The sequence below is a fragment of the Vibrio hippocampi genome (assembly GCF_921292975.1).
GTDB lineage: Bacteria > Pseudomonadota > Gammaproteobacteria > Enterobacterales > Vibrionaceae > Vibrio > Vibrio hippocampi.
In genome coordinates this window covers 1,499,460-1,730,145 of sequence record NZ_CAKLCM010000002.1, presented here as the reverse complement: position 1 = coordinate 1,730,145, position 230,686 = coordinate 1,499,460, and the positions used below count along the sequence as shown (strand labels likewise).

General features: G+C 45.6%; 201 protein-coding genes, 17 tRNA genes and 1 pseudogene (2 of these 219 only partly in view). 127 read left to right on the top strand and 92 right to left on the bottom strand.

What is annotated here, in order from left to right; translation table 11 throughout:
- Nucleotides 1-949: the 3' portion of a glutamate 5-kinase gene (proB, locus tag L9Q39_RS10165; protein ID WP_237484954.1), read on the top strand. The gene continues 188 nt to the left of window position 1, outside the view; 949 of the gene's 1,137 nt are visible here — the last part of the coding sequence; its start codon lies off the left edge, out of view; its stop codon occupies nt 947-949.
- Nucleotides 950-966: 17 nt separating this feature from the next.
- Nucleotides 967-2,217, top strand: a complete 1,251-nt coding sequence (locus L9Q39_RS10160; protein WP_237484953.1) for a glutamate-5-semialdehyde dehydrogenase — start codon at nt 967-969, stop codon at nt 2,215-2,217.
- Between the two features lie 78 nt (nt 2,218-2,295).
- Here the strand turns inward: L9Q39_RS10160 and L9Q39_RS10155 are convergent, their stop codons facing one another.
- The gene (locus tag L9Q39_RS10155) at nt 2,296-2,748 is read right to left on the bottom strand and encodes a YaiI/YqxD family protein (RefSeq protein WP_237484952.1); all 453 of its coding nucleotides are present in this window, start codon (nt 2,746-2,748) and stop codon (nt 2,296-2,298) included.
- The gene (locus L9Q39_RS10150) at nt 2,741-3,034 is read right to left on the bottom strand and encodes a hypothetical protein (RefSeq protein ID WP_237484951.1); all 294 of its coding nucleotides are present in this window, start codon (nt 3,032-3,034) and stop codon (nt 2,741-2,743) included. The genes L9Q39_RS10155 and L9Q39_RS10150 overlap by 8 nt, the downstream gene beginning before the upstream one ends.
- Nucleotides 3,035-3,747: 713 nt before the next feature.
- On the opposite strand from L9Q39_RS10150, the gene L9Q39_RS10145 reads away from it, so the two are divergent.
- Nucleotides 3,748-4,323 carry a GNAT family N-acetyltransferase gene (locus L9Q39_RS10145; protein ID WP_237484950.1) on the top strand — a complete coding sequence of 192 codons (576 nt, stop codon included), beginning with the start codon at nt 3,748-3,750 and terminating at the stop codon, nt 4,321-4,323.
- Here the strand turns inward: L9Q39_RS10145 and L9Q39_RS10140 are convergent.
- Together L9Q39_RS10140 and L9Q39_RS10135 are read right to left on the bottom strand one after the other, a co-directional pair.
- Nucleotides 4,214-4,510 (bottom strand): DUF3301 domain-containing protein, encoded by a 297-nt coding sequence (locus L9Q39_RS10140; protein WP_237484949.1) that lies wholly within the window; start codon nt 4,508-4,510, stop codon nt 4,214-4,216. The genes L9Q39_RS10145 and L9Q39_RS10140 overlap by 110 nt on opposite strands.
- Before the next feature lie 11 nt (nt 4,511-4,521).
- Nucleotides 4,522-5,559 carry a DUF3549 family protein gene (locus tag L9Q39_RS10135; RefSeq protein ID WP_237484948.1) on the bottom strand — a complete coding sequence of 346 codons (1,038 nt, stop codon included), beginning with the start codon at nt 5,557-5,559 and terminating at the stop codon, nt 4,522-4,524.
- Nucleotides 5,560-5,712: 153 nt separating this feature from the next.
- Between L9Q39_RS10135 and L9Q39_RS10130 the strand changes: the two genes are divergently transcribed.
- The 10 genes from L9Q39_RS10130 to pgpA all read left to right on the top strand — a co-directional run bounded on the left by L9Q39_RS10130 (nt 5,713) and on the right by pgpA (nt 13,358).
- Nucleotides 5,713-6,012 carry a YqcC family protein gene (locus L9Q39_RS10130; RefSeq protein WP_237485552.1) on the top strand — a complete coding sequence of 100 codons (300 nt, stop codon included), beginning with the start codon at nt 5,713-5,715 and terminating at the stop codon, nt 6,010-6,012.
- On the top strand, nt 5,993-6,829 hold the full coding sequence (gene truC, locus L9Q39_RS10125; RefSeq protein WP_435532816.1) for a tRNA pseudouridine(65) synthase TruC: 837 nt from the start codon (nt 5,993-5,995) through the stop codon (nt 6,827-6,829). Before L9Q39_RS10130 ends, truC begins: the two co-directional genes overlap by 20 nt.
- Before the next feature lie 354 nt (nt 6,830-7,183).
- Nucleotides 7,184-7,633, top strand: coding sequence for a transcriptional regulator NrdR (gene nrdR, locus L9Q39_RS10120; RefSeq protein ID WP_237484946.1), 450 nt, complete (start codon nt 7,184-7,186; stop codon nt 7,631-7,633).
- Between the two features lie 39 nt (nt 7,634-7,672).
- Nucleotides 7,673-8,773, top strand: coding sequence for a bifunctional diaminohydroxyphosphoribosylaminopyrimidine deaminase/5-amino-6-(5-phosphoribosylamino)uracil reductase RibD (ribD, locus tag L9Q39_RS10115; RefSeq protein ID WP_237484945.1), 1,101 nt, complete (start codon nt 7,673-7,675; stop codon nt 8,771-8,773).
- 10 nt (nt 8,774-8,783) lie between these two features.
- Nucleotides 8,784-9,443, top strand: a complete 660-nt coding sequence (locus tag L9Q39_RS10110) for a riboflavin synthase (RefSeq protein ID WP_237484944.1) — start codon at nt 8,784-8,786, stop codon at nt 9,441-9,443.
- Between the two features lie 49 nt (nt 9,444-9,492).
- The gene (gene ribBA / locus L9Q39_RS10105) at nt 9,493-10,602 is read left to right on the top strand and encodes a bifunctional 3,4-dihydroxy-2-butanone-4-phosphate synthase/GTP cyclohydrolase II (RefSeq protein WP_237484943.1); all 1,110 of its coding nucleotides are present in this window, start codon (nt 9,493-9,495) and stop codon (nt 10,600-10,602) included.
- A 205-nt stretch (nt 10,603-10,807) separates the two neighbouring features.
- Nucleotides 10,808-11,278: a 6,7-dimethyl-8-ribityllumazine synthase gene (gene ribH / locus L9Q39_RS10100; protein ID WP_004415274.1), complete on the top strand. Its 471-nt coding sequence runs from the start codon at nt 10,808-10,810 to the stop codon at nt 11,276-11,278.
- Nucleotides 11,278-11,745 carry a transcription antitermination factor NusB gene (gene nusB / locus L9Q39_RS10095; RefSeq protein ID WP_237484942.1) on the top strand — a complete coding sequence of 156 codons (468 nt, stop codon included), beginning with the start codon at nt 11,278-11,280 and terminating at the stop codon, nt 11,743-11,745. Before ribH ends, nusB begins: the two co-directional genes overlap by 1 nt.
- A 93-nt stretch (nt 11,746-11,838) precedes the next feature.
- Nucleotides 11,839-12,849 carry a thiamine-phosphate kinase gene (gene thiL / locus L9Q39_RS10090; protein WP_237484941.1) on the top strand — a complete coding sequence of 337 codons (1,011 nt, stop codon included), beginning with the start codon at nt 11,839-11,841 and terminating at the stop codon, nt 12,847-12,849.
- Entirely contained in the window at nt 12,846-13,358 is a 513-nt protein-coding gene (gene pgpA / locus L9Q39_RS10085) for a phosphatidylglycerophosphatase A (protein WP_237484940.1), read from the top strand. Before thiL ends, pgpA begins: the two co-directional genes overlap by 4 nt.
- Nucleotides 13,359-13,454: 96 nt before the next feature.
- Here pgpA and L9Q39_RS10080 read toward each other — a convergent pair whose 3' ends face one another.
- Nucleotides 13,455-13,697: a hypothetical protein gene (locus L9Q39_RS10080; protein ID WP_237484939.1), complete on the bottom strand. Its 243-nt coding sequence runs from the start codon at nt 13,695-13,697 to the stop codon at nt 13,455-13,457.
- A gap of 632 nt (nt 13,698-14,329) precedes the next feature.
- Nucleotides 14,330-15,163 (bottom strand): formyltetrahydrofolate deformylase, encoded by an 834-nt coding sequence (gene purU / locus L9Q39_RS10075; protein ID WP_237484938.1) that lies wholly within the window; start codon nt 15,161-15,163, stop codon nt 14,330-14,332.
- A gap of 273 nt (nt 15,164-15,436) precedes the next feature.
- Here purU and yoaA point away from each other — a divergent pair, with 273 nt between their 5' ends.
- The 6 genes from yoaA (at nt 15,437) to rnd (ending at nt 22,353) form a co-directional block, all read left to right on the top strand.
- On the top strand, nt 15,437-17,374 hold the full coding sequence (gene yoaA / locus L9Q39_RS10070; RefSeq protein WP_237484937.1) for a DNA repair helicase YoaA: 1,938 nt from the start codon (nt 15,437-15,439) through the stop codon (nt 17,372-17,374).
- A 37-nt stretch (nt 17,375-17,411) separates the two neighbouring features.
- Nucleotides 17,412-18,113 (top strand): tRNA (adenosine(37)-N6)-threonylcarbamoyltransferase complex dimerization subunit type 1 TsaB, encoded by a 702-nt coding sequence (gene tsaB / locus L9Q39_RS10065; RefSeq protein WP_237484936.1) that lies wholly within the window; start codon nt 17,412-17,414, stop codon nt 18,111-18,113.
- A 55-nt stretch (nt 18,114-18,168) separates the two neighbouring features.
- Nucleotides 18,169-18,480 carry a chromosome partitioning protein ParA gene (locus tag L9Q39_RS10060; protein ID WP_237484935.1) on the top strand — a complete coding sequence of 104 codons (312 nt, stop codon included), beginning with the start codon at nt 18,169-18,171 and terminating at the stop codon, nt 18,478-18,480.
- A gap of 12 nt (nt 18,481-18,492) precedes the next feature.
- Complete coding sequence (locus L9Q39_RS10055; protein ID WP_237484934.1) at nt 18,493-19,359, top strand: alpha/beta hydrolase; 867 nt, start codon at nt 18,493-18,495, stop codon at nt 19,357-19,359.
- Nucleotides 19,360-19,449: 90 nt separating this feature from the next.
- On the top strand, nt 19,450-21,159 hold the full coding sequence (fadD, locus tag L9Q39_RS10050; protein WP_237484933.1) for a long-chain-fatty-acid--CoA ligase FadD: 1,710 nt from the start codon (nt 19,450-19,452) through the stop codon (nt 21,157-21,159).
- 75 nt (nt 21,160-21,234) lie between these two features.
- Nucleotides 21,235-22,353 carry a ribonuclease D gene (gene rnd / locus L9Q39_RS10045; protein ID WP_237484932.1) on the top strand — a complete coding sequence of 373 codons (1,119 nt, stop codon included), beginning with the start codon at nt 21,235-21,237 and terminating at the stop codon, nt 22,351-22,353.
- A 71-nt stretch (nt 22,354-22,424) separates the two neighbouring features.
- Here rnd and minE read toward each other — a convergent pair whose 3' ends face one another.
- The 3 genes from minE to minC are packed head-to-tail and all read right to left on the bottom strand — an operon-like array spanning nt 22,425 to nt 24,187.
- Nucleotides 22,425-22,688, bottom strand: coding sequence for a cell division topological specificity factor MinE (gene minE / locus L9Q39_RS10040; protein ID WP_237485551.1), 264 nt, complete (start codon nt 22,686-22,688; stop codon nt 22,425-22,427).
- Between the two features lie 2 nt (nt 22,689-22,690).
- A complete protein-coding gene (gene minD, locus L9Q39_RS10035) occupies nt 22,691-23,503 on the bottom strand; it encodes a septum site-determining protein MinD (protein ID WP_237484931.1) in 813 nt (270 codons plus the stop codon).
- A gap of 21 nt (nt 23,504-23,524) precedes the next feature.
- Nucleotides 23,525-24,187, bottom strand: coding sequence for a septum site-determining protein MinC (gene minC / locus L9Q39_RS10030; protein ID WP_237484930.1), 663 nt, complete (start codon nt 24,185-24,187; stop codon nt 23,525-23,527).
- 236 nt (nt 24,188-24,423) lie between these two features.
- Here minC and L9Q39_RS10025 point away from each other — a divergent pair, with 236 nt between their 5' ends.
- Together L9Q39_RS10025 and L9Q39_RS10020 are read left to right on the top strand one after the other, a co-directional pair.
- Nucleotides 24,424-24,699, top strand: a complete 276-nt coding sequence (locus tag L9Q39_RS10025) for a YcgL domain-containing protein (protein ID WP_237484929.1) — start codon at nt 24,424-24,426, stop codon at nt 24,697-24,699.
- 36 nt (nt 24,700-24,735) lie between these two features.
- The gene (locus tag L9Q39_RS10020) at nt 24,736-25,713 is read left to right on the top strand and encodes a lytic murein transglycosylase (RefSeq protein WP_237484928.1); all 978 of its coding nucleotides are present in this window, start codon (nt 24,736-24,738) and stop codon (nt 25,711-25,713) included.
- A gap of 107 nt (nt 25,714-25,820) precedes the next feature.
- Here the strand turns inward: L9Q39_RS10020 and folD are convergent, their stop codons facing one another.
- Complete coding sequence (gene folD, locus L9Q39_RS10015) at nt 25,821-26,684, bottom strand: bifunctional methylenetetrahydrofolate dehydrogenase/methenyltetrahydrofolate cyclohydrolase FolD (RefSeq protein WP_237484927.1); 864 nt, start codon at nt 26,682-26,684, stop codon at nt 25,821-25,823.
- A gap of 218 nt (nt 26,685-26,902) precedes the next feature.
- Between folD and L9Q39_RS10010 the strand changes: the two genes are divergently transcribed.
- The 5 genes from L9Q39_RS10010 to L9Q39_RS09990 all read left to right on the top strand — a co-directional run bounded on the left by L9Q39_RS10010 (nt 26,903) and on the right by L9Q39_RS09990 (nt 30,102).
- Nucleotides 26,903-26,979: transfer RNA gene (locus L9Q39_RS10010), tRNA-Arg, on the top strand.
- Nucleotides 26,980-27,372: 393 nt separating this feature from the next.
- Complete coding sequence (locus tag L9Q39_RS10005) at nt 27,373-28,188, top strand: toll/interleukin-1 receptor domain-containing protein (RefSeq protein ID WP_237484926.1); 816 nt, start codon at nt 27,373-27,375, stop codon at nt 28,186-28,188.
- A gap of 225 nt (nt 28,189-28,413) precedes the next feature.
- Nucleotides 28,414-28,836 carry a DUF2513 domain-containing protein gene (locus tag L9Q39_RS10000; RefSeq protein WP_237484925.1) on the top strand — a complete coding sequence of 141 codons (423 nt, stop codon included), beginning with the start codon at nt 28,414-28,416 and terminating at the stop codon, nt 28,834-28,836.
- Between the two features lie 164 nt (nt 28,837-29,000).
- A complete protein-coding gene (locus tag L9Q39_RS09995) occupies nt 29,001-29,672 on the top strand; it encodes a DUF6998 domain-containing protein (protein ID WP_237484924.1) in 672 nt (223 codons plus the stop codon).
- Nucleotides 29,673-29,748: 76 nt separating this feature from the next.
- A complete protein-coding gene (locus tag L9Q39_RS09990; RefSeq protein ID WP_237484923.1) occupies nt 29,749-30,102 on the top strand; it encodes a VOC family protein in 354 nt (117 codons plus the stop codon).
- A 168-nt stretch (nt 30,103-30,270) separates the two neighbouring features.
- On the opposite strand, the gene L9Q39_RS09985 is transcribed toward L9Q39_RS09990, so the two are convergent.
- Both L9Q39_RS09985 and L9Q39_RS09980 read right to left on the bottom strand, forming a co-directional pair.
- Nucleotides 30,271-30,570, bottom strand: a complete 300-nt coding sequence (locus L9Q39_RS09985; protein WP_237484922.1) for a type II toxin-antitoxin system RelE/ParE family toxin — start codon at nt 30,568-30,570, stop codon at nt 30,271-30,273.
- 10 nt (nt 30,571-30,580) lie between these two features.
- Complete coding sequence (locus tag L9Q39_RS09980) at nt 30,581-30,823, bottom strand: type II toxin-antitoxin system Phd/YefM family antitoxin (RefSeq protein ID WP_237484921.1); 243 nt, start codon at nt 30,821-30,823, stop codon at nt 30,581-30,583.
- Between the two features lie 205 nt (nt 30,824-31,028).
- Here L9Q39_RS09980 and L9Q39_RS09975 point away from each other — a divergent pair, with 205 nt between their 5' ends.
- From L9Q39_RS09975 to L9Q39_RS09960, 4 genes are all read left to right on the top strand, one after another.
- Nucleotides 31,029-31,790 (top strand): carbon-nitrogen hydrolase family protein, encoded by a 762-nt coding sequence (locus L9Q39_RS09975; RefSeq protein WP_237485550.1) that lies wholly within the window; start codon nt 31,029-31,031, stop codon nt 31,788-31,790.
- Between the two features lie 133 nt (nt 31,791-31,923).
- Entirely contained in the window at nt 31,924-32,550 is a 627-nt protein-coding gene (locus L9Q39_RS09970) for a LysE family translocator (RefSeq protein WP_237484920.1), read from the top strand.
- Between the two features lie 138 nt (nt 32,551-32,688).
- A complete protein-coding gene (locus tag L9Q39_RS09965; protein WP_237484919.1) occupies nt 32,689-32,928 on the top strand; it encodes a DUF7684 family protein in 240 nt (79 codons plus the stop codon).
- A 179-nt stretch (nt 32,929-33,107) separates the two neighbouring features.
- Nucleotides 33,108-33,542: a GNAT family N-acetyltransferase gene (locus L9Q39_RS09960; RefSeq protein WP_237484918.1), complete on the top strand. Its 435-nt coding sequence runs from the start codon at nt 33,108-33,110 to the stop codon at nt 33,540-33,542.
- 32 nt (nt 33,543-33,574) lie between these two features.
- Here L9Q39_RS09960 and L9Q39_RS09955 read toward each other — a convergent pair.
- The 3 genes and pseudogenes from L9Q39_RS09955 to malT form a co-directional block, all read right to left on the bottom strand.
- Nucleotides 33,575-34,561: pseudogene (locus tag L9Q39_RS09955) on the bottom strand (TolC family protein); the annotation flags it as partial.
- Nucleotides 34,562-35,152: 591 nt separating this feature from the next.
- Nucleotides 35,153-35,476 carry a hypothetical protein gene (locus tag L9Q39_RS09950; protein ID WP_237484917.1) on the bottom strand — a complete coding sequence of 108 codons (324 nt, stop codon included), beginning with the start codon at nt 35,474-35,476 and terminating at the stop codon, nt 35,153-35,155.
- 488 nt (nt 35,477-35,964) lie between these two features.
- Nucleotides 35,965-38,673: an HTH-type transcriptional regulator MalT gene (malT, locus tag L9Q39_RS09945; protein WP_237484916.1), complete on the bottom strand. Its 2,709-nt coding sequence runs from the start codon at nt 38,671-38,673 to the stop codon at nt 35,965-35,967.
- 696 nt (nt 38,674-39,369) lie between these two features.
- On the opposite strand from malT, the gene L9Q39_RS09940 reads away from it, so the two are divergent.
- The 3 genes from L9Q39_RS09940 to L9Q39_RS09930 all read left to right on the top strand — a co-directional run bounded on the left by L9Q39_RS09940 (nt 39,370) and on the right by L9Q39_RS09930 (nt 44,592).
- Entirely contained in the window at nt 39,370-41,823 is a 2,454-nt protein-coding gene (locus L9Q39_RS09940; RefSeq protein WP_237484915.1) for a glycogen/starch/alpha-glucan phosphorylase, read from the top strand.
- Nucleotides 41,824-41,924: 101 nt separating this feature from the next.
- Nucleotides 41,925-44,108, top strand: coding sequence for a 4-alpha-glucanotransferase (malQ, locus tag L9Q39_RS09935; RefSeq protein ID WP_237484914.1), 2,184 nt, complete (start codon nt 41,925-41,927; stop codon nt 44,106-44,108).
- A 292-nt stretch (nt 44,109-44,400) separates the two neighbouring features.
- The gene (locus tag L9Q39_RS09930) at nt 44,401-44,592 is read left to right on the top strand and encodes a hypothetical protein (protein ID WP_237484913.1); all 192 of its coding nucleotides are present in this window, start codon (nt 44,401-44,403) and stop codon (nt 44,590-44,592) included.
- 123 nt (nt 44,593-44,715) lie between these two features.
- Here the strand turns inward: L9Q39_RS09930 and L9Q39_RS09925 are convergent, their stop codons facing one another.
- Nucleotides 44,716-45,567, bottom strand: coding sequence for a MalM family protein (locus tag L9Q39_RS09925; RefSeq protein WP_237484912.1), 852 nt, complete (start codon nt 45,565-45,567; stop codon nt 44,716-44,718).
- Between the two features lie 162 nt (nt 45,568-45,729).
- Nucleotides 45,730-46,947, bottom strand: a complete 1,218-nt coding sequence (gene lamB, locus L9Q39_RS09920; protein WP_237484911.1) for a maltoporin LamB — start codon at nt 46,945-46,947, stop codon at nt 45,730-45,732.
- 574 nt (nt 46,948-47,521) lie between these two features.
- On the opposite strand from lamB, the gene L9Q39_RS09915 reads away from it, so the two are divergent.
- From L9Q39_RS09915 to L9Q39_RS09900, 4 genes are all read left to right on the top strand, one after another.
- Nucleotides 47,522-49,597: an alpha-amylase gene (locus tag L9Q39_RS09915; protein WP_237484910.1), complete on the top strand. Its 2,076-nt coding sequence runs from the start codon at nt 47,522-47,524 to the stop codon at nt 49,595-49,597.
- 254 nt (nt 49,598-49,851) lie between these two features.
- Entirely contained in the window at nt 49,852-51,219 is a 1,368-nt protein-coding gene (locus L9Q39_RS09910; RefSeq protein ID WP_237484909.1) for an alpha-amylase family glycosyl hydrolase, read from the top strand.
- Between the two features lie 150 nt (nt 51,220-51,369).
- Complete coding sequence (locus tag L9Q39_RS09905; protein ID WP_237484908.1) at nt 51,370-52,545, top strand: YjgN family protein; 1,176 nt, start codon at nt 51,370-51,372, stop codon at nt 52,543-52,545.
- On the top strand, nt 52,545-53,543 hold the full coding sequence (locus tag L9Q39_RS09900) for a M48 family metallopeptidase (protein ID WP_237484907.1): 999 nt from the start codon (nt 52,545-52,547) through the stop codon (nt 53,541-53,543). Before L9Q39_RS09905 ends, L9Q39_RS09900 begins: the two co-directional genes overlap by 1 nt.
- Nucleotides 53,544-53,695: 152 nt before the next feature.
- Here the strand turns inward: L9Q39_RS09900 and malK are convergent, their stop codons facing one another.
- Entirely contained in the window at nt 53,696-54,814 is a 1,119-nt protein-coding gene (gene malK / locus L9Q39_RS09895; RefSeq protein ID WP_237484906.1) for a maltose/maltodextrin ABC transporter ATP-binding protein MalK, read from the bottom strand.
- Nucleotides 54,815-55,482: 668 nt separating this feature from the next.
- Between malK and malE the strand changes: the two genes are divergently transcribed.
- From malE to L9Q39_RS09865, 6 genes are all read left to right on the top strand, one after another.
- Nucleotides 55,483-56,661 carry a maltose/maltodextrin ABC transporter substrate-binding protein MalE gene (gene malE / locus L9Q39_RS09890; protein WP_237484905.1) on the top strand — a complete coding sequence of 393 codons (1,179 nt, stop codon included), beginning with the start codon at nt 55,483-55,485 and terminating at the stop codon, nt 56,659-56,661.
- Nucleotides 56,662-56,746: 85 nt separating this feature from the next.
- Nucleotides 56,747-58,321 (top strand): maltose ABC transporter permease MalF, encoded by a 1,575-nt coding sequence (gene malF, locus L9Q39_RS09885; RefSeq protein ID WP_237484904.1) that lies wholly within the window; start codon nt 56,747-56,749, stop codon nt 58,319-58,321.
- Between the two features lie 11 nt (nt 58,322-58,332).
- Nucleotides 58,333-59,223, top strand: coding sequence for a maltose ABC transporter permease MalG (gene malG, locus L9Q39_RS09880; RefSeq protein ID WP_237484903.1), 891 nt, complete (start codon nt 58,333-58,335; stop codon nt 59,221-59,223).
- A 175-nt stretch (nt 59,224-59,398) separates the two neighbouring features.
- Nucleotides 59,399-60,031: an SDR family NAD(P)-dependent oxidoreductase gene (locus tag L9Q39_RS09875; protein ID WP_237484902.1), complete on the top strand. Its 633-nt coding sequence runs from the start codon at nt 59,399-59,401 to the stop codon at nt 60,029-60,031.
- A gap of 192 nt (nt 60,032-60,223) precedes the next feature.
- Nucleotides 60,224-61,405, top strand: coding sequence for a DEAD/DEAH box helicase (locus L9Q39_RS09870; RefSeq protein WP_237484901.1), 1,182 nt, complete (start codon nt 60,224-60,226; stop codon nt 61,403-61,405).
- A gap of 156 nt (nt 61,406-61,561) precedes the next feature.
- Complete coding sequence (locus L9Q39_RS09865) at nt 61,562-62,353, top strand: MBL fold metallo-hydrolase (protein ID WP_237484900.1); 792 nt, start codon at nt 61,562-61,564, stop codon at nt 62,351-62,353.
- A gap of 167 nt (nt 62,354-62,520) precedes the next feature.
- Here the strand turns inward: L9Q39_RS09865 and L9Q39_RS09860 are convergent, their stop codons facing one another.
- From L9Q39_RS09860 to L9Q39_RS09830, 7 genes are all read right to left on the bottom strand, one after another.
- The gene (locus L9Q39_RS09860) at nt 62,521-62,976 is read right to left on the bottom strand and encodes an NfeD family protein (RefSeq protein ID WP_237484899.1); all 456 of its coding nucleotides are present in this window, start codon (nt 62,974-62,976) and stop codon (nt 62,521-62,523) included.
- Between the two features lie 3 nt (nt 62,977-62,979).
- Complete coding sequence (locus tag L9Q39_RS09855) at nt 62,980-63,909, bottom strand: SPFH domain-containing protein (RefSeq protein ID WP_237484898.1); 930 nt, start codon at nt 63,907-63,909, stop codon at nt 62,980-62,982.
- Between the two features lie 223 nt (nt 63,910-64,132).
- A complete protein-coding gene (locus tag L9Q39_RS09850; protein WP_237484897.1) occupies nt 64,133-65,116 on the bottom strand; it encodes an ABC transporter permease subunit in 984 nt (327 codons plus the stop codon).
- Complete coding sequence (locus L9Q39_RS09845; protein WP_237484896.1) at nt 65,113-65,967, bottom strand: taurine ABC transporter ATP-binding protein; 855 nt, start codon at nt 65,965-65,967, stop codon at nt 65,113-65,115. The genes L9Q39_RS09850 and L9Q39_RS09845 overlap by 4 nt, the downstream gene beginning before the upstream one ends.
- An 83-nt stretch (nt 65,968-66,050) precedes the next feature.
- The gene (tauA, locus tag L9Q39_RS09840) at nt 66,051-67,064 is read right to left on the bottom strand and encodes a taurine ABC transporter substrate-binding protein (RefSeq protein ID WP_237484895.1); all 1,014 of its coding nucleotides are present in this window, start codon (nt 67,062-67,064) and stop codon (nt 66,051-66,053) included.
- A gap of 210 nt (nt 67,065-67,274) precedes the next feature.
- Nucleotides 67,275-68,129 (bottom strand): co-chaperone YbbN, encoded by an 855-nt coding sequence (locus L9Q39_RS09835; protein ID WP_237484894.1) that lies wholly within the window; start codon nt 68,127-68,129, stop codon nt 67,275-67,277.
- Nucleotides 68,130-68,634: 505 nt separating this feature from the next.
- Nucleotides 68,635-69,549: a TIGR01777 family oxidoreductase gene (locus L9Q39_RS09830; RefSeq protein WP_237484893.1), complete on the bottom strand. Its 915-nt coding sequence runs from the start codon at nt 69,547-69,549 to the stop codon at nt 68,635-68,637.
- Nucleotides 69,550-69,899: 350 nt separating this feature from the next.
- Here L9Q39_RS09830 and yfcE point away from each other — a divergent pair, with 350 nt between their 5' ends.
- Nucleotides 69,900-70,448, top strand: a complete 549-nt coding sequence (gene yfcE / locus L9Q39_RS09825; RefSeq protein WP_237484892.1) for a phosphodiesterase — start codon at nt 69,900-69,902, stop codon at nt 70,446-70,448.
- 108 nt (nt 70,449-70,556) lie between these two features.
- Here yfcE and crr read toward each other — a convergent pair whose 3' ends face one another.
- The 9 genes from crr to miaB form a co-directional block, all read right to left on the bottom strand.
- Nucleotides 70,557-71,066, bottom strand: coding sequence for a PTS glucose transporter subunit IIA (gene crr / locus L9Q39_RS09820; protein WP_237484891.1), 510 nt, complete (start codon nt 71,064-71,066; stop codon nt 70,557-70,559).
- A gap of 41 nt (nt 71,067-71,107) precedes the next feature.
- Entirely contained in the window at nt 71,108-72,835 is a 1,728-nt protein-coding gene (gene ptsI, locus L9Q39_RS09815; protein ID WP_237484890.1) for a phosphoenolpyruvate-protein phosphotransferase PtsI, read from the bottom strand.
- 147 nt (nt 72,836-72,982) lie between these two features.
- The gene (locus tag L9Q39_RS09810; RefSeq protein WP_237484889.1) at nt 72,983-73,240 is read right to left on the bottom strand and encodes an HPr family phosphocarrier protein; all 258 of its coding nucleotides are present in this window, start codon (nt 73,238-73,240) and stop codon (nt 72,983-72,985) included.
- A 295-nt stretch (nt 73,241-73,535) separates the two neighbouring features.
- The gene (cysK, locus tag L9Q39_RS09805) at nt 73,536-74,504 is read right to left on the bottom strand and encodes a cysteine synthase A (RefSeq protein WP_237484888.1); all 969 of its coding nucleotides are present in this window, start codon (nt 74,502-74,504) and stop codon (nt 73,536-73,538) included.
- A 183-nt stretch (nt 74,505-74,687) separates the two neighbouring features.
- Nucleotides 74,688-76,193 carry an apolipoprotein N-acyltransferase gene (lnt, locus tag L9Q39_RS09800; RefSeq protein ID WP_237484887.1) on the bottom strand — a complete coding sequence of 502 codons (1,506 nt, stop codon included), beginning with the start codon at nt 76,191-76,193 and terminating at the stop codon, nt 74,688-74,690.
- 38 nt (nt 76,194-76,231) lie between these two features.
- Nucleotides 76,232-77,128, bottom strand: coding sequence for a CNNM family magnesium/cobalt transport protein CorC (gene corC, locus L9Q39_RS09795; protein ID WP_237484886.1), 897 nt, complete (start codon nt 77,126-77,128; stop codon nt 76,232-76,234).
- A gap of 63 nt (nt 77,129-77,191) precedes the next feature.
- Nucleotides 77,192-77,656, bottom strand: coding sequence for an rRNA maturation RNase YbeY (gene ybeY, locus L9Q39_RS09790; RefSeq protein WP_237484885.1), 465 nt, complete (start codon nt 77,654-77,656; stop codon nt 77,192-77,194).
- Nucleotides 77,656-78,744: a PhoH family protein gene (locus L9Q39_RS09785; protein WP_237484884.1), complete on the bottom strand. Its 1,089-nt coding sequence runs from the start codon at nt 78,742-78,744 to the stop codon at nt 77,656-77,658. Before L9Q39_RS09785 ends, ybeY begins: the two co-directional genes overlap by 1 nt.
- 111 nt (nt 78,745-78,855) lie before the next feature.
- Nucleotides 78,856-80,280, bottom strand: a complete 1,425-nt coding sequence (gene miaB, locus L9Q39_RS09780) for a tRNA (N6-isopentenyl adenosine(37)-C2)-methylthiotransferase MiaB (RefSeq protein ID WP_237484883.1) — start codon at nt 80,278-80,280, stop codon at nt 78,856-78,858.
- 239 nt (nt 80,281-80,519) lie between these two features.
- Between miaB and L9Q39_RS09775 the strand changes: the two genes are divergently transcribed.
- Complete coding sequence (locus tag L9Q39_RS09775) at nt 80,520-81,671, top strand: 2-octaprenyl-3-methyl-6-methoxy-1,4-benzoquinol hydroxylase (protein ID WP_237484882.1); 1,152 nt, start codon at nt 80,520-80,522, stop codon at nt 81,669-81,671.
- A 132-nt stretch (nt 81,672-81,803) separates the two neighbouring features.
- Here the strand turns inward: L9Q39_RS09775 and L9Q39_RS09770 are convergent.
- From L9Q39_RS09770 to lolB, 20 genes are all read right to left on the bottom strand, one after another.
- Nucleotides 81,804-81,888, bottom strand: a tRNA-Leu gene (locus tag L9Q39_RS09770).
- 87 nt (nt 81,889-81,975) lie between these two features.
- Nucleotides 81,976-82,052: transfer RNA gene (locus L9Q39_RS09765), tRNA-Met, on the bottom strand.
- A 26-nt stretch (nt 82,053-82,078) separates the two neighbouring features.
- A tRNA-Leu gene (locus L9Q39_RS09760) sits at nt 82,079-82,163 on the bottom strand.
- Between the two features lie 50 nt (nt 82,164-82,213).
- Nucleotides 82,214-82,288 (bottom strand) — tRNA-Gln (locus L9Q39_RS09755).
- Nucleotides 82,289-82,323: 35 nt separating this feature from the next.
- A tRNA-Leu gene (locus L9Q39_RS09750) sits at nt 82,324-82,408 on the bottom strand.
- Nucleotides 82,409-82,458: 50 nt separating this feature from the next.
- Nucleotides 82,459-82,533: transfer RNA gene (locus L9Q39_RS09745), tRNA-Gln, on the bottom strand.
- A gap of 35 nt (nt 82,534-82,568) precedes the next feature.
- A tRNA-Leu gene (locus L9Q39_RS09740) sits at nt 82,569-82,653 on the bottom strand.
- 50 nt (nt 82,654-82,703) lie between these two features.
- Nucleotides 82,704-82,778 (bottom strand) — tRNA-Gln (locus tag L9Q39_RS09735).
- Between the two features lie 35 nt (nt 82,779-82,813).
- A tRNA-Leu gene (locus tag L9Q39_RS09730) sits at nt 82,814-82,898 on the bottom strand.
- Between the two features lie 85 nt (nt 82,899-82,983).
- Nucleotides 82,984-83,058, bottom strand: a tRNA-Gln gene (locus L9Q39_RS09725).
- A gap of 31 nt (nt 83,059-83,089) precedes the next feature.
- Nucleotides 83,090-83,174 (bottom strand) — tRNA-Leu (locus L9Q39_RS09720).
- 97 nt (nt 83,175-83,271) lie between these two features.
- A tRNA-Met gene (locus tag L9Q39_RS09715) sits at nt 83,272-83,348 on the bottom strand.
- Between the two features lie 80 nt (nt 83,349-83,428).
- Nucleotides 83,429-83,503: transfer RNA gene (locus L9Q39_RS09710), tRNA-Gln, on the bottom strand.
- A gap of 66 nt (nt 83,504-83,569) precedes the next feature.
- Nucleotides 83,570-83,654: transfer RNA gene (locus tag L9Q39_RS09705), tRNA-Leu, on the bottom strand.
- A 38-nt stretch (nt 83,655-83,692) separates the two neighbouring features.
- Nucleotides 83,693-83,769, bottom strand: a tRNA-Met gene (locus tag L9Q39_RS09700).
- A gap of 300 nt (nt 83,770-84,069) precedes the next feature.
- Nucleotides 84,070-85,161 carry a redox-regulated ATPase YchF gene (ychF, locus tag L9Q39_RS09695; RefSeq protein ID WP_237484881.1) on the bottom strand — a complete coding sequence of 364 codons (1,092 nt, stop codon included), beginning with the start codon at nt 85,159-85,161 and terminating at the stop codon, nt 84,070-84,072.
- 10 nt (nt 85,162-85,171) lie between these two features.
- The gene (gene pth / locus L9Q39_RS09690; protein ID WP_237484880.1) at nt 85,172-85,762 is read right to left on the bottom strand and encodes an aminoacyl-tRNA hydrolase; all 591 of its coding nucleotides are present in this window, start codon (nt 85,760-85,762) and stop codon (nt 85,172-85,174) included.
- A 168-nt stretch (nt 85,763-85,930) separates the two neighbouring features.
- On the bottom strand, nt 85,931-86,881 hold the full coding sequence (locus tag L9Q39_RS09685; RefSeq protein WP_237484879.1) for a ribose-phosphate pyrophosphokinase: 951 nt from the start codon (nt 86,879-86,881) through the stop codon (nt 85,931-85,933).
- 27 nt (nt 86,882-86,908) lie between these two features.
- Nucleotides 86,909-87,781, bottom strand: coding sequence for a 4-(cytidine 5'-diphospho)-2-C-methyl-D-erythritol kinase (ispE, locus tag L9Q39_RS09680; RefSeq protein WP_237484878.1), 873 nt, complete (start codon nt 87,779-87,781; stop codon nt 86,909-86,911).
- A gap of 6 nt (nt 87,782-87,787) precedes the next feature.
- Complete coding sequence (gene lolB / locus L9Q39_RS09675; RefSeq protein ID WP_237484877.1) at nt 87,788-88,444, bottom strand: lipoprotein insertase outer membrane protein LolB; 657 nt, start codon at nt 88,442-88,444, stop codon at nt 87,788-87,790.
- Between the two features lie 212 nt (nt 88,445-88,656).
- Between lolB and hemA the strand changes: the two genes are divergently transcribed.
- From hemA to ybaK, 8 genes are all read left to right on the top strand, one after another.
- Complete coding sequence (gene hemA / locus L9Q39_RS09670; RefSeq protein ID WP_237484876.1) at nt 88,657-89,916, top strand: glutamyl-tRNA reductase; 1,260 nt, start codon at nt 88,657-88,659, stop codon at nt 89,914-89,916.
- 23 nt (nt 89,917-89,939) lie between these two features.
- Entirely contained in the window at nt 89,940-91,028 is a 1,089-nt protein-coding gene (prfA, locus tag L9Q39_RS09665; RefSeq protein WP_237485549.1) for a peptide chain release factor 1, read from the top strand.
- A gap of 21 nt (nt 91,029-91,049) precedes the next feature.
- Nucleotides 91,050-91,913 carry a peptide chain release factor N(5)-glutamine methyltransferase gene (gene prmC / locus L9Q39_RS09660; RefSeq protein ID WP_237484875.1) on the top strand — a complete coding sequence of 288 codons (864 nt, stop codon included), beginning with the start codon at nt 91,050-91,052 and terminating at the stop codon, nt 91,911-91,913.
- A gap of 52 nt (nt 91,914-91,965) precedes the next feature.
- Nucleotides 91,966-92,346: a SirB2 family protein gene (locus L9Q39_RS09655; protein ID WP_237484874.1), complete on the top strand. Its 381-nt coding sequence runs from the start codon at nt 91,966-91,968 to the stop codon at nt 92,344-92,346.
- 25 nt (nt 92,347-92,371) lie between these two features.
- The gene (locus L9Q39_RS09650; protein ID WP_237484873.1) at nt 92,372-93,181 is read left to right on the top strand and encodes a SirB1 family protein; all 810 of its coding nucleotides are present in this window, start codon (nt 92,372-92,374) and stop codon (nt 93,179-93,181) included.
- Between the two features lie 17 nt (nt 93,182-93,198).
- Nucleotides 93,199-94,050: a 3-deoxy-8-phosphooctulonate synthase gene (gene kdsA / locus L9Q39_RS09645; protein ID WP_237484872.1), complete on the top strand. Its 852-nt coding sequence runs from the start codon at nt 93,199-93,201 to the stop codon at nt 94,048-94,050.
- Between the two features lie 179 nt (nt 94,051-94,229).
- Nucleotides 94,230-95,888 carry a bifunctional UDP-sugar hydrolase/5'-nucleotidase UshA gene (gene ushA, locus L9Q39_RS09640; RefSeq protein ID WP_237484871.1) on the top strand — a complete coding sequence of 553 codons (1,659 nt, stop codon included), beginning with the start codon at nt 94,230-94,232 and terminating at the stop codon, nt 95,886-95,888.
- 76 nt (nt 95,889-95,964) lie between these two features.
- A complete protein-coding gene (ybaK, locus tag L9Q39_RS09635) occupies nt 95,965-96,441 on the top strand; it encodes a Cys-tRNA(Pro) deacylase (RefSeq protein ID WP_237484870.1) in 477 nt (158 codons plus the stop codon).
- A gap of 5 nt (nt 96,442-96,446) precedes the next feature.
- Here the strand turns inward: ybaK and rluF are convergent, their stop codons facing one another.
- From rluF to L9Q39_RS09620, 3 genes are all read right to left on the bottom strand, one after another.
- The gene (gene rluF / locus L9Q39_RS09630; RefSeq protein ID WP_237484869.1) at nt 96,447-97,442 is read right to left on the bottom strand and encodes a 23S rRNA pseudouridine(2604) synthase RluF; all 996 of its coding nucleotides are present in this window, start codon (nt 97,440-97,442) and stop codon (nt 96,447-96,449) included.
- 63 nt (nt 97,443-97,505) lie between these two features.
- Nucleotides 97,506-98,087 carry a DNA endonuclease SmrA gene (smrA, locus tag L9Q39_RS09625; protein WP_237484868.1) on the bottom strand — a complete coding sequence of 194 codons (582 nt, stop codon included), beginning with the start codon at nt 98,085-98,087 and terminating at the stop codon, nt 97,506-97,508.
- Between the two features lie 203 nt (nt 98,088-98,290).
- Nucleotides 98,291-98,431, bottom strand: coding sequence for a DUF3149 domain-containing protein (locus L9Q39_RS09620; RefSeq protein WP_237484867.1), 141 nt, complete (start codon nt 98,429-98,431; stop codon nt 98,291-98,293).
- A 374-nt stretch (nt 98,432-98,805) separates the two neighbouring features.
- On the opposite strand from L9Q39_RS09620, the gene L9Q39_RS09615 reads away from it, so the two are divergent.
- From L9Q39_RS09615 to L9Q39_RS09595, 5 genes are all read left to right on the top strand, one after another.
- Nucleotides 98,806-98,882, top strand: a tRNA-Pro gene (locus L9Q39_RS09615).
- Between the two features lie 484 nt (nt 98,883-99,366).
- A complete protein-coding gene (gene fdhF, locus L9Q39_RS09610; RefSeq protein WP_237484866.1) occupies nt 99,367-103,482 on the top strand; it encodes a formate dehydrogenase subunit alpha in 4,116 nt (1,371 codons plus the stop codon).
- Nucleotides 103,483-104,142: 660 nt separating this feature from the next.
- A complete protein-coding gene (locus tag L9Q39_RS09605) occupies nt 104,143-104,871 on the top strand; it encodes a response regulator (protein ID WP_237484865.1) in 729 nt (242 codons plus the stop codon).
- Nucleotides 104,872-104,873: 2 nt separating this feature from the next.
- On the top strand, nt 104,874-106,331 hold the full coding sequence (locus tag L9Q39_RS09600) for an ATP-binding protein (protein ID WP_237484864.1): 1,458 nt from the start codon (nt 104,874-104,876) through the stop codon (nt 106,329-106,331).
- Between the two features lie 24 nt (nt 106,332-106,355).
- Nucleotides 106,356-107,615: an ABC transporter substrate-binding protein gene (locus tag L9Q39_RS09595; protein ID WP_237485548.1), complete on the top strand. Its 1,260-nt coding sequence runs from the start codon at nt 106,356-106,358 to the stop codon at nt 107,613-107,615.
- On the opposite strand, the gene L9Q39_RS09590 is transcribed toward L9Q39_RS09595, so the two are convergent.
- Complete coding sequence (locus L9Q39_RS09590; RefSeq protein WP_237484863.1) at nt 107,612-107,797, bottom strand: hypothetical protein; 186 nt, start codon at nt 107,795-107,797, stop codon at nt 107,612-107,614. The two genes, L9Q39_RS09595 and L9Q39_RS09590, sit on opposite strands and share 4 nt — an antisense overlap.
- Nucleotides 107,798-108,514: 717 nt before the next feature.
- Here L9Q39_RS09590 and tig point away from each other — a divergent pair.
- The 7 genes from tig to L9Q39_RS09555 all read left to right on the top strand — a co-directional run bounded on the left by tig (nt 108,515) and on the right by L9Q39_RS09555 (nt 117,342).
- Nucleotides 108,515-109,819 carry a trigger factor gene (tig, locus tag L9Q39_RS09585; RefSeq protein WP_237484862.1) on the top strand — a complete coding sequence of 435 codons (1,305 nt, stop codon included), beginning with the start codon at nt 108,515-108,517 and terminating at the stop codon, nt 109,817-109,819.
- Nucleotides 109,820-109,921: 102 nt separating this feature from the next.
- The gene (gene clpP, locus L9Q39_RS09580; RefSeq protein ID WP_237484861.1) at nt 109,922-110,545 is read left to right on the top strand and encodes an ATP-dependent Clp endopeptidase proteolytic subunit ClpP; all 624 of its coding nucleotides are present in this window, start codon (nt 109,922-109,924) and stop codon (nt 110,543-110,545) included.
- A 122-nt stretch (nt 110,546-110,667) separates the two neighbouring features.
- Complete coding sequence (gene clpX / locus L9Q39_RS09575; protein ID WP_237484860.1) at nt 110,668-111,948, top strand: ATP-dependent protease ATP-binding subunit ClpX; 1,281 nt, start codon at nt 110,668-110,670, stop codon at nt 111,946-111,948.
- 122 nt (nt 111,949-112,070) lie between these two features.
- On the top strand, nt 112,071-114,422 hold the full coding sequence (gene lon, locus L9Q39_RS09570; protein ID WP_237484859.1) for an endopeptidase La: 2,352 nt from the start codon (nt 112,071-112,073) through the stop codon (nt 114,420-114,422).
- A 169-nt stretch (nt 114,423-114,591) separates the two neighbouring features.
- Nucleotides 114,592-114,888 carry an HU family DNA-binding protein gene (locus tag L9Q39_RS09565; protein ID WP_290369142.1) on the top strand — a complete coding sequence of 99 codons (297 nt, stop codon included), beginning with the start codon at nt 114,592-114,594 and terminating at the stop codon, nt 114,886-114,888.
- 153 nt (nt 114,889-115,041) lie between these two features.
- Nucleotides 115,042-116,898 carry a peptidylprolyl isomerase gene (ppiD, locus tag L9Q39_RS09560; RefSeq protein ID WP_237484857.1) on the top strand — a complete coding sequence of 619 codons (1,857 nt, stop codon included), beginning with the start codon at nt 115,042-115,044 and terminating at the stop codon, nt 116,896-116,898.
- 150 nt (nt 116,899-117,048) lie between these two features.
- Nucleotides 117,049-117,342 (top strand): ComEA family DNA-binding protein, encoded by a 294-nt coding sequence (locus tag L9Q39_RS09555; RefSeq protein WP_237484856.1) that lies wholly within the window; start codon nt 117,049-117,051, stop codon nt 117,340-117,342.
- Here the strand turns inward: L9Q39_RS09555 and rrtA are convergent.
- Complete coding sequence (rrtA, locus tag L9Q39_RS09550; RefSeq protein ID WP_435532815.1) at nt 117,333-117,908, bottom strand: rhombosortase; 576 nt, start codon at nt 117,906-117,908, stop codon at nt 117,333-117,335. The two genes, L9Q39_RS09555 and rrtA, sit on opposite strands and share 10 nt — an antisense overlap.
- Here rrtA and L9Q39_RS09545 point away from each other — a divergent pair.
- A complete protein-coding gene (locus L9Q39_RS09545; RefSeq protein WP_237484854.1) occupies nt 117,907-118,515 on the top strand; it encodes a tRNA-uridine aminocarboxypropyltransferase in 609 nt (202 codons plus the stop codon). The two genes, rrtA and L9Q39_RS09545, sit on opposite strands and share 2 nt — an antisense overlap.
- Before the next feature lie 37 nt (nt 118,516-118,552).
- On the opposite strand, the gene L9Q39_RS09540 is transcribed toward L9Q39_RS09545, so the two are convergent.
- From L9Q39_RS09540 to L9Q39_RS09530, 3 genes are all read right to left on the bottom strand, one after another.
- Nucleotides 118,553-119,887 carry an anti-phage deoxyguanosine triphosphatase gene (locus L9Q39_RS09540; protein WP_237484853.1) on the bottom strand — a complete coding sequence of 445 codons (1,335 nt, stop codon included), beginning with the start codon at nt 119,885-119,887 and terminating at the stop codon, nt 118,553-118,555.
- Nucleotides 119,888-119,954: 67 nt separating this feature from the next.
- Nucleotides 119,955-120,539: a 5'-deoxynucleotidase gene (gene yfbR / locus L9Q39_RS09535; protein WP_237484852.1), complete on the bottom strand. Its 585-nt coding sequence runs from the start codon at nt 120,537-120,539 to the stop codon at nt 119,955-119,957.
- Between the two features lie 86 nt (nt 120,540-120,625).
- On the bottom strand, nt 120,626-121,840 hold the full coding sequence (locus tag L9Q39_RS09530) for a pyridoxal phosphate-dependent aminotransferase (RefSeq protein ID WP_237484851.1): 1,215 nt from the start codon (nt 121,838-121,840) through the stop codon (nt 120,626-120,628).
- Between the two features lie 330 nt (nt 121,841-122,170).
- Here L9Q39_RS09530 and L9Q39_RS09525 point away from each other — a divergent pair, with 330 nt between their 5' ends.
- The 6 genes from L9Q39_RS09525 to menE all read left to right on the top strand — a co-directional run bounded on the left by L9Q39_RS09525 (nt 122,171) and on the right by menE (nt 129,529).
- Nucleotides 122,171-123,478 (top strand): isochorismate synthase, encoded by a 1,308-nt coding sequence (locus L9Q39_RS09525; RefSeq protein WP_237484850.1) that lies wholly within the window; start codon nt 122,171-122,173, stop codon nt 123,476-123,478.
- Nucleotides 123,475-125,190, top strand: coding sequence for a 2-succinyl-5-enolpyruvyl-6-hydroxy-3-cyclohexene-1-carboxylic-acid synthase (gene menD / locus L9Q39_RS09520; protein ID WP_237484849.1), 1,716 nt, complete (start codon nt 123,475-123,477; stop codon nt 125,188-125,190). The genes L9Q39_RS09525 and menD overlap by 4 nt, the downstream gene beginning before the upstream one ends.
- Nucleotides 125,184-126,026, top strand: a complete 843-nt coding sequence (gene menH / locus L9Q39_RS09515; RefSeq protein ID WP_290369141.1) for a 2-succinyl-6-hydroxy-2,4-cyclohexadiene-1-carboxylate synthase — start codon at nt 125,184-125,186, stop codon at nt 126,024-126,026. Before menD ends, menH begins: the two co-directional genes overlap by 7 nt.
- A gap of 25 nt (nt 126,027-126,051) precedes the next feature.
- Nucleotides 126,052-126,918, top strand: coding sequence for a 1,4-dihydroxy-2-naphthoyl-CoA synthase (gene menB / locus L9Q39_RS09510; RefSeq protein WP_237484847.1), 867 nt, complete (start codon nt 126,052-126,054; stop codon nt 126,916-126,918).
- A gap of 134 nt (nt 126,919-127,052) precedes the next feature.
- Nucleotides 127,053-128,042 (top strand): o-succinylbenzoate synthase, encoded by a 990-nt coding sequence (gene menC, locus L9Q39_RS09505; RefSeq protein WP_237484846.1) that lies wholly within the window; start codon nt 127,053-127,055, stop codon nt 128,040-128,042.
- Nucleotides 128,042-129,529, top strand: a complete 1,488-nt coding sequence (menE, locus tag L9Q39_RS09500) for an o-succinylbenzoate--CoA ligase (protein WP_237484845.1) — start codon at nt 128,042-128,044, stop codon at nt 129,527-129,529. Before menC ends, menE begins: the two co-directional genes overlap by 1 nt.
- A 215-nt stretch (nt 129,530-129,744) precedes the next feature.
- Here menE and L9Q39_RS09495 read toward each other — a convergent pair whose 3' ends face one another.
- From L9Q39_RS09495 to L9Q39_RS09485, 3 genes are all read right to left on the bottom strand, one after another.
- Nucleotides 129,745-130,677 carry a YeiH family protein gene (locus L9Q39_RS09495; RefSeq protein WP_237484844.1) on the bottom strand — a complete coding sequence of 311 codons (933 nt, stop codon included), beginning with the start codon at nt 130,675-130,677 and terminating at the stop codon, nt 129,745-129,747.
- 150 nt (nt 130,678-130,827) lie between these two features.
- Nucleotides 130,828-132,702, bottom strand: a complete 1,875-nt coding sequence (locus L9Q39_RS09490) for an MFS transporter (RefSeq protein ID WP_237484843.1) — start codon at nt 132,700-132,702, stop codon at nt 130,828-130,830.
- 15 nt (nt 132,703-132,717) lie between these two features.
- Nucleotides 132,718-133,308 carry a TetR/AcrR family transcriptional regulator gene (locus L9Q39_RS09485; protein WP_237484842.1) on the bottom strand — a complete coding sequence of 197 codons (591 nt, stop codon included), beginning with the start codon at nt 133,306-133,308 and terminating at the stop codon, nt 132,718-132,720.
- A gap of 271 nt (nt 133,309-133,579) precedes the next feature.
- Here L9Q39_RS09485 and L9Q39_RS09480 point away from each other — a divergent pair, with 271 nt between their 5' ends.
- Nucleotides 133,580-134,452 carry a Tim44 domain-containing protein gene (locus tag L9Q39_RS09480; protein ID WP_237484841.1) on the top strand — a complete coding sequence of 291 codons (873 nt, stop codon included), beginning with the start codon at nt 133,580-133,582 and terminating at the stop codon, nt 134,450-134,452.
- Nucleotides 134,453-134,556: 104 nt separating this feature from the next.
- Here the strand turns inward: L9Q39_RS09480 and L9Q39_RS09475 are convergent, their stop codons facing one another.
- Together L9Q39_RS09475 and mnmC are read right to left on the bottom strand one after the other, a co-directional pair.
- Entirely contained in the window at nt 134,557-135,597 is a 1,041-nt protein-coding gene (locus L9Q39_RS09475) for an ABC transporter substrate-binding protein (RefSeq protein WP_237484840.1), read from the bottom strand.
- A 156-nt stretch (nt 135,598-135,753) separates the two neighbouring features.
- Complete coding sequence (mnmC, locus tag L9Q39_RS09470) at nt 135,754-137,760, bottom strand: bifunctional tRNA (5-methylaminomethyl-2-thiouridine)(34)-methyltransferase MnmC2/FAD-dependent 5-carboxymethylaminomethyl-2-thiouridine(34) oxidoreductase MnmC1 (RefSeq protein ID WP_237485547.1); 2,007 nt, start codon at nt 137,758-137,760, stop codon at nt 135,754-135,756.
- Between the two features lie 165 nt (nt 137,761-137,925).
- Here mnmC and fabB point away from each other — a divergent pair, with 165 nt between their 5' ends.
- The 10 genes from fabB to purF all read left to right on the top strand — a co-directional run bounded on the left by fabB (nt 137,926) and on the right by purF (nt 152,031).
- Entirely contained in the window at nt 137,926-139,137 is a 1,212-nt protein-coding gene (fabB, locus tag L9Q39_RS09465; protein ID WP_237484839.1) for a beta-ketoacyl-ACP synthase I, read from the top strand.
- A 278-nt stretch (nt 139,138-139,415) separates the two neighbouring features.
- The gene (locus L9Q39_RS09460) at nt 139,416-140,561 is read left to right on the top strand and encodes a 4-phosphoerythronate dehydrogenase (protein WP_237484838.1); all 1,146 of its coding nucleotides are present in this window, start codon (nt 139,416-139,418) and stop codon (nt 140,559-140,561) included.
- The gene (locus L9Q39_RS09455; RefSeq protein ID WP_237484837.1) at nt 140,545-141,558 is read left to right on the top strand and encodes an aspartate-semialdehyde dehydrogenase; all 1,014 of its coding nucleotides are present in this window, start codon (nt 140,545-140,547) and stop codon (nt 141,556-141,558) included. The genes L9Q39_RS09460 and L9Q39_RS09455 overlap by 17 nt, the downstream gene beginning before the upstream one ends.
- A 193-nt stretch (nt 141,559-141,751) precedes the next feature.
- On the top strand, nt 141,752-145,903 hold the full coding sequence (locus tag L9Q39_RS09450) for a FimV/HubP family polar landmark protein (protein ID WP_237484836.1): 4,152 nt from the start codon (nt 141,752-141,754) through the stop codon (nt 145,901-145,903).
- Between the two features lie 184 nt (nt 145,904-146,087).
- Nucleotides 146,088-146,894: a tRNA pseudouridine(38-40) synthase TruA gene (gene truA / locus L9Q39_RS09445; protein ID WP_237484835.1), complete on the top strand. Its 807-nt coding sequence runs from the start codon at nt 146,088-146,090 to the stop codon at nt 146,892-146,894.
- Between the two features lie 169 nt (nt 146,895-147,063).
- Complete coding sequence (gene accD / locus L9Q39_RS09440; RefSeq protein ID WP_237484834.1) at nt 147,064-147,990, top strand: acetyl-CoA carboxylase, carboxyltransferase subunit beta; 927 nt, start codon at nt 147,064-147,066, stop codon at nt 147,988-147,990.
- A gap of 41 nt (nt 147,991-148,031) precedes the next feature.
- On the top strand, nt 148,032-149,309 hold the full coding sequence (folC, locus tag L9Q39_RS09435; RefSeq protein ID WP_237484833.1) for a bifunctional tetrahydrofolate synthase/dihydrofolate synthase: 1,278 nt from the start codon (nt 148,032-148,034) through the stop codon (nt 149,307-149,309).
- Nucleotides 149,310-149,363: 54 nt separating this feature from the next.
- On the top strand, nt 149,364-149,930 hold the full coding sequence (locus L9Q39_RS09430) for an SPOR domain-containing protein (RefSeq protein ID WP_237484832.1): 567 nt from the start codon (nt 149,364-149,366) through the stop codon (nt 149,928-149,930).
- 61 nt (nt 149,931-149,991) lie between these two features.
- Entirely contained in the window at nt 149,992-150,483 is a 492-nt protein-coding gene (locus tag L9Q39_RS09425) for a CvpA family protein (protein WP_237484831.1), read from the top strand.
- A gap of 33 nt (nt 150,484-150,516) precedes the next feature.
- Nucleotides 150,517-152,031 (top strand): amidophosphoribosyltransferase, encoded by a 1,515-nt coding sequence (purF, locus tag L9Q39_RS09420; RefSeq protein WP_237484830.1) that lies wholly within the window; start codon nt 150,517-150,519, stop codon nt 152,029-152,031.
- Nucleotides 152,032-152,167: 136 nt separating this feature from the next.
- Here purF and L9Q39_RS09415 read toward each other — a convergent pair whose 3' ends face one another.
- The gene (locus tag L9Q39_RS09415; protein WP_237484829.1) at nt 152,168-153,046 is read right to left on the bottom strand and encodes a LysR family transcriptional regulator; all 879 of its coding nucleotides are present in this window, start codon (nt 153,044-153,046) and stop codon (nt 152,168-152,170) included.
- A gap of 351 nt (nt 153,047-153,397) precedes the next feature.
- On the opposite strand from L9Q39_RS09415, the gene L9Q39_RS09410 reads away from it, so the two are divergent.
- The 6 genes from L9Q39_RS09410 (at nt 153,398) to recR (ending at nt 159,230) form a co-directional block, all read left to right on the top strand.
- Nucleotides 153,398-154,507 carry a response regulator gene (locus L9Q39_RS09410; RefSeq protein WP_237484828.1) on the top strand — a complete coding sequence of 370 codons (1,110 nt, stop codon included), beginning with the start codon at nt 153,398-153,400 and terminating at the stop codon, nt 154,505-154,507.
- 309 nt (nt 154,508-154,816) lie between these two features.
- Entirely contained in the window at nt 154,817-155,182 is a 366-nt protein-coding gene (locus tag L9Q39_RS09405; protein ID WP_237485546.1) for a YbaN family protein, read from the top strand.
- A gap of 200 nt (nt 155,183-155,382) precedes the next feature.
- A complete protein-coding gene (gene apt, locus L9Q39_RS09400) occupies nt 155,383-155,928 on the top strand; it encodes an adenine phosphoribosyltransferase (protein WP_237484827.1) in 546 nt (181 codons plus the stop codon).
- Between the two features lie 17 nt (nt 155,929-155,945).
- A complete protein-coding gene (gene dnaX, locus L9Q39_RS09395; protein ID WP_237484826.1) occupies nt 155,946-158,063 on the top strand; it encodes a DNA polymerase III subunit gamma/tau in 2,118 nt (705 codons plus the stop codon).
- 214 nt (nt 158,064-158,277) lie between these two features.
- Nucleotides 158,278-158,607 carry a YbaB/EbfC family nucleoid-associated protein gene (locus L9Q39_RS09390; RefSeq protein ID WP_237484825.1) on the top strand — a complete coding sequence of 110 codons (330 nt, stop codon included), beginning with the start codon at nt 158,278-158,280 and terminating at the stop codon, nt 158,605-158,607.
- 23 nt (nt 158,608-158,630) lie between these two features.
- Nucleotides 158,631-159,230 (top strand): recombination mediator RecR, encoded by a 600-nt coding sequence (gene recR / locus L9Q39_RS09385; protein ID WP_237484824.1) that lies wholly within the window; start codon nt 158,631-158,633, stop codon nt 159,228-159,230.
- An 83-nt stretch (nt 159,231-159,313) separates the two neighbouring features.
- Here recR and aqpZ read toward each other — a convergent pair whose 3' ends face one another.
- Together aqpZ and L9Q39_RS09375 are read right to left on the bottom strand one after the other, a co-directional pair.
- On the bottom strand, nt 159,314-160,009 hold the full coding sequence (gene aqpZ, locus L9Q39_RS09380) for an aquaporin Z (protein WP_237484823.1): 696 nt from the start codon (nt 160,007-160,009) through the stop codon (nt 159,314-159,316).
- Nucleotides 160,010-160,170: 161 nt separating this feature from the next.
- Nucleotides 160,171-160,401: a YkgJ family cysteine cluster protein gene (locus tag L9Q39_RS09375; RefSeq protein WP_237484822.1), complete on the bottom strand. Its 231-nt coding sequence runs from the start codon at nt 160,399-160,401 to the stop codon at nt 160,171-160,173.
- A gap of 148 nt (nt 160,402-160,549) precedes the next feature.
- On the opposite strand from L9Q39_RS09375, the gene L9Q39_RS09370 reads away from it, so the two are divergent.
- On the top strand, nt 160,550-160,999 hold the full coding sequence (locus L9Q39_RS09370; protein WP_237484821.1) for a YcgN family cysteine cluster protein: 450 nt from the start codon (nt 160,550-160,552) through the stop codon (nt 160,997-160,999).
- Between the two features lie 67 nt (nt 161,000-161,066).
- Here the strand turns inward: L9Q39_RS09370 and L9Q39_RS09365 are convergent, their stop codons facing one another.
- The 6 genes from L9Q39_RS09365 to gap all read right to left on the bottom strand — a co-directional run bounded on the left by L9Q39_RS09365 (nt 161,067) and on the right by gap (nt 169,552).
- Nucleotides 161,067-164,645 (bottom strand): AAA family ATPase, encoded by a 3,579-nt coding sequence (locus L9Q39_RS09365; RefSeq protein ID WP_237484820.1) that lies wholly within the window; start codon nt 164,643-164,645, stop codon nt 161,067-161,069.
- Between the two features lie 399 nt (nt 164,646-165,044).
- Nucleotides 165,045-165,317, bottom strand: a complete 273-nt coding sequence (locus tag L9Q39_RS09360; protein ID WP_435532835.1) for a hypothetical protein — start codon at nt 165,315-165,317, stop codon at nt 165,045-165,047.
- Nucleotides 165,318-165,581: 264 nt separating this feature from the next.
- Nucleotides 165,582-166,532: a ChaN family lipoprotein gene (locus L9Q39_RS09355; protein WP_237485545.1), complete on the bottom strand. Its 951-nt coding sequence runs from the start codon at nt 166,530-166,532 to the stop codon at nt 165,582-165,584.
- A 105-nt stretch (nt 166,533-166,637) separates the two neighbouring features.
- Nucleotides 166,638-167,456, bottom strand: a complete 819-nt coding sequence (gene rlmA, locus L9Q39_RS09350) for a 23S rRNA (guanine(745)-N(1))-methyltransferase (protein ID WP_237484818.1) — start codon at nt 167,454-167,456, stop codon at nt 166,638-166,640.
- Nucleotides 167,457-167,550: 94 nt separating this feature from the next.
- A complete protein-coding gene (locus L9Q39_RS09345; protein WP_237484817.1) occupies nt 167,551-168,435 on the bottom strand; it encodes a D-hexose-6-phosphate mutarotase in 885 nt (294 codons plus the stop codon).
- Between the two features lie 121 nt (nt 168,436-168,556).
- Nucleotides 168,557-169,552, bottom strand: coding sequence for a type I glyceraldehyde-3-phosphate dehydrogenase (gene gap / locus L9Q39_RS09340; RefSeq protein ID WP_237484816.1), 996 nt, complete (start codon nt 169,550-169,552; stop codon nt 168,557-168,559).
- Between the two features lie 355 nt (nt 169,553-169,907).
- On the opposite strand from gap, the gene msrB reads away from it, so the two are divergent.
- On the top strand, nt 169,908-170,297 hold the full coding sequence (msrB, locus tag L9Q39_RS09335) for a peptide-methionine (R)-S-oxide reductase MsrB (RefSeq protein ID WP_237484815.1): 390 nt from the start codon (nt 169,908-169,910) through the stop codon (nt 170,295-170,297).
- A gap of 123 nt (nt 170,298-170,420) precedes the next feature.
- Here msrB and L9Q39_RS09330 read toward each other — a convergent pair whose 3' ends face one another.
- Nucleotides 170,421-171,239: a DUF2989 domain-containing protein gene (locus L9Q39_RS09330; RefSeq protein WP_237484814.1), complete on the bottom strand. Its 819-nt coding sequence runs from the start codon at nt 171,237-171,239 to the stop codon at nt 170,421-170,423.
- A gap of 214 nt (nt 171,240-171,453) precedes the next feature.
- On the opposite strand from L9Q39_RS09330, the gene L9Q39_RS09325 reads away from it, so the two are divergent.
- The gene (locus tag L9Q39_RS09325; protein ID WP_237484813.1) at nt 171,454-171,735 is read left to right on the top strand and encodes a YeaC family protein; all 282 of its coding nucleotides are present in this window, start codon (nt 171,454-171,456) and stop codon (nt 171,733-171,735) included.
- Nucleotides 171,736-171,795: 60 nt separating this feature from the next.
- Here L9Q39_RS09325 and L9Q39_RS09320 read toward each other — a convergent pair whose 3' ends face one another.
- Both L9Q39_RS09320 and rne read right to left on the bottom strand, forming a co-directional pair.
- Nucleotides 171,796-173,355 carry a SulP family inorganic anion transporter gene (locus L9Q39_RS09320; protein WP_237484812.1) on the bottom strand — a complete coding sequence of 520 codons (1,560 nt, stop codon included), beginning with the start codon at nt 173,353-173,355 and terminating at the stop codon, nt 171,796-171,798.
- Nucleotides 173,356-173,747: 392 nt separating this feature from the next.
- Nucleotides 173,748-176,822, bottom strand: a complete 3,075-nt coding sequence (gene rne, locus L9Q39_RS09315; protein ID WP_237484811.1) for a ribonuclease E — start codon at nt 176,820-176,822, stop codon at nt 173,748-173,750.
- Between the two features lie 613 nt (nt 176,823-177,435).
- Between rne and rluC the strand changes: the two genes are divergently transcribed.
- Nucleotides 177,436-178,383, top strand: coding sequence for a 23S rRNA pseudouridine(955/2504/2580) synthase RluC (gene rluC, locus L9Q39_RS09310; protein ID WP_237484810.1), 948 nt, complete (start codon nt 177,436-177,438; stop codon nt 178,381-178,383).
- 75 nt (nt 178,384-178,458) lie between these two features.
- On the opposite strand, the gene L9Q39_RS09305 is transcribed toward rluC, so the two are convergent.
- The gene (locus L9Q39_RS09305; protein ID WP_237484809.1) at nt 178,459-179,046 is read right to left on the bottom strand and encodes a Maf family protein; all 588 of its coding nucleotides are present in this window, start codon (nt 179,044-179,046) and stop codon (nt 178,459-178,461) included.
- Nucleotides 179,047-179,194: 148 nt separating this feature from the next.
- Here L9Q39_RS09305 and yceD point away from each other — a divergent pair, with 148 nt between their 5' ends.
- The 13 genes from yceD to L9Q39_RS09240 all read left to right on the top strand — a co-directional run bounded on the left by yceD (nt 179,195) and on the right by L9Q39_RS09240 (nt 189,793).
- The gene (gene yceD / locus L9Q39_RS09300) at nt 179,195-179,722 is read left to right on the top strand and encodes a 23S rRNA accumulation protein YceD (protein WP_237484808.1); all 528 of its coding nucleotides are present in this window, start codon (nt 179,195-179,197) and stop codon (nt 179,720-179,722) included.
- Between the two features lie 43 nt (nt 179,723-179,765).
- On the top strand, nt 179,766-179,936 hold the full coding sequence (gene rpmF / locus L9Q39_RS09295; RefSeq protein ID WP_237484807.1) for a 50S ribosomal protein L32: 171 nt from the start codon (nt 179,766-179,768) through the stop codon (nt 179,934-179,936).
- A gap of 9 nt (nt 179,937-179,945) precedes the next feature.
- A complete protein-coding gene (gene plsX, locus L9Q39_RS09290) occupies nt 179,946-180,971 on the top strand; it encodes a phosphate acyltransferase PlsX (protein WP_237484806.1) in 1,026 nt (341 codons plus the stop codon).
- Between the two features lie 5 nt (nt 180,972-180,976).
- Nucleotides 180,977-181,927 (top strand): beta-ketoacyl-ACP synthase III, encoded by a 951-nt coding sequence (locus L9Q39_RS09285; RefSeq protein ID WP_237484805.1) that lies wholly within the window; start codon nt 180,977-180,979, stop codon nt 181,925-181,927.
- A 95-nt stretch (nt 181,928-182,022) separates the two neighbouring features.
- On the top strand, nt 182,023-182,946 hold the full coding sequence (gene fabD / locus L9Q39_RS09280) for an ACP S-malonyltransferase (RefSeq protein WP_237484804.1): 924 nt from the start codon (nt 182,023-182,025) through the stop codon (nt 182,944-182,946).
- Between the two features lie 13 nt (nt 182,947-182,959).
- Nucleotides 182,960-183,694: a 3-oxoacyl-ACP reductase FabG gene (fabG, locus tag L9Q39_RS09275; protein ID WP_237484803.1), complete on the top strand. Its 735-nt coding sequence runs from the start codon at nt 182,960-182,962 to the stop codon at nt 183,692-183,694.
- A 163-nt stretch (nt 183,695-183,857) separates the two neighbouring features.
- A complete protein-coding gene (acpP, locus tag L9Q39_RS09270; protein ID WP_004406112.1) occupies nt 183,858-184,091 on the top strand; it encodes an acyl carrier protein in 234 nt (77 codons plus the stop codon).
- 94 nt (nt 184,092-184,185) lie between these two features.
- Nucleotides 184,186-185,427, top strand: a complete 1,242-nt coding sequence (fabF, locus tag L9Q39_RS09265; RefSeq protein WP_237484802.1) for a beta-ketoacyl-ACP synthase II — start codon at nt 184,186-184,188, stop codon at nt 185,425-185,427.
- A gap of 119 nt (nt 185,428-185,546) precedes the next feature.
- Entirely contained in the window at nt 185,547-186,353 is an 807-nt protein-coding gene (gene pabC / locus L9Q39_RS09260) for an aminodeoxychorismate lyase (protein WP_237484801.1), read from the top strand.
- The gene (gene mltG, locus L9Q39_RS09255; RefSeq protein ID WP_237484800.1) at nt 186,347-187,363 is read left to right on the top strand and encodes an endolytic transglycosylase MltG; all 1,017 of its coding nucleotides are present in this window, start codon (nt 186,347-186,349) and stop codon (nt 187,361-187,363) included. Before pabC ends, mltG begins: the two co-directional genes overlap by 7 nt.
- Nucleotides 187,360-188,001: a dTMP kinase gene (gene tmk / locus L9Q39_RS09250; RefSeq protein WP_237484799.1), complete on the top strand. Its 642-nt coding sequence runs from the start codon at nt 187,360-187,362 to the stop codon at nt 187,999-188,001. Before mltG ends, tmk begins: the two co-directional genes overlap by 4 nt.
- Nucleotides 187,994-188,965 (top strand): DNA polymerase III subunit delta', encoded by a 972-nt coding sequence (holB, locus tag L9Q39_RS09245; RefSeq protein WP_237484798.1) that lies wholly within the window; start codon nt 187,994-187,996, stop codon nt 188,963-188,965. The genes tmk and holB overlap by 8 nt, the downstream gene beginning before the upstream one ends.
- 57 nt (nt 188,966-189,022) lie before the next feature.
- Complete coding sequence (locus L9Q39_RS09240; RefSeq protein WP_237484797.1) at nt 189,023-189,793, top strand: TatD family hydrolase; 771 nt, start codon at nt 189,023-189,025, stop codon at nt 189,791-189,793.
- Nucleotides 189,794-190,093: 300 nt separating this feature from the next.
- On the opposite strand, the gene L9Q39_RS09235 is transcribed toward L9Q39_RS09240, so the two are convergent.
- Entirely contained in the window at nt 190,094-192,037 is a 1,944-nt protein-coding gene (locus L9Q39_RS09235) for a glycoside hydrolase family 19 protein (RefSeq protein ID WP_237484796.1), read from the bottom strand.
- Between the two features lie 725 nt (nt 192,038-192,762).
- On the opposite strand from L9Q39_RS09235, the gene ptsG reads away from it, so the two are divergent.
- Together ptsG and L9Q39_RS09225 are read left to right on the top strand one after the other, a co-directional pair.
- Nucleotides 192,763-194,265, top strand: a complete 1,503-nt coding sequence (ptsG, locus tag L9Q39_RS09230; protein ID WP_237484795.1) for a PTS glucose transporter subunit IIBC — start codon at nt 192,763-192,765, stop codon at nt 194,263-194,265.
- 190 nt (nt 194,266-194,455) lie between these two features.
- Complete coding sequence (locus L9Q39_RS09225; RefSeq protein ID WP_237484794.1) at nt 194,456-194,968, top strand: hypothetical protein; 513 nt, start codon at nt 194,456-194,458, stop codon at nt 194,966-194,968.
- Nucleotides 194,969-195,029: 61 nt separating this feature from the next.
- On the opposite strand, the gene L9Q39_RS09220 is transcribed toward L9Q39_RS09225, so the two are convergent.
- Together L9Q39_RS09220 and L9Q39_RS09215 are read right to left on the bottom strand one after the other, a co-directional pair.
- A complete protein-coding gene (locus L9Q39_RS09220; RefSeq protein ID WP_237484793.1) occupies nt 195,030-195,122 on the bottom strand; it encodes a MetS family NSS transporter small subunit in 93 nt (30 codons plus the stop codon).
- 2 nt (nt 195,123-195,124) lie between these two features.
- Nucleotides 195,125-196,594, bottom strand: a complete 1,470-nt coding sequence (locus tag L9Q39_RS09215) for a sodium-dependent transporter (RefSeq protein WP_237484792.1) — start codon at nt 196,592-196,594, stop codon at nt 195,125-195,127.
- A 580-nt stretch (nt 196,595-197,174) separates the two neighbouring features.
- Between L9Q39_RS09215 and cydH the strand changes: the two genes are divergently transcribed.
- The 4 genes from cydH (at nt 197,175) to L9Q39_RS09195 (ending at nt 200,913) form a co-directional block, all read left to right on the top strand.
- On the top strand, nt 197,175-197,267 hold the full coding sequence (gene cydH, locus L9Q39_RS09210) for a cytochrome bd-I oxidase subunit CydH (RefSeq protein ID WP_237484791.1): 93 nt from the start codon (nt 197,175-197,177) through the stop codon (nt 197,265-197,267).
- 24 nt (nt 197,268-197,291) lie between these two features.
- Nucleotides 197,292-198,476, top strand: coding sequence for a patatin-like phospholipase family protein (locus L9Q39_RS09205; protein ID WP_237484790.1), 1,185 nt, complete (start codon nt 197,292-197,294; stop codon nt 198,474-198,476).
- Nucleotides 198,477-198,668: 192 nt separating this feature from the next.
- Nucleotides 198,669-199,886: a sugar metabolism global transcriptional regulator Mlc gene (mlc, locus tag L9Q39_RS09200; RefSeq protein ID WP_237484789.1), complete on the top strand. Its 1,218-nt coding sequence runs from the start codon at nt 198,669-198,671 to the stop codon at nt 199,884-199,886.
- 85 nt (nt 199,887-199,971) lie between these two features.
- The gene (locus L9Q39_RS09195) at nt 199,972-200,913 is read left to right on the top strand and encodes a chemotaxis protein CheV (protein WP_237484788.1); all 942 of its coding nucleotides are present in this window, start codon (nt 199,972-199,974) and stop codon (nt 200,911-200,913) included.
- Between the two features lie 287 nt (nt 200,914-201,200).
- On the opposite strand, the gene L9Q39_RS09190 is transcribed toward L9Q39_RS09195, so the two are convergent.
- From L9Q39_RS09190 to imuA, 3 genes are all read right to left on the bottom strand, one after another.
- Nucleotides 201,201-204,272 (bottom strand): error-prone DNA polymerase, encoded by a 3,072-nt coding sequence (locus L9Q39_RS09190; RefSeq protein ID WP_237485544.1) that lies wholly within the window; start codon nt 204,270-204,272, stop codon nt 201,201-201,203.
- Between the two features lie 117 nt (nt 204,273-204,389).
- Nucleotides 204,390-205,799: a Y-family DNA polymerase gene (locus tag L9Q39_RS09185; RefSeq protein WP_237484787.1), complete on the bottom strand. Its 1,410-nt coding sequence runs from the start codon at nt 205,797-205,799 to the stop codon at nt 204,390-204,392.
- Between the two features lie 9 nt (nt 205,800-205,808).
- A complete protein-coding gene (gene imuA, locus L9Q39_RS09180) occupies nt 205,809-206,501 on the bottom strand; it encodes a translesion DNA synthesis-associated protein ImuA (protein WP_237484786.1) in 693 nt (230 codons plus the stop codon).
- 224 nt (nt 206,502-206,725) lie between these two features.
- Between imuA and L9Q39_RS09175 the strand changes: the two genes are divergently transcribed.
- Nucleotides 206,726-207,847 carry a patatin-like phospholipase family protein gene (locus tag L9Q39_RS09175; protein WP_237484785.1) on the top strand — a complete coding sequence of 374 codons (1,122 nt, stop codon included), beginning with the start codon at nt 206,726-206,728 and terminating at the stop codon, nt 207,845-207,847.
- 54 nt (nt 207,848-207,901) lie between these two features.
- Here L9Q39_RS09175 and L9Q39_RS09170 read toward each other — a convergent pair whose 3' ends face one another.
- Nucleotides 207,902-208,642, bottom strand: coding sequence for a YciK family oxidoreductase (locus tag L9Q39_RS09170; RefSeq protein ID WP_237484784.1), 741 nt, complete (start codon nt 208,640-208,642; stop codon nt 207,902-207,904).
- An 87-nt stretch (nt 208,643-208,729) separates the two neighbouring features.
- Between L9Q39_RS09170 and sohB the strand changes: the two genes are divergently transcribed.
- Complete coding sequence (gene sohB / locus L9Q39_RS09165) at nt 208,730-209,791, top strand: protease SohB (RefSeq protein WP_237484783.1); 1,062 nt, start codon at nt 208,730-208,732, stop codon at nt 209,789-209,791.
- A gap of 467 nt (nt 209,792-210,258) precedes the next feature.
- On the opposite strand, the gene L9Q39_RS09160 is transcribed toward sohB, so the two are convergent.
- On the bottom strand, nt 210,259-211,299 hold the full coding sequence (locus L9Q39_RS09160) for a polysaccharide lyase family 7 protein (protein ID WP_237484782.1): 1,041 nt from the start codon (nt 211,297-211,299) through the stop codon (nt 210,259-210,261).
- A 300-nt stretch (nt 211,300-211,599) separates the two neighbouring features.
- Here L9Q39_RS09160 and cmk point away from each other — a divergent pair, with 300 nt between their 5' ends.
- The 6 genes from cmk to pyrF all read left to right on the top strand — a co-directional run bounded on the left by cmk (nt 211,600) and on the right by pyrF (nt 217,114).
- The gene (cmk, locus tag L9Q39_RS09155; RefSeq protein WP_237484781.1) at nt 211,600-212,280 is read left to right on the top strand and encodes a (d)CMP kinase; all 681 of its coding nucleotides are present in this window, start codon (nt 211,600-211,602) and stop codon (nt 212,278-212,280) included.
- 159 nt (nt 212,281-212,439) lie between these two features.
- Nucleotides 212,440-214,110, top strand: a complete 1,671-nt coding sequence (gene rpsA / locus L9Q39_RS09150; RefSeq protein ID WP_237484780.1) for a 30S ribosomal protein S1 — start codon at nt 212,440-212,442, stop codon at nt 214,108-214,110.
- Nucleotides 214,111-214,276: 166 nt separating this feature from the next.
- Nucleotides 214,277-214,561 carry an integration host factor subunit beta gene (gene ihfB, locus L9Q39_RS09145; RefSeq protein WP_237484779.1) on the top strand — a complete coding sequence of 95 codons (285 nt, stop codon included), beginning with the start codon at nt 214,277-214,279 and terminating at the stop codon, nt 214,559-214,561.
- 234 nt (nt 214,562-214,795) lie between these two features.
- Nucleotides 214,796-215,119, top strand: a complete 324-nt coding sequence (locus L9Q39_RS09140; RefSeq protein ID WP_237484778.1) for a LapA family protein — start codon at nt 214,796-214,798, stop codon at nt 215,117-215,119.
- A gap of 32 nt (nt 215,120-215,151) precedes the next feature.
- Nucleotides 215,152-216,321 carry a lipopolysaccharide assembly protein LapB gene (gene lapB, locus L9Q39_RS09135; RefSeq protein ID WP_237484777.1) on the top strand — a complete coding sequence of 390 codons (1,170 nt, stop codon included), beginning with the start codon at nt 215,152-215,154 and terminating at the stop codon, nt 216,319-216,321.
- A gap of 97 nt (nt 216,322-216,418) precedes the next feature.
- Nucleotides 216,419-217,114 carry an orotidine-5'-phosphate decarboxylase gene (gene pyrF / locus L9Q39_RS09130; RefSeq protein ID WP_237484776.1) on the top strand — a complete coding sequence of 232 codons (696 nt, stop codon included), beginning with the start codon at nt 216,419-216,421 and terminating at the stop codon, nt 217,112-217,114.
- A 161-nt stretch (nt 217,115-217,275) separates the two neighbouring features.
- On the opposite strand, the gene miaE is transcribed toward pyrF, so the two are convergent.
- Both miaE and L9Q39_RS09120 read right to left on the bottom strand, forming a co-directional pair.
- Nucleotides 217,276-218,034, bottom strand: coding sequence for a tRNA isopentenyl-2-thiomethyl-A-37 hydroxylase MiaE (gene miaE, locus L9Q39_RS09125; RefSeq protein ID WP_237484775.1), 759 nt, complete (start codon nt 218,032-218,034; stop codon nt 217,276-217,278).
- 224 nt (nt 218,035-218,258) lie between these two features.
- Nucleotides 218,259-219,011: a DNA repair protein gene (locus L9Q39_RS09120; protein ID WP_237484774.1), complete on the bottom strand. Its 753-nt coding sequence runs from the start codon at nt 219,009-219,011 to the stop codon at nt 218,259-218,261.
- Nucleotides 219,012-219,329: 318 nt separating this feature from the next.
- Between L9Q39_RS09120 and cysB the strand changes: the two genes are divergently transcribed.
- Both cysB and L9Q39_RS09110 read left to right on the top strand, forming a co-directional pair.
- Nucleotides 219,330-220,304, top strand: coding sequence for an HTH-type transcriptional regulator CysB (cysB, locus tag L9Q39_RS09115; RefSeq protein WP_237484773.1), 975 nt, complete (start codon nt 219,330-219,332; stop codon nt 220,302-220,304).
- A 79-nt stretch (nt 220,305-220,383) separates the two neighbouring features.
- Nucleotides 220,384-221,595 carry a methyltransferase gene (locus L9Q39_RS09110; RefSeq protein WP_237484772.1) on the top strand — a complete coding sequence of 404 codons (1,212 nt, stop codon included), beginning with the start codon at nt 220,384-220,386 and terminating at the stop codon, nt 221,593-221,595.
- A gap of 46 nt (nt 221,596-221,641) precedes the next feature.
- On the opposite strand, the gene ald is transcribed toward L9Q39_RS09110, so the two are convergent.
- Complete coding sequence (gene ald / locus L9Q39_RS09105) at nt 221,642-222,775, bottom strand: alanine dehydrogenase (RefSeq protein WP_237484771.1); 1,134 nt, start codon at nt 222,773-222,775, stop codon at nt 221,642-221,644.
- Between the two features lie 156 nt (nt 222,776-222,931).
- Between ald and lrp the strand changes: the two genes are divergently transcribed.
- From lrp to serS, 5 genes are all read left to right on the top strand, one after another.
- On the top strand, nt 222,932-223,426 hold the full coding sequence (gene lrp / locus L9Q39_RS09100; RefSeq protein ID WP_237484770.1) for a leucine-responsive transcriptional regulator Lrp: 495 nt from the start codon (nt 222,932-222,934) through the stop codon (nt 223,424-223,426).
- A 143-nt stretch (nt 223,427-223,569) separates the two neighbouring features.
- Nucleotides 223,570-226,614, top strand: a complete 3,045-nt coding sequence (locus L9Q39_RS09095) for a DNA translocase FtsK (RefSeq protein WP_237484769.1) — start codon at nt 223,570-223,572, stop codon at nt 226,612-226,614.
- 63 nt (nt 226,615-226,677) lie between these two features.
- Nucleotides 226,678-227,289: an outer membrane lipoprotein periplasmic chaperone LolA gene (gene lolA / locus L9Q39_RS09090; RefSeq protein WP_237484768.1), complete on the top strand. Its 612-nt coding sequence runs from the start codon at nt 226,678-226,680 to the stop codon at nt 227,287-227,289.
- Nucleotides 227,290-227,294: 5 nt separating this feature from the next.
- Entirely contained in the window at nt 227,295-228,644 is a 1,350-nt protein-coding gene (locus L9Q39_RS09085) for a replication-associated recombination protein A (protein ID WP_237484767.1), read from the top strand.
- A gap of 104 nt (nt 228,645-228,748) precedes the next feature.
- Complete coding sequence (gene serS / locus L9Q39_RS09080; protein WP_237484766.1) at nt 228,749-230,056, top strand: serine--tRNA ligase; 1,308 nt, start codon at nt 228,749-228,751, stop codon at nt 230,054-230,056.
- 103 nt (nt 230,057-230,159) lie between these two features.
- Here serS and bioA read toward each other — a convergent pair whose 3' ends face one another.
- Nucleotides 230,160-230,686, bottom strand: the end of a protein-coding gene (bioA, locus tag L9Q39_RS09075; protein WP_237484765.1) for an adenosylmethionine--8-amino-7-oxononanoate transaminase. 754 nt of this gene lie beyond the right edge of the window; only the last 527 of its 1,281 coding nucleotides appear in the window; its start codon lies beyond the right edge, outside the window — the gene reads right to left on this strand; it ends in the stop codon at nt 230,160-230,162.

Genomic DNA, 230,686 nt, shown 5'->3' with positions numbered 1-230,686 from the left:
CGGTCGTGAACACCTTGGTTACCCCGAATTGCCCAATGCCATGTCCAGTAAGCAACTGCTTGCGGCTGTTGGACAAAGTCAGTTGATCCAAGTTTGGGAATCTCTGTTCTCTATTTATGGTCTAAAGATCGGTCAGATGCTACTGACAAGAGCGGACTTAGAAGATCGTGAACGCTTTCTCAATGCGAGAGACACGATTAATGCCTTAGTCGAGCATGGGATTATTCCCGTGGTTAACGAAAACGACGCTGTGGCAACCACCGAGATCAAAGTGGGTGACAACGACAATCTCTCCGCGCTGGTGGGTATCCTTTGTGGTGCGGATAAGTTGTTACTGCTTACTGACCAAGCCGGTTTGTTTACTGCCGATCCTCGCACCAACCCTGATGCGGAGCTTATTCGTGAAGTCACCACGATTGATGAGACTCTGCGTAAGATTGCAGGTGGCAGCGGTACCACTCTGGGAACGGGTGGCATGGCAACCAAGTTGCAAGCCGCCGACATTGCGCGTCGAGCTGGTATTGAGGTTATTATTGCCGCCGGTAGTGCTCCGAATGTGGTTGCAGACTCGCTTTCTGATAACCCTCAGGGCACCCGATTCCTGCCACTGCCGGAAGCGTTGGAAAACCGTAAGCGTTGGATTCTGGCCGGACCGTCAGCCTCTGGCGACTTGGTGGTTGATGCTGGTGCGGTAAACGCTGTTATCGGCAAAGGGAGCAGTCTGCTTGCCAAAGGCGTGGTTTCCGTTTCCGGTCACTTTTCCCGTGGTGAGGTGGTTAGGATTACGACAACAGATGGACAATTAATCGCTAAAGGAATCAGCGGTTACTCTGACAGCGATATGCTTAAGATAGTGGGTAAACACAGTAAAGATATCAATAGTATCTTAGGTTATGATTACGGCGCAGAAGTGATTCACCGTGACGATATGGTTGTCATTCAAGAATAGTATTCACAGGATTATTTATGGACATGATTAAACTCGGTCAAGCGGCCAAACAAGCAAGCTTTACTCTGGCAACCGCGTCAACAAAGCAAAAAAACAGCGCACTGGAAATCATTGCGGATGAATTAGAAGCCAGCGCAGCCACTATTTTGGCAGCTAACGCAAAAGATATTGAGTTAGGTCGAGAAGCGGGTCTGACAGAGGCATTGCTTGACCGTCTGTTGCTTAACGAAGCGCGCCTTAAGGGTATTGCAGATGACGTTCGTAACGTTATTACTCTTGATGATCCTGTGGGCAGTGAACTTGACAGTCGTATTCTTGAAAATGGCATGAGCCTGGCAAAGCGCCGCGTACCGCTTGGCGTGGTTGGGGTGATCTATGAAGCTCGTCCAAACGTGACCATTGATATTGCTGCGCTCTGTTTAAAAACGGGTAATGCGAGTATCTTGCGCGGTGGTAAAGAAACTTTCTACTCCAATATGGAATTGGTTAAGGTGATTCAATCGGCATTAGATAAAGCGGGTTTACCTGCGGCGTCGGTACAATACATTGAAAAACCTGACCGTGAGCTGGTCTCTCAGTTGCTAAAACTGGACGAGTATGTGGATATGATCATTCCTCGAGGTGGTGCTGGTCTGCACAAAATGTGTAAAGAGAACAGCAACATCCCTGTGATTATCGGTGGCTTTGGCATCAGTCATATTTTCGTTGATGAGAGTGCGGATCTTGAGCGTAGTTTAGATGTGGTTGAGAACTCTAAAGTACAACGTCCGTCGGCGTGTAACTCTTTGGACACCTTGCTATTGCATGAAGCGGTCGCGAAACAATTTATTCCGATGCTATACCAGCGTCTACATCAACGAGTCGAGTTTGTCGCTGCACCGACCGCATTGACCATTTTCGGTGAAAAAGAGGGCGTACGTGAAGCGAAACCGGGTGATTTTGATACCGAATGGCTTAGCTACACACTTGGCGTCAAGGTAGTTGGTGATATCGATCAGGCAATTGACCATATGCGCGTTCATAATGCGAGTCACTCAGATGCCATTATGACCAACAGCCTAGTGAATTCAGAGAAGTTTATTAACTCGGCGGGTTCAGCGGCAGTCTATGTCAACGCGTCCACTCGTTTTACTGATGGCGCGCAATTTGGTCTGGGTGCCGAAGTGGCGGTTTCAACCCAAAAACTGCATGCTCGCGGTCCAATGGGGCTTGAAGAGTTGACCAGTTACAAATGGGTCGGTAAAGCGGATTATTTGCCAAGAGCGTAATCGCAAGCGACTTAAAAATGACAAAGACCACCAAATGCGGTGGTCTTTGTCATTTTATCTGATTGAAAAACTCATGCCTCAACGAGCTGCTTTGGCTAAAAATTTGTCCAACTGATTAGCAAACTCACGTCTTTCCGTTTGTCCCAGAGGCGCAGGTCCTCCGGTTTGTACACCACTTGAGCGCATGGTTTCCATAAAGTCGCGAATGTTGAGCCTGGCTTTGATGGTGTCAGCCGTAAATAGCTCCCCGCGAGGACTCAGTGCTAGCGCTTTCTTACTAATCACTTCATCGGCAAGCGGGATGTCGGAGGTAATCACCAGATCCCCCTCAGTGACTCGCTTAACAATCTCGTTATCGGCAATGTCGAAGCCAGATGGTACGGTGATACTGTGAATATTGGCGCGTTTAGGGACAGGAACGGCGTGATTCGCAATAAACGTAAAGGTGAGCCCAGTTCGTTCAGCGGCTCGACATAGTGTTTCTCTGATTACCTTGGGACAGGCATCCGCATCAATCCATACTTTAACCATTTTTTTGTTCCAATAGCGTAATACGTTCTAACAGTTGGCGAACTTGACTCTCAAGCTCTGCGACTCGCTGTTCAAGTTTGTTGTCCTGCTGAGTGTCTTGCTCAGCAATTTCGACTTTTGGTACTCGCTTGGTGCTTTTCCAAGATTTAATGACGCTGATAATCGCAGGCATAGGGACTTTTGAGGTTAAGCGGGCTTTGACCAGTGCAACGGTGGGCTCTTTGCCCTCGCTATGTAGAGCATTAAGTACGGTTTCAATTTCAGTTGAAACATCTTTGGTAAGCATCGTTGTTATCCATTTTCGAGCATTAAACTGGCTAAGAGTATACCCAAATTACCTCAAGATGCGAGGTTCGGCAGAATCTGGTGGTTGCAGAAAGACCAGTTGTCTTGACTCGGCTAGTCAATCTACTAGGTTATTTTGGAAATCCTGTGTGAGACATCTCGCACAGTGACTGTGAGACAAAGAAAAGTTGGTTGGTGAATGTTTCGACAAATAATTTTTAACTGATTGATATATATAGTTGTTACACTTTGACATTTCTAACTGTGCAATGATCGATACAGAGTAATGCGGTTTTCTAGTCATCGTTTTGCGGTACATTAAACCCCGTAGAAAGGATACTCAGTAAAGACGGATTCTTTACTCTGCTACGTTGGATAGCAAATAGGTAAAATAGTTTTTTTGCCTATGAATGGATTTAAAGCTCATGGTTGAGCAAACGGAACACCATCAGGATTGTTGGACAAGGACACCGCTAAAGGATATGGCGACGTAAGCTGGTTGGGATAGTTAGCGTTATGGGAATATATGGACACCGCTAGGATGGCGATGATTTGGATTGAATGCTAAGGAAGTAGCATTGTTATGGATGATGCATGGAGCATTAAGAGTAGCCGGATCGCTGCGAGTAAGACCATAGCCCCAATACGCAAGTATTGGGGCTTTCTTATATTCGTAGTTCTGAGCGCTGACCACCGTTTCAAAGGAATTGAATTATGACGATTGTCACCCAAAGAACCTTGTTGGTTCCCTACACTGAAGAATTAGAGTCTGATTTTGTCATGCTCAATGTGTGCGCTAAAAATCGCCAGCATATGAATGGTGCTCACACGGTCGATTCTGCCAGAGCGCTGTTTCAAAAAGTGTTAACCGATAAGCAGCAGTATGCTTTTGCTGTGTTAGATATTCGAACGCGAGATTTTATTGGGCATGTCTTTATCAGCCTCAATGAACCTACCGCTGAGCTGGGCTATCTTTTCGATAAAAAATATTGGCGTCAAGGGTATGCGACAGAGGTGTTATCCGCTTTTGTTCCTGAGGCGATGAAGGCGCTTAGCCTTTCTGCTTTGTGCGCAAGTGTCGATATTGGTCATACCGCTTCTTTGCGTCTGCTAGATAAATTAGGTTTTGATTGGGTGAGTGAGGCAAGCGACGAGTTTGGCCCTTACCTCAATTACCAATTTATATACGATGCGGAGGAAGATGGAAGTTCAGCACACGAAAGCCTTTCATCACCAGTTTTGCGTGATACGCATCATCTCCAAGCGCAGAAAACTCAAATTCATAAATAGTATGCCAACCCCATCGACCGTTGGCATCTCTCAACCGATGTGAGCCGAGTGAAACACTCAGCACTTGCAGATCTAACTCTTTACACTTCCTTCGTACCGCAGAATTGGCGATCTCTGATTGTCTACGTTGTTGCCAAAATAGACCACAAAGACAACTGAGCGCCAGCAGCATTAATAGATTATCCATCTCTACCTCAATTAATGGGTGACACTGGATTGCAGTGCGACCAATGCCTTTGCCAGTTCTGGCGAAGGGCTCGAATGCAAAAGAGGTAACAGCACCAAACGCAAACTCGGTAGCATCACCAAATCGGCAAAGACTTGATTAAATAGACTCTGATTACCGGTTTGCGCTAAACGGATCAGAAACTGTTCAGCAATGGCTTGATCCGCCAGCGGTGTCCAGACTCGACCCGCGATGGCGATAAGGATCTCTTGATGACTCAGCAGTGGACTGGTCAAAATACGTGATACCAACTGATTGGCTGCTTGCGACTGACCTCCCGCTAAGGCTCGTACATAGGCAGAGAGTAGAAACAGATCCGGTTGCGAATCGTCGCACTCTTTATTGGCGAGCTCGGCGATAGTATCGGAAAGCTTGTCTGATAGGGTGACGTGCTCAAGCGCGCCAAGTAGCGCATATTGGGGTTGCTGGTGAACATGCCTTAAGGCGGTACGAACGATACGACTGTTGTCATCTTGATTTAGGCGCGCCGATATATCAGTAATACCCTGCAATCCAACGGTTTGCCAGTTGTCCCAACCCAGTTCACCTTGAAAGTAGTCTCTTGCATGACGGTAGTACTGACTCGGATCAAGATCCAGTTGAGCCTTTAAAAGGCTATGGAAAACCGCCAACTTATCCTCATTAGGTTTGAAGGTAAAAGGATTGTTCGCCAGCTTTTCTTGCTGCTTTTCCGACAGTTCACTACTTAAACGTGAGCCCATCGCTTCGATAACAAACTTAATAAACTGACCAATGTCTGCTTGTTTGAGTAAACCTCGTTCGTCCAACTCAAACTTTAATAACCAGATCCACGGCTGTCTGTTCTCATTCCAATAGGCGATAGCGAGTTGAGCTTGCCGCTGAATCGGATATGGGTAGGGTTGAGTCGCTTGTTCGACATTCTCAAACTGTCGGTTATCAATACGTTGCACACGACGCGAAAGGTCGTAAATCTGATATTGGCAGCCACTATTTTTCAGTAACTGAGTGAGGGTATGAATCGTATCCATGGAGCAGTTCCTAATATCGCCAGCGCTCATTGTATAACAGTACAGCGAAAGCTTATGTTTCTTGAGGTTGTTTACCTATAGATGGTATTCTACACGCAAATTTCAAGTCTTCGTGACTTTTTCATCTTTGCATCTCAACTTCCCTCATCGACCATGAAAGCGCATATAGAACAACTCAAACAGCTGTTGATTGAACACAAACTGTGGCAATGGCACGCCCCCGATCTTGAACGACTGCAGAGCCAGCAACCGTTTGCCGTGGACACATTGCAACCGGAACAGTGGCTACAGTGGATTTTTATTGCGCGTATCGAGGCGTTGATAGCCGCGGGAGCGCCTTTACCTAACGGTTTTAGTATTGCGCCTTACTTTGAAGAAGTGTGGAAGCATCAACCGGATTATCAACCCATTATTCAGTTACTGACCCAAATTGATGAGCAAGCCCATGACTGACACACCATTAATCGACGTCGAACCATTAGAGATCATCTTTCAAGATGAGTACTTTGTGGCCGTGAATAAGCCAGCGGGCATGTTAGTGCATCGCTCTTGGTTGGACAGACATGAAACGCGTTTTGTTATGCAAACCCTCCGCGATCAGATTGGTCAGCATGTTTTTCCTTTGCACCGTTTAGATCGCCCAACGTCTGGGGTGCTGTTGTTCGCTTTATCCAGTGAAATCGCGGCGACTGCTGCACCGATGTTTGCAGAACACACCATTGAAAAAACTTATCATGCGATTGTTCGCGGTTGGGTAGAGGAAGCCGCCGTATTGGATTATCCCCTCAAGGTCGAACTCGATAAAATCGCGGATAAACAGGCTAAGCAGGACAAAGAAGCCCAATCGGCAGTGACGGCGTATCGTCCTATCGCAAAGGTAGAAGTGCCTTTTTCGACCGGACGTTTTGCTACCAGTCGTTATGCGATGTTGGAAATGAAACCGACGACAGGGCGCAAGCACCAATTGCGTCGTCATATGCACCACCTAAGTCACCCGATTATTGGCGATACCACCCATGGAGATGGTAAGCACAATCGTTTGTTCAGAGACCATTACGATGCGAGACGTTTGTTGTTGCATGCGTCAAGTTTGCGCTTTACTCACCCTTATAAGCACACGGAAGTCGTGCTAAGCGCCTCATTTGATCCGGTATGGATGAAACTGATGCAAGTGTTTGATTGGTTGGATTGTATACCCAAGTTACCTCAAGATGCGAGGCTCAGCGAGATTTGCTTGGTTTGTGGACAAGGCAACGATTCGAAGATTTAGTGGTTCTAAATAAAGAGTCGTTAACGCCGGCCACGAGCCAAGCAAACTCGCCCGAAGGGAGGACCTAGATGACTTTATCTCGGCGTCAAATATGCTTGAAAGGATTCACCATTCCTTCACATCTTTTCCTTGATATAAAGTCATCTAGGTCCTCTGAACTCTGCATCTTGAGGTAACTTGGGTATAACGATATTGCTGAATATTTGCGCTAGGATGGATAGTACGACAAATCCTTGATTTCTAATTGAGTTGAATTTCGCTAAACTGTGGCAACCTTGCTTTGCCGGCTGACTGTTGTGACAGGGTCAAAAGCAAGTATCAAACGCATCAGAGGCGATTACTTTAGGAGGTGTTATGCATTGTCCCTTTTGTTCTGAAAATGACACAAAAGTTATAGATTCGAGACTTGTTGCTGACGGACATCAAGTAAGACGCCGTCGTCAATGTTTGGCGTGTAGCGAACGATTTACTACGTTTGAAACCGCAGAACTCGTGATGCCAAAAGTGATCAAGTCAAACGGCAATCGAGAACCGTTTGATAAAGACAAAATGGTAGGCGGCATTCAGCGCGCATTAGAAAAGCGCCCAGTGAGTGCAGACTCCATAGAACTTGCGATTAGCCATATTGAGTCGCAACTGCGTGCGACAGGCGAGCGAGAAGTGCCGAGTGAGATGATAGGCAACCTAGTGATGAATCAGCTAAAAGAGTTGGATAAGGTTGCTTATATACGCTTTGCTTCTGTTTATCGCAGCTTTGAAGATATTCGAGAGTTTGGTGAAGAAATCGCCAAATTGGAAAGCTGATCTTAGACTCAAATCTAGCAACGCTAATAGGTAAAGGGAATGACACAATTTAGCCCGCAAGATTATCAGATGATGAGCCGCGCTATTAAGCTGGCTTATCGCGGACGTTTTACCACTACCCCAAACCCTAATGTCGGCTGCGTCATCACCAAAGAAGGTGAGGTCGTGGGCGAGGGCTATCATTTTAAAGCGGGTGAACCGCATGCTGAAGTTCATGCTCTCGCTATGGCGGGGAGTTTAGCGCAGGGTGCGACCGCATATGTCACTTTAGAACCCTGCTCTCACTATGGTCGAACGCCGCCTTGCGCCAAAGGCTTAATTGATGCCGGCATCAAGAAAGTCGTCTGTGCGATGAGTGATCCTAATCCTCAAGTCGCTGGACAGGGCTTTGAGCTACTGCGACAAGCCGGCATTGAAGTTTCAGTCGGTTTGCTTGAAGACGAAGCGCGCAAACTCAATCGAGGTTTCCTTAAAAAAATGGAAACCAAGATGCCTTTTGTTCAGCTTAAAATGGCGGCCAGTCTTGATGGTCAAACGGCGCTAGCCAATGGACAAAGTCAGTGGATTACCGGACCTGAAGCGAGGCGTGATGTGCAGTTATTTCGCGCCCAGGCCAGTGCCATTCTCTCCACCAGTCAAACGGTGATTGAGGATGACGCATCATTGAATGTGCGATGGAGCGAACTGCCCAACTCGGTCACTTCAGTCTTGAGCGAACCACAGCTTAGACAGCCCAAACGCGCTATTCTTGATACTCACTCACGATTAACGCCTTTGCTGAAACTTTATCAAGCCGGAGGCGAGATTATTCATATCTCTCCTTCTCAGGGCGAGATCAACGCGCCGATATGTGAAGGCAAAGTGGATCTGAATTGGACATTAAAGACGCTAGCGGATGAGCATCAAGTCAATCATGTTTGGGTTGAAGCTGGTGCGACGTTAGCCAGTTCGATGATCAAACAGCAATTAGTCGACGAGCTGATTATCTATTTAGCACCTAAGCTAATGGGAGCCGATGGGCGAGGTTTAATTGGCGCTTTGGGTTTGACATCGATGCAGGATGTTATTGACTTAGAGATAGATGATATTCGTTTGGTTGGGCAAGATATTCGTATTATTGCCAGACCGGTTTATAAGTAGAAAGAGCACGATGTTTACAGGAATTATTGAAGCAGTTGGCACCCTCAAAGCCATCATCCCTACAGGTGACGACATTAGTATTCAAGTCGAAGCGGGTAAACTCGATATGAGTGATGTCAATTTGGGCGACAGTATTGCCACTAACGGCGTTTGTCTAACAGTGACTTCGTTCACCGATACGACTTACACCGCCGATCTTTCGGTTGAAACCCTAAATAAAACCGGCTTCGCCCAGTATAAAGTGGGCGACAAGGTAAATCTTGAAAAGGCGATGTTACCGACTACACGTTTTGGTGGTCACATCGTTTCTGGTCACGTTGATGGTGTGGGTGAAATTATTGAACGACAGCATCTTGGTCGCGCCATTGAGTTTTGGGTGCAAATGCCAGAAGAAATCAGCAAATATGTGGCTGAAAAAGGATCCATCACGGTAGATGGTATTAGTCTTACCATCAATGCGTTAAGAAAAAATGCGTTTAAACTGACCATCGTTCCTCACACCACGGAAGAAACCACCATTGACCAGTTCCAAGTCGGTCGCAAGGTGAATCTTGAGGTCGATGTGCTTGCTCGTTATATGGAACGCTTGCTGCAAAGTCAGGCTGAATCGAGTCAAACCGCAGAGTCTCGCTTAACTATGGAATTTCTACAACAAAACGGCTTTGCGTAAGCGCAAGCGCGATTTGTTGATAATAAGTACAGAATAATAGGAACACGTTATGCCAATTAGTACGCCTCAAGAAATTATCGAAGATATTCGACTAGGAAAAATGGTCATTCTGATGGATGACGAAGATCGTGAAAACGAAGGCGATCTTATTATGGCTGCTGAGCATGTGACGCCAGAAGCGATCAACTTTATGGCGACGTATGGCCGCGGTCTTATCTGCTTGACCATGACTAAAGAACGTTGTGTTTCTTTGGGTTTGCCGCCTATGGTGCAAGATAACAATGCCCAGTACACGACCAATTTCACTGTCTCAATTGAAGCGGCGGAAGGTGTGACCACCGGTATTTCTGCGGCGGATCGTGCTCGTACGGTTCAAGCTGCGGTCGCGAAAGATGCGAAAGCAGTGGATTTGGTACAACCGGGTCATATCTTCCCGTTGGCTGCGCAAGATGGTGGTGTATTAACTCGCGCAGGTCACACCGAAGCTGGTTGTGATCTGGCAAAACTCGCTGGTCTTGAGCCAGCGTCGGTGATTGTCGAAATTTTGAATGATGACGGCACCATGGCACGCCGTCCTGATCTGGAAATTTTTGCAGAAAAGCACGGCATCAAGCTAGGCACCATTGCCGATCTTATTGAATACCGAAATAATACAGAAACCACGATTGAGCGCGTGGCGGCCTGTCATCTACCCACAGAATTTGGTGATTTTGAGCTGGTGACTTTCCGTGACACGATCGATAACCAAATTCACCATGCGCTGTGCAGTGGCGATTTATCAAAGGGAACGCCGTTAGTACGCGTTCACTTGCAAGATACATTTACCGATATTCTGCACTCTAATCGCAGTTCTGATCGTAGCTGGTCACTAGAAAAAGCCATGAGCCGTATCGCTCAAGAGGGCGGTGTATTGGTCATCTTAGGTAATGAGGAGTCGACCGACCTTCTTGTTCACAAGATCAAGATGTTTGAGCAGCAAGACAAGGGTCAAGCACCGACAATGGCAAAGAAACAAGGGACTTCTCGTCGCGTCGGTGTTGGTTCTCAAATTCTTGCGGATCTGGGCATTTGTGAAATGCGCCTACTCTCTTCAGCAGATAAAAAATACCACGCGTTAGGTGGCTTTGGTTTGACTGTGACTGAGTATGTGACTCAATAAGATTCCCATATTAAGGCGCTCGGTTTCTAGGGCGCCTAGTTTTCCAAAATTCGATAGAGTCAGTCTTGTCAGTCGGAAATTCGCTAACGGGCAGGACAATTGGAATTACTGGGCTTTGGCGTCAGTTAACGCTAGATATTAATAATTGACTTGTGCTAGAATCCGGCGATTCACGCGCGATGAACATAGTTTAAAAGGATAGGATATGAAAGTTATCGAGGGTGGCTTCCCAGCACCAAACGCAAAAATTGCTATTGTTATTTCCCGTTTCAATAGCTTCATCAACGAGAGTTTACTCTCTGGTGCTATCGATACTTTGAAACGCCACGGCCAAGTAAGCGAAGACAACATTACGGTTGTACGTTGCCCTGGTGCCGTTGAATTACCGCTTGTTGCTCAACGTGTAGCAAAAACCGGCAAGTTCGACGCCATTGTATCTCTGGGTACAGTCATTCGTGGCGGTACGCCACATTTCGACTATGTTTGTAGTGAGTGTAATAAAGGTCTTGCACAAGTGTCTCTGGAATATAGCCTACCAGTAGCCTTTGGTGTATTGACTGTTGATACCATAGATCAAGCTATTGAGCGTGCCGGAACCAAGGCTGGTAATAAAGGTGCAGAGGCTGCACTGAGCGCGCTTGAAATGATCAACGTTCTTTCTGAAATCGATTCCTAATGGGGGCCAGTGTGAAACCAGCCGCACGTCGTAATGCACGTCAATTTGCTTTGCAAGCTATCTATTCTTGGCAAATTACCAAAGAAAATGTCGCGACTGTTGAAGAACAGTTTTTATCAGGCGGCAAGTATGATGAAGAAGAGCATCATGCAGCAGAGCCAGCGCTAACTGCACCAGAAACTGACGTTGTATATTTCCGTGATCTACTGACGGGTGTTGTGTTGAATCACACAGAACTAGACAGCAAGCTACGTCCATATGTGTCTCGCCCTATGCAAGACCTAGATATGATGGAACTGGCTTTACTGCGCCTAGCGATGTACGAAATGACACGTCGTGAAGACGTACCTTACAAAGTGGTGATTAACGAAGCGATTGAACTCGCTAAATCATTCGCAGCGGAAGATAGTCATAAGTTTGTGAACGGTGTACTTGATAAAGCCGCGCCACACGTACGTAAAAAGTAATAACAAATCCAAGTTTCATTGTTAAAAAAGGTCAGCATCATGCTGGCCTTTTCTATATACTCTGTGACACCTTTTTAAGCCAAAGTCTTTAAGATGTCTGGTGAATTTAGTTTAATCGATCAATATTTTGCCCACCAACAAGCTTGTCGACCCGATGTGATTCTTGCACAGGGAGACGATTGCGCGGTGGTTCAAGTTCCTGCGGGGCAGCAAGTCGCTATCAGTACCGATACTTTGGTAGCGGGCACCCACTTTCTCCATAATGCCGACCCGGCGATGATTGCGCATAAAGCGTTAGCGTCGAATATCTCTGATCTCGCCGCCATGGGCGCGCAACCCGCTTGGGTTTCTATGGGAATCTCTCTACCAGAGGTCGACCATGATTGGCTGAAAGCCTTTTGTGACGCCTTTTTCAATCTTGCCGACTACTACGGTATTCAGTTGATTGGTGGCGATACCACCAAAGGTCCTCTCGTTATTACATTAACGGTTCAAGGCTTGGTTCCAGCGGGTGAAGCGATGACTCGCTCTGGTGCTAAGGTGGGCGATCTGGTGTATGTTACGGGTCATTTGGGCGATGCGAAAGCGGGCTTAGATGTGATTCTGGAAACTCACCAACACTCCAACAAAGCGTTGAATAACACCTTATTGGAGCGCCATTTTCTGTCATCGCCAAGGGTAGCGGCGGGGCTGCAACTTAGGGGATTAGCCTCAGCGGCGATTGATATTTCAGATGGTTTGGTGGCGGATTTAGGTCATATTTTGAAACGTTCAAATGTTGGAGCCGATCTTTATGTCGACCAACTGCCGGTGTCTCAAGAGCTTAAACAGTTTCTCGCAAGCGAGGAAGCGTGCTACCGCTACGCATTGACCAGTGGTGAAGAGTACGAGTTGTGTTTCACTGCCCCCAAGCAGCATGCCCAACAGATCCGAAGCCTATTAGCGGACACCCCTTTTACTTGTATTGGTGAAATCACAGAGCGTGGTGAGATTCATCTTTATCAGCAACAACCCACTCAACAGTCTATTCAACAACAATCTACTCAACAACAACCTATTCAGTGGCAACTGGACGGTTTCGACCACTTTAAGGCGAACTCATGACGAACCCATTAACGCTTATTTCTCTCAAAAACCCGTGGCATCTTCTGGCTACCGGGTTTGGTAGCGGTCTATCACCAGTCGTTCCCGGCACAATGGGAACTCTGGCGGCAATCCCATTTTATCTGTTATTGATACAGTTACCTTTCTGGCTTTATTGTGTGGCGGTGGTAGCAAGTTGTATTGTCGGTATCAAGATTTGCCAAGTGACGTCTGATGATATGGGCGTTCATGATCACGGCTCGATTGTTTGGGACGAGTTTGCTGGCTTTTGGATCACCATGGGCGTGGTGCCGTTACTGGGAATTTCTGCCTATGATTGGAAATGGTTAGCGACCGGTTTTGTCCTGTTTCGCTTTTTCGATATGGTGAAACCTTGGCCGATTGGCTGGTTGGACAAACGGGTTCATGGTGGCTTGGGTATTATGGTCGATGATATTGTTGCGGGTGTGATGGCGGCGATTGCGCTGTATTTTGTTGCTTGCTATGCGGGTTGGTTACCTACTAGCTAATCACCCAATAGCTAATCAGGGTAAGTATACGACTTGCTCAAAGGGATTTAACGAAAAGGTCTACTGGATAAACAGTAGACCTTTTTTTGATTAACGTTACTTCATTGCATATCTAGGTGTTACTCGGCAGCATCGTTGCACTTCGTCTATTGAGAGGGAGACTGAGTGGGTATGATAGCTATCGCCACTTTTCCAAACCGTTTCGCCAAAGATCTGACAAAGCTCAAAGTCTGAGATATCGCCTTTCATTTCTTTATAAGCTACTGCTGAGGTGATCTTATGGACTAGAGCATCGGGGCAGGATTCAACCCGCCAACGACTCACTTGAATATCCGGCAAAGCACACTCCTTGTGGTCACGTTTTAATCATACAATACCCTAGCAGTAAGATGGCTAAGGATCAAGCAGATCGCCGATAAGATCAGCTTGGTACTAATACAAATGAGTTAAATGGAACCAAATATTATGTTGCATTTGTCTGGCAATTGGCGAAATTTTATCGTGATTAAGTGGAGAAGTGGCGTTTTTATAGAGTATTGTAATATGACACTTTTAAGACGTAGTAAAAATGGCTTATAGGAACAATTTTGTAACAATAACAAGATTATAGCCATTAGTTTAGAGAGGGCATTAACTTAATGGCAGCACTTTTTAGCCGATAAGCATCTGGATTTATGCGGGCACAGTGCTTGGAGCGATGACAGTGAAGAAAGCGATAAAAACACAACGAATGAGAAATGGCGGTGTGACAATATGTTGAACATAAGCCAATACATAATGATCCAGTATTGTAGTCGGTGAGGGTTAAAAGCTAACCTATGACTTGCATGTTTGCAGAGGAAATTGCCCCGTGTTAAGGGGCAGTTTCCTATCGACTATTCGTATCTATCAACTATTTGCATCTATCAACTATCAACTATCAGCATCTATTGACGATCAGAATCTATCGAAGAGTAGGATCTACCGAATATTTAGAGAATAACGGTTTTGTTACCGTAAACGAAAACGTGGTCATTGACGACTTTATTGAGCGCTTTTGACAGTACGTTTTTTTCAACATCGCGACCCGCCTGAGCCATATCTTGAGCGCTAAAGTTATGGTCAACTGGAATCACATCCTGTTTGATGATGGGGCCTTCATCAAGATCATTGGTAACGAAGTGCGCCGTCGCGCCAATAATTTTCACCCCACGGTCAAATGCTTGCTGGTATGGCTTAGCGCCAATAAAAGCAGGTAAGAAGCTGTGGTGGATGTTGATGATTTTGTGGTGATACTTTTCAACAAAGCCCGGTGTAAGAACTCGCATGTATTTCGCTAATACCAGATAGTCAGCTTGATACTGGTCGATAACTTCAAGCATTTTCGCTTCGTGTTGTTCGCGGCTAAGGTCGACGTGAGAGACACAGTGATAAGGGATGCCAAACTTTTCAGTGAGATCTTTAAGGGTATCGTAATTGCCGACAACGGCAGCAATTTCGACATCCAAGCTTCCATCGAAGTTTTTCATTAGGATATCACCCAGGCAGTGCGCCTCTTTGGTGACTAAGATAACAATGCGCTTACGATCGGAACTGACAAGTTTGCGCTTAGTCCCTGCGGGTAGCGCTTGGTCTAAGTCCGCGAGTAAGGTGTCATCATTGAAGTAACCTTGTAGCTCGGTACGCATAAAAAAGTGGCCGCTGGCGTTATCCACAAATTCATTGTTGTGTACGATATTGAGCTGATGTTTATAACAAATATTGGTAATTTTTGAGATTAGACCTGGCGCATCGCTGCAGTGGGTCAGCAAGGTTTTCTTTTCCATGATTGACTGCTTCCGTGAAATAAAAAAGTATCATCACCCTGACGATTTGAATATTGATTAGAGGAATGGCAAGGGGCGATGAATATTGACTGTTCTTTTTAATCTATTCTGGCTAATGTTTCAACACAATAAGCGGGATTAAAACAGGGATTTATTCACTCAAGTGATTTTGTAGCAAAATGACCGGCAAGCTCACCTCGGGCCAAATCCATGATCTAATTCGAGTCCAAACTAAGGTATACTTCGCCGACACCAATAATCAGAACGATGCTAATGGCTTCTAATGCAATAAAAAAAGCGTTTGCTGAACAAGGGGCGCTCGGACAAGTCATCCCCGGCTTTCAACCTCGACAACCTCAGTTAGATATGGCGGCGGCGGTAGAAAATGCCATTAACAACGACAGCCAACTGGTGGTTGAAGCGGGTACCGGTACTGGTAAAACTTTCGCGTACTTAATTCCAGCGCTGCTGAGCGGTAAAAAAACCATCATTAGCACCGGTTCTAAAAACCTACAGGAACAACTGTTCCATCGCGATTTACCCTTGATGGTGGAAGCGCTCAGTTATTTTGGTCAGGTATCCTTGTTGAAAGGGCGCTCAAACTACCTCTGTCTAGATCGATTAAGTCGTCAGATGGTGGAGAGCCACACTACCGAGACGCAAAATGATTTATTGGCGCAACTTGTCAAAGTCAGATCTTGGTCTTCGGAAACCAAATCTGGTGATTTAGGCGAATGTGATGCCATCGCCGAAGACAGCCCCATTATTCCCACCATTACCTCAACCAATGACAATTGTTTAGGGAAAGAGTGTCCGAGCTACGAAGATTGTTTTGTCAATAAAGCGAGAAAGCGCGCCCTTGATTCCGATGTGGTGGTGGTCAACCATCACCTATTCTTGGCGGATTTAGCGATCAAAGAGACGGGCTTTGGTGAGCTTATCCCTGAGGCTGAAGTGTTTATTTTTGACGAAGCGCACCAGATCCCAGATATTGCGAGCCAATATTTTGGACAGTCTATTTCGAGTCGTCAGATGCAAGATCTCGCCAAAGACATTGAAATCGGCTATCGCACTGAAGCTAAAGATATGCGTCAATTGCAAAAAGCGGGCGAACGGCTTTCCCAAGCCGCGATGGATACCCGATTGCTCCTCGGTGACACCGGCTTTCGGGGCAATTGGCGTGATGCTATTGCGTCCACCAGTATTGCTCATCAGATGGAGCGATTGCTTGATGCGATTGATCTGGTGATTGAGGTGTTGAAACTGGCACTTGGACGCAGCCAACTATTGGATACCGCCTTTGAGCGAGCGACGTTAATCAAAGGTCGTTTGGAGCGCGTCTGTGATACATCGATTACTGGCTATTCGTATTGGTATGACACCAGTCCCCGCCACTTTAGCCTACATATCACACCGCTTTCGGTGGCGGATAAATTCCATGAACAGGTTGAAACCAAAGGCGGCGCATGGATTTTTACGTCCGCAACCCTCGCCGTATCGAATGACTTCGGACACTTTACCTCGCGTCTTGGATTGACACCTACGCAGCAGTTTTCTCTGCCAAGTCCGTTTGATTATGGCAATCAAGCGCGTATGTGCGTGCCCCGTTATTTACCGGAGCCAAACCATCCAAGCATGGCGGCGAAGTTAGTGGAGATGTTAGCGCCGGTGATTGAACACAACCAAGGTCGCTGTTTTTTCCTCTGTACTTCACATCAAATGATGCGCGATCTGGGGGAGCGATTTAGAGAGCGCTTGAGTCTGCCGGTATTGCTACAAGGTGAAACCAGCAAGCAGAAAACCTTAGCGGAATTTATGGAATTGGGTAATGCGTTACTCGTAGCAACCGGTGCCTTTTGGGAAGGCATCGATGTTAGAGGAGATACGCTAAGCTGTGTTATTATTGATAAATTACCCTTTACCGCGCCCGATGACCCACTATTAAAGGCGCGAATCGAGGATTGCCGACTTCAAGGTGGTGAACCTTTTGCTGAGGTGCAGGTGCCAGACGCCGTGATTACCCTCAAGCAAGGGGTTGGACGTTTAATACGCGATAAAAATGACCGTGGTGCGCTGATTATTTGCGATAATAGATTAGTGACCAAAGAATACGGCGCCACTTTCTTGGCCAGTTTACCCCCGATCCCAAGAACCCGAGATTTGGGTACAATACAAGAGTTTCTACAGCATCCGGTAACGGATGAGCAATAGTAATTATGAGCAATAGCAATAACGTATAGAGAATACGATGACAGATAAAATTCTAGCCATTGATACCGCAACCGAAAAGTGCTCAGTGGCATTACTGATTGGCGATAAAGTCACGACTCGCAGTGAACTTGCCCCTCGAGACCATACAAAAAAAGTGCTGCCTATGGTCGATGAACTGCTTAAAGAAGCTGGTCTAACCTTATCAGAGTTAGATGCGCTGGCATTTGCGCAAGGACCGGGCAGTTTTACCGGTGTTCGTATCTGTATTGGTATCGCCCAAGGTTTGGGTTTTGGTGCCGATCTGCCCATGATAGGGGTCTCAACCTTAAAAGCGATGGCGCAAGGTGCTTATCGCGAACAAGGCGCGACTGCGGTTGCCAGTGCCATTGATGCACGAATGAGTGAGGTTTACTGGGGTCGTTATATCCGCGAGGACAACGGTGATTGGGCATCCTTTGATGCGGAATGTGTGATCCCACCTGCGACACTGGTTGAGCAGATGGAGCAAGATCAACATTCATGGTTTACCGCTGGAACGGGTTGGGACGCCTACCAAGACACATTGACTTCACTGCCGTTGGCATTAACGGCGTCGGCGGTCAATTATCCAGAAGCGCAGGATATCGCTTTCTTGGCACAATTCGAGTTGGCAAAAGGCAACACGGTGTCAGCGGATCAAGCCTCGCCTGTGTATCTGCGTGATACCGTGGCGTGGAAAAAGTTGCCCGGTCGCGAATAACACAATAGAGCCTAGCGGGTATTGCCGTTAGGCTTAAGATTCTAGAGTAGTCATTATGGTCTCGATTCAAGGTTTACCTAGCGTCCCAACGCAACGTAAAACCAATAAAACGAATAAAGCCAGCAAGAACGCTGTCGCACAAAGCAGCACGGTTCAGCAATCCAATGCCACTCAAGTGAGCAAAGTGGCTCAGGCTGTGTCGACTTCCGTGCAGCAGATGTCTGAGGCGGATATTCACAAGGCGCGTTTGCAGTACGACTTGCCAGAAGGTCGTTCTAGAAAAGCGCTGGAAGAATATATGAGTGTGATGAATCGCGCCAAACGAGAAGAGCTAGAAGCACTTCTTGGCGTCGACCTCTATATCTGATTGAGAAATCGTATGTGGCAACACAAAGAGCTCGCCTTGTCGCAGCATCAATCCATTGCTTACCTTGAATGGCTTCCTCAGCAACCGGCGGTTCATACGCTGGTTTTTATTCATGGTTGGATGGACAATCTCGCCAGTTTTCATCCTTTTCAATCCTTGATTGCGGAACACGGTGAAAATTGGCGTGTGATTATGCTCGATCTACCGGGGCATGGGCACTCTAGCCATAAGAGCGACAGCAATTATTACCACTTCTTTGATTATATTGACGACTTAGCTCAGGTTTTGGACAAGATTCAGGCGGTTAAGCCCGTTTTGATAGGTCACTCACTTGGTGCTTTGATTGCAAGTTGCTATAGTGCCTGCTTTTCAGAATCGGTCGCGGGATTGGTTCAGATTGAAGGGCATTTCCCGATAGCAGAAGACGACAGTCATGTGGTTGCTCGCCTTAAATCATCGATTCAAAGTCGCAAACAATGGCGCAGTAGCGAAACAAAGAAGCTGCCCAGTTTTGAGATGGCGGTGCAAATGCGTATGCGGGCGACAAAATTGGATTGCGACACGGTGTCGCCCATTGTCGAGCGTGATGTTATCTGGCGTTCCGATACGCAAGCTTGGTACTGGCGACATGATAGAAGACTTAAGTGTGAATCCATTTATCGCATGACCCCTCAACACTCAAAGCAACTAATGGCGTCGGTCACCGTTCCTCATTTAGTGATTTTGGGTCGGCAAGGTTATCGCCAGTTGCAACAGACGCAATATTTAGAGTTATTAACACGGGCGAATATTGTCTATGTCGATGGTGACCATCACTGTCACCTTGAATCGCCATGGCCGGTATTTGAACAAATACTGACGTTAGTTAACAAAATTTAAACAACTGTTTGGGTCTTTTGTGCCACAGTATTTATGCTGTGCAAGAACAATAAAAAAGTGACACAAAGACCTGTTACCCAAGGAGTACCCATGGCAGATAAACCGTGGCTTTCACGATACCCAAGCGACGTGCCAGAGCAAATTAATCCGGACCAGTATCTTTCACTGGTCGAAATGTTTGAACAATCGGTTCACAAGTTCGCAGACCAGCCCGCTTTCGTTAATATGGGCTCGGTGATGACGTTCCGTAAACTTGAGGAGCGCAGCCGCGCATTTGCTGCTTATTTGCAAAATGACCTCAAGCTCAAGAAAGGTGACCGAGTCGCCATCATGATGCCAAACCTGCTGCAATATCCCATCGCTTTGTTTGGGATCCTTCGCGCCGGTTTGATAGCGGTTAACGTTAACCCTCTTTACACCCCACGAGAGCTAGAACATCAACTAAATGATGCTGACGCTAAAGCGATCGTGATTGTTTCTAACTTCGCTAATACGCTTGAGCAAGTGGTCGATAAGACGCCCATTAAGCACGTCGTATTGACCAGCCTTGGTCAGATGTTGCCGAGAGCAAAAGGCACGGTGGTCGATTTTGTCGTTAAGTATGTGAAAGGTATGGTGCCAAAGTATGACCTGCCGGGCGCGATCTCTTTTCGAAAAGCCCTGCGTAAAGGTCGTAGATTACAGTATGTAAAACCCTTTATGTCTGGTGATGATATTGCGTTCTTGCAGTATACCGGTGGAACAACGGGCGTCGCTAAAGGGGCGATTCTCAGTCACCGCAATATGATTGCGAACGTAATGCAAGCCAAGGGCAACTATGCCCCCGTTTTGCATGAAGGTCGCGAGATGATTGTGACGGCATTGCCGCTTTATCACGTGTTTGCACTGACGGTTAACTGCTTGTTGTTTGTTGAAATGGGTGGTCAAAACCTGTTGATTACCAATCCGCGTGATATTCCAGCCTTCGTTAAAGAGCTGCAAAAGTACCCATTCACTGCGATTACGGGAGTGAACACCCTGTTTAACGCCTTACTCAATAATGAAGATTTCCATGAGTTGGATTTCCGCGGTCTTAACCTCTCTGTGGGTGGTGGTATGGCGGTGCAGCGTGCGGTTGCAGAACAGTGGAAAAAGACTACTGGCGGCATACTGTTAGAAGGCTATGGTTTGACGGAGTGCTCTCCGCTTGTTGCCGCTTATCCTCATGATCTTGACGCCTATAATGGTTCCATTGGATTGCCGGTTCCCTCGACCGAAGTGCGTATTGTGGATGAAGAAGGCAACGTGGTCGGCAATGATCAAGTTGGTGAACTGCAAGTCCGAGGTCCGCAGGTCATGCAAGGCTACTGGCAGCGTGCAGAGGCAACCAAGGAAGTCATTGATCAGGATGGTTGGCTCTCCACCGGTGATATCGTGAAGTTCGATGAAGAGGGCTTCTTGCATATTGTTGACCGCAAGAAAGATATGATTCTGGTTTCTGGCTTTAACGTTTACCCTAATGAAATTGAAGATGTGATTGCACTCAATGACAAGGTGCTTGAGGTTGCCGCAATAGGTGAACCTCATGAAGTTTCGGGTGAATTGGTTAAGGTCTATGTGGTGAAAAAAGACAGTTCGTTGACCAAAGAAGAAGTGATCGAACATTGCCGCAAGCACTTGACCGGCTATAAAGTCCCTAAGCGGGTTGAATTTAGAGAGGACTTACCGAAAAGTAACGTTGGTAAAATCCTACGCCGTGTATTGCGTGAAGAAAACGACGCAAAACTAAGCAAATTGTCACAAAGCACTGACGCTCATTAACTCGCCGTTACATTTAGTGATACAATGCCAGCCTAACCGCTGGCATTGTATTTTGACTGGTCAAAGAGAGATTACGTGAATTATCAAATAATAACCGACAACAGTGACCTTGCCTCTGTCTGTGAGCAAGCCCGTCAAGCCGATGTAATTATGCTGGATACGGAGTTTGTTCGCATCCGTACTTTTTATCCTAAGCTTGGACTGATCCAACTTTATGATGGTCAGACTCTGTCGCTTATCGACCCTTTGACCATTACTGAGTTTGAACCTTTTGTCGAACTGCTCAAAGACACATCGGTGATGAAAGTCTTACACGCATGTGGTGAAGATCTGGAAGTCTTTTTCAATGAATTTGGCACGATGCCGACCCCCATGATTGATACTCAAATCATGGCGGCGTTTTTGGGCTTTGGTTTATCGACGGGCTTTGCTGCTCTGGTGGATAACTATCTCAATGTTGAACTGGATAAAAGTGAATCAAGGGCTGACTGGGTGGCAAGACCGCTAACGGATAAGCAGCTAGATTACGCCGCTGCCGATGTGTTCTATCTCTGGCCTTTGTATCATCAACTGCAAGCGCAACTGGATGAAAAACAGTGGACGGAAGCAGCATTGCAAGAGTCACAAATGCAAGCAAACAAGCGTGGCAAAGCCCCCAATGTTCAGAACGCTTACTTAGATATTAAGGGCGCGTGGCAGCTGTCACCAAAGCAGCTTGCGATCTTAAAGCCGTTGGCTAAATGGCGGGTCAAAGAGGCGTTAAAGCGTGATTTGGCGTTAAATTTTGTCGTTAAAGAGCAAGACTTGTGGAATGTGGCTCGTTTTGGTCTGAAAAAACCGCAGCAGATGGAAGAGCAGGGCATGGACCCAAGAGCGATTCGTCGCCATGGAGAACGCATTGCGAGTATAGTGAAAAAAGCTCAGCAGACTCCTGAAGCAGAGTACCCAGAGAAAATAGAGCGTTTGATGGATTTTCAGGGCTATAAACAGATTTTTAAGTGTTTGAAAGATGCCGTTAAACAAGTCTCAGAAGAGACAGGTCTTGCGACGGAATTTTTAGCGTCTAAGAAACAGCTAAACCAATATTTGTCATGGATCTGGAAATATGATCGAAGTGAAGAGAAAACACCGGATGTGATGCAAAGCTGGCGACTTGAACTCTTGGGTCAAAAACTTGAGAAAGCGATGGATTAGTGTCTTGTTCATAGACAAACAAAAGGGCTCAAATGAGCCCTTTTGTTTTATTTTCGATGGGATAAGTTCGGTTACTTATCGTCTTCAGGTAGTTGGATGTTAAGTTCCAACACCGAAATATCATCATCTTTGTGTTCAAAAGTGAGATCGACCATTGATGGATCAACATCGACATACTTGCCAATGGCAGCCAAAATATCTTGCTTTAGCTGAGGCAAATAGGAAGGAGAAGGCGAACCACCGCTACGACGTTCTGCAACGATAATCTGTAGTCGTTCTTTTGCTAGGTTTGCAGAGCTCTTTTTCTGCGGTCGAAAAAATTCTAGTAACGACATCATTATCCCCCAAATAGACGTTTAAAGATCCCTTTCTTTTCCTCAGTAAGGAAGCGAAAGTCTACTTGTTCTCCCAGTAGGCGCTCAACCGTATCGGAATAAGCCATACCTGCGTCAGATTCGGTATCAAAAATAACCGGCACACCCTTGTTGGAAGCATTGAGTACTGCTTGGCTCTCAGGAATCACACCCAATAGAGAAATATGTAGGATATCTTCAACGTCTTGTACAGAAAGCATTTCACCAAGGTTGACACGACCCGGGTTATAGCGAGTCAAAAGTAGGTGCTGCTTAACCGGCTCAAGACCCTCTTCAGAGCGACGAGACTTAGAGTCCAAAATACCAAGGATACGGTCTGAGTCACGCACAGAAGAGACTTCTGGGTTCGTGGTCACAATGGCTTCATCGGCAAAGTAAAGTGCCATTAACGCACCTTGCTCAATACCCGCTGGTGAATCGCAGATAACAAAGTCAAAGCCCATCTCATCCAGTTCATCCAACACTCGACGTACACCTTCATGAGTCAGTGCATCTTTATCGCGGGTTTGTGAAGCGGGTAGAATGAACAGATTTGCGTTGCGTTTGTCTTTGATAAGCGCCTGATTAAGGGTAGCTTCACCATTAATCACGTTGACAAAATCATAAACCACACGACGTTCACAGCCCATAATTAGGTCAAGGTTACGTAGACCGATATCGAAGTCGATAACCGCGGTTTTCTTGCCTTTGAGTGCAAGGCCAGATGCGATTGCCGCACTAGAGGTGGTTTTACCTACGCCACCTTTTCCTGACGTTACAACAATAATGCGTGCCATTATTCGTTTTTCCTTAGTTATTTATATTGTGAGAATATCAAAGCGTAAGGTGCCGTCTGTCAGTCCAAACATGACCTTTTTACCCCAATATTCACTTTCAATTTGATCACTGAGCCAGTAGTGTCCAGCAATTGAAACCAGCTCTGGTTGTAAATCGTTACAAATTATCTTGGCTTCGGTTGAGCCACTGGCGCCCGCTATCGCCCGTCCACGCAGTTTGCCATGGATATGTATCGTACCATCGGCGATTACCTCTGCGCCCGCACTGACATGGTTTAGGATCACCAAGTCGCGATCCTTGGCATAAATTTGCTGTCCCGAGCGAACCGGAGAACGGACAATCTGTACCGGTTCCATCTTCGCTGGTGCCACAGCGGGTGCTTTGCTCGCTGTCATGACGGCAAGTCCAGCTTCCGATACCAATGTTTGGGTTCTTTTGTCCTTGCTGCCAGCGACGCCGACCGGGATCATGCCTAGTTCCTCAATACCTAACTTCAAAGCGAGAAAGTCGATATCTGACTCTACTTGGGTAATGTTAAGAACAACGGGGGCATGAGCAAAAAAAGCAGGCGCTTGTTCGATTTTTTGTTTTAAAAAATGAACCGCATTAGAGACATCGTTGTCAGAAAGATGCAATACCGATAGGGTAAAGCTACTGCCTTTCAGATCTGGATTTTGGGACATTAATGAACGCTTCCTTGTGCCTAAGAGGTTACTTTTTATTTCTGTTTCAGTTGTTGCCAAAAGGCACTGAAAGCCGCTATGTTACGTACAGCGGATAGAGTGAGTCATGTTATCTATCAACACTAGACTCGGCAAGCTATCTTGTACGTAAAAGGTACTTAAACCTCAAATTTTTGATCCACAAAACCGCTGTCGCCAGCATTGACGAAAATAGCGGTCAAATAAGAGACATTTTCATGCTTTGTTCCATATATAAAAGCGCAAAAAAAGAAGGGGCTTACCTCTACATTGCCAAAAAAGATGACTTCTCTCCGGTTCCGGAAGCCTTGATGGAGACCTTTGGCAAAGCAACCTTAGTGATGGTGGTGAATTTAGCCAACAGAGAGTTAGCACAGGTTGATGTAGTGAAGGTCAAGCAGTCGATAGAGGAGCAGGGCTTTTTTCTACAATTACCACCACCAACTGAAAACTTACTTGATGAATACAAACAGCGAAAAACGCAGCAACAATAGTTAACGCTGCAAATTTCGTTTTACAGGGAGAATAGGGTGAAGAAATTATTGTCAGTAATGCTAGGTGCAGCGCTTTCTTTAAATGCGTTTGCAAGTGACAAAGGCACCTTTGATGACTACGTTAATGGACTGAAACAAGAAGCGAGAGAGCAGGGGATCTCTGAGTCCATTCTTTCCGAGGCGTTTCAAGGGGTAGAGTTTAAACCCCGCGCTGTAACGGCAGATAGAAACCAGCCAGAGAAAAAACTGACGCTTGATGAATATATCCCCAGAGCGGTACCCGATTGGAAAGTAAAACAAGCCAAACAACTGTACCAACAACACTACAGCGACCTAAAGCGCATTGGTGATGAGTATGGCGTACAACCGAGGTTTATCGTTGCCCTATGGGGTGTTGAGAGTAACTTTGGTAAGTTCACTGGCAATTACCGCGTGATTGATGCGCTATCGACCCTTGCCTATGAGGGACGTCGTGAGGCGTTCTTCCGCAAAGAGGCGCTAGCCGCTTTGAATATTCTGCAACAAGGTCATATTTCACCGGATAAGATGAAAGGTTCTTGGGCCGGCGCAATGGGGCAGTGTCAATTTATGCCGAGTTCGTTTTTAACTTTCGCGGCTGATGGTAATGGCGATGGCAAAAAAGATATCTGGAACACCAAAGCGGATGTGTTTGCGTCCACAGCTAACTACCTTTCAGGCTCAGGTTGGGATGAAAACTACACTTGGGGCAGACAGGTAAAAGTACCAGCAGGTATCTCCCCAGAGTTGCAGGGTCGTGAAGCAAGCAAAGGTAAATTTTTAGCGGAGTGGTCTAAATTGGGTATCACTCGCTATGACGGCAGAGCATTACCAACCCTAGATGAAGACATCAAAGCTTGGCTTATCATGCCGGATGATGATAACGGTCGTAGTTATCTAGTGTATAACAACTACAATGTGCTGATGCGCTGGAATCGTTCGTACTACTTTGCCCTTGCGGTGAGTCACTTAGCTGACCGTATCGTTATGGATTAGTCGTGATGGCGTTGGTTAGAAAATAAAACGGGCAAGATAAAGAAAAAGGCGAGAGAGTATCTCGCCTTTTTGCGGTTTGAATGGTCGTTAAAAGCGGTGAACACGCACTATTTTTTCGGCGTATGGAACTGCTCGCAAGCAATCATGGTGTTCTCGATCAGACTCGCCACCGTCATAGGACCGACGCCACCCGGAACCGGTGTGATAAAACTTGCATTCTCTTTGGCGACTTTGTAATCGACATCGCCGACAAGTGATCCATCTTCTAAGCGGTTAATACCGACATCGACCACCACGGCACCGGGTTTGATCCACTCACCGGGGATGAAGTGAGGTTTACCCACAGCAACCACCACCAAATCCGCTTGGCGGACATGGCTCTCTAAATCTTTGGTAAAGCGGTGGCAAGTTGTGGTCGTACAGCCCGCCAGCAGCAACTCTAGTGTCATTGGACGACCAACGATGTTAGAAGCACCGACAATCACCGCATGCTTGCCGCGCATCTGAATGTTGTAGCGCTCAAGTAGGGTGACAATGCCTTTTGGTGTACAAGAACGGAGCTTAGGAATACGCTGAGCCAGTCGCCCGACGTTATAAGGGTGGAAACCGTCAACGTCTTTCTCGGGAATAATGCGCTCTAAAACATGGGTCGTATCGATACCTGCGGGTAATGGAAGCTGTACCAAAATACCGTCTACCTCAGGGTCGTTATTGAGCTGGTCAACTAACTCAAGCAACTGTTCTTGAGCAGCATTGGCAGGCAGGTCAAAAGACTTAGAAACAAAGCCAACTTCTTCACACGCTCGACGCTTACTGCCGACGTAAACTTGAGAGGCAGGGTCTTCCCCGACTAGAACGACAGCCAAACCTGGTGCTCGTAATCCAGCATCCGTGCGAGCTTTAACACGCGCCGCCACTTCTGAGCGGACCGTTTGAGAAATCAATTTCCCATCAATATTTTGCGCAGTCATAGTTTTCCTTGAGCAACGAAGTAGTAAAAGTTAATTGCCTGTTATTTTTGTGTGCATTGTCGCAGAAAACCATTTCTAAAGCTACAAAGCAAACGTTTGCCTTGCTGCAAATTTGTCCCTTTCTTTATCTGTTGAGTTTTTTTTGTGCATTTAAACCCTTGATTGCCATAAAGCCATTGATTTACCCCGCTCAACTCGTATAATCCTCTTCCTGTAGCGCGCCCTTAGCTCAGCTGGATAGAGCACGTCCCTTCTAAGGATGTGGTCGAAGGTTCGAATCCTTCAGGGCGTGCCATTCATTTAGAAGGCGATGTAACTCTCAGAGTTACATCGCCTTTGTCGTTTCTGAACCCTGTCTCAATATAGGCTTACAGTAGAGACAGCGCCATGAATTACCAGACGTTCGCCACTCGTTGCAATCCCACGTTCGATATACCAATCCCCGTAGCTATTACTCGACCACCTTTAAGGTATTGATTAATAACCTAACTGAAAAGATCAGGGTGCTAATGTGCCGCGAATAGGTGGGAATACGTGCTTGCACGATTTCTTGCTAGGAAATCCACCACAATATAACATTATGTTCATATTGTTCCGTTGGTTAACAGGGATTGTTTAGATATAGTGAATGGATAAATTCGTATTCGCATGGTTTTAAAATGTTATAAATTTTTTGAGGGAGTCATAAATGGAACATAAATCGTATCTAATCGCTCTAGATTATGGTGATAGAGCAAAGGAAAAAAAGTTTGTAGGTGATGTTTTAGATAAGTTTGATAAAGATACGCTTGTCGGCGCAATGCTTTACGTAAACAATAATATTTACGCATTGTCTTGTCACTTATTTCTTAATTTTGAAAAAAATTCTGAAATTTTTGAAGAGTGGTTAAACATCAATTACCCTGAGAAACATAGGATTTATAATCTGTTTTCCCATGACTTAATGAAGGCTATGGGTAACAGAAGTTGTAATGGTATGGGGTTATTAGATAGTGATATGCTTGAATATCAAATGCCTTCATTGACAAATGAGATATTCCTTCACCCTGATCGTTCTATTTATGATGAAACTTTCCCTCCGGTGTTAAAAGAAATGACAAATTACTCAGTATTTTTATCACACTCAAGCGCTGACAAGGCACTAGTAGATACGTTTTTTAATGAACTCCAAAAGTCAGAAGTTGAAGCTTGGTTTGATAGATATGAAATATCTCCAGGTGATAGTATAACTGATAAAATTAACGATGGTTTAGATAAAAGCAAAGTAGGGCTTCTGTTTCTTTCCAAAAGTTTTATTAGTGGAAAATCTGGTTGGACGATGAATGAAGCAAATTACTTTTTCCAGAAGCGTATGAGGCGAAGTAAAAAGAATTTCATCGTCGTAAATATTGATCTCGAACATGACGAAATGCCTCCATTGCTACAAGACTATTTATATTTGAACTACGATGATTCTGAGTGTATACCTAAAATTGTAAACGAACTTCGAAAAATAAATTTATAACAAGCATTTAAGGCAGGGTGAGAGCATACTCACTTAAGTGAGCAAAGCATAGACAGTTTGTTTAAGTTTTGCACCACTGAGCTTTGTTTTCTCTACTTTTAATGCAAAAAGCGAGTCAGATTTTAAGCTCGTCAATGCACAGGTTAATTGATGAACAAAATATGCTCGCGCTCTGGTAAGAATGCGGCGTTATGTGTCATAAGCCATCAACGCGCAGGGGATATTATGAGAATAGACATTGAGTATATTAAAAAATTTCTAGATACGGTTCAGGATCATGATAAGCCTGATTTTACTATTAATCTCGATGAAATTAAGCCGCTTTGGTTAAATGACGATGAGAAGTTAAATAAGCTCGTTTTTCATATGGAAATAATGGAAGATCAAAGGCTTATAGAAAGTTCAACGAATACAAGTGGCATTGGCTTCCAAAGAATGGGAGGCGGCGGTGGTTTTTCAGTTAGCATAATTCCACTAAGGCTAACCGCAAGGGGACATCAATTTGCTTCTGACCTTTCTAAGCCTGGAGTAATTGAGAAACTAACGACAACATTCAAAGATGCAGGGCCAACTGAAACAGTAAAGGTGGTGTTTGCTCTCGGAAAAAACTTCCTCGACAGCCAGCTTAAAGGCTTGCTAGAAGAGTAAGCGCACTCAAATCACATAACAAATTGCTCAAGCAGACAGCTAACGTTTGGTGCTTTTGGTTTTGTTAAGTTTTGTGATTATGGTGGCTTTGTTTTAGTCATATGGTCGTTAGCTGCAATTTAGCAAGGCGTTGAGTGCATGGAAATTTATACTTCGGAGAAGAAATGGCATTAACACAGATGCAGGTTATCCAATCATTGGGTGATGCGATGGCATGGTTTGAGAGAGAATTAAATTGGGGAGTCCCTCCAACGGAACTAAGACATCTAAGTGGGAGAATTGGTGAACTCTATGCTGCTTTGATTACAAATGGTCAAATGGCAACTGAAGTAAATCAAAAGGGGTATGACGTAGTCGGAATGAACGGTGAGCGGATTTCCGTAAAAGCAACCGCTATGATGGGACAATCAGGTCATATCTCATTTAACCCAAATACGTTGAGCAAGGTTGATCGGGTAATTGTTCTTCGCATTAACACTGAAGAGATGCAAATTGAAACATTGCTCAATGAACCTGTAGCTGTTGCAAATACCCTAATGAGCCAAGAGAACTCCTCGGGTAAGGTTACTATTGCGTTATCGAAGTTGTTAACTCCCCAGAAAAACCGACAAGAGATTCCAACGTTAAAGAAAGTTGCTTTTCCTCCCTATGAAATCGTTGAGTTGGAAAATGGCACAATTCAAGTGCTAAGAGCAGGTGAATTAATTACTCCTGCAAAACCAATCTTGAGAGAGGTAGCTGAGCACTTTGGAATTAATGTACTTAACGCTAATGGAAACGCACACAACACTAGGCAGCTTGGAAGTTTAGTTATTCGGGCAATCCAATCCAAATAGTAGGGGCGTGATTTCATGAGTTATTATCCATACAAATTATTCAAGAGAGACTCGCAACGCGTGGCAGGAGAGAATTATGACCCCATTAGCTGTTCTTATTCATGTCCCTGACGTAGCTGTAGGGTTAGCTTGGTATAAGCAAGCCTTTCCTGATGCGGTTCCTATATATTATCAAGACTCGGATTTTACGGTTCTCGACTTGAATGGTTTCTCTCTAGAAATTGTGAAAGCAGATGAAAAAGTAAGTTCAGGGAAAAGTGGCAGCGTCCTTTATTGGTCTGTATCTGATTTATCCGCTGAGCTTGCTCGTTTTGAAGCGCTTGGTTCATCAATATATCGGGGACCTATGCAAATTGAAAATGGACTATCAATGTGCCAAGTTGAAGACCCTTTCGGAAACTTAATCGGGCTTCGTGGGATAGCCACATAGCAACGACGTTTAGGATAGATTCGCAACGCTCGGCATTTTTAGTTCAAGTCGAGCTCTGTGTTTACGGCGTCATGCAGCGGTTTGTTTAGTGTGTTGTCTGCGGTTTAAGCTGGCGTTAGTTTATCAATCAGGTTCAGCACTCTAACTGCTACTGCTAGGGTGTGAATATTACTTCAAATGGTTTTGGGGTAATTGTGATTGACCAAGAACGGCAACGATCAGGATAAAGCCATCTTCTTTGATAAAGTAGGCTGTGTGCCTAGCCACTGGGAAGTAGAAGCCACTTGGGTACAACTCACCACAGCTTCTTCCAACTGCTGGGTTATCAGCGAACATTTGAAAAGCGCTAAGCAAGCTGTCTTTATAGTTACCCCACTGTAATTCGGAAAAGTTTGTAATGGTATAGCTTTTGATTTTACGTAAATGGCTTTGCGCCGTTTTACTTAGCTTATATTTGCTAGTTTGCATATGTTTAAGGCTACAGGCTCTTCAAGAATGTTTCGCCATCAATTTCATTACCTTGCGCGAGGTCTTCTTTTGCAGCCTCAAAGCAATGTTTAATGTAATCAGCTTTCATTGCTTCAAATTCTTCGTAGTCTTTAATGGACATCACAACGACTGCATCTTTGTTGTTTTTACTTATTTTAACAGGCTCTCGTTGAGCGCTTAGAAGTAGTTCGCCAAAATTACGTTTAGCGTCATTTGCTGTTAATGTATGCATGTTCAAGTTCCAAACTTAGGTTACGAGTAAGAGTATAAGTATTTGTGCGAAATGTGCAATTTAATTAAATCGTGCGATTTGTGTGAAAGTTAAACTAACAAACTATAGAAGAGGGATTCGCAACGCGTGGCATTTCTCCTATGCGTTGTTCACGACTTAACGCGGCTTTATGTTATTAGGAGGAAATATGTTTTTAGGAGGAAATTTGAAAACGGGTATAACTATAAGCTTGGCTCAAATTCCTGTCGCGAGAGGCGACTTATGCGAGAACCTTAAGCATCACCTTAAAATGATCGAACAGTCTTCTTATCATAATGCTGATGTGGTTGTTTTTCCGGAGTTATCATTGACGGGCTACGAGTTAGATTTAGTTGCTAAACTTGCAGTTGATCCTGAACCATCGAATTTCAAAGAGTTGTCTCAAGCCTCAGTTGATCATGAGATCATCGTTATAGCGGGATGTCCTCTAAGCTCTGATTGCTCTTCAAAACCAACTATAGGCGCAGTAATTTGTTTTCCTGATGGGGTAATTCAATTTTACGCAAAGCAGTTCCTACATACCGGTGAAGAAAAGTATTGTTCATACGGCTCGACGGACTACTTTTTTAAAGTTAATGGGTACCAAATAGCACTAGCTATTTGCGCTGACTTTACACAGCTAGAGCATTCTCAGCAGGCAAGGGCGTTAGGTGCTGATATCTATGTTGTAAGTGCCCTAATTTCTGACAGTGGTTTTGAAGTGGACTCCAAAATCTTGTCGGAAATTGCGGTAGAGCATGGTTTCCCCGTATTTCTAAGCAATCATATTTCAGCTACAGGCGGCTGGAATACCTGTGGTAAAAGTTCAGTTTGGAATTCATATGGAGATCTCGTTGTGAATTCTAGTTCTAAAGATAGTGGCTTGGTTTTGTGCTCTTTAGTGGGTAGTGAGATTGAGGCAAGCAAAACATACAAGCGTTTAAGGTAGATTAGCAACGCTCGATATTTTGGGTTTGAATTAGCTTAAGTGTTTACGGCACAATGGATTAGGTTTGGTGGTAGCGTTGCTTATTACTTGATGCGGCGTTATGTCATAAGGCGTTTAACATGGAGGAAAGGAAATGGACTTAAATTCACTATTGCTATTTGTTGTCGCTTGTTTGGCTATCAATATGATACCTGGACCGGACGTAATCTACATTGTTTCGAATACAATGAAAGGCAAAATGGCAAGCGGAATGAAAGCTGCTATTGGGTTGGGTGTTGGTTACTTTGTCCATACATTAGCTGCTTGCTTAGGTTTATCCGCAATAATCCTAAGCTCTGCTTTAGCTTTTAGTGTAGTGAAATGGTTGGGTGCAGCCTACTTGGTATATTTGGGAGTTCAGTCTCTACTTTCTATGTGGCGCGGAGGCAGCAAAATTGTTGTTCACGAAAGCACGGAATCCAATAAAAACGTGTTTGTACAAGGAGTCATTGTTAGCGTCTTGAATCCCAAGGTGGCACTGTTCTTCCTCTCATTCTTACCTCAATTTATCGATACTTCGACCGGTACGGCATCTATGCAATTGTTAATGCTTGGTTTACTGTTTAGCGCTTTAGCTACAGTGTGTAACGTTTTATATGCCTCAGTAGGAAGTTGGGTTTTTAGTCGACCAAATTCACAGCGTTATTCTCGAACACTTAAGGGCGTCTCAGGAGTTCTACTTATTGGGTTGGCAGGCAAAGTCGCGTTCAGTGAGCGCTAGTGGTATACAAACGCTTCAAGGTAGATTCGCAACGCGTGGTAATTTTAGTTCAAGTTGATTTTTATGTTTACGGTGCAATGGGTTAGGTGGAGGCGTCGTTCATTACTTAACTCGGGTATGCTTAGGGAGTCCTAATCAATGGGATATAGAAAAGTGGTGCTTGTTACCAATTCTAGTTACAGCCCTGATGCAGATGATTTGCTTATTTCACTATTAGGAAATGGCACAAAGTTGATTTGTATCGTAGGCATTGATAGTGCTATTTGGGAAGAGGTATTGGATGAACTTGCTGTCGGTGATGGTAGTCATGTTTATAGCGTAACAACCACATCGCACCCTGATGAATTAGAGTCCGAAGTCATTGATTTTGCTGAATAATTTTCATTGTCAGAAGGTTCGACGGTAAAAGTGGTACGTATATAACAAACGTTAAGGCAGGTTCGCAACGCTCGGCAATTTCGGTTTTGATTGGCTTTAGTATTTAAGGAATAATGGTTTAGGGCAGGTAGCGTTGCTAAATACTTAATTGGGCGTTTTGTGTCACCAGAGGAAAAGGCATGGAAGTACAGCTTAAAGTCGGTAGTGATCCCTTATTTGCAGAGTCTTTAACCAAGGCAAATATGGCAAGTTATTATCAAACTCGTGGGATAACTTGGGATCACAATCAGTTTCTAAACAGTTGGGAAGATCTAGACAACTACGAGGTTCACCTAGACCAAACTCGTGTTGGTGTGCTGCGTTTTAGCTATAGTGGCGATACGACTTTCTTGAGAGACTTTCAACTTTTACCTGAGTTTCAAGGCAGAGGAATTGGGGCTGAATGTCTTGATCAAGTCGTTAAACATGCACTCGGCTGTCAATCCACTAAGTTAGTTCTGCGTGTGTTTAGTGAAAATCCAGCGATCAATCTGTATGGGTCCAAAGGCTTTGTTAAAACATCTGAAGTCAAAGGGTTGGTTGAAATGGAGATCCCTTTAATTTCAAACAGATAGTTAACGCAGCCATATGGTTCCCCCGAGAGAAATATTAATGCGTTGACTCGCGCATTAAGTCGCGCCAATAAAACATCTTTTTGAGAACGCGCTGCACCCACTTGATACTGGGCGGCCGATAAATCTCGGTCTTGGCGATTATCGGTAAAAAGCGGAATATCCATAGTGAGATAAGCACTCACCAAATCGGAGGCAGGACCGAACATATTGTCGGCTTGTCGATAGGCGTACATCACCTCAACCCCAAATTGCGGTGTATAGGCTTGCTCCGCCAATTCCACTTGCGTTTCGGTCACAGTGATACTGGTATCAACCATTTTAACCATCGGATGTTGATTCAGTTTTTGATAATGCTGGTTAGAGCTGATGTGACTGATGAGGTAATCATCGAGCAGCGGCCAAGTTAGCTGATTACTCGCTCGAAGTTCTTGATTACGTAAAGCCCAGTCGTCTCCCAACCATTCTGATAATTGAGAAAGCAAACGCCTTTGCATCTGTGCATTGCTTTGAAGCTTTTCATCCAGCTGACTGACCTTCAGTTGTGCATTGAGTACATCTTGTGCTTCACTTTTGCCTAGGCGGTAATTGGTCTGTATAAACTGCTCTAAATCGACTAATAGGGCACGATTGGCTTTTAGTTTTTGCTCGGCATACTGCTGATAACCGAGTTCAAGCCATAGTTGGGACAGGCTCTTAGTGACATCTAACTCACGATTTTGTACTTGTAGCCCAATACCATCGGCTTTTTGATTAGCTTGTTTCTGACGTAAATCTAACGTAGACCCACGCTCAAACTGCTGCATCAAACCGACAGAAATGTTCGTCATCGGGTCGTCGTCGAACTTAAAATTGTCAACGGGAAGACCACCAAAACCAACCTTGAGTTTAGGATCCATCAGCGTAGATTGGGCATAGTATTGTTTGCGTCCATGGTCATTATCCAAAGCTAGTTGGACTAGTGTATGCAAACGTTCCGCAGCCAGTGCTTGTTCTTGCACAGACATAGGGATAGCGCTCATGTCACTTGCTATTACTGCAAAAGAGGTGCTTACACTGTAGGTAATCACACTCATTACCAATTGATTTTTCACAATTTAATCCTTTTAAGAACGCCGCGTGAAAAATGTAACTAGTTACTTATGTAAAGCCAGTTACGTTTATTAGGGGCGTCAAACATTGCTAATTGAACTCTTTAGAGTTCAACAAATTATGCGTAGGAAAAAATTATGCTGCAGGTGGTCGTAATAAAGTCTGTAAACGTGCGACTTTGCTGCCGATGGTGATATTACTGTGGGGAGCAAGCGAGGAGCTTGCTGTAGCAAGGTCACTTGTTTGCGTTAGGGGGAAATGGACACTGCTGCACGCAGCCGTGCAACACATATGAACACCACTGTTTGAACTACAGTGAGCTTCACTATCGCTCGCTTGTGCAGTATAAGTGAGCAGAAGGACAGAGCCTTTATGGCAACGAGCGATAAAAAGCCAACAGTATCAACTGTTGGCTAAGAATAAAAACTATCAACCTATTTTAGAACGAGACTTAACGGTTAAACGGGTGTTTATAGTGAGTTGAGTATCTGTTCTACTGTTGTATGTTTTTAGCGCAGTTATCAACATTTACCTGCCGCTTTTAGTAGCGCATTGCAATTTGCCCCTGCAGGCATGCCTTTTCCATCTGTTGCTGAGCAGATAGCGTCGCTAGTAACGATGACACCACCGGTATAATAACATTGAAAACGACGACCTTTATATATAGCGTCGAACTCAACTTTGATTATATCTGCAGTACGGTTTTCAATCTTCACATTATTTGCGCTTGTCCCTAATGCAAATGCTGCTTTTTTCTGGAGACTGAGATTGTCTCGCGTGTTGTTATCAATAATGCTACATCCAGTAAACATTAGAATGCCGATAAGTGCGATGTATTTTTTCATTTTCTTTCCATAAAACATTAACTAAATCATACGTCTACGAAAGTGTAGGGCATGAATATGCAACTTTAAACAAGTTGTAGTTAGTTTCAACACGCATTTTTTGTCGTAATGACAACTCACCAATTAGTGAATTTGGGTGCAGTGATATTTAATTAATTCAATTGATGTGAACAATATTAATTTGAATAATGAAGGCGTGAATGGCTGGGAAAAATAACGTACGACGAGTTAGTGCGATATATTATGAGTCTTTCTAGGGTATGTCTATTTATTTCATTGAGGGAGTCATAGTTATGGTGGTTTTGCAGGACTAAAGGTTTTCTCATATAACTTGCTGATGAAATATAAAGTTTGAATACTCAATAATAAGGATAAAATAACCGAAAGGTCGGTTATTTTATCCTTTGTCGAGTGTGGTTTTAACCAAAAGTCATTAGCTATTCTGTGTCTTTAAGTCATCTTGTCGTCTGACTTAACTCAACATCATACTAATACCCCATCAACTGCAATAAATTCTCAGCAGTGGCGATAGCCTCTTTACGGTTAGCGATGTTTAACTTCTGATACAGGTTACGAATATGCGTCTTGATGGTGGTTCCCGCGACGTCGAGTTTTTGTGCAATTTGTTCGTTGCCAAATCCGGAATAGATCAGACCGAGAACCTGCCATTCACGTTGGGTCAGTGGGCTGGTGCGCACTAACTCGGGTACGTTCGGATGGTTGATCAATGTTTCCACAAACTCTTCATCAAAGTGCACAGAGCGGCTGTGTTGCGTCAAGGAAATATCCTTCATCAACTGCTGGGCGCGATGGTGTTCAAGATCGCCGAGTTCATGGTTAAGGATCAGTTTATCAAGCCCCTCACGTATTGCGGCACCATCGGTTAGGAAGTTACCGACCATGCCAGTTTGAGTGGTCATGATTAACGCCTGCTTGAGTAGTTGTTTAGAGCGTTCTTCGTCGTGTTGGTGTACCGATAATACCGATTCTACAATCAGATTTCGGTTGGTATCGGTGACCAAGTTGACGCGTTTGGCTTCACCTTGTAAAAAACTGAGTGCTTCACTGGCTTTTTCAAATTGACCCGTGCTGATGTAGGCACGCGCAATATTACGCCACTGTAATTGGGTAAAATGGTTGGTGGCGGTTTTAGGGCGAACCGCTGTGCGTAGCCACTCTTCGATAGCCCCTATATTTCCGCGGGCTTGCCAGAAAAGCAGTAGCGATAACGAGGCGTTAGCGGTCCAATCAACATGGTAAGTGGATTGCTTGAGCAGATGCTGGATATGCTCAATAAACTTACCGGCTTTGTCTAGTTTTCCACGACCGATGGCAATGCGAGCCAACATCGAGTAGCTATGAAGATGTTGACTTGGTGAGTGGTCTTCTAAGATCTGTAATCCTTTATACGCACACTCTTCGGCTTCATCTAAGCGGTTCCAACACCACAGTACTTGCGCTCGGATGCGCAATAAAAACTCATGCAGTGGCAGTTGTTGAAGTTGCTGGTCTTCGATTAATTGGAAAGCGGATGATTGCAGTTCAAACGCCGCTTGCACATAGCCTTGAGCAATTAAGATTTCACTTTGCTGCAGAATCGCCCATAACGCTTGATGATAGACTTGATATTGACGAGCCAATTTCTCAGTTTGCTGCATCATAGGTAAGGCACGCTCAAGGTTGCCTAGTACGTGATTGACTTCTCCCACAATGGAAGTCGCCACGATACGACTACGATAAACGGTCGGATCAAGCTGGCTGAGTGCCAATTCTGCTAGTTCAAGCGCCTTTTCTGGCTGGTTACTATTGATAGCAACTTGCGCCAGCAGGGCATTTTCTTGTCCTTGGTAGCGGACATCCATTTCTAGATCACGAGCCTTGTGCTGCTTAGTCGCTTCATTAAGTAATTCACCAACTTGGTTATACCGATGTTGGCTTTGTGCTAACCAAGCTTGCAGCATGGTAAGTTTAGGGTGATTGAAGAGGATATCTTTATCTAATTGATTGATCGCAATTTCTAACGTGGAGAGTTCACCTTGGTTGAACATTTTCCAGCCGTATTTGTTAAGAATTTCGACCAAAAGGTGATTGTCGGCGGCTTTTTGGGCATGCTTGAGTGCCTGATGCGGCATTTTTTGTTTCAACCACGCGACCGCAGCATTGTGTTGTAGTTTGCTCTCTTGCTGAGGGATACGAGCTTTACGCTCATGAGCTAGAAACTCGCCAAACAGATTATGGAAGCGGAACCAGTTATGCTCTCCCTCTAATGGATAAATAAACAGACCATAGCGGTTGAGCGCCTCGATCATACCCAGTGCGTCTTCGCGATCAGTGAGCGCCAACACCAGTTTGTCGTTGAAATGGTCAAGCACGGATATTTGCATTAAGAAGTAGCGTGTCTCTTGATCAAGCAGATCAAACACTTCTTCCACCAAATAATCCCATAAGTGAGCACGGTTAAAATGGGAAACCGACTCTGCTGTTTGTGCTAGCGTGCGGTTTAGGTGTTGTGTTTGAAGCGCGATCAACTGCAATGCGGATGGCCAACCTTCAACATAGCTTCTTAGATTGTTAGCGGTCTCTTCATCAATACCATCGGCAATACGTTGATTAAAGAATCGAGTCGTCTCTTCGGTGTCAAAGGCAAGTAATTCATCGCTGAGCTCTATCATAAGATCACGCACCCTGAGGTTAGCGGTGCCCAGCGGTGGATTAGCACGACTTGTCACGACAATCGTTAAGTTGTCCGGCATGTGTTTCAAGAAGAACCGCATGGCTTCATGGATTTCGTCATTGTGTATCAGGTGGTAGTCATCAAGCACAATGTAGCATTCTTGCTGAAATGCGACCATTTCGGAAAAGACGTCACTAAATAGGGAATAGAGAGAGGAGAATTGACGTTTTTCTGCCAAAGACTGTGCAGTGGCGCAACTGGAATCTGTCGCTTTATTTAAAGCCTGCAATAGGTAGTTAACAAAGTAAAAGCTGTCGTTGTCGCTTTCATCAATGCTATACCAACCCACGTTTGGTTTATCTGCCAACCATTGCGCTGCCATGGTGGTTTTGCCGTAGCCCGCAGGTGAGCGAAATAGTACCAACTTGCAGTAGCACGCTTGTTGTAATAGATCGAGTACGCGTGGTCTAAAGATGGCGTTGTGTAGGCGTCCAGGGCGAGTAAGTTTCGAGGGAATCCACATATGTGAAATGTCCTTAATTAATCGTGACGGTTAGCTGTTAGCTAAGAACTCGCAAGAGAGGCGCCTCAATATTATTGTTGCTATGAGTGACTACGCTTGCTGTCCAAGCCAAAATTAACAAAAACAAAACCAAAACCAAAACCAAAGGTGGCGAGTCTTGTCTGTTAGCTAAACCTTTGAATGTCGTGAAAATGCAAAAATAAAAAATAGAATCAACCTTTTGATCTGGATGGTACGACATGGTTGAGAGTGATAACAATGATCCACTTCCTAATTCTTAAGTCTCAAATGAGATCTGCATCACTACGCCCTTGTTTTGTGAGTTTGGTCACCATTTGTTCGCTGATGCAACGTTCACCTTGTCGCGTATGTCTGTCAGTGAATGTATTTGTCTGGCAAATGAAAAACTACTGTGATCGGATTAACGCTTTAGAAAGCTGATAAAACAGTGTCATGGCAAGGTTTAGGGTTAGGAATCGCCAACACAATTAAAGGGGGGTGTAGTCAAGTAAAGTACCAGTATATCTAGCCTCAGGAGCAAAATTGAGCACGCTTACCGAGAGCAAAATACCGATTTGCTACTCTACGCCCTGAACTCTCATCCTCGCTAAACCAAGGGCTGGGAGGATGCTTATCGAGTGTTGGAAATGCACGATTATAGGCAGATAAATTAGATCTGGATGTGAGAATTTCACTATGAAGCCTAGCCTACAAAAAAAATTTGATAAGAAGTCATTCCAACAAAGCGTAAAGAAACATTTATCTGTTACTTATGCCCACACTATTGACAACGCAGACAGCCGTATTTGGTATTTGGCGATGGGTCGAGCACTATCGGAGTTCACGACCTTTGATCTGCTGGCGACGGAAGCTGACCCTCAAGTACAGCAAGCCAAAAGTGTTAACTACCTATCGCTTGAGTTTTTGATTGGTCGTCTAACCGGTAATAACCTCATCAGCATGGGGCTCTATGAGCAAGTCACTGAAGCGATGGCTGAGTTAGGTCACAGCCTTACCGATTTGCTAGAGGAAGAGCGTGATCCCTCTCTAGGCAACGGTGGTCTTGGTCGTCTCGCAGCGTGCTTTATGGATTCTTGTGCTGCTCAAGAGTACCCAACGGTTGGCTACGGTCTTCACTACGAGTACGGACTGTTTAAACAATCCTTCAAGGAGGGTCGTCAACAAGAAGCACCAGACGCATGGCGTGGTGTAGAAGGTTACCCTTGGGAGATTGCTCGACCAGAGCTTGCGCAAGAGATCGGTTTTTATGGCAGCGTAGAAACGGTCATGGAAAACGGGAAAGAAGTGCGCAAATGGGTGCCGGGTATGTTTGTTAAAGCGATGCCTTGGGATCTACCGATTGTCGGCTATGAGTCTGAAACGGTTTATCCACTGCGTCTGTGGGAATGTCAGGCTATTACGCCGTTTTCCCTCGCCAGTTTCAACAATGGTGACTACTTCGAAGCTCAGCATGCGTTGCTGGATGCAGGCAATATCACCAAAGTGTTATATCCAAATGATAACCACGAGAAAGGCAAGACTCTGCGTCTAATGCAGCAGTATTTCCATTCAGCCGCGTCGGTACGCGACATTTTGCGTCGTCACCAAGCCACAGGTTACTCCCTTGAGCAGCTGCCTGAACAAGAAACGATTCAGCTTAACGATACTCACCCGACGATTGCCATTCCTGAGTTAATGCGCATCCTCATTGATGAGAAAGGTCTCACTTGGGAAGCCGCTTGGGATATCAGCTCTAAGACCTTTGCTTATACCAACCATACGTTACTTCCAGAAGCGTTAGAAACGTGGTCTGAATCTTTGATTCAGCACTTATTGCCGCGTCACATGGAAATCATCTACGAAATCAACCACCGTTTCCTACAACAAGTGCGTGCGATGTGGCCAGGTGATGCGGCTAAGCAACAGAAGCTATCTATCATCGAAGAAGGCTTCCACCGTATGGTGCGCATGGCAAACTTGTGTGTGATTGGTTCTTATGCGGTCAACGGCGTAGCAGCTTTACACTCTCAATTGGTGAAGAAAGACCTGTTCCCTGAGTTTCATGAGATGTACCCAACGCGTCTACACAATGTGACCAATGGGATCACGCCAAGACGTTGGTTGAAATTCTGTAACCCAGGTCTATCAAACTTGATCTCTGAGAAAATTGGTACTGAGTGGCCCGCTAAGCTTGAGCAGCTTGAAGGTATTGCACAGTACGCAACCGATGCCCGTTTCCAGCAAGCGTTTATGGCGGTTAAGAAGCAGAACAAACAGCGTTTGGCGGATTGGGTTGAAGAGAATATGGGCATCAAGCTCGATACCAACGCTATCTTTGATGTTCAGATTAAACGTCTACATGAATACAAGCGTCAGCATTTAGACCTGTTGCACATCTTGTCTCTGTACCATCGCATCATCAACAACCCTGATTTTGAATGTACACCTCGTGTGGCGTTCTTTGCAGCGAAAGCAGCCCCAGGTTATCACCTAGCGAAAGAGATTATTTTCGCGGTCAACAAGATAGCCGACAAGATCAATAACGACCCGCGTATTGGTAACAAACTGAAAGTGGTCTTTATTCCTGACTACCGCGTTAGCATGGCGGAGATCATTATTCCGGCGGCGGATGTGTCACAACAAATTTCTTTAGCCGGTAAAGAAGCCTCCGGTACGGGCAACATGAAGATGGCGCTAAACGGTGCATTGACTATCGGTACGATGGATGGTGCCAACGTTGAGATCCGTGAAGAAGTTGGCGATGAAAATATCTACATTTTCGGTCTCGATGTTGAAGGAGTGAAAGAGTTAAAAGCTCAAGGCTATAACCCTTACGACTACTACAATGCCGATCACCTGCTTAAAGCCTCTCTGGACTTACTACTCGGTGAAGAGTTCACACCAGGTCAACCGGGCTTGTTGCGTGCAACTTACGACAGTTTGCTTGATGGTGGTGATCCATACCTATGTTTGGCTGACTTTGCTTCTTATGTTGAAGCGCACGAAGCCATGGGTAAGCAGTACCAAGATCAAGCTGGATGGGCAAAGAAAGCCATTCTTAACACCGCGCTAGTAGGTAAGTTCACATCAGACCGCTCGATTCGCGATTATGTGAATAATATCTGGAAACTAGAAGCCGTTAATCGTTAATCAGCCACACCCAACCAAGGTAGCCAACGCTACCTTGGTTGGTATCCAAATACTCGAGTAAACCCACATGGAAGGTGTCAGTACTACTTCCGGAGAAAGCGATGAAACAACAAACAGTATTAAAGAAAGTCGCAGACATGGCGCGCTTAGCTGACAGTTATGTTAGCGCATGGGGAGACGAGGCTGAGGTGTCAGAAACCACCCTGCGCCGCCTACTCACGTCACTCGGCTACGACACAAGCAATGATGAAAATTTACTAGCATCAGCAGAAAAGAAGCATAAAAAGCCAGTTTTAGAGCCGGTACTTGTGCTTCGCGATGGTGATGCTTTTGAGGTAGAACTTAACCTTGGCACAAGTGCTCGTGAAAATGATTTCAGCTGGCGTTTGGAAACTGAGCAAGGTGAGGTGTTTGAAGGCTACCTACAATATCAAACGATTCGTGATGAGCGTGCCGACGGTGGACCTCTCGTCTTTGGATTGCCAAAAGATCTTGCCTGGGGTTATCACACACTCTTTATCAATCGTAAGCGCCGTAAAGTGCCTTACCAAATGACGCTGATTAGAACACCAAGAGCCTGCTTTAAGCAGGGCGCTCTTCAACAACAGAGAAAGCTCTGGGGTCCGAGTGTTCAACTTTACACCCTTCGTACCCAACATAACTGGGGAATGGGAGACTTTGGTGACCTTAAACAGTTAGTCAGTGATATTGCCGCTCGTGGTGGTGACTTTATCGGCTTAAACCCAATTCACTCGCTATTTCCGGCTAATCCCGAAGGGGCGAGCCCTTACAGCCCATCTTCGCGTCGCTGGCTAAATGTTCTGTATATCGATGTGAGTTCGGTACCTGAGTTTGCATTAAGTGCTCAGGCTCAGCAGTTAGTAGGAAGCACCGAGTTCCAGCAACGTCTAAAAGCCGCTCGAGAAACTGAGTGGGTGAATTATAGCGAAGTATCAACACTCAAAATGAGTGTGCTTCCACTGCTATTTGATGAATTTAAAACTCGCCATTTAGACAAAGAGAGTAGTCGCGCGAGGGCTTTCTTGGACTTTGTTGAACAGGGCGGCGATAGCTTAGTGCATCAGGCGGCGTTTGATGCCTTACATGCGGATTTACGTGCGGAAGATGAGCACACTTGGGGTTGGCCTGTCTTCCCTGAAAACTATCGTTGTTATCGCTCTGCGGCAACGCAAAAGTACATCAGAGAAAACCAAGACAAGGTTCATCTCTATATGTATTTACAATGGCTAGCGAATGACCAGATCAAAGAAGCGCAAAATCTTGCAGAAGAGAAAGGCATGGCGGTTGGTCTTTATCGCGATCTTGCTGTGGGTGTGGCTGACTCAGGCAGTGAAGCGTGGGCAGATGATGGTAACTTGGTGCTTGATGCGAGTATCGGCGCACCGCCAGACGTTCTTGGTCCTCTGGGGCAAAATTGGGGACTGCCACCTCTTAATCCACAAGTGCTGAGAACCACCAGTTACGATGCCTATATCCAACTGTTGCGCGCCAATATGAAGCACTGCGGCGCATTGCGTATCGACCATGTATTAGGGCTATTGCGTTTGTGGTGGATCCCCAAAGGCGAGAAGGCGACGGAAGGCGCGTACCTTTATTACCCAGTGGAAGATATGCTGGCGATTCTTGCTCTTGAGTCGCACCGTCACCAATGTTCGGTGATTGGCGAAGATTTGGGCACGGTTCCGGATGAAATCGTTGATATCTTGCGAGATGCTGGTGTTCACTCTTATAAGGTGTTCTTTTTCGAAACGTCAGAAGAGGATGGCGGATTTATTTCACCGACACATTATGCTGGTCAATCAATGTCTGCGCTTTGTACCCACGATATGCCGACGCTGCGTGGTTTTTGGCACTGCGATGACTTGAAACTGGGGCGTGAAATTGGATTGTATCCCGATGAAAAGCAGCTAGCGGCGTTATTTGATGATCGCTTAGTGTGTAAACAAGGCATCCTAGATAGTGTTCGTTGGCATGGTTATCTGCCTGATGGTGTAGGACACGATGCCCAATATGTACCAATGGATGGTTACTTAAATGAAGCGTTGCAACTGCATGTTGCTGCAGGAAATTCTGCTTTACTGAGCGTTCAGTTAGAGGACTGGTTGGAGATGGAAAACCCCGTTAACATCCCGGGCACCGTCGATGAATACCCGAACTGGCGTCGTAAGCTATCGATCAATCTAGACGAGATTTTCCGTCGCGAGAATGTGAATCGAATGGCTAAACATTTAACTGAGGTACGAGCAAAAGCCAGTGGTCAATAAGCCAATCACCATGAAAAAATAGGCTTTATCTTGCCTATGGTGACCGTACCTGAAGAGACTTTACCCTAAGAAACGTTACTCTGAGAAGCTTTACCCTAAAACATTGTTCTAAGAAGCTTTACTTTAAGAGATAGTGCCCGCAGATTGCGGGCATTTTTTTGTCTGTCATGGAGGAACATGGCGGGCATCAAGGGGCTCATCAACAGAGAAAAAATGAGACAAGAAACTCTATTTATATTTCCTATAATGCATTAGCTCAACAGCAATGTCCTCAATTACTAGGAGTGTCAAAATGATACGACTGATCTCTACAATGCTATTGTTATTTAGCGCCTTTACTTATGCTAGCAGCGGCACTGGTGGCGTACCTAATTTGCCATGCAGTGTTGATGGTCAATATCTAGGTTCGATGGAAATTACTCGTTGCAACGAGTTGAAAAGTAATGAGTTGAAAAAAGAGTTGAAAAAACAGGTGCAAAGCTAAGTTTAGGCAGTAAAAAAGTAAGGGCAATCATGCAGATTGCCCTTATATAATTTGGCTTGGAATGGTCGACAATGCTCAGGTGATTGATATATTGCCGCGCTGTTGCGCTACTGATTATTTGCGCTACTTACTATTAACCGCCTGCACAAACACTTCTTGTGCACCTTCTACCCCTAATGCTTTCGCTTCATCGAGTAAGCTAAGAGCTTTAGGGATGTTATTGGATTCCACCGCTTCTCTAATCGCATTGTGGTAGTAAACTTGGGTATCTGGCTGCACGGATTCTACGGCTTTTACTGCGGTCGCCGCTCCTATGGTTGCCGCTTGTGGTGCTGCGGTTTGGTTAGTCGATGAACCGATTGAGAAAAGACTGACGCTATCGAGAGACACTTCAATTGTCCCCGTGTTCGCGTTGGGGATTGAAAGATCCTGCGCTTCTGGGAAGTAGTTACCTCGAGCTTCAGCATCTAAACGAGCAGGGTGGATCACATCGGTACTGCCAGCTAAATCCGCTTTATCGGTATAAACCACAAGATAAACAGAATCTAAGCCAACGGGTGGGAAAAACTCCCTCTCGGCGACTAATCGATTTCCTTTGCTAAGTCGCGGTTTTTGGTACGCGAAATCGGCTTTTTCGATGCGTTCAATCTCTTGGTTGTTTTTATCGATGATCACCGCTCTTGGTACAAATGCCGTTTGTTCGATTAAGCTAGTGATAGAAATGGCAAACTCACCGCGGTTCGCTGGCAGTTCGAACACTGCAACAGGGCTATCAATATGCTGATATTTGAACCTCTGACTTTGCTCGGTGATATCCACAATGGCAGAACTTGGAAGCGTCATCTTGATCGATTGAAGTTGCGAAACGTTATTAGCTTGTTGAGCTTGAGCGACTTGCGTCTGTTCAATCACTTCGGTGGATTGGCAGCCGGAGAGAGCGACACAACCACCTAACATAAGGGCACGAAAGTACATACTTTATCCTTCTAGTTATTTTTCTTAAGGCTTCTCTAGAGTACACAATTGACCATAGCGAGCATTGTCGGTTAGGTCTAATTTTAGAAAAACCTTAGAAAAATAGCCGACGAATGCCGGCTATCAACGATGGGTTCACTTATACCTTCACACAGGAAGTATTTAGAACCATGCCTCGACTTGTACACCGACTACGAAGTTATTATCGTCGCCGTCAAGATTTTCACCTTCTGTGTCGGCAAGGTAAGTGCCGTATACGCGCAGTTCAGGGCGAGACCAGAAGCTGTCGCCCATAGCCCAAGCTTGAGCAACGGTGAATTTATAGCCACCGAAGTCTTCTAGAGCAGTACCAGCAGCGTTGATTTGCTCACCCGCATTGTAGCCCGCTTCAAAAACAGTACGCATGGTGTCGTTCCACTTATACATTGGGCGAACGACAACGGAGTATTGTTGAGTATCAAACTCTTTATTGGTTAGGTTACCATCATCATCTTTACCACCAATATCAGTACCTGATAGGTAAGCTAACTGGTGACCCATTTCCCAATTGTCACCAAGGTTGACCACACCCCAGTTAATTGCGCGGAAACCGGTAGAATCATTGTATGCGCCTGAGCGATCGTAGTAGTTACCTGCACCCCAGAAGTTAGCGGCTTGAACACCGTAACCTGCGGTACCCGCTTGAATGACGGTTTGGTTAAAACCGTTGCTAGTGCCTTGATGGATGATAGCGGTAGCAAGAAGACCGTCGTCACCATCGATGTCCTGATCTTCTTTTTCTGTTGAGAAGTTGTAGGCTGCTGCGATTTCTAGCGACGCGTCATTCCACAGACTAATGTTAGCGAGACGAGCATCAAAAATGTAACCGCTACCCTCGTCATTTTCGCCATCTTGGATCAATGCTAGAGACAGTTTTTGGTTACCCACGGCTAGGTTTTCGATACCACCACCAGTACCCGATGTATTTAGGAAGTAGAAATCAGAGATATGAATATCTTTACGTTGGTAGTATGTCTTACCAGCCCAAAGTGTCGCGTCTTTGTTACCAGCAAGAATTCCTTTCGCTTTAACCGCGAATTGCGCCACGTTGACGCCTTTCTCTTCCCATGCACTCGCGCCGTCATTGCCCTGAGCAATCATAGATTCGATACGCCAAGTTTGATCCTTGTACGTTAACTCTTCGTTCAGACCAAACTCGTAGTAGTTGTCGTTTTCGTTACCTAGACGACCGATACCGTTTTTAAGGAATGATACATCGCTACCGCCATTGGCACTGACACCAGTACCCGCACGCATGTAACCATTAAAATCCACTGCGAACGCAGAACCCGCCGCTAGAGAAGCAGCTACCGCAGCTGCGACGATACTTACTTTTTTCATCCTGAACTCCATTTATGGGTCAATTATAATTTTTAATCTTTCCGGCTCGACTGTAGGTTAAATGTTGTCGACATCAGCCCAAGGAAAGAGAGGTAAGACGGGACACTGTCCCTGTTTCGTTTCAACGTGAACTAGATTACTGAAAGGGCGTAAGTATGACTTCCTCCACCTCTCGCTAAATTAGGGGGGATGAGAGAGGATGAGAAAAATATACCGAGCGGCATATATAGAGTTTGATCACCAATAGCAGGAGGAATTAGTAATTTAACGGAGGTTTCGCCAGTGATAAATGCGGAGTAACTCATGTATTTTGCCCTGATAAAAAGCAAAAAGTAATAAAATTACAAAGCAGATTTTATTGAGAATCGACAAATAAAATCTTGGACACATAGTTTAGTTCAAAGTTTCGTGTATTTTGTCACGGAGTTTTGATTTATGTTGCTGCCCATTTTAGTTTTATCCATTTTGGCAACCAAATGGAGGCGTAGAGAGGGAATGATGCGCCGTGATGCAAGAGTCGTTATTGTCGAGCCTAGAGTAACGATTGTGATGACTATTGCCAAAGGATGGAATGATGAAACTTGCCACGACAGCCTTACTGTTAACATCAGTATTACTTACATCGGTTAGCGCTCTAGCTGATCCTAATATTACTATCTCCACCGGCACCACCAGTCGAGATTATCCTCTCAATAGTGAGCAACCACTGGTGGTTTCATTGGTTAAAGATGCTTACCGATTTAAGGTGGTCGGCGTGACGGGAGATTGCACAGCGCCGCAGAGCCAAAAGATTAAGTTTAGCTCGCCCATTGCCCTTGATTGCCAACAACCCACTGAGTTTGATATTAAGATTCGCTTCAGCGGTGATTATGCGTTGACCTTCGATAACACTCAACAGACGCTGAAAATCAGTCGTGCGAGCAAAAAGCGCACGGAAAACACCTTTAAACGACCGATCCCAAAGGTCGAGTGTCAAGTGTATAACGGTGGTGAGGTGAGCATTGCCTTGGACGACAGTTTTACAGAGGGCACAAGTTTGCGAGAGGTGTTTTCTGGCAAACAAGTTGTGGTGCAGAACCAACAAGTCACACTCACGCCGAGCCCGACATCCGGAGGTATGATTTTACTGGAACGCCTTGACGCCACTCATCAACCGAATCTGTTCAATTATCGTAATGCCAATATCTATTTTGTGATGGTGGATCGTTTTAATAATGGCGAACCCAGCAATGACCACAGCTACGGACGTCGCAGCGATGGACAGCAGGAGATAGGGACATTCCATGGTGGCGATCTCAAAGGTGTGATTGCTAAGCTGGATTATATTCAGAGCTTGGGCACGGATGCGATCTGGTTGTCACCGATTGTTGAGCAAGTGCATGGCTTTGTTGGGGGCGGCGACAGTGGATCGTTTCCATTTTATGCCTATCACGGCTATTGGACCCGCGACTTCACTAAAGTGGATGAGAACTTTGGTAACGATGACGATCTCAAGCGTTTGGTTGAAGCCGCCCATCAGCGAGGCATCAAGGTGTTGTTGGATGCGGTGATTAATCACCCAGGCTATGCCACCCTTGCGGATTTACAGTTTGATGGTGTGGATACGGTGACTCATAGCGATGGGTTGTCGTCTCGTTGGCAAGATTGGCAGCCAAAGCAGGGACAAAATTGGCACAGTTTTCATCAGCACATTGATTATAACCACACCAATTGGAGCCAATGGTGGGGCAAAGATTGGGTACGAGCAGGGTTGCCGGGTTATCCATCCCCAGGTAGCAGTGATACAACGCTAACGTTGGCAGGGTTACCCGACTTTCTAACTGAGAGTGATAAAGGCGTGACGCCGCCACAATGGTTGCTGGAAAACCCCGGCACGCGTGTCGTCGCTCGCGACAATTATAGTGTGGCGGACTACTTAATTGAGTGGCAAACCGATTGGGTTAAGCGTTTTGGTATTGATGGATACCGTGTCGATACCGTGAAGCATGTAGAAGGCGAAGTTTGGCAACGCTTGAAGCAGCAGGCATCTCTCGCCTTGGATGAGTGGCGAGCAGAGAGGAATAAACATGGTGAGCCGTTTTGGATGATGGGTGAGGTTTGGGGGCATACCGCTTATCGCAGTCCTTATTTTGATGATGGTTTTGACGCTCTAATTAACTTTGATATGCAGAAAAAACTGGATAAAGGAGCGGCGTGCTTTAGCCAGATGGCGGACACCTATCAAGATTATGCCAATACCATCGCGAGCAGCGAAGACTTTAATCCGGTCAGTTATATGTCTTCCCATGATACCGAACTGTTCTTTAGTCGCTTCAATCAATTGTCGATGCAGCGCAATGCCGCCAATGCCTTGCTGCTATCACCGGGCGCGGTGCAGGTTTACTATGGGGATGAAGTTGGTCGTCCAATTGGTCCTTATGCGGATGATTTTCACCAAGGCACTCGCTCTGCGATGATTTGGCAATTAGACCAAGAGCGCCAAGCCTTGCTTGAGCATTGGCAAACGCTCGGTCAATTTCGTCAGCGTCACCCTTCGGTGGGGGCGGGCTTACACCGTGAAATTCCTCAAGCCAATGCGTATGTTTTCTCGCGTACGTTAGCAGACGATACCATCGTCGCCGCGTTTGTTGGTCACAAAGCGAAACCCTAGCACTGCAAACGTTTCATTATATTGAAACAGCCGCACCTTGAAGCAGCCGCATCTTGAAACAAACAGCTCCTCGAAACCCCTACGCCTTTCGTTTCCTCCTTAAGCGTGATGCTTGAGGAGGAAGTGCATCAATATAAAGTGCATATAATCGGCATTAATGGAATCGCGCGACCAGACCATTCATCCATCGTATTGACATGATGCTGTGAGAGGGTTGGCGTGAGCGATAAGGTAAACAGATTTAGGAGATAAGCATGAGTGGTTTGCACACATGTACTGGCGGAGCGAATGTGATTTTGCACGCTTTTGATTGGAAGTATGCCGATATTGCAGAGCGTGCCCAACAGATCCACCAATTAGGTTATGGTTCCGTCTTAGTATCGCCCGCGATGACCAGCGCACAGAATCACGAGTGGTGGCAGAGGTATCAGCCGCAAGATTATCGTGTGATTGATAATGCTTTAGGCAATACCACCGATTTTAAACGTATGGTGCAAGCATTAGCGCACTACGATATTTGGGTCTACGCCGACGTGGTCTTTAATCATATGGCGAATGAGTCGGGTATTCGCTCGGACCTCAATTATCCCAGTCAAACAATAATGGCGCAGTATCAGTCGCAACCAGAACACTATCAAGCACTGACGCTGTTTGGCGATCTTTCTCAACCTCTATTTACTGAGCATGACTTTGTAGAAGCGTTTGGCATTGAAGATTGGAAAGATAAATGGCAAGTGCAAAACGGGCGTATCACAGGAGGCGCGAGTGATCCCGGTTTACCGACATTAAAGGTGAATGAGCATGTGATTGAGCAGCAGAGGCAATATCTAAAAGCATTAAAACAGATCGGTGTAAAAGGCTTTCGAATTGACGCCGCAAAGCATATGACGCAAGAGCATATCGCTCAGGTTTGGAGCGATGATATTGTGGATGATATACATATTTTTGGTGAGATTATTACCGATGGTGGCGCGACGGAACAAGAGTATGAAATATTTCTTCAGCCATACCTCGAACATACCCAATTAGGCGCGTACGACTTCCCGCTGTTTTCCACTATGTACCAAGCGTTTACTCGTCGAGGCAGCTTTAAATCACTTATCAATCCCTACTGTTTTGGACAAGCTCTATCAAATAAACGGGCAATCACTTTTGCGATCACCCATGACATACCAAACAATGAGGTGTTTCAGAGTTTGATTATGCGTGAAGAAGATGAGTGGTTAGCTTACGCCTATATATTAGGGCGAGATGGCGGCGTACCACTGATTTACACCGACCTCGACACCAGTGGTATTCGATCAAAAGAGGGTTCGCCTCGTTGGCAAAATGCATGGAAAGATCCGCGCATGGCGAAAATGATTGAGTTTCATAATCGAACTCACGGCGAACCGATGCAGATATTGAAAGCGAGCTCAGACATATTAGTGATAAAGCGTGGCAATAAAGGCGTATTGGCGATTAATAAATCTACCCGTTCACATACGATTAAGTTGAATTTGTCGGCAAGTTATTGTGATTTAATTCAAGGCAACATGATTTGTATTGATAATAAGCTGAAAATGGGGGCTAAATCTGCGTCGATGCTCCTTGCACAAACAGGAAGCTCCCCGCATAAATAGATTGTTACAATTAAGTCCATAACTTAACGTTAAGTCTGAACTAGGTTCCAATTTTCGTCTAACCCAGTCTTTGATGGTTGTCCTGAATTTTTCAGGTCGATAGAGTGCGTGTTTGAGTTCATATGGTGAATCAAATCAGAAGGAGTATCTATGAGCAAACAAGGGATCGCTAACCCCATCACGTTTAAAGGGCAGGGAGCAGAATGGTTCGGAATATGGATTGTCAACATTCTGTTGTCTATTGTTACGCTGGGTGTTTATTCGGCTTGGGCCAAGGTCAGAACCAAGCGTTATTTCTACGGTAATACCTATCTCGCTGGGGATAATTTTGAATATCATGCTAAACCTATTCAAATTCTGAAAGGGCGATTAGTGGCTTTAGCCGTCGTCCTTATATGGGCCATCTCCAACGCATTTTTTCCAGTGCTAGCCATCGCATTTATGCTGGTATTCTATATGGCTTTGCCGTGGCTACTGTGGAGTAATGCAAGATTTGATTCTGCGATGACGAGCTACCGCAATGTTCATTTTAGTTTTAATTCGACATTAAAAAGTGCTTACGTCGCATTGATGGGGCGAGCGCTCGTCGCTTTATTAGTTGTTGCGGTGTTGATTGTTGCTATCGCAGTTACTGCCCAATTCAATTCGATATTAGCGGTGATTTTAGGTGTGCTTTCTGCACTGGCGTTTGCCGTACTGTACGGTTGGGTGAGTAGTGGTGTTTGTCGCTATTTCACTAACGGATACCGCTACGGAAATTGGCAGTTTAGTGCGGAGATCACCACAGAGTTTTTTATTAAGCTATACCTCAAAGCGTTAGCTCTCGGTATTGCTTCTGCGATTGCAATATTTATTGTTGCTGCTCTTGGCACATTCGGTTTGGGGGCGTTGGCACCGGCATTAGCCATTGACGTCACATCAATGACGGGAGTTAGCGTGTTTGTGTACACCGCTTTAATTTATCTCGTGTTAATTGTCATGATGATTGCTTTGACGACTTATACCGCAGTAAGAACTCGCAACTATGTTTTCGCTCAACTTCAATTGCAGCAAGAGGCGCAAGGTGGCGACGCAGTAGAATTTAGTTCTAGTTATACCGTCGGTGGCTATATGTGGCTTGTTCTTTCAAACTTTTTGCTTCAGGTGGTAACTCTAGGATTAGCTCGACCATGGGTTATGATTCGTGCATCACGTTATGTTGCAGACAATACCGTTGTTGTTGGTGATATGAGTTTAATAAAAACCTACGACCAAGACTCCGCCGTGAAGTCAGCGATAACGGATGAAGTGGCACAAGCGTTCGACCTTGGTGTTGGAATTGGCTGATGCAGTTTGAAGGGGTTGCCTATCCGCCCAAAAGTTCTGAACGACATAAGGCGGTTCTTAGTGTTGAGCAAGCCAATACGCTAAGTTTGAGTGTTGTGGGCAATATTTTTAGTTGCGAATTGAATAGCGCTGAAATCACAGCACCCATGGGCAACTTACCCGTGAGGTTCACTCTGCCTAATGGTTGGGTTTTTGTGACCGACAGAAGCGACGAGATTTCTCGTTGGTTCAAGTATCACAATAAAACAAGCCTGATTGATAAGGCAGAGTCGAATGGCTTTGCTTGGTTTGTTTCGGTATTGGTATGTATCTTGGTTGTTGTGGGAGGATACTTTTACGCCTTACCTTGGGCGAGTGACAAAGTGGCTAATATGATCCCCAACAGTGTATCTGTCGCGATTGGCGACCAAGTACTGGAAAGCTTGGATCATGGTTGGCAACCTAGTGAATTAAGTCAGACCCAGCAAGATGAAATCAGGGAAAGAGTGAATGGTCATCTCCTGAATTTAGAAAAGATCCCTTATCCGGTCGAAATCGTCTTTCGTTCCTCAGAGAATGGTGCCAATGCTTTTGCGTTACCGGGTGGCAAAGTTGTTTTACTCGATCAATTGGTGATTTTGGCGCAAACCCAGCAGCAACTCGATAGCATTATTTTTCATGAACTGGGTCATATTCATCATCGCCATATGATGAAAAAATTGGTTCACTCAAGCTTGCTTTCTGTTGGTGTTTCTCTGCTAACCGGAGAGAGTTCCGGTATTGTTGACAATCTTGCGGGTCTCACCGTGTTTATTTTATCTAGTGGTTATTCCCGGCAAGCTGAGGCAGAGGCGGATGCTTATGCGAGTTCGGCAATGCTGGAGATATACGGTGACACTCAGGCGATGGTAGAGATGTTTGAGTTGTTTCGTCAGCAAGGTGATACCGAGCTTCCGGAGTGGTTAAGCACCCATGATAGCTTGGATAAAAGGATTGAAGCGATCAGAAGTCGTGACTGATTCATGACTACCTCGCTCGATGTTGATAAAAAACGACTTTTATAAAAATAACTTTGATAAAAAAATCCCTCTCTAACATCTAGAGAGGGAAGCTAATGAGCTAAGCAGTGAAAGAAAACTAAGGGAATATAATGAACTTAAACAACGCTTATCTATTCGAAATCGACACCGTTTTCTTGGTATAGACGTCGACATGCGCGACCATCACTATGGAATAGGTGGCAGCGGTGTGCTGGAATACCGATTTCAAGCTTATCGCCTGTCTCAACATCCAACGTATCAGGTTGACGATAGATAACATCGGCATCCGCGCCCTCCAGATTCAGGTAAACCTGTGTTTCGTTACCCAGTTTCTCAACAATCATGACTTCACCATGGATGCTGGCATCGGCTTGTTGAACTTCTAATAAATGCTCTGGGCGAACACCTAGTGACATACGGTCGCCTTGATTGACCGTGGTGCCATCGACTGGGATCCAAAATGTCACACCGTTCGACAATTGAACTTTGACACGCTCTGATTCCACTTCAGTGATATGCACGCTCATAAAATTCATCTTAGGTGAGCCGATAAAACCCGCCACAAAACGGTTTTGTGGATAGTGGTAGAGTTCGAGCGGTTTACCGACTTGAGAAACATACCCGCCATCAAGTACCACAATTTTGTCTGCCATGGTCATTGCTTCAACCTGATCATGGGTAACGTAGATCATGGTGCAGCCAAGTTGACGTTGTAGTTTGGTGATTTGTGCGCGCATATTAACGCGAAGCGCAGCATCAAGGTTGGATAAAGGTTCATCAAGTAGGAAGACGTTAGGTTGAGAAACCAAGGTACGACCGATAGCAACACGTTGACGTTGTCCACCAGACAAGGCTTTTGGGTGACGCTCCAATAAGTGACCTAATTGCAAAATTTCTGCCGCTTGAGAGACGCGTTTATCGATCTCGCTTTTATTCGCTTTCGCGAGTTTGAGACCAAATGACATATTGTCATAAAGGTTAAGGTGAGGATAAAGCGCATAAGATTGGAACACCATACCAACGCCGCGCTTAGAAGGCTCAACGTCATTCATGCGCTCATCACCGATATAAAGATCGCCGGAAGTAATATCTTCTAGACCTGCAATACAGCGTAAAAGTGTCGATTTGCCGCAACCCGATGGGCCAACAAATACCACAAATTCGCCTTCGTTAATTTCTAGATCTACGTTTTTAGAAATCAATACGTCGTCATACGCTTTACACACATTTTTTAACGTAACACTCGCCATGTAGCTCGTCCTCGATCAATTTTGTTTCGTTACCGTCGTCATTTTGGTATTGCCGTGCTGACAGTAACGGTAGGGCTCAGTAAATGGTGATTTATTTTGTAACACTGCAAGCTTGGAAGCGCTAGCGCTATTGGATTACACAGTGTTACCAAATCTATTGCTTTATATACACTTAAATTAAAGTGGTGACTCACTCAGCATGTTTCCATTACTCCTCACATAATAAAAAGTCGCGTCAGAGAAATGCAAAACTTTATCTTTTCTATTATTTATCCGTTGAGTCAGTCATAAACCAATCGACCATTTTGGGATGTACACAGTGTGCGAAATTGTGCCTTCACTAGCATCCTCCCAACAAAAATAATTGTAGGGGGAGTAGAGGAGGGGGAGGGCAAAGCAGGGATGAAATGGATGATTAGGACATAAATCACATTATTCAGTTGATTAAGATTGAAGCTGGTCACACAAGAGACATGAATTGTGAACTATATCGCTAGTTGAAGGCGATGCAGATCGCGAAAATACGCCATAATACTCGGGGCGTAGGGCTTAGGATGATGAGCTTAAGCGAACAATTGCTGATTATAAATGCTGAAATACGGCTTACCTCTGATGTGAATGGGTCTGCCCGACATCAACCCTACATTAAGAATAAAAAGGATACGAACATGAAAAAATTAACTGCGGTAGCACTTAGCACCCTCGTCGCTATGGGTTCTTTCGGTGCTCATGCTGCTATCGAAGAAGGACAACTTACTATCTGGATCAACGGTGACAAAGGTTACAACGGTCTAGCAGAAGTAGGCAAAAAGTTTGAGGAAGAGACCGGTATTAAAGTCACGGTTGCTCACCCAGATGGTCTACAAGATAAGTTCCCGCAAACAGCAGCAACGGGTGATGGTCCCGACATCGTATTCTGGGCACACGACCGTTTTGGTGGTTATGCCGAAGCTGGCTTATTGGCGGAAATTACACCTTCCAAAGAAGTCCGTGAAGGTATTGTAGACCTTGGTTGGGATGCGGTTCGTTATGATGGCAAGCTCATTGGCTACCCAGTTGCTGTAGAATCTCTCTCTCTTATCTACAACAAAGACTTAGTGCCAAACCCACCGAAAACTTGGGAAGAAGTTGCCGCGATTGATGCCAAACTGAAAAAAGAAGGCAAGTCTGCAATCATGTGGAACCTGAAAGAACCTTACTTCACATGGCCGCTTATGGCCGCTGACGGCGGTTATGCATTTAAATACACCGCGAATGGTTATGATGTGAAAGACGCGGGTATCGCCGAGAAGGGCGTAAAAGATGCGATGAGCTTTGTGAAAGGGCTTGTTGACAAAGGTGTGATTTCTGCCGATATGGATTATTCCGTTTCTGAGTCGGCGTTTAACCAAGGCACTACTGCGATGACGATTAATGGTCCATGGTCATGGGGCAACATCGAAAAATCCGGTATCAACTACGGTGTGGCGACACTGCCTAAGTTCCAAGGTCACTCTTCTAAACCGTTTGTTGGCGTGCTCACTGCGGGTATCAGCACCGCTTCTCCAAACAAAGATTTAGCGGTGGAGTTTATTGAGAACTATCTACTGACTAACGATGGTCTTCGTAAAGTGAACGATGATAAGCCACTCGGTGCGGTTGCACTCAAGTCTTTCCAAGCGGAGCTTGACGCTGACACTCGTATCGCAGCGACCATGGACAACGCGATGAATGGTGAAATTATGCCAAATATCCCACAGATGAATGCATTCTGGGGTGCGGCGAAAAATGCGATTATCAACGTGGTCGATGGTCGTCAGTCTGTTGATGCTGCACTAAGCGATGCAGAAACGCAGATGACAAAATAATGTGTAATTAACGTTACACTCCCTTTTAAGGAGGGGGCAACTCCTCCTTAATTTTTGATATTTAGATTTTTTAAGCAGGTCCACTATGCAGTCAGTTCAAGGTACAGATGCTATGACAGCACCAGCAGCCGGCCTTCCAAGCAGCAAAAAAGTGCTCACTAAGTGGGCACTATTGGGCACAGTCGGCATTATTAATGGCTACGCCACCATCCTGATGTATTCTCGCGGTGAGATCGCTTTTGCGCTTCTTACTCTCATCCTTACCGCATTAGCATTGTTCGTTTTTGGCAGTAAAAAAACCTACGCTCATCGTTATATTTATCCGGGCGTAGCAGGGATGATTCTTTTTATTTTGTTTCCGCTGGCTTATACCGTGGGTCTTGCCTTTACGAACTATAGCGCTAAAAACCAGTTGTCGTTTGAACGTGCACAACAAGTGTTGTTAGACAGAACCTATCAAAGTGGCGATAGCTATCCGTTTACCCTGTATAAAACGGATATGGGACACCAGCTTGTGGTTGAGAAAGCTGGGCAGCGACTTGCTACGCCTGTGTTTCAACTCGACGGTCTGTCGACGACGAATTTCGATCTGACACCGATTGAAGAGGTGAAAGGCGAAAAAGCGCCAATTAAAACCATTATTCAAAACCGCACAGCACTGAGCGCAGTGGATCTTCATTTGCCCAGTGGCGAAGATATCCGTATGAGTGGCTTGCGTAAGTTTGCCGCCGTCGTGCCTCTTTATACTCTGCAAGAGGATGGAGAAACCCTGCACAACAACCGTACTGACGAGACACTACGCCCTAACCAAGATGTCGGTTTCTATCAAGCGGTTGACGCCAATGGCGAATTTGTTGGCAATACCGTTTCGCCGGGCTTTATTGTGACCATTGGGACGCACAATTTCGAGCGAGTATGGAAAGATGACGGCATCAAAGAGCCTTTCATTAGTATCTTTATTTGGACCATTGTTTTCTCTGGGGTAAGTGTGGTGCTTACTGTAATGATCGGTCTTGTTTTGGCGAGCGTGGTACAGTGGGAAGCCTTAAAAGGACGCGCGGCGTATCGATTACTACTGATTCTGCCTTATGCCGTACCTGCCTTTATTTCTATCTTGATCTTCAAAGGTCTGTTCAACCAGAGCTTTGGTGAGGTCAACATGGTGTTAGAAAACTTGTTTGGCATCAGTCCAGCATGGTTCTCCGATCCATTTATGGCAAAAACGATGATTCTTATCGTCAATACTTGGCTGGGTTTCCCTTACATGATGATTCTTTGTATGGGGCTGCTCAAAGCGATTCCTGATGATTTATATGAAGCGTCAGCGATTGATGGTTCAAACTTCATCTCTAACTTTACCCGCATCACCTTGCCGCTGATGATTAAGCCGCTTACGCCGCTACTGATTGCCAGTTTTGCCTTTAACTTTAATAACTTTGTATTGATTGCTCTATTGACCAATGGTGGTCCAAATATGATTGGCACTTCTGAACCTGCCGGTTATACCGATCTTCTGGTTAACTACACCTACCGTATCGCCTTTGAAGGTGCGGGTGGTCAAGACTTCGGTCTAGCAAGTGCAATCGCAACGCTCATCTTCTTACTCGTAGGTGCGCTAGCGCTATTGAACTTACGTGTAACCAAAGTCGCTCAAGATTAAGGAGGCTCAAAATGGCAATTGTACAAGGTAAATCATTAAAATACCGTGTTTGGGCAACGCATATTGCAATGTGGGCTTTCCTATCACTGATTATCTTTCCGTTACTGATGATCGTGGCAATCTCATTTCGTGAAGGTAACTTTGCGACGGGCAGTCTTATTCCAGATAACCCCTCGCTCGAGCACTGGAAATTGGCGCTAGGCTTTTCTGTCACCAATGCGGACGGCTCAGTCACACCACCGCCATTCCCAGTACTGACTTGGTTATGGAACTCAATCAAAGTGGCGGGCATTTCGTCTATCTTGATTGTATGCCTATCAACAACATCCGCTTACGCATTTGCACGTATGCGCTTTAAAGGCAAGAACACCATTCTAAAAGCGATGATGATCTTCCAGATGTTCCCAGCGGTTTTGGCATTGGTCGCAATCTACGCTCTGTTTGATAAGTTGGGTCAATACATTCCGTTCTTAGGCTTGAACACGCATGGTGGTTTGATCTTCTCTTATCTTGGCGGTATTGCGCTGCACGTTTGGACCATCAAAGGTTACTTTGAGACGATTGATAACTCGTTGGAAGAAGCCGCAGCGCTTGATGGGGCGACACCTTGGCAAGCCTTTAGATTGGTGCTTCTTCCTCTGTCAGTGCCGATCCTAGCCGTGGTGTTTATCCTTTCTTTCATCATGGTTGTGGGTGAAGTGCCGGTGGCATCGCTACTGCTATCCGATGTTGAGACTTACACGCTGGCGGTTGGTATGCAGCAGTATCTCTATCCGCAGAACTATCTATGGGGTGACTTTGCTGCGGCTGCCGTGCTATCTGCATTGCCGATTACGGTCGTATTCTTGTTAGCACAGCGCTGGTTAGTCGGTGGTTTGACGGCGGGGGGTGTCAAAGGTTAACCAAGCCATAAAGTAAACGATGAATCTAGGGTCAGCTCGTTGTAGCTGACCTTTTTATTTTTACGTCTGGTAACGAAAATAGGTTAAGCGTGATGGTTGTCAAACCCCGAACACTAGTCGCTGCGGGTAAGTTATGGAATAATGATAACAATTTTCATTATCAGTGGATTATTCAATGAAACAAGTAGCGATTTGGGGCGGAGCAAGCGGTTTAGGCGCGGCGATGGTGGAGCATTATCATCACCATGGCTATCAAGTTTTTGTCATTGCTCGAAACCCAGATAACAATCCAGCGATTGCCGAGTTAGGTATTTCGTCTTTTAAGTGTGATGCGACGGATCTTTATCAGGTGATGTCGACGGTGGAAGCGTTACCGAGTTCGGTACAGCACATTTCTACTATGGGTAGTTTTCAAGCACAGGTTGCCGTTGATTATATTGGTCATCGTCATCTAGTCGATGCATTAGAGCATTTTGGTCACACACGTCTATTGCTGGTGACCTCTTTGGGTTGCGGTGACTCTTGGCAATACTTGTCGGAACGAGCGAGAAAAGGCTTTGGCGCGGCAGTGAGAGAAAAATCGCTAGCGGAAGCTTGGCTCCAAAGTAGTGCCCTTGATTACACCATTCTTCGCCCCGGAGGGCTTAAAAATGGACCTGCGACCCAAGGCGGTCAACTGTCACAGCATAGTGAGGTTCATGGGGTGATCACACGAGGTGAAGTCGCTAGGCTAAGTGAATATTTGCTTATGACGCCAGAGAGTATCGGTGAAGTTTATCAGTGTGTTGAGCCAGGAATGAGCTACTAAGCTGAGTGACTGAGCACGGTAGGAAGTTATCAGTCAGTCAGAGAGAGCAGTCAGTCAGAGAGAACAGTCGGTCAGATAAAGCAGTTGGTCAGAGAGAGGGCGCACCCTGACCGACTCGTTTATGAAAGTCATAGCGTCCATACCCGCTTCTGCTATACTCCCGCCATTCAATTCGCAAAGACGACGACAGCTATGCCATTCTCGACACTTGGGCTCGCAACGCCAATCCAAAACACCTTGAAACAACTGGGTTATGACACGCCAACTAAGATCCAGGCTCAAGCCATTCCACTGATCTTACAAGGTGATAACCTTATTGCAGCGGCTCAAACGGGCACCGGTAAAACCGCCAGTTTTGTGTTGCCGATTTTACAGCGTTTAAGTGAGGGACAAGCTGGGCGTAAGAAACGTGCTCGTGCCATTATTCTCGCGCCGACTCGTGAGTTAGCGTTGCAGGTAGAGCAAAGCATTCAAGCCTATGGTCAGGAGTTGGGCTTAAAGTCGTTGGCTATTTTTGGCGGTGTGGATGAAAAGCCGCAAAAGCAAGCCTTGATAGAAGGCGTAGACATCGTCGTGGCGACACCGGGTCGTTTGCTTGATCTATACGGTCAACGCGCCATTCACTTTGACGAAGTTGAATTTTTGGTGCTGGATGAAGCCGACAAAATGCTGGACATGGGTTTTATTGAAGCGATCAATAAAATCATAGCAAGAGTGCCAGAAGAGGCTCAGTCGTTGTTATTTTCTGCCACGTTATCCAACCCGGTAAGAGATCTGGCTAAGAGCGCTGTTTACAACGCCAAAGAGATTATCATTTCCAAACACAGTGCCTCCAAGTCGAACATTCAGCAGTGGATGGTCGGTGTCGATAAAGACAAGAAATCGGCATTATTGGCGCACCTACTGAGTGAGCATAACTGGAAGCAAGCGCTGATCTTCATCGAAACCAAACACGGTGCGGCTAAGCTTGTGAGCCAATTAGAAAAGCGTGGTATTGCAGCAGAAGCTTTTCATAGTGGTCGTAATCAGCAGGTACGCCAACAATTGATTGAACAATTTAAACAAGGCGATATCCAATATATGGTGGCAACGGGTGTGGCGGCTCGTGGTATCGATGTCGAGAATCTACCGGTCGTGATCAACTATGACTTGCCTTATCCTGCTGATGAATATGTGCATCGGATCGGTCGAACTGGTCGTGCTGATGCCGCGGGTGAGGCGGTCTCTTTGGTCTCTAAAGACAACTTTAAAAACCTATGTATGATTGAAAGTCGTCTAGGTCACCTATTAGAACGCCGCGATATCGAGGGTTTTGAGCCTAAAAAACCTGTGCCGATCTCAGTGTTAAATTATGTGCCTAAACATAAGCGATAATCGCGAGCGTCGGTGATATATTCGTTGATGAATTTGACGTCAATAATAGCGGTGAACTACCCTCATATTGATGTCAAATAACGATAACTTTACGGTTGTAGTGCTTGGACGTGATGCTTAGACATGACAGTCCAAATAACCCAAAGAGAGAGACGAATGAAAATTCATCACCTACGTAGTGCCACGTTTATTATTGAAACCGAGCAACACTTTATCCTTATCGACCCTATGTTGGGGCGAAAAGGCAGTCTTCCGCCTTTTTCTGTATTCCGCTTTAAATTAGCAAAGAATCCGACGGTCGAGTTGCCAAGTAATGCCAGTGATCTTTTAGACCAAGTGACTCATGCGCTGATTACACACAGTCAGACGTTTGGTTTTAAGCCTTTGCAGCATGGTGACCATTTGGATGCGGAAGGTGAGCGTTTTCTGACGATGAATACCATTCCTGTTGCCACGCCGAAGAAAGACCAAGCCTATCTGGAAAAGTACGGTATTACGGTGTCACATGGCGTCGATGATTGGCAAACGGTCGACTTTTTGGGAGGACGGCTCACGGCGATTCCAGCTCAGCATGGACATGGTTGGATCCACAAGGTGATGGCAAACGGCTGTGGTTTCTTTTTAGAACTTCCCAATGAGCCAAGTATCTATATCAGTGGTGATACCGTACTCACCGAGCATGTTGAGAAAGCGCTGAAGCAATTTAAGCCCGATATTACGGTGGTTGCTGCTGGACAAGCGCAGATGGATGTGGGGCAGCCGCTACTGATGCCGACCGATGAAGTGATGGAGTTTATTCGACGTTCCCCGAATAAAGTGATAGCCAATCACATGGAAGCCCTGAATCACTGTCCGGTGGACAGAAGCGCTTTGCGCAATACGCTAACGGCAGAGGGATTGATAGAGAAAGTGCTTATTCCAGAAGATGGTGAAACGTTAGTTTTCTAGCTTTTCAGTAAAGTCGTTTAGTAAAGTCGTTTAGTAAAGTCGCGAACCAAATAGATGCGCCGTTAAGAACGCGCAGTTAAAAAATAGACACGCAATTAAAAAGAAGAAGGGAGCCACGTAGCGTAGGCTCCCTTTTTATCTATCAATGGTCGTGATTCAGACAGTCCTTATCGATTGACGGGTTCGATATAGAGGACGATTCCATCCATATCGGTGACTTTGACCAAAGTCCCCGCGCTTAATGCTTTATCGCAATAGGCAGACCAAGTGGTGTCCCCCAGTTTAATGCGGCATTTTCCTGCTTCAATATCTTGTTCTAGTCGGGTGGTTTGCCCCACCAGTTGTTTGTCTTTTTGATTCAGATTGCTGGCAATATCATCAAGACGATCTCGCTTGTGCTGCTTACGCCACCACAGCCAAGTCAGCGCGAGTGAGAAGACGGCAAACGCAGACCACTGTAGTGACCAACTCATATCAATAAAGGTAAGCAGAATACCCACCAGCAATCCTGAGATACCGAGCCAAAGCATATAACCGGCGGTACCAAGCAGTTCACCACACAACAGCAGCAAACCGAGTGCTAACCAGTGCCAGTAGTTCATCTGACTTAATAACTCAATCACACATTAGTCCTTCTTGCTTGGGGATGATTGTTGGAACATTTCAGCGATACCAGCAACGGAACCCATTAGCCCTGTTGCTTCAAGTGGCAACATAATAATCTTACCATTTTCAGCTTGGCCAATAGATTTAATCGCATCCGTATAGCCTTGCGCAATAAAGTAGTTTACCGCTTGAACGTCGCCTTGGGCAATCGCGGTCGATACCATCTCTGTTGCTTTGGCTTCTGCTTGCGCGGCACGCTCACGCGCTTCTGCTTGCAGAATTGCAGCTTGTTTCTCACCCTCTGCTTTTAATATTTCAGACTGTTTTTGCCCTTCAGCTCGCAGGATTTTAGCCTGACGAACACCTTCAGCCTCTAAGATTTCTGCACGCTTGTTACGCTCGGCTTTCATTTGAGCGTTCATCGCAGACGTCAAGTCAGCAGGGGGCTGAACATCACGGATCTCAATACGGGTGATTTTCACACCCCAAGGATTGGTGGCTTCGTCAACAATAGCGAGCAGTTTAGTATTAATGGAATCGCGTTGGCTCAACATTTCATCCAGCTCCATCGAGCCCAATACGGTACGCATATTGGTTAGGGTGAGGTTGCGTATCGCATGTTCAAGATCATTCACCTCGTACGCCGCTTTCGCCGCATCCACCACTTGTACAAAACAGACCGCGTCAATCACTACGTTTGCGTTGTCTTTCGAGATCACTTCCTGCGGTGGAATATCGAGTACACGCTCCATCATGTTGACTTTCTGACCAATCGAATCGACGAATGGAATGATAAGGTTAAGTCCGGGTTTCAGTGAGTGAGTAAAACGGCCAAATCGCTCGACGGTCCAGTTATTACTTTGTGGGACGGTTTTGATACCAGCGGCAATGAATGCAATAGCAACGACAACAAAAATGCCGATAGTGATCAGACTGTCTAGTTCAGGCATAACAATTCCTTTTTATGAGGGGAAACTAGATTGAGTATACAACTGGTTTAAGACAATGTACTGACAGACAAGACAAAAATGCGGACAATATTGTAGGTGATGTGTAATTAAATGATTATTAGAAACGACGTAAAGAAACGGAAGCCCAACTTCCGTTTCTTTACTTTTTCGGTTTCCTTACTTTGACCGCTAAACCACTCTGTTCAGTGGTGTTGCAAAGGCGTTAGTAGCCTTTCCAAGGAACCAGTTTTGTTTCTAGGTAGCGCATAAACAGATCAAAGGTATAGGCAATCAGACCGATGATGATAATGCCTGCGATGACCACGTCGGTGACGAGAAACTCCGCGGCGTTAAGTACCATATAACCGATACCTGCTTCGGCGGCGACCATTTCACTGGCAACCAGTGTGGTCCAGCCAAACCCAATTCCAATGCGTAAGCCAGTCAAAATTTCAGGCAGTGCGCTCTTGATGATCACATGATATAGAACCTGAGTTTTGGATGCCCCCATTGAGTAGGCAGCTTGGATTTGCTCGCTTTTTGCAGACGATACACCTGCTCGTGCACTGAGTGCGATAGGGGCAAACATCGCCAAATAAATGAGGGTGATTTTACTGGTTTCGTCAATGCCTAGCCAAATAATGACCAGCGGTAAATAAGCCAGTGGTGGTAGCGGGCGATAGAATTCGATAAGTGGGTCAAAAATACCGCGAACCCATACATTACAACCGATTAAGATCCCGACGGGAATAGCGGTAATCAGTGCGAACAAGAAAGCGCCAAACACACGGGTTAAACTCGCGCCTAGATGATCCATTAATGAAACACCGGCAAAGCCTTCCACCCAAAGGTCACCAAAGCGCTCCATTACTGAAATAGGAGAGGGGAGAAAGAGTGGCTTAACCCATCCTGCCTCAGTGACTAAAGCCCATAAAGCGATAAAAAAGACAGTGGAAATAATGGAGATAAGGCGTGAGTTACCCTGTCCAGGTTCACCATAATATTGCCCCGGAGTAAGCGTGTAAGCCTTGATGCGATGTAATAGTTTTACCAAATGCGGTTCAGGAGTATAGGTTTCTTGCTCGGTGTAGTTCTTGCCAGTGTTGTTTTTTTTAGAATCGCTGTTTTTCGATTTGCGCTCGATCGATTCGAGCTTGACCGAGGGGGTCGTAGTTTCGATTAGGTTGATGGCTTGCTGCTGACTCATGCTGCTACCTCTGGTTCTTCATCTTGGTGAATGATGGATAGAATTTTCTCTCGCATCTCGATAAAGTCTGGCATCGACTTGACGGCACGAGCGTCCCTGCATTCAAGGAATCGCTTGTTAAAATCCAGTTCAAAACTATGGGTGATGCGGCCAGGTCTTGGCGACATCACAATAAGGCGTGATGCCATAAACAGTGCTTCTTCTACACTGTGGGTTATAAAGAACATCATTTTGTTGGTGGCTTGCCAAGCGTCAAGAAGTAACTCTTGTAGTGTTTCGCGTGTTAAGGCATCTAACGCGCCCAGTGGCTCATCCAATAGAAGAATACTTGGGTCGTTGGTGAGAGCACGAGCAATACCAACACGTTGCTGCATTCCGCCGGAAAGCTGGTAGATTTTATGCTGATGGAAATCTTCTAGACCGACTAATTTTAGGTATTTTGCTGCTCTCTCGTTACGCTCTTGTTTACCAACGCCTTGTAATTTAAGACCAAACGCTGTGTTTTCGAGCACGTTAAGCCAAGGGAAGAGCGCGTGTTTTTGAAACACCACACCGCGCTCTGCTCCCGGACCGAGTATTTGGTCTCCAATATCACGCCCCAATTGCACTCTAGGAAAGCCCTCTACCTCAGAGCTACCTAATGTTAAATAACCTTGGGTTGGCGAGATAAAGCCTGCCATTAGGTTGAGTAAGGTGGTTTTACCGCACCCAGATGCACCGAGTGCAACAACAAGATCGCCCTGTTCAATTTCTAGGTTCACTCCAGACAGCGCAGTGACTGGATCACCGCCTTGACGATCTTCATAGATTACCGATACGTCCTGTATCTTAAGAACTTTCTCTGTTGTCATACTTTGTCCTCCAAGTACGGTCCCTGTGGTTTAAATAGCAGCTTAATTTACAGAGTTGTTTTTGTTTACATGGTCGCGTTTGTTTACATAGCTGCTTTGGCTTTTTCAGCGAAAGTCGGATTGACGTACAGGCTGTAATCCGGCTGAAGTTCAGTGATTTTCTTCTCTTCTAGAAGGAACTCAGAAGTCGACTTAAGCGCTTGGGTTGCCCCACCTTCTGCACCGCATCCCATCCATTGACAAGAAAGCTGACCGTCAAAATCGAGGAACTCATACAGTTTCATTGCTTCAACCACACCAGCTGCGTCACCGCCAGAGATTTTAGCAACCGATTTTGCCATAGGATTATCTGCAGTCATGGTGTCTCTACCTTCGACATAGCTGCGATCAACCTTGGCGAGAGTCGATAAGAAAGTGACAACAAAGTCTTCATTTTCCTGAGTAAATTCTTTGCTGGCAATCATGCCGTCAAAGGTGGGTTTACCCCAAGCGCTTAGCTGTTTTGACGTGACCAGTACGCTGCCGTTTTGTTTGATTTTTCCTAGAGCCGGATCCCAGATAAAGGCACCGTCAATGTCGCCACGCTGCCATGCCGCCATGATGGCATTAGGCTGCATATTGATAAGCTTGACTTCTTTTTCTGATAGACCAAATTGCTCAAGTGCAAATAACATATGGAAGTGAGTCGTGGAGACGAAAGGAACGGCAATTTTTTTGCCTTTTAGATCGGTGGGTGAAGTAATACCGCTGCCATCTCTTACAACCAGTGCCTCAGCATCGGCAATGTTTTCCATAATCCAGATGAGTTCCATCTCGATGCCTTTACTGGCTGCACTGGCAATAGGGCTAGAACCGGCCACGGTCATATCGACAGCACCTGCCGCCATTGCGGTAATGGCTTTTGCGCCTGAATCGAACTTACGCCATTTGATTTCATAACCAGTGGCTTGTTCGAACATCTCAGTATCAATCGCGTATTTCATCGGGTTATACATACCCTGATAGCCAATGGTTACTTCTTTTGCCGCCCAGCTTGAAACGGAACACAATAGGGTGGAAGCCAGCGCAATGTTTTTAACCAGTTTTTGTATCTTCATAGTCACGTCCTTTTTGTGAAAGTCTACCGCTATATATTAATCAAGGGGGGTATTCAGAGTAGAGCCAAACAAAAGGATTATTGGGCCAGATTTGCTCTAGCATGGCGCACCGCAATGGTGCATTTATAATACTGGTTTGAGAAGTGGCAATCGAGGGAGTGACGAGAGAACAGCAATAAAGAGGGAGGCATAAAAGCCTCCCTGAGTGATTTAATAAAGCAGTGAATACAGCTGGCGTCGATACTGGCTCGCCAATGGGTTACCTTGTCCTAGTGCCGATAGAATATCCATAAAGGCTTTTTTTAGCTCGCCGTCATTCGCGTTTAGATCTGTGCTCAGAGGGCTCCAGAGCAGATTCAAGGCATCTTCATTGCGTCCAACTTGATGGTACTGTAGGGCCAATTCACCGAGAACGTTGAGATCATTGGAGTTGGCAGCGAGTGCAGCTTCTAGAGATTGAATCTCAGGGCTATCCGCCGCTTGTTTATGTAGCTCAAGTTTGGCGACAAGGCTCTTGAAGTAGTTATCTTTGTATTCCAGTGGAATAGTGGCGAGTACTGCTTCTGCTAACTCAAACTGTTGAGTCTCCAATAGGCAATTCGCCTGAGCGAGCTTGATTTCACCCTTCTGTTGAAACTCTTCCGACAGCCCTGAAAAAATAGTCAGTGCTTGTTGGAATTCGCCTTGTTGAGTCAATTCAAGCGCTTGTCGTGCCGCGAGCTCATCTTGACTCGGTAGATGTTTCGCTAGCATTGCCTGCACCGCTTCAATCTGCTGAGGACCACCGAGACCGTCGACAGGCTGACCATTAACAAACAGTGCGATGGTGGGTAGTGCTTGAACACCAAACTGACCCGCGATCGCTTGCTGCTCTTCGCAATTCAGTAGAGCGAGTGTGTATGCGCCAGCGTATTGCTCGGTGAGTGAACGCAGGGCAGGTATGAGCTGTACACTCTCTTCACTCATAGGAGCCCAAAAGTGTATCAATACCGGTGCGTTCATTGAGCTTTCTAGTACTTGTCGAAAATTTTGTTCGTTGAGCTCAATGATGTGCGAAGGCTGCATAATCAAATCCTTTAGTTATTTGTTTGCTTTTTAATGCGCAAGAGAGGGAATGGCTATAACAAGAAAATAGTCATAACAAGTAAACCGCTATAACAAATAAGCCGCTATAACAGATAAATAGGTATGAGGATCGAAAAATTCAAGTGGTGGGGTGTTGAATTAACCAGCGAATAAACCAAAACGCCGCGCAAAAGGTAAGTTGCGCGGCGTTTATGGATAAGGTTTTAGCAAGCATGAGTGTTTAGAACCACATAAAGTATGCGCAACAAACACCGACCGCTAGCCAATTGAGCTGGTTAAGCGTCATACATTCGACTCCCTAAACAAATGCAGCAAGCTAGTGGTGAAACGTAGTCGCCATTAAAACTATTTGAGGTGTGTGGCTACTAGTGTGTGGAATATAGCCGATGAATATGACAGTGACATGACATTGCGCCAGTTATTGTTTAGAACTGGCAAAATGATTGTGATGTCTATCGAAAGATGGCGATAACGAAGGAGAGCGCTAACGTATTTTGCCCACGATATTTTTTAAAGCCGAATCAATATGAGGAAAGGTAAAGTTGAACCCCATTTCGGTTAACTTACTGGGTTTGGCTCTGACACTATCGATCAATAATGAGGCGCTCTCTCCCATAGCAAGTTGTAAAAGCCATTTGGGAGTAAACAGAATATGAGGTCGACGAAGGTTAGAGGCTAATGTCGCGCTGAATTGTTTGTTGGTCACCGCATGAGGAGAACAAAAATTATAGGGACCTTGCGCATGCTCGGTTTCTAGTAAACAAACGATGCCTCGCACCATGTCCAGTAAATGTATCCATGGGATATATTGCTCACCACGACCGATAGGTCCTCCGAGTCCAAGCTTATAAGGCAGCAACATCTTTGCTAATGCACCACCATTGTCCCCGAGCACGACGCCCGTTCGCAATAGGCAGACGCGTGTTTGCTGAGATTGGGCTCGTAGTGCAATCTGCTCCCATTTAGCGCAGACTTGATGGGCAAAGTTGTCTTGATGAACGAGCAGGCTCTCATCAAATAGATGATCTTGTTGGTCACCATAATATCCAACCGCTGAGCCGCTAATAAACACACTGGGCGGCTCAGTGCTGGCGTGTATTAACTCAACCAGTTGGGTGGTGATATTCCAACGGCTATCGCAGATAACTCTTTTCTGTTGGGCACTCCATCTTTTATCTGCAATGGGTTCACCGGCAAGGTTAATGATGGCATCGAAGCCATTTAGGTCGTCGAGATGGGATAAAGAATCAATGTACTCGATGTTACCAAGGTCGGTGTGAAGGAGCTGTTTGTTGGCATACTCGCAGTTTCGGGTCAGCAGTACCACTGAATGGGTGGTGAGATGCTTGAGCAATTCTCTACCGATAAAACCTGTACCGCCTGTAACGAGCAAACGCATCGACAACTCCTTTTCATCTACGACCGACAATCTGATTATATCGTGTGTTTTATGTCATACCTTATCGATGATACTCAATCTGGGAGAAATGGATCGATAAAGCACACTAAATAGTGGATGACTGACTATGGGTAACGATCACTATGGATAACTATAGTAAGGGTAACTGTATTATGGGTAACTATAGCAACGAATGTTAACAAACTCTAAAAAGGTCAGTTAAGGTCGCTTGAGGATACCGATTGTCGTCCCTGTGTTTGTGATACGAAAGGGGTTAAATTGAGGTACAATGCTGCCATTACTCAGGATGTTTTCAGTTCCTGAACGAGAGTTTTACGGGAGACAAACGCGTGAAGTTATTTTTTGCCGCCGATCTACACGGCAGCCTTGAGGCAACGATTAAGGTACTTGAAGTCTACAAAAGCTCAGGTTGTGACCATTTGGTCATTCTTGGAGATGTATTAAACCACGGACCAAGAAACCCAGTACCAGAGAGCTATGCGCCGCCACAAGTCGCAGATCTGCTTAACGAGCATAAAGCATCGATTATTGCAGTACGAGGAAACTGTGACAGTGAAGTGGACCAGATGCTGTTAGAGTTTCCGATGATGAGTGACTACGCTTGGGTTATCTTGCCCACTGGACAGCGCCTATTTTTAACGCATGGTCATCTCTACAACACGGATAAACGCCCACCGTTAAATAAGGGTGATATCATTGTTCATGGTCACACACATATACCGGTTGCAGAATGGCAAGGTGAGCAGATCATTTTTAATCCAGGCTCGATTACCTTCCCAAGAAATGGTCATAAGGCAAGTTATGGTGTTTTGCAGCAAAATCGATTGCAAGTGATCAGCTTTGATGGCGAGGTGCTTTGCCAGCAAGAGCTTGGTTAGATTAACAAAAGCTCTATCAACAAAAGCCCTATCAACAAAAGCTTTAGAGTCTATGACAGGCAATAAAAAACGCAGCTGATGAGCTGCGTTTTTTTGTTATCGAGAAACTTACTTAGTTACACGAAGAACAGGTGTTTCACCAACAGTAACAGAACCAGCAAGCTTGTTTAGCTCTTTGATTTCGTCCATGTTAGAGATAACGACTGGTGTCAATGTTGATTTCGCTTTCTCTTCAAGAACCGCTAAATCAAACTCGATGACAGTGTCGCCAGCTTTAACAGCTTGTCCTTCTTCAGCGATACGAGTAAAGCCTTCGCCTTTAAGTTCAACAGTGTCGATACCAAAGTGAACAAATAGCTCGATACCATCATCAGATTCAATAGAGAAAGCATGATTAGTTTCGAAGATTTTGCCGATAGTACCGTTTACAGGAGCTACCATCTTGTCGCCAGTTGGCTTGATAGCAATACCGTCACCAACGATTTTTTCAGCAAAGACAACATCTGGCACGTCTTCGATATTTACGATTTCGCCCGAAAGCGGTGCGATGATCTCAATTGCACCAGTGTCAGTGCTGTCGTCAGAGACTAGCTTCTTTAGTTTGTCAAACAGGCCCATTTTGTGCTCCTAAAGGTTTGATTTTCTTTTAATCAATTATATTAGCAGTTTGTATTTTCTGCGATAAATTTTTCTACGTGAGCTTCAATTTCTGCCGCAGTTGCCATTTCTAGTGCTTGCTCTGCCATGGTTTTCACGTCAGCAAAGTTGGCATTTCGAATGACTTTTTTCACTTTAGGGATAGAGATACCGCTCATACTGAACTCATCTAGACCCATACCTAATAGCAGCAGTGTTGCACGCTCATCACCGGCTAACTCGCCACACATACCAGTCCATTTGCCCTCTTTATGAGAAGCGTCGATAACCTGTTTGATTACCGTTAGTACTGCAGGTGACAGTGGGTTATATAGGTGTGAAATCAACTCGTTACCACGGTCTACTGCTAGAGTATACTGAGTTAAGTCGTTAGTACCAATACTAAAGAAAGAAACTTCTTTTGCAAGATAGTGTGCAATCGCAGCTGCCGCAGGGGTTTCAACCATGACACCGATCTCAATATTTTCATCAAAAGCGTGACCTTCGACGCGAAGTTCTGCTTTAAACTCTTCAATGGCTTCTTTAAGCGCACGGATTTCTTCAACAGAAATGATCATTGGGAACATGATACGTAGCTTGCCATGTGCCGATGCACGAAGGATACCGCGTAGCTGGTCACGAAGAATTTCACGACGGTCTAAGCTGATACGCACTGCGCGCCAGCCAAGGAACGGGTTCATCTCTTTTGGAAGATCCATGTATGGGAGATCTTTGTCACCGCCGATATCCATAGTACGGATGATGACAGAATGACCTTCCATTGCTTCCGCAACTTCTTTATACGCTTGATACTGCTCTTCTTCAGTCGGTAGCGCTGTACGGTCCATAAATAGGAATTCAGTACGATATAGACCAACACCTTCACCGCCGTTACGGTTGATGCCGTCACAGTCTTTTACCGTGCCGATGTTACCGCAGACTTCAACGCGGTGTCCGTCAAGTGTTTCAGCAGGAAGATCTTTCAGTTTCGCGAGTTCTTCTTTTTCTGCTTTGAACGCTTCCTTAACTTGTTTTGCTTGAGCAAGTTCAGCTTCAGACGGGTTGATGATGATCTTGTTGTTCATCGCATCAAGAATCAGCATGTCGCCATTGTTCACTTTTGCAGTGATATCGTTGGTGCCAACAATCGCTGGTAGCTCAAGTGAGCGAGCCATGATTGAAGTATGAGAAGTACGACCACCGATGTCACAGGCGAAACCAAGCACATAGTCTAGGTTGATTTGTGCGGTTTCTGAAGGCGTTAGATCGTAAGCAACTAAGATCACTTCTTCGTTAATGTCACCTAGGGATACAATGTTGATACCTAGTGCGTTTTTAACAAAGCGAGTGCCGATATCACGGATATCTGTTGCACGTTCTTTAAGATATTCGTCGTCAAGAGACTCAAGCGCTGCCGCTTGTTCTTCAATAACGGTGTAAATGGCATTGTCAGCCGACAGTTTGTCGTTTTTGACGAGAGCTAAGATTTCTTCTTCTAGCTCTTCGTCTTCAAGAAGCATGATATGGCCTTCAAAGATGGCCTCTTTTTCTTCACCGAAGGTCTCAAGTGCTTTTTGTTTTACCACTTCTAGTTGGCGTGAAGATTTGTCGCGAGCGTCGTAGAAACGCGCAACTTCTGCATCAACTTGGTCTTCTGAAATGGTTGCTGTGTTAAGAACGATCTCGTCTTCTTGAAGTAGTAGTGCTTTGCCAATAGCAATACCAGGAGAGGCTAGGATACCTGAAATCATAGCTTTACCTTTATTTGGTCTAGTGTATGAAAGATTGGACAATTAATGCTACACATAATTTGTAGCTGAAATTAACGCCGTTTGCCAATCGAATAAAGCCATTTTACCGGGGTAAAATGGCTAAAATATAGGATTGGTGAGCTGTGATTAGTGTAGCTCATCCATTAGAGCGACTAGGTGATCAACCGCTTCTTGAGCTTGTGCGCCCTCAGCTGAAATTGTCACCATAGTGCCTTTAACTAGACCTAGAGTTTGTAGCTTGAAAAGGCTTTTTGCGCTTGCGCTCTTGCCGTTAGAAGTCACAGTGATGTCAGCGTCAAAAGTTTTCGCTTCTTTAACAAACTGTGCCGCTGGGCGAGTGTGAAGGCCGTTTTCTGCAGTGATTTCTACTTGCTTCTCGTACATTTTTATTACCCCAATTGATTTATTTTATCTGGTTTCTAGACCGTTCAAGCTTAATGTTATGTGCTTTCTTCTACCATCAGAAAGTCATAACAAAGTATGAATTACCCCTGGTCTTGAATTGTAGAATATGATCGCAGTCTCCGCTGTATTCATGCTCTACGATTTGGTTTCCTAATGCGTATTTATTTTTAAGCTTAAAATAAAACAGTCCCGATATTACCAAAGGCTGAGCGAGATTCAACAAAAAAGCCCCAGAAAGGGGCTTTTTTTACTAGAAAATTTGAAATCAGGATAATTATTGCTGACTTTCTTTCTCTGTGAAGATGCCAGCAAACAGTGCTGAACTAAGATAACGTTCACCAGAGCTTGGTAGAACCGTGACAATTGTTTTGCCTTCAAACTCAGGCAATGCGGCGATTCGATTCGCGGCAACAACCGCTGCACCCGATGAAATACCCGCTAGGATACCTTCTTCTTCCATTAGGCGACGCGCCATTTCGATTGCTTCTTCCGAGGTCACAGACTCAACGCGGTCAAGCAACTCAAGGTCAAGGTTTTCTGGAATGAAGCCAGCGCCGATACCTTGAATTTTGTGTGGTGCAGGTTTGATCTCTTCACCCGCAAGCGCTTGTGCAATCACTGGAGACTCTGCTGGCTCAACCGCGACAGACGTGATGGCTTTACCTTTCTCGCCTTTTAGATAACGGCTTGTTCCTGTGATGGTGCCACCTGTACCGACACCCGCAACAAGAACATCAATCTCGCCATCAGTGGCATCCCAAATCTCTGGACCCGTTGTTTTTTCGTGGATCGCTGGGTTGGCTGGGTTGTTGAACTGCTGTAGTAGTAGGAATTTGTCAGGATTAGAAGCAACAATTTCTTCTGCCTTAGTAATCGCACCTTTCATGCCTTTTGCTGCTTCAGTTAGCTCAAGGTTCGCGCCAAGGGCTTTAAGCAGCTTACGACGCTCTAGGCTCATAGACTCAGGCATCGTCAGTGTTAGTTTGTAGCCACGAGCTGCCGCAACGAAAGCTAGCGCGATACCTGTGTTACCACTGGTTGGCTCAACCAGTTCGACGCCTGGTTTGAGTTTACCTTCTTTCTCTGCTTCCCAAATCATATTCGCGCCGATACGACATTTTACGCTGAAGCTTGGGTTACGCGCTTCAACTTTAGCAAGTACGTTGCCGTTGCTTACTTTATTAAGACGAACGAGAGGAGTGTTACCAATGGTTAGCGAGTTGTCTTCGTATATCTTACTCATTATATGTTCCTTCATTAATTGACCGTATCGGTTAACTTTTACCGTTTAAGGATATGACTTTGTTTGGACAGGGAAAAGAACTAAATAGTTATATATTATGGAATAAAGTTGGGATGGTGCGACGGTTTTCGCCCCATAGGTGAGGAGGATCACCTATGGGGCAGTAGAAAAGAGGGCGCTGGCTTAATCGCGATGGAAGCGATAAGCAAGTAGTAAACTGATAGCAACCCATAGATACAGAGGCAAAGAACCGATATTTCGATACCAAGTACTGCCGGCGGTGGGTGTCACTTCAGCCTTAAGTACACCCATTTCAAACTGCGGGAGTTGCTCTACAATCTTACCATGGTGATCGGTCAGTGCCGTCACGCCATTATTGGTAGAACGAATAACAGGGAGCCCCAATTCAAGGGCACGCATACGAGCAATTTCCATATGTTGCAATGGACCAATTGAACGACCAAACCAAGCATCATTGGAGAGAGTCAAAATATAGTCGGTGTCCGGCGTGATGTTTTGCCGTACTTGTTCATTGAAAATGATCTCATAACAAAGCGCTGGTGCGAGGTGGGCGCCACTGGCAATGGGATTGGTCTGTACATAATCGCCTCGCGAAAACGAGGACATCGGCAAATTGAAAAACGGGGCGATGGGTCTTAACAAATCGCCAAAAGGGACAAATTCACCAAAGGGTAGCAAGTGGTATTTGTGATAGCGATTGTCGACATTTAGCTGATAGTCACCATAAGGTGTATCGCCGACGACCAGAACGCTGTTATAAAAGTTTCCAGTTTCAGTTCGGTTTATTACGCCCGTGATCACTGAGGTATGGTTGGCTTTAGCGACACGATCGAGATCCGAAAGGAATCCGGGAAGCTCATACTCAAGCGCAGGAATCGCGGCTTCGGGCCAAATAATAATATCGGCATCCCAGTTCTGACGGGTAAGGTCAGTGTAAAGCATCAAGGTTGGCCAACGTTGACTTGGTAGCCATTTTAACGCTTGGTCGATATTGCCTTGAATTAACGCCACGGTTTTGCTTTTTTCAGGTTGGGGCGTAACCCATTGGTAGGCATTCAGACCAAACCCAGTGGCGATTAGCGTTGCCGGAATGATCAGCATGACCCACTGTATCTGCAACGCGGCGTATACCATTGACGAAGCGATGATGATAACAATTAACGTGATCAGCTCAACGCCACCAATGGGGGCAAAGTTGCCCAGCGGAGAGTCAATCTGGCTGTAGCCTAACCAGAGCCAAGGGAAGCCAGTCATCACCCAACCTCTTGCCCAGTCGAAAACGAGCCATAGCGCGGGCGCGGCCAACAGGTAGCGTGTCGCGTTTTGCTTTGCAAAGAATCGATTCAAAGACCAAGCGAATAGGGCACTGTATATGGACAGGTAGCCAACCAACATCGCCATGAGAAACAGGCTCGCTATCTTTGGCATACCGCCAAAAGTGTCAATACTGACATGAACCCAGCTAATGCCGGTGGCAAATTGCCCTAAGCCCCAAGCATAGCCAATAGCGAAGCTTGCACGGCGACCTTGGTTTAGGATCAGTAGCAATAATAGAAAAACACTGATAATAGCCAGAGGCCACCATTGGTATGGTGCAAATGCAAGGGTTGTTGATGCGCCAACAAAAGCGGCCCCAATGGGCCGCAATAGCTGAAGAAAACTCTTCATTTAATTATCTCACTTAGTGGAGCAGTGCAGGGTAAGGCTTACGCCTCTATGTCCGATGCGGTTGCTTGATCAGGGATGGTTACCTGAAGCTGAACCACTCGGCGATTATCCGCTGCCGTCACCTTAAAGTTGTAATTTTCGATTTCAACCACCTCTCCTCTTGATGGGAGGTGACCAAACGCAGTCATGACAAGACCGCCCACAGTATCCACTTCTTCATCACTAAAACTAGAACCGAAGGTGTCGTTAAACTCTTCGATAGTAGTGAGTGCCTTAACGGCAAAGGTGTGTTTACTTAGTTTTCTGATATCGAGTTCATCGTCATCGTCAAATTCGTCCTCGATCTCGCCAACGATCTCTTCAAGGATATCCTCGATGGTTACGAGACCAGAGACACCGCCGAATTCATCGACAACAATGGCCATGTGATAGCGCTCTTCACGAAACTCCTTAAGCAGGCGGTCAACACGCTTACTTTCAGGAACAACAACAGCAGGGCGAATCACTTCTTCAATATCAAATGGGGCACTTTCTGAGCCCAAGTAGCGGAGTAGGTCCTTAGCTAAGAGGATGCCTTCCACATGGTCTTTGTCTTCGCTGATGACTGGGTAACGCGAGTGCTGTGCATCTGTCATCAGTTCAATCAGTTTATCGAGCTCGTCGGAACGTTCGATAGTGACCATTTGCGAGCGAGGTAACATGATGTCTCTCACTCTCATTTCGGAAATTTCCATAACACCTTCGAGCATATCGCGAGTGTCGTGGTCAATCAGGTCGTTTTCTTCGGAGTCGCGGATAACATCAACAAGCTCTTGACGATCCTTTGGCTCACCTTGAAACATTTGACCTAGGCGCTCAAAGAAGGACTTTCTACTCGGACCTTCAGATTTTTTACTATTTCCCTCGGGATTTGAGGGAGAAGACTCATCGTTCATGACTTCTCATTTCAATTTGCTACCAGAAGTGTGGTAGCGCACATATGTAGTGAAGTAAAGTCACTACGCCTTTTCTGCTATGTATGGGTCTTCAAATCCCATATCAAGCATAATCTCGGTTTCTAAAGCTTCCATTTCTTCCGCTTCATCATCCTTTATATGGTCATAACCTAGCAGATGCAAGCTGCCATGTACAACCATATGTGCCCAGTGTGCTATCAAGGGCTTAGATTGCTCTTGTGCTTCTGCTTCAACGACTTGGCGACAGATAATCAAATCACCTAGCAGGTCTAATTCGATGCCTGGAGGCGCTTCAAATGGAAACGACAAAACGTTGGTTGGCTTGTCTTTTCCGCGGTAGTCGTGATTGAGTTGATGACTCTCAGCTTGATCGACAATCCTCACCGTGACTTCCGCATCGGCTTGAAACGGGATAATGGTTTTTTCTAGCCAATTGAGGATCTGTTCCTGACTAGGGAGATCGGTTTCATCTTCAACGGCTAATTGTAAATCCAGTTCGATAGACATTATTTGCTTTCCGAAGTTGCACTCAATGCGACAGTCGCGGCGATTTGCGCTGCTTCGCGTTCTTCGCGTCGCTTACGCTCATTCTCTTTACGGATCTTTTGATCTTCCGCTTCCCATTTTTCATAGGCATTAACGATACGTGCCACAACAGGATGGCGTACAACGTCATCTGACTGGAAGAAATTGAAGCTGATTTCATCGACTTCATTGAGTACTTCAATCGCGTGACGTAAACCGGATTTTGCTCCACGAGGCAAATCAATTTGGGTTACATCACCAGTGATGACCGCGCGAGAGTTAAAGCCAATACGCGTCAGGAACATTTTCATCTGTTCCACTGTGGTGTTTTGGCTCTCATCAAGAATGATGAAAGCATCGTTCAATGTACGACCACGCATATAAGCCAGTGGCGCAACTTCAATCACATTGCGCTCAATCAGCTTTTCTACTCGCTCGAAACCCAGCATTTCAAATAGGGCATCGTAAAGAGGGCGCAGATAAGGATCGACCTTTTGACTCAAGTCACCGGGTAGGAAACCGAGTTTTTCACCCGCTTCAACCGCTGGACGTGTCAATAGAATACGACGGATCTCTTGGCGCTCAAGGGCGTCAACCGCAGCTGCGACGGCAAGGTAAGTTTTACCGGTACCCGCAGGACCAATTCCAAAGCTGATATCGTGCGTCACCATATTGACCAAGTACTGTGCTTGGTTTGGGGTACGTGGCTTGATAATGCCTTTTTTGGTCTTAACGAAGACCTCTTTGCCGTGAGCAATGTCCGAATCGGTAGTTTGTTCAAGCACACCAGACTCTTTGACCGCAAGATGGATCTGTTCGGGCTCAATATCTGGGATTTGGCCACGTACGGGTGCCGTGTCAACATACAGTGTCTTGATAATATCGAGAGCCGCGGCAGTCGTATGGGGCTTACCTACGATCGTAAAGTAGTTACCACGATGATTGATTTCTACACCTAAACGGCGTTCTAAATGCTTGATATTATCGTCGAAAGGACCGCAAAGGCTGGACAGACGGTGGTTGTCTGAGGGTTCTAGATGAATCTCTAGAGTGACTATTTTATTACTCAATGTTGCCTCACATTTTGCCCGATTTGGGGCGATGCAAAGAGCCCGATTTTGACCGGGCTCATCATTAACCTAAGTTCCAAAATAGCACAGAGTGGCGTGTTGGGTATAGGTTTAAGGTGTAAAGGTTGCAACGCCTAACGCATCTTCATGTTTTGTTTTTGCCATCATCTGTGTTGGAGAGATGACAGAGCGAAGATCCATATCTTTTTCGGTACGGATCAGTTCACCACGAAGAGAGTTTGCAAACACCTCGGTGATTTTCACATCAACGAACTGACCAATAAGCTCTGGACCACCAACAAAGTTGACCACGCGGTTGTTCTCTGTACGTGCACGCAGTTCCATCAGATCTTTTTTCGATGGACCTTCAACAAGAACTCGCTGTTCTGTCTCTAACATTTGGCGAGAATAACGCATCGCCTGTGTATTGATGGTTTGCTGCAGTTCGTAAAGACGTTCTTTTTTCTCTTGCTCACTGATATCACATGGATAATCCGCCGCTGGCGTACCTGGACGTGGTGAGAAGATAAAGCTAAAGCTCATATCGAAATCGACATCTTTGATCAGCTTCATGGTGTCTTGGAAGTCTTTGTCTGTTTCACCCGGGAAGCCAACAATAAAGTCAGAACTGATATTGATATCAGGACGAGCTTTACGCAGCTTGCGAATGATCGACTTATATTCAATCGCAGTATGAGGACGTTTCATCATGGTGAGAATACGGTCTGAACCACTTTGTACTGGAAGGTGCAAGAAACTGACCAGTTCAGGGGTGTCTTCGTAGACAGCAATGATGTCATCGGTAAACTCAAGTGGGTGGCTGGTCGTGAAGCGAATACGGTCGATACCATCAATAGAGGCAACCAGACGCAACAAATCCGCAAAGCTACAGATATCGCCATCATGGGTAGGTCCACGGTAAGCGTTAACGTTCTGACCCAGCAGGTTGACTTCACGTACACCCTGTTCAGCTAACTGTGCGATTTCAAACAGTACATCGTCCATTGGACGGCTGACTTCTTCACCACGCGTATACGGCACGACACAGTAAGTACAATACTTAGAACAACCTTCCATAATAGAAACGAAGGCGGTAGCCCCTTCTGCTTTCGGCTCAGGCAAGCTGTCAAATTTTTCAATTTCCGGGAAAGAGATGTCCATGACGGGCGCTTCATCATTTTGTGACTGCTTAATCATCTCTGGTAAACGGTGCAGAGTCTGCGGGCCAAAGATAACGTCGACAAAAGGAGCACGGTCACGAATGTGGTCGCCTTCTTGCGTTGCCACACAACCGCCCACGCCGATAACAACGCCAGGCTTCTTATCTTTTAATGTTTTCCAGCGACCTAATTGGTGGAAAACTTTTTCCTGAGCTTTCTCTCGAATAGAACAGGTGTTCAATAGTAGTACATCTGCTTCCTCTGGCTGTTCAGTTAGCTCATAGCCATTGGCAGCATTAAGCAGATCGGCCATTTTTGATGAATCATATTCGTTCATCTGGCAGCCCCAGGTTTTAATTAGCAGTTTCTTACTCATCACTATCGCTCATTAGTTGTATCAATTTCTAGCCACAGGGTGGCATTAAGCGGCGTATTGTACTGCTTTAAAAACCGCCTGACTAGAGGGGGAAGAAAATCTCTTTACTGGCTTGGATTCCCCCTATTTTAGTTGATGTTATTATTTTAGTAAGCCGCGATTTTAGCGGAAATCACTCGCCCTTTAACAATCAGCTACGTACAATAAAAACCTATCACAGATATCAAGATGGTAAAGCAATGGAACAGTTTGATGTGGTTGTCGTCGGAGGGGGCATGGTAGGCAGTGCAAGCGCTGTTGGCTTTGCTCAGCAAGGACGACGAGTGGCGGTGATCGAAAAGAATACGCCACAGCCCTTTGAGGTAAATCAACAGATGGATCTGCGGGTTTCTGCTATTTCACATCGCTCGGTGGATCTTCTCAACCAATTGGGCGCTTGGGATTCGATAGTCTCGATGCGAGTTTGTCCCTATCGCCGTTTAGAAACCTGGGAGAGTGATATCTGCCGTCTTAAGTTCCATGCGGACAGCTTAGAGTTACAGCAACTTGGCTATATCGTAGAGAATAGACTTATTCAGCTCGGGTTGTGGCAGCAATTTAACCAGCATCCCAATTTGACGGTTTTTGAAGGGGAAGCCTTAGCTTCAATATCTATGTCGGAGCAGCAGAGTGTCGTTATACTTGAGTCAGGTAAAGCACTACGTGCTGCGTTGGTTGTTGGCGCTGATGGTGCAAATTCGGCGGTTAGGCAACAGATGGGCGTTGGCATTACAGCTTGGGATTATCGCCAGCACTGTCTGTTGATTAATGTTGAGACGGATCTTCCGCAGCAGGATATTACTTGGCAGTGGTTTACACCGACAGGCCCGCGTTCTTTTCTTCCGCTGTCCGGCAATCGAGGATCTTTGGTTTGGTATGATTCTCCTCAGGTTATCAAGCGATTAATGTCATTCACAGCAGAGCAGCTACAAGTCGAAATTGAACGCTCGTTCCCTAAAGAAGTCGGTGGGGTAAAAGTGATCTCGTCAGGCTCATTCCCGCTAACAAGGCGACATGCGCAGTCTTATTCCGTTCAAAATTGTGTTCTGGTTGGCGATTCGGCGCACACCATTAACCCGCTGGCAGGGCAAGGGGTAAATTTAGGCTTTAAAGATGTACAGGCTTTGCTGGCTGCCGTAGAGCGAGACGGAATAAGTTCACGCAGCTTGAAGAAATATGAAATGGTAAGACGTCCGGACAATCTATTAATGCAGACCGGTATGGATATGTTTTATAAAGGCTTCAGTAATCAGATCCCACCGCTAACCTTATTCAGAAACGCAGCCCTTCGATTCGCTGATCATGCAGGTCCGATAAAGAAGCAGGTATTGAAGTATGCGATTGGCTTATGAGGTGTTTGAGACAGTCAATTGAGTGAATAAAAGAGATCGTGTCACGGTCTCTTTTTTTGTATTGATGAAAACAGCGAAATAAAGGCAGGGATAAGAAAAAGCCCGTTAACGAATTAACGGGCTTTCTAATGATGGTGCGGAAGGAGAGACTTGAACTCTCACACCTTGCGGCGCCAGAACCTAAATCTGGTGCGTCTACCAATTCCGCCACTTCCGCATCTTAATCTGTAGTTAAAGGAGTGATTGGTATAACTCAACTTTAACGTTGTACTCTATAAGTGTAGCACTTATAGACAAAAATAAATGGTGGCTACGACGGGATTCGAACCTGTGACCCCATCATTATGAGTGATGTGCTCTAACCAACTGAGCTACGTAGCCAACGCTTGTTCATAATGAACAAATAATGGTGCGGAAGGAGAGACTTGAACTCTCACACCTTGCGGCGCCAGAACCTAAATCTGGTGCGTCTACCAATTCCGCCACTTCCGCATCAATTTTGTAGTCATATCGAAGATTGGTGATTCAATATAACGTTGTAGTGGCTGGGCTACCTGGATTCGAACCAGGGAATGGCGGCATCAAAAGCCGCTGCCTTACCGCTTGGCGATAGCCCAACTGGATTGTTTAAAATGTCAATCACATTAAATAATGGTGCGGAAGGAGAGACTTGAACTCTCACACCTTGCGGCGCCAGAACCTAAATCTGGTGCGTCTACCAATTCCGCCACTTCCGCATCAATTTTGTAGTCATATCGAAGATTGGTGATTCAATATAACGTTGTAGTGGCTGGGCTACCTGGATTCGAACCAGGGAATGGCGGCATCAAAAGCCGCTGCCTTACCGCTTGGCGATAGCCCAACTGGATTGTTTAAAATGTCAATCACATTAAATAATGGTGCGGAAGGAGAGACTTGAACTCTCACACCTTGCGGCGCCAGAACCTAAATCTGGTGCGTCTACCAATTCCGCCACTTCCGCATCAATTTTGTAGTCATATCGAAGATTGGTGATTCAATATAACGTTGTAGTGGCTGGGCTACCTGGATTCGAACCAGGGAATGGCGGCATCAAAAGCCGCTGCCTTACCGCTTGGCGATAGCCCAACTGGATTGTTTAAAATGTCAATCACATCGAATAATGGTGCGGAAGGAGAGACTTGAACTCTCACACCTTGCGGCGCCAGAACCTAAATCTGGTGCGTCTACCAATTCCGCCACTTCCGCATCTTAATCTGTAGTTAAAGGAGTCACTGGTAAAACTCGACTTTAACGTTGTAAACCCTGACTTAATCAGAATTATTTTAAATAATGGCAGGGCTACCTGGATTCGAACCAGGGGATGGCGGCATCAAAAGCCGCTGCCTTACCGCTTGGCGATAGCCCTGCAGATAAAAGCTTATGCTATATCTAAATAATGGTGCGGAAGGAGAGACTTGAACTCTCACACCTTGCGGCGCCAGAACCTAAATCTGGTGCGTCTACCAATTCCGCCACTTCCGCAACTTAATCTATAGTTAAAGGAGTAATTGGTATAACTCAACTTTAACGTTGTCCCTATAAGTCATTAGTTTAATAATTAACTCATAAGTAAAATAAATGGTGGCTACGACGGGATTCGAACCTGTGACCCCATCATTATGAGTGATGTGCTCTAACCAACTGAGCTACGTAGCCACTCTTGAGAGCGAGAGAATATAATACAAACTCGTCTCTAGTGCCAATAGTTTTTTTTAAAATATTTGCACTTAAAATAGTGGCAGGGCTACCTGGATTCGAACCAGGGGATGGCGGCATCAAAAGCCGCTGCCTTACCGCTTGGCGATAGCCCTGCAGATAACAGCTTACTGCTATATCTCAATAACTGCTATATCTCAATAACTGCTATATCTCAATAATGGTGCGGAAGGAGAGACTTGAACTCTCACACCTTGCGGCGCCAGAACCTAAATCTGGTGCGTCTACCAATTCCGCCACTTCCGCATTATTTCCTAAAGACTTTCAAAAAAGCACTTAGGAAATGGTGGCTACGACGGGATTCGAACCTGTGACCCCATCATTATGAGTGATGTGCTCTAACCAACTGAGCTACGTAGCCATTTTGTTTGAACTTCGCGTTAAGTCTTTCGCCTTATCGCTGAGAACGGAGCGCATTATGCGGAGTTAAGCCTAGGTCGTCAACTTTTTTTATGAAGAAATTAGCAAAAAAATGCTGTTCGACTTTTTTTTAAACAAACCGCGCCATTTATGATCTAAAACTGACGATAAAAGCACTCTAAGTGATTGAGAAAATGTGTTCTGAGAAGCGTTGTTTTTGTTGAGGCAGCAAGCTTAGCCGTGAACAAAATAGAAAAAGCCAGCGATTGCTGGCTTTTTAGTCAAATAAATCAGTAGATTGCTATACGTTAAAGCGGAAGTGAACCACATCACCGTCTTTTACGATGTATTCTTTACCTTCAAGACGCCATTTACCGGCCTCTTTTGCGCCAGATTCACCGTTGTACTGAATAAAGTCGTCATAACCAACCACTTCAGCTCGGATGAAACCTTTTTCAAAGTCGGTGTGGATCTTACCCGCAGCTTGTGGTGCAGTGGCACCGACAGGAATCGTCCAAGCTCGAACTTCTTTAACACCAGCTGTAAAGTAGGTTTGCAGTGTAAGTAGCTCGTAACCAGAACGAATCACACGATTAAGACCAGGTTCTTCGATGCCAAGATCGGTCAGGAACTCTTCACGATCTTCATCATCTAGCTCAGATAGCTCAGATTCAATCGCTGCACATACTGCCACTACCACGTTGTTTTCTTTTTCCGCGAAATCACGAACCGCATCAAGATATGGGTTGTCTTCGAAGCCATCTTCGTTCACGTTGGCAATGTACATCGTTGGTTTTAGCGTCAGGAAGTTAAGATAGCCAATAGCCGCCAACTCTTCTTTTGCAAGATCAACAGTACGAGCCATGCCGCCTTCAGTGAGCACTGGAAGTAGCTTTTCAAGTACGCTTAACTCAAATTTAGCGTCTTTGTCGCCGCCTTTGGCTTTTTTGGCATTTCTTTGGATCGCACGCTCACAAGCGTCTAAGTCTGCCAGTGCAAGTTCAAGGTTGATCACCTCGATGTCTTCGATTGGCGATACTTTACCGGCTACGTGGACAATGTTTTCGTTCTCAAAGCAGCGTACAACATGACCGATCGCGTCAGTTTCACGGATGTTCGCTAGGAATTTGTTACCTAGACCTTCACCTTTTGATGCGCCAGCAACAAGACCTGCGATGTCAACAAATTCCATGGTCGTTGGCAGTACTTTCTGCGGATTAACAATTTTAGCCAATGCATCTAGACGAAGATCTGGCACTGGTACTACGCCAGTGTTTGGCTCGATAGTACAGAACGGAAAGTTAGCCGCTTCGATACCTGCTTTAGTCAGTGCATTAAATAGAGTCGATTTACCTACGTTTGGCAAACCTACGATGCCACATTTAAAACCCATGATTGTAACCTTATTCTGCTTTGAAGGTGTGTAAGCGATTTTGCGCTTTGGTCAGGCCATCTTTTAATAAGATGTCTAGGCTGCGAACGGATTCATCGACAACCGCATCGAGACATTCTTGCTCTTTGGTCGGTGCCTTGCCTAATACATAACCTGCTACTTTGTCTTTATGCCCAGGATGACCGATGCCAATTCTGAGACGGAAAAATTCTTTGTTGTTGCCAAGTTTACTGATGGTGTCTTTAAGACCATTATGACCACCGTGACCGCCACCTTTCTTAAATTTAGCAACACCTGGTGGTAAGTCGAGTTCGTCGTGTGCCACCATGATTTCTTCAGGCTTAATATTGTAGAAGTTGGCCAGTGCAGCAATGGATTTGCCCGATAGGTTCATAAAGGTCGTCGGGACTAGTAATCTTAAATCGCTACCGTTTGCCATAATTCTACCGGTTAGACCGAAAAATTTAGCTTCGTTTTTTAGAGTGATATTGTGAATGCGTGCCAGTTCCTCGACCACCCATGCGCCGGCATTGTGCCTTGTTCTTTGGTATTCAGGGCCTGGATTAGCCAGACCTACAAGCAATTTTATCTGCTGAGTCAAGGTTGTAATCTCTCTAGAATTGAAAAGCGCGACATGATAGCACATTATCAGGCAAGGCAAAATGTCAATGCTTGAGCAAATTATAATCTGCAATTAAGCGATAAAAACCAGTAAGTTAGACATAAAAAAACCACTTCAAGTGAAGTGGTTTTTTAGTAAAACTAATGATTACTTAGAAGTAAACATTGCAGAGATAGACTCTTCATTGCTGATACGGCGAATCGCTTCAGCGAGCATGCTAGATAGAGTAAGTTGCGTTACTTTACCTGTTGCAGCCATCTCTTTAGACAGTGTGATTGAGTCAGTGATGATCACTTGGTCAAGTACTGAGTTTTTGATGTTTTGTGCTGCGTTGCCTGAGAATACTGCGTGAGTTGCGTATGCGAATACACGCTTAGCACCGCGCTCTTTTAGTGCTTCAGCTGCTTTACACAATGTGCCACCGGTGTCGATCATGTCGTCTACGATCACACAGTCGCGACCTTCAACATCACCGATCAGGTTCATTACTTCAGATACGTTAGCGCGTGGACGACGCTTATCAACGATAGCGATATCGATGTCGCCAAGCGCTTTCGCTGTTGCACGAGCACGAACAACACCGCCTAGATCTGGAGAAACAACCACTGGATCTTCAAGACCGCGTTCTGCCATATCTTCAAGTAGTACCGGAGTACCGAAGATGTTATCAACAGGAACATCGAAGAAACCTTGGATTTGCTCAGCGTGTAGGTCGATAGTTAAAACGCGGTCAACACCCACGTTAGATAGGAAATCAGCAACAACTTTTGCTGTGATTGGCACACGAGCAGAACGTACGCGACGGTCTTGACGAGCATAACCAAAGTAAGGAATGACAGCAGTAATACGGCCTGCTGAAGCGCGGCGCATTGCATCAATCATTACCACTAACTCCATTAGGTTATCGTTAGTTGGCTTACAAGTTGACTGAATGATGAATACATCGCTACCACGAACGTTTTCATTGATTTGTACAGCGACTTCGCCGTCAGAAAAACGAGAAACAGTAGCGTCTCCAAGAGAGATGTATAGACGATCAGCAATACGTTGGGCTAGTTCAGGTGTTGCGTTACCAGCAAATAGCTTCATATCAGGCACGGTGGAAACCTCGGGGTTGGGTCCAGATTAAACAAATTGTAAATGGGCTAATTCATATTTAGCCAGCGTCTCTAATAAAGGGGAGCGGTTGCATCCTTTGGCAATAAAAGCCGAGACATTGTCAGGAAGTGTTTCCAGCACTTGTTCGGCGCTTTTTCGGTCATCAAACTCGGAAAATACGCAAGATCCGGTGCCGGTCAGTCTTGACGGCGCGTATTGTAGCAGCCATGAAAGTTGCTTATCAACCTCTGGATACAGCAAACGGACAATTTTTTCGCAATCGTTTTCGTGTTTCTGTTGCAGAAGCGTTGATAAATCACGCTTAGGTGTGTTTCGTGTTAAATCAGGATGAGTGAAAATATCCACAGTCGCAATGCTGACTGGCGGCCTGACCACTAAATACCATTGTTGTTTGGGTTCAGCTGGAGACAAGATCTCTCCGATGCCTTCCGCGAACGCGGCAAATCCACGTACAAAAACAGGCACATCAGCGCCCAGCTTCAGACCGATATCGGCTAATTGGTCGGTTGATAGTTTGGTTTGCCACAAATGATTGAGGGCGACTAACACCGTAGCGGCGTTGGAAGAGCCACCGCCGATTCCGCCACCCATCGGTAATATCTTATCAATATGAATATCGGCACCGTATGAACAATCTGTTGCTTGCGCTAGGGCTGTTGCTGCTTTCCAGATTAAGTTGTCTTGTGTCGGAACACCCTCGAACTCAGGCGATAAGGTGATTTTTCCAGTTTTATTGGCGGTGATGGTTAACTCATCACCATGATCAACAAATTGAAACAGGGTTTGCAGTTGGTGGTAGCCGTTGTCATTACGTCCGGTGATGTAAAGAAATAGATTCAGTTTTGCTGGGCTCGGCCAAGTCGTCGTGTTGGGAATCATAGTGATTTATTGAGGCTCTAAGGTCCATTTGGACACTACAAGGTTAATTTTGGTATCACGTTGCTGCATTTTGATCTGAGTCGGCATCGCGATGGGGTCAACATCATTCATGCGGCTGAAATTGCCATATCGTCCATAGTTGAGTTGCCAAGGCTGTCCATTAATTGGTTGCATTAAGCTCTCTAGGGTATTCAACTCATTCAATTGATACTGCTCGCTGGCTCCAGGTAAACCGATTAACCATTGCTGTAGCTCGGCAATAGGAATGTTGAGACCGGTGAGCTGAGTAATTAACTGATTAACGTCTTTGCCTTTCAGTGTTTGTCCATCGTAGGTTTCGATCACGCTACCATTTTTATCAGAATTTAAACTTAAAACAGTTTTACCTAAGAATGTCGTTAATCGAATCTGGGTTTGCTGTGGCTTGTGTGACCAAAAGAAATTGAGTGATTGGCGCTCTTGGGGTGAAATGTAGGCCAGTTTTCCTGTGACGGTGTATTGAGACAGTGCTTGAAGGCGTGCTTGATGACTTTGCCATTCAACGCTGGTCGCTTGCTCAGGCATGGTGCTGCACCCAATAAGATAAAGGGTTGCGCAGATAAGGGCACAAAGGCGATAGGGTTTCAGTCTATTGAACATGTTCACAGGCAACTTTATTTTCATAGTTCACTTAGGTTTTGCAGGCCACTTAGGTTTCACAGGTAATTTAGGTTTCACAGGTGACTTTGTTATGAAAATTCAACGCAATATGCCAAGACTATAGCATCAAAACAGCAAACTCTAGAAAACAAATTGGCAATAGTCTTTCATTACGCACCACCATCAAGTAAAATTCTGCCCTATTTATCTAATCTGTATCAGAGAGCAGTTGTTACATGTCATTGCTTGTTATCGGTATTAACCACAATACAGCGTCGGTGGATTTGCGAGAAAAAGTGGCCTTTGGTCCGGATGTTCTCGATCAAGCACTGAGCGAATTAAGGGAGAATACCCAACTTAATGGCAGCGTCATTGTTTCGACGTGTAACCGTACCGAGATCTATTGTGATACTGGCGTCAGTGATAAAGAGTCGATCGTCAATTGGCTGCTTGAGTTTCACGGAATTGCGCCGCATGAGCTTAAACCCTCGATTTATATCTACGAAGACCAAGATGCAGCCAAGCATTTAATGCGCGTTGCTTGTGGCTTGGATTCATTGGTATTGGGTGAGCCGCAGATTTTAGGTCAGGTTAAACAGGCTTACAATGATGCGAAGAAGTCTCAAGCAATTGATAGCGGTATCGAAAAGCTGTTCCAGAAAACGTTCTCAGTGGCAAAGCGCGTGAGAACGGAAACCGAAATTGGGGGTAGCGCGGTATCAGTGGCTTACGCTGCTTGTACTTTAGCAAGGCAGATATTTGAATCGATTGCTGATAGCCAAGTGTTACTCGTTGGTGCCGGTGAAACGATTGAGTTGGTCGCGAAACATCTCGATGCCCATGGTTGTCGTGGGATGATTGTGGCGAACCGCACCAAGCAAAGAGCGGAGTTACTTGCGACTCAGTATGATGCGCAAGTCATTACGCTCAACGAGATCCCCAATGTACTCGCTCAAGCGGACATCGTGATCAGTTCAACAGCGAGTCCATTGCCAATTATTGGTAAAGGGATGGTCGAAACCGCCATCAAGTCTCGCCGCCACCAACCGATGCTGTTGGTTGATATCGCAGTTCCGCGCGACATCGAGCCACAGGTGAGTGAATTGGCCGATGCTTATCTTTACACGGTGGATGATCTGCAATCTATCGTCGATGGCAACATTGAACAGCGTAAAGTGGAAGCGATTCAGGCTGAGGCAATTGTCAGCGAAGAATGTGCCAAATTTATGGAGTGGCGTCGTTCTTTATTAGCGGTTGAGAGTATCCGCCAATATCGTCATCAAGCTGACAATATAAGACAAGATTTACTCTCTAAGAGTTTACAAGCGTTAGCATCGGGGAGTGACCCTGAGAAAGTTTTGCTAGAGCTTAGTAACAAATTAACAAACAAGCTTATTCACTCACCAACAAAGGCTTTGCAAGATGCAGCCCAGCAAGGTGAGCCGACCAAGTTAGCGGTCATCCAAGAAAGCTTAGGTTTAGACCAAGCTAAATAAGCGCATATTGAGAAAAGGCAATGATGAAATCCTCTATTTTAATGAAGTTGGAAACCCTGGTTGAGCGCTATGAAGAAGTTCAACATCTTCTAGGTGACCCAGGTGTGATTGGTGATCAAGATAAGTTCCGTGCTTTGTCAAAAGAGTACTCGCAACTTGAAGAAGTGACTAAATGTTTCCAAGCCTATCAGCAAGCACAAGAAGATCTTGAAGCTGCGCAAGAGATGGCAAATGAGGATGACGAAGAGATGCGCGAAATGGCGCAAGAAGAGATCAAAGAAGCAAAGGCGTTGATTGAGCGCCTTGCCGATGAACTTCAAATCTTGTTGTTGCCAAAAGACCCGAATGACGATCGTAACTGCTTCCTAGAGATTCGTGCAGGTGCTGGTGGCGATGAAGCGGGTATTTTTGCTGGTGACCTTTTCCGTATGTACAGCAAATATGCCGAGAAACGTGGTTGGCGCATCGAAGTCATGAGCTCGAATGAGTCAGAGCAAGGCGGTTATAAAGAGATGATCGCCAAGGTAACGGGCGATGGTGCCTACGGTGTATTGAAATTTGAATCAGGTGGTCACCGTGTACAACGTGTCCCTGCAACAGAATCTCAAGGTCGTGTGCATACTTCAGCTTGTACTTTAGCGGTTATGCCTGAGATCCCAGAAGCCGAGATCCCAGAGATCAAGGCAGCAGATCTAAAAATTGATACTTTCCGTGCCTCTGGCGCGGGTGGTCAGCACGTTAACACCACGGATTCTGCAATCCGTATTACCCACTTGCCAACCGGTACCGTGGTCGAGTGTCAGGATGAGCGTTCACAGCACAAAAACAAAGCGAAGGCGATGGCGGTACTTGCTGCACGTATCGTAAAAGCGGAAGAAGCCAAGCGTGCTGCTGAAGTATCGGACACCCGTCGTAACCTTTTAGGTTCCGGTGACCGTAGTGACCGTATTCGCACCTATAACTACCCGCAAGGTCGTGTTTCTGATCACCGAATCAACCTGACCCTATATCGTTTATCTGAGGTAATGGAAGGTGATCTCCAGTCTCTGGTTGATCCTGTTATGCAGGAACACCAAGCAGACCAGCTCGCGGCTCTATCTGAGCAAAACTAATTACCAGAGCAAAACTTACTGATGAATTGCGAAAATACCATCGAAGCGGTGCTAAAACAGGCATCGCTTGATATTGCGGCGTCTGGTAGCCAGTCTGGTACACTCGACGCAGCGGTATTGCTGTGTCATGTGCTTGATAAGCCGAGAAGTTACCTTCTTACTTGGCCCGAGCGCGCACTCAGTGACTCTGAGTGGCAATCATTTTCCCAACTGCTTGCGCGTCGAGTCTCGGGAGAGCCAGTCGCGTACATTACTGGTGAACGTGAGTTTTGGTCGCTCAATCTATCCGTCGCGCCGAGCACATTGATCCCTCGACCGGACACTGAACGTTTAGTGGAGTTAGCGCTCGATAAAGCCACGACACTGGATGGCGATATCTTAGATTTAGGCACGGGAACCGGCGCGATTGCGTTGGCATTAGCTTCAGAGCTACCGCAACGCCAGTTGTTCGGGGTGGACTTTCAGCATTCAGCGGTGGAGTTAGCAACGAATAACGCGGCAAAGCTAAAGATTAGCAATGCTCGCTTTGTGCAAGGAAGTTGGTTTGAGCCCATTGATAGTGGTCAACAATTCGCGGTGATTGTTTCTAATCCGCCTTATATTGATAAGAAAGACCCACACCTTGCGCAAGGTGATGTGCGTTTTGAGCCTAGTACGGCTTTAGTTGCAGAAAATAAGGGTCTGGCCGATATAGAATTGATCAGCAAACAAAGTGTCGATTATTTATCTCAGGGTGGTTGGCTATTGTTTGAACATGGCTTCGAACAGGGTGAGTCGGTACGTGATATTCTGCTCACACAAGGCTTTGATAATGTGATGACAGAACAAGATTATGCGGGTAACGATCGTGTCACGCTTGGTCAATGGAACAACGTTAGTCAATGAAACAACCATTAGCCAATGGAACAACAATGCAATATAGAATGGAGTGCCCACTATGTATGAAGGCTTGAAGCATTTTCACATGCTGACGATCGCGTTGAGCGTAAGTTTGCTGACAATACGATTTGGTTTGCTATTGGCCGGTTCAAACAAAGGTCAATTGAAGTTTTTAAAGGTTTTTCCTCATATCAATGACACGTTATTGCTGCTCTCTGGTATTGGATTGATTTCTATGACAGGTTTGATGCCCTTTACGGACACTGCACCTTGGATGACCGAAAAGGTGAGCTGTATTTTGGCTTATTTTGCTTTGGCTTTCTTTACTCTCAAGCTGGCAAAAAATAATTTGTTAAGAATCTGCGCCTATCTTGGCAGTTTAGGTTGGCTGTTCATGGCGGCTAAACTGGCAATGACGAAAACGCCGTTTTTGATGTAACACTGATTTTTATATTGGATTTCGAATGATTGAACTGTTTGACGAAGATTTTGACGCGATAGAGTTGGCGGAAGGAGCGCTGATCTTAAACAAGGCAGTGGATCCGCAAACTGAACAGCATTGGGCTCGTGCTCAACTGGACAGTATGTTGGCGGAAGCAGAATTGGCGATTGCTCATGAAATCAACCCAAAACAACGCTTTGATGCCTTACTGCGCTTATTCTATGGCGATTGGGGCTTCACTGGCGATATCGACGCTTATTTCTCTTCCGAGAATGTGTTTATCGATAAAGTTCTGCAACGACGTAAAGGCATTCCAGTAAGCCTTGGCGCTTTATTGCTCTATTTTGGTCGTAAGTTGGGTTTCCCGTTAGAGTCCGTCACTTTTCCAACCCAGTTTCTTGTGAAGCTGACGTGGCCGAACGAAGCGGCTATCTATATCAATCCTTATGATGGCGAATATGTGGCTAAGCAGAGACTTCAGGCTTGGTTAATCGGGCATGAAGGACCTTTGGCGAAAATGGAAGCTAAGCATCTGCTGAGCGTAGACAATCCAACCGTGATTGGTCGCTGGTTAGCGTTGCTTAAAGGCGCGTTACTTCGTGAAGAAAAATATACTTTGGCTTTACGCTGTACCGATCTTGCGCTGACATTTGTGCCCGATGATCCATACGAAATCAGAGATAGAGGCTATATTTACCAACAACTCGATTGTCATCAAATCGCGGCGACAGATTTTCAATATTTTATCGATCAATGTCCTGATGACCCTGCGATTGAATTATTAAAAAGTCAGGTGTCGGTAATCAGCCGCGCACCGATCACACTTCATTAAAAGAAGAGATAGAATAGATGGAATTTAAAACTGTACACGTAGGTGACATCCCTGTTGCTAACAATCTACCCTTTACCTTATTTGCAGGTATGAATGTGCTTGAGTCGAGAGACCTTGCGATGGAAATCTGTGAGCACTACGTAAAGGTGACAGAAAAACTGGGTATTCCATACGTTTTTAAAGCGTCATTCGATAAAGCAAACCGTAGCTCTGTCCACTCTTATCGTGGTCCAGGTATGGAAGAAGGTCTAAAAATCTTCCAAGAGCTAAAGGATACCTTCGGCGTTAAAATTATCACCGATGTTCATACTGAAGCTCAGTGCCAACCGGTTGCTGATGTGGTTGATGTGATTCAGCTACCAGCATTTCTCGCGCGTCAGACCGATCTTGTTGAAGCGATGGCGAAGACAGGTGCGGTTATCAACGTGAAGAAACCTCAGTTTATGAGCCCAGGTCAAGTTGGCAATATCGTCGACAAGTTTGCAGAATGTGGGAATGAGAACATTATCCTATGCGAACGTGGTGCATGCCATGGCTATGACAACCTAGTGGTCGATATGTTGGGATTTGGTGTTATGAAGAAAGCTTCTAAAGGCAGCCCAATTATTTTCGATGTGACTCACTCACTACAGATGCGTGATCCTTCTGGTGCGGCATCAGGCGGTCGTCGTGAACAAACAGTTGAGTTGGCTAAAGCTGGTTTAGCGACGGGTATTGCTGGTCTGTTTATCGAAGCACACCCTAACCCTGATGCAGCAAGATGCGATGGTCCATCAGCGCTACCTTTGGATATGCTTGAGCCATTCCTGAAGCAGATGAAACAACTCGATGATTTGATTAAAAGCTTCGCTCATATCGACATCAAGTAATTCTGTAAATCGTGTTTTCCAAGCCAGTCAAGTTTGACTGGCTTTTTTGTATGTTGAGGAAAGTCGTCGAGCTGGTATAGTGGTCTGCTGAGTTAATACTCTGAAAATTAATAATAATCAGCCGACTCAGGTGGGAGAGGACAAAGGCGCCATTCATTTTATTAAAAGGAATAAGTAACATGATTTCACAGAGCGTTCGTAAAAGTTTAATCGGTTTAGCAATAATAAGCTCATTCAGTGCACTCGCTCAGCAAGAGCCTGTGACTGAAGAAGTAAAACAGATCACCGTCTTACATACCAATGATCACCATGGTCGTTTTTGGAACAACAAATATGGTGAGTATGGTATGGCAGCTCGCAAAACGTTGATCAATCAAATCAGAGCTGAGGTAGAGTCCGAGGGCGGCAGTGTATTGCTGTTGTCCGGCGGTGATATTAACACTGGTGTGCCAGAATCAGATTTGCAAGATGCAGAACCAGATTTTAAAGGCATGAGCATGATTGGCTATGACGCAATGGCTCTGGGTAATCATGAATTTGATAATCCACTTGAGGTGCTATTCAAGCAACAAGAATGGGCTAATTTTCCCATGCTGTCCGCTAACATCTACGATGTAAAAACAGGCAAGCGTCTGTTTGATGCCTACCATATTTTTGAAAAACAAGGTCTTCGCATTGCGGTCATCGGCTTAACCACGGAAGATACGGCTAAAATTGGTAATCCAGAGTATATCAGTGGTCTAGAGTTCCGAGATCCAAAAGCAGAAGCTAAGCAAGTGATTGCGGATCTAAAAGCTAACGAAAAGCCGGACCTTATTTTTGCTGTGACGCACATGGGTCACTATGAAAACGCGCAAAATGGTGTGAATGCTCCGGGAGACGTGGCTCTTGCTCGTTACCTTGAGGAGGGAGACTTGGACATGATTGTCGGTGGTCACTCTCAAGAACCAGTTTGTATGGAAGCACCAAATGTCATCAAGAAGAACTTTAAACCGGGTGATGAATGTAAGCCTGATCAGCAGAATGGCACTTGGATTGTTCAAGCATTTGAATGGGGCAAGTATGTAGGGCGTGCAGACTATGAGTTTGCTAATGGTGAGTTGGATTTAGTCAGCTACGAGCTTATCCCTGTTAACTTGAAGAAGAAAGTGAAAGTCGACGGTAAGTCTCAGCGCCAATTGATTCAAGCAGAGATCCCAGCCGATCCAGAGCTGCTCGCATTCCTAAAGCCTTACCAAGAGCAAGGTCAAGAAAAGCTCAATGTTAAGATTGCCGAAACCAATGGCAAACTGATTGGCGATCGAAATGTTGTCCGCTTTGGTCAGACGAACCTTGGTCGTCTTATTGCCACGGCTCACAAAGCTCGCGCTAAAGCAGACTTTGGTGTTATGAATTCAGGGGGCGTACGCGACTCCATCGAAGCCGGTGATGTGACTTATAAAGATGTCCTGACTGTACAACCTTTTGGTAACACGGTGACCTACACCGATATGAGCGGTTCAGAAGTGATTGACTATCTGAATGTGGTTGCCACTAAGCCGATAGACTCGGGTGCGTATGCGCAATTTGCGGGTATCGAAATGCAGGTGGATGTGAATGGCGTCAGCAATGTTATTATTGGCGGTAAACCTTTAGACCCAAGTAAAACCTACCGCTTTACCGTGCCAAGCTTTAATGCTGCTGGTGGAGATGGTTATCCGAAAGTGACTGACCATGCCGGTTATGTGAATACAGGCTTTGTTGACGCAGAGGTATTGAAAGAGTACTTAGAAAGCCACAGCCCACTGGATGTGAATCTCTATCAACCAAGTGGCCAAATAGAGTATAAAAATCGCTAATTTTTTATTGAGCGATTGAATCGTTAGAGCATGCGGCATCTTTTATAGGTGCCGCCTTTTTTTCAAGGGTGGTGAGATGACTCCCGCAATTAACTTAGCGAAAAAGAAAAAAATAACGCACCTTGTTCATCAATATAAGCATGATCCAAGGCATGAAAGCTATGGCTTAGAGGCAGTCACGGCTTTAGGCAAACCAGCAGAACAGATATTTAAGACGTTGCTGTTTTGTCTTAATGATGAAGCGAAAAACCTCGCGGTGGCGGTGATCCCTGTGAAGGGTAAGCTGAACTTAAAGCGAGCTGCCAAGGCGGCAGGCGGGAAAAAAGCAGAAATGGCCAATCCAGATATTGCGCAAAAGGTGACGGGATATGTTCTGGGTGGCATCAGCCCCTTGGGACAGAAACGGCTTTTACCGACGTTTATTCATCAATCAGCGTTGGAACAAGCGATGATTTGTGTCAGTGCAGGTAAGCGTGGGTTGGAAATTGAACTCTCCCCAAAAGACCTCGCGGCTTTAACTCGAGGAGAGTTTAGTGATATCTGTGATGACTAACTTATTTATTTAACCCCAAGTTTATTTAACCCCAAGGTTCCACTCACTCTTGGCTTATTGCCGCCTGAGTGATGGCTTTTCGCTTTTGCCGGGCGCTTACCTTTAGGCTGAGAGTTTTGGTTCGAACGTTTTTTCGGTGCATGGCGATACTTGTCGGCATCGTGGCCAGCAAACGTTTTTTGTTGGTCACTTTTAGCTTGGCGACGTGCGTCGTGAAGTTTCGCATCGGTGGCTTTGATGATTTTACGACCTTTACCATCCTGCTTAGACGCTTCTTCTGTGCTGCTAGAGGTTTCACATAGACGATGGATTTCAGCGATTTCAGCATCGGTTAAATAGCGCCAGCGACCATTGGCAATGCCATCTATGGAGATGTTCATAATACGTACGCGACGCAGTTTGAGTACCTCAAAGCCTAATGCCTCACACATACGACGAATTTGTCGGTTTAAGCCTTGTGTTAACACGATTCGAAACGAGAACTTGGTCTCTTGGGTCACTTTACAAGGTAAGGTGACGGTATCAAGAATCGCCACACCGGATGACATCTGTTTGATAAAGTCTTTGGTGATAGGCATGTTGACTCGAACCACGTACTCTTTTTCATGGTTATTACCGGCACGTAAGATCTTATTAACGATATCGCCATCGTTGGTAAGAAAAATCAGACCATCAGACGGTTTATCGAGACGCCCAATAGGGAAAATACGCTTTTCATGACCAATAAAGTCAACGATGTTACCCGGTACGTCACGTTCGGTGGTACAGGTGATACCCGTCGGCTTGTTTAACGCGATATAAACGGGTTTTTCTTTTGAGCTAACGGGTTTCCCATCAATTTCGACATGATCGCCGGACATGACTTTGGTCCCCATTTCAGGCACGTTGCCGTTAATGGTGACACGCTGTTGTTCAATCAATTTATCCGCTTCACGTCGAGAGCAGAAGCCAGTTTCACTGATAAATTTGTTTAGACGTTTACCGTCAGTTGAATTTGCCATGTCGCAGTATTCACTCTGTAATGGTCAGAAAAATAGGGGGCGTATGATACCCGAATATTGCTGCTAACTCATGCGTTTTTGGTGTCGTTCTCTATTTTCGAGCTTTTTTTCTTGGCTTTTACGCAATAACACATAGACCGCGCCCGCTCCACCGTGATGAGTTTGCGCACTGTGAACACATTGCACATCTTTAATTTGCTTCAACCAAGTAGCGAGATAGCTTTTCATCATCGCGGGCGGGTTGGAACGCTCACCGCGTCCGTGAATGATCAGTACAGTGCGTATATCCATCCGCATACACTGTTTGAGAAAGTTGATCACTTCGTCTCGCGCCTGCTTTAAGGTCTTGCGATGCAGATCCAAGCGTGCTTGCAGAGGATACTTACCTAAGCGGAGTTTACGATAGACTCCCTCTTGTACTCCATCACGTTTAAACTCGATAATGTCTTCGGGTTTCACAGAAGGCGCGTAATCAATAGAAAGGTATTCAGGATCTTGCTCTGATAACCATAAGGCGGCTTCACGTTTTGCTATTTGTGATTCGGTCACTTGATGTGACTTTTTAAGTTCAACGGTGTCGTTGCTCAGGGGTTTTACATCGCCCATCATCTGTTGAAACAGATTGAAATCATCTTGAGAGGACATGGAACTACCTCAAAAAAACTAACTTAATGGCAGTATATACTCAAGTAAGCGTGAGATGCAGCAGATAAAAAAACCGAAGTGAATAAACTATCCACTTCGGTGCATGTTAACTTATGCTATTGCGCCTTGTTTATTGCTCTGAGTTTATTATTTGATTCAAAGCAATGAACGTTGTGACGAATAGACACTAAGTGCAAGCGATTCTAGTGAGGAGATTTGTCATTCATCACCTTGTATAGAAAAAAGCCTCCGAAAAACACCATAAGACCAAACGCTCCAAATATAACAAGCATGGAGGAGAGACCAATTGCGTTACCGAAGAGGAGATCAAGCCAAAGATCCATACTACTTTCTCCTAAAGTGATGACGACCTGCTCACGTTAACGGGCAAAGCCGTAATAAATGCTGATCTGGATCAATTGTGCTTGTGGTGTTAACTTTCTGTTGCTGGTAGTGAGTAATGGGTCACATTTCATACTGATCTGTGTGATAAATAAGCAAGTGAGAGGCGAAAACAGTAAACGGGCAATAAAGTGCTTGCACCCGTCTAAATTATCAGTATTATACGCCTCCACTGCTTGAGCATATGTATCAAATACAGCGTGCAAGCAGTAACAATTTCGGTGAATAGCGCAGCTTGGTAGCGCATCCCGATGTTAGGAATAGCGGGACCAGAGGCGACCCTCTTACGCTCAACTCCTAGCAAAAAACAGATTTTCGGTGAATAGCGCAGCTTGGTAGCGCATCTGGTTTGGGACCAGAGGGTCGGGGGTTCGAATCCCTCTTCACCGACCACCTTTCGAAGCCTCGTCAAATGACGGGGCTTTTTCGTTTCTGTCGTTTTACTCTGCTACTTTTCTGTTATTCATATCGTTTTGTATTATTAAATGATTCTAGTTTTATCTCCCAAACCACCAATCCGATGAAGTTTATTTACAATTAATTGGATGGGTTATTCCAATATTGTCTCGAACTGTGAAACAGACGCTTTAAACCTTAAATAAAGTATGGCTATACTGCTTGGGTAACGGGTTTTACAAGCTTTAATGTGAATTTAAAAATTGGTCATACGCAGATTATTGTTGGCTGTTACATCTGAATCTCGACGTCGCTTTAGCTGATCGGATGTCCCACGAGTGCCATAGACTTAAATTGATTTGTATGATTAATTGACGGAGTGTGATGAGCGGACGATAGGAATGTTGCCCATTCACAAATTGACGGGTTTGCGCATCTTATCAAGACGTCGAAGTTGCAAAGGTAAAAGGAATAGTTCGGTATGAAGGTAACAATCAACGGTCAAACCTATCTGTCGCAAGAAGGAAAAAGCATTCTTCAAGTTGCGCATGATACCAAAATTGACGTCCCATCGCTTTGTTCTATCAGTGGGCATGAGCAGAAACAGTCTTGTGACCTTTGTGTGGTTGAAGTTGCGGGTCAAGGCGTCGTTAAGGCGTGTGAGACGCAAGTTGAAGATGGCATGTCGATTGTTACTCAATCCAAACAGATTCAGTCTTTGAGACGAGAAGCGCTAGGGCGTATTTTTGCTGATCACAATGCCGACTGTGAAGCCCCCTGTAAAGTTGCCTGTCCCGCCCATGTTGATATTCAAAGTTACCTTTATCATATTGCCCAAGATGACCATAGTGAAGCGATTAAGGTCATCAAGGATACGTTACCGATGCCGATCTCTATTGGTCGCGTTTGTCCTGCTTTTTGTGAGCATGAGTGTCGACGAAGCTTAGTCGATGAGCCTATTGCGATTCGACAACTCAAACGCCATGCTGCCGATATTGATTTGGAACTAACAGAACAATTCGAACCAGAGAAGAAACCTTATAACGGGCAGCGCGTTGCGATTGTGGGTGCCGGACCTGGCGGGCTTGCTTGTGGTTACTATCTCAGTTACCAAGGCTTCGCCGTTGATGTGTTTGAATCTATGCCTCAGGCGGGGGGATGGCTACGCTACGGCATCCCTGAATATCGATTGCCGAAAGCGATCTTAGACAAAGAGATTGAGCTTATGTGTCGTGGTGGGATGCGAATCCACACCAATACTCAACTAGGGCAAGATGTGTCTTTAGACGAACTGACGAGCAATTACCAAGCGGTATGCTTAGCCGTGGGAGCAACCAAAGCGGTGAATATGCCGTACGATGGCTCCGATCTTGAGGGTTGCGCACTTGGTGTTGATTTCCTAAAAGATCATATTACCGAGCGTACGTTTAGTATGGGTAAAAAGGTGGCCGTTATCGGTGGCGGTAATACCGCGATTGACTGCGCACGTACTGCGATTCGTGAGGGCGCAGAGACCACCATTATATATCGCCGAACTCGTCATGAGATGCCAGCAGAATTGCATGAAATTGAAGCGGCAGAACTTGAAGGAGTTAAGTTTAAGTTTTTGACCAATCCGGTCAGAAATATCGCCGATGAAAACGGGCGGGTGAATCAGATTGAATTAGCGATCATGGAGTTGGGTGAACCGGATTCTTCAGGGCGTCGCCGTCCCGTCTCTACCGGCAATACCGAAATTCATGAATTTGATACGGTAATCTCTGCATTATCGCAAAAGCCTGATACCGAGTTTTTAAATACCGCTAAATTTTCGTTGCCATTGACCGATTGGGGGACTGCAGCGGCGGATCATCATTCGATGCACCATGGCTATAATGTCTACAGTATTGGTGATTTTAGGCGTGGTCCAGCCACCGCTATCGAAGCGATTGCTGACGGTAAGATTGCTGCTCAAGCGATTGAACGCTATATCTTGGAAGGGCACTTTAAAGCAGAATCATTGCCATTTAATAGTCGTAAGGCATCTCGATTGAGTGAGGTAGCCAAAGCGGAATATCATCAGATAAAAGATAAACCCCGATCCCAACCAGAGCAGCTTGCGGTCGAACGTTGTCAGACTTCTTATGATGAAGTGGAATTGGCAATGTCGAACGATGATGCGATTTCAGAGGCTGCGCGTTGCCTTGAGTGTGGTTGTCAATCCAGCACGCAATGCGATCTTCGCGACTACGCCACGGAGTATGCCGTCGATTATAAGGCAATTGATACCAGCTCTCGTAGCTTGTTCCCCGTCGATAAATCCAGCGAATTTATTGTTTTCGATGCCAACCGCTGTATCAGTTGTGGCTCTTGTGTTCATGCGTGCCAGACTGAATCGGTTCACGGTATATTGAATTTCTCCCAATCTTCACACCGTCCCCAATTTGCTGATGGGACATTTATGGGGGATAGCAATTGCGTTCAGTGCGGCTCTTGTGTTCAGGTCTGTCCAACCGGAGCATTGTCCGATAAACGCGATAAGTCTCATGGGCGTGTAGAAATGTTGACTCCGGTGAAAACGGTTTGTACCTATTGTGGTGTTGGCTGCCGGGTAGAGATGTTTGTCGATACCGCAAATAACCGTATCAAGTATGTGCAAGGGGATAAAACTTCACCTGTTAACCAAGGAATGCTTTGTGTCAAAGGGCGTTTTGGTTTTGACTTTATTCAAAGTGAACAACGTCTGACGACGCCTCTTATTCGAGTGTCTGATGAATTGGTGCCAGCTTCGTGGCCAGAAGCGATTCAATATATCGCCAAGAAGCTGAGTCAGATAAAGGCTGAACACGGCAGTGATAGTTTGGCGGGCTTCTCCTCCGCGAAAACGACCAACGAAGATAATTATCTATTCCAGAAGTTGTTCCGTCGTGAAATCGGCACCAATAACATTGACCATTGTGCTCGTCTTTGCCATTCCTCTACCGTAACGGGTTTAGAGGCTTCATTCGGTAGTGGGGCAATGACGAATGATATTCCGAGTATCAAGCATTCCGATGTGATTTTTATCATAGGGTCAGACACCAGTTCGGCGCATCCGATCATCGGTTCGCATATCAAACAAGCTATCCAGTCAGGGGCAAGATTGATTGTTGCTGATCCTAAACGTATCGATATGGCGGATCATGCCAACCTGTATGTACGTCATATTCCAGGTACCGATGTGATGTTGTTGAATGCCGTGATGCATCAAATTGTGAAGAACAATTGGCATGATATGGAATACATAGAGCAACGTACCGAAGGTTTTGACCGCTTTATCGAAGAAGTGAGTCAGGAAGCGTATTCGTCTAGTAACGCGGAGTTAGTGACCGGGGTTGCTGCCTACGACATTGAACAGATGGCGAAGATGATCGGCACCGCGAATGTTACCTCTGTGTTCTATTCTATGGGTATTACCCAACATACAACGGGGCATGACAATGTTCGCTCTATTGCCAACTTACAGATGCTGTGTGGCAACGTTGGGGTAGAAGGAGGTGGAATTAACCCATTGCGTGGACAGTCAAACGTACAAGGCTCTTGTGATATGGGGGCGCTACCGACGGATTATCCAGGCTACCAAAAAGTCACCGACCCTGAGGTACAAGCCAAATTTGCTAAAGCGTGGAATAGCGAGCACTTGCCAACAGAAAACGGTAAGACGCTGACAGAGATTATTGACGCGGCTTGTGACGGTGAGATACATGGACTTTATGTGATGGGTGAAAACCCAGTGCTGAGTGATCCAGACCAAGCTCACGTATTGCACGGTCTAAACTCGTTAGACTTCTTAGTGGTGCAAGACATTTTCCTTACTGAAACTGCTGAGCTAGCGGATGTGGTGCTACCGGCGTATTCTTTCGCCGAGAAGTCGGGTCATTTCACCAACACAGAAAGACGTGTACAGAGGTTGCAACCCGCAGTGAAACCACCGGGTCAAGCCCGAGAGGACTGGCAGATCATTCAAGATATTGCCAATGCGATGGGGGGAGATTGGTGCTATCAATCAATTGAAGATATCACGGAAGAGATTGCAGCGGTGACGCCACAGTATCATGGTATACGTTGGCAGAGTGTGGGCAGCAATGGATTACAATGGCCGTGTAACGAAACGAAGCCATTCGGTACTCGAATCATGCATAAAGATCAGTTTGTGCGAGGCAAAGGGGCGATGGCGGCTATTCCGTTTGAGTATGCGGCTGAACTTCCTGATAGCGACTATCCGTTGATTTTGACCACAGGTCGATTGTTGGAGCAGTTCCATACCGGAACGATGACTCGGAAAACCAAAGGACTGGATAACTTGGCAGGCCCTCGGATTATGATTAGCGTTGAAGAGGCTGACCAATTCAATATTGCCAACGGCGAATTGATTAAATTGGTAACACGCCGTGGAGAGATCAGCGCTCCAGCGTTTGTGACTAAGCGTATGCAGGCAGGTGTGGTTTTTGTTCCGTTCCACTTTGCAGAAGCGGCGGCCAACAAACTCACGAATACCGCGACCGATCCGCACGCGAAGATCCCTGAGTTCAAAGTATCAGCGGTAAGACTTGAAAAAGTGCTAGAAACAGTCGATTGAGTGACAATTTTACGATAACCAGTGAAAAAGAGCCTTTTGGCTCTTTTTTTGCGCTAATTTTCCTTGCTAAGAGTGATTTTTGGGAAAAAAATATGCAAAAAAGTGATAAGTGAATCAAATAAAACTGTGATGAAGGTTGCAAAAAGTCCGATAAAAGCCTAAATTGTCATTGTAGTGTAACAAAAGAGGAGATATTACCTATGCATCAAGAAATGATTCAACACTCAACATTCGGTGTAATAAGCCGTACTTGCCTGTTCTCGCTAGGCTCAATCATTGCAGTTCTTGCTCTGATCTAAAATAAGCGTTTTTAGGGGACAGCCCATTAAAGCAAAATATTGCCCATGGGCGTTCCTCTAGACAAACCCTCATCTTTCAACCGCTACCTTGCCACCTTTCCTCTGATTTCGTTTTTTACTTCTTTTTAGCATCATTAGCTATCGCACGCACAATCACAGCAAAACCATCCTAGATAATCCGGTTAAACTTTCGTCACCCTGTCACAGATTAAAATGCAGTTGTATGAATATACCCTTCATTTTACCGACAAAAATGTGACTATTCGCCAATATAATGCTACAAAATCAAACGCAAATTGGTGATAAAAATGTCCACTAAGCCTTAGAATATCGGCTTAGCAGTAAAACCTAAGGAAACAAAATGCAGTTCAGTACCCGAATCTTAGTTGTCGATGATGATGAAGAAATCCGTCTATTGTTGGATGAGTATTTAACTAAAGCAGGATTTATCGTCTCTACGGCTGAAGATGGGGTAGAGATGGAGCTGTTTATCAAAGCGAACGGCTATCCAGATCTTATCTTATTAGATGTTATGTTGCCTGGTGATGATGGCTTTACCTTATGCCAGAGAGTTCGTCGAGACTCGCAAGTGCCTATCATAATGTTAACAGCAGTCTCAGATGAGACCGATCAAATCATTGGTTTAGAAATTGGAGCTGATGATTACATTGCAAAGCCGTTCAGTCCTAGACAACTTATGGCACGTATTAAGGCGCTTTTACGTCGTGTTCATGTGCATGGTGATAAATCGGAAGATCTTCCCCCTAGAGTCATCAGCTTTGGTGATTGGCGTTTGGATACCATAAGCCAACAGTTGAGCAATAAAATAAATCAACGCAGTTATGAAATGACAGGCAACGACTTTGCGATGTTAATGCTGTTTTTATCCAATCCAAATCAGGTTTTGGATCGAGATAGCATTTCAATTGCGACTCGTGGGCGAGAAGCGCTTCCTTATGAGCGAGGTATTGACGTTCAAATTAGCCGTATTCGTAATCGCCTAGGCTCGACCAAAACCTTTCCGCATTACATCAAAACCGTACGTGGCAATGGCTATATATTGGCGGTTCCTGTGGAATATGGGCAATAACGATGGCAGAGCGTGCTCCTTGGTATAAAAGGTTCAGCCCGAACTCGCTGGTTGCTCGAACATTAATTTTGACGCTACTTGCCGTTATCTGTTCTCAAGGCGTGTTAACGGCCATTTGGTATCAAAAAACCAAGCAAGACGAGCTGTCTGGCATCAGAGATATCTCAGCGAGCATGGCGACCATGTTTGCTTCCACCGTCACCTTTTTTCAAAAGTTGCCGATTCGCTATCGTCATATTGTGTTAGATCAGATCCGCAATATGGGCGGAACACGTTTTTTTGTTTCCTTTAACAAAGAGCAATTAATCGTTGAACCGATTGATGATACCCCATTAAAACTGGCATCGGTCGAATCAGTCAGAGGTGTATTGCAAGAGAAACTCCCCAAGATTCAATCTGTTGAGGTGGATTTTTCAAAAGCAGAAAATTTGCGTCTGCTCAAAAACAATATCTATCTGCACGACCTGCCAAAATCATGGGCGCATCATACCTTGACGTTGGGACCACTCGACCCGCCGATACTGGTTGTGCAATTACAGATTAAAGAGGATGAATGGCTATATATTGCAGCATTGTTGCCCTCTCCTTACTTACAGCTAGAGGATAAGCTGCTATCTCAAGACCAAGTGCTGTTTTTGACTTTGTCGACTACTTTGCTGTTAATACTGACTTTCTTATTGGTACGCGCCCAAGTTAAGCCACTTAGGCGCTTAGCGAAAGCAGCGAACCAAATGAGTATGGATATCGATCAGCCTCCATTGAAAGAGCAAGGTGCGTCTGAATTGATCACAGCCACTCGTGCGTTTAACCGTATGCAAACGAGAATTCGCCAATATATTGCCGATCGCGAAACCCTATTTTCGTCCATTTCTCATGATCTAAAAACACCCATTACTCGCCTCAGATTGAGAGCCGAACTGTTAGATGACGATGCCAAAACCGATAAATTTAACCAAGACCTCGATCAGTTGGAGATGATGGTTAAGGGCGCATTACAGTGCGTAAAAGATACAGATTTGCACGAAAACCAACAGCATATCGATCTCAATGAAATGGTTATAAGTGTCATTGAAACCTACAACCAAGAGATCACTAAGGTCGATTTTGTGCCTTCGGAGATAGGTTCTGTGGTGACCAAACCGCTAGCGATGAAAAGGGTACTCAGCAACCTTATCGACAACGCGGTGAAATATGGCGATTATGCTAACGTCAGAATTGAGCGGACGTCAAAATGGATTGTGGTTTCAATTATTGACCAAGGACCCGGTATTCCAGCAGATAAGCTTGAAGCGGTCTTTGAACCTTATGTTCGCCTCGCCAAAGACAAAGAAGGTCATGGATTAGGTTTGGGTATTTGCAAAAGTATCCTGCATGGTTTGGGTGGAGATTTGGTGCTTCGTAATCGAGCTGAAGGCGGTTTGGAAGTGGAAGTTTTCATTGCACCCGATGCGGAAATCTAGCTAACAAGGTTGAGGTCAATCATGATGAAAAACAGTAAGCGGTGTTTATCCATGCTCTATGTTGCTCTCTCCATGGGATGCGGGACGGTATCTGCAAAAAATGTTGAGGTTTTGCACTGGTGGACATCGGGAGGAGAAGCCGAAGCGGCACAGGTTCTCAAACAAACCCTTGAGGAACAAGGGTATCAGTGGCAGGACTTTGCCATTGCAGGTGGTGGTGGCGAAACGGCCATGACCGTATTAAAAACCCGCGCGGTATCGGGTAATCCACCCGAAGCAGCACAAATTAAAGGTCCGGATATTCAAGAGTGGGGCAGACTTGGCTTTCTTGTATCTTTAGATGATGTTTCCCAACAACATCGTTGGGATGAATTGATTCCCGAGGTCATTGCCAACTCGATGAAATATCAATCGCACTATGTTGCTGTGCCTCTTAACATTCATAGAGTGAACTGGCTTTGGGCGAATACGACCTTGCTAAGGGACGTTGGTATTACTCAACCACCGACGACATTGCAGCAGTTTTTTCAGGTCGCAGAGCGAATCAAACAGGCGGGGCATATCCCGTTGGCTCATGGAGGGCAACCTTGGCAGGATGTGACGTTATTTGAAGTGATTGCTTTGGATGTATTGGGTCCTGAAATGTATCGACAGGCTTTCGTTGATAATCGTATGGACGTACTGAGTGGCGAGCATATGGTCGAGGTGTTTACCCAATTTAAGCGCATGCATGACTACATTGATCCCAACTATCGCGGTCGTGATTGGAACGTTGCCACTGCGATGGTGATCCAAGGTAAAGCGGCGATGCAACTCATGGGAGATTGGGCGAAAGGCGAATTTATTGCCGCGGGTAAAAAACCGGGAATCGACTACTTATGTGTCCCTGCATTGGGCACAACGAATGAGTTTTCTTACAATGTTGATAGTTTTGCGTTTTTTGAAATGTCACGGGATATCGACACACAAGCACAAAAAGCATTGGCAAACACCATTTTTGAGCCGGAATTTCAAAAGAAGTTTAATCGTACCAAGGGTTCAATCCCGATTCGAAGTGATATCTCGTTGGACTCTTTTGATAGTTGTGCCAAAGCCTCAAAACAAGCATTTATGGAAGCTGAGCGTTTAGGGGGGCTAGTGCCGAGTATGTCTCAAGGTATGTCGACCACAACCTATGTGCAAAGCGCCATTTTTGAGGTTGTCTCCGATTTCTTTAATAATCCAGACGGCGACCCAGAGCAGGCGGCACAAGCTCTTGCAAAAGCAGTCAATGCCGCTCTTTAGAAGTGAAGACCAACCAATGTGAGGTGAATATCAATATCGGCGTTATGATTACACCTCTTCATCAATAAAACGTCCATGCGTCTTTCTTGGATCCGGTTGTGTTCTGCGCTCGTAAAGTACCCTTTTACTGGTTTGGCGTCGTCGCTCAGTTGTGCCCCTTTGTTCCACGTAATATATTCCATCGATTTCAACCGTTTCTGAAATATAGGGAACCTTTGTTTTTTCGCCCATCGTCCTTTCCCCCTGTATGCGGATAGTTGATCGTCTCGTTGCATACACCTAGTTAAATTATAGAAGAGCTAAGTCACAGTACGAATCGAAATCATGACAAAATCTAGCTCTCCATGTTAACGCTATGATTTTGTGTTAAATGATCACGGTAACTTTTTTCATTTATTTGTTTTATAGGTCACGAAGTGAGCAATAACGCTGGGATGAAAGATAGAAACCGCTGATTAGAAATCAGAGCAAGCTCACTTTTTCAGCACTTGAGCAAAAAAAGCCATTCACTTGCTTGAAAAAAACGTTATTGTCCCCATGTTAGTTGGGTGTTTGGTGAATTTATTCGTGTTTTACTGAGTCACGTTTAGCGAGTAATTAGCGACAAATCGAGCAAATGCGAGCAACTCGACTCGACAGCCTAGAGCTTGATCGCTAGAATGTCGCGTCTGAAATTTTGTCCTGAGGCTAATCGGAGATGCCTTTAACCCGTTGAGCATTGCTTCAAGGGAATAAAGACGTCACTCATTAGTTCGGCCATTGACCTTGTTAACGACAAGCGGTCGATGCTCATTTTTAAGAAAGTGCAAATTTGCACTAACAAGGATGAAGCGGAAATATCGTGATGATATGGAAGCTCATACGCTCAGCCAACACTGAGCCAAACTGAGGTTTATACAATGCAAGTTACTGTTGAAACTCTAGAGGGCCTAGAGCGCCGTCTTAACATTACTGTTCCTGCTTCAAACATCGAAGATGCAGTGACAGCTGAACTACGCAACATCGCTAAGAACCGTCGTTTTGATGGCTTCCGTAAAGGCAAAGTGCCAATGAAAATGGTTGCGCAAATGTACGGCAAAGCAGTACGCCAAGACATTATGGGTGAAGTAATGCAACGCCACTTCATCGAAGCGATTGTCGCAGAGAAAATCAACCCTGCTGGTGCACCTACTTTTGCTCCTGTTGAAAACAATGAAGGTCAAGACCTAGTTTTCACTGCAACTTTTGAAGTTTACCCAGAAGTAGAACTAAAAGGTCTAGAAAACATCGTTGTTGAAAAACCAGCAACTGAAGTTAACGCAGCTGACGTTGACGAGATGATCGAAACTCTACGTAAGCAACAAGCGACTTGGACTGAAGTTGAAGAAGCTGCAGAAGATGGTAAGCGTGTTACTATCGATTTCGTTGGTTCTATCGACGGTGAAGAGTTTGAAGGCGGTAAAGCTGAGAACTTCCCTCTAGAAATGGGCGCAGGTCGTATGATTCCTGGTTTTGAAGACGGTATCCAAGGTAAAACTGCGGGTATGGAATTCGAAATCGACGTTAACTTCCCTGAAGAATACCACGCAGAAAACCTAAAAGGTAAAGCGGCTAAATTCCAAATCAAAGTAAGCAAAGTAGAAGCTCAAGAGCTTCCTGAGCTAACGGATGATTTTGTTGCTAAGTTCGGTGTTGCTGAAGGCGGTGTTGACGCACTTAAAGCTGAAGTACGCAAGAACATGGAGCGTGAGCTTAAGCAAGCAATCAAGAACCGCATCAAAGAGCAAGCTCTCGACGGTCTAGTTGAGCAAAACGACATTGACGTACCATCTGCACTTGTTGATCAAGAGATCGGTGCACTACGTCAACAAGCTGCACAACGCTTTGGTGGTAACCCAGAAGCGGCTGAGCAACTTCCACGTGAACTGTTCGAAGAGCAAGCGAAGCGTCGCGTTGTTGTTGGTCTTCTTCTAGGTGAAGTGATCAAGTCTGAAGAGCTAAAAGCTGACGACGAAAAAGTGAAAGCACTTATCTCTGAAATGGCAACAGCCTACGAAGATCCATCAGAAGTTATTGCTTACTACGAGCAAAACCCACAAATGATGGACAACATGCGTAATGTTGCACTGGAAGAGCAAGCAATTGATGCTATCCTAGCTAAAGCACAGGTTTCTGACAAAGAAGTGAGCTTTGGCGAGCTAATGAACCAGCAACCAGCTCAATAAGCATTATCTGGTGTAGAAGGTTGACTTAACGTCACTTTCTCTGCTAACAATGGTCCGTATGGTATCTATCATCCGGGCCATTTATTTTAGGGACATAAGAATATGAGCAACCAAGAAAACAACGCAATGTCGCCAATTATGAACGCGTTAGTACCTATGGTAGTTGAACAAACTTCTCGTGGTGAACGCTCTTACGATATTTTTTCGCGATTACTAAAAGAACGAATCATTTTCTTGACCGGTCAAGTGGAAGACAACATGGCAAACCTTGTGGTTGCCCAGCTACTTTTCCTAGAATCAGAAAATCCAGACAAAGACATTTTCCTATACATCAACTCACCAGGTGGCAGTGTCACTGCAGGTATGTCGATTTATGACACCATGCAGTTTATTAAACCAAACGTGAGCACGCTATGTACGGGTCAAGCTTGCTCAATGGGTGCATTCCTGTTAGCTGGCGGTGCGCCGGGTAAACGCTTTGCGCTGCCAAATTCACGCGTGATGATTCACCAACCGCTAGGTGGTTTCCAAGGTCAAGCATCGGATATTCAAATCCACGCGCAAGAGATCCTGACCATCAAGGAAAAACTCAATAAACTATTGGCGGAGCACACAGGTCAACCGCTCGATATTATTGAAAAAGATACCGATCGTGACAACTTCATGTCAGCGGCACAAGCTGCGGAATATGGAATCATTGATCAAGTGTTAACCCACCGCGGTTAATCATAAAAGCTATTGCAGTGTATTTTCTGGTAGGACGCCCTTGAAATGTAAATTCTCGGGCGCATTTTGTTAGAAATTGATATACACTCAAAACATAGAAAGTAAGGCTAAGAGGTTAGCGAATGACAGATAAAAGCAAAGAGAGCGGCAATGGTAAGCTTCTATACTGCTCTTTCTGTGGTAAAAGTCAGCATGAAGTTCGCAAGCTAATCGCGGGTCCTTCCGTTTACATTTGTGATGAATGTGTGGATTTATGCAATGACATTATCCGCGAAGAAATCAAAGATGTGCTGCCGAAGAAAGAGTCTGAAGCGTTACCTGCGCCTAAGGAAATTCGAGCACACCTAGACGATTATGTAATCGGTCAAGACTATGCGAAGAAAGTGCTCTCCGTAGCGGTTTACAATCACTATAAGCGCTTGCGCAACGGTGATACCACTGCTGACGGCGTTGAGTTAGGTAAGAGTAATATTCTGCTTATCGGCCCAACAGGTAGTGGTAAAACACTACTGGCAGAGACGCTTGCTCGTTTCCTTGATGTACCTTTCACCATGGCAGATGCAACCACGCTAACAGAAGCGGGTTATGTCGGCGAAGATGTGGAAAACATCATTCAGAAACTGCTTCAAAAGTGTGACTACGATGTAGCGAAAGCTGAGCGTGGCATTGTTTATATCGACGAAATTGACAAGATTTCTCGTAAAGCTGAAAACCCATCGATTACTCGTGATGTATCCGGTGAAGGTGTTCAGCAGGCATTGCTCAAACTTGTAGAAGGCACCATTGCTTCTGTTCCACCTCAAGGTGGTCGTAAGCACCCTCAACAAGAGTTTTTGCAAGTCGACACATCAAAGATTCTCTTCATCTGTGGCGGTGCATTTGCCGGTCTAGATAAAGTAATCGACCAACGTGTAGCAACGGGTACTGGTATTGGTTTTGGCGCGGAAGTTCGTTCTAAAGATGAAACCAAGACAGTGGGTGAGCTATTCACTCAAGTCGAGCCAGAAGATTTGGTGAAATATGGTTTGATACCAGAATTCATCGGTCGTCTACCCGTTACGACGACACTGACTGAACTTGATGAAGATGCTCTGATTCAGATCCTTAACGAACCAAAGAATGCTCTAACCAAGCAGTACGGCGCGTTATTTGATCTTGAAGGTGTCGAACTTGAGTTCCGTGAAGATGCTCTACGCGCGATTGCTAAGAAAGCAATGGAACGTAAGACGGGTGCTCGTGGTTTACGCTCTATCCTTGAGGGTGTGCTGCTTGAGACCATGTACGAGTTGCCTTCTGTAACGGATGTGAGCAAGGTAGTGATTGACGAAAGCGTGATTAACGGTGAGTCAGAACCTTTGCTTCTTTACACCAACAGTGACAATCAAGTCGCTGGCGCTGAGTAAGCACTCAACACGTCTTTAACAACAAAGGAGGTATTATTACCTCCTTTTTTATTTCTTTTATTGAATCCGATAAATAAGCCCCCATATACAAAACAATAAGACAAAGCGGAAGAGAGAAGAATATGAACTTGGAACGTTCCGAGCGTATAGAAATCCCGGTATTGCCTCTGCGCGACGTTGTGGTCTACCCACACATGGTTATTCCTCTGTTTGTTGGCCGCGAAAAGTCGATCAGTTGCTTAGAAGCAGCGATGGACAACGATAAACAAGTGCTGCTTGTTGCCCAAAGAGAAGCCGACACAGAAGAACCAAAAATTGAAGATCTGTTTACCACAGGTACGGTCGCGACGATTTTGCAACTCCTCAAGTTGCCAGATGGTACGGTAAAAGTACTTGTTGAAGGTCAACAGCGCGCCAAGATCAACAGCTATAGCGATGAAGAGTACTTCGTTGCCGATGCAGAATACTTGGTCACTAAAGAATTAGATGATAGAGAAGAAGAAGTGATTGTTCGCAGCGCGATTGATCAGTTTGAAGGCTTTATCAAGCTCAACAAAAAAATCCCACCAGAGGTACTGACTTCCCTAAGCGGTATCGATGATGCGGCGCGCCTTGCAGATACCATTGCAGCCCACATGCCTCTTAAACTGACGGACAAGCAACAAGTTCTCGAACTGCTTGATGTGACTCAGCGCCTTGAATTTTTGATGGGGCAAATGGAATCTGAAATCGACCTATTGCAAGTCGAGAAACGCATCAGAGGTCGCGTTAAAAAGCAGATGGAAAAATCGCAACGCGAGTACTATCTGAATGAACAAATGAAGGCTATCCAGAAAGAGTTGGGTGACCTCGATGACGCGCCTGATGAATTTGAAGCTCTGAAAAAGAAAATTGAAGAGTCGAAAATGCCAGCAGAAGCAAAAGAGAAGACAGAGCAAGAGCTTCAGAAGCTTAAGATGATGTCTCCTATGTCTGCAGAAGCGACGGTGGTGCGCAGTTATATCGACTGGATGGTCGGCGTGCCATGGGCAAAACGCTCTAAAGTGAAAAAGAATCTTGCAAAAGCAGAAGAGACTCTTAACGCAGACCACTATGGCTTAGAACGCGTAAAAGAACGTATTCTCGAGTATTTGGCGGTTCAAAATCGCATTAATAAACTCAAAGGCCCGATTCTTTGTTTGGTTGGTCCTCCCGGTGTTGGTAAGACTTCGCTAGGTCGCTCTATTGCTTCAGCGACAGGACGTAAATACACACGTATGGCGCTGGGTGGTGTGCGTGATGAAGCGGAAATCCGTGGTCACAGAAGAACCTATATTGGTTCAATGCCAGGCAAACTGATTCAAAAAATGTCTAAGGTCGGCGTAAAGAACCCACTGTTCTTACTCGATGAGATCGACAAAATGGCTTCAGATATGCGTGGTGATCCATCGTCAGCACTGCTTGAGGTTCTCGATCCTGAGCAAAACAATGCGTTTAACGATCACTACCTAGAAGTTGACTACGATCTGTCAGACGTGATGTTTGTTGCTACCTCAAACTCAATGAACATCCCAGGTCCGTTACTCGATCGTATGGAAGTGATTCGTCTTTCTGGTTATACCGAAGATGAAAAGCTCAATATCGCCAAAAGACACTTAGTGTCTAAGCAGGTTGAGCGTAATGGACTGAAAGCGCATGAAATCGACATTGAGGATTCGGCCATTATTGGCATCATCCGCTATTACACTCGTGAAGCGGGTGTTCGTAGCCTTGAGCGAGAAATTTCTAAGATTTGTCGTAAGGCGGTTAAGAACATCTTGTTGGACGCAGAACTCAAGCAGGTCGTGGTCACAGGTCAGAACCTGAAAGAATATTTAGGCGTGCAGCGTTTCGATTTCGGCAAAGCGGATGATCGCAACCGTATTGGTCAAGTTGTGGGTCTTGCGTGGACCGAAGTGGGCGGTGATTTACTGACCATTGAAACTGAGTCGATGGCAGGTAAGGGTAAATTGACCCAAACTGGCTCTCTCGGTGATGTCATGCAAGAGTCTATTCAGGCGGCGATGACCGTTGTGAGAAGTCGAGCTGAAAAGCTAGGTATTAACGCGGATTTCTATGAAAAGCGTGATATTCACGTTCACGTACCAGAAGGCGCAACCCCGAAAGATGGACCAAGTGCGGGTATCGCAATGTGTACCGCTCTGGTTTCTAGTTTGACGGGTAATCCAGTTAAAGCCGACGTTGCAATGACTGGTGAGATCACCCTGCGTGGTGAAGTTCTGCCTATCGGTGGTCTGAAAGAGAAGCTACTTGCAGCCCATCGCGGCGGCATCAAAACGGTACTGATTCCAAAAGACAATGAGCGTGATTTGGAAGAGATTCCTGATAACGTTATCGCCGATCTTAAAGTGATTCCGGTGCAGTGGATCGACGAAGTACTTGAAGTTGCTCTCGAGCGTCCACCACTTGGCGTGGTTTTTGAGCCAGCAAAATAGTGATGCGCACCAAATTTAAGTAAAAGAATTACGCTGATAAGTAAAAAAAGCTTGTCAGCGTTTTTTTGTGGCACTAACGTTAGCAATGCAACTCGAACCCTTGTGCTGCAAGGCTTTGAGTAATTGACTACGAGAATGGAACAAACGTTACCTCGAAATAAAAAATAGAGTGGTAACATTAAGGGGAAACACAGTGAATAAAACACAATTAGTGGAAAAAATCGCAGAAAACGCTGACCTATCTAAAGCATCAGCAGGACGCGCTCTAGATGCATTTGTCGAAGCAGTAACAACGTCTCTAAAAGATGACGACCAAGTTGCTCTAGTTGGCTTTGGTACATTTAGCGTACGTACTCGTGCAGCACGTACTGGTCGTAATCCAAAGACGGGTGATGAGATTCAAATCGCTGAAGCTAAAGTACCCGCGTTCAAAGCAGGTAAAGCACTTAAAGACGCTTGCAACTAATCTATTGGTTAACAATTAGACGTTCAAGCGGCGAATCATCGCGAAAAGTCGAACCTTTTTAAATTATGCGCATCTTACTGATGCGCATTTCTTTTTCTGATATTATCCGTTTCAGTTGAAGAGAATCCTTCCTATCTGGAGAGTAACAAAATTATGATGGAGCGAATTCGCGAAGGCGTTAACAGCATCGCGGTTAAAATTATCCTAGGACTTATCATCCTGTCTTTTGTATTTGCAGGTGTCGGTAGCTACATCGCCGGCGGTAATGCAAATACCGCTGCTATAGTTGGCGGAACTGAAATCGGCCGCGGTGACCTTGAACAAGCTTATCAAAACGAACGTGATCGTATGCAAGCTCAATTGGGCGAGTATTTCTCAACGTTACTTGCTGACCCGAGCTATGTGGCATCACTTCGTAAATCCGTGCTTGATCGTATGATTAACGATGTTCTTCTAGAGCAATACGCACAATCTCTTGGCTTGCGTATTGGTGACGAACAAATTCGTCAAATGATACTAGAAATGCCTCAGTTCCAAAGCAACGGTCAATTTGATTCAGAAATTTATCAAGCGACTCTACGTCGTGCTGGTTTCAGTGCAGACAGCTTTGCAGAATATTTGCGCCGTGATCTGGTGCGTACCCAACTGTTAAGTGCTATCCAAAGTAGTGAGTTTGCTCTTCCAAATGAAGTGAAACTACAAGGTGAGTTGCTGACTCAGACTCGCGAAGTCAGAACCTTTACACTGCCTCTTAAGCAGTTTGCAGAGCAAATGGAACTGACTACCGAAGAAGTGGATAAATATTATCAAGATCATGCTGAGCAATATACCCGCCCTGAGCAGGTGAAAATCGCCTACATCGAGATCTCTGCGGAAGCTTTAAAACAGAACATTCAAGTTTCTGATGAACAAGTGCAGCAATACTATCAAGAGAACATTTCCAAGTACTCAACCTCTGAGCAGCGCGAAGTGAGCCACATCTTGGTTCAAGGTGATGACGAAGCTAAAGCACAAGCTATCCTTGATGAACTGAATGCTGGTGCAGACTTTGCTGCGCTTGCTAAAGAAAAATCAGAAGACATTGGTAGCTCAGAAGAGGGCGGTTCCCTAGGTTGGATTGAGCGTGATGTTATGGACCCAGCATTTGAAGAAGCGGCATTCGCTCTGAAAAACGTTGGTGACCATACCGGTCTAGTGAAGTCTGATTTCGGTTATCACATCATCCAACTTGATCAAGTCAAAGCATCGGAAACTAAACCGTTAGCGGAAGTGAAAGATGAAATTGTTGCTGAATTGAGAGATCAACTCGCGGTAGATGAATTCTACAACCTACAAAGTGAACTTGAAAAAGTTGCGTTTGAATTCCCAGACTCTTTAGAAGATGCTGCTCAAGCGACGGGTCAGTCAGTGCAAACTACGGATTTTGTTTCTCAAGCCGATGCGCCACAAGTGCTGCAATCTTCAGCCGTTATGCAAGCGATCGATAGCCCTGAAGTGAAAGAAGATGGCTTGAACTCAGAAGTGCTGGAAGTTGCGCCTGAACATATCGTTGTGGTTCGTGTTGAAGACCTACGTCCTGAAACCGTTTTGCCATTGGATGAAGTAAAAACTCGTGTAGAAACTGAGTTAGCGAACATCAAAGGTGAGCAAGCTGCGATGGAACTGGCGGTTGAGTTAGTGAACAGTCTAAAACAAGGTCAGCTAGAAATCCTTGCGGAGAACCAGCTTGAGTTTGGTGAGCCAGAAGTGATTGATCGTAACTCACCGATTGCTCAATCTGTTTTTGCGATGGCTAAGCCGCAAGAAGGTGAAACGTCTTACACCCAAACTAAAGATCAGTTGGGTGATGTCGTGATTATTGCGCTTGATAAAGTGACCAATGACTATGACGAAAGCTATAACCAGCAAATTGGTGAACAAGCAGAGCGTTTTTCTACAGAACGTGACCTGACAGCCGTACTTGCTATCCTAAGAAGTAACACCGATATCGAATATTTCATTAGTGAATAATTCGAGCATCCTAGTTTAGGACTGCAATTAATAAGTTACTCAAAACGGACCCTTTTTAGGGTCCGTTTTATTTTATCGGTGATCTTCTTTTCTTCATGTATGAGCAGGGTAATTTAACCATTCCAGTCAATCTAATATGAGGAATATGGTATGAAAACCTTACTGACGTTTATCGCTTCTTTTCTGTTTGTGTTTGCACCGATAACGCTCCATGCTGAAACGACCAATGACAAGTATGAGGGAATAGAAATAACGGTTAACATTAACACTGCAGGTGTCGAGGAGTTAGCCGAACTATTGCAAGGTATCGGACCCGCAAAAGCCAAAGATATTGTTGAATATCGCGAGAAAAACGGAGATTTTCAATCCGCAGACGAACTCACGGCGATCAAAGGCATCGGAAGTGCAACTGTGAGTAACAATCGAGATAGGATTCAGTTGTAGGGCTTGTATTGACGTTGCTGGTAGTATTGATACCCCTGCAATAATATCGCCAACGTCAATCCTGTTATCGCGCCGATTAGATGAGCTTCAATGGCAACATTGGCTTGAATGAGTTTAGCTGTACTTTCAGGCGCGCCCTGAATTTGCTCTAGAGCGACTTTACCTATGACACCAATGACGAGTAGCCAACTCGATTGTCTGCCCTGTAGCGCTTCTCTGAGAGCGAGAAAGGCAAATAAAGCGTGTAATATACCGGAAAGTCCCAAGTAAATTTGTATCTCACTAACAAATATACCTAATCCAATGGTGACAGCGCTAAATGAAGTCACTCCAGCAAACATTGCGCTACTCGGTCGAAACAGGAAACAGATGACCCAAACGCTCGCTAGGTTTAAGCAAAGGTGAGTAACATTGGTGTGAGTAAAGTTTCCTGTTACTATGCGCCACCACTGACCAGATAAAATTTGCTCACGACTCCACTCAGCGATCGCTTGCAGAGCCGGAAATTGAAGCAAAATACACACTAAACTGAATAATGTAAGCCTCAAAGCGAAAAGTCTATCCATGTCTCGATATTGTCCAAACTGTCTAAAAGCGGGTGACGCTTGTTTCTGTCGCTGGATACAGCCACTCACAAGTCAAATTGAGTTGATTATATTGCAACATCCAAGTGAAGAGAAACGTCCCTTGGGAACAGCGCGTATTCTATCTCTATCCTTGCATAATGCGCGACTGTTTGTTGGCGAAGACTTTAGCGAGCATCAACCCTTGCTCGAACTTATCAACGACCCTGCATACCAAACCGTGGTCTTATATCCTACTGCTGATTCTTCTAGCATCGCGCAACGGGAGATGGGCGATGATAGCTTGCCTTTACGGGTCATCTTGATTGATGGGACCTGGAAGAAAGCCTATAAAATGTGGAATATCAACCATTGGCTACATGAATTACCACAGATTCACTTACCCGAGGCATTAGAAGGTGACTACCGGATACGCAAAGCACCTAAGGCGAATGCGTTATCAACGGTTGAAGCGGGCTATCATTTGTTGTCTCTGCTGCAACCAGAGTTGGATTTTAAGCCACTATTAACCACCTTTGAGCAAATGATCGAGTATCAGATTAAGCGCATGCCGCCTGAAGTTTATCAGCGTAATTACGGCGACAAATAGTTTTTCGCTTTAGCTATACCAGTGATCGTTATACCAGTTATCCCAGCGATGAAATTGAAAATAGCTGAGAGTGCATCTTTTGCGCATAGCCATCCGTCATAGCCGAGATATAGTCAGCGATGACGCGCGTTCCGTGGTCTTGAGTTTCACAAGCATTGAGCCATAACGCCTTGGTTGATTCTGGCAGCAAGCGCTCAGGGTCTGCATTGAAAGCTTGAAATAGATCCATGATGATCTGTTGACCTTTGTATTCAACGATCTGGACTCTTGGTACTTGAATAACGTATTGGCTGACAAAGTTTTTTAATATATCCAATACCTTAGCCATCTCCACATCTAAATAGGCGTTGTAGCTTAGAAGCTCATCTTCAAAATCGGCATCGGGCACCTTTGAGATATGAATATTGGTCAGTAAGGCATTCACAATCCCGCCAATCGCATCTTTTCTTTGATAGTGTTTTCCGGAAAACAAAAGTTCGGTGATCGAGTCGATATAATTAGAAAGCCAGGTACAGGTTTCATTTTTTAGCGCCTGTGCGGCATTTTCAATCCACATCTCTTTGGTGACTAAATCGAGTACGATGGCATCTTCTAGATCGTGAACCCCGTAGGCAATGTCATCCGCGAGCTCCATAATCGAACAATCTAGAGACTTGAACTTGGTTTTTTTATGGCAATAAGGCGATGGATCAAGGGCTGGCTTTAATTGCTGGAATTGCACACTATCTTGTGAGTTGATCGGCTCAAATACCCAATTAAATGGCTGGACATCGGCATCATAGATCCCCTTGGCAGGCATCCAATGCTTAGCTTTGATTTGTCTGGGGCTAGACACGGATTCGTGCTGTTTGTCAGCCCGACAGTGGCTTAACATACTTGGGTATTTCATCAATCCCAATATGGTACGTCGGGTTAGGTTCATGCCATGTTTCTCGGTATAGGGCTCTAACTGAGTGACGATCCGAAAGGTTTGTGCGTTGCCCTCAAAGCCACCGTATTCTCGCATCATGTAGTTAAGCGCGATTTCACCGCCATGACCAAACGGCGGGTGACCAATATCATGGGCGAGGCACAACGCTTCGATGAGAGCATCGCAGGGAAGCAAAGGAGTGAATTCAGGTTGTTTCTGTTTTAGATGAGCGACAATTCCAGAGCCGATTTGAGCCGCCTCCAAAGAGTGGGTTAACCGGGTGCGATGAAAGTCATTGCTGCCAGTGCCGTGTACTTGGGTTTTGGCTTGCAAGCGACGAAATGCCGCCGAATGAAGGATTCTAGCGCGGTCCCGTTGATAAGGGTTCCTTTGGTCATCTCGTCTTAGTTTGTGTTCGTTGCTGTGTCTTTGGTGCCAAAATTCACTGGGTTCTTGATACATCTAGACTTCCTTCATATCTTTCTTCACATCGTTTTTACATGGTTTGTCACATCGTTAAGCGGCTCAGTTAACTGATTTCGTCGAGGGATAATTCAAAGCTGGCGGCAAAAGTTTGGAGAAAGTAATCCATCTCGGGTGTCCTTTTGTCTGCCAAGGTTTTTTCTAAGCGTCTTTTAGCAAGGGCAAACTCATGATTGCCTGCACTCAGTTCTTCTAGGCATTTGAGATAGGCACATATCGAGTCCGCTTGTTTGACGATTTGCCGATCTTCTTCGTGGCTATAGTCGGATATTAAGAAAGGCTTAAAATCCTCTTGCAGCTCTTCTGGCAACATGGAGATCAGTTTCTCTTCTGCGGCCGTCTCAATCTTCTTATATTCTTTGGCGATATCAGGATTAAAGTATTTGACTGGTGTGGGTAAATCACCGGTTAATACTTCACTGACATCATGGTACATGGCCAAGATCGCGATACGTTCAGGGTGAGTATTGCCCGCAAACTTTTTGTTTTTGATGATGGCCAATGCGTGAGCGACGAACGCCACTTGTAGGCTGTGCTCGGAAATGTTTTCGGTTGAGATGGAGCGCATTAATGGCCAGCGTTGAATCAGTTTCATACGGGCCAAGTGGGCAAAAAAGTGGCTTTGTTTCATTGGCGACTATCCTTAGAGCTAAAAAAACAACACACGCTCGAAAGCGTGTGTTTAAGAATAGGCGTTAACGTGATGATATGAAAGCGTTATTGGCTATATGTCGACAAGAATCGCTCAAAGCGTCCAATCGCCATTTCCAAATCTTCCACATGGGGAAGGGTGACGATACGGAAATGGTCTGGTTTCGGCCAGTTAAAGCCCGTGCCTTGCACCATCAGGACTTTCTCTTGTTTTAAGAAGTCCAGTACCATGCGTTGGTCATCGACGATATTGTATTTTTTGGTGTCGATTTTCGGGAATAGATACATAGCACCTTTCGGTTTGACACAACTGATACCCGGAATTTGAGTGATTAGCTCAAAAGCCTTATCTCTCTGTTCCAGTAATCGACCTCCAGGCAGGATGAGTTCATTGATACTTTGATAGCCCCCTAATGCGGTCTGAATGGCGTGCTGCATAGGCACGTTGGCACACAAACGCATAGAGGCGAGCATTTCCAACCCATTGATATAGCCAGTGGCCAGTTCTTTCGGACCCGTTAGGAACATCCATCCGCCACGGAAGCCACAAACACGGTAGGCTTTTGATATGCCGTTAAAAGTCATCACCAAGACGTCGTCCGTCAATGTGGCGACCGAAGTATGAGTCGCACCGTCATAGAGAACTTTGTCGTAGATCTCATCCGCGAAGATAATCAACTTGTGTTGACGCGCAATCTCAACGATTTCTAATAAGAAATCACGGCTATAGACCGCACCGGTTGGGTTGTTTGGATTGATAAGAACAATACCCCGTGTTTTTGGGGTAATCTTGCTCTTGATATCCTCAAGATCGGGATACCAATCGGCTTGTTCATCACAGATATAATGGACAGCTTTTCCGCCCGACAATGAAACGGCTGCCGTCCAAAGTGGGTAATCAGGAGCGGGAACCAACATTTCATCGTTGTTGTTCAGCAAGGCTTGCATTGCCATTACAATAAGCTCAGAAACACCATTACCAATATAGACATCTTCAACGTCTAGGGTGTGTATCCCTTTGCGCTGATAATGTTGAACCACGGCCTTGCGGGCTGAATATATACCCTTGGAATCGCAATAACCTTGAGAAGTCGGGAGATTACGGATGACATCGACCAAAATTTCATCAGGAGCATTGAAACCAAATGGGGCGGGGTTGCCAATGTTGAGTTTCAGGATTTTATGTCCCTCTTCTTCCATTCTTTTAGCATGTTTGAGTACAGGACCCCTAATGTCGTAGCAGACATTATCGAGTTTTGACGACATCTCGATATTTTTCATTGCTTGATTCCTAGAAAGTAGTCATTATTTTTACCAAGTTACACTAATTTGGCGTTTTATAGAATAAAAATCTGTAGCTCAGATGGCGAGCAATAGCAAAGGTGTGTTCATAAAATCAATGAGTTAGTCGTTTGCTATACTGAGGGCATCCGCTCAACGTTATCATTGTTAGCTGCACATGAACCCTAAACTGGCGACTTGAGTATAACGAGAAAGCTCGCATCTTTAGGTTGTGTAGTCAGATAGACTTGATCTCAAGAGGCAGTATACTTAGAGTACTCGGTGATAACCCTTTATGGTAACAGTAAAAATCTTAGTTTTGAGGTTGATTTGTCTCAATTAAAACACGTCATTTCACAGCTTATCGAGCAGATTAAAACGGCCCCGACTGGAGTTCGCCGTTTGGAACTTGCGCTCTCTTCGGCTCCAACAGTGGGTATGATCGATTGGCTCGAGGCTCAACCGCATTTTCCAAAATTTTATTGGCAGACGAGAGATGCAAGGGAAGAGGTGGTTGCACTTGGTCAACTACACACCTTCAGCGATCCAGCGCCAGCCTACACAATTTTGGCCGAAAACCAGAGGGTTTGGGGCGGGCGTTCTTTTGATGGTCAGACGGATAAAAATCCTCGCTGTATGTCGGCGCTGTTTTTTTTGCCTCAGATAGAACTTATCCGTATAGACCACCAATGGTATCTTGCCGCTAATATTGGTTTAAACAAGCAGGTGACAATACAAGCGTTATCGCAGCTGATAGCTGAAACGGTTGAGTTGACGCCACTGTCTAACGAAGTCGTCGCCTGTCATCACACACCAGAGCGTAAACAATGGCAAACGTTGGTCGATGATGCGCTCGACAATATTTGTGCGCAGAAGTTTGAGAAAGTCGTGCTGGCAAGAAAAACGGAAATTCACTTGTCCTCATCAATGACCGGGGCTCAGTTTCTTAAAGCCAGTGTTCTGGCTAATCACAACAGCTTTCACTTTTTGATGTCCCTGTCTAAGAGCCACTGTTTTATTGGCTCAACGCCTGAGCGTTTATATCGTCGTATCGATAGGGATTTGGAGACAGAAGCGCTGGCTGGAACCATTGGTCGTGGTGACAGTGCATCGCAAGATTTAGAGTTAGCCAATTGGTTGACTCAAGACGTCAAAAACGTGAATGAAAATCAATATGTCGTTGATGATGTCATTACTAGTTTACAGCCATTCTCGGAGTCGGTAGTGGTCGATAATACCTGCCAGTTGGTGCGTTTGCGCAGCGTACAACATCTAAAAAGAAGTATCAGTGCGGTGTTGCAACCTGGAATCAATGGCGTGCAATTATTAAAAGCATTACAGCCGACGGCTGCGGTCGCCGGTTTACCGCGCCAACAAGCCCTGGAATATATCGCTCAGCATGAGCCTTTTGCGCGAGGTTGGTACGCAGGTTCTGTCGGCTATCTCAGTCATAAAAAGGCGGAGTTTTGTGTCTCTATTCGAAGTGCGATGGTGTCAGGAAGACAATGCCAATTGTTTGCTGGAGCAGGGATTGTCCCCGGGTCGGTCGCCGAGCATGAATGGCATGAACTGGATAAGAAAATGCAAACATTACTGAGCTTAATTTCGGATAATCCATACCTTGGAGTGGCTTCATGAGTCAGCAGCAAGCGGTTTTAAATCGTATTTGGACAGCAACGCTCATTGAAGAACTGTATCGACAAGGAGTAAGGCATGTTTGTATCGCACCAGGCTCACGCTCCACACCATTAACACTGGAAGCCGCAAAACATCCGGATTTGACCATACATACCCATTTTGATGAACGCGGATTAGGCTTTTTGGCGCTCGGTATTGCCAAAGTGACTGAGCAAGCGGTGGCTGTGATTGTCACGTCTGGAACCGCCGTCGCCAATTTACTGCCCGCGGTCGCCGAGTCTAATCTGACCCGAGAGCGGCTTATCTTGCTGACCGCGGATAGACCGGTTGACCTGATTGGATGTGGTGCCAATCAAGCGATTGATCAACAAAACGTGTTTACCCACCATGTTACCAGCCATCTTTTTCTGCCCAGCCCAACTACTCAGGTAAGTCTTAATTGGTTATTAACCAGTTTGGACCACACCATTGCCCAACAGCAGCAACTCGGTGGCAGTATTCACATTAATTGTCCTTTCCCCGAACCATTATATGGCGATGATGCCGGTCAACAGTTTGCCTCATACACCGAGACCGTGAGTGCTTGGCGTTGCTCCGATAGCGTGTATAGCCACCGCTTTGTCGCGGATAGATTGAATTTGGCTACCTTACCGCACTGGCAAAAACTCGTGCAAAGTAAAGGCGTGATCGTCGTTGGTAATCTGGACAAGAAAAACGCTCAAGCCGCTCGTGACTTTGCATTGAAACTGGGATGGCCAGTGCTGTGTGATCCGCAAAGTGGCGTTAGCGATAAGTGGCAGAGCTATGATATTTGGCTGCGAAATACCGATGCCAATCGAATGCTGTCTCAAGCCAATATGATTGTGCAATTTGGTAGCCAATTGGTTTCTAAGCGTTTGTTGGTGTGGATAAAGCAACAAGTCTTGTCCGGCTGTGCGTATGCGTTGATTTGTCCTCAGCGAGACAATCTCAACCCCGACCATTTACCGCAGACGCATTGGCAGCTTTCAGCAACGGATTTTGTTAGTCACTATCAATCAGGCGAAGAGCAGAGTGAGCATTTCGCTTGGGCTGAGGCATTAACGGAGGCGGCACAAAAAACGCGAGCGTGTTATCAACCATCGCAAGCGTTAACGGAGCTTGATGTTGCGCTATCGGTGGAATCTCTCCCGGTATCGACACAGCTGTTTATCGGCAATAGCATGATTGTCCGTTTGTTGGATATGTTGGTAAAAGTGCCTGAGTTATCGGTGTTTTCCAATCGCGGCGCATCGGGGATTGATGGACTTGTCGCCACGGCGGCTGGGGTTATCCGCGCCAACTCCGTTCCAACTGCGTTGTATTTAGGAGATACCTCGTTACTTTATGACCTTAACTCGTTAGCGCTCTTTTCCGATACTGAAACGCCAACGGTTATCGTTGTGACGAACAATAACGGTGGTGCGATCTTCGATATGCTGCCGGTTCCAGCGGAGCACAAATCCAGCCTCTATCAAATGCCTCACCATCTTAATTTTGAGCATGCTGCTGCGCAATTTGGCTTGGGTTATATTCAGCCGCAAACTCCAGCGGAGTTAAACACGGCACTGTCACGACATCTTACCCAAGGGACAGGCGCATTATTCATTGAAGTGGTGACTCCCTCAGACCAAGTGAGTCAATTAATAAAGCAGATCGGTGCACAAATCGAATCTGCATCAAATTTATGCTAGCTCACCGGTTTATCCCCAGCGATTTAGAGGAAACCCAGAAACCTTGCACTATGATGGTGTTTGTTCATGGGTTTCTTGGCGATGGCAATGATTGGCAAGCCGTATCGACTTTATGCTCACAGTTTCATCGTTTACTGATTGATTTGCCCGGTCATGGATTGAGTGGTCATCATACGTGTGATGACCTTGTTGATGCGGGAAAACAGGTCATAGACACTATTGATAATGTAATAAAAAACAAGGCCTTGAATGAAAATGTCACGGTTTATTTGATTGGTTACTCATTAGGGGCTCGTGTACTAATGAGCTATTTTTCTGATAGCAAGACACTGGAGAGTCGATCGGCAACTGGTATTAATATTGCAGGTCTCATCATTGAAGGAGGTCACTTCGGTTTAGCTTCTCAAGAGCAAAAGCAGCAGCGCTTAAAGCATGACTTAGAATGGGCACATCGATTTGAGAGGCAACCGATTGAAGAAGTTTTACTCGATTGGTATCAACAACCGGTATTTTCTTCATTAAATCATGCGCAAAGACAAGATTTGATTCGCTTACGCAGTGGTAATCTTGGGCGCTCTTTGTCACTAATGTTGATGCGAACGTCATTAGGACATCAAAATAACGTATTGAAATCCATCAACTCTCTTCGGTTTGATAATGATAAAAAACCACTCTATATCAGTGGGCAAAAAGACCGAAAATTCTCTGATTTAGCTGTAAACAGCCAGCTAACTCATCGGGTGGTTGATGGCGCTGGGCATAATGTCCATCACGAGCAACCTGAAGCGTTCGCGCAGGCGTTGTTTGATTATATTGGAATCACTCCCACGACTTGAATGGGACTCAATTTGGAACAGGAACATGGCTAAAACAGTTGGACTCACAGAGCAAGAGCTTTATCAACCGGTAGAGTGGAATTTGGTAGAACAAGGGTTTGAAGATATTCACTATCACAAGTCCGTGGATGGCATCGCCAAAATTACCATCGCTCGCCCTCAAGTACATAACGCATTTCGACCACAAACGGTAATGGAAATGATGAAGGCGCTGGCTGACGCCCGTTATGATGAGCAAGTTGGTGTGATTATTCTCTCTGGTCTTGGTGAAAAAGCATTTTGCTCTGGTGGCGATCAAAGTATTCGTGGTGATTACGGCGGCTACAAAGATGATACTGGCACACATCACTTGAATGTGCTCGATTTCCAACGCCAAATTCGTACTTGTCCTAAACCTGTTATTGCCTCTGTCGCGGGTTGGGCTGTTGGCGGCGGTCATGTTTTGCATATGATGTGTGATCTGACGATTGCTGCTGAGAACGCCCAGTTTGGTCAGACTGGGCCTAAAGTGGGCTCATTTGATGGCGGTTGGGGTGCATCGTATATGGCTCGAATCGTTGGTCAGAAAAAAGCACGTGAAATCTGGTTCCTGTGCCGTTTCTATGATGCACAAGAAGCGTTGGATATGGGACTGATCAACACGGTAGTACCGCTGGCTGACTTGGAAAAAGAGACGGTTCGCTGGTGTCGTGAGGTGCTGCAACATAGCCCAATGGCGCTTCGCTGCTTGAAAGCGGCGCTTAATGCGGATTGTGACGGTCAGGCCGGTTTACAAGAATTAGCAGGCAATGCCACGATGATGTTCTATATGACCGATGAGGGACAAGAAGGACGCAACGCCTTTAATGAAAAGCGTCGACCGGACTTCAATAAGTTCCCGCGCAACCCATAATCGATAGGTTGTCATTTTGTGATCTGACGATGGAACTCCCACGAAAAAACCAAGCCTAAATCAGATATCATTTACCGTCACTAGTCGCATAAATCGATTAGTGACGATGACTTCGCTCGAAGTAGGACATAAACATGAGACAAGCAACACTCTATCGTTATCGTCTGCCAATGGATAGCGGTGTGATTCTTAGAGAGCAGAAGCTAACAACACGCCATGGTTGGATAGTGGAACTGCAACAAGATGGTCAAACAGCGCTGGGTGAAATTGCGCCGCTACCGGGTTTCAGTCATGAGACCGTGGAGCAAGCGGGTATCGAGGCTCAAGCGCAATTAGAGCTTTGGAGCCATGGTCGCGATTTAGATTTGCAGCAATGCTATCCGTCGGTGGCATTTGGGTTATCAGCGGCATTGATGGAATTGGATGGTCGCTTGCCTACCGAAGGCAACTATCGAGCAGCGCCGCTATGCACAGGCGACCCCGATGAAGTGTTGCCAGCCCTAAGTCGTATGCCCGGTAAAAAAGTCGCCAAGATCAAAGTGGGTCTGCATGAAGCAATTCGCGACGGTATGTTGGTCAGTTTATTTCTAGAGTCCATCCCAGATCTTGAGTTGCGCTTAGATGCCAACCGCGCTTGGGATCTTGCTAAGGCAAAAGAATTCGCCAAGTATGTCGCTCCCTCTTTGCGCCAACGGATCTCCTTTATCGAAGAACCGTGTGCGTCACCGGGTCATAGCGTCACTTTTGCTATCGATACGGGTATTGCCATCGCTTGGGATGAAACGTTGCAGGCCAATATTGATAGTCCTGAATTTTCGGTCAAGCAACTTACTGGCGTGAAAGCATTGATTATTAAGCCGACGTTGATAGGTTCACTTGAGCGCTGTATGCAGATCATCAAAGATGCACAACAGCAGGCGATTCATGTTGTTATCAGCTCCAGTCTCGAAAGTAGCATTGGTTTAAGTCAACTGGCGCGCTTTTCTCAGTGGCAAGTGCCCGATGAAGTGCCGGGGCTGGATACTTTACAACTGTTTTCCGAACAGTTAGAGGTGGCTTGGCCGGGCAGTAAATTGCCATTGCAATTACTGAAAGACCAAGAGGTCTATTGGTGCTCTAAATAGTGGTAGCATCAACACACTTCTTGAGCATGGCGTCCCGCTGCCATCATGCTATCGCGCTCCAATGGGGCAGCGATAGCATCAGTTGGGGACAACTACAGACCACACTCAATATTTATAGACAAACAGCGATAAGCCAAGGCGTTCAAAAGCAACAGGTGGTTTGTCTGATTGGTAAAAATAGCCCGCAATTGCTGTTTGCTTACCTCGCGATACTCTCTCTCGGGGCAAAGCCCGCCTTGATCGCACCTCAACCAGCGACGCTATTGGTGGACAAACTCAACATCTTGTATCGACGCGAGGCGACAGCCTATGTTTGGGATCTGACTTCGGAACGAGATGTTCAGGCAGAAGTCACCGCCTTGTCTTGCCGGTCTATTCAGTGGATAAAGATTGCGAGTGATGTTGCGCTAATCAATCCGGTCCCGCCACCAAGTATGGCTGCGTCAATCAGTGATGTTTTATCAACAGAAGACGCTCAAGAGAGACTCGGTCATCTTCAACAAGAACAAATTGCCTCGATAATCTTTACCTCCGGCTCGACGGGTTCGCCGAAAGCTGTCGCACATTCCGTGCGGTCTCACCTCGCTTCTGCGGCTGGGATCCTTGAACAGATAAAATTTAACCACGCTGACAGTTGGTTGTTAAGCTTGCCTTTGTTCCATGTTTCTGGATTGGCGATCGTTTGGCGATGGCTCTACTCTGGCGCAGTGTTACGTTTACCTAGCGGCGATTTTCAGCAAGATATTGCCGAGGTGACGCATGCCTCTTTAGTTTCAACACAGCTCAAGCGGGTGTTAGATGGACAATGGAAAACTCGACTAAAAACCGTGTTACTGGGCGGCAGTCAAATCCCCAAACCCTTGTTGTATGCATGCAAACAGCAAGGTATCGACACTTGGATGGGTTATGGACTGACGGAAATGGCATCGACGGTAACGGTCAAGCAGATCGGTCGTGATATCTCTTCTGGGACGGTGATTGCCTATCGCCAGCTGAAAATTGACGACCAGCGTATTTATGTTGCTGGAGACACACTCGCTTGTGGCTATATCAAACAAGGACAATTGATACCGTTACTGGCTGACGGCGAGTTATGGTTTGATACCAAGGATCTTGGCTGTTGGAATGAACAGCAGGAGTTGCTAGTGACCGGACGAGCTGACAACCTTTTTATCTCGGGGGGAGAAAATATCCATTGTGAAGAGATCGAGGCGGTATTGAATCGTTTTGCCGATATCACTCAAAGCATTGTTGTTCCGGTTGCCGATGAGGAATTTGGCGCTCGCCCAATCGCAGTGATTCAAAGTCAGACGGTACCGGATGTTGTTAGCATGAATCAAAGACTTGCTCCACACCTGGTTAAGTACAAACATCCCATCGCCTATTGGCTGATACCCGAGGCGCTTTTGTCTCAAGGAATCAAGGTTTCTCGTGCAGAAGTGAAACGCTGGCTTGCCCGTGAACAGTCAAATTATGTAGTTATTTGATAGTCCAAAAGAGAATTTATCAAATTGTATTGTGCCCATCATAATGAGGAACAAATCATAAGGATGGGCGTGAACAATGAATTGGATACTAGGGATAGCAATTGTTGCACAAGTGATAGTAGCGCTATTAAGTCATGGCTTAGTGCGCGCCCTAGCTGAATTAAGTGCCTTTGGTTTGACTTTTTTGCTTTGCTATCGCTTGAGAGCAAACAAACTTAGTAACAAGCAAACAGTATCCAGCTCAGAGAAACCGTCGAGATAATCACCCACATCGTTACCCCAAAGACCAAAGGCTTGCTGCCGGCTTTCTTTAACTTCCCAACAGAGATGCTTGAACCGATCAAAAATAGACAAACCACCAAAAGTTGTTTGGCTACAGCGAAGATAGATTGATAAACCACTTCAAATTGAGGCAGAGCATCACTCATCAAGATAGCGATGCAATAAAATAAAATGAAGTAAGGGATTGCGATTTTACGCTGTCCACTGCGGAAAATCAGCGCACTCACAAAGGCAACAGGAATAATCCACAATGCACGGGCCAATTTAAGCGTCGTTGCAGTGGTTAGTGCTTGTTCACCATATGCGGAGGCTGCACCCACAACCGAAGAGGTATCATGTATCGCGATTGCCGCCCAAGTGCCAAAGGTATGTTGATCGAGTTGCAACGCATGACCAATAACCGGGAAAACAAACAGTGCGATAGAGTTAAGCACAAACACTGTTGCTAATGAAATCGCGATCTTTTCGTCGTCGGCATTGATGGCAGGAGCAACGGCCGCAATCGCGCTGCCGCCACAGATAGCCGTACCAGAGGCAATCAGGTAGCCCGTCTGTTTGTCCAGCCCCATACGTTTTGCTAAAAACCAGCCAATGATCAATGTACCCAAAATGGTGGCAACGATAATTCCAATTCCGTCACTGGTCGCCTTGAGCGCTTGATCTAATTGAATACCAAAACCCAAGCCGACAATAGAATAAGCCAAGAGTTTTTTAGTTAATTTAGCAATGGGCAATTCGGTCGGTACCAGACCAAAAGTGGTGAGCAAAAAACCAAAAACTAACGCCATAGGGGAGGAGACCCAAGGTGTTAAACAAGCAAGAGCGGCAAGAACAAAAAATGGATAGCGGCGAAGATGAGTAAGCATGGATGACCTTAAACGAAACCGCGAGGGTACATTGCCTCGCAAGATGTACATTGTATTACGTTAATACGTTCATTAAAAAGCTTATCTTTCTTAACTGGCGTTTAGTTTTATTTAACGCAGTGGGTTGAGGTTACTACTGAGTTGCGTGTGTTATCGATAAGTCCCTCTCAACTCGACCACTTTTTCAAACATAGATTGGCTATTGGCAAACTTTGGAGCTGTCGGTTCGCCGGCTTCCACTTCAAGCTTTGCTCTAAAGCGGCTTGGCAGTCCTTGGCAAGCGCGACCTTTATGGCGACTATAATAACTTCCCCATAACCCTTTGATTGCCAAAGGGATGACCGGTACAGGGGAGCGCTTAAGGATAAGGTCTATCCCTCGCATAAAGGGTTGCACTTCGCCGTCAGGCGTCAGTCGACCTTCTGGGAAGATACAGACGATATCACCCTGCTTGAGTGCCTGTTCGATGTCACTAAAGGCGCGTATTATAGAGCCCTTGCGTTGGGCGGAAATAGGAATGATCCCCGTGCGTTTCAGAAAGCGTCGAACGGGCGGATAATTGGCGTAATCTTCTTCCATAACAAAACGGATCAATCTTGGGCTGGCGGCACTGAGGATAAGAGCATCCATATAACTGACATGATTGCAGACCAACAAGGCTCCCCCGTTTTCCGGCAAATGGTGTAAATTCTTATGTGTGACTCGATAGCATAAGGTTGTCATTACCCAGACCAGAAACCGAACGGCAAAGATCGGAGCTTGTAGAATGAGATTGATAGCCATCAGTAAGTTCAGCAGCGATAGAGTGATAAATAACTGGACGATGGAGAGCTCTAATACAGTTAAGACAATGATACCCATCACGGCGCTACCAACCATAAACAGTGAGTTATAGATATTCAGTGCCGCAATGACTCGAGCGCGCTCTCCCTCTTTGGCCTGTTTTTGCATCAGTGCATACAAGGGAACAATAAATAGCCCGCCGCTCGCTCCTAAGGCCAATAAATAGCCGAAAGTAGGCCAAAGGTCTGAATAGCTGACAAAGTCGATAAAGTGGGTAAATTGAGGTAAATCGCTTGGAATGCTGCTGGCCATTAAATAGCCGAACAGTGAGATACCGACCGAGCCGATGGGTACAATGCCGATGTCGATACGGTCTTTAGACAATTTAGTGCAGAGTAGTGAGCCCAGTGCGATACCGACAGAGAACAACGCAAGTAAAATGGACACCGCCGCCTCATTGCCCATCAGATGGATCTTGGTGAAATTAGGGAATTGAGTTAGATAACTGGCACCTAGAAACCAAAACCAACTTATCGCCATGATACTTTGCAGGATGATTTTGTCCTGATGAGCGATTTTCAGCGTTTCTCGAGTTTGTGAAATCGGACGCCAACGTACCTCTAATGTCGGATTGGATGCTGGTGCTTTGGGAATTTGACGACTGGAGAGATAGCCTAAAACCGCACACACTAATACGCTTGCTGCTGCAACATAGTGGGCATTGTCGACAGAAGCAATGATGCCGGCACCAAGGGTGCCCAGTAAAATCGCTAAAAAGGTGCCCGTTTCCACTAGCGCGTTACCTGCCAGTAATTCTTTGGGTTTCAGTTGCTGTGGAAGTAAAGCGTATTTCACCGGTCCAAAAAACGCAGATTGTGTACCCATCAGGAACAGTAAGATGAGTAAAATAGCGTAACTTTGCGTAATAAAGCCAATGGCACCCAAAATCATAATCATTATTTCAGCGAGCTTTACTTTGCGAATAAATTGGGATTTTTCATAGCGGTCTGCTAACACACCTGCTGTCGCGGAAAACAGAAAAAACGGTAAGATAAATAACCCAGCGGCGAGATTAATAAACAGGTTGCTGGAAAAAGGTAGCACTTGAGGTCCCGCAAAGGCGACAAAAAGTAACAATACGTTTTTAAATATATTGTCGTTAAAGGCACCGAAGAACTGAGTGACAAAATAGGGTAAAAAACGTCGTGTTGTAAGCAATTTCGCGGATGTCGACTGAGTCATTCCCTGTCCTTGTGGTTACCAACTCTCGAGGTAATTGGTGATGAGATTCTCGATTAAAGTGTCGCCATCAATAGGCTCGGCGCTGAAGAACTTATCGTCAACACTTAAAAGGGTGATGCCATGTACGCCTGCCCATAAAACACGACTGGCGGTGACTACTTGCTGCTTGTTTTTATCAGGTTGAATTTGAGAGAGCAAATCTTCTAACAATTTCAACATATTATCGATACGCTGTGATTGCCATTCTGGTAGATTTTCTCCGTCCATATTATGCTCAAACAGCAGTTGCCAACGATTGGGTTGCTGTTGGGCAAACTCATGATAACAAGTAGCAAGAAGATAGAGGGCTTGTTTGGGATCGCTGGCTTGACTGGTCGCTTGTTGTGCGACTCGTGACAGTTCATCGACCGTTTGGGCAACCGCGTGAAGCAGAAGTAGGTTGTAACTGCCAAAGACATTAACCAACGTGCTGGGAACATAACCAATCATGTTGGCAATCTTTCTCAAACTAAGAGAATGGTATGTGTTGTGCTGTAGGTACTCTTTAACGGTATCCAGCGTCAAGCTGACCAATTGTTCTCTTGTGTGATCGTTTCTGCGAGCCATGGTGACGTATACATCGGTTATCTAGCGGAGTTAATATTCTAGGGCTGGGCATACAGAGCGTCAACCGAGACAATCGCAAGATAAAATGTTTCGTTACGATTTGGGTCACAAGTCAAGACATGGCAGAGGTTGGTTGTAACATTTAGATACATGTGGTGCCTGTAAAGCATTCCCATATTGCTATGCTTTGGCTATGATGCAACTTGTCCTAGATCAATTTGAGCTAGGGCATCACATTACAATGATTAAATATCATACATAAAGGTTTAGAATGAAACGTCTGTTCTCTTTTGTCGCTGTCCTTTTTGTTGTTTTTGCAATGAACCCTGTTGCAGAAGCCAAAAAATTCGGTGGCGGTAAGTCCTTTGGTAAAAGCTTCAAAACAGCGCCAGCACCAAAGCAACAAAAACAAAACACCAATACGGTCCGTCAGGATCAAAATAAAGCGGGTTCCAGCAAAAAAGGTCTCATGGGTGGTTTACTTGGCGGCCTATTAGCGGGTGGTCTACTTGCGGCTTTCTTTGGTGGTGCATTTGAAGGCATCAACTTTATGGATATTCTTATCCTTGGTTTGATTGCTTTTGTTATTTTCCGATTGATGCGAGGTATGCTCGGTGCAAAACAAGCGAGCATGAGCCGAGAGCCTGCATTTGGAGGCAATAATCCGCGCAATCAGTTCGAACAAAATCAACACAACTTCCAGAGTTTTGAGCAACCACAACAAGCAAATAGCGGCGGTTTTGGAGCAAAAGGTCACAGCGATGTGCCACATAACTTTCCTCCGGGCTTTGACCAACAAGCATTTATTAACGGTGCTCGTGAACACTACCGTATTCTTCAAGGTGCATGGAATCATAATGAATTGCACACCATCGAAGAGTATGTCTCTGAAAGCCTTCTTGCGGATTTGGTATCAGAACGCGCCAAGCTATCGGGAGAACAGCATACAGACGTTATGTTTGTCGATGCTGAAATTGTTCGCGCAGATTACGATGCGAACAAGGCGCAATTGAGTTTACAATTCTCAGGTCGCTATCGTGATGCTGTCGAAAACATCGAAGAAGACATTGAAGATGTTTGGCACTTGGAACGAGATCTCACCCAAGATAACGCGCCTTGGTTGATCGTTGGTATTCAAGGCTAAGCGAAAACAACTTAATGTTCCTGTGAGCCACTCATTGATTGAGTGGCTCTTTTTTTTTCTAGTGGTTCAAGCGATAGGACGATACCGCCAACCATCGAACAGCATTATGGCGATAGGTTAAATGCATCAATATGGCGCGAGTTTAAATCTATCTGCTCAAAAGGGATCTTATCCCACGACTTTTGAGATAACTGGTTAAAAAGCGGAGATGGGTAAGTAATAAGCTCAAAAAGGCTAAACTTGGTGCGAGGTGGCCAAAGGTCTTCAGTTAGATATTGATGGATCTTGACCAGAGTTAAGCCGACCGCAATGAAATGTCCTCCCCCTAATACACTCAGTTGTTTCTGTTTAAGTTGGGTTAACACTTGCTGTGACGTGTTGACGGTACTCAGAAAAACATCTTCGCCGATAACCCGGTTTGCCTCAGTCAGCGCTTGCTGAACGCCGAACGCCATATGATCATTCGCTGTCCAGATATAGCGAATATCGGGATACTGTTTAAGGAGCTGTTTGGCTTTTTGGTAGGCGGTGTTTTGGTCCCAATGAGCATAGACGCGTTGGGTTAATGTAATATCAGGATGCCGAGAGATAAAAGAGTTAGCGCCAGCTTCTCTATCTATGGATGCTGGTGTTGAGTTATCGCCAGAGAAGAGAACAAAATGCCCACTCTCTTTTTGACCTTGCTGGTATAAGGCTTGGGCAGTGAGATAACCAATACTAAAGTTGTTGGGAATGACGCCGGGCAATAGTCGTTGTTGCCAATTGGAATCTTCTCGCAGCTTTTGTCTTTGTGTCGCGGTTAAATCATTTAATGCAAAGGTGACAAAAGCATCGGATTGTCCGAGTACGTCAAGCAGCATCGCCCCCGAATTTTCTTCGTTTACCAGAACAACAAAGTCAGGTTGTTCGCCACTATTGATACGAAGTAACAGTTTTTGCCGCATGAGATCAGTGTCGCGATTTCCATGGATAACCTCTAACGATAAGTTAAGACGGTCGGCGACAGCATGAGCATAGCGATCAACGTCGCTCCAAAAGCTTTCATTAGCAAAACCTGGATTAACAAAAAGTACCCGCGTCTCGGTCGCGTGAGCACTGAAGCTAATAAAAAATAAAACAAAACTGACTAAAGCTGAACGAATCATTATTATTCTCCATCATCATTTGGAGTATGGGATTGGTCACTATCAAAGTCGAGTAAAAACTGGCCAGCTTATTGAGTTGCGATAATTTTTTATTGATTGTCGGCAAACAGGTTGCCCGCTGGACATACTTTGTTTGCCGGTTGATACCATGACTGGCTAATCGAGAGGTTTTTGTTTGGCGACTTTTTTCGCCCAGGTTCGCGCTGGGTGCAGTGCACGTAACAAATCGTTTGACAGTGGCAATGGGTCCCCACAGATTTGGGATACCAATAGTTCGGATAGCAAGGGAGCAGAACTCAGTCCTCGTGAACCTAAACCTAAAAAGCAGTAGAGATTTTGATGATAGGGCAGTTGCTCTACCGGATTGACGCCATTTTGATAGCGCTTTTCCAACTCAGCTTTATCACACAGTGAACCGACGAACGGCAAATGGTCGCGACTGACACAGCGAATACCTTGCCTTGATTTTAAGTCGCTGGTGTCAACTTGCTTCGGCCACTCCACATCTGGCATACACTGCCTCAGTTTATCACCATTATCCTGTTGAGCTTGGTGATCAAATTCAGTGTCGATATTGATGCGATCATAGCTAGCACCAATACAGTGAGTTTGAGTCTCAGGGCTGTGGGGCGTCATATAGCCGTCGTAACACAATACAGATTTGAGTTGTTGCAGGTCAGGGGTCGTTGGAATATGGCTGACTTGACCTTTGACACTGGTGAGATGAAGATCTTGGCTAATCTCAAGCTGATTAAATTCATGTCCGTTGGCAAGGATAACAGTATCAAAAGTGGCTGATTGTAACTGGTCGTCTACCTGCCATTGTAATTGCCACTGGTCATCGACTCGCTTAACGTCTGTCACCTGACGATTTAAGTGTCGCTGGACGAATGCTTCATCCACGAGCTTGTTAATCAATGCTTTCGTCAACTGGTTAGGTGAGAGCCAGCCCCCGAGAGCGTAGTGCACGCTTTCGTGAGGTGAATGCAGACCAATTTGTTGAGAGGTTTGCTGTTGATCTAATTTTGTGACCAACTGTTGTGGCAGACCCGCAGTCAGCATTTTATTGAGTTTTACCTTAGCCTTGTCATCCCACATTAGTTGAGTCACACCACACCATTGATGGTCGAATGTAGAGTGGCGGGCTGCTTGTTCTACAAACTGTCTGGCATATAAAAATGCCGGAGCGAAAACTCGAGCAACACCAGAGTGATCACCGTTAAGTAGCGGATAAACAGCACCTTGTCGGTTGCCTGAAGCGCCAGAGGCAAGCTCGGGGTCCTTGCAAAACAAAGTGGTTTGAATACCACGGCGAGCAAAAGCGGTAACGAGACTTGCGCTGGCAATGCCACCCCCGATAATCGCGATATTTTGAGTTGAACTTGCGCTAGGCAGAGGGAAAAGAGGAGAGTGATTGGTCTGTTCGAGTTTGTTTTCAAGCTTGCCCGCGATCATCTCCCGTTTAGTGCCAAAGCCTTTGACCTTTTTCATATTAAAGCCGGCTTCTATCAGCCCTCGACGAACAAAGCCCGCCGCAGTAAAGGTTGCGCAGGTACAATCTTGTTTCGCCAATTTTGCCATATTGTCGAACAAGGTTTGATTCCACATCTCTGGGTTTTTGCTCGGAGCAAAACCATCGAGGAACCATGCATCGACTACTCCGGAGCTTGGATTGGGTAAGGAAGGCATACAATCTTTGATATCACCAAACCAAAGATCCAGAGTAATCATGCCGTCTGCCAGTACAATACGATGACAATCTGGCACAGCTATAGGATAATGCTGCTGAAGTTGCTGTGCGTAGTGGGCTAATTCAGGCCAAGCTTGATGTGCTTTTTCGAGATCTTTGATGGAAAGTGGATATTTCTCGAAACTGATAAAGTGCAGTTGGGTGAGTGGTGCATCGGGATTTTGTTGTCTAAATTGCTCAAACCAGTGCCAAGCGGCAAGGAAGTTAAGACCGGTTCCAAAACCTGTTTCGGCGATGACAAAGCGGCGTTGAGAGAAATCCTGCCAACGTTGCGGAAGTTGGTTTTGCTGTAGGAACACATACCGGGTCTCTTCTAAACCGTTGCTGTTAGAGAAATAAACATCATCAAATTGGTCGGAGACGGGTGTGCCTGAGTCGTTCCACTCGAGTTGTGCGTTTGAAATAGTCGTCATCATATTGAAACTTTTTTTGCGTATACCCAACAAACAAGCGTAGGCATTTTTGCGGTCTTGGTTACAGTTATTGGCAGGGATTGTACGAATTTATGGGAAAGCTGACCACTTTTATCCTGTATCTTGGGTATTATCCTGATGTTTTAGAATTTATAGGAATGTCACATGAAACGAGTCGTAATTACCGGGATGGGTATTGTTTCGAGTATCGGTAACAACACAGAAGAAGTTTTAGCGTCTCTTAAAGCAGGCCGTTCAGGTATTAACGCCTCAGAGCAGTTTAAGGAAATGGGGCTACGCTCTCAGGTATGGGGCGATCTGAAAATCAAACCCGCTGAACATATCGACAGAAAGAAAATGCGTTTTATGGGCGATGCTGCGGCATACGCTTATCTGTCAATGGAGCAAGCAATCGCTGACTCAGGGTTAACTGACGATCAGGTGTCTAATGACCGCACAGGTATTGTTGCAGGTTCTGGCGGCGCATCTGCGTTAAACCAAACGCTAGCGATCGATATTCTAAGAGAAAAAGGCGTGAAACGTGTTGGACCTTATATGGTGCCACGTACGATGTCTTCGACGGTTTCTGCCTGTCTTGCAACGCCGTTTAAAATCCGCGGTGTGAACTACACCATGAGTTCGGCTTGTGCGACCTCAGCTCACTGTATCGGTCATGCCATGGAGCTTATCCAACTGGGCAAGCAAGACATCGTATTTGCGGGTGGTGGTGAAGAGCTAGATTACACCCAAACCATGATGTTTGATGCGATGGGCGCACTTTCAACTAAGTACAATGAAACACCAGATAAAGCCTCTCGCACCTATGATGCGAATCGTGATGGTTTTGTTATCTCTGGCGGCGGCGGTATGGTCGTGGTTGAAGAGCTTGAACATGCCCTTGCTCGTGGCGCGAAGATCTACGGTGAAATTGTCGGTTACGGTGCAACTTCAGATGGTTACGACATGGTCGCGCCATCGGGCGAAGGTGCTGTGCGCTGTATGAAGATGGCAATGCAAGACGTTGAATCGATTGACTACGTGAATACGCACGGTACCTCAACACCAGTTGGTGATGTTAAAGAACTCGGTGCGATTCAAGAAGTGTTTGGTGGCAATAGCCCTGCAATTTCAGCAACGAAAGCGATGACCGGACATGCACTTGGCGCGGCAGGTGTGCATGAAGCGATTTATTCCACATTAATGCTTCATCATAGCTTTATCGCGCCAAGCATTAACGTTGATGAGCTTGATGAAGCGGCTCAAGGTCTTGATATTGTAACAGAAACAAGAGAGCAGTCGCTGAACACTGTTATGTCGAACAGCTTTGGTTTTGGTGGCACGAATGCGACGCTGGTTATCAAGAAGTACGCAGAGTAGTCGTTCATCGAAGACCGCAATGATTTCCAGAGCTGACCATTAATTTGGTCGACAGACGCAAATTTTAGCTCACAGAGAGCGGGTTAAAATCCTTTTGTTCTGGAATTTGCCCAACCATCTATTGGTTGGGCATTTTTGTTTCTGCTATACCGCAATGTCATACCACAAATAGCCGACAGACCCTGCTGATAGCGCTTATTTCATATTTGCACTCGACAGTGTGAGAGAGATCTTGCAAAATTCCCCCTCTATTCAGGGATAACATCTATAGGAAAGCAATGAAGATAGTCGTTGATGAAGCGATGCCTTATGCCATCGAACTTTTTGAGCAGTTTGGTGAAGTGGTGGCCAAACCGGGTCGAGAACTGACCGCTGACGATCTGATTGATGTCGATGCGATGATGATTCGCTCCATTACTAAAGTTAACGAGTCTCTGTTATCCAAAGCAAATCGCTTAAAATTTGTCGGCACGGCAACCGCAGGCATGGACCATGTCGATCAAGCGTTGCTGCAAAGTAAGGGTATTTTCTTTACCGCTGCACCCGGTTGTAACAAAGTGGGCGTGGCAGAGTATGTGATCTCTTGCATGATGGTGTTGGCTCAGCAGCAAGGCTTCTCTATCTTCGATAAAACAGTGGGTATTATCGGCGCGGGTCAGGTTGGCAGTTATCTACAGCAGTGTTTGCAAGGTATTGGCATCAAGGTGCTGATCAATGATCCACCCAAACAGCAGCAAGGTGACACCAGAGCGTTTACGCCGTTAGACCAACTGCTTAAGCAGGCGGATGTCATTACGACTCATACGCCTATCACTAAAAGCGGCGATTATCCAACACACCACCTGATCAGCGCAGATGTGCTTGAAGGCTTACGCAGCGATCAGATTTTGATCAATGCGGCTCGTGGTCCCGTCGTTGATAACCAAGCTCTAAAGCAGCGTTTGCAAATGCAAGATGGTTTTACTGCGGTACTTGATGTGTTTGAGTATGAGCCGCAAGTGGACATGGAGCTGCTGCCGTTACTGGCTTTTGCAACACCGCATATTGCAGGCTATGGTCTTGAGGGTAAGGCTCGTGGAACCACCATGATCTTTAACTCTTTTAGTCAATTTATAGGCAGCGATAAACAGGCGAACCCTGATGCATTGCTTCCTATCGCGCCTATCCCTGAAGTATCACTAGAACGAGATTGGGATGAGGCTGTGCTACATAACCTCACTCAACTGGTTTATGATGTACGTAAAGATGACGCAATCTTCCGTCGTAACATAGAATCAGACAATGGTTTCGACAATATGCGTAAACACTACTGGGATAGACGAGAATATGGTGCTATTCGAGTAAAAGGAGCAGCCAGCGAACCGTTAACTGCCCTAGCTAAATTAGGATTTCAAATCGAGGTAATCAATGAGCCAACAATTTAATATTGCTGTATTTGGTGCAACAGGTGCTGTGGGTGAAGCCATGGTCGAAGTACTGCAAGAGCGTGAGTTTCCAATTGGAGACATTTATCTGTTGGCGAGCGAGCGTAGCGCAGGCAAAACCTATCGAGTCAACGGTAAGACCATCAAGGTACAGAATGTTGAAGAGTTTGACTGGTCTCAGGTGCATATCGCCCTGTTTTCTGCCGGTGGTGAACAGTCTGCGAAATGGGCGCCGATTGCTGCTGATGAAGGTGTGGTTGTTATTGATAACTCGTCACACTTCCGTTACGACTTTGATATTCCTTTGGTCGTACCTGAAGTCAATCCAGAAGCGATTGCCGAGTTCCGTAATCGCAACATCATCGCTAACCCAAATTGTTCCACGATTCAAATGTTAGTCGCACTAAAGCCGATTCACGATGCCGTGGGTCTTGAGCGTATTAATGTGTCTACCTATCAATCGGTTTCGGGTGCGGGAAAGTCGGGCGTTGATGAACTTGCGGGTCAAACGGCTATGCTGCTTAATGGCAAGCCTGTCGAACAAAAAGCGTTCTCACAGCAGATCGCCTTCAACTGTATCCCTCAAATTGATCAGTTTATGGATAACGGCTATACCAAAGAAGAGATGAAGATGGTCTGGGAAACTCAGAAAATCTTCAACGACCAGACGATTACCGTTAATCCGACTTGTGTTCGCGTCCCAGTATTTTATGGTCATGCAGAAGCCGTCCACCTTGAGACTCGCGCTCCGATTGATGCCGAAGAAGTGGTGCAATTGCTTGAGCAAGCGGAAGGTATCGAGGTATTCCACGGTCAAGATATGCCGACGCAAGTGCGTGATGCTGGTGGTAAAGACCATGTTATGGTTGGTCGTATTCGTAATGATATTAGCCATCATAGTGGTATCAACCTTTGGGTTGTGGCTGACAACGTTCGTAAAGGCGCGGCGACCAATGCGGTTCAGATTGCTGAAGTATTGATTCGCGACTACTTTTAAGCCGTTCTAGTAATCAAATTCTTGACCTCCTGTCTATCGGGAGGTCTTTGTTTTTAGAACTAATGTGAGATTGATACGGAATATTTATTCAAGATTCACTTTTTTTTATAGCAAACTTTAGTTTTCAAGCCATTATCCGATATAGTACACAGATAAGAATTGTATTATTAAATTGCAGACAGCTGAGCCTTCCATGCATCAAATTTTTAAACCTTTGTTAGTCGTATTGGCACTATCAATAGGGACAACCACGTTTTCAATCAGCGCTGACACTATTCGACTCAAAGGCCCTACTGGCGAGATTATTAACGCTCCTCAGTATTCAGAGCCAGTGCGTTCAGTGGACACTACGACGCAACCGACTCGTTACTATGGTCCAACTGGCCAAACGGAGACCTTGTGGAGTATCGCCTCTAAATTTCGTCCGCAGAACAGTACGACGCAACAAACCATTTATGCATTCTATCAACTCAATCCCAGTGCATTTGAGCAGGACAATATTCATAAATTGATCCCAGGCAGCCGTCTAAGGCTCCCTTCTGCCGCACAAGTTTCGGCGACCAATTTACAAGAAGCCTTGTCAATTCTGGCGGCGCATCAAGATAAGTTAAGGCCAAAAGCTAAGCCTGTCGTTCAACCCAAGCCAGTGGTTCCGCCCAAGCCAGTAGTAAAAGCAGATCCAAAGCCTGAAGCGAAGAAACCAGCGGCAGTCGTTGAACCCAAACCGGTAGCAAAAGAAAGCAAACAAGAGCCGGCTAAGTCGTCTGATATTTCAGATAATGCTGAGGCTAGTCAAGGAACGGTCAGTCAAGGTGGCGAACTCACCAACAGCAAGCCAAGCGCCGAACCTTTGATTCAAGCTCAAACAAAGCTAACCGAAAAACTGCAACAAGAACTGACGCGCTCTGAAGGTGAACTGCTTTCTTTGGAAGAGCGTAATCATCAGTTACGCCTGATGCTGTCCGAAGTACAGAACGAAGTTGAAACCCTAAAAGACGAAGTTTCGAACGAAGAACGAATTCGCCAAGAAGTCGAACGTCAGTTAGCGGATGAAAGACGTAAGCAAGCAGAAATTGATCGTATGGCGCCGAGCCAATGGGATATATGGTTAGCAAAACCTTGGTTTGTCGGACTACTCGCTATCGTTCCTGCTCTTTTGGTGGGCTTACTAACCATCTTAATGATGCGTGGTCGCAAATCGTCGGAAAAAGAACAGCAACAACAAACCACGGATTCCGGTTCGCCTGAAGTCATGGCTGCAGGCGCCGCTGGAGCGGCACTGCTTGCCGAAGACGAGCAGAGCGAAGAAACGTTTGGTGATGATCTGCTAGCTGGTCTTGATGAAGATCTCACTATGGATGAGTCAAGTGCTGAAAGTGATGATGATGCCGATGATATATTTGGCGATCTCAATGATAGTGACTTGGACTTCAACCTTGATGATGAGGACGATGTGTTCTCAAGTATCGGAGACGATGGCGAGCTCGATCTTGGCTATGTCGATCTTGATGAAAGCGCCAATGGCATCAGTGTTAAAGATGGTGAGAAAGCGCTGGGTCTAGAGGAGATGGAGCGCGCCTTAGACGACGTTTCAGTGAGCAGTGACGATGACCTTGATTTAGATCTTTCCGATGATGAAACGTCACTCGATGAGCCGGTGTCTCAAGCCGATCTTGATGCATTATTCTCTAGTGTTTCAGAGCAAGAGCCTGAGCCTGCTCTTGATCAGGACGTACAAGATGTTCTAAATCAAGCAGATATGGATGAGTTATTATCTGGCGATGATTTTGACCTCGGTTTGGATCAGAGCGAGTTTAATCTTCCTGAGGACCCGTCGTCTAACGTAGATGTTTCCAATGACGATATTGATGATTTGTTTGCTCAGTTCTCTCAAGGCACTGACAGCTTGGAATCTGAGAAAGATGATGATGCCTCTTTACTTGATGAGCAGTTAGATGATGACCTTGAGCTGTCAGGTTTAGAGGACTCAGCTATCACTCTAGACGAATTAGTCGACAGTGATGATGAGGTTGATGAGCTCCTTTCATCTTCAAAGGTGGAAGAAGATGATTTTGAAATCGATGAGAACAGCACGGAGCTTTTAGACGAACTGCTGTTTGAAAGCTCGCTAACTGACAACGAAGACGATCTTGATATCGACCCGTTATCATCGGGTGAATTATTCGGCTCAGATGTTGAGGGCTCTCAAGACGATATTGATGCATTACTCAATCAGACAGCAGAAGCGCCAACGGCAGTCGCGGAAGAGACAAGTGTTTCTAACGACGATATTGATGCGCTACTGAGTCAAGCAGTCGATGCGCCCGCAGAGCAAGAACAAGTCTTAGACGTTTCTAACGATGACATTGACGCGTTGTTGAATGAAGCGTTAGATGCGCCTGCAGAGCAAGAACAAGCGTTAGAGGTTTCTAACGATGACATTGATGAGTTGTTGAATGAAGCGGTAGATGCACCTGCAGAGCAAGAACAAGCCTTAGACGTTTCTAACGATGACATTGATGTGTTGTTGAATGAAGCGGTAGATGCTCCCGCAGAGCAAGAACAAGCGTTAGAGGTTTCTGACGATGACATTGATGCGTTGTTGAATGAAGCGGTAGATACACCCGCAGAGCAAGAACAAGCCTTAGACGTTTCTAACGATGATATTGATGCGCTGTTGGATCAAGCCGTTGAAGCGCCGACAGGGGGTGACCAAGATATTTTGGATGCCCCACAGGATGTCGATGATTTAATCGATCCAGTGATTGAACAACCAGACTCTTCCGAGTTCGAAACTTCAAGCGAGGCAAGTGAGGCGTCAAGTGCAACGAATGAAGAGTCTATCAATCATGAACGCCAAGCCGATGACGCAGTATCATCAACAGCAAATGATAGTTCGGTTAGTGATAGCTCAGTAAATAATCCAGAGTTCGACTTTACTCCGGAGATCGAGAGTGTTTCTGAGCTCCCCAATGAAGAGATTGACGAAGCACAGCAGCAAGCTGATATTGATAGCTTGATGGCCAATGAGTTTGGTGTCCCTCAGGATGATGATTGGTTGCTTGACGAAGAACCTCAACAACCAGCCAGCCACACCCCTGATACAGAGTTGACGCCGGAGATCGAAACGGATTCGCTCCATGCAGAGCCAGCAGAGCCAGCAGAGCCAGCAGAGCCAGCAGAGCCAGCAGAGCCAGCAGAGCCAGCAGAGCCAGCAGAGCCAGCAGAGCCAGCAGAGCCAGCAGAGCCAGCAGAGCCAGCAGATGATTTAGACTTTCTAAACTCAGCGCTTAATAGCGACTATAGCGAAGAGCAAGCTATAGCCGACTTCGAACACGAAGACGCTCACGCTATTGATGAAGGTGAGTTGACAGAGACGGATTTATCAGAAGAAGACTTTAGCTTTGATGATGCCGATCTGCCCCAATACAGTGAAGAAGACGCTTTAGCACAATGGGGTGCGAGTGATGATGAATCCGTCGTTAAAAATACGCAGGATACTGATTTAAAAGCAAAACCAGAGCAGGCTGATTCAGCGAATGAAGTTGAAGCAGGCGCTGCCGATCAGGTTCTCAACACCGATGAAAAATCTAATGACCCGCAACTAGACGCGTTATTCAATGAAGAAATGGTCGGTGAAACCCTAAACCATTCCGAAATTGACGCTTTAGCCGATGCTTTCTCTATGCTAGACAGCAACGCGTTGGAGCAGGAAGGCGAACTCGGCGAGTTATTACAAGACGGTGAAGCGACGTTCTCAGATATTCGCCCAGTAGACCAAGATAGAGCCGATAGTGCAGGTCTTGATCTTGCGGCTATGCTTGATGAAAGTTCGTTAAGCGGACGTGGTGGTGAAGACTGGAATGGGTTTACCCTCACGGACGAACAGCTGGCGACAATTGACGGTGATATACCAGAAGACCAGCAAGCGATTTGGAACGAACAAAATGCGGGTTCCTTGTCATCTGCGAGCGATGAGGATTGGAGTTCTCAAAATCCTGATACGGACTTTGAGGGAGACGCCAAGCAATACCTGACCATTGACGACTTAATGGCCTCAGTGGAAAGTGAAGAGAGTGCCGTATCTTCTGAGTTAGATGAAGAATTGAAACTGGATGTGGGTCTAGATGACTTCCCTGATGTGATTGGCGAGATCAGTGACGTGGATGTTGATGATGAGTCAGAAGCGGCAGGTAACTTGGACCTTGCGAATATCTACATTGAAATGAATGATATTGAAGGGGCGGTTAAGCTACTGGAAAAAGTCAAAGCCGAGGGTTCTGAGCCATTGAAACAACAAGCGACTCAGTTGTTGGCGAAGTTATCGAACTACAGCCAATATTAAACACTGAGAGAACCCATACGACATAGGGTAGTCGGAAATGATGAAGAGCAGCGTTTAACCCGCTGCTCTTTTTGTAGGGCTGGTTTTATAGGACTGGTTTTATAAAATTGGCTTACCTTGAGCTCAATTGCGCATAAGGTATATACTTTGCGCCCAATGACAAGCAAGCAGTACAGAGAAAGATATGAAAGTAGCACTCGGCATAGAATACGATGGAACACGATACTTTGGTTGGCAGCGTCAACGTGAAGTGATTAGTGTTCAAGAGCATCTCGAAAAAGCACTATCGATTGTTGCCAATGAGGCTATTGAAGTTCAGTGTGCGGGTCGAACTGACGCCGGTGTTCATGGCACCGGACAAGTGGTCCATTTTGAGACAAATGCAATAAGAAAGCCGATTGCTTGGACGATGGGTGTGAACGCAAACCTACCCAAAGATATTGCGGTTCGCTGGGCGAAAGAAGTCCCAGAAGAGTTTCACGCACGCTTCACTGCGACTGCTCGACGTTATCGCTACGTTATTTATAACGATGATTTACGTCCGGGTATCTTATCATCAGGAGTTAGCCACTATCACGGGCAGTTGGATGAAACCAAAATGCAACTGGCGGGTCAATACTTATTAGGTGAAAACGATTTTACCTCTTTTCGCGCGGTTCAGTGCCAGTCGAGAAGCCCTTGGCGCAATATTATGCATCTCAATGTTTCTCGTCACGGTCCCTATGTGGTGATTGATATTAAGGCCAATGCGTTTGTACACCATATGGTGCGAAATATTACTGGCAGCCTGATTCTTGTCGGCAAGGGTGAAAAAGAGCCAGAATGGATAGAGTGGCTTTTGCAACAAAAAGATCGTAAGTTGGCAGGTGCAACTGCGAAAGCAGAAGGACTCTATCTGGTGGATGTTGATTATCCTCAAGCGTTCTCTTTGCCGCGAGTACCCCTTGGACCACTATTTTTACCCAATGATTTATCCAATGGTTGGGTGTGATTTTCACCCAAGCGATTGAAAGGATTCAGTAACGAATTAGCCAAGCTAAAATAGGTACAACCAGTTTTTTGTCTACACTTGTGTGCTAATGTGGTTTAATCCGTTGATGAAGTTTTGAGTGTCACGCTTTTGCAGTTGTTTGCGAGAGCCATAAGAGAAAAGGTCTTCCATGAGTTGGCTTGAAAAGATTTTAGAAAAAAGCAATATCGGTAGTTCACGTAAGGCGTCCATCCCAGAAGGGATCTGGACCAAATGTTCTTCATGTGAACAGGTGCTTTATCACGCTGAACTAGAGCGTAATTTAGAAGTTTGTCCAAAATGTGGTCATCACATGCGAATGAAGGCTCGTCGTCGTCTTGAGACGTTTCTTGATGAAGGCAACCGCCAAGAGCTTGGTACAGAGCTTGAGCCGCAAGATAAACTTAAATTTAAAGATTCTAAACGCTACAAAGAACGTATTTCAGTCGCACAGAAAAACAGTGGTGAAAAAGACGCACTGATTGTGATGAAGGGCGAATTACTGGGTATGCCAATTGTGGCGTGTTCATTTGAATTTGCTTTTATGGGCGGTTCAATGGGCTCGGTGGTTGGAGCTCGATTTGTCAAAGCCGTCGATGCGGCGATTGAGAATAACTGTGGCTTAGTTTGTTTTTCTGCCAGCGGTGGTGCACGTATGCAAGAAGCACTGATGTCGCTGATGCAGATGGCAAAAACCAGCGCAGCGCTTGAGCGCCTATCAGAAAAAGGCTTGCCTTACATCTCGGTCATGACTGACCCAACGATGGGTGGTGTTTCAGCGAGTTTGGCGATGCTTGGTGATATTAACATTGGTGAACCGAAAGCTTTGATTGGCTTTGCGGGTCGTCGTGTTATTGAACAAACAGTACGTGAAGATCTACCCGAAGGTTTCCAACGCAGTGAGTTCTTACTAGAACATGGTGCTATCGATATGATTGTCGATCGCCGCGAAATGCGTCAACGCGTGGGTGGTCTAATTGCTAAAATGACCAATTATGACTCGCCACTTGTGGTGGATGTTCAAGATTCTCCAGTAGAACCTGCATATCAAGTACCAGAAGCCGACGAAAAAGGGTAAAGTACCCATTAAGTTATCCACGTTAATCTAACAACGACTTAATGAGTACAATCAAACAACCACAAGCCACATCCCCACTCTCGATGTGGCTTGATTATTTAAATAGTATCCATACCAGTGCCATCGATCTTGGTCTCGATAGAGTGTCTGTCGTTGCCCAACAAGGGAAGTTAACACGACCAGCGCCAGTGACGATTACCGTTGCCGGCACCAATGGTAAGGGTTCCACCTGCGCTTTAATGGAAGCGATTCTTCTTGATGCTGGCTATAAAGTTGGCGTTTACAGCTCTCCCCACCTTATTCGCTACAACGAACGCGTTCGAATTAATGGCAATGAACTTGCTGATGAAGCTCATGCACAAGCATTTCATGATATCGAGCAATTACGTGGTGAAGTGAGTTTGAGTTTCTTTGAATATGCCACCTTAGCGGCTCTTAAGTTATTTCAAGACAACCAAGTCGATGTGGTGTTATTAGAAGTGGGTTTAGGCGGCCGCCTTGATGCTACCAATGTGGTTGATCATGATGTGTCGGTTATCACCAGTTTGGCGGTGGATCATGTGGATTGGCTGGGCGATGACATCAGCAAGATTGGTTTTGAAAAAGCGGGTATTTTCCGCAGTGGCAAACCTGCGGTTTGCGGTCAGCCAGCGCCTCCGTCGACGGTACCTGCACATGCAGACGACATCCAAGCGGATTTCTACCAAACGGGTATCCAATTTGATTATCAATCAACGAGCAAGGACACTTGGCGTTGGGTTCACGGTGCATATACCCTAGAAGATTTGCCTAAGCCTGATTTGCCGCTAATGAACGCGAATACCGCCCTAATGGCGCTTTGCAGTTCTGGATTGGACATTTCCGATGTTAATATTGTCAATGGGCTAAAAAGCGCTCGTTTGGCAGGTAGGTTGCAAGTCGTTGAAGGTAAACCCACTACCTTGCTTGATGTCGCTCATAATCCTCATTCAGCACAGTATTTAGTTTCTCAATTGCTTGCCAAGGACGAGACGGCTAAATATAGCTTAGTGTTGGGTATGCTGCATGACAAAGATATTGAACAGACGATCAACGCGTTGCAGCCGATTGCCAAGCGATGGTATTTAGCGTCGCTTGATGGACCAAGAGCGGCGACTGCGGATGAATTAGCTCAGTACCTTGATGACGATATGGTTGCGGGTCAGTATTCATCCCCAAAATTAGCCTACCAAGCTGCGGTACAAGAAGTGGATCCACAACAGACGATTTTGGTCGTGGGATCATTTCATACGGTAGGAGAAGTACTTGCTTACCAACAAGCTACAGCCAGCACAAAGTAGAGTAGAGCACGATTAATCTTTTAATCGAAACGATCAACGAGTAGAGGAGCCGTTATGGCAAGTCAGTTCCAGAGTCGATTAGTCGGAACCATAGTTTTAGTAGCGATTGGTGTGATCATTTTGCCCGATCTGCTTGATGGTGAGAAATCACACTACAAAGAAGAATTTGCCAGTATTCCTCTGAAGCCAGAAGTCAGTTCACAGGTAGAGACCTTTGTGGTACTTGAGCCGGAAGAGGACAGCGCGGCATTACCGCCATCTCCAGTCGAAGCACAGGTTGCCGGAGAGGAAGTGCAGACGGCAGAAACTGGACAAGATAGCCCTGAGGCTAAGCCAGAGGTTGAGACTCAAGTTATTGAGGTTGTTGAGCGCAATGATTACAAGGATAGCGCTTGGATTATTCAACTGATGGCGCTGAAAAATGAAGATAATGCACACGCACTGGTAAAAGACTTGCAGAAAAGGGGATATCAAGCCCATGCTAAGCAGGAGACAAATTTCACCCGTGTGATTATTGGTCCAGACGTATCGAAAACAAAATTAGAGCAACAACTACTAGAATTAGAGAAAATTACCGGTTCTAGAGGTCAATTGCTCAAATTTAAACCATTAAACCCATAAGAAAACGTTTGCGTCGCGGATTTTTCTGTTAAAATGCGCGCCAACTTGAGATGAAGAATTCATGAATTGGTTAGATTTTATCATTTTAGGTGTGATAGGGCTTTCGGCTCTTATCAGCTTAGTTCGTGGTTTTGCGAAAGAAGCTATGTCACTTGTTATTTGGTTCGGCGCTTTTTTTATAGCTAGCCAGTACTACACCAAGCTTGCGGTGTACTTTACCAATATTCAAGATGACATGGTGCGCAATGGTGCGGCGATAGCCGCCCTATTCGTAGCAACGCTGATAGTCGGTGCGTTGATAAACTATGTTTTAGGGCAACTGGTTCAAAAAACGGGCTTGTCAGGAACAGACCGAATACTGGGTATTGTATTTGGCGCGTTGAGAGGGGTTTTGATTATCTCTGCGGTACTGTTCTTTGTTGATACCTTTACTACGCTTAATCGCAGTGAATGGTGGGAGCAGTCACAACTCGTTCCCCACTTTAAGTTGGTCATTCAGCCGTTTTTTGAACACATTGAAGCAAACTCTAGTTTCCTGCCTGGCGCTAAATAGCGCCAGCTAATGTCGAAAATCGAGGATTAGGACATGTGTGGTATTGTTGGACTTGTTGGCACTACGCCAGTAAATCAGTCTATCTATGACGCTTTAACCGTTTTACAGCACCGCGGCCAAGATGCTGCCGGTATTGTTACCATAGAAAGCAATCGTTTTCGTCTGCGTAAGGCGAATGGTCTGGTAAAAGATGTATTTGAAGCAAAACACATGCAACGCCTCCAAGGCAATGTAGGTATTGGTCACGTTCGTTACCCAACCGCGGGTAGCTCAAGCGCTTCGGAAGCTCAGCCCTTTTACGTAAACTCACCTTTTGGCATTACCCTTGCGCACAACGGTAACTTGACGAATGCGCATTTAGTGCGTGAAAAGTTATTCGAAAAAGACCGTCGTCATGTCAACACGACTTCAGACTCTGAAGTGCTGCTAAATGTACTTGCCCATGAAATCGACACGGTAAAAGGCAATGTCACGTCGGATGATGTATTCCGCGCGGTTGCTAATGTTCACCGCACAGTTAAAGGTGCTTATGCCGTTGTTGCGATGATCATTGGGCACGGTATGATTGCTTTCCGTGATCCGAACGGTATTCGCCCACTTTGTTTGGGTAAACGTGAAATCGAAGGCAGAACCGAGTATATGGTGGCGTCAGAATCTGTCGCGCTTGATGCCGTCGGTTTTGATTTTGTTCGCGATGTAGCACCGGGTGAAGCTGTTTATGCTACGTTTGATGGCGAGCTGCATACTCGTCAGTGTGCCGATAATCCGAAACTTAACCCATGTATTTTTGAGTTTGTTTATTTTGCTCGCCCAGATACCTTTATCGATAAAATCTCGGTATACAGTGCACGGGTAGAAATGGGTAAGAAACTAGGCGAACGCGTCAAGCACGATTTTGCTGATCTGGATATTGATGTTGTTATTCCAATCCCAGAAACGTCTTGTGATATTGCTCTGCAAATCGCTCAAGCGATTGATAAACCGTATCGACAAGGCTTTGTTAAAAACCGCTATGTGGGACGCACCTTTATCATGCCGGGTCAGCAGCAGCGTAAGAAGTCAGTACGACGTAAACTGAATGCGATTCGCTCGGAATTTAAAGGTAAGAACGTCCTTTTGGTTGACGACTCAATTGTGCGTGGTACGACTTCAGAGCAAATCATTGAGATGGCTCGTGATTCAGGCGCGAACAAGGTTTACATGGTATCCGCAGCGCCTGAGATTCGCTTCCCGAATGTTTATGGTATTGATATGCCGAGTGCAAGCGAGTTAATTGCTCACGGCAGAGACAGCGATGACATCTGTAAACAGATTGGTGCGGATGCGTTGATTTATCAAACACTGCCTGACCTTATCGACGCTGTCGGTCTGGGCAACCCAGATATTCAGCTATTTGAGACCTCAGTATTTAATGGCGAATATGTCACGGGCGATATTGATCAAAGCTATCTTGAATTCTTGGACTCACTGCGTAACGATGATGCAAAAGTGCAAAGAGATATTCAACAAGATCTGGCTAACTTAGAACTGCATAACGAAGATATCTAACTCGTTGATCATGTTACAGTAATAAAAAACCAGAGCTTCATAATCGCTCTGGTTTTTTTGTATCTGACTGACTTCTGATTCGCTAGGTAACTGGCTAACTAAGTCCGCACGAATCAGTAATCCCCATTATTTTAGGCTACCAGCGGGTACTTCCTTCGATAACATAATCAATAAAGAGTCTCACTTTTTCTGGTAGGTGATCTTTATGATTGTAGAGCATATAGATCTCACGAGGGTTTGCACTCCAATCGGGAAGTATGCGTACCAACTCGCCTTGCTCAATATATTCTTTCAACATGACATCAGGCATAAGAGTGATTCCAAGACCTGACGAACAGGCTCGGCGCACAACGTTTAAACTGTTGGCTTCAAAGCGACCTTTCATATTGTTGATAATCGACTCACCGCTGGTATTTTTAAGCTGCCATTTAATCAGTGGCTCACCTTTGAGTAACCTATGTTGTGATAATTCCTCAGCGTGTTTTGGCTCGCCGAATTTAGCCAAGTATTTTGGATGAGCAACGAGAATATCTTTCACTGATCCGATTTTACGAGCGATCAAGCTTGAATCACGTTGCGGACCGACTCGGAATATCACATCCCACTCCGTAGGATCGAGTTGATCAGCATGGTTGCTCATTGTTAAATCTAGGCTGATATCAGGATATTGATGCATAAAGTCATTCAGCAGAGGCATCAACATACGTTTTGTCAGATTGGACGGTGAGGAGATCTTTAGCTTTCCGGAGGCTCCTTTACAGTCGTCAGTGATTTCCTCAGTCGTTGACGCGAGTCTTTGCAGTAGAGGCGAACATTCGTTGTAGAAACGCTCTCCGGCTTCAGTCAAAGAGAGTTTGCGAGCATGACGGTTTAGTAGTCGTAAATCAAGTGAGTCTTCTAGAGCTTGAATACGGCGAGTGATGGTAGCAACAGGCACCATAGTCTTACGCGAAGTGGCGGTATAGCTACCATTTTCGACGACAAGTCTAAATAAATTAAGATCGTCTAGTTTCATAATGTAACTGGTATATTCCTTAGAGAAGTTTCTCTTTAAGCGCACGGTATAGACTGAAAGTAGCGTAGGATTTATATAGTTCTATCTAGAGGAAAGCCAGAGTAAAGCGCTAATTTATTATCATATCAATAGCTTGCCTTACAGCCCCGACCTTGTATTATTGTATTCTAATTTTTGCTACCGCGGTAGATTTGTATAAAAGCAGTTTTCTGCCTACAGTTATTAGTGTAGTTCTTGGCGACAAACGATAATCAACCGCATCATTGTGACGTTTTCTTACGATACGAAGTTTGATGCAAATCCATAAAATGCATTAAAAAACACAAAAAGGAATTTGTGAGGTCTTACTGTATGTCAAAGCTAGAGACGCAAGCCATGAAACAGGTTGAACCACAGCGGCACGGTTCCAACATTATGGTTGTCGACGATGACCCAATATTCCGTCGTACGATAAGGAATTATTTGGAAGTGGTTGGACACAGTGTGGTAGAAGCCAACGATGGACTTGAGGCGCTAAGATTGCTTCCTTCGACTGAGCCTGATCTGGTTTTATGTGATTTAACGATGCCATTTCTTAGTGGAATGGAGTTTGCGGAGGAGGTCAGTGTTGCCTATCCGTCATTGCCAGTGATAGTCATTTCTGCAACCGGCGATATGGCAGATGTCGCCAAAGCCCTTCGTTTTGGTGTAAAAGATTTTCTCACCAAGCCAATTGGCAACTTCAAGCATCTCGATCAAGTGATTCATTCGGTTCTTGACGATACCGCGACGACGCAACTCAACTCAGATTTTGTGAGTCGCTGGTTTAGATTGGATGATGCATCGACGTCGGAAATCGCCGATGAGCAAGAATTGCATTGGCATCTCCAATTTCTGCAACATAACCCCAATGCCGCTCGAGAGTTACTGACTGCACTGCTACCTGATAAAGATTCCGCCTTTGGGGTATGGAAAAGTAGTTATCATATTTTGCAAGCCACAGAGCAGCTACCGTTAGTCTTTGATTATTCTTGGCTGTTGAGCGGTCAATTAGCTTTTTATTTGGTGGACTCTTCTTCAAGTGAAGACGGTGGGGTGGCAAGCACCTTGTTAGTGCGAGCGTTGTTTGACGATCATATTCGCCGTTTAGGTCACAACAATATTGATATTAAGTCGTTAGCGGGTGATATCGAAAAGGGGATGAACTGTGCGAACTGTGCATTCCCAGTGGATGCGCTTTTTGGTGTGGTGGAACTATCTAGTGGCACATTATCCATACTTCCTGCTGGGCTTGATTGCCGCTGGGTTAATCAAACCGCGCATTACAATATTGCGGGGGCGAAACGACTCGGTGAGCAATGTATGAGTAATTTTATGACCAAAGATCTTGTTGTAGATAGCAATAATAAGTTAACACTGAGTCGGTTGGGGTCGAGCAGCTTTAGTTGGACGATTGGTATGAATGGTAACCATCATGTTTGAGCATCGTGTTTAGCGCAGTCGCGAGGGTCGATGTTAAAATAACCGCACTTTTCCTCGGTGTTTGCTAACTTGTAACTGATATATAGTCGACATGTTAATGTCTTGGATAATCCAAGCGTGTTTTGCATACTAATACTTAGGTCGATTTATGTCAGATAGTCACTTCAAAGATCCATATAATATTTTCTATTTCCTTGGCTTTATCCTAGCATTGCTTATTCCTACGCTACCCGCTACTCTGACATGGTTACGAGTATTTAATGGATATGCAGGTTTTTGAGTAATAACAACAGGTTAACATTTAAACAAATGGTGTTAAATAGCTGCGGCATTGTTGCCGTAGCACTTGGTATTGCAGGCATCGTGTTGCCTTTGCTGCCGACAACTCCCTTTCTATTACTCGCCAGTGCCTGTTTTCTTCGTGGCAGCCCTCGACTTCATGATTGGCTGTGGAATCATGCGACTTTTGGTGCCATTATTCGAGATTGGCAGCAACATCGATGCATTGCCAAAAAGGTAAAATTGAGAGGGGCAATTTTTATCTGCTGCAGTTTCTCGGTTTCTATTTTCTTTGCGCCACAGGTTTGGTTGAAAATTGCACTCTTTGTGCTTTTTCTGGTTATTTTTAGCATTTTTTTGCGGATTCCTGTGAAACAGTCGGTTGCTGAGCGTTAAGAAAATCACTAACATTACATCCCCAAGTGACCTCAAGATGCTTAATGCTCTGTATCTTGAAATCCCTTGGGTATAAAGTGACGGCCCACATAGTTAGTGGGCGTTTTATTTTTTTACCTACAGAATGAAAGTATGCTTTACTCAGGTAAGGCAACACTCTGAGTGTTAGGCACATCAAGACCTTTCCAGAGACAAAAATTATGACAATCGACAAAATTTCTCAGATCAAATCTAGCATCAAATCTATTCAAGACTATCCAAAGCCAGGCATCCTTTTCCGTGATGTGACTAGCCTGATGGAAGATGCTGCCGCTTATCGCGCCACTATCGAAGTATTAGTGGAAAAATACAAAGACTACGGGATCACTAAGATTGTTGGAACAGAGGCGAGAGGCTTCCTATTCGGCGCTCCACTAGCATTAGAACTCGGTGTTGGTTTTATCCCGGTGCGTAAGCCAGGTAAATTGCCTCGTAACACTATCGCTCAATCATACGAGCTAGAATATGGTGTGGATACGCTAGAAATCCATACCGACGCGATTTCTGAAGGTGACAAGGTATTGATGGTCGATGACCTGCTTGCAACCGGCGGTACAATCGAAGCGACAACAAAGCTTATTCGTAAGCTTGGCGGTGAAGTAAACCACGCTGCATTTGTTATCAACTTGCCAGAGATTGGCGGTGACAAACGATTAGAAGCACTAGATATTGAAGTATTTAGTATCTGTGAGTTTGAAGGTCACTAATCACTAGGACTGACTAAATGAGTTATCTTGCGTTAGCGAGAAAATGGCGTCCAAAGCAGTTTTCTCAAGTTGTCGGCCAACAACATGTATTGACCGCACTCGAAAATGCATTGAGCCAGAATAGACTGCACCATGCGTATCTTTTTAGTGGTACTCGGGGTGTCGGTAAAACCTCCATTGGTCGCTTATTTGCCAAAGGGTTGAACTGTGAGCAAGGCATCACAGCAACCCCTTGTGGTCAATGTTCAACTTGTTTAGAAATCGAAGAGGGTCGCAGCGTCGACCTTCTTGAGATTGATGCGGCATCGAGAACCAAAGTCGAAGATACCCGTGAGTTACTTGATAACGTGCAATATAAACCGGCGCGTAATCGCTTTAAGGTGTATCTGATTGACGAAGTTCATATGTTGTCTCGTCATAGTTTTAATGCCTTGCTGAAAACCCTTGAGGAGCCGCCAGAGTACGTTAAGTTTCTATTGGCTACGACGGATCCTCAAAAACTCCCTGTGACGATCCTGTCTCGCTGCTTACAGTTTCACTTAAAACCGATTACGGTCGATACGATTCAGCAGCAACTTAGTCATGTATTAGAGCAGGAAGCGGTCACTTCTGAGCCACGCGCTTTGTCTTTGATGGCGCATGCCGCGGATGGCAGTATGCGTGATGCATTGAGTTTAACCGATCAAGCCATCGCACTAGGCAACGGTCAAATTACCGCTGATACGGTTTCCCAGATGTTGGGAACGCTCGACTCGGGACAGGCGCTCGCTTTGATTGAAGCGGTGAGTCGAGGGGAGTCAGAGTCTCTGTTTTCCCTGCTGCAACAGTTATCGGAGAACGGCATTGATTGGGACGTTTTAGTTTCGGAACTCGCGTCGCAATTGCATCGTATTGCCATGGCGCAAGTGCTCCCTCAAAGTGAGCAAGAGAGTGCCGATTCCGAGAAAGTGAACCAGTTGGCGAGCCAGTTATCAGCTTCAGACGTACAACTGTTTTATCAGATCGCACTCAAAGGTCGTCAAGATCTGCCATTTTCGCCATCGCAACGTATCGCGGTGGAGATGACGTTATTGCGTATGCTGGCGTTTAGACCGACTTCTGGTCTCGCTGTTAACGAAATTCAAACTGTACCGGTTGGCGTGACATCGCCGCAAGTCATGGCTCAGGTTGCAACCAGTGCAGCGGAATCCGTGGTTGCTCAACCGGTTCAAAGCGCTTCTGTGTCACCCGCGCCACTGCCCGATGTACCGACCGAATATGGGCAATCTCAGGGGCAGCAGTCTTACGAACAACCGTATCCTTCGGTCGCTGACTACGACTCTCCTGCGCCACAGGTGGCGCCAGAGCAGCATGACAATCGTATGTCGGATGCTCATGTTCAACCGACTGAAACGATACAGCCAGTACAGCCTGACACGCAGCCAGTACCTAGTGCTGGTGGTTTAAGGCATCAATTGCGCTCAAAACGACAGAGTCAATCGCAAGGTGGAACACCGTCTGTAAAAAAGAGTAATGCACCATCGACCAGCTCTTCTGTGTTGGAGCGTGTCGCGCAGCGAACTTCTGCTCCGATGCCCAAAGGAGTCGATAATGTTGGTGGTGCCGACGTTCCGCAAACTGAGCAAGAACCGTATCGTTGGCAGCCCAGTGCAGCACCCGTCAAGGAAGAGAGTAAGCCCACGTTTAAACCGTCGATTCTGAAAAAAGCATTAGAACACGTAAAAACGCCCGAAATGGCAGAAAAACTGACACGGGAAGCAACGCAAAGAGACGAATGGGCAGCATTAATAGAGCGCCTTGATATCAGTAAATTAGCACAGCAGTTAGCGCTAAACTCTGTCTACCGAAAGTCTGGCAATGTAATTGAATTGGGGCTTCGTGATAGCCATAAGCACTTAAACAGCGATAAAAACCAAACTGAGCTACTTGCCAGTTTGAGTCAAGTGCTGGGCGAATCTTGTATCTTGAGTGTCACTAGTGCTACCGAAGGTACGACGCCACTTGAGTTAAGAGAGCAGATCTATCAAGAGAAACTGACCGTTGCAGCGCAAAATGTGCATCAGGATCAACACGTACAGTTTATCAAGACACGTTTTGCAGCTGATTTAGATGATGAAAGTATTCGTCCGTTGTAGCTAAGTTAATTGTAGCTAAGTTAATCGTAGCTAAGTTAATCGTAGCTAAGTTAATTTGGGGTTGAGTTAATTATCATTAGGCGAGTTGTCGCTCGGTTCGTTATCGCTAAGTAAAGTGATTAGCTGAGCCAGTAACAAGATTTTTCGCGGGGTTGCTTTTCCAACAAATGACCCCATGTCAGTAACACTAATTTGAATAAACCGAGAGAAGATTATGTTTGGTAAAGGCGGTATGGGCAACTTGATGAAGCAAGCCCAGCAGATGCAAGATCGCATGCAAAAGCTTCAAGAAGAAATTGCAAATATGGAAGTGACGGGTGAAGCCGGCGCAGGTCTAGTTAAAATCACCATTACAGGTAGTCACAGCACTCGTCGTGTAGAAATCGATGAAAGCCTAATGGAAGACGACAAAGAGATGCTGGAAGATCTGATTGCAGCGGCTTTCAACGATGCAGCTCGTCGTGTTGAAGAAACTCAAAAAGAGAAAATGGCTTCAGTGACAGGTGGTATGCAATTACCACCAGGTATGAAGATGCCGTTCTAATCTGAGGTTCTAGAGAGCAGTATATGCGAAGCAGTCGTATGCTGGAACAATTGATGGAGGCCTTGCGATGTCTGCCTGGGGTAGGTCCCAAGTCAGCTCAGCGCATGGCCTTTCATTTGTTACAGCGAGATAGAAAAGGTGGCGTGCAACTTGCCGATGCATTGTCACAAGCAATGACCGAAATTGGTCACTGCCAAGAGTGTCGTACTTTCACTGAAGAAGAGGTTTGCCACATTTGTGCTAACCCTAAGCGTCAAGAGAATGGTCAGCTTTGCGTGGTGGAGAGCCCAGCGGATATCGCTGCGGTGGAAGCGACGGGGCAGTACTCTGGTCGCTACTTTGTACTGATGGGGCATTTATCGCCTCTTGACGGTATCGGTCCGAGCGACATTGGTCTTGATGTACTCGATTATCGCTTAAAGCAGGGTGGTATTAGTGAGGTGATTTTAGCGACTAACCCGACGGTTGAAGGTGAAGCGACGGCACACTATATTGCAGAACTTTGCCACGAACACCAAGTTGCTGCGAGTCGCATTGCTCATGGTGTCCCGGTAGGTGGCGAGCTAGAGTTAGTCGATGGCACGACCTTGTCTCACTCCCTACTTGGTAGGCATAAGATATAGAGCCATAAGATACAGAGCTCAGTTGAATCAAGAAAAGGGCGTGGTACGCCCTTTTCTAATTTTTAGCTTGGTACTTGGTCGCTCTATTCGTTGTTGTTACTGAGCAAAGAACGATAGATCCAAGCGCCAATGATGGCACCAATAATAGGTGCGACCCAGAACAGCCAAAGTTGGCTGGTCGCCCAGTCACCCACATAGAGTGCAACCCCCGTGCTTCGTGCAGGATTCACCGAAGTATTGGTCACCGGGATACTGATCAGGTGGATCAGGGTTAAACAGAGCCCGATAGCAATAGGAGCAAAGCCTTGTGGTGCTCGCGAGTCAGTTGCACCGAGGATCACAATTAAAAACATCGCAGTCATCACTACTTCGCAGATCAGGGCTGAGGTTAATGAATACTTCCCGGGAGAATGTTCTCCATAACCATTGGATGCGAAGCCGGAGGCGACGGCATCAAAACCCGCTTGCCCTGAGGCAATTAGATATAATACGCCACCCGCTAACACCCCGCCGATAACTTGTGCCACGATATAAGGCAGCAATTGATTGGCTTCAAAGCGCCCTCCTGCCCATAAGCCAATACTGACTGCTGGGTTAAGGTGACAACCTGAGATATGACCGATAGCAAAAGCCATCGTGAGAACGGTCAGACCAAACGCAAGCGAAACCCCTAATAGACCAATTCCCACATCGGGAAATGCTGCTGCCAACACCGCCGAGCCACAGCCACCTAACACCAACCAAAACGTACCAAAAACCTCTGCAAGATATCGATTCATAGTCATTCCTTGTAGAAAATATGTTTGTTCCTGTAAGAAACATAGTTCATTAAATTGGGCTTGCCAAAGAGAGGGGTGCGATAAAAAAACAGTGTCGCAAAGCGTCGACAAAAATGGTCAGGAGCGAATTGGTGATAGTGCTAGGGTTAAACCGGAGTAAACTAGGTGACCGATTCAAGATAGATAAGGTTGTCCATCGCTTGTTGGTTGGAAGTGCCACAAATATCCGCTTCCGGTTTAAAATCACCACATACTTTAGGACGTTGCGGTTTCCCAAATAGCGAGCAAAGATTGCGGCTGTCCAGATACTGACAGCGAGTATTGGCAGGTTTATTGAGTGAGCTTATTGACGGTGCAATACAACAAGCACCACAACCTAATCGGCAATCCATCGTGTACACCTTATTTAAATGGGCTGCGCAGTGTATGAATATGCATCGTTTGAGTCAAGACCCTACGGTAAGCAGAGTAAGAGAAGTACTTGAAGTTTGTTGCTAGTAACGGTATAAAACGGCTCAATTTCACACAAGGTATCGAATCATGAGCAAACCGTTTTGGGAAACCCTTTCTTTAGAACAGATGAGTGAAGAGCAATGGGAATCGCTTTGTGATGGTTGTGGTAAGTGCTGTCTGCATAAACTGATGGACGAAGATACCGACGAAGTGTATTACACCAATGTGGCTTGCAGTTGGTTAAACAGTAAAACCTGTTCCTGTAAAGATTACCCCAATCGATTCAAGTCTGGTGAAGAGTGTTTAAAACTGACACGCGACAAGATTGATCAATTTAATTGGTTGCCAGAAACCTGCTCTTATCGCTTACTTGCCGAAGAGAAAACTCTCCCAGTGTGGCACCCTCTTATCACGGGCTCAAAGTCAGCGATGCATGCGGCGGGCGAGAGCGTGCGCAACCAAGTCGTGTACGAAATTGATGTTGTGGATTGGGAAGACCACATATTGAATTTACCTTCCCATGCGCAAAAGCGCTGATACAAATAGAAAATCGACTACGCTGTTAGACTCCGCGTAGCCGATTTATTCGTGATAGGGTGACGAATTACAGGTCGAGAACTTCCAAACTTACGTGATAAATATTGCCCCAGATATCACCTTCATCATCTTCGCCAATTCCAGGCCAACCCTCAGCATTGGCTTTGGACATATTCTTCAATGATAGGCTAGTACCGTTGGTTTCAACCAGTGCCATATAGTCAATTGAGGTCAAGTCACCGTATTCAATGGTCACGACGAGTAGGTCGTTTTCGCTGTCGATTTCCCATGTAAACGAGAAATCTTGTTCCCCATCTGAATATTGCCCCGTCCCATCGCTCAAGAATTGGTAAGTCTCTCCATCACCCGTGTCAGCAAAAGTCGTCACCACATAGTCCAGTTCGAAAAATTCATTACTAAACCATGCAGTCGTTCCAGTGTCTTCACGGCAACCATTAACGGCCTCTAAGTAGTCATCAAAAGAACCTGTGGTCAAAGGTATATCATTTTCATCATCCCACATGGTGTCACCGATAGCACAGTAGCTCACTTGAGAGTTGGTGACGTCGTAGTAATCATCAGACCAAACTTCCATATCTTGCGGTGAATAGTGAACAATAAACTCACTAAGGGAATCATTTTGACCGAGCAATATGACCACGCTCCAAACATCATTTGGCGAGCCATAACTGTAGAGTTCAACACGATTATTGTCTTCAATACGCCAACCGAAACGACCACTTGCAGCAGCGTTTTGGTAGTAGATACCAGAATCATCGTTGGCACTAAACTCATAAGCCCGAATTTCACCACGACTGTTGGTTCGCATTAGTGTTTTGCCCGCTAGGTCGTCTTCAGTGAGTTGGACGGCTTCACCTGTACATTCTTCATAGGTAGCAAGGGTATCGAGGAAGTCAGTCTCAGTCTGGTTCTCGCTTTCAGGGAAGGCGCAGACAGGCATATCATATTGTGATACCACCGTTGACCAAATGAGACTGTATTGCTGTCCATCTTCTTGCCATTCTTCAAAGGTTTTAAGTGACCAACTCGAATTTTCAGACAACATCAGCGCCAAGTACCAAACATAGTCAGCATCGTCGGTGATTTTTACATAGCCATTTTCTATGCTCCAACTATCGGTGTAAGCATAGATTCCGCTTTTCGCTACGTTCAGGTCTCCATTGGCTGCAAAGGTATATTCTCTGCTTGAGCCATCAGAGCGGAAGCGCTGGAAAGTCATGCCTTCAAGCATATCTGGAGTAAATTCTGACTCAATTCCGCCGCAGGCGGCAATGCTATTTTCGAAATCAGCAAAGGTTGGCTGTTCATCAGTATCGCCTTCATAGCAGGTACTGCGTGGGATATCGGCAATAGCGAGAATTTGCTCTTTCACTGACTCAGACAAAAGACTAATTTTATCGCCCTCTAGTGTCATGTCGGCAGATCTTACAGCACCTTGTAACACCCTATCATCCATCTCACCGTATAGGAGAGTTGCAGAACTCTCATACCAACGCTCACCCCATTCATTTATAACAGCGTTAGGTACGGTAAATGTGAGTACTTCTTCTCCGTTCATCGTGCTACGAGTCCATGTGCTCGTGCCGTCAATTGTTGCCAGACCAGTATTACTCCACCCCATAGTGTAATAGTTCGCGGTGCCGTCACTGACTAGTTCAACTGCGGCTTCATCGCCGATCATAACGGCTTTAACCACACCAGTTGAAACCGAATCACCTGCTGAGATCCCAGTGATAAGGTCATCAAGTGATGTTGATTCGTAACCATCTGACATACCACCGTCACCGGCGAGTAGATAAGGTCTGCTAGACCAAAGGGTATAGATATCTTGCTCAGGGGTAATATCAAAGTAGGCAACAAAGGAGTCGGTAGAGAACTCCGCAGAATCATCAGAAATGCTCGACCAAATATCTTCGATGTAATCTCCCACATTCATTCCGGCAAGATCCATCAACTCGCCAGTCAGTCGGTAGGAAAGATTAGGTGCATCGGTTGGATAAGCGGTCAGTACACTATCAGCGTAACGAATCGAATAGGCAGAGACTGATGTCCAACCGTTCACCGTCAACACGTAGTCGCGGTAGTAATCAATGCCAAGATCCAATAGCTCACCAGTGGCTAAAACCTGCTCTATGGCGCTGGTGCTTACTGTGTAGCCATTCACGTCAAAGGTTTCTAATAACAAGCTCGACTCATCATCACTGCCTAAAGCGAACACTTGTGATTGGTTATATAACCATTGAGCAGTTAGAGCATGGTTATCATTGCCTTGTGTGTCATCTTCAGGAGCACTGTCAAATTCATCTTTAACACCGTCATTATCATCATCGTCATCGGCGTTATTACCTAAACCATCATTATCGCTATCCGCCGATTCGTTTGGATCTTGCGGTGCCCAATCATCAAGGTTATCGACGCCATCGTTATCATCGTCTCCTGATTTGCTTCCGTCATCAGGATACTCATCAACTAGGTCATCGTACCCATCTTGATCTCTGTCGCCAGCTTTGCTGCCATCATCAGGAAAAGCATCGTCAAGATCATCAACACCATCGCTGTCACTATCACCGGCGCGAGTACCATCGTTGGGGAATTCATCGACTAGGTTATCGACACCATCATTATCAAGGTCGCCAGATAAGGTTGCATCGAGAGGATACGCATCGTTAGCATCTAAATAGCCGTCGCCATCGTCATCGGTATCGGTATTATTACCAACGCCATCACCATCCGTATCTAAGCTCTCTGTGGGGTCGGTAGGGAATAGGTCATCAACATCGCTGGTGCCATCATTATCGTCATCAAGATCGGCATTATCACCCGTACCATCACCATCTAGGTCATACTGCTCGCGCGCATCGTCAGGGAACGCGTCAACTACATCTGGCACGCCATCTTGGTCAGTGTCAGTGTCGGGATCAAAAAGACCATCAAAGTTTTTTTCGTTATCTTGATTGACATCATCGATGATTTTTTTGATGTTGGCATTGGCACGCTCAGCCCCATCAAGCACCGAACCCTCATCCATCAAGTCTTCGCTGTCTTGTGGGAGCACTTTGGAAGCGACAATGGCACTTGCCGCAAACGCGGCATCTTCTTTACCTTCATCAGCGATAAAGTCACCGAGTACTTTGTCACTGTCGATACCTAATTGTTCTGCAACTTGCTCTATTGCATCTTGTTTTGCTTGTGCGTCATCGGTGCTGGCGCCTGTTTGGTTTATGATCACATGAACCAGAGTGGATAATGGGGTAACGTCGGTTTCTCCGGCAGGTGCTGACATAACAAAATCAGTTTTAATCACACCGTGATCGATATCGACGGTTTGATTTGCGATTGCTTTTACTACAACAGGGTAGAGGGTAGGGTCAGAAATCGAATTTGGTATGGTAAGAACGGCATCACCATTTTCGTCTGATGTTGCGCTGGGTTCATCGGCATCTTTGACAAAATCGCTATTTAGGTCGAGCCAAACTTCAGCGCCTTGTAGGTAGCCATCGATCGCTTTAATGCTATAGGCGTTACCACTGTTGCTAGTACTGCTCTCCGAGTCACTGTCACTACAGCCTGCAAGCGCGACGATCCCTGCCAACCCTAATGAAAGGGATATTTTATTTGGTTTCATGTTATCTTCCGTAATGACTAATTGATTCGATAAACTGGTTGCATTGCAATCAATGGTAGGGTGTTTACATTTTGTTTCAAATGTTAAATTTCGGTAGGGCGCGTTTGCTTGACTGGGCTGTGAATGTGATAACAAAGGCACGGATTTCAGAAGGTTAACAGTGGCAAATTTTGATTTGAAGTTATAGTATATAATAAATATTATCCATAAAAATCAAGATATTATGAAATGTATTTGGTAGGTTCATTTAATTAATTAATGTGATGTAAATCAATAAAAACGTGCAACAAAAAAGCACTTTCGCCATCTATTGCAGTTAAATGGCTGTGAGTGATGCAGATGAGTCGTATACAGATTGGTGTGGCTAAGTCGGATTCGGCTATTGACCGTCAATATTGATTAGACCAATGCTAACAGAATGGATCCCACGGTAATTGCCGCTGAGGCGTATTGACCAGCGGAATAGGAACTGTCGTCTTGTTCATCAATAGCATCAGGGTGATCCATTCCAAGCGCTCCATGAGCGAATGAAGTCACCGTATCCTGCATGCTTTGTGACTCATCGCCGTCTTTCTGTTTCTGCTCATCGGCAAGCAAGGACTTTGCTTGTTCAGAGAGTGTGACGGAATCACCGCTGCTAGAAGGCAAAGTGTTGCCGTTGGTTGTGCCCATTTTTGTTTGGGCATCACCGCTCGCTTTGGCAGTGACATTAGAAGTTGGCGCAGGGACACTGTTAGTGACGACATTATTGGTTACTGTTTGCATCTCGGCTCTCCACCTTACTATTCATAAACTACATCGACCAATTGAGCGCAATCTTTAAACAAAGATTGTGCTTGTTGCCGATTGAACCCTTTATCAATAACTGTGCAAAAAGTAAGCCATATTCGTTTGTGCGGTGAACATTACCGCACAAAACGAATATGGGTAATGCTTTTAGGGTTTACACGTCAAATCGGAATGGCGCGACGCCAATTTTTTGTATGCAGCCATTTGGTTCTCTGTCTTTACATAGCGTGTCGGCGGCGTTAATACCTGTAGTTGGAAGTCGCTATCATTATCAGAGATGTCCGCTTTAGGTGTGATAATAACAAGCTTGAGATTTGGGTTGAGCTTATGAATCTGTGCCGCCGTTCCCAATCCTTGCTCAGTGTGAAACTTCCCTGCGACATGCATGACTTTGCTCTCTGGATGTTGGTCAATATAGTTCACGATACTCTCGGCCATCGTTGCATCCCACGTCAACTGTGCTGCATATTGTTTTTCGGTTTGTTCAGGAGAACCATGGTGCATGGATGCAAAAAACTTCTCCTTGTAGAGAGAGTCGGAGGTGTCGATATTGTTGGCAATCCACTGGCGTTCACCATCATCAAGCTTGTCTAAATAAGCCGTTCCTTCTCTACCAATGCATCGCACTAAATTTTTTGGTGCATTCGCAGCAATAACAGGGAGCTGCTGGGCTTTGGCGTACTCTACCAGTGGGCGATAGTCACTTTGATAATTTGGCCATGCATTGCCTTGTTGAATCAAAGGCTGTTCACCAATTTCACCCGCGAGATATTGATCAACGATGGTCTGTTTATCACGAGTAAATTGCTCCATTGACAAAATTTGCTTAGCGCCGGTTTGAGAGAGCGCTTGTAATAAGTCGGTCTGAAAACGATGGATACCCGTATGCGTGTGCCACTCACCGACCAACACAATATCGGCGTCGAGCAGTTCTTGAGGCAGGTTATCCAACTCTATCGGTTGCCCAAAAGGTGTATAGAGTTGATAGTCATAATAGGACACAACTGGCTCGGTTGGCGCTTGATTCGCTTGGTTAGATGGGGTGGTGGAACATCCGGCAACGAGTGCCAGCATTAGGGTCGGTACAAGGGCTTTCATTCTAGGGTTCTCGCAGTCTAACTCGCCTCTATTCATAGAGGCGATCAATACTTCAATGGTAATAGAGAACCTAAGTTAAATCAATGAAATTGAAAGTGATTATCATTAAGATTTTCGATAGATGCGTATGGTAAAATCCGCTTGGCAGATAAACAATGATTGCTGTTTTAATGATGCCCGCAACTCTAGAGAAGCTTTCCACGCAAAAGGGGTCATTTGTAGCAAATCATCCGCTTGCTGCCCGGTTAAGTCCATCGGGTAAGATAACTTTAAGTCATCAATTAACTCAAAGCCGTCAATTTGTTCCGCTTCTTCGCTGTGGAGCCTAACGTCTTGGTAGATGAGTTCACGTAACTCATACAGGTGATGACTTGCAGGCGTCACGGTAATCATGATGCTTTGTGCATTTAGGCAACGCTGCAATTCTTCATGCTTACAAGGGGCATAGATTCGGATAATGGCGTCAAGGCTATTGTCGGCAAAGGGAAGGCGATGGCTTGATGCGACGGAAAATTCGATATTAGGGTAGCGCTTAGCGGCATAGCGTATCGCGACCTTAGAGATATCGAGTCCATAATAATCGCTTTGATGCCCTTGTTGCTCTGCGTGTTGCTGAAAATAGCTGGTGTAATAGCCCTCACCACAACCGATATCAAGAACGGTATGTTGCTTTGGCGTTAAATAGTGCGTCAGTGTTTGAGCGACTTTATCACGCATAGGGGCGTAAAAGCCATGAGCTAAGAACGTTCGTCTTGCCTGCATCATCTCCTTATTGTCGCCCGGGTTTTTAGAACCTTTGTGCTGAACAGGCATTAAGTTGACATATCCCTCTTTGGCACAGTCAAATTGATGGTTGTTATTGCAGACAAAACTACGATCTGAACGAGTCAGAGGCAACTCACACAGTGGGCATTGATAAGGCATGGAATAGGCTCGATATGAAAATTTTGCTCAGTCTACCCATATCCCCTGGGAAGCTCAAGATCGCAGGGGATAACAGATAAAGGCAAAAGCGAGATTATGACAGCGAAATGGTCGTCGCTAAGGTATGGCTTTCACCGGATTGCAATTCGATACCGTGATCTAGGTGATTGGCATGTACGGTTGATTCGACACAGATCATCGATAAGTAACCGTCATCGTTCATATCACCCATGGATTCGGCACCTTGTTGCCAAGGGTTCCACAATACAGCAGAGTTATGACCGGAGTTGGTGACAGACAGCGTACGTTGATGTTGTTTATCTTCAACTTGAATCATAGCGTCAGGATCAGTATAAACTCGGTCTATGGTGTCTGTAAGCTGCAACTCTTCTCCACCAAGGCACAGCTTGCCTTGCTGTAAACTATCGAGATAGTGGCTACCCATTCCAGTGATCTTAGTCTGGTGGATATCAGCCACATTAAGATAGGTATGCAGTGCACCGGAGAAGTTCCATGCATGGTCATCCGTGTTGTGGATTTCGAGAGAGATTTTCAGTTGCTCAGTGATTTCAACATTAAGACGCAATTCAAATTGGTGCGGCCAAATGGCTCGGGTAGCAGGGGAATCGCTCAGGGATAAACTGACAATGACACCATGGTCGTTTTCTCTATGTTGCGCGATTTGCCATTCGCTATTGCGAGCAAAACCATGAGCAGGAGATCCAATGCGACCAAACCATGGCCAGCAAATAGGGACACCGCCACGCAAGGCAGATTTGCCATCATGAATCGCTTGCTTGCTCATCCAGATAGTTTCTTGTCCACCGACGGGCTTAAATGAGAGGACATGACCACCATGAAGCGCAATAGCGGCGCTGGCTTTTGGGTGTTGAATGACCACGATTTTATTATTATCAAGTCGGCGAACAGTAACGTTATCTGACAGTGCCGAAATGACAGCTAGGGTTTCATAGTCCATGTTAAAGAATCCTTAAAATAGGTGAATCCGAAAACGGGTTTGGGACAGGGGCAAAAACCACAGATACAAAAAAGGCGACCCCAATGAGTCGCCTTAATCAAAATTCAGCTAAAAGCTTACATTACTTAGAAATGTGAGCGATTAGGTCTAGAACTTTGTTTGAGTAACCGATTTCGTTGTCGTACCAAGATACAACTTTAACGAAGTTATCAGTTAGAGCGATACCTGCTTTAGCATCAAATACAGATGTGCAAACTTCGCCGATGAAGTCTTGAGAAACAACTTGGTCTTCAGTGTAACCTAGAACACCTTTAAGAGCGCCTTCAGAAGCTTCTTTCATTGCTGCACAGATTGCTTCGTAAGATGCACCGTTCTTTAGGTTAACTGTTAGGTCAACTACAGAAACGTTAGCAGTTGGTACGCGGAAAGCCATACCAGTTAGTTTGCCGTTTACTTCTGGAAGTACAACGCCTACTGCTTTAGCAGCACCAGTTGAAGATGGGATGATGTTCTGAGAAGCACCACGACCACCGCGCCAGTCTTTAGCAGATGGACCGTCTACAGTTTTTTGAGTTGCTGTAGTAGCGTGAACTGTTGTCATAAGACCAGATTCGATACCGAACTTGTCGTTAAGAACTTTAGCGATAGGCGCTAGACAGTTAGTAGTACAAGAAGCGTTAGAAACGATGTCTTGACCTGCGTAAGTGTCGAAGTTTACGCCGTTAACGAACATTGGAGTTGCGTCTTTAGAAGGACCAGTTAGAACAACTTTCTTCGCGCCAGCAGTGATGTGCTTACGAGCAGTCTCATCTGTTAGGAAAAGACCAGTTGCTTCAGCCACAACGTCAACACCGATTGCGTCCCACTTAAGATCTTCTGGGTTGCGCTCTGCAGTAACACGTACAGTTTTACCGTTAACGATTAAGTTACCGCCTTCAACTTCAACAGTACCGTTGAAACGGCCGTGAGTTGAATCGTACTTTAGCATGTATGCCATGTATTCTACGTCGATTAGGTCGTTAATACCTACTACTTCGATGTCGCTGCGCTCTTGCGCTGCACGGAATACAAAACGACCGATACGGCCAAAACCGTTAATACCTACTTTGATAGTCATTATAGTTGCTCCACAACTTAATTTCTGTTTAAAGATAACTGGTTGTAAAATTACAGAATCCAGTCATTAACTTCAATAGATAATCGGAGTTAATTTGTCTAAAGTCAAAAAAATCTGACTATTTTGTTCGCTCTTAGAATTAAATGGTGCTTTTTTGAACTTTAGTAGTCATTTTGTAACATGTGAAACGAACTGATTAACCCGATGGGTAAATAAAGTTAACACTCAGGGTACATACTGGTGCATTCTTGCTAACAATGTGCTACAACCAACTTTTCCTAGGTAAAAATCCCTAGGTTGATAAAATGTAGTTAACAAAAAAGAGAGTGTAAAGGCAGTGAATGGCGAAAATAGTATGATAAATAAGCCAGACCAATATTGGAAAGATCAATTGACGGAAGAGGAATACCGTGTTTGTCGCCAGCAGGGCACGGAAGCACCTTTTAGCGGGAAACTGTTACATAACAAGCAAACAGGGCTCTATCACTGTACCTGTTGTCGCGTGGCTCTGTTCTCTTCTAACAGCAAATACGATTCTGGCTGCGGTTGGCCGAGTTTTGATGCACCTATCAACAAAAATGTGATCACTTATTTAGAGGATCTGAGTCTTGGTATGCAACGCATCGAAATTCGTTGTGCTAACTGTGATAGTCACCTCGGTCATGTGTTTGAGGATGGACCTAAAACGACGGGAGAGCGCTATTGCGTTAACTCGGTCTCATTGAGTTTTAATCAAGATAACTAAACCGAAATAGCGACTAATCGTGTCAACGGCACTCAACTTTTGAGCTGTGAGCGAATATTAAGGGAGCAAACTTGCAAAACCCGTTTGCTCTTTGTCGTCGAACCTGAGCGGTTGAACGGAATGTTATTGTCTCGAATAACGCCCTTCTTTCAACGTTGAGATGATCTGTTCGGCTTGTATATCAAGCTCTTGGTACTCTTCTGGTTGCAGCGCAAACATACGGTCTAATTCACTTTCCGATGCTGTTGCAATACCGAAACCTTGCCCTACCTTTGTCCATAAATAAGAAAGTTTATGACGACCCAGTTGCTGGCTGACACTGGCGAGTGCCTTGATAGCATCTTTGTTCGGCGTTGTATGTTTGGATAACTCGAGCGAACGATTCAGTAGTTCATAGGTTTTGGTTTTATCGCGCGAGATGTAGTAAGTCGCAAGCGCATATTGCATCTCGGCAGTTTCTAGCTCAGGTGTTCCTTCTAAAGCGAGAAACTGTCGTCTGGCGGGTTGGTTACCCGTCTCGCTCCATAAGAAATAGAGCGTAGATGCAGAGCGTGAGTTTACCAATGATTCTTCAATGCGGGTTCGCTCTTCGATCACATACATCAACGCATTAAAACGCTTAGATTCTTTATCTTTTTGGTCCAGTGAACGCATTTGTGCAGCAAGCTCCAGGCACTTTTGATAGCGCTTGAGGATATGATATTCAGTGATCATCCCCTCTTCGCTTGGCTGTTCAAGCGTTTGGTGTCGATGCCAAATCAGGTCTGTTCGAGGGATCTTACATTGCCCATCGTTCATGTTTAGCGCTTCACACTGTAATCCGGGTTCTTTTTGGCAAAGTTGGTCGGTGTTCTTACGAGATTCGAAACAGCCCGTGATGGCAAAAGAGACCAACAGACAAAAGAATAGGCGTGAAAGGGAGATAGGGTTACTTGTGATCATATACGCTGAATTAATGGTACTAACTTGACGCAGTGTATCATCTCGTTATGGTTTGAGTAATAACAAGTCGATTAATAAATTTAAATAACGACCTTAACGCAAGGCAATCTGTTTATTTTATGAACCCGCTATTTTGTGGCCCCGTTATTTTGTGAGCCAGTTATTTCACGAGTCAGTTTATTTCGTGAGTATGGAGATTGAGAAAAGGATTAACATGGATATAGAAAAGTTGCTAGAGGCAATGACGCCGGAAATCGTTGAGCGCTTAATGTACGCAACCGAGACGGGACGTTGGCCGGAAGGTGGTAAGTTGTCACAACAACAGCGAGATTCATGTATGCAAGCGGTCATGTTGTACCAGTCTCGCCATAACAGTGACGCACAGCATATGTCAGTGGCGGAGGGAGGGGAAGTCGCCTTTAAGAGTAAAGCGGAACTAAAAGGTCAGTTTTCTCCGCAGCAAGAGTTGTTCAGAGTTAAAGTCGATTCGGATTAAGCTGGAAAAAGGGCATTAAAAAGGGGTGAATAAACACCCCTTTTGGCTTGAGTGGAATGATTAACCTGCAAGCACGTCGGTGGCAACTTTATAGCTTGGGTCTTCTTTCACATTGATTTCTACTAGGCTACCTGCTTTTTGTAAAAGGGCACGGCAGTCTGGGCTCAAATGTTTAAGGTGCAGAGTTTTACCCACTGCAGAATAGCGCTCTGCCAGTGTTTCGATTGCTTCTATTGCTGAGTGATCCGCAACACGGGACTGAGCAAAATCGACAATAACATCAGCGGGGTCATTTTGAGCGTCAAACAGTTCGAGGAAGTTAGCGGCTGAACCAAAGAAGATAGGACCGTTAACCTTGTACTCTTTTGAACCTTCGGCATTCATTGTGCTACTGGCGTAGATGTGTTTTGCGTGCTGCCAAGCAAACATTAGCGCAGAAGTGATGACACCGACCGCTACGGCAACCGCTAGGTCAGTTAACACAGTGACAACCGTCACTAAAATAATCACGAAGAAGTCTTGTTTTGGTACACGACGGGCTAGCTTGAATGTTGCCCATTCAAAGGTACCAATAACAACCATAAACATGACACCAACCAACGCAGCTAGTGGAATCATCTCAATAAGAGACGATGCGAATAGGATAAAAATCAGCAGTGCAACAGCTGCAACAATCCCGGATAGACGCCCACGACCGCCGGAGTTGACGTTGATCATTGATTGACCAATCATCGCACAACCACCCATTGCACCGAACATAGAACAAGTGACGTTTGCTAGACCTTGACCTACACATTCGCGGTTTGATTGACCACGGGTATTCGTCATCTCATCAAGTACCGTCAAGGTAAGTAGCGATTCGATCAGACCGATCGCAGCCAGAATAATGGCGTACGGTAGAATGATAGTCAGGGTTTCGAGTGTAAGAGGGACCGAAGGCATCGCAAAGGTAGGTAGAGAGCCAGCCAGTGTCGCTGCTTCATCACCCGACATCGTGCGCAGGAAATCCACCACAGTACGAGTATCAAGCCCAATAACTTGAACCAACAGCGTAACCGTTACAATTGCGACTAGTGATGATGGCACTGCCGTCGTCAGTTTTGGTAGGAAATGAATAATACCCATCGTCAGAGCAACGAGACCAAGCATCAGTAGCATTTGACCTTGTGGCAGCCAAGTTAAAGCACCCGATAGGTCAGGCGCTTTAAATTGCCCAAGCTGTGCTAAGAAGATGACGATAGCAAGACCGTTCACGAAACCGATCATTACCGGGTGTGGCACCATTCGGATAAACTTACCAAGCTTAAATAAGCCTGCTGAGATCTGGATTGCACCGGCGAGCAAAATAGCGGCAAAAAGGTACTGAACGCCGTGAGTAGCAACTAAGCTGACCATGACCACCGCCATAGCACCTGTTGCACCAGAAATCATACCTGGACGACCACCAAAGATAGAGGTGATAAGACCAACGATAAATGCCGCATAAAGACCCACCATAGGATCAACGCCAGCAACAAATGCAAAAGCAACGGCTTCAGGAACCAGCGCAAGTGCAACGGTTAAACCTGAAAGAACGTCGTTCTTAACGGAGTGTTTTGAGAACTGTGGAAATTCAAACATGTAATTAATTTACTTACTTAAGTTGGGGGTTAACATCCATTTCAATGAGTGCGAATCAGACATTCCTTGTCATACAGCCAAGTTATTGCGATTCTCTAAATGCTTAAAATATAAGTATAGAGTGACTTGGCTATAAAGCTCATTTTACCTAGCCAGAAAGACAGAGTACTCAAATACGCCATCATGGCAGGCATTTGTGACACTGAGTTGAAGCAAGATAATGAAATGATCAAAGTCGCGCATGCTACAGAAATGTGTAGAAAAGTTCAACAGTGAAACAAATTGTGTCGAGGTAATATTGGTATTGAAATGACACAAAAAGCCCCACTAAAAGTGGGGCTCGAATTGACATCAGCGCCATGGGCTGACAGCAGTTACTACGTCATAAGACGTTAATAACTCGGCTTGGTCATGCCAGCAGCGGCTTTGTTAGTCGCTACTTGGCTACCAGCGCCAATGGGTTGATAGCGTTCAACCTTGAAAGGTGCTGCGTTAACCACGATTTCAGCCAGTTCTGGTTTACCAGGAGCGGACTTCATCGGTGCAGAAGCATGCGCTTTTGCGGCAGCTGGTTGAGCTTTAACCTTTTCAACGGCGGTTTGCTGTTGTGGCTCAGAGGTGACTTGTTCAGCAACTGATTCTGCTACAACTGTTTCTTTCACCATTGGTTCTTTAGCAACAGCTTCTTTAGCAACTGCCTCTATAACAACGGTTTCCTTAGCAACAACCTCTTCAACAGCAGCTGCTTCGATCGCAACTTCAGGTATAACCGCTTCTGCAATGACAGGTGTTGTGCTTGGAGTCTCAACCACTGGTGCTGCAACATGGGTTGCTGCTGCTACTGCTGCAGTCTCAACAACTGGCTTAGCTTGTGCTGAGGCCGGCGTCACTTCAGGGGTCTGCGAGCGCATCACAATCACTTTGCCCATAGACATCTCGATACATGCTACGCCGCCAGTGATAACGTCAGAGCGAGCAGCATCAGCTTTACGTTCATGGTTCGCTTTTGGCTTAGGTTTAGTGATGCCATAGCTCGGCATTACCTTACCCATTGCCATTTCTGGAGACGCTACACCGCCTTTACGCAGTCTAAATGGGTTAGGGCGACGGTCACGACCACGGCGACGACGTTGACCACTTGCTCTTAGATGACGTGGTGAACGACGGTTACGACGTTGCTTGCCTTCTTCTTTTGCTGGAGCATCAGAAGTTGTTTGCGTCGCTTTGTCATTCGCAGTGGTGTCAGCGACAATCGCATCAACCTTAGTATCAACAACGGGTTGCTGAACGGCTTGCTGCAGTTCCTCAGTTTGCTGTTGATCTTTAATACGAACTTGCTTGTTCAACTTGCGACGTTGACGGCGCTCTTTAATCTTCGCAGTCTTCTCTTTCGCTTGTGCTGGCTTGTCTGGTGTTTGAGCTTCTTCAGCAATCTGCTGACCTTGCTCTTTTACCTTAGAAGGCTTGGCATCATCACGCTTTTTGTTGTTGCGACGATCTTGAGGTTTACGACGGTTTTGAGCCTTATTCGCTTGAGTCGACTCGTTCTTTTCAGACTCAGACTCAGTCTCATCTTTCGCTTGAGTTGGCTTGTTGCGACGGTTCTTATTGCGATCATCTTTGTTGTTGCGTCGTCTGTCGTTGTTACGATTATTACGGCGCTGATTGTTGCGATTGTTCGTTTGCTCTGGTTTTTTCTCTTCTGCTTTCGGCTCTTCTTTGGTCGCAAATAGTGCGCCAATAGCAGAAACGATACGAGCAAATAGACCTGGCTTCACTTCAGCTTTTGGAGCTTCAGGCTCACTGGCTGTCGCTTTTGACTTAGGCGCAGGAGTGCTAGGTGCAGGAGCATTAGGTGCAGGAGTCGCAAAGCCTTGCAGAGCCGGTTGCTCGATCTTACGAGGTTTAGGTTCTGACTCAGACGGTTCTCTGCTTTCTGCTTCTTTCAATGCGTCCAACTTCTTCGGAAGCAAGTAAGAAAGCAGATCTTGCTCTTCACCTTCACGGACGCGAATAACGTCGAAATGCGGTGTTTCCATATCTGAATCAGGAACAATCGTGATTTTCACTTCTTGAACACGTTCAACATGGTTAACCGAGCGACGCTTCTCGTTGAGTAGGTAAGAAGCAATTGGCACAGGAACGACAGCCAATACTTGCGAGGTATTGTCTTTCAGCGCTTCTTCTTCGATTAAACGAAGCACAGAAAGAGCCAAAGATTCGTTGTCACGGACTACGCCTGTACCCGTACAACGAGGACAAATGTGGTGACTCGCTTCTGCTAATGAAGGGCTGAGGCGCTGGCGTGACATCTCAAGAAGACCAAAGCGAGAGATACGACCAATTTGAACACGAGCACGGTCAATGCGCACGGCTTCACGTAGGCGGTTTTCTACTTCACGCTGGTGGCGAACTGGCGTCATATCGATAAAGTCGATAACCACTAAACCACCTAGATCACGCAAACGTAATTGACGAGCAATTTCATCAGCGGCTTCTAAGTTGGTGTTCAGTGCCGTTTCTTCGATATCGCTACCTTTTGTCGCACGTGCTGAGTTGATATCGATCGACGTTAATGCTTCGGTCGGGTCGATAACAATTGAGCCGCCAGAAGGTAGACGAACTTCGCGTTGAAACGCGGATTCAATCTGGCTTTCGATTTGGTAGTGACTAAATAGCGGGACTTCACCTTCGTACTTTTTAACACGGCTGACGAAATCTGGGCGAACCAACTGGATGTGTTGTTTTGCACGTTCGTAAATCGTGTTGCTATCGATAAGGATTTCACCAATATCGCGACGTAGATAGTCACGAAGCGCACGAACAATCACGTTACTTTCTTGATGGATTAAGAAAGGAGCCGGATTTTGTTCTGATGCGCCTTTAATGTTTTCCCAGTTGTTTAGAAGGAAACGTAGATCCCATTCAAGCTCTTCTGCGCTCTTACCTACGCCCGCGGTACGAACGATGAGGCCCATACCTTGTGGTAGTTCAAGCGTGCTAAGTGCTGCTTTCAGTTCAGTACGTTCTTCCCCTTCGATACGACGAGAAATACCGCCAGCACGAGGGTTGTTTGGCATCAATACAAGGTAGCTACCAGCAAGAGAAATAAAAGTCGTTAATGCAGCACCTTTGCTGCCACGTTCTTCTTTTTCTACTTGAACAATAACTTCTTGGCCTTCGCTAAGTACATCTTTGATGCTAGGGCGACCTTGGTATGTATAACCCGCTGGGAAGTATTCTTTGGCGATTTCTTTAAGAGGGAGGAAACCGTGACGTTCAGCACCGTAGTCAACAAATGCAGCTTCTAGACTTGGTTCAACTCGGGTAATACGTCCTTTGTAGATGTTGGCTTTTTTTGATTCGTGTCCTGGACTTTCGATATCAAGATCGAAAAGTCGCTGGCCATCGACCAAAGCAACACGCAACTCTTCTTTTTGAGTTGCGTTAATTAACATTCTTTTCATTACAGAAATTCTCGTTGTATTTTCTTTGTTTTCATCATTGCTCTTGCCACATTTTTCGTAAGTCGTGGTGCCAGATCCCATGGTTTTCTTTGTTGCAGCCTCCCGGCTGGAAGGGATGCTCGTGGGCACTACAGTGGTCACACAGATTTTATCCGTGTGAACCGCATATCTAACGGTTATACTCAAACACGATTACGTGAGTAGGCGACAAGGAAATTCCAGCTCTATACGTCTTATGCCGTTTGCTGCGCTTCGATACTGGTGTTCTACTCAGAGTAAAATGCCACGAATAGTAGTGATAAATTTGTAATCGAAACTAAATATTCGTAGCAGCACTGAACTATAGCAGTGCATGTCTATATCAGCAATCAGCTTTAGTATAATCACTACAAAAAAATGTGATTTTAGCGGAACTGTGGCTACTTAATGTGCAAATTTATAGTGTGTTGCTTGTGAAGATAATCATGTCTGCTGTTGAGTCCAAAATTTGGGTCTGGTGCCCAAAGATGAAAGGTATTGCCCCACTGCTTTGTCAAATTGCTATCCCAACAAGCCGGTATTTTGACGACAGAAAGCGTTATTTTATTCGTATTTTGAGTGTTATAATGACCAAATGAGTGAAATTAGAACTAAAGTCCAATTCGTCGATATTGACGACGATATGGCTGGTCAACGCATTGACAACTTTTTGCGTAACCAACTTAAAAATATACCAAAAAGTGTTGTTTATCGTATTGTTCGTAAGGGCGAGGTTCGAGTAAACAAAAAACGTGTTAAAGCGGAATATAAATTACAACCAGGGGATCTCGTTCGTATCCCACCAGTGACCGTGCAAGAAAAACAACAAGAAGCTCCTGTTAGCACCAAGTTGAACAAGGTGGCCGCTCTTGAGTCTCATATTATCCACGAAGATGATCACCTACTGATTCTTAATAAACCGTCAGGACTCGCGGTTCATGGGGGCAGTGGTCTTAAGTTTGGTGCGATTGAAGCATTACGTGCGTTGCGACCGCAAGCTCGCTTTCTGGAGTTGGTGCATCGTATAGACCGTGATACTTCAGGGATCCTTTTGGTTGCCAAGAAACGCTCGGCATTGCGTCACCTTCAAGCGCAGTTTCGGGAAAAAACGGTACAGAAATACTATTTTGCTCTTGTGATGGGGCAGTGGAAACCGAGTTGTCGTGTAGTGAACGCGCCACTGCTTAAAAACGAAGTGAACAGTATTGTGCGTGTTAATCCCAATGGTAAAGCTTCCGAGACACGTTTTAAGATCCTCGAAGCGTTTGAACAAGCGACCTTATTACAAGCAAGTCCGATCACTGGCAGAACGCACCAGATACGTGTACATACTCAATATACGGGTCATCCCATTGCATGGGACGACCGTTATGGGGATAGACGTTTTGATGCTTATACGGCAAAAGTGGGGATAGATAGACTCTTTCTACATGCCGCAAATATTATTTTCCAGCATCCTGCGAGTGAAGAGCAGATACAAGTCCATGCACCGTTAGATCAGAAGCTACAAACGGCGTTGGATAAACTAAGGACGCTTACATAATCAATCAAACACACTGTGGGTCTTATTGATTGTCTACGTGAGTGAGACTGAGATACCGCGAAAGATCACTTTAGCTTACTTGGTCAGTGGGCTGATACCTTGCTGCTCTAACAGTTCAATCAGGTCAATCAGCGGCAGTCCGATCAGCGTATTAGGGTCTTTACCCGCTAAATCACTAAATAGGGCGATGCCGAGTCCTTCGCTCTTAAAACTGCCCGCGCAGTAATAAGGCTGCTCGATATCAACATACGCTTCGATTTGGTCGTTAGACAGTGTACGGAACGTAACGTCAAACGTGTCTAAACGAGTCTCTGTGATACCGGTTGTGGTATTGTGCAAAGCGAGACCCGTGTAAAAACGAATGGTTTTCCCGCTTTGGGATAACAACTGTTCGATAGCCTTTTCGCGAGTGAGCGGCTTGCCGATGATCTTGCCATCAATGACACAGACTTGGTCGCTGCCTATGATTAAGCCGTTTTCAATGTGTGTCAGCGCCTCGGCTTTCAATTTTGCAAGGCGAACAACCAACTCTGGTGCGGTTTCTTTTGCGAGCTCGGTTTCATCTGTTTCGGGTGCCATCGTTTCAAATGGCAATTGAAGCTTACTTAAGATCTCTGCCCGATAAGGGGAGGTCGAAGCCAAAATAAGGCGATTTTCAGGCATATTTATATTCAACTTTTGAGGGATATTCTCTAATATACAGTGAGTTTGTGGCTCTATGAGCAGATTCTTAATCCATAGGCAAAAAAAGTACAACTTTTTTGTCTTTTTCTTTGACTAAATTTGATTAGAAAGATAATATTCGCGCCCTATGCAAAAGGTAAAAATACCGCGAACGGTTGACCCGGCTAAAACGGCTCAGAAACGATTAGACTTTGATGGCATCATCCAAGTCAGTCTTTTTAAGCGTTTGGCAACGTCTGTCGCGAGCGTAAAACGCGATGCTGAAGTGACACTGTCCTTTGGGCATGATGAACAGCGACTTGTCGTTATCTCTGGTAAAGCTAACGTACAGGTTGATTTAGAGTGTCAGCGTTGTAATGAGGTTTTCGCACACGAATGCGAAGTCCAATTCACATATACTCCTTATTTTAATGAGAAGAGTGAAGAGGAAGCACCGGAAGATTATGATTTGGTAGATCTTAATGAGTACGGTGAGGTCGATCTCATACAACTGGTTGAAGACGAGTTCATCTTAAACCTGCCTCAAGTGGCAATGCACGATGAAGCACAATGTAGCGTTGACTCAAACCATTTGGTTTTCGGAGACATTCCAGAGGAAGCTGTGGAAGAGAAACCGAACCCATTTGACGTTTTAAAGAGCTTAAAGCGCGAGTGATTATTCACTCACGTATAAACCAATAAACATAGGAGTAGGGTCCATGGCCGTACAAAAAAACCGCAAGACACGTTCTAAGCGTGGCATGCGCCGTTCACACGATGCGCTAACTTCAGCTGCGCTATCTGTAGACGCAACTTCAGGTGAAACTCACCTACGTCACAATGTGACTGCTGACGGTTACTACCGTGGCACAAAGGTTATCAACAAGTAAGGTTGACCTTTGCATAATATAACCGTTGCACTTGATGCAATGGGCGGGGATTTCGGTCCTTCCGTAACAGTGCCTGCCGCCGTGCAGGCACTGTCACTTTTCCCAGAGCTTAAAGTGATCGTCGTCGGCGATAAACCGTCGATAGAACAGCATATCCTTACATTAGGTTACGGTGATAACCCTCGCTTGTCGGTGGTTCATAGTGACCGCATCATTTCAAATACAGAAAAACCCTCATTTGCTTTGCGCCACAGTCGCGATACTTCGATGCGAATCGCACTCGATTTAGTTGAATCGGATCAAGCGGATGCTTGTATCAGTTGTGGTAATACAGGTGCATTGATGGCGCTGTCTCGCTTTCGATTAAAATTACTCCCGGGTATCGATCGACCCGCATTGGTGGCCGCATTGCCATCCGCATCGGGACAAAAAACCTGGATGCTGGATTTAGGCGCGAATGCGTCGGCTGATGCAGAATCTTTATTCCAGTTTGCCGTGATGGGTAGTGCGTTAGCTGAACAGCATCTGGCCACCAAACCGAGAGTTGCCATTCTTAATATCGGTGCCGAAGAAATAAAAGGTAACGATTTAGTCAAACGTTGTGCTGAAATGATGTCGCAAACACCATCGATTAACTATATCGGTTATATTGAAGGCAATGAGATCTTACATGACGTTGCAGACGTTGTCGTTTGCGATGGTTTTGTTGGCAATACCGTGTTGAAAGCAAGTGAAGGCACAGCACAACTTTTCCTTAATAAGTTGAAAGCACGACTTGGCGCCTCAACATTTAAAGGATGGATCGCTCGAATTTTATTCTCCGACCTAATAAATGAAGTAAAAACACTGAACCCCGACCAGTATAATGGGGCAAGTTTGTTAGGATTGCGCGGCATTGTGATAAAAAGCCATGGCAGTGCAGATGTTTCTGCGCTTGTTCATGCCATTGGCGAGGCGGTTCATGAGGTTAAACGTCAGGTTCCAAATAAAATTAGTGACCGCTTAGAAGCGGTGTTACTCGAGAGGCAATATTAGTCTTCATGTATAGCAAAATTTTAGGTACAGGCAGCTATCTGCCATCACAAGTACGCACAAACGCAGATCTCGAAAAAATGGTCGACACTTCCGATGAATGGATTGTCACGCGTACCGGTATTAAAGAGCGTCGAATTTCTGCGGAAGATGAAACGGTCGCCGATATGGGCTACGAAGCGTCACTAAAAGCCATCGAGATGGCGGGTATTGATAAAAACGATATCGATATGATCATCGTTGCGACGACAAGTAGTAGCCACGCATTTCCGTCTTCTGCCTGCCAAGTTCAAAATAAATTAGGAATCAAGGGCTGCCCTGCCTTTGATCTCGCAGCGGCTTGCACAGGCTTTGTTTACGCGCTGTCTGTTGCCGACCAACATATCCGTTCAGGTATGTGCAAAAATGTACTGGTTATTGGTGCCGATGCGTTATCAAAGACGGTTGATGAGATTGATCGTTCAACCATTATTCTATTCGGTGATGCAGCGGGCGCTGTTGTGATTGGTGCAAGCGAAGAACCAGGAATCATTTCAACGCATTTATACGCAGATGGTCGTTTCGGTGACCTACTGAGCCTTGAAATGCCAGTTCGTGGCGGTGAGCTTGATAAGTGGCTAAATATGTCAGGCAATGAAGTGTTTAAGGTAGCGGTGACTCAACTGGCTAAGCTGGTAAAAGACACGCTATCCGCCAATGGCATGGATAAATCAGAACTGGACTGGCTCGTTCCTCACCAAGCGAACTACCGCATCATCGCTGCGACAGCGAAAAAGCTTGGCATGTCAATGGACCAAGTGGTTGTGACGCTTGATAGACACGGCAACACTTCTGCGGCAACCGTACCGACTGCGCTTGATGAAGCTGTACGAGATGGACGTATTAAACGTGGACAAAATTTATTGCTTGAAGCCTTTGGTGGCGGATTCACTTGGGGTTCTGCGCTCGTTCGCTTCTAACCTTCATTGGGCTTCAAGTTACGATAGCGTTAATTATCCATAGCGATCAATTACGCTATCTTAGGAATTAATAGCGTTGTTTAAAGGAAATAACGATGAGTAATTTTGCAATAGTGTTCCCAGGTCAGGGTTCACAAACTGTCGGCATGCTTGCCGAACTAAGTCAGCAATTTGACGTGGTCAAAGAGACCTTTGCCGAAGCTTCTGAAGCGCTCGGTTATGATCTTTGGGCATTGGTTCAAGAGGGTCCAGCGGAGTCACTAAACCAAACAGACAAAACTCAACCTGCATTGCTTGCATCATCAGTTGCCATTTGGCGTGTATGGCAAGAGCAAGGTCTTGAGCAACCAAAAGTGGTCGCGGGCCATAGTCTGGGTGAGTATTCAGCATTAGTTTGTGCTGGCGTTATTGATTTTAAGCAAGCGATCAAACTGGTTGAACTGCGTGGTCAATTAATGCAAGAAGCGGTTCCTGCAGGCGTTGGTGCTATGTATGCGATTATTGGTTTGGATGATGACGCGATTGCTAAAGCTTGTGAAGACGCGGCGCAAGGTGAAGTGGTTTCACCGGTTAACTTCAACTCACCGGGTCAAGTGGTTATCGCTGGTAACAAGGATGCGGTTGAAAGAGCAGGTGCTCTTTGTAAAGAAGCAGGCGCTAAGCGTGCACTACCGCTTCCTGTTTCTGTGCCATCACACTGCGCGCTGATGAAGCCAGCCGCGGACAAATTAGCACAAGCACTAGAAAATCTTGAATTTAATACGCCAGCAATACCTGTGATCAACAATGTTGATGTGGTTGCCGAAACCGATCCAAAAAATATTAAAGCGGCTTTGGTTCGTCAACTATACAGTCCGGTACGCTGGACTGAAGCTGTTGAGTCTATGCATGCTCAAGGTGTCGAGAAGTTACTAGAGCTAGGACCAGGTAAAGTTTTGACTGGTTTAACAAAACGTATTGTTAAAACACTAACAGCTGCACCAGTGAACGATGTCGCTTCGCTGGAAGCAGTAAAATAAAAGGAAGTTAACGATGAACCTAGAAGGCAAAATTGCTCTGGTTACCGGTGCAAGTCGTGGTATTGGTCGTTCTATCGCTGAGATTTTAGTTGAACGTGGCGCGACGGTTATCGGGACAGCAACGTCAGAAAACGGCGCGGCGGCAATTAGTGGCTATCTTGGTGCGAATGGCAAAGGTTTGGCACTGAACGTCACTGATACCGACTCGATCGAGTCAGTATTGAAACAAATTAATGAAGAATTTGGCGCGATCGACATTTTAGTTAATAATGCCGGCATCACACGCGATAATCTGCTAATGCGCATGAAAGACGATGAGTGGACCGATATTATGGACACCAACTTAACGTCGATTTTCCGTTTGTCTAAAGCGGTATTGCGTGGGATGATGAAAAAACGTCAAGGACGTATTATCAATGTGGGTTCTGTGGTTGGTACGATGGGCAATGCCGGTCAAACTAATTATGCCGCAGCTAAAGCTGGTGTCATCGGTTTTACTAAGTCGATGGCTCGTGAAGTAGCTTCTCGCGGCGTAACCGTTAACACGGTAGCACCAGGTTTTATTGAAACGGACATGACAAAAGCACTGAATGATGAGCAACGAGCTGCTACACTAGCGCAAGTACCTGCTGGTCGTTTGGGTGACCCTCGTGAAATAGCTTCTGCTGTTGCATTTCTTGCATCGCCAGATGCTGCATATATCACAGGGGAAACATTGCACGTAAATGGCGGTATGTATATGGTTTAATCTGCGCAACATTTGTGCATGATTTAAGTCAAAAATGTACTGAATTTCGGTTAAATTCGCTAAAATTGTGGTTTGACCAGCAAGGACCCCCTTGCAACTTTCACTAGTTCTAATAAACTACGGAAACATCGCATTTGAGCGAAATCTGTAAAGGAAAAGAAAAATGAGCAACATCGAAGAACGCGTAAAGAAAATCATTGTTGAACAGCTAGGTGTAGACGAAGCTGAAGTTAAAAACGAAGCTTCATTTGTTGATGACCTAGGTGCTGATTCTCTAGATACTGTTGAGCTAGTTATGGCTCTAGAAGAGGAATTCGACACTGAGATTCCTGATGAAGAAGCTGAGAAAATCACTACTGTTCAAGCTGCTATCGACTACGTAAATAGCGCTCAGTAATCTCTCTCCCAGGCGGCCTTCTGGCCGCCTGTGTTTTATTTAAACGTCTTCTATACCTTTCAAATAGAATCACAATATTCCGGAGAATAAGATCGTGTCCAAGCGTCGTGTTGTTGTCACTGGCATGGGTATGTTGTCGCCGGTAGGCAACACCGTAGAGTCATCATGGAAAGCTCTCTTAGAGGGTAAAAGTGGTATCGTTAATATCGAGCACTTTGATACAACAGAATTTTCAACTCGCTTTGCGGGTCTAGTAAAAGATTTTGATGGCAGTGAATACATCTCTAAAAAAGATGCCAAGAAAATGGATCTATTTATCCAATACGGCATCGTTGCAGGTATGCATGCTATCAAAAACTCTGGTCTAGAAATCAATACAGAAAACCAGCACCGCATTGGTGTTGCTATTGGTTCTGGTATCGGCGGTCTAGATCTTATCGAAGCGGGTCATCAAGCATTAGTCGACAGAGGTCCTCGCCGCGTAAGTCCGTTTTTTGTCCCATCTACTATCGTAAACATGGTAGCGGGTCAGCTTTCAATTATGAGTGGCGCACGCGGTCCTAACATCGCTATTTCAACAGCATGTACTACAGGTCTTCACAATATTGGTCACGCTGCGCGTATGATCGCTTACGGTGATGCGGATGCTATGATTGCGGGTGGTTCTGAGAAAGCGTCAACGCCACTTGGTATGGCGGGCTTTGGTTCTGCTAAGGCACTGTCTACTCGTAACGACGAGCCACAAAAAGCGTCTCGCCCATGGGATGTTGATCGTGATGGGTTCGTTTTAGGCGATGGTGCAGGCATGATGGTGCTAGAAGAGTACGAACATGCAAAAGCACGTGGCGCTAAGATCTATGCCGAGCTTGTTGGCTTTGGTATGAGTGGCGATGCTTACCATATGACGTCGCCAAGTGCAGACGGCTCAGGTGGTGCATTAGCCATGGAAGCCGCAATGCGTGACGCTGGCGTAACGGGTGAACAGATCGGTTATGTTAATGCACATGGTACGTCAACGCCTGCAGGCGATGTAGCGGAAATCAAAGGTATCAAGCGTGCCCTTGGTGAAGCAGGTGCTAAACAAGTTTTGGTGTCATCAACCAAATCAATGACTGGGCATCTATTAGGTGCTGCGGGTTCTGCTGAAGCTATTATCACGGTGATGTCACTGGTTGATCAGATTGTTCCACCAACCATCAACCTTGATAACCCAGATCCTGAATGTGACGTTGACCTTGTTCCACATACTGCGCGTAAAGTGGATATGGAATACGCACTGTGTAACTCGTTTGGCTTTGGTGGTACTAACGGTTCGTTAATCTTCAAAAAGATTTAACCTACTCTCCACTCGCGCTACTCATTGAAATAAAGGAGTGAGCGGATTGTGTGGAAAGTCACTTGTAATCACACGGCTTGATGCTTAGCATTGAGCCGTTTGTTTTTAAGGGATAAAGCATGTATTGGCGCAATAATGTAGTGATTGAGCAGGTATCTGTCACGGATAGAAGCTTTCAGTATGGAGATGGGTGTTTTACCACGATACGGGTAGAGCAAGGACAACCCGTTTTCTGGTCACTGCATAAACAGCGCATGCTGCGGGCTATCGAGCGCCTAAAGCTCAAGCCTATTGATTGGCAATTAACAGAACGCCAGTTAATGAAATTAGCGCAGTCATACCAACATGGCGGTATTAAAATTCACTTGAGTCGAGGCGAGGGCGGCAGAGGTTACAGTCCCGATCTCGAAGGTGACACATTAGTGACCTTGAGTACTTTTGCTTACCCGTCCCATTACCAAGCACTTCAGTTGCAGGGTGTTTCGCTTGCCCTTTGCGAAACCAGACTTGGGCTCAATCCTTTGCTTTCTGGCATTAAACATAACAATCGACTTGAACAGGTTTTGATTAAGCATGAGCTTGAACAAAAAGGCTATGTCGATGGCGTGGTGCTTGATCTCAATGGTCACGTTATCGAAACCAGTATGGCGAATGTGTTTTGGCTTAAAGATGGCACGCTTTATACGCCCAATTTATCTCAGAGTGGGGTTGAGGGTGTTATGCGCCAACGCGTCCTTGAGTTGACCGAGCAGTGGGGAATACCAACGAAAACCGTGTATGTGCCGATCGAGACGCTTTTCGATGCGGAGGAAGTCTTTATGACAAATTCAATTTTAGGTGTCGCGCCAGTGGTTGCGATCACCGACATATGTTTTAATATCGGCGATTTTAGCCGTCGATTGCAGGAGACATTAGGTCAGTGCTAAAGAAGTTATTTATTTTATTGTTGCTGGTGTTGGCAGCCGCCGCAGGGGGCTATGTTTATGTTAAGAATAGTGTCGAAACCTATCTACAACAGCCCCTTAAGCTAGAGCAAAATGAACTCGTCACCGTTGAGCGTGGTACCAACTTAAATACTATGTTGAACCGATTTAGCCAAAACGGCTGGATTGACCCTATCGAGTTCACCAATCTGATACGACGCTTTCATCCAGAGCTAACGCGTTTGAAAGTCGGGACGTTTGAATTGACGCCGACGATGAACTTAACCGAGGCACTGAATCATCTTATTACCGGCAAAGAGTATCAACTCGCAATTACTTTTATTGAAGGCTCTACCTTTAAGGAATGGCGTGAGCAGTTTGCTCGTGCCAAATACTTGGAGCATCGCACCGAGGCGATGAGTGAAGCCGAGATTGCACAAACGCTGGGGATTGATTATGACCAGCTCGAAGGGCTGTTTTTAGCGGAAACTTACCATTATTCGGTGGGCGATTCAGATATTGAGATCTTAAAGCGTGCCCACACTAAACTTAATTCAATACTCGAGACAAATTGGCAGCAACGACAAGACAACTTGCCGTTAGATAATGCTTATGAGGCGTTGATTTTGGCGTCAATTATTGAAAAAGAGACCTCGGTCGAGTTAGAGCGCGAGCGTGTCGCCTCCGTGTTTGTCAATCGACTCAACAAGCGAATGAGATTGCAAACGGATCCGACGGTGATTTATGGTATGGGGGATCGCTATGATGGAAACATTCGCAAAAAAGATCTCCGTGAAGCGACGCCTTATAATACCTATGTGATTAATGGCTTGCCGCCGACGCCGATTGCCATGCCAGGCGAAGCGTCAATCAAAGCCGCGGTGAATCCAGAAGATAGCCAATATCTTTACTTTGTTGCCAGTGGAACCGGTGGTCACGTGTTCTCTAAAAACTTACGTGATCACAATCGCGCAGTTCAACAGTATTTAAGACACTTAAGAAGCAGAAAATGAGCAAAGCAAAATTTATCGTTATCGAAGGGCTAGAGGGTGCAGGCAAGAGTACCGCAATTAATACGGTACTGAATGAACTCGCACGCCTAGGCGTCGATGATGTGCTAAATACCCGCGAACCGGGTGGTACCGTGCTCGCAGAAAAGATGCGTGCCCTTGTAAAGGAAGAGCACGATGGTGAACCTTTACAAGACAGAACCGAGCTGCTTCTTATGTACGCGGCACGTATTCAATTGGTTGAAACCGTGATTAAACCGGCTTTGGCGAAAGGTACATGGGTTATTGGTGACCGACACGATATGTCTTCTCAAGCATATCAGGGGGGCGGACGTCAGATTGATGCTGACGTTATGATGTCGCTTAAGCAGATTGCTTTGGCGGATTTTAAGCCCGACTTTACCCTCTATTTGGACATCGATCCGACCTTAGGTTTGCAGCGCGCAAGAGGGCGTGGTGAACTCGATAGAATCGAAAAGATGGACATTGGCTTTTTTGAGCGCACCCGTCGTCGCTATCTTGAGCTAGCGCAAGGCGATAGCAGCGTTGCTGTTGTCAACGCAGGTCAAGATATTGAAGCAGTGCAAGCCTCGATTCGACAGGCTTTGCAAACTTGGTTTAATGGTCATAGCGATGATTAGTCACGGGCTAGCTCCATGGCTTGAGCCAATATGGCAAAAGTTAGAAGCGAATTTAAAGCAGGATCGCGTTCCCGGAGCAATGCTGTTCCAAGCGGTTGCTGGCGTTGCACCTGAGACCTTAATTGCCCGCTACATTGCTGGATTAATGTGTCAGAACGATGCTTCCGAGCCGTGCGGTTTTTGCCATAGCTGTGGACTGATTCAATCTCAATCTCATCCCGATGTGCATTTTTTAGTGCCGGATAAAGACAAAACGCAGCTTTCGGTTGAACAAATTCGTCAAGCGAATCAGTGGGCGCTGGAGTCTTCTCAGTTTGGTCAATATCGTGTGATCGTGATTAGCCATGCGGACACATTAACAGTCGCCGCTTCCAATGCGCTGCTTAAAACTTTAGAAGAGCCAGCAAACCACTGCCTATTTATCCTCTGTGCGCCATCGGTTAAGACACTGTTGCCCACTATTCGTAGTCGCTGCGAGGTCTGGAGTATTACTGTGCCGAAACACGCGGATTGCATACAGTGGGTTAATCAACAATTAGGGCGAGAGGTTTCGCTATCGTCAGGGTATTTGTGCAACTTTGAGCCGATGACCACCCTTGAGTTTGCTGAAAAAGGCTTTGATCGCGACTTTGCTCAACTATGCCAAGCATTGAACCAGTTTGTTGAGCAAGGCTGCATTGATGCTCAAGCAGTATGGCAAGTGATCAACAAAATTGAGCGTCCAGTGGAGGTGGTTTTGGGTTGGCTTTGGGTACTGCTTTATCAAGCACAAAGGCTTGCGCTGAAAGAGAGTCAGCAGCGCAATGTATTACCGGAAAGTGAACCGCTTGCGAGTCGTTTTAGTTATGAGCTGCTTTATCAGCAAACCAGTGCTATCGCTCAGTTGCGCGAGCAGTTACTCAAGCATCCAGGTTTGAACAGCGAGTTGCTGATATGCGGCTGGTTATATAAGTTTGATCGTTAACCGCACTCACACCATACTTGGGTATCACCCGACACATCGTTTTAGAAAGTCATCATTATGTTTGTAGATTCACACTGTCACCTTGATAAATTAGATTACCAATCCCTACATACTGGGATTGAAGAGGTTATTAGCAACGCCAAGGCGGCCAACGTCGAACAGCTACTTTCGGTAGGGGTTACCTTAGATGCGTTTCCAAATATGATGGAAATCATCGCTCCTTTTCCTGAGGTGGTTGCTTCATGTGGTGTTCATCCGTTGGATGTGGAAAGTCGCTTTAGTCTTGAGTTATTTAAACAGTACGCAGCAAACCAACGCGTTGTTGCGATTGGTGAAACCGGACTTGATTATCACTATCAGCCAGAGACGGCAGAGCTTCAGAAAGAGCGTTTTCGCCAACAAGTCGCTGTGGCGGTTGAATTGAATAAGCCACTGATTATCCATACTCGCAATGCCCGTGAAGATACATTAGAGATATTGAAACAGGGCGGTGCTGAAAAATGTGGTGGCGTGATCCATTGTTTTACAGAGGATCTGGCTTTTGCTCAGGCGGCAATGGCGCTGGGATTTTATATTTCAATCTCAGGCATTGTCACTTTTAGACAGGCGACGGAGTTGAAACAGGTGGTTAAGCAACTGCCTTTAGAGCGACTCTTGATAGAAACGGACTCACCTTACTTAGCGCCAGTTCCCCATAGAGGCAAAGAGAATCAGCCAGCCTATGTGGTTGAAGTCGCAGCCTATATTGCGCAGCTCAAAGGGATATCGTTAAAAGAAGTGGCGACAGCGACAACGGCTAACTTTAATAAGTTGTTTATGTCGCGATGAAACTTGTATCTTGAGTTGAACCTTTGTAGTAGTGAGTGAACCCACAGACCTAGCCTCTAGATGAAAATATCTTATAAAGATTAGATAGTTGGCAGGATCACTTTTGCGTTTGAGCGATGAAGTGCAGAGGTTGCTTTGCTGTTATTGCGCTCGTTATTGCTTCATGTCGATTTCGTTTGTAGCTTGTATACTTTAATTTGCTCAAGCTTGCAGACTGAAATGGGGACAAGTTGTCCCCATTTTTTTATTAAGCGTGTTATTTCAGTTCAAAGACATCAAGAAATACAAGCATAGGATCCATTACCAACCGTAATAGCTCTTTTGTGAGTAACAGCTCGCCATTTTTAGGTTCTCTGGACTGCTGTCAGACACTTTAGTTGACCACACGTTTATCCCATCATTTATGATAGGGATATCTATGCCGTTAACCGATGCATTCATGTATTTTGCATAAGCGTTAAAGTACGCAACGCGTTGAACCGGTCCAGGATGCCATGCAGCTGCTTTGTTACACTCTAGACCACCATTGACAATATTGGTTACCGTACCAAGTCGATACGCAATAACACTTTGATCATATGACTCACCTACAGCCGTTGGGATCTGACCACTATCGTTGCGTTGAGGCAGACCTTGATCTTGACTGAACTCGGATATATGAGTCATGTTGCCGTATATTACATCATGCGATGATGGTTTCGCACCTTGTGGTGTCATCCAGAACCATATTCCAGAAAGGATGGATAATTCGCCATTTGTTGCCACATAGTCAGGTCGTTTTAATAATGTAGCACGCTCAGTAATGAGATCGGTCATCATGCCATTAACAAAAAGCCATTCACTAAATGCACCGTAATTGTAGTTCCAAGATAATTGGATGATACCACGACCATAGTATGAACGACCTTCTATTGGTGTATAAGCTGATGCGGCATCCACATAGTTGATGGCAGTACTCACGCCATTGTCATCAGTGGTATAGCCTACTTCTTCAACCCAGTACAATGCGCCTTTCCAAACAGCATTACCTTCATCGTCTTTTATAATCCAAGGTGCTGGGGCATTATCCCAGGATCCTGATGTCTCGCGAGAAGATTTTGCCCAAAATGACGTAAATTCAAGGGCTTGCTGTGATTTAGTCCCCTCATTTAGGAACTGTTTATAACCTTTAGTCGCCGCCCAAGAGTTGTACTCCACTACCGCATTTTTAAATGCACTTAGCGTGAAAACATCGGTAGAGCCATCTTCTTTTGCGAACGGAGGCGCATTGCGAGTGCCACCGGCTAGGTTATAACGACCAGAGCGCATCGGGAACAACCAATCCCATTGTTCGGTTGTTAGCTCACGCAAGAATGCATAACCATCTTGTGGCAGTCCATCATCGCTCAAGTCGGGCGTTGGTGGTGGAGTAGGAGTAACCTCAGGCTTCTCTGGGTCTGGTGTTTCAGGTTCAGGGATCACTGGTGGAATCGTTGGCTCCTCTATGCCATTACAATTGCCTTCTTCACAGACTGGTGGCTTATTCAAATCATCTTCTGGATTTGGCGTGACTAAGCTGTCGTCATTCGGTGCTTCAACTTTTAGCCATGGCGTTTCCCAAGACTCAGCGGTGCCTCCACTTTCTTTGGTCAATATAGGTTCGTTATTGCTAGTCCAATATTTCGCCTCAAACCAATGCACGACGCCATTAATGGTGTGTTTTACTTTTTCCCCACCATTGTAAACTCCTGTTGCTTGCCAATCGCTTACGACTTCACTTTCGGGCAGATAGTTGCCATCTTTGTCCGTTTGAACAATGAGGTTCCAAGGACCGGATTGGTTATCGAAATCTGGAGTATCGCCTTGAGTCCACCATTTGTTAGAAAATACGCCATAACGAGTACCATCGGTATACCTGATTTGTGTTGCTGATTGATCATAAATTGTGCCTGGTTCATACTCGGCGATGCCTATAAAACCTGGATATGCAGTGTCTTCCGCCTTTGGATATTGAAGAGCAATATTATTGTATGTCGTAATACGCGCTTGATATTCCTCAGACATGTGCCCCCACAGCTCGTCTTCATCCGTCATATACTGGTAACGAGCTTGATCAGCTTGAAGCAGATATCCGGCTTGAATCGTGACAGGGATAGTCGGTGCGGTTTGTGCAGTTCGAGAGATTGTGTTGCTATCGTCGCTACCACAACCCGAAAGTATGCCTGCAGAAATAAATACAAAACACAATTTATTTAAATTGAACATATCGATTTTCATAGTGAGCTTATCTATATAGTTAGGTGACTTAAATATTGGCAAGTGCAGAACAGCACTTATTATGATGTCTCATGCTCGATGGTTCTTTAGAGTCTAAAAAACAACAAATGTAATCGTTAGAGTACTTGTTATTTGAGATAGAATTCCCTATTTACTCCGAGCTCTGAGGTGTTTGTTTTTTTAACAGATGGATTATATATGCACATCTCAGAGAAAATTCTCAATCCACTGTAGGAACTATCTTGTGTTCTAATGTGAGCATCTATGATTCCACAGGACGCTAGTGCGATTATTGTCGAGCGATGAGTAGTAAGAGTGTTTTGTTGTCATGGAATCAGTCTGCGAGCTGACTATTTATAAAGTCACCTCAGGTTTATGCAGCCTCCCTCATAATAAGTTATTTCGTTACGTGAAATAACTTGCGTTCGATATCTTTATATTCTTATGAGCTTCGAAATAATCATCTAACGTTTATTTATCAATAAGTTAGAATCTACTTGTGGTGCTAATTAGTATCAGGGTGATTGTGACCGAAGCTTACTTTTGTAACTAAAGAGCGTTACACAGTAGCGAGAGTTCCTAAGCTAACGTTATATTTAGCCACGGAAATACCTTAACTTTCATGGTTACATTTTCAATGGGTGCTAACATTTAGGCTGCGGGGGTGTGCCGTTAGAGCCCATATATAAAAAAATTTTATTAGGAGCATACATATGTTTAAAAACCTTTTTGGCAACCTGCAAAAAGTCGGTAAGGCGCTGATGCTGCCAGTATCCGTACTTCCGGTTGCTGGTATTCTACTTGGGGTAGGTGCCGCGGATTTGGGCTTCATTCCAGATGTGGTATCTAACTTGATGGAACAGGCGGGTGGTTCTGTCTTTGGTCAGATGGCGCTACTTTTTGCAGTTGGTGTAGCACTTGGCTTTACGAATAACGACGGTGTAGCGGGTCTTGCTGCTATTGTTGGCTACGGTATTATGGCAGCAACGCTTTCTGTAATCGCAGGACTTGAAGTTGACTCTGCTCGAGAAGCCGCGTTGGCAGCAGGTGAGCTTTTTGATGCCGATGCAATCAAAGCGATTGAAGACAAATACGAAACAGGTGTACTTGGGGGTATCCTTGTTGGTGGTATTGCAGCTTGGGCATTTAACCGTTTCTTCAAGATTCAACTACCAGACTATCTCGGCTTCTTTGCGGGCAAACGCGCGGTGCCAATTATTACTGGTTTTTCAGCAATTGCACTTGGTCTAGTACTGTCTGTTATCTGGCCACCAGTTGGCTCGGCAATCAGCGTATTCTCACACTGGGCGGCGACTCAAAACCCTGAGCTAGCATTTGGTATTTACGGTGTTATCGAACGTGCTCTTATTCCATTCGGCTTGCACCACATCTGGAACGTACCTTTCTTCTTCGAAGCCGGTTCTTGTGTTAACACCGATGGCGATCAGTTAAACGGTATTCTGACTTGTTACCTATCTGCTGACCAAGCGTCTCGTACTGTTGAGATGAGCTACTTCGGTCAATTGGCAGGTGGCTATATGTTCAAGATGTTCGGTCTTCCAGCGGCGGCAATTGCGATTGCTCACAGCGCTAAACCAGAAAACCGCGCTAAAGTAATGGGCATCATGGCTTCTGCAGCACTAACGTCATTCTTGACAGGTATTACAGAGCCAATCGAATTCTCGTTCCTATTCGTTGCACCTTTACTTTATGCAATCCACGCACTACTAGCGGGTTCTGCATACGTTGTTGCTAACATGCTTGGTTTCGTACACGGTACTTCATTCTCGCACGGTTTAATCGACTTCATCGTGCTTTCTGGTAATGCTCAGAAACTGGGTCTGATGATTGGTGTCGGTCTTGTCTACGCCGCTATTTACTACTTCGTATTCCGCACAGTGATCGCAGCGCTTGATCTGAAAACACCGGGTCGTGAAGATGAAACTGAAGATGAAGTTGCGGCAGTGGCGTCTGGTTCTGAGTTGGCAGGTGAACTTGTTGCAGCCTTCGGTGGTAAAGAAAACATTACTAACCTAGACGCATGTATTACTCGTCTGCGTATTTCGGTTGAGAATACCGATGCGGTTGACCAAGATAAACTTAAGAAATTAGGTGCGGCGGGTGTCGTTGTTGTATCAGGTGGCGTTCAAGCTATCTTTGGTACCAAATCTGACAACCTAAAAACTGAAATGGATGAGTGGATTCGTAGCCACTAATTCCAAGCGTTAGTATCAGTTATCAAGGGAAGCATCAGCTTCCCTTTTTTTATGCTTATTGATTGGACGGTTATAGCCTGTTTCTTGCTTCCCCCTTGCACAGCGATGACAAGTCGCTTTCCTCATTATTTAAACTGCCAACGCTTCATTTATAAATCGTTCACACTTAATCAATAGGCTAGTTTATCTTATGCGTCCTTTAGCATTGACTCTTGTCACGATCACCTCTATTGCCAGTTCATTTCATGGGGCACAAGCCCAAGGAAATGAGGATTGGCACATTGTTACTGAACCAACGTCTACTGAGAGTAAAGCGCCTAGTGAGAGTCAAAGGCAGCCAAGTCGCAGTTCAAGCTCGAGTCTCTCTGATTTCAAATTGGGAATGGGGTTGGATCAAGGGTTAAGTGTCGTGGCGCAATTTAACCGTAAGGTGAATGTCGCAGCAGGTAATGATGGCTTGGCAGTGGACTATATTTTCGATCGAGGTCGCTTTGGTTCAGATGTGCCGTTTAATTGGTTTATTGGTGCTGGTGGTCAGATTTACAAGTTTGAAGAGGTGGGTCCCCGTGTCACTCTGGGCGTGGAGCTTCCTTTTGCCCGTCGATGGGACAGCTATGCTCAACTGTCCCCTAACATCATGTTTGCTGATAATAGCGCAGAGCTTGGCATTAATGCAGGGTTTGGTGTTCGATATCGGTTTTAGCTGCATAAATAAAGCCAGCGTCAAACGCTGGCTTTTTTGCAAATTTCAGTGTGACGATGACTTACTTGTTCATCGCTTTACGGATACAGTAAATTGCACCGCCCCAGGTAATACCTAGACCTAACACCATCATAAAAATTGCGCTTGCAGTCATAATTACTGTTCCTTTTTGCTAGTGAAGTTAATGATCACACCGACCACGACAAGTAGAGCCATTAGACCCCAGCCTAGAAGCATTAACTCAGATTGTGCGTAGCCGCCATAGCCCTCAGTAAATAGAGCGTAGAACTTGGTTGCAACAATAATCGCTAGAATAACCGGTGTGATAAAGCGTAGGCTGATATCAAACCAAACACCGATGCTAAAGTCAGAAATTTTATTGACGTACTCACGAACATCAGCAATTTTCACTAACCATGCCATTAGGATGATTTCGATAAAGCAGCTGGTGACGATACCGATGTTGTTAGCAAAGTGGTCAACAAGATCGAGCAGCAGTAGACCGCCGTTCGTTGCAAAGGCGAGCGAGATAACCAAACCAGAGCCACAGATGATGGTAGCGGCTTTGTTTCTGCGCCATTTAAGCTTATCGATCACGGCAGAGGTCACGGCTTCCATGATAGAGATATGCGAGCTAAGACCAGCAATCACTAATGCGAAGAAGAATAGTGGACCAAGGATATACGGTGCAGGTAACAGGTTAATCGCGGCTGGTAGCGTTACAAATGCTAGACCAACGCCCGCAGAAACCACTTCCGTTAATGGCTTGCCTTGTTCCTGAGCCATATAGCCAAGAACAGAGAAGATCATGATACCCGCTAGGATAGAGAAACCACAGTTGATCAACACAGTCATAAACGCGTTGTTGGTGATGTCTGATTTCTCTGGTAAGTAGCTTGAATAGGCCAGCATGATGGCAAAACCGATACTCAGGGTAAAGAAGATCTGACCGTAAGCCGCAGCCCATACTTTCACATCCCAGATTTTGCTAAAGTCAGGTTCAAACATATAGTTCACACCATCTAGCGCACCCGGTAGGAAAATCATACGTCCGATTAGAAGCACAACCATGATAAATAGAACTGGCATCATGATTTTTGCAGCACGCTCAATACCTGCTTTTACGCCTCCGGCAATCGCTGCAAAGGTTATACCCCATGCAATCACCATAGTTGCAGCAATATTCCATTGGATAGAACCTAATTTCGTTGGTGAGTTATCACCAAGCTTCAGGTATTCACCGAAGAAGAAAGCGTTAGTATCCGCTCCCCAACTTTGGGTAAACGACATGCCGAAGTAGGAGATAGCCCAACCAATAACCGCCACATAGTAGACGGCAATAACGGCAGCAATACCCACTTGGAACCAGCCAAGCCACTCAAATTTGGAATTGATTTTTGCTAATGTTCTAGGTGCAGAACCACGATATTTTTGACCCATGCTGAACTCTAGGATCATAAATGGAATACCAGCGGTAATCATGGCAAAAAGGTAAGGGATAAAGAAAGCACCGCCACCGTTTTCGTAGGCCATATATGGGAAGCGCCAAATATTACCTAATCCAATCGCAGAACCTACTGCGGCAAGGATGAATCCAGCACGGGATCCCCACTGCTCTCGTTTCATTGTTAACTCCTTTATAACATATCTGTGACAGACTTATGGAGTATCGCAAAACAATTTGGTATTGAAACAAAACACTGTTTGGCTTTTTTGAGGGTATGTTCCCTACACTTAAATGTTTATTTGTGTAAATGCCAATTATGCGGAGTTTTATTTCTTGTTTTGCGGATAATTTAGTTGTTAAGTCTAATAAATTTCATGTTGGTTTGCATAAATTGAATCTATCATCTATGCGTAGCAGTGAGATTACCCATGTTCTTTCTGGATGGCAATAGATGCTTTTATTGCTTTAAGTGGTATTGTTTGGAGTTTTATGCTGTTTTGAGTGGGTTTTATGGTTTTATTTTAAAGGTGTTTGGTTTGCATGTGGTTTATAGTGCGAATAGGTTTGTTAGTTACAGTTTATTAGTCTTATAACAAATGCTTTATTTAAAGTGGATAAATGAAAATAGTGCTTAATATATCGCCTGCGCACTGTTTGTTTAAAACGTGATCGTGACATCACAATCTCGCCGCTATATAAGCAAGAATAGCCAAGTGTGTTACTATTTTAACATACCAATTACATTTCTTTGGGGGCGTTATGGAATATGATTTGAAACTGGCTTTAACGATTACAGCAATCAGCTTTGCTACCATTATTGCCTTTGGTTTAGCCGCTGTAATGTCAGCCTAACCAGTCTATGGCGATAACCAGTCTATGACGAATAGCGGGCTAATTACCAATACCCGTACCGTCATTGATAACAACCTATTTAGCCAATACTCATTAGGTAAGACGGCACTGGTAGCTCAAGGAGGCGGGCAAAGAGGCATATTTACGTCAGGCGTACTCGATGCCTTTTTGCTTTCTAACTTTGACCCTTTCGATGAGTTTTATGGAACGTCCGCTGGGGCGCTCAATCTATGCGCATTTCTTTCTCGGCAGCCCGGTCTGGGCAAATCTTTTATTGTCGACCTGACCACTCATTCTAACTTCTTCAATCTCTTTGGTTTTATTCGCCGCAAGCAGTACTTGGATATGCGTTGGGCGCTCGATAAAATCAGTGCTTATCCCTATCAACTTGATATTGATATGGGGCAGAGAGTGAAAGGCAATCGCCAAGCCTTTGCCGCCGTCACCGATTTTTGCAGTTTAAAGGATCAATACCTGCCTATGCTTGAGCATGATTGGTTTGATGTTTTGGTAGCAACCAGTGCCATTCCTCAATTAGTCGACGGACCCGTCGTGGTGCGTGACCAGAGTTATATCGACGGTGGAGTATCCGCAGCGATACCAGTACAGGAAGCATGGCGACGGGGCAATCGTGTGATTGTGGTGATTCGAACAGAAGATGCGCAATCCGATCTTACTCCATCGCCAGTCATTCATAATGATGGTACTAGCGAAACTTGGCTGAGTGATTCGTTTTCAACACTGCAAAATCAGTGGCAGCAGAAAATGAGCGAGTGGTCTAAAGATTGGGGGGACTTCTTCGAGGCTCAACTGAGTAAAGCCAATCAACATTCTCATGCCCAGCACCTTAATTTGATTAACGGTGGACGTTGGTTATTTGGTGCATCCGACATTTATCGTTTAAGCCATATGTTTGGAGAGAAGTTTGACTCTGGCATCGCTGATATGTTGATGGTACATTACCAAACGTATGATTTAACGCAGGCTTTTTTAAATCAACCGCCAGACGACAGTTTTGTCCTTCAGATAGCGCCTTCTGAGACGCTAAAATCATCTTCATTGCTCAGTAATGTCGATGACATTCTACATGACTATCAGCTTGGACTTGATGCCGGCTATCGATTTATCGACAGCTATCAGGCACTCTGTATCAGAGATAAACAGCAGCTGGATTCAGATTCTCATTGGGTCTTAGCAAATCGACGTTAATAGAGTAGTAAATAGCCTTTGGCATACTTTGAATGACCTACCTTCAGAGTATGTGCTAACAGCATCGAACATGATTTGACCCACAAAGATATCCTTGTATACGTGATACTTGTCACGGCGATTCATCAAGGGGCTTCACAATTAGTTCGCAAAGTAAAAAAATTAGTAGGTCGTTGTTTTTTGGAGTGCGAAATGTACATGGCTCAACCGGGCCACATTGATCATATCAAACAGATTAATGCTGGTCGTGTGTATAAACTTATAGACCAATTTGGGCCTATCTCCCGTATTGACCTATCCAAGCTCAGTGATTTGGCACCTGCCAGTATTACTAAGATCACGCGAGAGCTGATCGAGGCTCAACTCGTCCATGAAACCGTGGTTCAGGAAGCGACAAGTCGCGGTCGTCCTGCGGTGGGTTTGCAGACCAATAATCAAGGCTGGCAATTCCTTTCTATTCGATTGGGACGTGGCTATTTGGTGATTGCGCTGCACGAACTGGGTGGCGAGGTGATGATTGATAGTAAGATTGAAATTCACGAAGTGGATCAAGACGATTTTCTTGCTCGCCTGTTATTCGAAATCGAAGAATTCTTCTCCAGCTACAGTGAACAACTTGGTCGTGTAACCAGTATCGCGTTAACGCTGCCCGGTTTGGTCAATTCAGACCAAGGCATTGTTTTGCAAATGCCACATTACAATGTAGAAAACCTTGCCCTCGGTAAAGAGATCTTTAATGCAACCGGTCTACCCGTGTTTGTGGCGAACGATACTCGTGCTTGGGCATTGGCAGAGAATCTCTACGGTCACTCCCAGCACTGCGATAACTCGGTTCTCATCTCTATTCACCATGGTCTCGGTGCGGGCATTATCCTCGATGGCAGAGTGTTGTATGGTCGTCACGGCAATATTGGTGAGTTGGGGCATATTCAAGTCGATAAGCAGGGTAAGGAATGCCACTGTGGCAACCGAGGCTGCTTGGAAACAGTCGCCAGTTCACAAGCGATCCGCGATGAAGCGACCCAACGCTTAGCGGCGGGTGAAGCGTCGATTCTGGCTCAGTGTGAAGACATTACCGTTGAAGCCATATCCGAAGCCGCTGCACAAGGTGATGCTTTAGCGGTGAGTATTGTTGAAAAGCTTGCGGTTCACTTAGGTACCGCGGTTGCGATTGTGATTAATTTATTTAACCCTGAGAAAATATTGATCGGTGGTGTGATTAATCACGCAAAAGCGATTCTGTATCCGGCGATATGGCGTTGTATTGAAGAGCAGTGTGTGCCCGTCTACATCAAAGACTTACAGCTAGTAGAATCTCGTTTTTATAAGCAAGCAACTATGCCAGGCGCTGCGCTTGTTAAACAAGCACTCTATGATGGTCAGTTGTTGATGAAAGTGATCGACGGGTAATTTTTTGCTTAAGACGTTAAATTTTTATCGGTACTGGTCGATAGGATTAGTTAGAGTTTAGCCAGGATTCTTCAAGGGAAGTTTTATGTCAAGCGTATTAAGTTCTGTTGACCAACGCACACAGTTAGTTGGCGAGAATAGATTAGAGCTGTTGATGTTTAATTTAAACAGCCGACAGACTTTTGCCATCAACGTATTTAAAGTCAAAGAAGTGTTAAAGCTGCCGTCACTTACAGTATTGCCGGGTTCTCATCCCAGCATCACTGGTGTTGCGACTTTACGTGGTGTTTCTGTCCCTGTTATTGATTTACGCAAAGCGATCGGTTTTCCAGCGAGTGAAGAAAAAAACAGTGATAGCAATTTGATCATTACGGAATATAACCGTTCAGTGCAGGGCTTTTTGGTAGGTGAGGTCAAAAATATCGTCAATACGGCTTGGACTGAGATTCAGCCACCGCCAAAAACGGTAGGGCCAGCAAACTATCTCACCGCGATCACCAAGGTGACCGAGGACGATCAAGTTAGACTGGTTGAAATCATTGATGTGGAAAAAGTTTTGGCAGAAATCATCGATTATGATGTCACCATTTCTGATGAAGTGCTTGACCGTTCATTACTGCCTCACTTGGCGGGCAAAAAGATATTGATCGTCGATGATTCATCGACAGCTCGTAACCAAGTGAAAGCGACCCTAAGCCAACTAGGTGTTGAAATCATCGAGTGTTATGACGGTGCAATGGCGCTTAACTTGCTAAAGCAGTGGTGCGATGAGGGCATTGATCTTTACGGTCAATTACTGATGATGATCACCGATGCAGAGATGCCAGAAATGGATGGTTACAAGCTCACGCATGAGGTTCGTAATGATCCACGCATGAAAGATCTGTTTATCACACTGAACACCTCACTGAGTGGTAGTTTCAATGATGCCATGGTCGCCAAAGTGGGTTGTGATAAATTTATTTCTAAATTTCAGCCAGATAGATTGGTTGAAGTCGTGCAAGAGCGCATGTCTCAGCTGATTTAAATTGAATTGCCACCAAAGTGGTGGAACACTTGTGTCAATTTTGTGTTAATATCGTCCGGGTTACGATTTAATAAATATAATTTAAATAACAAAGTAAACAGTACACTGCTGACGAAAGGTTTTACATTACAATGATATGGTTATCTTGGAAGGTCGCATCGACCCTAGGATTTCTCATTTTCAGGGAGTGGAGAAAACGACGTATGGAAGCGGCAGAGAATCCGGATTTATAATCCACATTATAATACGATTGACAAAAAGGGAGCGTTGGCTCCCTTTTTTAACGTCTAATGAAACTCCCTTGAGGTTACTTTTAGCTCACTGAGCAGAGGTGTCATGTCAATTAACTGCCCAGCAATGACATGAGTGACGTTGCCTTCACGTTCTAGTATTCCCTTAACCTTGAGTACCTTAGCCGTGAGATAGGCTTGCTTTTGTGCGCGTGCTGTCGCTCGCCATACAACGACATTGATATTACCGCTGTCATCTTCAAGGGTAAAAAAAGTGACCCCTCCTGCCGTCCCCGGCGATTGTTTACCCGTGACAGTACCGACAACGGTGACTAAAGATTTATGTGGTTTGTCGACTAACTGCTTCATTCGGGTGAATTTGCCGAGCTTACCTGCACGGTCTAGCAAGGTGATGGGGTGTTGGTTTAGCGAGATATTAGTTGAGGTAAAATCCTCCAGCATATCTTCAATTTCAGAGGGACGATGATGAAAATCTTCCGCTTTAGCCACTTGTGACTGAAACAGGGGGAGTTCATCCAAATTATCCATCATTGCCCAGCGAGTCGCATAACGATTACCAGCAATCGCAGCCATCGCATTCGCAGAAGCCAATAGCTCTAAGTCACGGCGATTGAGACCGAGCTGCTTGATTTGGCTAATCGCGATATAACCCTTGCAGGGACGGTGAGCGACCAACTTATTCGCTGCCGACTCACTTAAGCCATTTATCTGTCGTAACCCAAGTTGTATAGCAAGTTGCCCATCAATCGGCGTCACTTGATGTTGGTACAACGACTGATTCACACAAACAGGACGAACCATAACGTTATGGCGCTTGGCATCTTGCAGTAGCTGAGAGGCGCTATAAAAGCCCATCGGTAAGCTGTTCAGCAATGAGGTATAAAACACCGCAGGGTAATAGTATTTTAGCCAAGCGCTGCAATAAGCTAGAACAGCAAATGAAGCGGAATGGCTTTCGGGAAACCCATATTCACCAAATCCGCAGATCTGCTCAAACAGTCGTTCTGCAAAGGCATTATCGTAACCTCTGTTCTGCATTCCATCGATCAGCTTGTGACGAAACTTAGCCAGATCGCCATTCTTTTTCCATGCCGCCATTGCCCGTCGTAGTTGATCGGCTTCACCGCCGCTAAACCCTGCCGCGACCATAGCCAGTTTTATGACCTGCTCTTGAAAGATCGGCACTCCCAAGGTGCGCGATAGGACTTCCCGAACTTCCTCAGACGGGTAGTCGATGCTCTCTTGTCCATTACGACGTTTTAAGAACGGATGCACCATATCTCCCTGAATAGGTCCCGGTCTGACAATAGCAATCTGAATCACTAGATCATAATAATTGGCGGGTTTAAGGCGGGGTAGCATGCTCATCTGCGCTCGAGATTCAATCTGGAAAACTCCGACAGTGTCGGCGTTTTGTATCATCTGATAAACACGGGCATCGTCTTGTCGTCGCGTGATATCGGCAATGGTGAGCGTCTGCCCATAGTGCTGTTTTATCAAGGTAAAACACTTACGAATAGCGCTTAACATGCCCAGTGCTAATACATCGACTTTCAGTAAGCCAAGGCTTTCTAGGTCATCTTTATCCCACTGAATTACTGTGCGCTCATGCATCGCAGCGTTTTCGACCGGAACCAGCTCGTATAAAGGGCCGGAAGAGATCACAAAGCCACCAACATGCTGCGAAAGATGACGTGGAAAGCCGAGGATATCATTCACTAACTCAATAAATTGTTGACCTTTCATGGATTCCGGTTTTAACCCCAATTCAATGATCTGCGCTTGCCAACCTTGAGCCCGATCGCGGCGGTTGATATTTTTAATAAAGTGATCCAGTTGTGTCTCATGAATACCGAGTGCTTTGCCGATATCGCGAACCGCACTTTTAAATCGGTAGGAGATCACCGTCGCTGCCAGTGCGGCACGCTCACGACCATATTTCTGATAAATATATTGGATGACTTCTTCTCGCCGCTCATGCTCGAAATCGACGTCAATATCGGGCGGTTCATCACGCTCCTTACTGATAAAGCGTTCAAACAGTACCGAAATTTGTCTAGGGTCGACGGCGGTGATTTCTAAGCAGTAGCAGACAATCGAATTGGCGGCAGAGCCTCTGCCTTGATAAAGGATCCCTTGCTGCTTGGCAAACATAACAATGTCGTGGATGGTCAAAAAGTAGAAAGGGTAGTTCATCTCTTCAATCAAAGAGAGTTCCTTACTGATGGTGTGCGAAATGGCATCCGGCACACCATCAGGAAAGCGCTGCTGTTTACCCTGTTCGACTAATGCTCGCAAATGCTGCATTGGTGTTGAGCCCGCAGGAATTAACTCACTTGGGTATTCGTAGCGCAACGAAGAAAGCTCAAATTGGCAACGCTTAGCGATCAATACACTCTGCTCAAGCCAAGCTTGGGGATAGAGCTTAGCGAGTTTGGTTTTGGGTCTTAAGCTGCGTTCGCTGTTGACCAATAACTGGCTGCGTACCTGATCAACTTGAGTATTGTGCTTAATTGCGGTCAAGGTGTGCTGCAAAGGGAGTCGTGTCGCAGTATGCATCAGCACACCGCCACACGCGGTGATTGGCAGATCCAGTTCGCGTGATAGCGTTTGGCAATGCTCGATATAGTGGTGTTCATTTGACAATAGATGCCGCTGAACACCCAACCAAACGCGCGGCTGGTGATGCCTTAGCAGCCAGTTTCCCCAATGATGATCACTTTGCTGACCTGTCGGCAGCCAGATCACGAGACAGTGACGCAGCGACATCACATCCCATTCAGATAATTGATACTCACCTTTGGCACAGCGGCGTCTTGCATTGGTGATGATGCGGCATAGCTCCGCATAAGCGGGACGGTTGGGGCAGAGTAAAACAAACTGGCACTCCGCATTAAGCCAAAACATGCTGCCAACAATCTGTTTAATCCCTAGCTGATGCTGTTTGATGGCGGTATGGGCTCTTACCACACCGGCAACTGAGCATTCATCGGTAATCGCCAGTGCGTGATATTGCAGAAACTCCGCTTGCAGCACCAACTCCTCAGCATGGGAAGCGCCTTGCAAAAAAGAGAAGTTACTTTGACAGAATAATTCCGCGTATTGGATGACGGCATTCATTGTAAGACACCTTTGTTGACCTAAACTTTCGAGTATTTCTTATGAGCATTCCTGATGAACATTGTGAGTCAGCGATCTGCACCCCAAATGCGATGGACAGCTCCGTTAGCTAAATTGACCGTGAACAAACCACTGTTTGTCATCAGTTCTAAAGATCCATAGCCACTGTCCTTGTGGAGAGCGCGCGATGTAATAGTCGCGTTTAATTGGGTGATCATCCCACCAACCACTGACAATACGCTCTGGTCCTAACACCAAATCGACGGGTTGCTGCAAAGGCATCGGCTGAGTGTAAAGTAAGCTAGGACGAAGCTTCTTATGTAAGTGATCACTTGCTTTCATGGGGTGAATCTTGTCTGGCGCGAGCGGTAAAGTGGCATACTCTGGTCGTGGGTCCTCGGTAAGCTGTAATGAGGTTACCGCTTGACTGCCCAGTTTTGCTTGCAGTTTAGAGATCAATTCCAGACCCGTTAGCGCACCCTTCTCACCACTAAACAGATCGTGTTCGTTGACAGTTAGCTGATCAGCGCGAACGATAGCCAGCGTCAAGCCATTAACAGGAGCCTCAAGTTTGATGCTCTCTAGCGTTAACTTGGAGAGTTCTTGCCACTGATTGGCGAGATAGTCTCCCTGTGCAGAATAGAAGTGGACGCTGGTGTCGGTATGATCCCTTTGATGCAGAGTCAGTAATAACTCAAACGCAACCTTATCGCGTAACTTTAAAAAGGTTTCTAGCTGAGCAAACAACCGAGCAAGCGGCTTTTGTAGCCAATCGATATTTTCTATATCAAACAGCAACTCAAGATATTGGCGAAACCGCTCTGGTGGGTGATAAAAATCGACAGGATGCTTAAATTGACCGATCAGCCTGCCGACATAGTTCACCAAATCGATATCAAATCGCTTAGCAATATCTGGCAGAGGAATCGCGAGTAGGTCTTCAATGGTCTGTAAACCAACACGCTGTAACTTTTCTACCTGTTTATTGGGCAATTCACTGCAACTTAATGGGTAGCGCTTCATCGCTTGTTTAAGTGCTATCGGATCATCTTCTATCCAGTTACGAGCCTGCTTTGCCATCATCATGGCGCAGAGAGGCGATAAGCCAGTGGAGTAATTGAAGTGTACCTTCATCGCTTGGAGGTGTTGTTGCATCGCTTGCCAATAACTCTCTACGCCCCCATAAAGTGACAGCATATTGGTCGCCTTGATTAATAAACCGTTAGAGGGACAGAGACAAATATCGGAAGTGATCACATAAAGCCATTGCGCTAGATCGGTAAGACGCGTCAACTCGCTTTGAGCATCATAAGGGTGGAGTTGTAGATCTTGGCATAACGCTGCCGCACTGCCCAACCCCATACCTAACTGCACGCCTTGTGCGACTGCGGTAGCGTTAGCTTGTACCACTTGGTGCTGACGACCGTCCACGATGGCGATAGCGCACTCTTTGTCATCATGAAAAACAGTATCTAACTGCAAGGTGGGAAAATGTAAATAAAGCCAAAGCGCCATCGCCAAAACCTAACCTTGTTGCAGCAGAGGAAAAGCCAACACATTGTTTGCTGGTGGTTTGTTCACAGAGGCTAATTCCGGCCAATATTGAGACATGTCGATGACAAAACTGGCACGAGGGAAGCCGCCTTTACGCTTGGTTATATTGACCTCGATGCCAGATGGATGTGGATGCAAAGTAAGACTGAGCGAGACCGGTAAAGAGAACACTTTTTGTGCCTGCTCTGCATTGGGTTTTAACAAAAACAGCGGGCAGTGACCGACATCACTCGCGACTTGTAAACGTTTAGCTTGATGTATCTCTATGTCGTTTTGCCACAAGCAGACAGTGCAACTCGCTCCACTCTTTAAAGATTGCTCCGCCGCCCAAAGCGCGTGCGCCTCTGAGGTTGGATAGACCAGCAATACTTGAGAGGGTGAAATTCCCTGAGCATACAAATACTCGGCGCAGACATAGCCGGGAGGATTGATCAAGACGCACAGTCTCTGCTTTGCCTGCTGAGCAATAAAAGGCGTTAATAACCTCAACTCACCAATCCCAGATAACGCTTGGATCTCAACCACGCCTGAGGTCGGAAACCCACCTTGGAGTTGCTGATCAAGCTCTGAAAATCCAGTCGTGTGATATTGGCTCGGAGCCTGATGACGGTTCCCTTTCCAAATCAGCTGCTTAGTTTGAAGATCGTTAATCAGTTCATGCATAATAAATCACCTGTATATACATACAGTATAAAATAATCAAGATTAGCTGCAAGCTTTGTTTGCTGACAAAGGGGGATCAGCAATGGGATTTGATTGAGAAACAAGCGGTTAATGTTGTAATAAATTTGCACCCCAAGAGTTGAATGATAAAAATCACTTTTACCTCCATGAGTAAATCCAGTAATCTCAGAGGGTTGGTGGCGTAATAAGAACAGGAGGCGTCGATGTTTGTTGAGGGTGAAAAGTATTCATTGATAGTGCAGGGCGGAGGTCAGAAAGGGGCGTTTGCTGCTGGTGTGCTGGATAAGTTTATTGAGGTCGGCTTTGACCCGTTTTCGCTGTATATCGGGACCTCGGCAGGTGCATTGAATGTTTCGTCTTTTGTGACTAAGCAGCAAGGGCTCGGTCTAGACTTTGTGATGAATTACACCACTCGCGAACGTTTTTTTGATGTCAGTAAGTTTATCAACAAACAGCAACCGATGGATCTCGACTGGGCGTTTGAGTTTGTGAATACCGGAGAGTTCCCGCTCGATATTGCGCGTGGTAAACATAACCTAGGGCAAGACAAAGTGGCGTTGGCGTGTATTACCGACGTCGAAGAGTTGAAAGACTACTATTATCCCATCTTTTCAGACAATTGGTTTGATGTTCTTAAGGCAACTTGTGCCATTCCTATGCTTTATTATCATGACATTGAGTTTGATGGAAAAAAGTGGATCGATGGAGGCGTGTCAGCCAGTATTCCAGTTGAAGAGTCCTATCGACGTGGTTTCCACAATATGGTGGTGATCAGCACGATCCCTGAGGGTAAGGTAAATAAGCCAACGTTAATGCGTGATTCACTCGATAAGTGGAAAAGCGAGTTAGACCAAGGTCTAGAGACCTATATTCAGCAACTTAAAGCATCAGGCACTTCTGAAAAGCTGAGAGAGTTTCAAAAACATTTTTCACAGAAGCTGCTGGAACTTAAAGCGGATTATGCCCGCCTAACGGGTCCCCATCTTGAGATGTATCGAGAGCAATATAACAAGCGAGATAAACTCAAGTTACCTGAATGGTTACACAGCAATGAAAAACTACAGCAATTGATGGAAATGCAAAACAGCCGCAGTGAGAATAAACGCAGTGAGACCAGTCACTTAGATATGCTGGTTTCTCATTATGCCAACCACTCGCAAATCGAGCAGTTTTTAGCCTCGCCACCCGAAGAGGTGAACCTATGGCATATCCAACCGGAACATGAGCTCGCCTCTAAAGGCTTACTGAGCCATAAAGATCAAATCTTAGAAGACTATGAACATGGAACCGCCATGGCGGCCAAGTTTTTGCAAAAAGTCTTGTAGAAAAATGCCCTCATTAGGAGGGCATTGGTTGTTGGCTCTCGATCATTCAAAGCGTTATTTAGGTTGAGCGTCGATGCATTGACCATTGATGCTAGTCACGCTTGGGTCCATCAAGTGAAGATACAGGGGAATAATATCCTTTGGCGTTTTTAGTGTGTTGGCGTCTTCACCTGGAAAAGCTTTTTCACGCATACGTGTCCGTGTGCCGCCTGGGTTGATGGCATTCACACGTATCGTAGTATCACTGAGTTCGTCGGCAAGGATCTGCATCATACCTTCAACCGCAAACTTAGAAATAGAATAGGTGCCCCAAAACGCCCGACCGCTATGACCCACCGTCGAAGAGGTGAAAATGATGCGTGCTGCGGGTGCTTTGCGCAAAACGGGTAGCAGCGCTTGAGTCATTAAAAACTCCGATTTGACGTTGATCTGCATGACGTCGTCAAAGGTTTCTTCATCAATCTGCTCGAATGGGCTAAGCGTTCCTAATACACCCGCATTGTGTAATACACCGTCAAGACGACCAAATTGGCTTTCAATGGTCTCAGCCATGTCGAGATAGTTCTGCTTCGTCGCCCCTTTAAGATCAAGCGGAATAATAGCCGGTTGAGGATGACCTGCTCGCTCGATTTCGTCGTAGACAAGTTCAAGGTTGTTCACATTACGTCCAAGTAGGATTACGGTAGCACCATGCTCAGCGTAACTCAGTGCAGCTTGGCGACCAATGCCAGCGCCAGCACCGGTAACGAGAATAACTTTATCTTTAAGCGCCTGCGAAGCGGTTGAATAATCCACAGAAAAGTTCCTTATTATTGAATAATTCTTGGTAATCGTGACAGGTTGGTTACAATACACCAAGTAAAAACAATAGGGGATGTTACATTGGAATTTTTATTAGAATATGGTCTGTTTTTAGCGAAGATCGTGACTGTGGTCGTCGCGATTACGGCCATTTTGATTTTAGCGAAATCCGCAGGGAATCGAAGCAACGCACCAAAAGGTGAGCTCACAGTGACTAACCTTACCGAGCAGCGTAAAAATACGGTTGAGCAGTTAGAATCGCATCTGCACGATAACGCGTTTTTAAAAGCGCGCCACAAGTCGGAAAAGAAAGCTGAGAAAGAAAAAAATAAAGCCCGCGATAAAGCTCTAAAGCAAGCGGCGAAAGAAGGCAAGTTGGACGCTCAACGTGATCCCCACCTTTTTGTACTGGACTTCAAAGGCAGTATTGATGCTAAAGAAGTCAGTTCTCTTAGAGAAGAAGTGAGCGCTATTCTGGCGGTGGCTAAAGAGGGCGATGAAGTCTTGGTTCGCCTTGAGTCTGGCGGCGGTATGGTACACGCCTATGGCTTAGCTTCATCTCAGCTTGATCGCATTAAAGCGGCTCAACTTCCATTGACGATTGCCGTTGATAAAGTCGCGGCAAGTGGCGGTTATATGATGGCGTGTATCGCTGATAAAATTGTTTCTGCTCCTTTTGCCGTTGTAGGTTCGATTGGTGTGATTGCCCAGTTACCTAACTTCAATAAGTTGTTGAAGAAGAATGATATTGAATTTGAGCAGCTGACGGCGGGTGAGTACAAACGCACCTTGACGATGTTCGGTGAAAATACCGATAAAGCACGCGAGAAGTTTAAGCAGGAGCTAGAAGAAACTCACGGTCTGTTTAAGGACTTTATCCGCCAACATCGCCCTGAACTGGATCTTGACACGGTCGCGACCGGTGAACACTGGTTTGGTACGCAAGCCAAAGCACTGGGTCTTGTGGATGACATTATCACCTCTGACGATATTGTTGCCGAGGCGTGTAAAGACAAGACCGTTCTCGCGCTGCACTATGCCCCTAAAAAGAAACTGGCTGATAAGCTATCTGGCGTAGCTGGTGATGCGGCGGATAATGTGTTGCTTAAACTGATCAGCCGTGGTCAGAAGCCGATTGTTTAGGTTCGCTTAATCTACAAATAAGTGGTTAGGGCGGGGATAAGTCTCGCCCTTCTTCAAGCGAGTGCCCACCGTGAGTAGACCCCTTCCTTCGAAGGGGTGACGTGGTTTTAGGTGAAGTGGTTTTAGGCGACGTAGTCTTGGGCTTCATGGTTTTGGGTGCCATGGCTTTGGGCGTCATTCCTCCCCCCTCACCGCATACGCCATCCCTCACCGCATACGTCATTCCTCACCGCATACTTCATCCCTCACCACATACTTCATCCCTTACCGCATACGTCATTCCTTCGAAGGAAGGAATCTTCTTAAAGCGAGTACCCACAGTAAGTAGCCACTCCCTTCAAAGGGGGGACGGGGCTTTGGGCGATGTGGTTTCTAGCATCAGCCTAGGGTGGTCGAAGCATTCAACAAGCATAAAAAATGCCCTCAATTTGAGGGCATTCTAACGACCGAGTTAATTGGGGAATTAATTACTGCTTAAGGTCTAGTTGATAGAAGCTAACTTGAGCGTAGTCGCCTGCTTCCATACCACGCCATTCACATGCAGAGCTAGATTTCTTCGTGTTACATTGGTTGTATGCACCAGCTTTGTAGTACATCCAAGTGTTACCGTAACCTAGGTCAGCACTATTACCTTGGTAGTTACCCGCAGTTAGGTCGATATCGAATGTCTTAACCACTTTAGCAGAAGAACTTGGGTTCTTAGTAAAGGTTAGGTGCATGATATCGCCTTCAACGTTCACGTCATAAGCGAAGATTTCACCCAGCTTGATACCGTCAGTAGGTGCCGCTGCATCGTGGCGTAGACCTTTAGTACCAAATACGTTGTGGTAGATATCTTTACGAAGTTTCTTACCATTTTCGTCACGTGCGTTGTGGTTCTCTTTGCTTACGTTAAGCTCATAGCTCCAGTAAAGTGAACCTGTTTCGTGACCTGGTAGTTTGCGGTAGAAGATTTTTAGAGGCTCGTTCTTAGCTGCGTGGATCTGACCCACAACGACTGAGAATGCGCCTGACTTCTTATCGTTACCACTTTCACTCACATGGTCAACAGCAAGTGTTGCTGACATTTGACCACCGATAGCGCCATAAGATTTTGCATCAGGGTGTGAAGCAACGACGAAGTTGTTTGCTGGCTCACCGTAATCAACCGCTAGCATGGCACGTAGTTCACTACGAGCATTTTTTGAGTTAGGTGTGGTTGGTGCTGTGTTTGGTGCTACGAAAACCATCGCACCCGTTTCTTTGTTGGTGTAGAACCACTCTGGATCAGAGAACGGCTTCTTAGTGTCGCCTAGCTCTTGTTTAGGGATTTCAACAGTTTTACCTTTACGAGCACCTTGAGTCTCTAGCGTTGGAAGGTTGATTTTCCACTTAGTGAGGTCAAAGTTTTGGCTAGGCGCTTTCGTCGCGTCAAGGTTAAATTGTTTTGCTGTTTCCGCTGGCGTTGCAGCCATTGCTGAACCTGCAATGATACTAGCAGTAAGAAGTGTAAGTTGAAGCTTCTTCATGATAATTCCCTACATTAATAAAAGTAATTATGTGTTTTTATTTGTCAGGAATATTACAGTAATATTGTACGACAATAATGTGACCTAATCGAAAAAACTACCCCATTAGATTTGCGCTATCTCGCATTTATTCGAGAAAACCATCCCTTTTCCCACCCATATCACCATTCAAAGCGATTAGCATCTTGCGGCTATTAGAGGTATACTTCTGCGCCGTAAAATTAAGAACAAATTGAGTGAATATATAAAGACGACATCTTTATGTAGCATCATTCAAACATAATCAACGTGGAGTAAAACATGTCCTCAAGCATTCCTGTTATTACAGTGGACGGACCAAGCGGCGCAGGTAAAGGCACTTTGTGCATGCTGCTGGCTGAAAAGTTGGGATATCACTTACTTGACTCGGGTGCGATCTACCGCGTGTTGGCGCTGGCAGCTCTGCATCATGGTGTTGACCTTGAATCAGAAGATGCATTAGTGCCACTTGCGATGCATTTGGATGTACAGTTTGTTGCTGAAGGTGACCTAGTTAAGGTTATCTTGGAAGGGGAAGATGTTTCTGGCGAACTTCGTAAAGAAGTTACTGGCAACGCGGCGTCAAAAATTGCCGCTTTACCTCGTGTAAGAGAGGCGCTACTACGTCGTCAGCGCGCCTTTAATATTATGCCGGGTCTGGTTGCGGATGGTCGTGATATGGGGACGATAGTTTTCCCTGAAGCACCAGTGAAAATCTTTTTAGATGCGAGCGCTGAGGAACGAGCGCAAAGACGCTTTAAGCAGTTGCAACTAAAGGGTATTGATGTTAAATTTGGCGACCTTTTGAGCGAGATCGAAGAACGAGACCACCGAGATCGTAACCGTGCGGTTGCACCTCTTCGTCCGGCAGATGACGCTCTAGTGCTAGATTCAACCTCGTTAAATATCGAGCAAGTGTTGGAAAAAGCGCTACAATATACCGAATCTAAACTCACGAAGTAGCTTCTATTTTATAAGGCACTCGTATTACAAGGTACTCGTATCTTGTATGCAGACACTTGGTGAGCTTTGAGCCGTTGGTCGCAAGGATGATGACCGACTTTATTATCAACCCCATGCGGTAGGATGCCCATGGACGTTTACTTAATTGAAGATTAAATAATGACTGAATCTTTTGCTCAACTCTTTGAAGAGTTTCTAAATGAAACTGAATTCCAACAAGGTAGTATCGTTAAAGGTACTGTAGTAGCTATCGAGAACGGCTTCGTTCTTGTTGATGCTGGCCTTAAGTCTGAGTCTGCTATCCCTGCTGAACAATTCAAGAACGCTGCTGGCGAACTTGAAGTTGAAGTTGGTGCTGAAGTAGACGTAGCTCTAGACGCTGTTGAAGATGGTTTCGGTGAAACTCAACTTTCTCGTGAGAAAGCGAAGCGTCACGAAGCTTGGATCGTTCTTGAGAAAGCTTACGAAGAAGCTGAAACTGTTGTTGGTATCATCAACGGTAAAGTTAAAGGCGGTTTCACTGTTGAACTAAACGGTATCCGTGCTTTCCTTCCTGGTTCTCTTGTTGACGTGCGTCCAATCCGCGACACTGCTCACCTAGAAAACAAAGAGCTAGAGTTCAAAGTTATCAAGCTAGACCAGAAGCGTAACAACGTTGTTGTTTCTCGTCGTGCTGTTATCGAATCTGAAAACAGCGTTGAGCGTGACGAACTTCTTGAAACTCTACAAGAAGGTACTGAAGTTAAAGGTATCGTTAAGAACCTTACTGACTACGGTGCATTCGTTGACCTTGGCGGTGTTGACGGTCTTCTACACATCACTGATATGGCGTGGAAGCGTGTTAAGCACCCATCTGAGATCGTTAACGTTGGTGACGAGATCCTAGTTAAAGTTCTTAAGTTCGACCGTGAGCGTACTCGCGTATCACTAGGTCTTAAGCAGCTAGGTGAAGATCCATGGGTAGCTATCGCTAAGCGTTACCCAGAAGGTCACAAGCTAACTGGTCGCGTAACTAACCTAACTGACTACGGCTGTTTCGTTGAAATCGAAGAAGGCGTTGAAGGTCTAGTACACGTTTCTGAAATGGATTGGACTAACAAGAACATCCACCCATCTAAAGTTGTTAATGTTGGCGACGAAGTTGAGGTTATGGTTCTTGATATCGACGAAGAACGTCGTCGTATCTCTCTAGGTCTGAAACAGTGTAAAGCTAACCCATGGCAGTCATTCGCTGAAATGCAAGCTAAGGGCGACAAAGTTACTGGTAAGATCAAGTCTATCACTGACTTTGGTATCTTCATCGGTCTAGAAGGCGGCATCGACGGTCTAGTTCACCTATCTGATATCTCTTGGAACGTTGCTGGTGAAGAAGCGGTTCGTGAGTACAAGAAAGGCGACGAGATCTCTGCAGTTGTTCTAGCAGTAGATGCAGAGCGTGAGCGTATTTCTCTAGGCGTTAAGCAAATGGAAAATGACCCATTCAATGCTTACGTTGCAGACACGAAGAAAGGCACTCTAGTAAACGGTACAGTAACTGCAGTTGACGCTAAAGGTGCTACTATCGAACTAGAAGAAGGTGTAGAAGGTTACATCCGCGCTTCTGAAGTATCACGTGACCGTATCGAAGATGCGTCTCTAATCCTAAGCGTTGGCGACAGCGTTGAAGCGAAGTTCACCGGTGTTGACCGTAAGAACCGCGTAATCAACCTATCTGTTAAAGCTAAAGATGAAGCTGAAGAGCAAGAAGCAATGGCTTCACTGAACAAGCAAGAAGAAGGCGCGTTCGGTAATGCTATGGCTGATGCATTTAAAGCTGCTAAAGGCGAATAATTTAGTACGCTAAGAAAAAAGGAGCCGCAAGGCTCCTTTTTTTTGTTTCTATCTTTTCAATTTTTAGACTATTATCAATTTATACAGGCAGTTAGTGAACTGCTGTGCCATAATGAGAACACAGCCAATATAAACGAATACAAAAGTGTAACGAGGGTACCTACCTATGACTAAGTCTGAATTAATTGAACGCCTCTGTGCTGAACAAACTCATCTGTCGGCGAAAGAAATCGAAGATGCAGTAAAAGATATTTTGGAGCATATGGCCTCGACTTTAGAAAGCGGTGATCGCATCGAGATCCGTGGCTTTGGCAGTTTCTCACTTCATTATCGTGAACCAAGAGTGGGTAGAAATCCGAAAACTGGCGATAAAGTTGAGCTTGAAGGCAAGTACGTGCCACATTTCAAACCAGGTAAAGAGTTGCGCGAACGCGTGAACGAAAGTTTGTAGTCGGCATTTCTAATGAGAGACGGTACACTAGGCGGTGTGCCGTCTTTTTCTTTATTGGCTAAGCTCTTTAGTGAGTAAGTTATTAATTGATCAGGCACTTAATTGACCAAGCTAATTAAAATGCGGAATTGTTGGAATCATACGCGCTTATTAGGTACGAATCTTGAGGCTAAGCATGGTGTCTCAGCCTTAATTACTGCATAATCTTAGCGATTAAATGACAAGGATTACCCTATGAAGATTATAAAAATAATTTTGTTGTTGGTGCTTTTCTTGGTGACCTTAGCGCTAGGTTCTCAGAACCAAGAGGTTGTAAACTTCAACTATCTGATCGCACAAGGTGATTTCCATCTTTCGACGTTATTGGGCGTTGTGTTTATTACCGGCTTCGTTGTTTCTTGGGCTATTTTTGGCACACTCTATGTTCGCTCTCAACTCACGGTTAAAAAGTTGAAACGACAAATCCGCAAGTCGGGCAATGTCGCAGAGGCAAAACCTAAAAAGGTCAGCAAGGACAGCAGCACGAAAGAGGTCGCTCAGGTAACGGCGGACAACTAGATTGAAAACTATCGTTAAGGTCGATTCACTCAATGCTTGAGCTCTTATTTCTCTTACTTCCAATTGCGGCCGCCTATGGTTGGTATATGGGCCAACGCAGCGTCAAGCATGATAGGCAAGAGCAATCCCATCAGATATCCAGACAATATATGACAGGTCTTAACCTGCTGCTGTCTGATCAATCAGATAAAGCCGTCGATCACTTTATCGAACTGCTGCAAGTCGATGATGAGACCATCGATACCCACCTCGCTCTTGGAAACCTGTTTCGTTCACGCGGTGAGGTTGATAGAGCCATTCGCATCCACCAAAATCTGATTTCCCGTTCGGGCTTAACCATAGAACAAAAGAATATTGCTTTGCAGCAACTTGCTAAAGACTACATGGTTTCTGGCTTTCTGGATCGAGCGGAAAAGATATTCGTTCAACTGGTTGATGAACCTGCGCATCGTGAGCAGGCGCTGACTCAACTCGTCACCATCTATCAGCAGACCCGTGAATGGCACAAAGCGATTGACTATGCGACTCGCCTGCAAAAGTTAGGTAAAAAGAGAATCAAAAATAACATTGCTCACTTTTGGTGTGAGCTTGCGATGATTGAGCAGTCTGACAACAATATTAATAAAGCCATTCAATACTATAAAAAAGCGCAGAGTGTCGAGATAAAATGTGCCAGAGCCAGTATTGCTCTGGGGCGTCTTTATCTTGAGCAAGGCGACTATGCAAAAACGATTGATCACCTTGAATCCGTGCTCGAACAAGATAAAGATATGGTGAGTGAAGTGCTGCCAACGCTGGCGGAATGCTATCATCATATCGGTCAAGAACAGGGTTTGGTTGAGTTTTTAAGAGCCAGTATCGATAAAGGGGCGGGGGTTTCTGCCGAGTTGATGCTGGCACAATTAGTTGCTCAGCATGAAGGGACGGGTTCTGCGCAGGAACTATTGACTCGTCAGTTGGTACGCAGTCCGACCATGAAAGGCTTCTATCGCCTTATGGACTACCATCTTGCCAACGCAGAAGAGGGGCGAGCGAAAGAGAGTTTGACCACCTTGCAGAAGTTGGTGGGCGAGCAACTGAAGACCAAACCGCATTACCGCTGTCGAAAGTGTGGTTTTTCAACCCATTCTCTTTATTGGCATTGCCCTTCCTGTAAAGGATGGGGTACGATCAAGCCGATCCGAGGGCTTGATGGCGAATAGCCAAAATAAATCGGATGATCAAGACATATCGGATGATCAAGACTATAGATGCAGCACTTTGAGTGCTGCATTTTTTAAGCAAAAAATAGGAGCGAAAATGATTGACCAAAAAGTGATTGTTGCACTGGATTACGATAACCAAGCCGATGCATTAGCTTTTGTCGATAAAATTGACCCAAGCGCTTGCCGTTTAAAAGTGGGCAAGGAGATGTTTACACTATTTGGTCCCGAGTTCGTTCGTGAACTGCATAAACGTGGTTTTTCTGTCTTCCTAGACTTAAAATTCCACGATATTCCCAATACTTGCTCAAAAGCGGTTCGTGCAGCAGCAGAGCTAGGCGTGTGGATGGTGAATGTTCATGCTTCTGGCGGTGAAAAAATGATGGCTGCCTCTCGTGAGATCCTTGAGCCCTATGGTAAAGATCGCCCGCTGCTTATCGGTGTTACGGTACTAACCAGTATGGAACAGTCTGATCTGCTCGGCATTGGCATTGATAAACAACCTCAAGAGCAAGTTCTGCGTTTGGCTAAACTGACTCAAACAGCGGGTCTTGATGGTGTGGTGTGCTCTGCTCAAGAGTCTTCAATGCTCAAGAGTGAGTTGGGTCAAGCGTTTAAACTAGTGACGCCGGGTATTCGCCCAGCAGGTGCTGCGGTTGGCGATCAAAAGCGTATTATGACACCGGATCTGGCGATTAAATCTGGCTCAGACTATCTGGTGATCGGTCGTCCAATCACTCAGGCACAAAATCCTGCTCAAGTGCTTGCCGATATCAATGCCTCTTTGGTGTAAGTCACCGAGTTCAAGTGAAGAAAGTTTAAATGATAAAAATGGGGCGCTGGATTAGCGCCCCATTTGTTTGTTATCTTTTAAACGTTACCCGAGGATACGCCTTTCCCCAATAATACGTCATTCCTGAGTAGTCAGGAATCTACCCAAAGCGCGCGCCTAAACTAGACAACAGGCGCACCGCTATGAAACTTAAAATCCTTATCCGGCGACGTAATCAGCTCCGCTTCAATTTCTGCGAAATAGCGAACTCTGTCACTGATATCGTGCCCCGCAATCTGCTCGGCTAAAGTTAAGTAATCCTGATAGTGACGCGCCTCTGAGCGCAATAGCGACACATAAAATTTTTCTAATTCAAGATCCATGTGCGGCGCTAATGCAGCAAATCGTTCGCAGGAGCGCGCTTCAATAAAAGCACCAATGATCAGTTTATCAATGAGTGTATTGGGCTCATAAGTCGCCATTTTAGCTAACATCCCTTTGGCATATCGACTTGCCGGAATCGGCTCATAAGGGATACCTCTCGACGCCATGATCTCCAACACTTGATAAAAGTGGTGCAACTCTTCTTTGATCAATAAGACCATCTTATCGATCAATTCTTGGCTATAGGGCGAGTCGGACTTAGCCATAATTGACTTGGAAATTTGTGACTTACCTTTGAGGGTTTCTATTGACCCCACGCGTCGATAAGCAAAATCTTCATAAGGTTTAAACCAACTGAGCAAGGTGTCTGAACTCGTTTGATCAATGGCGTATTTACGAATCAGAAACATAGCGGATTGACCCGCTTTAAGCTCACAAAGCAGGTGATCGATCAGAATTACAGGGAGGTTTTCAGGCTTTTTCGCTTCATCAATCCAAGACTGTGGAGATGGGCAGAGTAAGAACTGGTTTATCGGCTCTAAAAGTGAAGAATACATAGCGAGTTAATGATTATTGGGCTGACTAGCGCACAGTTTAGCTTAGTGGAGCGATGAGAGATAGAGCAAAAGCGTTGGGGTGTAACGGTGGAATATGAGGGAATCAAGCTGTGAAGGGCGCGTATGCGTTGTTGAAAACTGCTGTTGGAAATCGTTGTTAGAAACCGTTGAGGGGATAACACCCCTCAACAGGTAATTATCAACGGGCAATCATCAACAAGCAATTACCATTTTTTCTTTTCACCAAACAGAGCCGCTAAGTCTTCATCGCGTTCCGTCTGTTGAGAGTCTTCAACCTTCACTGGGTTTGCGTCTTGCAGCTTGTTGAGCATCTCGGTCAACTTCTCTTTCGCCTGAATCGAGTAGTTGTCGTTCTTGGTATTTAATGCGTCGATGCCTTTCTTAAGCAACTGAATCGCCGTACCGGGTTGGTTTTTCGACATAGATTCGTGGGCACGTTTGACCAAGTTTTCTATGTTGATGCGGATCTGAATCGTTTCTAAACGACCATTTTCAATCATGTAGGATTGAGTATCCATGCGACCTTTATTGTGCTCACTGCGGATAGTGTCACGTAGGCGCTTAACCAATTTCAGCATGACAATCGCTTGCTTATCATTGCTTGGCACTTTAAAGCTTACTGATTCGTCGACTTCATAGTTTTCGTTGAGTTGAGCAATTTGATTGTTGGCAGACTCTACACGTTGAGATAAGTGTTTATTCTTGGGATCGAGTTCTTTCATGCTGGTCAGGCAATCGAGAATACGGGTATGCAAACAAAGTAACAGTTCTTTACTGTAGGGTAGGTACGTTGCACCACCAATAAGTTCTTCTGTTGCATCAATAATTGCGAGATAGCGGGCCGACTCTTGGCGGCGAGCTGTTTCTGCTTTTAGCTTGTATTGCAGCATGATGTTGTAGCCAAGTACAAGGACAAGCAGCAAGGCCACGAGGACGATGATTAAACCAATATTCATAACTTTTTGTATCTACAATGAGTTTCCCTACAAATCGCACATTAGAATACACCAAACCGCATACCATCTATATAGTAAAATTTCAGATTCTCGCGTAAACCGACAAAAAAGCGTGGTTTTTCGGTGCGAATGGGTTGGTGTGAATGGGTTTATGTACAAATCCCACCTAAAAGACTGTTAATTTTATAGTGAATCCGATATAACTAAACATTATATGCCCATGTGTCTTCGGAATTAGCCCGAGCGCATTTGACTATACCAATGAGCTGCTTTTGGTTAGCGGCGCATTTGCTTATAAGCAAGGACGTAGAGATAAGTATGAAACTACAACAGTTAAAATATATTGTGGAAGTGGTAAACCACAATTTAAATGTTTCAGCCACGGCTGAAAGTCTATACACATCCCAACCAGGAATCAGCAAACAAGTTCGATTGCTTGAGGATGAGTTAGGTATTCAGATCTTTGAACGCAGTGGTAAGCACCTGACCCAAGTTACTCAAGCGGGGGAAGATATTATTCGTATCTCCCAAGAGATCTTGTCACGTGTAGAAAGCATTAAAGCTGTTGCCGGTGAACATACGCATCCAGAAATGGGTACGCTTAATATCTCCACCACGCACACACAAGCCCGATATGCACTTCCTGATGTGATTAAAGGCTTTGCCGCTCGTTACCCAAAGGTTTCGCTCAATATGCACCAAGGTACGCCATCACAAATGTCTGAGGCGATAGCTAAGGGTACGGCGAACTTTGCCATTGCTACAGAAGCCTTGCACCTTTATCAAGACGCCATCATGCTGCCTTGTTATCACTGGAATCGTTCCATTGTCGTACCTAAAGAGCATCCTCTGGCTCAAAAGGCGCGTGTGACGATAGAAGATCTCGCGGCTTATCCATTAGTGACGTATGTGTTTGGCTTTACTGGACGCTCAGAACTCGATACGGCCTTTAATAAGGTCGGCTTAACGCCGAAGGTTGTCTTTACCGCTACCGATGCTGATGTGATAAAAACCTATGTCCGCATGGGAATTGGTGTTGGTGTGATTGCGACGATGGCCATGGACGAGGCGCTAGATACCGATCTTGTTGCGATTGATGCTAGCCACATTTTTGGTGCAAGTACCACCAGCATTGGCTTCAGACGTGGAACATTCCTAAGATCGTATATGTATGATTTTGTCGAGCGCTTTGCCCCGCACCTAACGAGACCCGTGGTAGAGCAAGCGATCTCGCTCAAGTCGAATGCTGAAATCGAAGAAATGTTTAAAGATATCGAATTGCCGGTTCGTTAACTTCGAGAACAATATCTCTTTCGTTCACTAAAGCTTCCCCCTACAATCGCATTTAAGTCAGTAGGGGGACAGACAGTCAATGCAAGCTACATTTCTAAATATCACCAATATATTGAAGTCTTATCAAGTGTATTGGAGGCAAGACCCTTTCTTTCAAGTTGTTAACGGTTGTACTGACTGGCAGAGCACTAATCCCGATTTATATCAGTGGATTCTCGGTTTATCCCCTCAAGAGATTGTTGCGTACAAGCAATACCCTAAAACTTTACTCAACGACGTGGTTAACTATCTGCCGCAAATCAAGCAACTCGAACAACAGAGTCAACTGCCCAGCTTACCTGTAAAATCTCAAACCCTGAGTAATCATATGGCGGCGGGAATACCGGGCAGAAAACGTGAACAGATAGAAGCATTGGGTTCAGCCTGTATTGATCAGCACAAAGGGAATCAGTGGCTAGAGTGGTGTTCTGGTAAGGGCTATTTAGGTCGATTACTGGCTGCCAATTCAGGGCAGAAAGTCACCAGTTTCGAATATCAGCAGCCGTTGTGCGACGCGGGTCAGAGTGAAGCCGATAAGCTGAACTTGCCAATGACGTTTGTTCAAGGCGATGCCTTTGATGTGGATTCTCAACAGCTATTTGATAGCCAACAGCATGCGGTTGCTCTGCATGCTTGTGGCGATCTGCATACCACGTTGCTCAGACATGCGGTAAAGCATAACCTTGCCGCAATCTCGTTTTCTCCTTGCTGTTATCACTTGATTGAAGAGAGTCTCTACCGTCCTTTGTCTACTGTGGCGCAGCAGCATGATCTTGCGTTGAATAAACAGCAGCTAAGAATTCCTTTGCAGGCGACGGTCACCGGTGGTGAAAGAGTAAAGCGCCATAGAGAGCAGGAGATGATTTACCGTTTAGGTTTTGATGCGCTATGTCGAGAACATCGCCTAACGCAATGCTATCTGCCGGTGCCAAGCATTAAAAAATCACAATTGGCTGAGGGTTTTCAAGCGTTTTGTCAGTGGGCAGCGCAAAAAAAGTCACTCACATTACCCTGTTATCAACAGCAGGAGTTTACCTATTTTGAACAGATAGGAGTGCAGCGTTATTGGCAGATGGAAGCGTTAAGCTTGGTGCAAGACCTGTTCCGCCGACCTTTAGAGGTTTGGCTTGCATTGGATAAATGGCTCTATTTAGAACAAAATCGTTATCAGGTGACGATTTCAACTTTCTGTGAACCGAGTTGTACGCCAAGGAATCTTCTGATTCAAGGTAAAAAAATAACGGGCGAGTAGCCCGTTATAACTGGTTTCACTATTGCCGATGATTCAGTGGCAATAACTAAGCACCTAATAACTCAGCACCTAATGCTCGTCTCGCCTCTGTAAAGTCTAAATCAAAGCTTTCTGCGACTTCTTTGCAAGTGACCTTGCCATCAATGACGTTCAGCCCCGCTAGGAAACCGGCATCGTTAAGTAAGGCTTGCTTATATCCGTTATTAGCTAGGCTGATGATATAAGGCAGAGTGGCATTGTTGAGCGCGAAAGTAGACGTTCTGGCAACGGCTCCCGGCATGTTGGCAACGCAGTAGTGGACAACGTCATCAACGATATAGGTTGGCTCAGCGTGTGTCGTGGCATGGGAGGTTTCAAAACAGCCACCTTGGTCGATAGCGACATCCACGATAGCAGCGCCAGGTTTCATCTGACGGATATGTTCCTTGGTCACCAGTTTAGGTGCGGCTGCGCCAGGAATAAGTACCGCACCAATGACCAGATCTGCGTCGAGTACATGCGTGTCGAGCGCTTCTTTGGTCGAGTAGACGACTTTTGCTCTACCTTGGAATTCTTCATCCAGTTTTCTTAAGGTATCGATGCTACGATCAAGAATCACAACGTCAGCACGCATCCCAACGGCCATTCGAGCCGCATTGGAACCAACGACACCGCCACCGATGATAACGACTTTCGCGGGTTCAACACCCGGTACACCACTCAGCAGTAAGCCACGACCGCCGTTCGATTTTTCCAAGGTTTGAGCACCTGCCTGAATCGACATTCGACCGGCAACTTCAGACATTGGCGCTAATAGTGGCAACCGACCCATATTATCTGTTACAGTCTCATAGGCAATGCAGATAGCTTTGCTCTTGATTAGCTCTTCAGTTTGTGGAAAATCTGGTGCTAGGTGAAGATAAGTAAATAATATTTGCCCTTCGCGTAGCATGGCTCTTTCAGTAGCCTGGGGCTCTTTGACCTTAACGATCATCTCTGCTTTCGAGAAAACGTCTGCAGCAGTAGGAAGAATGGATGCACCTACAGCGATGTAATCATCGTCTAAAAAACCGATACCCGCACCGGCGTTTGTTTCTACATAGACTTGGTGTCCGTGAGAGACGAGTTCTCTCACGCTGGCTGGAGTCATGCCTACGCGGTATTCGTGGTTTTTTATCTCTTTAGGTACGCCAATAATCATCCTTGATTCCTCGATATTTGTAGTTGAATTAACTGTAAGTTGATTGTTAATGTCGAATTACGTACTAGTATAGTGCTAAGTATGTAAAATTTAATACTAAATATTACCTAGTTGTAGTATATTTTTTTGCAAGGAAGTAACAAGGTGGAATAAAAAATGGCAGACAACTATAAAAAGCCGTCCAAGGAACTAGACCGTATTGACCGCAACATTCTTAATGAGTTGCAGAAAGACGGTAGGATCTCAAACGTTGAACTCTCAAAGCGCGTTGGTCTCTCTCCAACTCCGTGTTTAGAGCGTGTTCGTCGTCTTGAGCGTCAGGGATATATTACGGGCTATACTGCTCTACTTAACCCTCAATACCTCGATGCTTCGCTGCTTGTATTTGTGGAAATTACACTTAATCGCGGTGCGCCAGATGTATTTGAACAATTTAATACAGCGGTGCAAAAACTGGATGACATTCAAGAGTGTCATTTAGTTTCAGGTGACTTTGACTACCTTCTAAAGACACGCGTGTCGGATATGGGTGCTTATCGTAAATTACTGGGCGATACGTTGTTACGTTTGCCGGGTGTGAATGACACACGCACTTATGTTGTTATGGAAGAAGTCAAACAAACGAACCATTTGGTGATTAAAACCCGATAGTAGTGTTAATAAAGGCTTCTCCGAGGAGCCTCACAAACTTTAATTCACTTGAGATTGGGTTTTTATCTTCAATGTGGTTAAATCAGTGAATATCCCGAGCGGCTTTGGCCGCTCGGGCCGTTTTAAATAACCAGATGTTAATTATGTTCAAGCAGAACAAAAGAAAAGTTGAAGTCATCACCAAAACCAGCGAAGAGCAACCGTCTTCTCGTTTAAACGGTTTTCAACGATTAAGAGAAACCGGTTTTATCTTAGTCGTTTTAACCTCTATTCTTCTCGCTATAGCGCTCTACACTTTTAACCCAGCAGATCCTTCTTGGTCGCAAACGTCATGGGGCAGTGAAATTCATAATGCCGGCGGTTTGCTTGGCGCATGGCTGGCAGATACGCTCCTGTTTACCTTTGGCTCGCTCGCCTATACTTTGCCACTCTTTTTTACTTTTTCTGCTTGGGGCTTATTCCGTCGTCGTGATGAAGATGATGGTATCGATCTTATGATCTGGGGAACCCGTATCTTGGGTTTCACTATTATTACCGTCACCAGTTGCGGTATTGCTGATATCAACTTTGACGATATTTGGTATTTCTCTTCAGGCGGTCTTATCGGCGATGTGATCACCAGCTTGGCGTTACCGACGCTCAATATTCTTGGTACCACTATCGTGCTGCTGTTTTTCTGGGGAGCGGGTGTCACTCTTTTGACTGGGGTTTCATGGCTAAATATTGTGGAGTGGATTGGCTCAAGTGTTCTGTTTTTATTAACCGGACTCGTTAATCAATTAAGAGGCTCGAAAGAGACCACTTATCAACCTGATCTCGAGCACAACCTAGAACCTGTGTTCGCCACGGATACTGCTCAAGCAAGCGCTGCATTGACAGGATCTCAGGAGCTTGAACAGGACATTGGGTTCTCTGCAAATCAAGATGATGTTGATGTCACGGCTAAACCTGTTTCAAGAAAACAGTACAACATCCATATGCCAGAGGCAGCGACAGAGCAGACGGCACCCGTTTCTGTCGACAATGCTGTGCAACAAGACTCGCCAAGTTTTGCACAACCAGAATGGACTGAGGACACGACGCCTTATAAACAGGAACCGAACCTTGGCGATTTAGATGCTTTAGAGCCGGAATCGGCTGAATCCGTTAATATTGGTTCGCACAACCAGCAGGTTTCAGCAAGCGCTCAAGAGGACAGTGCCGGTTCCTATGCACTTGGGGCAACGATAGAACAGCTAGAACAACAAGCGAAGTCGAGTGATGACTTTGCTCAACAAGAACCTGTTGAAGTTTACCAAGAGCCGGAACAGGCTACGACGGTAGAACAGCCTAAGATGGTGGATTCTGTCGAGATGCCGCTCGCCGATGCCGAGTTGCAGCGTCAGGCCATTGATGAAACAGCGTTTGAGCCAGCCAGTCAGCCCGAGGCACAAGCCGTGCCTCAAGCCGCTCAAGTGGAAAATGCAGAACCTGTATTTGAGCCTTATCAAGCGGCAGTGGAGAACGGTACTGTTGTCGATGAGCAAGCACAAGCCGTCGAGCCATCGGTACAAGATCAGCCTGTGACGGCAGAACCCGTAGCCGAAGATCAAGACGTTGAAGCTTTCCAGCAGTTGGTTTCCGATGCACAGAAGAATCAGGCAGGACAACAGAATCCATTCTTGGCTCAGCGAGACGCGGTATTGCCGAAACCTGAAGAGCCGATGCCAACGTTAGAGTTGCTGTACTTCCCTGAAAAGCGCGAAAACTTTATTGATCGAGAAGCGCTTGAGAATATTGCGCGCTTGGTGGAATCCAAGTTGGCTGACTATAAGATTAAGGCTGAGGTTGTTGATATCTTCCCGGGACCAGTCATCACTCGATTTGAATTGGATCTAGCGCCGGGCGTTAAGGTCAGCCGTATTTCCGGACTTTCGATGGACCTTGCGCGTTCACTTTCTGCTATGGCTGTCCGTGTGGTGGAAGTGATTCCGGGTAAACCTTATGTGGGTCTTGAGCTACCTAATATGAGTCGACAAACGGTGTTTTTCTCCGATGTTGTCGGCAGCAGCGTGTTCCAAGAAGCGAAATCGCCGACCACGATTGTACTGGGGCAAGATATTGCGGGTGAAGCCGTGATTGCCGATCTTTCCAAGATGCCACACGTCCTTGTCGCGGGTACGACGGGCTCGGGTAAGTCGGTTGGGGTCAATGTGATGATCCTCAGTATGCTGTATAAAGCGACACCGGAAGAGGTGCGATTTATTATGATCGACCCGAAAATGTTGGAACTTTCTGTCTACGAAGGTATCCCACATTTGTTGTCCGAAGTTGTGACGGATATGAAAGATGCCTCCAATGCGCTGCGTTGGTGTGTGGGTGAGATGGAGCGACGCTACAAACTGATGTCAGCGTTAGGGGTTCGCAACATCAAAGGCTTCAACGATAAGTTGAAAATGGCCGCAGAAGCAGGGCACCCAATCCATGATCCATTGTGGCAAGCAGGAGACAGTATGGATCCTGAACCGCCATTATTAGAAAAACTCCCTTACATTGTCGTGGTTGTGGACGAATTCGCCGACCTTATGATGGTAGTGGGTAAAAAAGTAGAAGAGCTGATTGCTCGATTGGCGCAAAAAGCGCGTGCGGCGGGTGTTCATCTTATTCTTGCCACTCAGCGACCGTCAGTCGATGTGATTACCGGTTTGATCAAAGCCAACATTCCGACTCGCGTTGCCTTTACTGTATCGACGAAAACCGATTCTCGAACCATTCTGGATCAAGGTGGAGCCGAGTCGCTATTAGGCATGGGTGATATGCTTTATCTGCCACCGGGTTCTAGTCATACGGTGCGTGTTCACGGTGCATTTGCTTCCGATGATGATGTACATGCGGTGGTGAATAACTGGAAAGCGCGTGGTAAGCCGAACTATATTGAAGAGATAACCAACGGTGATGCTTCGCCAGAGATGCTTCTACCCGGTGAGAAAATGGAAGGGGATGAGGATGTTGACCCGCTGTTTGATCAAGTCGTAGAACATGTCGTGCAATCGCGTCGTGGTTCGGTGTCTGGCGTTCAGCGTCGCTTTAAGATTGGCTATAACCGAGCGGCGCGAATTGTTGAGCAACTTGAAGCACAAGGCATTGTTAGCCCGCCCGGTCACAATGGAAACCGCGAGGTGCTTGCCCCGCCGCCACACGGCGATTAAGCACTCAAATTTAATCACAGAGGGCGTCTTTCGCCCTCTTGTATTACTGACATAGGAATACTAATGCGTACATTCTTCTCCATTCTAGCATTGAACCTTGCATTGATTTCTCACGCTTTTGCCGCGACAGCGCAGCAAGAGTTGAGTGAACGTTTAGCGATTAACGAAGGTTTTACCGCTCAGTTCACACAGACAGTGATTTCACCGGAAGGCGAAACGATGATGGAAGGTGATGGGCAAGTAGAGATTGCTCGTCCAAGCCTATTTCACTGGACAACGATGACACCGGATGAGAATCAGTTAATCTCCGACGGCAAGACGTTGTGGTATTACAGTCCTTTTATCGAGCAAGTGAGTATTTATTGGCAAGAGCAAGCCACCGCGCAAACACCGTTTGTCTTGTTGACGCGAAATCGCACCAGTGATTGGGACAACTATAACGTCGAACAACAAGGCGATATTTTTACATTGACCCCGACCTCTGTCGAATCGACTCAAGGTCAGTTTAAGATCGATATCGACACAAAAGGCGTGGTGAAAGGCTTTACGGTTATTGAGCAAGATGGTCAAAAAGGGACGTTCTTGTTCTCGGACATTAAACTAGGCAAACCGAGTGCAGACCGCTTCAGCTTTACTGTCCCTGATGGTGTTGAGATAGACGACCAAAGGAACTGATGATAGTGAGTAACTACAGTTTAGATTTTTCAGGGGACGAAGATTTTCGTCCCCTTGCTGCTAAAATGCGCCCAACAACGGTTCAGCAATATATTGGTCAGCAACATATTCTGGGTGAAGGAAAACCACTGCGTAAAGCACTGGAAGCGGGGCAGTTGCACTCAATGATCCTTTGGGGACCACCGGGCACGGGCAAAACGACCCTTGCTGAGGTGGCCGCCAATTATGCCAATGCCGAAGTCGAACGCGTTTCCGCGGTAACATCGGGCGTCAAAGAAATTCGTGCCGCCATCGAGCGCGCAAGAGACAATAAAATGGCGGGCAAGCGCACCATCTTGTTTGTCGATGAGGTGCATCGCTTTAATAAGAGCCAACAAGACGCTTTTCTTCCGCATATTGAAGATGGCACCGTGACCTTTATTGGAGCCACGACGGAAAACCCATCGTTTGAATTAAACAACGCACTGCTGTCTCGTGCTCGGGTGTATAAACTCACCTCTTTGGACAAGGCTGATATTATCCAAGTGATCGAACAAGCGGTTACCGATAAAGAGCGCGGTTTTGGCAACATAGACGCGGTATTTGAAGACCATGTCGTCGAGCGATTAGCTGAGCTTGTTAATGGCGATGCGCGCATGTCGCTTAACTATCTCGAGTTACTGTTCGACATGGCGGACGACAATGACGCTGGCGCTAAGGTTATTACCCTCGTTTTATTGGCAGAGGTAGCCGGGGAAAAAGTGAGCCGCTTCGACAATAAAGGCGATATTTGGTACGACTTAATCTCGGCGGTACACAAGTCGATACGAGGCTCGAACCCTGATGGCGCGCTGTATTGGTCTGCGCGCATGATTGCGGCTGGTTGCGACCCTCTTTACATTGCTCGTCGATTATTGGCTATCGCTTCCGAGGATATCGGCAATGCGGATCCAAGAGCAATGGAAGTGGCGCTCAATGCATGGGACTGTTTTACTCGTATTGGACCGGCTGAAGGTGAACGTGCCATTGCGCAAGCCGTGGTGTATCTTGCCTGTGCTCCCAAGAGCAACGCGGTTTATACCGCATGGAAACAAGCCCTGTCTGACGCAAAAAACTTACCAGAATTTGAAGTACCGCATCACCTGCGAAACGCGCCAACATCACTGATGCGCGATATGGGTTATGGAGCCGAATACCGTTATGCTCATGATGAACCGGGCGCGTACGCGGCGGGTGAGCGATATTTACCGCCAGAGATGGTTGGAACACACTACTACACACCAACAAATCGGGGTTTAGAGACGAAGATTGGTGAAAAGTTGGATTACCTGGCGGATTTAGATGCAAAAAGCCCACAAAAGCGCTATGAAAATTAATAGCTTTTCGTTATCTTTATCCGATTAACACGCATAGCGATGAGTTTGCTGAATTATTGTGCAAATTGATCGAGATTTACAACTTATAAAGCATAGGATTGGCAATGCTGGATTCTAAATTACTTCGTACAGAGCTGGATGAAACAGCTGAAAAATTAGCACGCCGAGGCTTTGACCTTGACGTAGATACTATCCGTCAACTTGAAGAACAACGTAAGTCCATTCAAGTAGAAGTAGAGAATTTACAATCCACGCGTAATTCCATCTCCAAGCAGATTGGCCAGAAAATGTCGGCAGGCGATAAAGCCGGCGCTGAAGAGATCAAAAAGCAGATCGGTAGCCTAGGCAGCGATCTTGAAGCGAAAAAGGTCGAATTAGCGGGTGTGATGGAGCAACTGGAAGTGATCACCATGTCAGTGCCTAACGTGCCATCCGATGATGTGCCAGTAGGTAAAGACGAAAATGACAACGTTGAGATTTCTCGTTGGGGTGAACCAAAATCTTATGATTTTGAAGTGAAAGATCACGTTGACCTTGGTGAGATGGCTGATGGTTTAGACTTTGCAAGCGCAACTAAGATCACAGGCGCTCGTTTTATCGTGATGAAAGGTCAGTTTGCTCGCCTTCACCGCGCACTTGCACAGTTTATGCTGGATCTGCATACCGAGCAGCACGGCTATACAGAGATGTATGTGCCTTATCTAGTGAACTCTGACAGCTTATTTGGTACAGGTCAGCTACCTAAGTTTGGTAAAGATCTGTTCCACACCGAACCGCTAACAGAAAAAGCGAGCGACGAAGAGCCGCGTAAACTGTCGCTGATTCCAACGGCAGAAGTTCCGGTGACTAACCTTGTTCGTGACACCATCACGGATGAAGCGGATCTGCCATTGAAAATGACGGCGCATACACCCTGTTTCCGTTCAGAGGCTGGCTCTTATGGTCGCGATACCCGCGGTCTGATTCGTATGCACCAATTTGACAAAGTTGAACTGGTACAAATCACTAAGCCAGAAGATTCAATGCAAGCGTTGGAAGAGCTAACGGCTCATGCAGAAAAAGTGCTGCAACTTCTTGAACTGCCATACCGTAAGGTTGTGCTTTGTACTGGCGATATGGGCTTTGGCGCTCGTAAGACCTATGACTTAGAAGTCTGGGTTCCTGCGCAAGAGACATACCGTGAGATCTCTTCTTGCTCAAATATGTGGGACTTCCAAGCTCGCCGTATGCAAGCTCGTTTCCGCCGTAAAGGTGAGAAGAAGCCTGAGTTAGTTCATACACTGAACGGTTCGGGTCTAGCGGTTGGTCGTACTATGGTTGCTATTCTTGAGAACAACCAGCAAGCCGATGGTCGCATCGCAATTCCATTCGCGCTACAGAAGTATATGAATGGTCTTACTCATATCGGTTGATTTTTGACTGACATCGGTTGATGTAAACTGATAAGAAAAGAGAACCCAGCTAATTTAGGCTGGGTTTTTTTATGTTTAAAACTCGCGGTGAGCGAGGGGACATTTAACGAATAAAACAATCAGGGGTATCTAAGGCTTTGCTGATGGCAGCGATTAGAGCGGAGATATGCTCGGGTTCACTGATAAAGGGCGGCATTAAGTAGATTAATTTTCCGAATGGACGTATCCAGACACCGTGATCAACAAAGTGCTGCTGTATGACCGCCATATTGACGTTACATTCTGCTTCCACCACACCGATAGCACCCAACCAACGAACACCTTGCACCAAAGGATGATGGCCAAGCGGTGCTAATTCTTGGGCAAACTGCTGTTCGATAGCGACAACCTTTTGTTGCCAGTAACCTGATTCGATCAATTCAAGGCTTGCGTTAGCGACGGCACAGGCGAGTGGATTGCCCATAAATGTTGGACCATGCATAAAGCAACCTGCTTCACCGCCACAAACCGTATTGGCAACTTTTGAGGTCGTGAGGGTGGCGGATAGCGTCATATAGCCGCCCGTCAGCGCTTTGCCGACACACATGATATCAGGTTGAATATCGGCGTGTTCACAGGCAAAGAGCTTGC

Coding starts and splice junctions, on each gene's coding strand:
- L9Q39_RS10160 (WP_237484953.1), top strand. CDS start 967: ATGGACATGATTAAACTCGGTCAAGCGGCCAAACAAGCAAGCTTTACT.
- L9Q39_RS10155 (WP_237484952.1), bottom strand. CDS start 2,748: ATGGTTAAAGTATGGATTGATGCGGATGCCTGTCCCAAGGTAATCAGA.
- L9Q39_RS10150 (WP_237484951.1), bottom strand. CDS start 3,034: ATGCTTACCAAAGATGTTTCAACTGAAATTGAAACCGTACTTAATGCT.
- L9Q39_RS10145 (WP_237484950.1), top strand. CDS start 3,748: ATGACGATTGTCACCCAAAGAACCTTGTTGGTTCCCTACACTGAAGAA.
- L9Q39_RS10140 (WP_237484949.1), bottom strand. CDS start 4,510: ATGGATAATCTATTAATGCTGCTGGCGCTCAGTTGTCTTTGTGGTCTA.
- L9Q39_RS10135 (WP_237484948.1), bottom strand. CDS start 5,559: ATGGATACGATTCATACCCTCACTCAGTTACTGAAAAATAGTGGCTGC.
- L9Q39_RS10130 (WP_237485552.1), top strand. CDS start 5,713: ATGAAAGCGCATATAGAACAACTCAAACAGCTGTTGATTGAACACAAA.
- truC (WP_435532816.1), top strand. CDS start 5,993: ATGAGCAAGCCCATGACTGACACACCATTAATCGACGTCGAACCATTA.
- nrdR (WP_237484946.1), top strand. CDS start 7,184: ATGCATTGTCCCTTTTGTTCTGAAAATGACACAAAAGTTATAGATTCG.
- ribD (WP_237484945.1), top strand. CDS start 7,673: ATGACACAATTTAGCCCGCAAGATTATCAGATGATGAGCCGCGCTATT.
- L9Q39_RS10110 (WP_237484944.1), top strand. CDS start 8,784: ATGTTTACAGGAATTATTGAAGCAGTTGGCACCCTCAAAGCCATCATC.
- ribBA (WP_237484943.1), top strand. CDS start 9,493: ATGCCAATTAGTACGCCTCAAGAAATTATCGAAGATATTCGACTAGGA.
- ribH (WP_004415274.1), top strand. CDS start 10,808: ATGAAAGTTATCGAGGGTGGCTTCCCAGCACCAAACGCAAAAATTGCT.
- nusB (WP_237484942.1), top strand. CDS start 11,278: ATGGGGGCCAGTGTGAAACCAGCCGCACGTCGTAATGCACGTCAATTT.
- thiL (WP_237484941.1), top strand. CDS start 11,839: ATGTCTGGTGAATTTAGTTTAATCGATCAATATTTTGCCCACCAACAA.
- pgpA (WP_237484940.1), top strand. CDS start 12,846: ATGACGAACCCATTAACGCTTATTTCTCTCAAAAACCCGTGGCATCTT.
- purU (WP_237484938.1), bottom strand. CDS start 15,163: ATGGAAAAGAAAACCTTGCTGACCCACTGCAGCGATGCGCCAGGTCTA.
- yoaA (WP_237484937.1), top strand. CDS start 15,437: ATGGCTTCTAATGCAATAAAAAAAGCGTTTGCTGAACAAGGGGCGCTC.
- tsaB (WP_237484936.1), top strand. CDS start 17,412: ATGACAGATAAAATTCTAGCCATTGATACCGCAACCGAAAAGTGCTCA.
- L9Q39_RS10060 (WP_237484935.1), top strand. CDS start 18,169: ATGGTCTCGATTCAAGGTTTACCTAGCGTCCCAACGCAACGTAAAACC.
- L9Q39_RS10055 (WP_237484934.1), top strand. CDS start 18,493: ATGTGGCAACACAAAGAGCTCGCCTTGTCGCAGCATCAATCCATTGCT.
- fadD (WP_237484933.1), top strand. CDS start 19,450: ATGGCAGATAAACCGTGGCTTTCACGATACCCAAGCGACGTGCCAGAG.
- minE (WP_237485551.1), bottom strand. CDS start 22,688: ATGTCGTTACTAGAATTTTTTCGACCGCAGAAAAAGAGCTCTGCAAAC.
- minD (WP_237484931.1), bottom strand. CDS start 23,503: ATGGCACGCATTATTGTTGTAACGTCAGGAAAAGGTGGCGTAGGTAAA.
- minC (WP_237484930.1), bottom strand. CDS start 24,187: ATGTCCCAAAATCCAGATCTGAAAGGCAGTAGCTTTACCCTATCGGTA.
- L9Q39_RS10025 (WP_237484929.1), top strand. CDS start 24,424: ATGCTTTGTTCCATATATAAAAGCGCAAAAAAAGAAGGGGCTTACCTC.
- folD (WP_237484927.1), bottom strand. CDS start 26,684: ATGACTGCGCAAAATATTGATGGGAAATTGATTTCTCAAACGGTCCGC.
- L9Q39_RS10005 (WP_237484926.1), top strand. CDS start 27,373: ATGGAACATAAATCGTATCTAATCGCTCTAGATTATGGTGATAGAGCA.
- L9Q39_RS10000 (WP_237484925.1), top strand. CDS start 28,414: ATGAGAATAGACATTGAGTATATTAAAAAATTTCTAGATACGGTTCAG.
- L9Q39_RS09995 (WP_237484924.1), top strand. CDS start 29,001: ATGGCATTAACACAGATGCAGGTTATCCAATCATTGGGTGATGCGATG.
- L9Q39_RS09990 (WP_237484923.1), top strand. CDS start 29,749: ATGACCCCATTAGCTGTTCTTATTCATGTCCCTGACGTAGCTGTAGGG.
- L9Q39_RS09985 (WP_237484922.1), bottom strand. CDS start 30,570: ATGCAAACTAGCAAATATAAGCTAAGTAAAACGGCGCAAAGCCATTTA.
- L9Q39_RS09980 (WP_237484921.1), bottom strand. CDS start 30,823: ATGCATACATTAACAGCAAATGACGCTAAACGTAATTTTGGCGAACTA.
- L9Q39_RS09970 (WP_237484920.1), top strand. CDS start 31,924: ATGGACTTAAATTCACTATTGCTATTTGTTGTCGCTTGTTTGGCTATC.
- L9Q39_RS09965 (WP_237484919.1), top strand. CDS start 32,689: ATGGGATATAGAAAAGTGGTGCTTGTTACCAATTCTAGTTACAGCCCT.
- L9Q39_RS09960 (WP_237484918.1), top strand. CDS start 33,108: ATGGAAGTACAGCTTAAAGTCGGTAGTGATCCCTTATTTGCAGAGTCT.
- L9Q39_RS09950 (WP_237484917.1), bottom strand. CDS start 35,476: ATGAAAAAATACATCGCACTTATCGGCATTCTAATGTTTACTGGATGT.
- malT (WP_237484916.1), bottom strand. CDS start 38,673: ATGTGGATTCCCTCGAAACTTACTCGCCCTGGACGCCTACACAACGCC.
- L9Q39_RS09940 (WP_237484915.1), top strand. CDS start 39,370: ATGAAGCCTAGCCTACAAAAAAAATTTGATAAGAAGTCATTCCAACAA.
- malQ (WP_237484914.1), top strand. CDS start 41,925: ATGAAACAACAAACAGTATTAAAGAAAGTCGCAGACATGGCGCGCTTA.
- L9Q39_RS09930 (WP_237484913.1), top strand. CDS start 44,401: ATGATACGACTGATCTCTACAATGCTATTGTTATTTAGCGCCTTTACT.
- L9Q39_RS09925 (WP_237484912.1), bottom strand. CDS start 45,567: ATGTACTTTCGTGCCCTTATGTTAGGTGGTTGTGTCGCTCTCTCCGGC.
- lamB (WP_237484911.1), bottom strand. CDS start 46,947: ATGAAAAAAGTAAGTATCGTCGCAGCTGCGGTAGCTGCTTCTCTAGCG.
- L9Q39_RS09915 (WP_237484910.1), top strand. CDS start 47,522: ATGAAACTTGCCACGACAGCCTTACTGTTAACATCAGTATTACTTACA.
- L9Q39_RS09910 (WP_237484909.1), top strand. CDS start 49,852: ATGAGTGGTTTGCACACATGTACTGGCGGAGCGAATGTGATTTTGCAC.
- L9Q39_RS09905 (WP_237484908.1), top strand. CDS start 51,370: ATGAGCAAACAAGGGATCGCTAACCCCATCACGTTTAAAGGGCAGGGA.
- L9Q39_RS09900 (WP_237484907.1), top strand. CDS start 52,545: ATGCAGTTTGAAGGGGTTGCCTATCCGCCCAAAAGTTCTGAACGACAT.
- malK (WP_237484906.1), bottom strand. CDS start 54,814: ATGGCGAGTGTTACGTTAAAAAATGTGTGTAAAGCGTATGACGACGTA.
- malE (WP_237484905.1), top strand. CDS start 55,483: ATGAAAAAATTAACTGCGGTAGCACTTAGCACCCTCGTCGCTATGGGT.
- malF (WP_237484904.1), top strand. CDS start 56,747: ATGCAGTCAGTTCAAGGTACAGATGCTATGACAGCACCAGCAGCCGGC.
- malG (WP_237484903.1), top strand. CDS start 58,333: ATGGCAATTGTACAAGGTAAATCATTAAAATACCGTGTTTGGGCAACG.
- L9Q39_RS09875 (WP_237484902.1), top strand. CDS start 59,399: ATGAAACAAGTAGCGATTTGGGGCGGAGCAAGCGGTTTAGGCGCGGCG.
- L9Q39_RS09870 (WP_237484901.1), top strand. CDS start 60,224: ATGCCATTCTCGACACTTGGGCTCGCAACGCCAATCCAAAACACCTTG.
- L9Q39_RS09865 (WP_237484900.1), top strand. CDS start 61,562: ATGAAAATTCATCACCTACGTAGTGCCACGTTTATTATTGAAACCGAG.
- L9Q39_RS09855 (WP_237484898.1), bottom strand. CDS start 63,909: ATGCCTGAACTAGACAGTCTGATCACTATCGGCATTTTTGTTGTCGTT.
- L9Q39_RS09850 (WP_237484897.1), bottom strand. CDS start 65,116: ATGAGTCAGCAGCAAGCCATCAACCTAATCGAAACTACGACCCCCTCG.
- L9Q39_RS09845 (WP_237484896.1), bottom strand. CDS start 65,967: ATGACAACAGAGAAAGTTCTTAAGATACAGGACGTATCGGTAATCTAT.
- tauA (WP_237484895.1), bottom strand. CDS start 67,064: ATGAAGATACAAAAACTGGTTAAAAACATTGCGCTGGCTTCCACCCTA.
- L9Q39_RS09835 (WP_237484894.1), bottom strand. CDS start 68,129: ATGCAGCCTTCGCACATCATTGAGCTCAACGAACAAAATTTTCGACAA.
- L9Q39_RS09830 (WP_237484893.1), bottom strand. CDS start 69,549: ATGCGTTTGCTCGTTACAGGCGGTACAGGTTTTATCGGTAGAGAATTG.
- crr (WP_237484891.1), bottom strand. CDS start 71,066: ATGGGCCTGTTTGACAAACTAAAGAAGCTAGTCTCTGACGACAGCACT.
- ptsI (WP_237484890.1), bottom strand. CDS start 72,835: ATGATTTCAGGTATCCTAGCCTCTCCTGGTATTGCTATTGGCAAAGCA.
- L9Q39_RS09810 (WP_237484889.1), bottom strand. CDS start 73,240: ATGTACGAGAAGCAAGTAGAAATCACTGCAGAAAACGGCCTTCACACT.
- cysK (WP_237484888.1), bottom strand. CDS start 74,504: ATGAGTAAGATATACGAAGACAACTCGCTAACCATTGGTAACACTCCT.
- lnt (WP_237484887.1), bottom strand. CDS start 76,193: ATGAAGAGTTTTCTTCAGCTATTGCGGCCCATTGGGGCCGCTTTTGTT.
- corC (WP_237484886.1), bottom strand. CDS start 77,128: ATGAACGATGAGTCTTCTCCCTCAAATCCCGAGGGAAATAGTAAAAAA.
- ybeY (WP_237484885.1), bottom strand. CDS start 77,656: ATGTCTATCGAACTGGATTTACAATTAGCCGTTGAAGATGAAACCGAT.
- miaB (WP_237484883.1), bottom strand. CDS start 80,280: ATGAGTAAGAAACTGCTAATTAAAACCTGGGGCTGCCAGATGAACGAA.
- L9Q39_RS09775 (WP_237484882.1), top strand. CDS start 80,520: ATGGAACAGTTTGATGTGGTTGTCGTCGGAGGGGGCATGGTAGGCAGT.
- ychF (WP_237484881.1), bottom strand. CDS start 85,161: ATGGGTTTTAAATGTGGCATCGTAGGTTTGCCAAACGTAGGTAAATCG.
- ispE (WP_237484878.1), bottom strand. CDS start 87,781: ATGATTCCCAACACGACGACTTGGCCGAGCCCAGCAAAACTGAATCTA.
- lolB (WP_237484877.1), bottom strand. CDS start 88,444: ATGAAAATAAAGTTGCCTGTGAACATGTTCAATAGACTGAAACCCTAT.
- hemA (WP_237484876.1), top strand. CDS start 88,657: ATGTCATTGCTTGTTATCGGTATTAACCACAATACAGCGTCGGTGGAT.
- prfA (WP_237485549.1), top strand. CDS start 89,940: ATGAAATCCTCTATTTTAATGAAGTTGGAAACCCTGGTTGAGCGCTAT.
- prmC (WP_237484875.1), top strand. CDS start 91,050: ATGAATTGCGAAAATACCATCGAAGCGGTGCTAAAACAGGCATCGCTT.
- L9Q39_RS09655 (WP_237484874.1), top strand. CDS start 91,966: ATGTATGAAGGCTTGAAGCATTTTCACATGCTGACGATCGCGTTGAGC.
- L9Q39_RS09650 (WP_237484873.1), top strand. CDS start 92,372: ATGATTGAACTGTTTGACGAAGATTTTGACGCGATAGAGTTGGCGGAA.
- kdsA (WP_237484872.1), top strand. CDS start 93,199: ATGGAATTTAAAACTGTACACGTAGGTGACATCCCTGTTGCTAACAAT.
- ushA (WP_237484871.1), top strand. CDS start 94,230: ATGATTTCACAGAGCGTTCGTAAAAGTTTAATCGGTTTAGCAATAATA.
- ybaK (WP_237484870.1), top strand. CDS start 95,965: ATGACTCCCGCAATTAACTTAGCGAAAAAGAAAAAAATAACGCACCTT.
- rluF (WP_237484869.1), bottom strand. CDS start 97,442: ATGGCAAATTCAACTGACGGTAAACGTCTAAACAAATTTATCAGTGAA.
- smrA (WP_237484868.1), bottom strand. CDS start 98,087: ATGTCCTCTCAAGATGATTTCAATCTGTTTCAACAGATGATGGGCGAT.
- L9Q39_RS09620 (WP_237484867.1), bottom strand. CDS start 98,431: ATGGATCTTTGGCTTGATCTCCTCTTCGGTAACGCAATTGGTCTCTCC.
- fdhF (WP_237484866.1), top strand. CDS start 99,367: ATGAAGGTAACAATCAACGGTCAAACCTATCTGTCGCAAGAAGGAAAA.
- L9Q39_RS09605 (WP_237484865.1), top strand. CDS start 104,143: ATGCAGTTCAGTACCCGAATCTTAGTTGTCGATGATGATGAAGAAATC.
- L9Q39_RS09600 (WP_237484864.1), top strand. CDS start 104,874: ATGGCAGAGCGTGCTCCTTGGTATAAAAGGTTCAGCCCGAACTCGCTG.
- L9Q39_RS09595 (WP_237485548.1), top strand. CDS start 106,356: ATGAAAAACAGTAAGCGGTGTTTATCCATGCTCTATGTTGCTCTCTCC.
- L9Q39_RS09590 (WP_237484863.1), bottom strand. CDS start 107,797: ATGGAATATATTACGTGGAACAAAGGGGCACAACTGAGCGACGACGCC.
- tig (WP_237484862.1), top strand. CDS start 108,515: ATGCAAGTTACTGTTGAAACTCTAGAGGGCCTAGAGCGCCGTCTTAAC.
- clpP (WP_237484861.1), top strand. CDS start 109,922: ATGAGCAACCAAGAAAACAACGCAATGTCGCCAATTATGAACGCGTTA.
- clpX (WP_237484860.1), top strand. CDS start 110,668: ATGACAGATAAAAGCAAAGAGAGCGGCAATGGTAAGCTTCTATACTGC.
- lon (WP_237484859.1), top strand. CDS start 112,071: ATGAACTTGGAACGTTCCGAGCGTATAGAAATCCCGGTATTGCCTCTG.
- ppiD (WP_237484857.1), top strand. CDS start 115,042: ATGATGGAGCGAATTCGCGAAGGCGTTAACAGCATCGCGGTTAAAATT.
- L9Q39_RS09555 (WP_237484856.1), top strand. CDS start 117,049: ATGAAAACCTTACTGACGTTTATCGCTTCTTTTCTGTTTGTGTTTGCA.
- L9Q39_RS09545 (WP_237484854.1), top strand. CDS start 117,907: ATGTCTCGATATTGTCCAAACTGTCTAAAAGCGGGTGACGCTTGTTTC.
- rrtA (WP_435532815.1), bottom strand. CDS start 117,908: ATGGATAGACTTTTCGCTTTGAGGCTTACATTATTCAGTTTAGTGTGT.
- L9Q39_RS09540 (WP_237484853.1), bottom strand. CDS start 119,887: ATGTATCAAGAACCCAGTGAATTTTGGCACCAAAGACACAGCAACGAA.
- yfbR (WP_237484852.1), bottom strand. CDS start 120,539: ATGAAACAAAGCCACTTTTTTGCCCACTTGGCCCGTATGAAACTGATT.
- L9Q39_RS09530 (WP_237484851.1), bottom strand. CDS start 121,840: ATGAAAAATATCGAGATGTCGTCAAAACTCGATAATGTCTGCTACGAC.
- menD (WP_237484849.1), top strand. CDS start 123,475: ATGAGTCAGCAGCAAGCGGTTTTAAATCGTATTTGGACAGCAACGCTC.
- menH (WP_290369141.1), top strand. CDS start 125,184: ATGCTAGCTCACCGGTTTATCCCCAGCGATTTAGAGGAAACCCAGAAA.
- menB (WP_237484847.1), top strand. CDS start 126,052: ATGGCTAAAACAGTTGGACTCACAGAGCAAGAGCTTTATCAACCGGTA.
- menC (WP_237484846.1), top strand. CDS start 127,053: ATGAGACAAGCAACACTCTATCGTTATCGTCTGCCAATGGATAGCGGT.
- L9Q39_RS09495 (WP_237484844.1), bottom strand. CDS start 130,677: ATGCTTACTCATCTTCGCCGCTATCCATTTTTTGTTCTTGCCGCTCTT.
- L9Q39_RS09490 (WP_237484843.1), bottom strand. CDS start 132,702: ATGACTCAGTCGACATCCGCGAAATTGCTTACAACACGACGTTTTTTA.
- L9Q39_RS09485 (WP_237484842.1), bottom strand. CDS start 133,308: ATGGCTCGCAGAAACGATCACACAAGAGAACAATTGGTCAGCTTGACG.
- L9Q39_RS09480 (WP_237484841.1), top strand. CDS start 133,580: ATGAAACGTCTGTTCTCTTTTGTCGCTGTCCTTTTTGTTGTTTTTGCA.
- L9Q39_RS09475 (WP_237484840.1), bottom strand. CDS start 135,597: ATGATTCGTTCAGCTTTAGTCAGTTTTGTTTTATTTTTTATTAGCTTC.
- mnmC (WP_237485547.1), bottom strand. CDS start 137,760: ATGACGACTATTTCAAACGCACAACTCGAGTGGAACGACTCAGGCACA.
- fabB (WP_237484839.1), top strand. CDS start 137,926: ATGAAACGAGTCGTAATTACCGGGATGGGTATTGTTTCGAGTATCGGT.
- L9Q39_RS09460 (WP_237484838.1), top strand. CDS start 139,416: ATGAAGATAGTCGTTGATGAAGCGATGCCTTATGCCATCGAACTTTTT.
- L9Q39_RS09455 (WP_237484837.1), top strand. CDS start 140,545: ATGAGCCAACAATTTAATATTGCTGTATTTGGTGCAACAGGTGCTGTG.
- L9Q39_RS09450 (WP_237484836.1), top strand. CDS start 141,752: ATGCATCAAATTTTTAAACCTTTGTTAGTCGTATTGGCACTATCAATA.
- truA (WP_237484835.1), top strand. CDS start 146,088: ATGAAAGTAGCACTCGGCATAGAATACGATGGAACACGATACTTTGGT.
- accD (WP_237484834.1), top strand. CDS start 147,064: ATGAGTTGGCTTGAAAAGATTTTAGAAAAAAGCAATATCGGTAGTTCA.
- folC (WP_237484833.1), top strand. CDS start 148,032: ATGAGTACAATCAAACAACCACAAGCCACATCCCCACTCTCGATGTGG.
- L9Q39_RS09430 (WP_237484832.1), top strand. CDS start 149,364: ATGGCAAGTCAGTTCCAGAGTCGATTAGTCGGAACCATAGTTTTAGTA.
- L9Q39_RS09425 (WP_237484831.1), top strand. CDS start 149,992: ATGAATTGGTTAGATTTTATCATTTTAGGTGTGATAGGGCTTTCGGCT.
- purF (WP_237484830.1), top strand. CDS start 150,517: ATGTGTGGTATTGTTGGACTTGTTGGCACTACGCCAGTAAATCAGTCT.
- L9Q39_RS09415 (WP_237484829.1), bottom strand. CDS start 153,046: ATGAAACTAGACGATCTTAATTTATTTAGACTTGTCGTCGAAAATGGT.
- L9Q39_RS09410 (WP_237484828.1), top strand. CDS start 153,398: ATGTCAAAGCTAGAGACGCAAGCCATGAAACAGGTTGAACCACAGCGG.
- L9Q39_RS09405 (WP_237485546.1), top strand. CDS start 154,817: ATGGTGTTAAATAGCTGCGGCATTGTTGCCGTAGCACTTGGTATTGCA.
- apt (WP_237484827.1), top strand. CDS start 155,383: ATGACAATCGACAAAATTTCTCAGATCAAATCTAGCATCAAATCTATT.
- dnaX (WP_237484826.1), top strand. CDS start 155,946: ATGAGTTATCTTGCGTTAGCGAGAAAATGGCGTCCAAAGCAGTTTTCT.
- L9Q39_RS09390 (WP_237484825.1), top strand. CDS start 158,278: ATGTTTGGTAAAGGCGGTATGGGCAACTTGATGAAGCAAGCCCAGCAG.
- recR (WP_237484824.1), top strand. CDS start 158,631: ATGCGAAGCAGTCGTATGCTGGAACAATTGATGGAGGCCTTGCGATGT.
- aqpZ (WP_237484823.1), bottom strand. CDS start 160,009: ATGAATCGATATCTTGCAGAGGTTTTTGGTACGTTTTGGTTGGTGTTA.
- L9Q39_RS09375 (WP_237484822.1), bottom strand. CDS start 160,401: ATGGATTGCCGATTAGGTTGTGGTGCTTGTTGTATTGCACCGTCAATA.
- L9Q39_RS09370 (WP_237484821.1), top strand. CDS start 160,550: ATGAGCAAACCGTTTTGGGAAACCCTTTCTTTAGAACAGATGAGTGAA.
- L9Q39_RS09365 (WP_237484820.1), bottom strand. CDS start 164,645: ATGAAACCAAATAAAATATCCCTTTCATTAGGGTTGGCAGGGATCGTC.
- L9Q39_RS09360 (WP_435532835.1), bottom strand. CDS start 165,317: ATGGGCACAACCAACGGCAACACTTTGCCTTCTAGCAGCGGTGATTCC.
- L9Q39_RS09355 (WP_237485545.1), bottom strand. CDS start 166,532: ATGAAAGCCCTTGTACCGACCCTAATGCTGGCACTCGTTGCCGGATGT.
- rlmA (WP_237484818.1), bottom strand. CDS start 167,456: ATGCCTTATCAATGCCCACTGTGTGAGTTGCCTCTGACTCGTTCAGAT.
- L9Q39_RS09345 (WP_237484817.1), bottom strand. CDS start 168,435: ATGGACTATGAAACCCTAGCTGTCATTTCGGCACTGTCAGATAACGTT.
- gap (WP_237484816.1), bottom strand. CDS start 169,552: ATGACTATCAAAGTAGGTATTAACGGTTTTGGCCGTATCGGTCGTTTT.
- msrB (WP_237484815.1), top strand. CDS start 169,908: ATGATAAATAAGCCAGACCAATATTGGAAAGATCAATTGACGGAAGAG.
- L9Q39_RS09330 (WP_237484814.1), bottom strand. CDS start 171,239: ATGATCACAAGTAACCCTATCTCCCTTTCACGCCTATTCTTTTGTCTG.
- L9Q39_RS09325 (WP_237484813.1), top strand. CDS start 171,454: ATGGATATAGAAAAGTTGCTAGAGGCAATGACGCCGGAAATCGTTGAG.
- L9Q39_RS09320 (WP_237484812.1), bottom strand. CDS start 173,355: ATGTTTGAATTTCCACAGTTCTCAAAACACTCCGTTAAGAACGACGTT.
- rne (WP_237484811.1), bottom strand. CDS start 176,822: ATGAAAAGAATGTTAATTAACGCAACTCAAAAAGAAGAGTTGCGTGTT.
- rluC (WP_237484810.1), top strand. CDS start 177,436: ATGAGTGAAATTAGAACTAAAGTCCAATTCGTCGATATTGACGACGAT.
- L9Q39_RS09305 (WP_237484809.1), bottom strand. CDS start 179,046: ATGCCTGAAAATCGCCTTATTTTGGCTTCGACCTCCCCTTATCGGGCA.
- yceD (WP_237484808.1), top strand. CDS start 179,195: ATGCAAAAGGTAAAAATACCGCGAACGGTTGACCCGGCTAAAACGGCT.
- rpmF (WP_237484807.1), top strand. CDS start 179,766: ATGGCCGTACAAAAAAACCGCAAGACACGTTCTAAGCGTGGCATGCGC.
- L9Q39_RS09285 (WP_237484805.1), top strand. CDS start 180,977: ATGTATAGCAAAATTTTAGGTACAGGCAGCTATCTGCCATCACAAGTA.
- fabD (WP_237484804.1), top strand. CDS start 182,023: ATGAGTAATTTTGCAATAGTGTTCCCAGGTCAGGGTTCACAAACTGTC.
- fabG (WP_237484803.1), top strand. CDS start 182,960: ATGAACCTAGAAGGCAAAATTGCTCTGGTTACCGGTGCAAGTCGTGGT.
- acpP (WP_004406112.1), top strand. CDS start 183,858: ATGAGCAACATCGAAGAACGCGTAAAGAAAATCATTGTTGAACAGCTA.
- pabC (WP_237484801.1), top strand. CDS start 185,547: ATGTATTGGCGCAATAATGTAGTGATTGAGCAGGTATCTGTCACGGAT.
- tmk (WP_237484799.1), top strand. CDS start 187,360: ATGAGCAAAGCAAAATTTATCGTTATCGAAGGGCTAGAGGGTGCAGGC.
- holB (WP_237484798.1), top strand. CDS start 187,994: ATGATTAGTCACGGGCTAGCTCCATGGCTTGAGCCAATATGGCAAAAG.
- L9Q39_RS09240 (WP_237484797.1), top strand. CDS start 189,023: ATGTTTGTAGATTCACACTGTCACCTTGATAAATTAGATTACCAATCC.
- L9Q39_RS09235 (WP_237484796.1), bottom strand. CDS start 192,037: ATGTTCAATTTAAATAAATTGTGTTTTGTATTTATTTCTGCAGGCATA.
- ptsG (WP_237484795.1), top strand. CDS start 192,763: ATGTTTAAAAACCTTTTTGGCAACCTGCAAAAAGTCGGTAAGGCGCTG.
- L9Q39_RS09225 (WP_237484794.1), top strand. CDS start 194,456: ATGCGTCCTTTAGCATTGACTCTTGTCACGATCACCTCTATTGCCAGT.
- L9Q39_RS09220 (WP_237484793.1), bottom strand. CDS start 195,122: ATGACTGCAAGCGCAATTTTTATGATGGTGTTAGGTCTAGGTATTACC.
- L9Q39_RS09215 (WP_237484792.1), bottom strand. CDS start 196,594: ATGAAACGAGAGCAGTGGGGATCCCGTGCTGGATTCATCCTTGCCGCA.
- cydH (WP_237484791.1), top strand. CDS start 197,175: ATGGAATATGATTTGAAACTGGCTTTAACGATTACAGCAATCAGCTTT.
- L9Q39_RS09205 (WP_237484790.1), top strand. CDS start 197,292: ATGACGAATAGCGGGCTAATTACCAATACCCGTACCGTCATTGATAAC.
- mlc (WP_237484789.1), top strand. CDS start 198,669: ATGTACATGGCTCAACCGGGCCACATTGATCATATCAAACAGATTAAT.
- L9Q39_RS09195 (WP_237484788.1), top strand. CDS start 199,972: ATGTCAAGCGTATTAAGTTCTGTTGACCAACGCACACAGTTAGTTGGC.
- L9Q39_RS09185 (WP_237484787.1), bottom strand. CDS start 205,799: ATGGCGCTTTGGCTTTATTTACATTTTCCCACCTTGCAGTTAGATACT.
- imuA (WP_237484786.1), bottom strand. CDS start 206,501: ATGCATGAACTGATTAACGATCTTCAAACTAAGCAGCTGATTTGGAAA.
- L9Q39_RS09175 (WP_237484785.1), top strand. CDS start 206,726: ATGTTTGTTGAGGGTGAAAAGTATTCATTGATAGTGCAGGGCGGAGGT.
- L9Q39_RS09160 (WP_237484782.1), bottom strand. CDS start 211,299: ATGAAGAAGCTTCAACTTACACTTCTTACTGCTAGTATCATTGCAGGT.
- cmk (WP_237484781.1), top strand. CDS start 211,600: ATGTCCTCAAGCATTCCTGTTATTACAGTGGACGGACCAAGCGGCGCA.
- rpsA (WP_237484780.1), top strand. CDS start 212,440: ATGACTGAATCTTTTGCTCAACTCTTTGAAGAGTTTCTAAATGAAACT.
- ihfB (WP_237484779.1), top strand. CDS start 214,277: ATGACTAAGTCTGAATTAATTGAACGCCTCTGTGCTGAACAAACTCAT.
- L9Q39_RS09140 (WP_237484778.1), top strand. CDS start 214,796: ATGAAGATTATAAAAATAATTTTGTTGTTGGTGCTTTTCTTGGTGACC.
- lapB (WP_237484777.1), top strand. CDS start 215,152: ATGCTTGAGCTCTTATTTCTCTTACTTCCAATTGCGGCCGCCTATGGT.
- pyrF (WP_237484776.1), top strand. CDS start 216,419: ATGATTGACCAAAAAGTGATTGTTGCACTGGATTACGATAACCAAGCC.
- miaE (WP_237484775.1), bottom strand. CDS start 218,034: ATGTATTCTTCACTTTTAGAGCCGATAAACCAGTTCTTACTCTGCCCA.
- L9Q39_RS09120 (WP_237484774.1), bottom strand. CDS start 219,011: ATGAATATTGGTTTAATCATCGTCCTCGTGGCCTTGCTGCTTGTCCTT.
- cysB (WP_237484773.1), top strand. CDS start 219,330: ATGAAACTACAACAGTTAAAATATATTGTGGAAGTGGTAAACCACAAT.
- L9Q39_RS09110 (WP_237484772.1), top strand. CDS start 220,384: ATGCAAGCTACATTTCTAAATATCACCAATATATTGAAGTCTTATCAA.
- ald (WP_237484771.1), bottom strand. CDS start 222,775: ATGATTATTGGCGTACCTAAAGAGATAAAAAACCACGAATACCGCGTA.
- lrp (WP_237484770.1), top strand. CDS start 222,932: ATGGCAGACAACTATAAAAAGCCGTCCAAGGAACTAGACCGTATTGAC.
- L9Q39_RS09095 (WP_237484769.1), top strand. CDS start 223,570: ATGTTCAAGCAGAACAAAAGAAAAGTTGAAGTCATCACCAAAACCAGC.
- lolA (WP_237484768.1), top strand. CDS start 226,678: ATGCGTACATTCTTCTCCATTCTAGCATTGAACCTTGCATTGATTTCT.
- serS (WP_237484766.1), top strand. CDS start 228,749: ATGCTGGATTCTAAATTACTTCGTACAGAGCTGGATGAAACAGCTGAA.